This is a genomic window from Streptomyces sp. NPDC014991, assembly GCF_043080665.1.
Classification (GTDB): domain Bacteria; phylum Actinomycetota; class Actinomycetes; order Streptomycetales; family Streptomycetaceae; genus Streptomyces.
On the sequence record NZ_JBIBVY010000009.1, the window covers coordinates 57672 to 288357 of the forward strand.

The 230686-nt window shown below is 72.6% G+C and carries 191 protein-coding genes, 6 tRNA genes, 1 other RNA gene and 3 pseudogenes (1 of these 201 running past the window's edge); 99 read left to right on the forward strand and 102 right to left on the reverse strand.

The genetic code is table 11. The annotated features are described in order from the left end of the window. Positions 1-96: 96 nt before the first annotated feature. The 6 genes from ACF1BE_RS16305 to ACF1BE_RS16330 form a co-directional block, all read right to left on the reverse strand. A complete protein-coding gene (locus ACF1BE_RS16305) occupies positions 97-873 on the reverse strand; it encodes a 2OG-Fe(II) oxygenase (RefSeq protein WP_392199693.1) in 777 nt (258 codons plus the stop codon). An 83-nt stretch (positions 874-956) separates the two neighbouring features. Beyond that, positions 957-1574 (reverse strand): methylated-DNA--[protein]-cysteine S-methyltransferase, encoded by a 618-nt coding sequence (locus tag ACF1BE_RS16310; RefSeq protein WP_392199694.1) that lies wholly within the window; start codon positions 1572-1574, stop codon positions 957-959. 42 nt (positions 1575-1616) lie between these two features. Next, the gene (locus ACF1BE_RS16315; protein WP_392199695.1) at positions 1617-2417 is read right to left on the reverse strand and encodes an MGMT family protein; all 801 of its coding nucleotides are present in this window, start codon (positions 2415-2417) and stop codon (positions 1617-1619) included. Further along, positions 2414-3007, reverse strand: a complete 594-nt coding sequence (locus tag ACF1BE_RS16320; protein ID WP_392199696.1) for an RNA polymerase sigma factor — start codon at positions 3005-3007, stop codon at positions 2414-2416. Before ACF1BE_RS16320 ends, ACF1BE_RS16315 begins: the two co-directional genes overlap by 4 nt. A gap of 67 nt (positions 3008-3074) precedes the next feature. Next, the gene (locus ACF1BE_RS16325) at positions 3075-4682 is read right to left on the reverse strand and encodes a beta-N-acetylhexosaminidase (protein WP_392199697.1); all 1608 of its coding nucleotides are present in this window, start codon (positions 4680-4682) and stop codon (positions 3075-3077) included. 208 nt (positions 4683-4890) lie between these two features. Continuing rightward, positions 4891-6456 carry a fibronectin type III domain-containing protein gene (locus tag ACF1BE_RS16330; protein WP_392199698.1) on the reverse strand — a complete coding sequence of 522 codons (1566 nt, stop codon included), beginning with the start codon at positions 6454-6456 and terminating at the stop codon, positions 4891-4893. A gap of 165 nt (positions 6457-6621) precedes the next feature. Between ACF1BE_RS16330 and ACF1BE_RS16335 the strand changes: the two genes are divergently transcribed. Beyond that, positions 6622-6879, forward strand: coding sequence for a hypothetical protein (locus ACF1BE_RS16335; protein ID WP_373911691.1), 258 nt, complete (start codon positions 6622-6624; stop codon positions 6877-6879). A gap of 46 nt (positions 6880-6925) precedes the next feature. Beyond that, positions 6926-8743: a glutamine--fructose-6-phosphate transaminase (isomerizing) gene (glmS, locus tag ACF1BE_RS16340; RefSeq protein ID WP_392199699.1), complete on the forward strand. Its 1818-nt coding sequence runs from the start codon at positions 6926-6928 to the stop codon at positions 8741-8743. A 254-nt stretch (positions 8744-8997) separates the two neighbouring features. Here the strand turns inward: glmS and ACF1BE_RS16345 are convergent, their stop codons facing one another. Continuing rightward, positions 8998-9525 carry a universal stress protein gene (locus ACF1BE_RS16345; protein ID WP_392199700.1) on the reverse strand — a complete coding sequence of 176 codons (528 nt, stop codon included), beginning with the start codon at positions 9523-9525 and terminating at the stop codon, positions 8998-9000. Between the two features lie 320 nt (positions 9526-9845). On the opposite strand from ACF1BE_RS16345, the gene ACF1BE_RS16350 reads away from it, so the two are divergent. The 7 genes from ACF1BE_RS16350 (at position 9846) to ACF1BE_RS16380 (ending at position 15408) form a co-directional block, all read left to right on the forward strand. Beyond that, a complete protein-coding gene (locus tag ACF1BE_RS16350; protein WP_392199701.1) occupies positions 9846-10115 on the forward strand; it encodes a hypothetical protein in 270 nt (89 codons plus the stop codon). 378 nt (positions 10116-10493) lie between these two features. Further along, on the forward strand, positions 10494-11714 hold the full coding sequence (locus ACF1BE_RS16355) for a GlxA family transcriptional regulator (protein ID WP_392199702.1): 1221 nt from the start codon (positions 10494-10496) through the stop codon (positions 11712-11714). A gap of 130 nt (positions 11715-11844) precedes the next feature. After that, a complete protein-coding gene (orn, locus tag ACF1BE_RS16360; RefSeq protein ID WP_392199703.1) occupies positions 11845-12447 on the forward strand; it encodes an oligoribonuclease in 603 nt (200 codons plus the stop codon). A 115-nt stretch (positions 12448-12562) separates the two neighbouring features. Further along, positions 12563-12635, forward strand: a tRNA-His gene (locus ACF1BE_RS16365). 368 nt (positions 12636-13003) lie between these two features. Next, positions 13004-13207, forward strand: a complete 204-nt coding sequence (locus tag ACF1BE_RS16370) for a cold-shock protein (protein WP_077060004.1) — start codon at positions 13004-13006, stop codon at positions 13205-13207. Positions 13208-13553: 346 nt separating this feature from the next. Then, a complete protein-coding gene (locus tag ACF1BE_RS16375; RefSeq protein WP_392199704.1) occupies positions 13554-15032 on the forward strand; it encodes a DEAD/DEAH box helicase in 1479 nt (492 codons plus the stop codon). 46 nt (positions 15033-15078) lie between these two features. Beyond that, a complete protein-coding gene (locus ACF1BE_RS16380) occupies positions 15079-15408 on the forward strand; it encodes a CBS domain-containing protein (protein WP_392199705.1) in 330 nt (109 codons plus the stop codon). A 476-nt stretch (positions 15409-15884) separates the two neighbouring features. Here ACF1BE_RS16380 and ACF1BE_RS16385 read toward each other — a convergent pair whose 3' ends face one another. Further along, entirely contained in the window at positions 15885-16940 is a 1056-nt protein-coding gene (locus tag ACF1BE_RS16385; RefSeq protein ID WP_392199706.1) for a LacI family DNA-binding transcriptional regulator, read from the reverse strand. A 312-nt stretch (positions 16941-17252) separates the two neighbouring features. Here ACF1BE_RS16385 and ACF1BE_RS16390 point away from each other — a divergent pair, with 312 nt between their 5' ends. The 4 genes from ACF1BE_RS16390 (at position 17253) to ACF1BE_RS16405 (ending at position 22042) form a co-directional block, all read left to right on the forward strand. Next, on the forward strand, positions 17253-18581 hold the full coding sequence (locus ACF1BE_RS16390) for an ABC transporter substrate-binding protein (protein WP_392199707.1): 1329 nt from the start codon (positions 17253-17255) through the stop codon (positions 18579-18581). Continuing rightward, a complete protein-coding gene (locus ACF1BE_RS16395; protein ID WP_392199708.1) occupies positions 18578-19603 on the forward strand; it encodes a carbohydrate ABC transporter permease in 1026 nt (341 codons plus the stop codon). The genes ACF1BE_RS16390 and ACF1BE_RS16395 overlap by 4 nt, the downstream gene beginning before the upstream one ends. Next, entirely contained in the window at positions 19600-20496 is an 897-nt protein-coding gene (locus ACF1BE_RS16400) for a carbohydrate ABC transporter permease (protein WP_392199709.1), read from the forward strand. Before ACF1BE_RS16395 ends, ACF1BE_RS16400 begins: the two co-directional genes overlap by 4 nt. A 112-nt stretch (positions 20497-20608) precedes the next feature. Beyond that, the gene (locus ACF1BE_RS16405) at positions 20609-22042 is read left to right on the forward strand and encodes a GH1 family beta-glucosidase (RefSeq protein ID WP_392199710.1); all 1434 of its coding nucleotides are present in this window, start codon (positions 20609-20611) and stop codon (positions 22040-22042) included. Positions 22043-22133: 91 nt separating this feature from the next. On the opposite strand, the gene ACF1BE_RS16410 is transcribed toward ACF1BE_RS16405, so the two are convergent. The 3 genes from ACF1BE_RS16410 to ACF1BE_RS16420 form a co-directional block, all read right to left on the reverse strand. Then, entirely contained in the window at positions 22134-23576 is a 1443-nt protein-coding gene (locus ACF1BE_RS16410) for a cellulose binding domain-containing protein (RefSeq protein WP_392199711.1), read from the reverse strand. A 133-nt stretch (positions 23577-23709) separates the two neighbouring features. Next, on the reverse strand, positions 23710-25113 hold the full coding sequence (locus tag ACF1BE_RS16415; protein ID WP_392199712.1) for a sensor histidine kinase: 1404 nt from the start codon (positions 25111-25113) through the stop codon (positions 23710-23712). Continuing rightward, positions 25110-25817: a response regulator transcription factor gene (locus ACF1BE_RS16420; protein WP_392199713.1), complete on the reverse strand. Its 708-nt coding sequence runs from the start codon at positions 25815-25817 to the stop codon at positions 25110-25112. Before ACF1BE_RS16420 ends, ACF1BE_RS16415 begins: the two co-directional genes overlap by 4 nt. 99 nt (positions 25818-25916) lie before the next feature. On the opposite strand from ACF1BE_RS16420, the gene ACF1BE_RS16425 reads away from it, so the two are divergent. Beyond that, positions 25917-26444 (forward strand): hypothetical protein, encoded by a 528-nt coding sequence (locus ACF1BE_RS16425; RefSeq protein WP_392199714.1) that lies wholly within the window; start codon positions 25917-25919, stop codon positions 26442-26444. Between the two features lie 40 nt (positions 26445-26484). Here ACF1BE_RS16425 and ACF1BE_RS16430 read toward each other — a convergent pair whose 3' ends face one another. Further along, positions 26485-27354, reverse strand: coding sequence for a spermidine synthase (locus ACF1BE_RS16430; protein ID WP_392199715.1), 870 nt, complete (start codon positions 27352-27354; stop codon positions 26485-26487). A gap of 34 nt (positions 27355-27388) precedes the next feature. Continuing rightward, positions 27389-27799 carry a hypothetical protein gene (locus ACF1BE_RS16435; RefSeq protein ID WP_392199716.1) on the reverse strand — a complete coding sequence of 137 codons (411 nt, stop codon included), beginning with the start codon at positions 27797-27799 and terminating at the stop codon, positions 27389-27391. A gap of 271 nt (positions 27800-28070) precedes the next feature. Here ACF1BE_RS16435 and ACF1BE_RS16440 point away from each other — a divergent pair, with 271 nt between their 5' ends. Beyond that, positions 28071-29552: a hypothetical protein gene (locus ACF1BE_RS16440; RefSeq protein WP_392199717.1), complete on the forward strand. Its 1482-nt coding sequence runs from the start codon at positions 28071-28073 to the stop codon at positions 29550-29552. Between the two features lie 405 nt (positions 29553-29957). Here ACF1BE_RS16440 and ACF1BE_RS16445 read toward each other — a convergent pair whose 3' ends face one another. Further along, a complete protein-coding gene (locus ACF1BE_RS16445) occupies positions 29958-30554 on the reverse strand; it encodes a histidine phosphatase family protein (protein ID WP_392199718.1) in 597 nt (198 codons plus the stop codon). Positions 30555-30794: 240 nt separating this feature from the next. On the opposite strand from ACF1BE_RS16445, the gene ACF1BE_RS16450 reads away from it, so the two are divergent. The 7 genes from ACF1BE_RS16450 to ACF1BE_RS16480 all read left to right on the forward strand — a co-directional run bounded on the left by ACF1BE_RS16450 (position 30795) and on the right by ACF1BE_RS16480 (position 36985). Continuing rightward, on the forward strand, positions 30795-31739 hold the full coding sequence (locus tag ACF1BE_RS16450) for a phosphatase PAP2 family protein (protein ID WP_392199719.1): 945 nt from the start codon (positions 30795-30797) through the stop codon (positions 31737-31739). Position 31740: 1 nt separating this feature from the next. Beyond that, complete coding sequence (locus tag ACF1BE_RS16455; protein ID WP_392199870.1) at positions 31741-32823, forward strand: hypothetical protein; 1083 nt, start codon at positions 31741-31743, stop codon at positions 32821-32823. Continuing rightward, positions 32814-34403: a hypothetical protein gene (locus tag ACF1BE_RS16460; protein WP_392199720.1), complete on the forward strand. Its 1590-nt coding sequence runs from the start codon at positions 32814-32816 to the stop codon at positions 34401-34403. The genes ACF1BE_RS16455 and ACF1BE_RS16460 overlap by 10 nt, the downstream gene beginning before the upstream one ends. Continuing rightward, positions 34400-35761 carry an AAA domain-containing protein gene (locus ACF1BE_RS16465; protein ID WP_392199721.1) on the forward strand — a complete coding sequence of 454 codons (1362 nt, stop codon included), beginning with the start codon at positions 34400-34402 and terminating at the stop codon, positions 35759-35761. The genes ACF1BE_RS16460 and ACF1BE_RS16465 overlap by 4 nt, the downstream gene beginning before the upstream one ends. A 92-nt stretch (positions 35762-35853) precedes the next feature. Further along, the gene (locus tag ACF1BE_RS16470; RefSeq protein WP_392199722.1) at positions 35854-36222 is read left to right on the forward strand and encodes a hypothetical protein; all 369 of its coding nucleotides are present in this window, start codon (positions 35854-35856) and stop codon (positions 36220-36222) included. Positions 36223-36351: 129 nt separating this feature from the next. Beyond that, positions 36352-36921 carry a bifunctional DNA primase/polymerase gene (locus tag ACF1BE_RS16475; protein WP_392199723.1) on the forward strand — a complete coding sequence of 190 codons (570 nt, stop codon included), beginning with the start codon at positions 36352-36354 and terminating at the stop codon, positions 36919-36921. Next, positions 36912-36985 (forward strand) — tRNA-Lys (locus tag ACF1BE_RS16480). The genes ACF1BE_RS16475 and ACF1BE_RS16480 overlap by 10 nt, the downstream gene beginning before the upstream one ends. Before the next feature lie 74 nt (positions 36986-37059). On the opposite strand, the gene ACF1BE_RS16485 is transcribed toward ACF1BE_RS16480, so the two are convergent. Next, positions 37060-38319, reverse strand: coding sequence for a M6 family metalloprotease domain-containing protein (locus tag ACF1BE_RS16485; RefSeq protein WP_392199724.1), 1260 nt, complete (start codon positions 38317-38319; stop codon positions 37060-37062). Between the two features lie 319 nt (positions 38320-38638). Between ACF1BE_RS16485 and ACF1BE_RS16490 the strand changes: the two genes are divergently transcribed. After that, entirely contained in the window at positions 38639-40444 is a 1806-nt protein-coding gene (locus ACF1BE_RS16490) for a putative bifunctional diguanylate cyclase/phosphodiesterase (protein ID WP_392199725.1), read from the forward strand. Here the strand turns inward: ACF1BE_RS16490 and ACF1BE_RS16495 are convergent. Both ACF1BE_RS16495 and ACF1BE_RS16500 read right to left on the reverse strand, forming a co-directional pair. Then, positions 40423-41520 (reverse strand): LLM class flavin-dependent oxidoreductase, encoded by a 1098-nt coding sequence (locus ACF1BE_RS16495; RefSeq protein ID WP_392199726.1) that lies wholly within the window; start codon positions 41518-41520, stop codon positions 40423-40425. The genes ACF1BE_RS16490 and ACF1BE_RS16495 overlap by 22 nt on opposite strands. A 127-nt stretch (positions 41521-41647) precedes the next feature. Continuing rightward, complete coding sequence (locus tag ACF1BE_RS16500; RefSeq protein ID WP_392199727.1) at positions 41648-42379, reverse strand: aspartate/glutamate racemase family protein; 732 nt, start codon at positions 42377-42379, stop codon at positions 41648-41650. A 238-nt stretch (positions 42380-42617) separates the two neighbouring features. On the opposite strand from ACF1BE_RS16500, the gene ACF1BE_RS16505 reads away from it, so the two are divergent. The 4 genes and pseudogenes from ACF1BE_RS16505 to ACF1BE_RS16520 all read left to right on the forward strand — a co-directional run bounded on the left by ACF1BE_RS16505 (position 42618) and on the right by ACF1BE_RS16520 (position 45373). Further along, positions 42618-43562 (forward strand): D-2-hydroxyacid dehydrogenase, encoded by a 945-nt coding sequence (locus tag ACF1BE_RS16505; protein ID WP_392199728.1) that lies wholly within the window; start codon positions 42618-42620, stop codon positions 43560-43562. A gap of 161 nt (positions 43563-43723) precedes the next feature. Further along, positions 43724-44232: pseudogene (locus tag ACF1BE_RS16510) on the forward strand (amino acid ABC transporter ATP-binding protein); the annotation flags it as partial. A 216-nt stretch (positions 44233-44448) separates the two neighbouring features. After that, complete coding sequence (locus ACF1BE_RS16515) at positions 44449-45201, forward strand: IclR family transcriptional regulator (RefSeq protein ID WP_392199729.1); 753 nt, start codon at positions 44449-44451, stop codon at positions 45199-45201. A gap of 98 nt (positions 45202-45299) precedes the next feature. Then, a tRNA-Lys gene (locus tag ACF1BE_RS16520) sits at positions 45300-45373 on the forward strand. Positions 45374-45435: 62 nt separating this feature from the next. Here the strand turns inward: ACF1BE_RS16520 and ACF1BE_RS16525 are convergent. From ACF1BE_RS16525 to ACF1BE_RS16540, 4 genes are all read right to left on the reverse strand, one after another. Next, complete coding sequence (locus ACF1BE_RS16525; RefSeq protein ID WP_392199730.1) at positions 45436-45900, reverse strand: DUF3592 domain-containing protein; 465 nt, start codon at positions 45898-45900, stop codon at positions 45436-45438. A 122-nt stretch (positions 45901-46022) separates the two neighbouring features. Further along, the gene (locus ACF1BE_RS16530; RefSeq protein ID WP_392199731.1) at positions 46023-46628 is read right to left on the reverse strand and encodes a lytic polysaccharide monooxygenase; all 606 of its coding nucleotides are present in this window, start codon (positions 46626-46628) and stop codon (positions 46023-46025) included. 275 nt (positions 46629-46903) lie between these two features. Next, the gene (locus ACF1BE_RS16535) at positions 46904-48040 is read right to left on the reverse strand and encodes an SPFH domain-containing protein (protein WP_392199732.1); all 1137 of its coding nucleotides are present in this window, start codon (positions 48038-48040) and stop codon (positions 46904-46906) included. 150 nt (positions 48041-48190) lie between these two features. After that, complete coding sequence (locus ACF1BE_RS16540; RefSeq protein ID WP_392199733.1) at positions 48191-49486, reverse strand: peptidoglycan-binding protein; 1296 nt, start codon at positions 49484-49486, stop codon at positions 48191-48193. A gap of 185 nt (positions 49487-49671) precedes the next feature. Between ACF1BE_RS16540 and ACF1BE_RS16545 the strand changes: the two genes are divergently transcribed. Both ACF1BE_RS16545 and ACF1BE_RS16550 read left to right on the forward strand, forming a co-directional pair. Beyond that, positions 49672-49745: transfer RNA gene (locus tag ACF1BE_RS16545), tRNA-Lys, on the forward strand. A 72-nt stretch (positions 49746-49817) separates the two neighbouring features. Next, positions 49818-50507 carry a FadR/GntR family transcriptional regulator gene (locus ACF1BE_RS16550; protein WP_392199734.1) on the forward strand — a complete coding sequence of 230 codons (690 nt, stop codon included), beginning with the start codon at positions 49818-49820 and terminating at the stop codon, positions 50505-50507. A gap of 8 nt (positions 50508-50515) precedes the next feature. On the opposite strand, the gene ACF1BE_RS16555 is transcribed toward ACF1BE_RS16550, so the two are convergent. The 5 genes from ACF1BE_RS16555 to ACF1BE_RS16575 all read right to left on the reverse strand — a co-directional run bounded on the left by ACF1BE_RS16555 (position 50516) and on the right by ACF1BE_RS16575 (position 55793). Further along, positions 50516-51181: a class F sortase gene (locus tag ACF1BE_RS16555; RefSeq protein WP_392199735.1), complete on the reverse strand. Its 666-nt coding sequence runs from the start codon at positions 51179-51181 to the stop codon at positions 50516-50518. An 8-nt stretch (positions 51182-51189) separates the two neighbouring features. After that, positions 51190-51744, reverse strand: coding sequence for a hypothetical protein (locus ACF1BE_RS16560; RefSeq protein ID WP_392199736.1), 555 nt, complete (start codon positions 51742-51744; stop codon positions 51190-51192). A 137-nt stretch (positions 51745-51881) separates the two neighbouring features. Then, the gene (locus ACF1BE_RS16565; protein WP_392199737.1) at positions 51882-52661 is read right to left on the reverse strand and encodes an HAD-IIA family hydrolase; all 780 of its coding nucleotides are present in this window, start codon (positions 52659-52661) and stop codon (positions 51882-51884) included. Positions 52662-53054: 393 nt separating this feature from the next. Further along, positions 53055-54023: a hypothetical protein gene (locus tag ACF1BE_RS16570; protein WP_392199738.1), complete on the reverse strand. Its 969-nt coding sequence runs from the start codon at positions 54021-54023 to the stop codon at positions 53055-53057. Positions 54024-54629: 606 nt separating this feature from the next. Next, positions 54630-55793: an ROK family protein gene (locus ACF1BE_RS16575; RefSeq protein ID WP_392199739.1), complete on the reverse strand. Its 1164-nt coding sequence runs from the start codon at positions 55791-55793 to the stop codon at positions 54630-54632. 48 nt (positions 55794-55841) lie between these two features. On the opposite strand from ACF1BE_RS16575, the gene ACF1BE_RS16580 reads away from it, so the two are divergent. Further along, complete coding sequence (locus ACF1BE_RS16580; protein ID WP_392199740.1) at positions 55842-56915, forward strand: Gfo/Idh/MocA family oxidoreductase; 1074 nt, start codon at positions 55842-55844, stop codon at positions 56913-56915. Continuing rightward, a complete protein-coding gene (locus ACF1BE_RS16585) occupies positions 56915-57403 on the forward strand; it encodes a heme-degrading domain-containing protein (RefSeq protein WP_392199741.1) in 489 nt (162 codons plus the stop codon). Before ACF1BE_RS16580 ends, ACF1BE_RS16585 begins: the two co-directional genes overlap by 1 nt. 10 nt (positions 57404-57413) lie before the next feature. Here the strand turns inward: ACF1BE_RS16585 and ACF1BE_RS16590 are convergent, their stop codons facing one another. From ACF1BE_RS16590 to ACF1BE_RS16605, 4 genes are all read right to left on the reverse strand, one after another. Further along, the gene (locus ACF1BE_RS16590) at positions 57414-58271 is read right to left on the reverse strand and encodes a fumarylacetoacetate hydrolase family protein (protein WP_392199742.1); all 858 of its coding nucleotides are present in this window, start codon (positions 58269-58271) and stop codon (positions 57414-57416) included. 174 nt (positions 58272-58445) lie between these two features. Then, entirely contained in the window at positions 58446-59156 is a 711-nt protein-coding gene (gene yidC, locus ACF1BE_RS16595) for a membrane protein insertase YidC (protein ID WP_392199743.1), read from the reverse strand. Between the two features lie 97 nt (positions 59157-59253). After that, positions 59254-59577, reverse strand: coding sequence for a DUF6412 domain-containing protein (locus ACF1BE_RS16600; RefSeq protein ID WP_392199744.1), 324 nt, complete (start codon positions 59575-59577; stop codon positions 59254-59256). A gap of 36 nt (positions 59578-59613) precedes the next feature. Beyond that, entirely contained in the window at positions 59614-60162 is a 549-nt protein-coding gene (locus tag ACF1BE_RS16605; protein ID WP_392199871.1) for a winged helix-turn-helix transcriptional regulator, read from the reverse strand. A 143-nt stretch (positions 60163-60305) separates the two neighbouring features. Between ACF1BE_RS16605 and ACF1BE_RS16610 the strand changes: the two genes are divergently transcribed. The 5 genes from ACF1BE_RS16610 (at position 60306) to ACF1BE_RS16630 (ending at position 66003) form a co-directional block, all read left to right on the forward strand. Further along, a complete protein-coding gene (locus tag ACF1BE_RS16610) occupies positions 60306-61703 on the forward strand; it encodes an MFS transporter (protein ID WP_392199745.1) in 1398 nt (465 codons plus the stop codon). Between the two features lie 200 nt (positions 61704-61903). After that, positions 61904-62914: a hypothetical protein gene (locus tag ACF1BE_RS16615; RefSeq protein ID WP_392199746.1), complete on the forward strand. Its 1011-nt coding sequence runs from the start codon at positions 61904-61906 to the stop codon at positions 62912-62914. Between the two features lie 103 nt (positions 62915-63017). Beyond that, on the forward strand, positions 63018-63431 hold the full coding sequence (locus ACF1BE_RS16620) for a very short patch repair endonuclease (protein ID WP_392199747.1): 414 nt from the start codon (positions 63018-63020) through the stop codon (positions 63429-63431). Further along, complete coding sequence (locus tag ACF1BE_RS16625) at positions 63428-64435, forward strand: DNA cytosine methyltransferase (protein ID WP_392199748.1); 1008 nt, start codon at positions 63428-63430, stop codon at positions 64433-64435. The genes ACF1BE_RS16620 and ACF1BE_RS16625 overlap by 4 nt, the downstream gene beginning before the upstream one ends. Then, the gene (locus ACF1BE_RS16630; RefSeq protein WP_392199749.1) at positions 64432-66003 is read left to right on the forward strand and encodes a DNA cytosine methyltransferase; all 1572 of its coding nucleotides are present in this window, start codon (positions 64432-64434) and stop codon (positions 66001-66003) included. The genes ACF1BE_RS16625 and ACF1BE_RS16630 overlap by 4 nt, the downstream gene beginning before the upstream one ends. On the opposite strand, the gene ACF1BE_RS16635 is transcribed toward ACF1BE_RS16630, so the two are convergent. The 3 genes from ACF1BE_RS16635 to ACF1BE_RS16645 are packed head-to-tail and all read right to left on the reverse strand — an operon-like array spanning position 65994 to position 70015. Beyond that, positions 65994-66872 (reverse strand): DUF6339 family protein, encoded by an 879-nt coding sequence (locus ACF1BE_RS16635; protein ID WP_392199750.1) that lies wholly within the window; start codon positions 66870-66872, stop codon positions 65994-65996. The two genes, ACF1BE_RS16630 and ACF1BE_RS16635, sit on opposite strands and share 10 nt — an antisense overlap. Beyond that, a complete protein-coding gene (locus tag ACF1BE_RS16640; RefSeq protein WP_392199751.1) occupies positions 66869-67864 on the reverse strand; it encodes a hypothetical protein in 996 nt (331 codons plus the stop codon). The genes ACF1BE_RS16635 and ACF1BE_RS16640 overlap by 4 nt, the downstream gene beginning before the upstream one ends. Positions 67865-67867: 3 nt before the next feature. Further along, positions 67868-70015: a helix-turn-helix transcriptional regulator gene (locus ACF1BE_RS16645; protein ID WP_392199752.1), complete on the reverse strand. Its 2148-nt coding sequence runs from the start codon at positions 70013-70015 to the stop codon at positions 67868-67870. A gap of 448 nt (positions 70016-70463) precedes the next feature. On the opposite strand from ACF1BE_RS16645, the gene ACF1BE_RS16650 reads away from it, so the two are divergent. The 5 genes from ACF1BE_RS16650 (at position 70464) to drmB (ending at position 82559) form a co-directional block, all read left to right on the forward strand. Beyond that, positions 70464-70670, forward strand: coding sequence for a hypothetical protein (locus tag ACF1BE_RS16650; RefSeq protein WP_392199753.1), 207 nt, complete (start codon positions 70464-70466; stop codon positions 70668-70670). Between the two features lie 114 nt (positions 70671-70784). Beyond that, complete coding sequence (locus ACF1BE_RS16655; RefSeq protein WP_392199754.1) at positions 70785-75545, forward strand: DEAD/DEAH box helicase; 4761 nt, start codon at positions 70785-70787, stop codon at positions 75543-75545. Then, on the forward strand, positions 75542-77446 hold the full coding sequence (locus ACF1BE_RS16660) for a UvrD-helicase domain-containing protein (protein ID WP_392199755.1): 1905 nt from the start codon (positions 75542-75544) through the stop codon (positions 77444-77446). The genes ACF1BE_RS16655 and ACF1BE_RS16660 overlap by 4 nt, the downstream gene beginning before the upstream one ends. Further along, complete coding sequence (locus tag ACF1BE_RS16665; protein WP_392199756.1) at positions 77443-80697, forward strand: helicase-related protein; 3255 nt, start codon at positions 77443-77445, stop codon at positions 80695-80697. Before ACF1BE_RS16660 ends, ACF1BE_RS16665 begins: the two co-directional genes overlap by 4 nt. Beyond that, a complete protein-coding gene (gene drmB, locus ACF1BE_RS16670) occupies positions 80694-82559 on the forward strand; it encodes a DrmB family protein (protein ID WP_392199757.1) in 1866 nt (621 codons plus the stop codon). Before ACF1BE_RS16665 ends, drmB begins: the two co-directional genes overlap by 4 nt. 216 nt (positions 82560-82775) lie before the next feature. Here drmB and ACF1BE_RS16675 read toward each other — a convergent pair whose 3' ends face one another. Next, positions 82776-83255: a DUF2267 domain-containing protein gene (locus ACF1BE_RS16675; protein ID WP_392199758.1), complete on the reverse strand. Its 480-nt coding sequence runs from the start codon at positions 83253-83255 to the stop codon at positions 82776-82778. A 317-nt stretch (positions 83256-83572) separates the two neighbouring features. Further along, positions 83573-83998: an Hsp20/alpha crystallin family protein gene (locus tag ACF1BE_RS16680; protein WP_392199759.1), complete on the reverse strand. Its 426-nt coding sequence runs from the start codon at positions 83996-83998 to the stop codon at positions 83573-83575. Positions 83999-84168: 170 nt separating this feature from the next. Between ACF1BE_RS16680 and ACF1BE_RS16685 the strand changes: the two genes are divergently transcribed. After that, a complete protein-coding gene (locus ACF1BE_RS16685) occupies positions 84169-84471 on the forward strand; it encodes a hypothetical protein (protein ID WP_392199760.1) in 303 nt (100 codons plus the stop codon). A gap of 50 nt (positions 84472-84521) precedes the next feature. On the opposite strand, the gene ACF1BE_RS16690 is transcribed toward ACF1BE_RS16685, so the two are convergent. After that, entirely contained in the window at positions 84522-85472 is a 951-nt protein-coding gene (locus tag ACF1BE_RS16690; protein WP_392199761.1) for a GlxA family transcriptional regulator, read from the reverse strand. Between the two features lie 152 nt (positions 85473-85624). On the opposite strand from ACF1BE_RS16690, the gene ACF1BE_RS16695 reads away from it, so the two are divergent. Next, positions 85625-86077 carry a hypothetical protein gene (locus tag ACF1BE_RS16695; protein WP_392199762.1) on the forward strand — a complete coding sequence of 151 codons (453 nt, stop codon included), beginning with the start codon at positions 85625-85627 and terminating at the stop codon, positions 86075-86077. Positions 86078-86177: 100 nt separating this feature from the next. On the opposite strand, the gene ACF1BE_RS16700 is transcribed toward ACF1BE_RS16695, so the two are convergent. Both ACF1BE_RS16700 and ACF1BE_RS16705 read right to left on the reverse strand, forming a co-directional pair. Continuing rightward, on the reverse strand, positions 86178-87653 hold the full coding sequence (locus ACF1BE_RS16700; RefSeq protein WP_392199763.1) for an MFS transporter: 1476 nt from the start codon (positions 87651-87653) through the stop codon (positions 86178-86180). A gap of 112 nt (positions 87654-87765) precedes the next feature. Continuing rightward, positions 87766-89079, reverse strand: a complete 1314-nt coding sequence (locus tag ACF1BE_RS16705; RefSeq protein ID WP_392199764.1) for a DUF445 domain-containing protein — start codon at positions 89077-89079, stop codon at positions 87766-87768. A 196-nt stretch (positions 89080-89275) separates the two neighbouring features. Between ACF1BE_RS16705 and ACF1BE_RS16710 the strand changes: the two genes are divergently transcribed. Continuing rightward, on the forward strand, positions 89276-90619 hold the full coding sequence (locus ACF1BE_RS16710) for an SGNH/GDSL hydrolase family protein (RefSeq protein WP_392199765.1): 1344 nt from the start codon (positions 89276-89278) through the stop codon (positions 90617-90619). A gap of 26 nt (positions 90620-90645) precedes the next feature. Next, the gene (gene rdgB, locus ACF1BE_RS16715; RefSeq protein ID WP_392199766.1) at positions 90646-91248 is read left to right on the forward strand and encodes an RdgB/HAM1 family non-canonical purine NTP pyrophosphatase; all 603 of its coding nucleotides are present in this window, start codon (positions 90646-90648) and stop codon (positions 91246-91248) included. A gap of 59 nt (positions 91249-91307) precedes the next feature. On the opposite strand, the gene ACF1BE_RS16720 is transcribed toward rdgB, so the two are convergent. Next, positions 91308-91391 (reverse strand) — tRNA-Leu (locus ACF1BE_RS16720). Between the two features lie 118 nt (positions 91392-91509). After that, positions 91510-91977 (reverse strand): thioredoxin-dependent thiol peroxidase, encoded by a 468-nt coding sequence (gene bcp / locus ACF1BE_RS16725; RefSeq protein WP_392199767.1) that lies wholly within the window; start codon positions 91975-91977, stop codon positions 91510-91512. Between the two features lie 93 nt (positions 91978-92070). Between bcp and ACF1BE_RS16730 the strand changes: the two genes are divergently transcribed. Together ACF1BE_RS16730 and ACF1BE_RS16735 are read left to right on the forward strand one after the other, a co-directional pair. Beyond that, complete coding sequence (locus ACF1BE_RS16730; RefSeq protein ID WP_392199768.1) at positions 92071-92400, forward strand: DUF3618 domain-containing protein; 330 nt, start codon at positions 92071-92073, stop codon at positions 92398-92400. A gap of 50 nt (positions 92401-92450) precedes the next feature. After that, entirely contained in the window at positions 92451-92810 is a 360-nt protein-coding gene (locus tag ACF1BE_RS16735; RefSeq protein ID WP_392199769.1) for a GroES family chaperonin, read from the forward strand. Positions 92811-92906: 96 nt separating this feature from the next. Here the strand turns inward: ACF1BE_RS16735 and ACF1BE_RS16740 are convergent, their stop codons facing one another. Beyond that, on the reverse strand, positions 92907-95651 hold the full coding sequence (locus ACF1BE_RS16740; RefSeq protein ID WP_392199872.1) for a transglycosylase domain-containing protein: 2745 nt from the start codon (positions 95649-95651) through the stop codon (positions 92907-92909). A gap of 1159 nt (positions 95652-96810) precedes the next feature. Between ACF1BE_RS16740 and ACF1BE_RS16745 the strand changes: the two genes are divergently transcribed. Genes ACF1BE_RS16745 through ACF1BE_RS16760 form a run of 4 tightly spaced genes read left to right on the forward strand, consistent with a single transcriptional unit; the run spans position 96811 to position 100217 of the window. Continuing rightward, complete coding sequence (locus tag ACF1BE_RS16745; protein ID WP_392199770.1) at positions 96811-97611, forward strand: ABC transporter permease; 801 nt, start codon at positions 96811-96813, stop codon at positions 97609-97611. Then, positions 97604-98449, forward strand: coding sequence for an ABC transporter permease (locus ACF1BE_RS16750; protein WP_392199771.1), 846 nt, complete (start codon positions 97604-97606; stop codon positions 98447-98449). The genes ACF1BE_RS16745 and ACF1BE_RS16750 overlap by 8 nt, the downstream gene beginning before the upstream one ends. Before the next feature lies 1 nt (position 98450). Then, on the forward strand, positions 98451-99413 hold the full coding sequence (locus tag ACF1BE_RS16755; protein ID WP_392199772.1) for an ATP-binding cassette domain-containing protein: 963 nt from the start codon (positions 98451-98453) through the stop codon (positions 99411-99413). 9 nt (positions 99414-99422) lie between these two features. Then, positions 99423-100217 carry a DUF1707 domain-containing protein gene (locus ACF1BE_RS16760; protein ID WP_392199773.1) on the forward strand — a complete coding sequence of 265 codons (795 nt, stop codon included), beginning with the start codon at positions 99423-99425 and terminating at the stop codon, positions 100215-100217. 51 nt (positions 100218-100268) lie between these two features. Here the strand turns inward: ACF1BE_RS16760 and ACF1BE_RS16765 are convergent, their stop codons facing one another. Beyond that, positions 100269-100676: a hypothetical protein gene (locus ACF1BE_RS16765; protein ID WP_392199774.1), complete on the reverse strand. Its 408-nt coding sequence runs from the start codon at positions 100674-100676 to the stop codon at positions 100269-100271. Between the two features lie 399 nt (positions 100677-101075). On the opposite strand from ACF1BE_RS16765, the gene ACF1BE_RS16770 reads away from it, so the two are divergent. Continuing rightward, positions 101076-101360 (forward strand): carbohydrate-binding module family 20 domain-containing protein, encoded by a 285-nt coding sequence (locus ACF1BE_RS16770; protein WP_392199775.1) that lies wholly within the window; start codon positions 101076-101078, stop codon positions 101358-101360. A 115-nt stretch (positions 101361-101475) separates the two neighbouring features. On the opposite strand, the gene rph is transcribed toward ACF1BE_RS16770, so the two are convergent. Both rph and ACF1BE_RS16780 read right to left on the reverse strand, forming a co-directional pair. Then, positions 101476-102213 (reverse strand): ribonuclease PH, encoded by a 738-nt coding sequence (rph, locus tag ACF1BE_RS16775; RefSeq protein ID WP_392199776.1) that lies wholly within the window; start codon positions 102211-102213, stop codon positions 101476-101478. A 94-nt stretch (positions 102214-102307) separates the two neighbouring features. Then, complete coding sequence (locus ACF1BE_RS16780; protein WP_392199777.1) at positions 102308-102541, reverse strand: glucose PTS transporter subunit EIIB; 234 nt, start codon at positions 102539-102541, stop codon at positions 102308-102310. 186 nt (positions 102542-102727) lie between these two features. Between ACF1BE_RS16780 and ACF1BE_RS16785 the strand changes: the two genes are divergently transcribed. Together ACF1BE_RS16785 and ACF1BE_RS16790 are read left to right on the forward strand one after the other, a co-directional pair. Continuing rightward, positions 102728-104038 (forward strand): PTS transporter subunit EIIC, encoded by a 1311-nt coding sequence (locus tag ACF1BE_RS16785; protein WP_392199778.1) that lies wholly within the window; start codon positions 102728-102730, stop codon positions 104036-104038. Positions 104039-104247: 209 nt separating this feature from the next. Continuing rightward, on the forward strand, positions 104248-105516 hold the full coding sequence (locus tag ACF1BE_RS16790; protein ID WP_392199779.1) for a PTS transporter subunit EIIC: 1269 nt from the start codon (positions 104248-104250) through the stop codon (positions 105514-105516). 69 nt (positions 105517-105585) lie between these two features. On the opposite strand, the gene ACF1BE_RS16795 is transcribed toward ACF1BE_RS16790, so the two are convergent. Next, a complete protein-coding gene (locus ACF1BE_RS16795; RefSeq protein ID WP_392199780.1) occupies positions 105586-106338 on the reverse strand; it encodes an MBL fold metallo-hydrolase in 753 nt (250 codons plus the stop codon). 238 nt (positions 106339-106576) lie between these two features. On the opposite strand from ACF1BE_RS16795, the gene ACF1BE_RS16800 reads away from it, so the two are divergent. Beyond that, positions 106577-107035: a type II toxin-antitoxin system PemK/MazF family toxin gene (locus ACF1BE_RS16800; RefSeq protein ID WP_392199781.1), complete on the forward strand. Its 459-nt coding sequence runs from the start codon at positions 106577-106579 to the stop codon at positions 107033-107035. 54 nt (positions 107036-107089) lie between these two features. Here the strand turns inward: ACF1BE_RS16800 and ACF1BE_RS16805 are convergent, their stop codons facing one another. The 8 genes from ACF1BE_RS16805 to clpS all read right to left on the reverse strand — a co-directional run bounded on the left by ACF1BE_RS16805 (position 107090) and on the right by clpS (position 112448). Beyond that, the gene (locus tag ACF1BE_RS16805; RefSeq protein ID WP_392199782.1) at positions 107090-107539 is read right to left on the reverse strand and encodes a hypothetical protein; all 450 of its coding nucleotides are present in this window, start codon (positions 107537-107539) and stop codon (positions 107090-107092) included. Between the two features lie 63 nt (positions 107540-107602). Then, on the reverse strand, positions 107603-108553 hold the full coding sequence (locus ACF1BE_RS16810; RefSeq protein ID WP_392199783.1) for a PLP-dependent cysteine synthase family protein: 951 nt from the start codon (positions 108551-108553) through the stop codon (positions 107603-107605). Positions 108554-108570: 17 nt separating this feature from the next. Then, positions 108571-108849, reverse strand: coding sequence for a MoaD/ThiS family protein (locus ACF1BE_RS16815; RefSeq protein WP_356823868.1), 279 nt, complete (start codon positions 108847-108849; stop codon positions 108571-108573). A gap of 119 nt (positions 108850-108968) precedes the next feature. After that, the gene (locus tag ACF1BE_RS16820; RefSeq protein WP_324612360.1) at positions 108969-109064 is read right to left on the reverse strand and encodes a putative leader peptide; all 96 of its coding nucleotides are present in this window, start codon (positions 109062-109064) and stop codon (positions 108969-108971) included. Positions 109065-109159: 95 nt separating this feature from the next. Then, a complete protein-coding gene (locus ACF1BE_RS16825) occupies positions 109160-109591 on the reverse strand; it encodes a Mov34/MPN/PAD-1 family protein (RefSeq protein ID WP_392199784.1) in 432 nt (143 codons plus the stop codon). 155 nt (positions 109592-109746) lie between these two features. After that, complete coding sequence (locus ACF1BE_RS16830; RefSeq protein ID WP_392199785.1) at positions 109747-111183, reverse strand: amino acid permease; 1437 nt, start codon at positions 111181-111183, stop codon at positions 109747-109749. 328 nt (positions 111184-111511) lie between these two features. Next, entirely contained in the window at positions 111512-112117 is a 606-nt protein-coding gene (locus ACF1BE_RS16835) for a DUF2017 domain-containing protein (protein WP_392199786.1), read from the reverse strand. 13 nt (positions 112118-112130) lie between these two features. Next, positions 112131-112448, reverse strand: a complete 318-nt coding sequence (gene clpS / locus ACF1BE_RS16840; RefSeq protein WP_392199787.1) for an ATP-dependent Clp protease adapter ClpS — start codon at positions 112446-112448, stop codon at positions 112131-112133. Between the two features lie 55 nt (positions 112449-112503). Here clpS and ACF1BE_RS16845 point away from each other — a divergent pair, with 55 nt between their 5' ends. Further along, a complete protein-coding gene (locus ACF1BE_RS16845; protein ID WP_392199788.1) occupies positions 112504-113850 on the forward strand; it encodes a nicotinate phosphoribosyltransferase in 1347 nt (448 codons plus the stop codon). Positions 113851-113952: 102 nt separating this feature from the next. Continuing rightward, positions 113953-114540, forward strand: a complete 588-nt coding sequence (locus tag ACF1BE_RS16850; protein ID WP_392199789.1) for a nicotinamidase — start codon at positions 113953-113955, stop codon at positions 114538-114540. Positions 114541-114565: 25 nt separating this feature from the next. Here ACF1BE_RS16850 and ACF1BE_RS16855 read toward each other — a convergent pair whose 3' ends face one another. Continuing rightward, positions 114566-114892 (reverse strand): hypothetical protein, encoded by a 327-nt coding sequence (locus ACF1BE_RS16855; RefSeq protein WP_392199790.1) that lies wholly within the window; start codon positions 114890-114892, stop codon positions 114566-114568. A gap of 121 nt (positions 114893-115013) precedes the next feature. Continuing rightward, positions 115014-117371 carry an immune inhibitor A domain-containing protein gene (locus ACF1BE_RS16860; protein ID WP_392199791.1) on the reverse strand — a complete coding sequence of 786 codons (2358 nt, stop codon included), beginning with the start codon at positions 117369-117371 and terminating at the stop codon, positions 115014-115016. A 361-nt stretch (positions 117372-117732) separates the two neighbouring features. On the opposite strand from ACF1BE_RS16860, the gene ACF1BE_RS16865 reads away from it, so the two are divergent. After that, the gene (locus ACF1BE_RS16865; RefSeq protein WP_392199792.1) at positions 117733-117969 is read left to right on the forward strand and encodes a hypothetical protein; all 237 of its coding nucleotides are present in this window, start codon (positions 117733-117735) and stop codon (positions 117967-117969) included. Between the two features lie 153 nt (positions 117970-118122). Here the strand turns inward: ACF1BE_RS16865 and ACF1BE_RS16870 are convergent. The 3 genes and pseudogenes from ACF1BE_RS16870 to ACF1BE_RS16880 form a co-directional block, all read right to left on the reverse strand. Next, positions 118123-118557 (reverse strand): annotated as a pseudogene (locus tag ACF1BE_RS16870) (MFS transporter); the annotation flags it as partial. A gap of 103 nt (positions 118558-118660) precedes the next feature. Continuing rightward, on the reverse strand, positions 118661-119239 hold the full coding sequence (locus ACF1BE_RS16875) for an RDD family protein (RefSeq protein WP_392199793.1): 579 nt from the start codon (positions 119237-119239) through the stop codon (positions 118661-118663). Positions 119240-119315: 76 nt separating this feature from the next. After that, entirely contained in the window at positions 119316-120941 is a 1626-nt protein-coding gene (locus tag ACF1BE_RS16880) for an RDD family protein (protein ID WP_392199794.1), read from the reverse strand. A 227-nt stretch (positions 120942-121168) separates the two neighbouring features. Here ACF1BE_RS16880 and ACF1BE_RS16885 point away from each other — a divergent pair. Beyond that, a pseudogene (locus ACF1BE_RS16885) lies at positions 121169-121410 on the forward strand (SsgA family sporulation/cell division regulator); the annotation flags it as partial. Here ACF1BE_RS16885 and ACF1BE_RS16890 read toward each other — a convergent pair. After that, positions 121374-122780: an FAD-binding oxidoreductase gene (locus ACF1BE_RS16890; RefSeq protein ID WP_392199873.1), complete on the reverse strand. Its 1407-nt coding sequence runs from the start codon at positions 122778-122780 to the stop codon at positions 121374-121376. The pseudogene ACF1BE_RS16885 and the gene ACF1BE_RS16890 overlap by 37 nt on opposite strands. A 92-nt stretch (positions 122781-122872) precedes the next feature. Here ACF1BE_RS16890 and ACF1BE_RS16895 point away from each other — a divergent pair, with 92 nt between their 5' ends. Next, positions 122873-124372, forward strand: coding sequence for a tetratricopeptide repeat protein (locus tag ACF1BE_RS16895; RefSeq protein WP_392199795.1), 1500 nt, complete (start codon positions 122873-122875; stop codon positions 124370-124372). A gap of 4 nt (positions 124373-124376) precedes the next feature. On the opposite strand, the gene ACF1BE_RS16900 is transcribed toward ACF1BE_RS16895, so the two are convergent. Together ACF1BE_RS16900 and hppD are read right to left on the reverse strand one after the other, a co-directional pair. Next, positions 124377-125225 carry a Teichoic acid biosynthesis protein C (Precursor) gene (locus tag ACF1BE_RS16900; protein WP_392199796.1) on the reverse strand — a complete coding sequence of 283 codons (849 nt, stop codon included), beginning with the start codon at positions 125223-125225 and terminating at the stop codon, positions 124377-124379. A gap of 35 nt (positions 125226-125260) precedes the next feature. Then, positions 125261-126409, reverse strand: a complete 1149-nt coding sequence (gene hppD / locus ACF1BE_RS16905; RefSeq protein WP_392199797.1) for a 4-hydroxyphenylpyruvate dioxygenase — start codon at positions 126407-126409, stop codon at positions 125261-125263. Positions 126410-126531: 122 nt separating this feature from the next. On the opposite strand from hppD, the gene ACF1BE_RS16910 reads away from it, so the two are divergent. Beyond that, positions 126532-127002 (forward strand): Lrp/AsnC family transcriptional regulator, encoded by a 471-nt coding sequence (locus ACF1BE_RS16910; protein WP_392199798.1) that lies wholly within the window; start codon positions 126532-126534, stop codon positions 127000-127002. Positions 127003-127123: 121 nt separating this feature from the next. On the opposite strand, the gene ACF1BE_RS16915 is transcribed toward ACF1BE_RS16910, so the two are convergent. From ACF1BE_RS16915 to ACF1BE_RS16930, 4 genes are all read right to left on the reverse strand, one after another. Continuing rightward, positions 127124-127915 carry a S16 family serine protease gene (locus ACF1BE_RS16915; RefSeq protein WP_392199799.1) on the reverse strand — a complete coding sequence of 264 codons (792 nt, stop codon included), beginning with the start codon at positions 127913-127915 and terminating at the stop codon, positions 127124-127126. Positions 127916-128040: 125 nt separating this feature from the next. Beyond that, positions 128041-128682, reverse strand: a complete 642-nt coding sequence (locus tag ACF1BE_RS16920) for an IclR family transcriptional regulator (protein ID WP_121788513.1) — start codon at positions 128680-128682, stop codon at positions 128041-128043. A 292-nt stretch (positions 128683-128974) separates the two neighbouring features. Then, positions 128975-130774, reverse strand: a complete 1800-nt coding sequence (locus ACF1BE_RS16925; protein WP_392199800.1) for a DEAD/DEAH box helicase — start codon at positions 130772-130774, stop codon at positions 128975-128977. 268 nt (positions 130775-131042) lie between these two features. Beyond that, positions 131043-132485, reverse strand: a complete 1443-nt coding sequence (locus ACF1BE_RS16930) for an MFS transporter (protein ID WP_392199801.1) — start codon at positions 132483-132485, stop codon at positions 131043-131045. Positions 132486-132696: 211 nt separating this feature from the next. Here ACF1BE_RS16930 and ACF1BE_RS16935 point away from each other — a divergent pair. From ACF1BE_RS16935 to ACF1BE_RS16945, 3 genes are all read left to right on the forward strand, one after another. Continuing rightward, positions 132697-132771: transfer RNA gene (locus ACF1BE_RS16935), tRNA-Cys, on the forward strand. A 213-nt stretch (positions 132772-132984) separates the two neighbouring features. Beyond that, positions 132985-133410, forward strand: coding sequence for a hypothetical protein (locus ACF1BE_RS16940; RefSeq protein ID WP_392199802.1), 426 nt, complete (start codon positions 132985-132987; stop codon positions 133408-133410). 74 nt (positions 133411-133484) lie between these two features. Continuing rightward, positions 133485-133670, forward strand: coding sequence for a hypothetical protein (locus tag ACF1BE_RS16945; protein ID WP_392199803.1), 186 nt, complete (start codon positions 133485-133487; stop codon positions 133668-133670). A 158-nt stretch (positions 133671-133828) separates the two neighbouring features. Here the strand turns inward: ACF1BE_RS16945 and ACF1BE_RS16950 are convergent, their stop codons facing one another. The 7 genes from ACF1BE_RS16950 to ACF1BE_RS16980 form a co-directional block, all read right to left on the reverse strand. After that, positions 133829-134986 carry an SUKH-4 family immunity protein gene (locus ACF1BE_RS16950; protein ID WP_392199804.1) on the reverse strand — a complete coding sequence of 386 codons (1158 nt, stop codon included), beginning with the start codon at positions 134984-134986 and terminating at the stop codon, positions 133829-133831. Positions 134987-135141: 155 nt separating this feature from the next. After that, a complete protein-coding gene (locus ACF1BE_RS16955; protein ID WP_392199805.1) occupies positions 135142-137448 on the reverse strand; it encodes a xanthine dehydrogenase family protein molybdopterin-binding subunit in 2307 nt (768 codons plus the stop codon). Then, positions 137445-139607, reverse strand: a complete 2163-nt coding sequence (locus ACF1BE_RS16960; protein WP_392199806.1) for a 2Fe-2S iron-sulfur cluster-binding protein — start codon at positions 139605-139607, stop codon at positions 137445-137447. The genes ACF1BE_RS16955 and ACF1BE_RS16960 overlap by 4 nt, the downstream gene beginning before the upstream one ends. Then, the gene (locus tag ACF1BE_RS16965; RefSeq protein WP_392199807.1) at positions 139604-140497 is read right to left on the reverse strand and encodes an FAD binding domain-containing protein; all 894 of its coding nucleotides are present in this window, start codon (positions 140495-140497) and stop codon (positions 139604-139606) included. Before ACF1BE_RS16965 ends, ACF1BE_RS16960 begins: the two co-directional genes overlap by 4 nt. Positions 140498-140720: 223 nt before the next feature. Then, positions 140721-142358 carry a beta-N-acetylhexosaminidase gene (locus tag ACF1BE_RS16970; protein WP_392199808.1) on the reverse strand — a complete coding sequence of 546 codons (1638 nt, stop codon included), beginning with the start codon at positions 142356-142358 and terminating at the stop codon, positions 140721-140723. Between the two features lie 196 nt (positions 142359-142554). Continuing rightward, positions 142555-142845, reverse strand: coding sequence for a DUF3039 domain-containing protein (locus ACF1BE_RS16975; RefSeq protein ID WP_392199809.1), 291 nt, complete (start codon positions 142843-142845; stop codon positions 142555-142557). A 29-nt stretch (positions 142846-142874) separates the two neighbouring features. Beyond that, positions 142875-143447, reverse strand: coding sequence for a YqgE/AlgH family protein (locus ACF1BE_RS16980; RefSeq protein ID WP_392199810.1), 573 nt, complete (start codon positions 143445-143447; stop codon positions 142875-142877). Between the two features lie 266 nt (positions 143448-143713). Here ACF1BE_RS16980 and murA point away from each other — a divergent pair, with 266 nt between their 5' ends. Next, positions 143714-145054, forward strand: a complete 1341-nt coding sequence (murA, locus tag ACF1BE_RS16985) for a UDP-N-acetylglucosamine 1-carboxyvinyltransferase (RefSeq protein ID WP_356823896.1) — start codon at positions 143714-143716, stop codon at positions 145052-145054. Positions 145055-145225: 171 nt separating this feature from the next. Here murA and ACF1BE_RS16990 read toward each other — a convergent pair whose 3' ends face one another. From ACF1BE_RS16990 to ACF1BE_RS17015, 6 genes are all read right to left on the reverse strand, one after another. Further along, entirely contained in the window at positions 145226-145507 is a 282-nt protein-coding gene (locus tag ACF1BE_RS16990; protein ID WP_023550134.1) for an HU family DNA-binding protein, read from the reverse strand. Positions 145508-145862: 355 nt separating this feature from the next. Beyond that, the gene (locus ACF1BE_RS16995) at positions 145863-147278 is read right to left on the reverse strand and encodes an NAD-dependent malic enzyme (protein WP_392199811.1); all 1416 of its coding nucleotides are present in this window, start codon (positions 147276-147278) and stop codon (positions 145863-145865) included. Between the two features lie 375 nt (positions 147279-147653). After that, positions 147654-150044: a HelD family protein gene (locus tag ACF1BE_RS17000; protein WP_392199812.1), complete on the reverse strand. Its 2391-nt coding sequence runs from the start codon at positions 150042-150044 to the stop codon at positions 147654-147656. Positions 150045-150171: 127 nt separating this feature from the next. Beyond that, entirely contained in the window at positions 150172-150951 is a 780-nt protein-coding gene (locus tag ACF1BE_RS17005) for an anti-sigma factor family protein (RefSeq protein WP_392199813.1), read from the reverse strand. A 50-nt stretch (positions 150952-151001) separates the two neighbouring features. Continuing rightward, positions 151002-151586 carry a sigma-70 family RNA polymerase sigma factor gene (locus ACF1BE_RS17010; RefSeq protein WP_030167252.1) on the reverse strand — a complete coding sequence of 195 codons (585 nt, stop codon included), beginning with the start codon at positions 151584-151586 and terminating at the stop codon, positions 151002-151004. Between the two features lie 247 nt (positions 151587-151833). Next, positions 151834-152427 (reverse strand): CGNR zinc finger domain-containing protein, encoded by a 594-nt coding sequence (locus tag ACF1BE_RS17015; protein WP_392199814.1) that lies wholly within the window; start codon positions 152425-152427, stop codon positions 151834-151836. 191 nt (positions 152428-152618) lie between these two features. On the opposite strand from ACF1BE_RS17015, the gene ACF1BE_RS17020 reads away from it, so the two are divergent. The 4 genes from ACF1BE_RS17020 to ACF1BE_RS17035 all read left to right on the forward strand — a co-directional run bounded on the left by ACF1BE_RS17020 (position 152619) and on the right by ACF1BE_RS17035 (position 156364). Further along, entirely contained in the window at positions 152619-153161 is a 543-nt protein-coding gene (locus ACF1BE_RS17020) for a putative immunity protein (protein WP_392199815.1), read from the forward strand. A gap of 159 nt (positions 153162-153320) precedes the next feature. Continuing rightward, entirely contained in the window at positions 153321-154694 is a 1374-nt protein-coding gene (locus tag ACF1BE_RS17025; protein WP_392199816.1) for a nitrate/nitrite transporter, read from the forward strand. 87 nt (positions 154695-154781) lie between these two features. Beyond that, positions 154782-155933 carry a uroporphyrinogen-III synthase gene (locus tag ACF1BE_RS17030; protein WP_392199817.1) on the forward strand — a complete coding sequence of 384 codons (1152 nt, stop codon included), beginning with the start codon at positions 154782-154784 and terminating at the stop codon, positions 155931-155933. Between the two features lie 95 nt (positions 155934-156028). Beyond that, complete coding sequence (locus tag ACF1BE_RS17035) at positions 156029-156364, forward strand: hypothetical protein (protein ID WP_392199818.1); 336 nt, start codon at positions 156029-156031, stop codon at positions 156362-156364. Between the two features lie 57 nt (positions 156365-156421). Here the strand turns inward: ACF1BE_RS17035 and ACF1BE_RS17040 are convergent, their stop codons facing one another. Next, positions 156422-157399 carry a LysR family transcriptional regulator gene (locus tag ACF1BE_RS17040; RefSeq protein WP_392199819.1) on the reverse strand — a complete coding sequence of 326 codons (978 nt, stop codon included), beginning with the start codon at positions 157397-157399 and terminating at the stop codon, positions 156422-156424. A gap of 83 nt (positions 157400-157482) precedes the next feature. On the opposite strand from ACF1BE_RS17040, the gene ACF1BE_RS17045 reads away from it, so the two are divergent. From ACF1BE_RS17045 to ACF1BE_RS17055, 3 genes are all read left to right on the forward strand, one after another. Continuing rightward, positions 157483-158745: an MFS transporter gene (locus ACF1BE_RS17045; RefSeq protein WP_392199820.1), complete on the forward strand. Its 1263-nt coding sequence runs from the start codon at positions 157483-157485 to the stop codon at positions 158743-158745. Between the two features lie 423 nt (positions 158746-159168). After that, the gene (locus ACF1BE_RS17050; RefSeq protein ID WP_276209440.1) at positions 159169-159291 is read left to right on the forward strand and encodes a hypothetical protein; all 123 of its coding nucleotides are present in this window, start codon (positions 159169-159171) and stop codon (positions 159289-159291) included. Positions 159292-159604: 313 nt separating this feature from the next. Next, positions 159605-160951, forward strand: a complete 1347-nt coding sequence (locus ACF1BE_RS17055) for a helix-turn-helix domain-containing protein (RefSeq protein ID WP_392199821.1) — start codon at positions 159605-159607, stop codon at positions 160949-160951. 111 nt (positions 160952-161062) lie between these two features. Here ACF1BE_RS17055 and ssrA read toward each other — a convergent pair. The 5 genes from ssrA to ftsE form a co-directional block, all read right to left on the reverse strand. Continuing rightward, positions 161063-161430: a transfer-messenger RNA gene (ssrA, locus tag ACF1BE_RS17060) on the reverse strand. Between the two features lie 98 nt (positions 161431-161528). Then, positions 161529-162008, reverse strand: a complete 480-nt coding sequence (gene smpB / locus ACF1BE_RS17065; protein WP_392199822.1) for an SsrA-binding protein SmpB — start codon at positions 162006-162008, stop codon at positions 161529-161531. A 56-nt stretch (positions 162009-162064) separates the two neighbouring features. Then, entirely contained in the window at positions 162065-163246 is a 1182-nt protein-coding gene (locus ACF1BE_RS17070) for a S41 family peptidase (protein ID WP_392199823.1), read from the reverse strand. Positions 163247-163313: 67 nt separating this feature from the next. Beyond that, a complete protein-coding gene (gene ftsX / locus ACF1BE_RS17075; RefSeq protein WP_392199824.1) occupies positions 163314-164231 on the reverse strand; it encodes a permease-like cell division protein FtsX in 918 nt (305 codons plus the stop codon). Positions 164232-164267: 36 nt separating this feature from the next. Next, on the reverse strand, positions 164268-164957 hold the full coding sequence (gene ftsE / locus ACF1BE_RS17080) for a cell division ATP-binding protein FtsE (protein ID WP_020940379.1): 690 nt from the start codon (positions 164955-164957) through the stop codon (positions 164268-164270). A 259-nt stretch (positions 164958-165216) separates the two neighbouring features. Between ftsE and ACF1BE_RS17085 the strand changes: the two genes are divergently transcribed. Continuing rightward, positions 165217-165408 (forward strand): hypothetical protein, encoded by a 192-nt coding sequence (locus ACF1BE_RS17085; protein ID WP_100826534.1) that lies wholly within the window; start codon positions 165217-165219, stop codon positions 165406-165408. A 122-nt stretch (positions 165409-165530) separates the two neighbouring features. Here the strand turns inward: ACF1BE_RS17085 and ACF1BE_RS17090 are convergent, their stop codons facing one another. From ACF1BE_RS17090 to ACF1BE_RS17105, 4 genes are all read right to left on the reverse strand, one after another. Then, positions 165531-166466 (reverse strand): hypothetical protein, encoded by a 936-nt coding sequence (locus tag ACF1BE_RS17090; protein WP_392199825.1) that lies wholly within the window; start codon positions 166464-166466, stop codon positions 165531-165533. Between the two features lie 297 nt (positions 166467-166763). Then, positions 166764-167870 carry a peptide chain release factor 2 gene (gene prfB / locus ACF1BE_RS17095; protein ID WP_392199826.1) on the reverse strand — a complete coding sequence of 369 codons (1107 nt, stop codon included), beginning with the start codon at positions 167868-167870 and terminating at the stop codon, positions 166764-166766. Positions 167871-168007: 137 nt separating this feature from the next. Next, positions 168008-169234, reverse strand: coding sequence for a serine/threonine-protein kinase (locus tag ACF1BE_RS17100; protein WP_392199827.1), 1227 nt, complete (start codon positions 169232-169234; stop codon positions 168008-168010). Between the two features lie 111 nt (positions 169235-169345). Further along, positions 169346-171082, reverse strand: coding sequence for a protein kinase (locus ACF1BE_RS17105; RefSeq protein WP_392199828.1), 1737 nt, complete (start codon positions 171080-171082; stop codon positions 169346-169348). Between the two features lie 371 nt (positions 171083-171453). On the opposite strand from ACF1BE_RS17105, the gene ACF1BE_RS17110 reads away from it, so the two are divergent. The 7 genes from ACF1BE_RS17110 (at position 171454) to ACF1BE_RS17140 (ending at position 186018) form a co-directional block, all read left to right on the forward strand. Continuing rightward, on the forward strand, positions 171454-175254 hold the full coding sequence (locus tag ACF1BE_RS17110; protein ID WP_392199829.1) for an FHA domain-containing protein: 3801 nt from the start codon (positions 171454-171456) through the stop codon (positions 175252-175254). Positions 175255-175436: 182 nt separating this feature from the next. Continuing rightward, positions 175437-176816: an ABC transporter substrate-binding protein gene (locus tag ACF1BE_RS17115; RefSeq protein ID WP_392199830.1), complete on the forward strand. Its 1380-nt coding sequence runs from the start codon at positions 175437-175439 to the stop codon at positions 176814-176816. A 70-nt stretch (positions 176817-176886) separates the two neighbouring features. After that, positions 176887-178167: a carbohydrate ABC transporter permease gene (locus ACF1BE_RS17120; RefSeq protein ID WP_392199831.1), complete on the forward strand. Its 1281-nt coding sequence runs from the start codon at positions 176887-176889 to the stop codon at positions 178165-178167. Then, positions 178164-179075, forward strand: coding sequence for a carbohydrate ABC transporter permease (locus ACF1BE_RS17125; RefSeq protein ID WP_392199832.1), 912 nt, complete (start codon positions 178164-178166; stop codon positions 179073-179075). The genes ACF1BE_RS17120 and ACF1BE_RS17125 overlap by 4 nt, the downstream gene beginning before the upstream one ends. Positions 179076-179261: 186 nt before the next feature. After that, positions 179262-181478 carry a CDP-glycerol glycerophosphotransferase family protein gene (locus ACF1BE_RS17130; RefSeq protein WP_392199833.1) on the forward strand — a complete coding sequence of 739 codons (2217 nt, stop codon included), beginning with the start codon at positions 179262-179264 and terminating at the stop codon, positions 181476-181478. Positions 181479-181602: 124 nt separating this feature from the next. Continuing rightward, positions 181603-183804, forward strand: a complete 2202-nt coding sequence (locus ACF1BE_RS17135) for a CDP-glycerol glycerophosphotransferase family protein (protein ID WP_392199834.1) — start codon at positions 181603-181605, stop codon at positions 183802-183804. A gap of 6 nt (positions 183805-183810) precedes the next feature. Next, a complete protein-coding gene (locus ACF1BE_RS17140) occupies positions 183811-186018 on the forward strand; it encodes a CDP-glycerol glycerophosphotransferase family protein (RefSeq protein WP_392199835.1) in 2208 nt (735 codons plus the stop codon). Positions 186019-186096: 78 nt separating this feature from the next. Here ACF1BE_RS17140 and ACF1BE_RS17145 read toward each other — a convergent pair whose 3' ends face one another. After that, a complete protein-coding gene (locus ACF1BE_RS17145; RefSeq protein ID WP_392199836.1) occupies positions 186097-186510 on the reverse strand; it encodes an organic hydroperoxide resistance protein in 414 nt (137 codons plus the stop codon). Positions 186511-186634: 124 nt separating this feature from the next. On the opposite strand from ACF1BE_RS17145, the gene ACF1BE_RS17150 reads away from it, so the two are divergent. Next, the gene (locus ACF1BE_RS17150) at positions 186635-187132 is read left to right on the forward strand and encodes a MarR family winged helix-turn-helix transcriptional regulator (RefSeq protein WP_392199837.1); all 498 of its coding nucleotides are present in this window, start codon (positions 186635-186637) and stop codon (positions 187130-187132) included. Here the strand turns inward: ACF1BE_RS17150 and ACF1BE_RS17155 are convergent. Beyond that, positions 187080-188624, reverse strand: coding sequence for a glycosyltransferase family 39 protein (locus tag ACF1BE_RS17155; protein WP_392199874.1), 1545 nt, complete (start codon positions 188622-188624; stop codon positions 187080-187082). The genes ACF1BE_RS17150 and ACF1BE_RS17155 overlap by 53 nt on opposite strands. A gap of 232 nt (positions 188625-188856) precedes the next feature. Between ACF1BE_RS17155 and ACF1BE_RS17160 the strand changes: the two genes are divergently transcribed. Genes ACF1BE_RS17160 through galE form a run of 3 tightly spaced genes read left to right on the forward strand, consistent with a single transcriptional unit; the run spans position 188857 to position 192806 of the window. Further along, entirely contained in the window at positions 188857-190128 is a 1272-nt protein-coding gene (locus ACF1BE_RS17160; protein ID WP_392199838.1) for a glycosyltransferase family 87 protein, read from the forward strand. 42 nt (positions 190129-190170) lie between these two features. Then, positions 190171-191808, forward strand: coding sequence for a glycosyltransferase (locus tag ACF1BE_RS17165; RefSeq protein WP_392199839.1), 1638 nt, complete (start codon positions 190171-190173; stop codon positions 191806-191808). A gap of 17 nt (positions 191809-191825) precedes the next feature. Then, positions 191826-192806: a UDP-glucose 4-epimerase GalE gene (gene galE / locus ACF1BE_RS17170; protein WP_392199840.1), complete on the forward strand. Its 981-nt coding sequence runs from the start codon at positions 191826-191828 to the stop codon at positions 192804-192806. Between the two features lie 68 nt (positions 192807-192874). Here the strand turns inward: galE and ACF1BE_RS17175 are convergent, their stop codons facing one another. Then, positions 192875-193510 (reverse strand): TetR/AcrR family transcriptional regulator, encoded by a 636-nt coding sequence (locus ACF1BE_RS17175; RefSeq protein ID WP_392199841.1) that lies wholly within the window; start codon positions 193508-193510, stop codon positions 192875-192877. 206 nt (positions 193511-193716) lie between these two features. Here ACF1BE_RS17175 and ACF1BE_RS17180 point away from each other — a divergent pair, with 206 nt between their 5' ends. The 6 genes from ACF1BE_RS17180 (at position 193717) to ACF1BE_RS17205 (ending at position 202183) form a co-directional block, all read left to right on the forward strand. Next, positions 193717-194631 carry an ABC transporter permease gene (locus ACF1BE_RS17180; RefSeq protein WP_392199842.1) on the forward strand — a complete coding sequence of 305 codons (915 nt, stop codon included), beginning with the start codon at positions 193717-193719 and terminating at the stop codon, positions 194629-194631. Between the two features lie 25 nt (positions 194632-194656). Next, entirely contained in the window at positions 194657-195508 is an 852-nt protein-coding gene (locus ACF1BE_RS17185; RefSeq protein WP_392199875.1) for an ABC transporter ATP-binding protein, read from the forward strand. 111 nt (positions 195509-195619) lie between these two features. Further along, positions 195620-197878, forward strand: coding sequence for a CDP-glycerol glycerophosphotransferase family protein (locus ACF1BE_RS17190; protein WP_392199843.1), 2259 nt, complete (start codon positions 195620-195622; stop codon positions 197876-197878). Then, a complete protein-coding gene (locus ACF1BE_RS17195; protein ID WP_392199844.1) occupies positions 197875-199539 on the forward strand; it encodes a glycosyltransferase family 2 protein in 1665 nt (554 codons plus the stop codon). The genes ACF1BE_RS17190 and ACF1BE_RS17195 overlap by 4 nt, the downstream gene beginning before the upstream one ends. A gap of 60 nt (positions 199540-199599) precedes the next feature. Beyond that, the gene (locus ACF1BE_RS17200; protein WP_392199845.1) at positions 199600-200829 is read left to right on the forward strand and encodes a hypothetical protein; all 1230 of its coding nucleotides are present in this window, start codon (positions 199600-199602) and stop codon (positions 200827-200829) included. Between the two features lie 94 nt (positions 200830-200923). Then, complete coding sequence (locus ACF1BE_RS17205) at positions 200924-202183, forward strand: hypothetical protein (protein WP_392199846.1); 1260 nt, start codon at positions 200924-200926, stop codon at positions 202181-202183. 81 nt (positions 202184-202264) lie between these two features. On the opposite strand, the gene ACF1BE_RS17210 is transcribed toward ACF1BE_RS17205, so the two are convergent. After that, positions 202265-207208, reverse strand: a complete 4944-nt coding sequence (locus tag ACF1BE_RS17210; protein ID WP_392199847.1) for an NAD-glutamate dehydrogenase — start codon at positions 207206-207208, stop codon at positions 202265-202267. Positions 207209-207784: 576 nt separating this feature from the next. Here ACF1BE_RS17210 and ACF1BE_RS17215 point away from each other — a divergent pair. Then, on the forward strand, positions 207785-208357 hold the full coding sequence (locus ACF1BE_RS17215) for a DJ-1/PfpI family protein (RefSeq protein ID WP_392199848.1): 573 nt from the start codon (positions 207785-207787) through the stop codon (positions 208355-208357). A gap of 114 nt (positions 208358-208471) precedes the next feature. Here ACF1BE_RS17215 and ACF1BE_RS17220 read toward each other — a convergent pair whose 3' ends face one another. Both ACF1BE_RS17220 and ACF1BE_RS17225 read right to left on the reverse strand, forming a co-directional pair. Further along, positions 208472-209140: an HAD family hydrolase gene (locus ACF1BE_RS17220; RefSeq protein WP_392199849.1), complete on the reverse strand. Its 669-nt coding sequence runs from the start codon at positions 209138-209140 to the stop codon at positions 208472-208474. 48 nt (positions 209141-209188) lie between these two features. Further along, positions 209189-209701 carry a DUF6912 family protein gene (locus tag ACF1BE_RS17225; RefSeq protein ID WP_392199850.1) on the reverse strand — a complete coding sequence of 171 codons (513 nt, stop codon included), beginning with the start codon at positions 209699-209701 and terminating at the stop codon, positions 209189-209191. Between the two features lie 330 nt (positions 209702-210031). Between ACF1BE_RS17225 and ACF1BE_RS17230 the strand changes: the two genes are divergently transcribed. Continuing rightward, positions 210032-210520 carry an Rv3235 family protein gene (locus ACF1BE_RS17230; RefSeq protein WP_392199851.1) on the forward strand — a complete coding sequence of 163 codons (489 nt, stop codon included), beginning with the start codon at positions 210032-210034 and terminating at the stop codon, positions 210518-210520. 399 nt (positions 210521-210919) lie between these two features. Here the strand turns inward: ACF1BE_RS17230 and secA are convergent, their stop codons facing one another. Then, positions 210920-213730: a preprotein translocase subunit SecA gene (gene secA / locus ACF1BE_RS17235; protein ID WP_392199852.1), complete on the reverse strand. Its 2811-nt coding sequence runs from the start codon at positions 213728-213730 to the stop codon at positions 210920-210922. Between the two features lie 252 nt (positions 213731-213982). Between secA and ACF1BE_RS17240 the strand changes: the two genes are divergently transcribed. Both ACF1BE_RS17240 and ACF1BE_RS17245 read left to right on the forward strand, forming a co-directional pair. After that, positions 213983-214552: a GNAT family N-acetyltransferase gene (locus ACF1BE_RS17240; RefSeq protein WP_392199853.1), complete on the forward strand. Its 570-nt coding sequence runs from the start codon at positions 213983-213985 to the stop codon at positions 214550-214552. Positions 214553-214605: 53 nt separating this feature from the next. After that, positions 214606-215787 (forward strand): winged helix-turn-helix domain-containing protein, encoded by a 1182-nt coding sequence (locus tag ACF1BE_RS17245; protein ID WP_392199854.1) that lies wholly within the window; start codon positions 214606-214608, stop codon positions 215785-215787. Here the strand turns inward: ACF1BE_RS17245 and ACF1BE_RS17250 are convergent. From ACF1BE_RS17250 to mtnA, 7 genes are all read right to left on the reverse strand, one after another. After that, positions 215784-216530: a response regulator gene (locus tag ACF1BE_RS17250; RefSeq protein ID WP_392199855.1), complete on the reverse strand. Its 747-nt coding sequence runs from the start codon at positions 216528-216530 to the stop codon at positions 215784-215786. The genes ACF1BE_RS17245 and ACF1BE_RS17250 overlap by 4 nt on opposite strands. 204 nt (positions 216531-216734) lie before the next feature. Beyond that, a complete protein-coding gene (gene hpf, locus ACF1BE_RS17255; RefSeq protein ID WP_392199856.1) occupies positions 216735-217430 on the reverse strand; it encodes a ribosome hibernation-promoting factor, HPF/YfiA family in 696 nt (231 codons plus the stop codon). A 336-nt stretch (positions 217431-217766) separates the two neighbouring features. Beyond that, complete coding sequence (locus tag ACF1BE_RS17260) at positions 217767-218636, reverse strand: ComF family protein (RefSeq protein ID WP_392199857.1); 870 nt, start codon at positions 218634-218636, stop codon at positions 217767-217769. A gap of 168 nt (positions 218637-218804) precedes the next feature. Next, the gene (locus ACF1BE_RS17265; RefSeq protein WP_392199858.1) at positions 218805-220643 is read right to left on the reverse strand and encodes an LpqB family beta-propeller domain-containing protein; all 1839 of its coding nucleotides are present in this window, start codon (positions 220641-220643) and stop codon (positions 218805-218807) included. Next, the gene (mtrB, locus tag ACF1BE_RS17270) at positions 220633-222819 is read right to left on the reverse strand and encodes an MtrAB system histidine kinase MtrB (RefSeq protein WP_392199859.1); all 2187 of its coding nucleotides are present in this window, start codon (positions 222817-222819) and stop codon (positions 220633-220635) included. The genes ACF1BE_RS17265 and mtrB overlap by 11 nt, the downstream gene beginning before the upstream one ends. A gap of 1 nt (position 222820) precedes the next feature. Beyond that, positions 222821-223510, reverse strand: a complete 690-nt coding sequence (gene mtrA, locus ACF1BE_RS17275) for a two-component system response regulator MtrA (RefSeq protein WP_187279108.1) — start codon at positions 223508-223510, stop codon at positions 222821-222823. A gap of 1077 nt (positions 223511-224587) precedes the next feature. Continuing rightward, positions 224588-225730, reverse strand: coding sequence for an S-methyl-5-thioribose-1-phosphate isomerase (mtnA, locus tag ACF1BE_RS17280; RefSeq protein WP_392199860.1), 1143 nt, complete (start codon positions 225728-225730; stop codon positions 224588-224590). Positions 225731-225870: 140 nt separating this feature from the next. Here mtnA and ACF1BE_RS17285 point away from each other — a divergent pair, with 140 nt between their 5' ends. The 5 genes in view from ACF1BE_RS17285 to ACF1BE_RS17305 are tightly spaced (at most 4 nt apart) and all read left to right on the forward strand, a layout consistent with a single transcriptional unit that may run on beyond the window. Continuing rightward, positions 225871-227244 carry a hypothetical protein gene (locus ACF1BE_RS17285; protein WP_392199861.1) on the forward strand — a complete coding sequence of 458 codons (1374 nt, stop codon included), beginning with the start codon at positions 225871-225873 and terminating at the stop codon, positions 227242-227244. A gap of 4 nt (positions 227245-227248) precedes the next feature. After that, complete coding sequence (locus ACF1BE_RS17290; RefSeq protein ID WP_392199862.1) at positions 227249-228028, forward strand: DUF4129 domain-containing protein; 780 nt, start codon at positions 227249-227251, stop codon at positions 228026-228028. Next, a complete protein-coding gene (locus tag ACF1BE_RS17295; RefSeq protein ID WP_392199863.1) occupies positions 228025-229221 on the forward strand; it encodes a DUF4350 domain-containing protein in 1197 nt (398 codons plus the stop codon). The genes ACF1BE_RS17290 and ACF1BE_RS17295 overlap by 4 nt, the downstream gene beginning before the upstream one ends. Continuing rightward, on the forward strand, positions 229221-230210 hold the full coding sequence (locus tag ACF1BE_RS17300; RefSeq protein ID WP_392199864.1) for an AAA family ATPase: 990 nt from the start codon (positions 229221-229223) through the stop codon (positions 230208-230210). The genes ACF1BE_RS17295 and ACF1BE_RS17300 overlap by 1 nt, the downstream gene beginning before the upstream one ends. Beyond that, positions 230210-230686, forward strand: partial view of a DUF58 domain-containing protein gene (locus tag ACF1BE_RS17305; protein ID WP_392199865.1) — the beginning only. Its footprint extends 834 nt past the window's final position; the window shows 477 of its 1311 coding nt (coding positions 1-477); its start codon is at positions 230210-230212; its stop codon lies beyond the right edge, outside the window. Before ACF1BE_RS17300 ends, ACF1BE_RS17305 begins: the two co-directional genes overlap by 1 nt.

Sequence of the window (230686 nt, forward strand, 5' to 3'; positions counted from 1 at the left end):
CTGACCAGCGGCGTTGCGGAGACTGCCGGTTCCCTGGAGCGAGGCGGCAGAACCGGGCCGGTGCAGCGGTCGTACACAGGTTCGCCGCGCGGCGTCTCAGCGGGCGTCGTGGAAGATCACGCCGAGCACATGCCGCTCTCCGCTGGTGACGGCGCTCACACCGTGCCGCAGCATCACCCGGCTCCAGCCGCGCGCCGAGCGCACCGGGCGGTGGTGCACGGCGAAGATCAGCCCCTGCCCCTGCGCCGGCCGCCGCACGAGGGGCCGGGACTGGGCGCGCGGCCGCTGCTCCACGAACACGCTCTCGCCGCCGGTGAAGTCCTCGTCCGGCCGGTCCAGCAGCACCGCCACCTGGAGCGGGAACGTGAGGTCGCCGTAGACGTCCTGGTGCAGGCAGTTGTAGCCGCCCTGCCCGTAGCGCAGCAGCAGGGGCGTCGGCCGGTGCTGGCCCTCGGCGGCGCAGGCCGCGACGAGGTCCTCGTGACGGTCGGGGAACTCCGGCTCGCCGAGCCGCGCGGCCCAGGTGTTGGCGATGCGCGCCAGCGGCGGGTACAGCTCCCGGCGCAGGGCCGACACCGGATCGGGCAGCGGGTGGGCGAAGTAGCGGTAGGAGCCCTCGCCGAACCGGTGCCGCGCCATCGTCACCGTGCTGCGGAACAGCCCCGGCTCGTCGAACATGTCCCGCAGCCGGGCGCACTCGTCGGCGGAGAGCAGGGGCGGGGTCAGCGCGACGCCCTCCGCGTCCAGCTCGGCGGCCAGGGCGGGCCAGTCGAGCCGGCGCAGTGCGGGCAGCCCGTCGGCGTCGGGGGCCGGCCACTCGGGGGCCGCCGGCTCTGCGAGCCCGGGCAGGGACGGGGTGTCGTAGGCGTTCACGCGCTCAGCTCTCCGGGGACGGAAGGTCGTGCGGGGGCGGGGAGGTGGGCGCCGGTGACGGGGGATCTCCCGACGCCCACCGGTCAGGGGGCCATCAGGCCGTCGGGTGCCGTCAGGCCGGTGGACAGGGCCTCCGGCTCGTGCTGTCCGGTCAGGCCGTCACGGCGGGACTCCAGGCCGAGCAGGAACTGCTTGGCCGCCAGGCCGCCCGCGTACCCGGTCAGGCTGCCTCCGGAACCGACGATCCGGTGGCACGGCAGCACGACGCAGACCGGGTTGGCGCCCAGGGCCGTGCCGACCGCGCGGGCGGCCCGCGGCCGGTCGATCGCCACCGCCAGCTGCGCGTACGTCGCGGTGCGCCCGTACGGCACGAACGCGTCCAGCGCCGCCACGGTCAGCCGGCTGAAGGGCGTGGCGAGCCGCAGGTCCACCGGCACGGTGAAGTCACGGCGGGCGCCGGTGAGGTAGGCGTCGAGCTGGGTCCGGGTCTCCGCCAGCAGCTCGCGTCGACCCGCGTCCGCGTGCTCCTCCTCGACGGTGCGCAGCCCCGCCCTGGTGAGGCGGGCAACGGCGGTCTCGGGGGTGCCGTAGCAGCACAGCACGAGGGCGTCGGCCGTGGCCGCCAGCACGAGCGGCCCCAGCGGCGTGGGGTGGACCGCGACCGCCGCCGTGGTGTCGCCGGGGATGTTACTGGTTCGCACAACAACTCCGTGTGGATCGTGACCGTCGGGTTCGGGTGGCCGTCATACCGCGACCGGCCGGCAGCTCTTGCAGGCGCGGTACCCGGCCCGGCCGGCTTCCCGCGCGGTACGGAACGGCACCTGGTGGGGCGGGGTGATGCGGCGGGCGTGGGCGCACGTGGGATGGCAGTAGATACGGGTCGTGTCGCTGCCGAGGAACACCACTCCGCGCCGGTGCAGCTCCGCCACCCGCGGCAGGTCGACGCCCTCCGCGGCACGCAGCGCGTCCCCCACCGCGGGGAGGTGGCCGGCGTCGCAGGGCGTGCCGTTGTCGTACGTCACGCGGTGGCAGGGGATCAGCACCGCGGCCGGGTTGCGGGCCAGGGCGCCGACCACGAGTTCCGGTGCCACCGCGGCCTCCCTGGCGAGCCAGGCGACCGGGCGCAGCTGCCCGGCGGGTACGGCGCGGACCGCCTCCAGCACGGCCCGGTCCGCCGGGCCGAGCGGGGAGAGGTCGATGGGCAGCCGCCGGGCGCGGCCGGTCCGCAGCGCGGTGGTCACCCCCGGGAACGGCCTGGCCGACCGTACGGCCGAACGCCGGGTCCGGGCGCGGTGCAGTTCCTCGAAGACCGTGGCGGTCAGTCCGCCCGTGTCCAGCGCGGCCCCGGTCACCGCCTCCGGGCTCGCCGCCACGAAGAGACCGCCGACGGCGGTGTCGAGGCGGACATAGGTGTCGTACATCTCGCGCGGGACGCCGGTGCGCCGCAGCACGCGCACCGCGAAGTCCGCCGGTGGTTCCGTGGCGAGCCCGGCCAGTCCGGGCCGGTCCGCGTCGAGGCGCGGTACCTCGTGGTCACTCCTCATGTCGTCACCTCCTCCAGCACGGCTGTCTCCGGCTCCACCAGCCGGCGCAGACTCTTCAGGCCCCGGGACACCTGTGCTTTGGCCGTTCCGACCGCGCACCGCTGCACCTCGGCCACCTCCGTGTAGCTCAGACCCACCACATGGCGCAGCACCACGGGCGTGCGGTGGTGCTCCGGCAGTTCCAGCAACGCCGTGACCAGGCGGCGCCGGTCGTCGGCGAGCGCGGCCCGCTCCTCCGGTCCCGGACTGTGGTCGGTCCAGGTGTCGGCGGCGTCCTCGACGGGGATCCCCGCCAGGGCGGGCCGGCGTGAACAGGTGCGCAGGTGGTTGCGCCACACGTTGGCGGCGATGGTGAGCAGCCAGGCACGCGGCCGGAGGTCCCGCCGGCGCTCGGGTCCGTAGTCCTGTAAGGCCGTGTAGGCGCGCAGGAAGGCGTCCTGCCCCAGGTCGTCGGCCTCGGTGGCCGAGCCGCAGACCCGGAGCAGGAACGTGTACACCGCCCTGCCGTGGACCCTGACCAGCTCGGTGAAGCCGTCGTCGAGGTCCGCCGCCAGGAGTTCGGTCAGCTGCCGCTCGGCCTTCTCATCCATCACTGAGGAAAACACCGGCACCGGGCGAAGGGTTGCACCCCGCTCCGGGGCGGGTTCGCGCCGCGGGTCATCGCCTCGGCCAGGGCACCTGGGGCGACCTGTAGTAGGTGATGCCGAGGGCGTCCCAGCGCGGGCCCTGGGCGGCCAGCCGCGTGCGGTAGCGGTTCCAGTCGTGGGTGGCCGCCGGTGACCAGCCGAGTTCGGCCGTGCCGGCGAGCCGGGGGAAGGCCATGTACTCGATGTCGGCGGACTTCCTCAGCGTCTCCGACCACAGCGGTGCCTCCACACCGCGGACGGCCGCCGCGGGCACGCCCGGCAGGTAGGCGCCCGGGTTCCAGTCGTAGGCCCGCCTGACCTCCACCAGCCCCGCCCAGTCCGTGCCGAGATGGGTGCTCGTGGTGTACCTCATGTCGAGGTAGGTGCGGTCGGCCGGGGACAGGATCAGGCCCGTACCGTTCCGCGCGGCCTCCGCGACCTGCGCCTTCTCCGCCGCACCGGTGCCGTCCAGGCCCCAGTACTGGGCGAGGGCGCCGCGGGCGGGACGGGCGCCGGTGAGCTGGTGCCAGCCGATGACCTTCTTGCCGTACGCCGCCACCACCGGCTGGACACGGTCCATGAAGGCCACGTAGTCGGCGTGGGGGGTGGAGTGCGCCTCGTCGCCGCCGATGTGCAGATAGCGGCCCGGGGTGAGGGCGGCCAGCTCCCGGACGACGTCGTCCACGAAGTCGTACGTGGCCTTCCGGGCGACGCACAGGGAGCTGAAGCCGACGGCGGTGCCGGTGTACAGCGGGGGTGCCACGCCGTCGCAGTTGAGCTTCGCGTACGAGGCGAGGGCCGCGTTGGTGTGACCGGGCATGTCGATCTCGGGCACGACCTCCAGGTACCGGGAGGCCGCGTAGCGGACGATCTCCCGGTAGTCGGCCTCGGTGTAGAAGCCGCCCCGGCCGCCGCCGACCTGGGTGGAGCCGCCGTGGGAGGCCAGGCGCGGCCAGGAGTCGACGGCGATGCGCCAGCCCTGGTCGTCGCTGAGGTGCAGATGCAGCTCGTTGACCTTGTACAGGGCCAGCTGGTCGATGTACCGCTCGACCTGGGCGACCGTGAAGAAGTGCCGGGCGACGTCCAGCATGGCGCCCCGGTAGGCGTACCGGGGACGGTCCCGTACGGTGCCGCCGGCGACACGCCAGGGGCCGCTCTGCACGGTCCTCTTCTCCACGGCGGCCGGGAGCAGCTGACGCAGCGTCTGGACACCGTGGAAGAGCCCGGCCGGGGTGCCCGCGGTGACGGTCACGCCGTCGGCGTCGCTGTGCAGCCGGTACCCCTCGGCGCCGAAGTCCCCCGCGGACAGGTGGAGTCGGATGCCGCCGCTGCCGTGGTCGGTGACCGGCAGCGGGTAGCCGGTGGAGGGCCGCAGGATGCCGGCCAGGTAGGCGCCGACGCGGCGGACCGCGGCCGAGTCGTCGACGCGGATGCCGGTCGCGCGGGTGATGCCGTACGGGGTGCCGCCCGGCGCGACGGAGGCGGGTGCCGGGACGACCCGGTCCAGGGGGACGGGGGCCGCGACCGGGGCGGCGGGCCCGGCGGGCGTCGCGCCGAGGGTGAGGACGCCGGCCGTGAGAAGGAGCAGGGATCCGAGGACGCGGGACGTCCGGGAGGTCGTGCCGTGGTTCCGTCTCACATGCGCTCCCTTCGGAAGAGGGCCGGCCGTAGGACACGGCCGGATCCACCACTCTCCCGCACAACGACCGAAACGGCCCCCGTGCGACGGAAGTTGGGGAGGCAGTCGGCGCCGGACGGGCAGGCGGTCCCCGGGCGGCCGTGCGGACCGGGAGGACCGCCCGGCGTTCGCCGGGGCCGCGCCTGACCGTCCGGGCGCGCCCGTACCGCTACTTCGCCCTGCGGGACACCGTGAAGTGGTCGACGCGGTGCCCGGTCTCGGCGATGCCCGACACCTTCAGCGTGGTCTGGCGGCCCTTCGGGGCGGGCGTGACGTCCACGCGCAGGAAGGAGTAGTCGAGGTAGCGCACCCGGGACCAGGCGACGGTCTCGTCGACCTTGCCGCCCTTGGTGTTGACGAACGAGGCCACGAAGTCGGTCTCGTGCTCGTGACCCTCGTAGGACTCCGGGGCGCTGAAGGCGTACAGGCCGCGGCCCGCCGCGCCGGCGGTGACGTAGACCACTCCCTCGGTCTCGGGGTAGGCGGTGCCGCCGATCGGGAGCTCCTTTGCGACCTCGCCGCCCTTGATGACGTCGGTGCGCTCGTACTGGTGGTTGTGACCGTTGATGACCAGGTCCACGGTGTACTTCTCGAACAGCGGCACCCACTCCTGGCGCACCCCGCCCTCCGAGGCGTGCCCGGTGGAGGTGCAGTAGGCGCAGTGGTGGAAGAAGACGACGATGAAGTCGACGTCCTTCGCGGCGCGGAACGTCTTCAGCCGGCCTTCGAGCCACTCGGTCTGGGTTCCGCCGGAGATGCCCAGGTTCGCCGGGATCTCGAAGGAGACGTCGTTGGCGTCGAGCGAGATGACGGCCGTGTTGCCGTACACGAAGGAGTAGACGCCCGGCAGGTTCCTCTTGTCGGGCCCGTTGTCGGGGAGGTTCCAGCGGGCCTCCTCGCCGCCGTAGCCGTTGGGCGAGTACCAGGCCTCCATGTCGTGGTTGCCGTAGGCGGGCATCCACGGGACCTGCTTGGCGACCGACTCGGTCTGGGCGAGGAACTGGTCCCAGGTGCGCGCGTCGAACCCGGCGTCGGTGGTCCTGCCCGCCCCGGACGGGTCGGCGTAGGCGATGTCGCCGGCGTGCAGGTGGAAGGCCGGGTTCTGGCCGAGGAGGAGGGCGTTGTTGGCCAGGCCGTGGTAGCCGACGCCCTCGTCGCCGAAGGCGGTGAAGGTGAACGGCGCCTTGTGGGCGGGAGCGGTGGTGAAGGTGCCCAGGGTGCCCGCCAGACGGGGCTGGGCCGGGTCGAAGCCCTCGTGACCGACGCCGTAGTAGTACGTCCTGCCGGGGCGCAGGTGGGTGAGCTCGGCGTGCAGGTAGTACTGCGTGTGGTCGCCGCTCGCGCCGACACCGGCCGGGGTGTACAGGGTGCGGACCTCGGCCTCGATCCTGCGGGAGAGGTCCCAGGGATGGGCGCCGACGCGGATGAACGGCTTCCTGACGGCGACCGGCACCTGCCAGGAGACGGTGATCTCCGTGCGCGGGTCGTTGCCGTAGGCGAGGTGGCGGCCGAAGGGGGCGACGAGCGCGCCGTCGACCGGGGTGGCGGCGGGGGCGGTGTGCCGCACGGGCGCCGCCGCCCGGGCGGTGGCGCCCGGCACGAACGCGCCGCCCGCGACGGCGCCCAGCGTCACGGCGCCACCCCTGATCATCGAGCGTCGCGAGAAGCGGGCGCGCAGGTACTCGTGCTGCTCGGCCATGCTCATGCGCTCGGCCAGCTTCTCGGGTACGCCCATACGAGGAATGTCCATGGCGTCTGAAACTCGTCCGTCCGGGCAACGAAGGGCAAGACGCAGGATGGACAGCCTGCGAACAGAGCACCATAAGAGATCCACCAGGCGCCTGCCCGGAATCGGGCACGATTCTTGCGAAAGAGGCGCCGGTACTCCAGGATCTACCGGGTGCACGACGAACTCGTTGATCATCTGACGCGGTCCACGCCCCTGAGCCGGGGCGAGGCGCTGCGCGTGGTCCAGGACGTGCTCGCCTACTTCGACGAGACGACCCCCGAGTACGTCCGCCGCCGCCACCGTGAACTCCAGGCCCAGGGCCTGGTGAACACGGAGATCTTCGGACGGATCGAGGCGGACCTGAAATACCGCGCGGTGGCGCCGCCGGAGCTGACGCTCAGGCAGCTGCGCCGCATGGTCTACGGCTGAGAACCAGCCGTACCGGACCAGCGACACCCCAAGGGATAACTCTTACATGTGCGGAATTGTCGGATACATCGGGAAGCGTGACGTGGCGCCCCTCCTGCTGGAGGGCTTGCAGCGCCTGGAGTACCGCGGCTACGACTCCGCGGGCATCGTCGTCACGTCCCCGAAGACGCCCGGCCTGAAGATGGTCAAGGCCAAGGGCCGCGTGCGCGACCTGGAGGTCAGGGTCCCGGCGCGCTTCAAGGGCACCACCGGTATCGCCCACACCCGCTGGGCCACCCACGGCGCCCCCTCCGACGTGAACGCCCACCCGCACATGTCGGCCGACCACAAGGTCGCCGTCGTCCACAACGGCATCATCGACAACGCCGCCGACCTGCGCCGCAAGCTCGAGGCGGACGGCGTCGAGTTCCTCTCCGAGACCGACACCGAGGTCCTCACCCACCTGATCGCCCGCTCCCAGGCCGAGAAGCTCGAGGACAAGGTCCGCCAGGCCGTGCGCCTGATCGAGGGCACGTACGGCATCGCCGTGCTGCACGCCGACTTCCCGGACCGGATCGTGGTGGCCCGCAACGGATCCCCGGTCGTCCTCGGCATCGGCGAGAAGGAGATGTTCGTCGCCTCGGACATCGCCGCGCTGGTCACCCACACCCGGCAGATAGTGACCCTCGACGACGGCGAGATGGCCACCCTCAAGGCCGACGACTTCCGCACCTACACCACCGAGGGCACCCGTACGACGGCCGAGCCCACCACCGTGGAGTGGGAGGCCGAGTCGTACGACATGGGCGGCCACGACACGTACATGCACAAGGAGATCCACGAGCAGGCCGACGCCGTGGACCGCGTGCTGCGCGGCCGCATCGACGACCGGTTCTCCACCGTGCACCTCGGCGGGCTCAACCTGGACGCCCGCGAGGCCCGGCGGATCCGCCGCGTGAAGATCCTCGGCTGCGGCACCTCGTACCACGCGGGCATGATCGGCGCCCAGATGATCGAGGAGCTGGCCCGCATCCCCGCCGACGCCGAGCCCGCCTCCGAGTTCCGCTACCGCAACGCGGTCGTGGACCCCGACACCCTGTACGTCGCGGTGTCGCAGTCCGGTGAGACGTACGACGTCCTCGCCGCCGTGCAGGAGCTGAAGCGCAAGGGCGCGCGCGTCCTCGGCGTGGTCAACGTGGTCGGCTCGGCGATCGCCCGCGAGGCCGACGGCGGCATCTACGTGCACGCGGGCCCCGAGGTCTGCGTCGTCTCCACCAAGTGCTTCACCAACACCACGGTCGCCTTCGCGCTGCTCGCCCTGCACCTCGGCCGCACCCGCGACCTCTCCGTCCGCGACGGCAAGCGGATCATCGAGGGCCTGCGCCGGCTGCCGGGGCAGATCACCGAGATCCTGGCGCAGGAGGAGGAGATCAGGAAGCTGGCGGAAGGTTACGCCGACGCCCGCTCGATGCTCTTCATCGGCCGCGTCCGGGGCTATCCGGTGGCCCGCGAGGCCTCCCTGAAGCTCAAGGAGGTCTCCTACATCCACGCCGAGGCCTACCCCGCCTCCGAGCTGAAGCACGGCCCGCTGGCCCTCATCGAGCCGGCCCTGCCCACGGTCGCCATCGTCCCCGACGACGACCTGCTGGAGAAGAACCGCGCGGCCCTGGAGGAGATCAAGGCGCGCGAGGGCAGGATCCTGGCAGTGGCCCACCGGCACCAGGAGAAGGCCGACCAGACGGTGATCGTCCCGAAGAACGAGGACGAGCTGGACCCGATCCTGATGGGCATCCCGCTCCAGCTCCTCGCCTACCACACGGCCAAGGCCCTGGGCCGGGACATCGACAAGCCGAGGAACCTCGCCAAGTCGGTCACGGTCGAGTAGGCGGCGGAACGGACCCCCACGTGTGCCACCCGGCACGTGGGGGTCCTTCCCGTGCCGCGGTCCATCGGCCGGTGGCCGTCACCCCCCGGCCGGCGGCACGCCACGGAGGCGCCGCGGGCCGGCGCCTCTCCCGCGTGTGGTGGTGCGGTGACCGCTATATGCCCTGCGCGAGGGCGGGAACCACCTCTACCCGCGAGTAGTCTCGCGTCGGCACAGGGGTTCTGACGGTGTGTGAGGCGACCGGGGAGCGACGGTCAGGGGATGACGATCACGGGCCGCCGCGCCCGCTTGGCGAGCCGCCCCGCGACGGAGCCGAAGATCCGGCCGACGATGCCGTGCGTGGAACCCACGACGATCGCGTCCGCCTCGTACTCCCGCCCCACCTCTTCGAGTTCGTGGCAGATGTCGCCGCCGCGCTCGACCAGGATCCAGGGCACCTCGGACAGGTAGTCCGCGCAGGCCAGTTCCAGCCCGAGGACCTCGGTGCGGTGGTCCGGGACGTCGACGAAGACGGGCGGCTCGCAGCCGGCCCACACGGTGGTGGGCAGCCGGTTGGCGACATGGACGATGATCAGACCGGAGCGGGAGCGGTGGGCCATGCCGATCGCGTAGGCGAGGGCGCGCTCACTGGAGTCGGAGCCGTCGAAGCCGACGACCACTCCGTGCCGGAAGGCGGGATCGCAGGACGGGCGTGAGTCTGCCGCCGCCAGGGGATCGGCCGCCGTGGGATCGGCGACGGGCCGCTTGCGGTCCGCGGGTTCGAAGAATTCGTGACCGGCCATGACTGTCTCGGCGTTGTGATCCTTTATGGGGGGACAGTGTGCGGCGGAAGTGCGGCGGAGCTGTGTCCGGGAAACATCTTCCCAAGCCCTTACCCACAAGGGTACGGCGGCAAGCCTCCTGAGCCCAGATTCCGCGCACGCTCCGTAAGCGGTCCCCGACGTCCGTAGGGGTTCACCGGAGCATGCACGAGCCGCGCCCCCAACGCAATGGTCGCTGCCCCGTACAGGCGGTTTGCAGGTGGTTAGCAGACGCGCGGCCGGTGACCGACCGGCCGGACGGACGTTGAACCGGGGTGAACCACCGCCACAGGGAGTACGAGATGCCCGCACCCCGGTCCCCTCGCGACCCGCGCTCCGCGCCGGACACCGTGAGTGACGTGATCCGCTGGGCGGCCTTCAGCTGCGTGCTCGTGCCCGTGGTCCTCCTCTGGTACGGCACCTCGCTGGCCGGCGCCACGGGCACCGCACTGGGCCTCGCCGCCGTCACAGCCGTCTGCCGGTGGCTGCTGCGCCGCTCCGAGCGGTGCGCCGAGCGTTGCGACGCGCAAAGGGGCGGGCGGCACACCCGAGGGCAGAGACCGGTCGACTGACCTGTTTCCATACCTTCAAGCGCTGCTTTTCAGCCAACTTCTGGATACCGCCCAAGGGGTGCCCCGAACCACCCCCAACCCCCGTTCCACCTGCACGGAAAGGGTCCACGGGCCGCTGCGCACCCTACGCGGTTTGGCCACCGCGACAAGGCGCACTTCCCTGTGCGTCTCGCGAGTGCAACGCTTCGTGATCGAATGCTTCACGCCAAGTTGTCATGTCGACAATGTGCCGTGTGTGTAACTGGTCACCGTGCTCACGCGGGAGCCAGTAAATTCGATCTTGACTGTCTTACGGCGGGGGACTCGTGCAGGACCGAGGGGAAACGTGCAGGAGCGACACGACCGAGGAGCCGCGACCACCGAGGGGGGCTTAGCAGGATGAGCCACGACTCTACTGCCGCGCCGGACGCCGCGGCCCGGAAACTGTCCGGGCGACGACGCAAGGAGATCGTCGCGGTGCTGCTGTTCAGCGGCGGTCCCATCTTCGAGAGTTCCATACCGCTTTCGGTGTTCGGGATCGACCGCCAGGACGCCGGAGTACCGCGTTACCGCCTGCTGGTGTGTGCCGGCGAGGAGGGCCCGCTGCGGACCACAGGGGGCCTGGAACTCACCGCGCCACACGGGCTGGAGGCCATCTCACGCGCCGGGACGGTCGTCGTACCGGCCTGGCGCTCGATCACCTCGCCGCCACCGGAGGACGCGCTCGACGCGCTCCGCCGGGCGCACGAGGAGGGGGCCCGCATCGTCGGCCTGTGCACGGGCGCGTTCGTGCTCGCGGCGGCCGGCCTGCTGGACGGCCGCCCGGCGACCACCCACTGGATGTACGCGCCGACGCTGGCCAAGCGCTATCCGTCCGTGCACGTCGACCCACGGGAGCTGTTCGTCGACGACGGCGACGTCCTGACGTCGGCCGGCACGGCGGCGGGCATCGACCTGTGTCTGCACATCGTGCGGTCGGACCACGGCAACGAGGCGGCCGGCGCGCTCGCCCGGCGCCTGGTGGTCCCGCCGCGCCGCAGCGGCGGACAGGAGCGCTACCTCGACAGGTCTTTACCCGAGGAGATCGGCGCCGACCCGCTCGCCGAGGTCGTCGCCTGGGCGCTGGAACACCTCCACGAGCAGTTCGACGTGGAGACGCTGGCGGCACGCGCCTATATGAGCCGCCGTACGTTCGACCGCCGGTTCCGCTCGCTCACCGGGAGCGCTCCGCTCCAGTGGCTGATCACGCAGCGGGTGCTCCAGGCGCAACGGCTGCTGGAGACGTCGGACTACTCGGTGGACGAGGTGGCGGGCCGGTGCGGTTTCCGCTCACCGGTCGCGCTGCGCGGGCACTTCCGCCGCCAGCTCGGCTCGTCCCCCGCCGCCTACCGGGCCGCCTACCGGGCTCGCCGCCCGCAGGGGGACCGGCCGGGTGAGGCCGAGCCGGCGATGCCGCCGCCCGGCCAGCACGGGTCGCCCATGGGCCTGTCCGGTCCCGGACCGATGGGTGCCGCGCCCGCCCTGCTCCACTCGGAGCGGGACGGCGGGGTGCCGATGCAGAGCCGCCGTGCGCCGGCCGGCGCGGTGGGCCTGCTCCCGGGCCCGCGCAGCGGCAGCTGAGCGAGCGACGGGAGAAAGCGGGAGACAGGGGGGCGGAGCACGACTCCGCTCCCCTGTTCCCGCGTGCGCGCGCGAGGCGCCCGCACCGACGGGGGCATCCAAACGCGGACGTCAGCTTTAGGGTGGTCGCATGAACGATCGCATGGTGTGGATCGACTGCGAGATGACCGGCCTCTCGCTGTCCGACGACGCTCTCATCGAGGTAGCCGCCCTCGTCACCGACTCCGAGCTGAACGTACTCGGTGAAGGGGTGGACATCGTCATCCGGCCGCCGGCCCGGGCACTGGAGACGATGCCGGAGGTGGTGCGTCGGATGCACACCGCGTCCGGGCTGCTCGCCGAGCTGGAGCGGGGCACGACGCCGGCCGACGCCGAGGAACAGGTCCTCGCCTATGTCCGGGAGCACGTCAAGGAACCCGGCAAGGCCCCGCTGTGCGGCAACTCCGTCGGCACCGACCGCGGTTTCCTGCTGCGGGACATGCCGACCCTGGAGGGCTACCTCCACTACCGGATCGTCGACGTGTCCTCGATCAAGGAGCTGGCCCGCCGCTGGTACCCGCGGGCGTACTACAACAGCCCCGAGAAGAACGGCAACCACCGGGCCCTCGCCGACATTCGCGAGTCGATCGCCGAGCTGCGCTACTACCGCGAGGCCGTCTTCGTCCCGCAGCCCGGCCCGGACTCCGACACCGCGAGGGCGATCGCCGCCCGGCACGTGCTGCCCGCCCAGTAACCGCCCCCGGGTCCGCGTGGACGCCCGCGCGAAAACCTGTGCGCGAGCATCCCTTCGGACCCTGTAGACTTCTTCTCGGCCGGTCGGGGAAACGACAGTTCCACCGCCGGTCATGGTGGGTGTAGCTCAGCTGGCAGAGCACCTGGTTGTGGTCCAGGATGTCGCGGGTTCAAGTCCCGTCACTCACCCTCAAGATCAAGGGCTGACCCGGAGAACAGGGTCAGCCCTTGATCGTTTCCGCGTGTCGGCGGAGTGCCGGGGCACCCGGCCCGCCCGCCCCTCACGCCCCTCCTCCCCCTCGCGGGACATGCCCCCGGGGTGAGCGAATATCTGTAGCCGAGAAGCGAGAATTCAGAGCGATTCGGGATCAGGATTTCTCAAACAGGCGGGCCGGGAGGGATTAGTCACGCCGCAGCGCCACTCCCGCCGTGCTACTGTCGTTTCCAGTTGCAGTTGTGGTTCCCAAAAACTCCAAGCTTTCCGGAGGGGCGATCATCGCGGCGACGCGGAGTCCGCACAGTGTGGACTCCGGGCACTGCCCCGAAGGAGATTTAACATGGCATCTGGCACCGTGAAGTGGTTCAACGCGGAAAAGGGCTTCGGCTTCATCGAGCAGGACGGCGGCGGCCCCGACGTCTTCGCCCACTACTCGAACATCGCCGCCCAGGGCTTCCGTGAGCTGCTCGAAGGCCAGAAGGTGAACTTCGACATCGCGCAGGGCCAGAAGGGCCCGACGGCCGAGAACATCGTTCCCGCCTGACACGCGCATCGTGAGCTGGGGCCCGCACCTTGGGGTGCGGGCCCCAGCTCATGGAGTATCCGGGCACAGCCCTCCCCCGCTCCCGGCGCCTGCCCGATGTGACAGGCCCCGCACCCGCGGGCTCACGTGCAGTGGGCGTTCCGATACTGCTCCGGACACACGTTCCGTATGAGCTTCGGCCTCGGCCGAGGACCCCTGCCGTCACTCTTTCCAGCGATCGCGGCTTTTTCTCCCGGCCGTATTCCCTTTCGCTGCTGTTTTCATTCTGGCCCGTTCTCGCGATTCTCCGTGCTGCTCTTCTTCCGCGGTAATTCCTTGACACGAGCCACATCGAGGAAGGTTCCGCATGAACCGCACACGTACTTCCGAGCGCTCCCGCACCCGTTCCGGTGGCGGCTCCGACCGCGCCGGCCGCTGGAGTGGTTCCGGCCGCTCCGGCAAGCCGAGCCGCTCGGGTGGCCCGGCCCGCCGGACCTCCGTGCAGGGCGAGTTCGCCCTGCCCGTCACGCAGACCCCGGCGCTGCCCGCCGTCGAGGCGTTCGCCGATCTCGACATGCCCGAGCAGCTGCTGGCCGCGCTCCGCACCGAGGGGATGAGCGTGCCGTTCCCGATCCAGGCCGCCACCCTCCCCAACACCCTCGCCGGCCGTGACGTCCTGGGCCGCGGGCGCACCGGGTCCGGCAAGACCCTGGCGTTCGGTCTGGCCCTGCTGGCCAGGACCGCCGGGCAGCGCGCCGAGCCCCGCCAGCCGCTGGCCCTGGTCCTCGTCCCCACCCGCGAGCTGGCCCAGCAGGTCACCGACGCGCTCACCCCGTACGCCCGCTCGGTCAGGCTGCGGCTGGCCACGGTCGTCGGCGGTATGTCGATCGGCCGCCAGGCCGCCGCGCTGCGCGGCGGAGCCGAGGTCGTCGTCGCCACTCCGGGACGGCTGAAGGACCTCATCGAGCGCGGCGACTGCCGGCTGAACCAGGTCGGCATCACCGTCCTGGACGAGGCCGACCAGATGACCGACATGGGCTTCATGCCCCAGGTCACCGCGCTGCTCGACCAGGTGCGTCCGGAGGGGCAGCGGATGCTCTTCTCCGCCACCCTGGACCGCAACGTCGACCTGCTGGTCCGTCGCTACCTGACCGACCCGGTCGTGCACTCGGTCGACCCCTCGGCCGGCGCGGTGACGACGATGGAGCACCACGTGCTCCACGTCCACGGCGCCGACAAGCACGCCACCACGACGGAGATCGCCGCCCGCGACGGCCGCGTGATCATGTTCCTGGACACCAAGCACGCCGTCGACCGGCTGACCCAGGACCTGCTCAACAGCGGGGTACGGGCCGCCGCACTGCACGGCGGCAAGTCCCAGCCGCAGCGCACCCGCACCCTCGCGCAGTTCAAGACGGGGCACGTCACCGTGCTGGTGGCGACCAACGTCGCGGCGCGCGGCATCCACGTCGACAACCTCGACCTGGTCGTCAACGTCGACCCGCCGACCGACCACAAGGACTACCTCCACCGCGGCGGCCGTACCGCCCGCGCCGGCGAGTCCGGCAGCGTCGTCACCCTCGTCACCCCCAACCAGCGCCGCGGCATGACGCATCTGATGTCGAACGCCGGGATCCTCCCGCAGATCACCCAGGTTCGGCCCGGAGAGGCGGAGCTGAACCGCATCACCGGCGCGCAGACCCCCTCCGGCATCCCGGTCGTCATCACCGCACCGGTGACCGAACGCCCGCAGCGCGGCACCGCCTCCCGCTCCCGGCGCGGCCGCCCCTCGCAGTCGGCCCGTCGGCCCGCCCGGCGGCGCTCCGCCTCCGAGACGGCTGCCTAGCCAACCCCGTCGGCAGGACACCACCACCCCATCGAGGAGGCACCCCTTGGCATCCGTCCGGACGCAGCTCCACCCGGCGAACGCGACGCCCCTCGATGCGGCGGTGGCCGACGCCACGGACTCGACCGGCCCGAAGGCGTGGGGTGACATGACCGTCGAGGTGGCCCTGTCCGTCATGGCCGGCGCCCGCATCGGGTACCTGCCCGTCTGCGACGAGGACGACCTGTGCACCGGCCTGGTCACCCAGGCCCAGCTCACGGTCGTCCGCGACAGCGCCACGTACACGGACCGGATGCGTCTGCGCGACGTCACCGGCAACACCGGCCCCAGCACCTCGGCTCCCGCCTGGATGGCGGACGCCGGGTACGCCGCGTAACCGGAGGCCGCGGCCCGGCGGCGGCCCCGCGCGTCCTGTCGCGCCGGTCGTCGCCGGGCTGCGGGGCCGCACCGGTGGCCGGGCACACAGGTCTTCGCGCCGGGTACGCCGCATAACTGAGCCCGCGTGGGTACGGCCGTCCCACGGCGGTCGCCGGACACACCGGTCGTCGCGGCGTTACGGCCCGCTCGCCGGGTACGCCGCGTGACTGGAGCCCGCGTCGGTACGGCCGTCCCACGGCGGTCGCCGGACACACCGGTCGTCGCGGCCTCGCGGCGGCCCGTCAGCAACACCCCCGCGCTCGGCGCCCACCGCCGGCGCGCCCGTCCCGACGCTGAGCACCCGCGCCGGAAGGCGGTACGTCCCGGCGCTGAGCACCCGCGCCGCAAGGCGGCAGGTCCCGGCGCGGGACGGGCCTCACGAGGACGCCCGCGTCACCACTTCCCCCGGCCCGACCGCCCGGCGGCGCCGACGCGTCACGAGGACGCCCGTGTGACCAGTTCCGTCGGCAGGACCGCCTGGCGGCGGTCCAGGCCCCGTGACGCGGCCGGGCGGCGGTCGGCGATGTCCGTGAGGAGCAGGTCGATCATGGCGCGGCCCATCTCCTCGATGGGCTGGCGGACGCTGGTCATGGGCGGGTCCATGTGCCGGGCGATGGCCGAGTCGTCGTAACCGACCAGGGCGATGTCGTCGGGGATGCGGCGGCCCGCCTCCCGCAGCACCTGCCGGGCGCCCGCCGCCATCACGTCCGAGCCGGCGAAGACCGCGTCCAGGTCGGGGTGCCGGTCGAGCAGCACCGTCATCGCGCGGCGACCGCCCTCCTCGGTGAAGTCGCCCGTCTCGATGAGCCGTTCGTCCGGCGCGTGGCCCGCGTCGCGCAGGGCGGCGCGATAGCCGTCGACGCGCCGCTGGGCGCCGTAGACGTCCAGCCGCCCGGTGATGTGCGCGATCCGGCGGCGGCCCCGGCTCACCAGGTGCTCCACCGCCGAGCGGGCCCCCCCGTAGTTGTCCGAGTCCACCGAGGTGAGCGTCTCGGCAGCCGAGCGCGGGCCGCTGATCACGGCCGGGATCTCCAGCTGGGCCAGCAGGTCCGGCAGCGGGTCGTCGGCGTGGACCGAGACCAGCAGCACGCCGTCGACGCGGTGGGCCGCCAGGTACTGGGCGAGGCGCCGGCGCTCCCGGTCGCTGCCGGCGAATATCAGCACCAGCTGCATCTCCGTCTCGGAGAGTTCGGAGCCGACCCCGCGCAGCATGTCCGAGAAGTACGGCTCGGCGAAGAACCGGGTCTCCGGCTCCGGGACGACGAGCGCGATGGCGTCCGTACGGTTGGCCGCGAGGGCGCGGGCGGCGGTGTTGGGGACGTAGCCGAGTTCGGCGACGGCCGCCTGGACCGCCGCGCGGGTGGCGTCGCTGACCCGGGGCGAGCCGTTGATCACCCGGGAGACCGTGCCGCGCCCGACCCCGGCCCGGGCAGCGACCTCTTCGAGCGTGGGCCGTCCCCCACCCCGGCCGCGCCCTCCGTGGGTTGCCATGGGCTCCGCCTCTCTCGACAGCAATTCCGATTGGCTGGAATCTAACAGTCCTGGCCAGAGCGGCGAGCGGCTGCGGGCGCCGGGCGCGGGCCGGTTAACACTCAGATAACTGAACGCATCCGTCCGCGTCCGGTCCCTTGACACCCCGCCCGGAAGGGACGACTCTTCAACTCATCACCTGTGGGAGCGCTCCCACAGTACCTGACACCTACATATCCCGCACGTTCCCCGCCCGAGCCGCAGCGAGTACGAACGGGCCCGATTCCATGCAGTTGGCCGGGGGGTCGGCACGTCAGGCAACAGGAGGACGCAATGCGCACGAGCATCCGCCGGTCCCAGCGGCTGATGGCCCTCGCGGCCGTGGCCGCGCTGACCACGGGGCTGCTGGCCGGCTGCGCCAACGACTCGGACGACGGATCGTCGGACAACTCGGGTGGCGACGGCAGTGGCAAGGGCAAGATCACGCTGACCATCGGAACCTTCGGCGTCTTCGGCTACAAGCAGGCCGGCCTCTACGACGAGTACACGAAGCTGCATCCGGACATCAGCATCAAGGAAAACGTCACCACCCGTACCGACGTGTACTGGCCGAAGGTGCTCACCCGCCTCCAGGCGGGCTCCGGCACCGACGACATCCAGGCCATCGAGGTAGGCAACATCACCGAGGCCGTCCAGACCCAGGCGAACAAGTTCGTCGACCTCGGCAAGGAGGTCGACAAGTCCCAGTGGCTGGACTGGAAGCTCGCGCAGGCCACCACGAAGGACGGCAGGACCATCGGGCTCGGCACCGACATCGGGCCGATGGCGATCTGCTACCGCAAGGACCTGTTCCAGAAGGCCGGGCTGGAGACGGACCGCACCAAGCTGGCCGCCCAGTGGAAGGGCGACTGGGCCAAGTACGTCGACCTGGGCAAGAAGTTCATGAAGAAGGCGCCCGACGGCGCGAAGTTCGTGGACTCCGCGTCCTCCGTCTACAACGCGGCCCTCGGCGGCGGTGCCACCCGGTACTACGACAAGGAAGGCAACGTCGTCTGGGACGAGTCGGACGGCGTGAAGCAGGCGTGGAACGCCGCGATGACGGTCGCCACCAGCGACATGTCGGCGAAGCTGAAGCAGTTCGACAAGCCGTGGGACCAGGGCTTCGCCAACGGCTCCTTCGCGAGCGTGGCCTGCCCGGCCTGGATGATGGGCTACATCGAGCAGAAGTCCGGTGACGCGGGCAAGGGCAACTGGGACGTGGCGGCGGCGCCCACCGCGGCCAACTGGGGTGGCTCCTTCCTCGGCGTGCCGACGGCGGGCAGGCACCAGAAGGAGGCCATCGCCCTGGCGAAGTGGCTGACCGCGCCCGAGCAGCAGGCGAAGGTCTTCGCCAAGCAGGCCAGCTTCCCGTCCACCCCGTCGGCCTACGCGAGCCTGAAGCCGGCCGCGGACACGACGGCGTACTTCTCGAACGCCCCGATCACGCAGATCTTCTCCGACTCGGCGAAGACGATCCCGACGCAGTACTTCGGCATCAAGGACCAGCCCATCAACACCGCGCTGACCGACGTGGGCATCCTCCAGGTCGAGCAGAAGGGCAAGTCGCCCGAGCAGGGCTGGCACGCGGCGAAGAACGAGATCAAGGACGTGCTCGGGCAGTGAGCAGCTCCAAGCAGGCTCTCGCGCATCCCGCGTCGAGCGCCGAGGCCGCGCCCGGCACCCCGCCGGGCGCGGCCCGGGGCGCTCGCGGTCGCGGCGCGCCGGCGGGCGCCGACTCCTGGCGCAGCCGGTTCTACCGCTGGGACACGAAGGCGGCGCCGTACGCCTTCGTCGCCCCCTTCTTCGTGCTCTTCGGGGCCTTCTCCCTGATACCGCTGCTCTACACGGCCTGGTACTCGCTGCACGACGTGCAGCTGTCCTCACTGGACCACCAGACCTGGGCGGGCCTGGACAACTACCGGAACCTGTTGTCCTCGGACTTCTTCTGGAACGCCCTGAGGAACACGTTCAGCATCGGCCTGATCTCGACCGTGCCGCAGCTGCTGGCCGCGCTCGGGCTCGCGCACCTGCTGAACTACAAGCTGCGCGGTTCCACCATGTGGCGCGTGGTGATGCTGACCCCGTACGCCACCTCGGTGGCCGCGGCGACCCTGGTGTTCACGCTGCTGTACTCGTGGGACGGCGGCATGGTCAACTGGGTCCTGCACTTCTTCGGGGTGGACCCGGTCAACTGGCGTGAGTCGGACTGGGGTTCGCAGTTCGCGGTCTCCTCGATCGTCATCTGGCGGTGGACCGGCTACAACGCGCTGATCTACCTGGCCGCGATGCAGGCCATCCCTGCCGACCTGTACGAGTCGGCGGCGATCGACGGCGCGAACCGCTGGCAGCAGTTCCGGCACGTGACGGTCCCGCAGCTGCGGCCGACCATCCTGTTCACGGTCGTCGTCTCCACCATCGGCGCGACCCAGCTCTTCGGTGAGCCGCTGCTGTTCGGCGGGGTCAGCGGCTCCAAGGGCGGCTCCGAGCACCAGTACCAGACGCTCGGTCTGTACATGTACGACCAGGGCTGGATCATCGGGAACCTCGGGAAGGCCTCCGCGATCGCCTGGTCGATGTTCCTGCTCCTGCTGATCATCGCCGCGGTCAACCTGCTGCTCACCCGACGGCTGAGGAAGTCCCAATGAGCCAACTGACCATCCCCCGGGCCGGGCGCCGGGAAGGAAAGGCGCCGCGGCAGCGCGGTCGCATGGGTGCCGGCAAGCAGCTGCACGCGGGCCCGGTGACGTACCTCGTGCTGGCCGTGTTCGCGCTGGTCTCGCTGGCCCCGCTGGTGTGGACGGCGATCGCGGCCTCCCGCACCGACCGGCGGCTGGCCCAGACCCCGCCGCCGCTGTGGTTCGGCGGCAACCTGTTCCGCAACCTGGAGGCGGCCTGGGACCAGGCCGGGCTCGGCACGGCGATGCTCAACTCGGTGATCGTGGCGGGCACCATCACGGTGAGCACGGTGCTCTTCTCCACGCTGGCCGGGTTCGCCTTCGCCAAGCTGCGGTTCCGGTTCTCCGGCGTGCTGTTGCTGCTGACCGTCGGCACGATGATGATCCCGCCGCAGCTGGCCGTCGTACCGCTGTATCTGTGGATGTCGGACCTGGGCTGGTCCAACCAGCTCCAGACGGTGATCCTGCCGAGCCTGGTGACCGCGTTCGGCACGTTCTTCATGCGGCAGTACCTGGTGCAGGCGCTGCCCACCGAGCTGATCGAGGCGGCCCGGGTGGACGGGGCGAGCAGCCTGCGGATCGTCTGGCACGTCGTCTTCCCGGCCGCGCGGCCGGCGATGGCGGTGCTCGGCCTGCTGACGTTCGTGTTCGCCTGGAACGACTTCCTGTGGCCGATCATCGCCCTGACCCAGCAGAACCCGACCGTGCAGGTCGCCCTGAACTCGCTCGGCACCGGTTACGTCCCCGACCAGGCGGTGATCATGGCGGGCGCGCTGCTGGGCACGCTGCCGCTGCTGATCGCCTTCCTGCTGTTCGGCAAGCAGATCGTGGGCGGCATCATGCAGGGCGCGATCAAGGGCTGAGCCGCCCGCACCACCCCGCCCGCACTACTTCACGGGGGCCGGGCCACCGCCGTCCCGGCCCCTGTTCCCCCTCATCCGTCGGCCCCTTCCGACCGCATATGGGAGCGCTTCCATGCCTGACTCCGTTCCGTCGTCCGTGACCTTCCCGCCCGCCTTCCTCTGGGGCGCGGCGACCTCGGCGTACCAGATCGAGGGGGCGGTGCGGGAGGACGGCCGCACCCCCTCGATCTGGGACACGTTCAGCCATACGCCGGGCAAGACGGCCGGCGGAGAGACGGGGGACGTCGCGGTCGACCACTACCACCGCTACCGCGACGACGTGGCGCTCATGGCGGAGCTGGGCCTGAACGCCTACCGCTTCTCCGTCTCGTGGTCCCGGGTGCAGCCGACGGGCCGCGGGCCGGCGGTCCAGCGGGGCCTGGACTTCTACCGCCGGCTGGTCGACGAGCTGCTGGCGGCCGGCATCAGGCCCGCGGTCACCCTGTACCACTGGGACCTGCCGCAGGAGCTGGAGGACTCGGGCGGCTGGCCGGAGCGGGACACCGCGTTCCGGTTCGCCGAGTACGCGCAGCTCGTCGGCGAGGCGCTCGGCGACCGGGTGGAACAGTGGATCACCCTCAACGAGCCCTGGTGCAGCGCCTTCCTGGGCTACGCCTCCGGGGTGCACGCCCCCGGCCGCACCGACCCGGCGGCCTCCCTGCGCGCGGCCCACCACCTCAACCTGGGTCACGGACTGGCGGCCTCGGCCCTGCGGTCCGTCATGCCGGCCCGCAACCAGATCGCGATCAGCCTCAACTCCTCGGTCGTACGGCCCCTCACCCAGGACCCGGCCGACCTGGCGGCCGCCCGCCGGATCGACGACCTCGCCAACGGCGTCTTCCACGGCCCGATGCTGCACGGGGCGTACCCGGAGACACTGCTCACCGCGACCGCCTCGGTCACCGACTGGTCGTACGTCCTCGACGGCGACCTCCGCACGATCAACGCGCCGCTGGACGCCCTCGGCCTCAACTACTACACCCCGGCGCTGGTCTCGGCCGTGTCCGGGGACACCAAGGGCCCCCGCGCGGACGGCCACGGGGCGAGCGACCACTCCCCCTGGCCCGCCGCCGACGACATCCTCTTCCACCAGACCCCCGGCGAGCGCACGGAGATGGGCTGGACGATCGACCCGACGGGCCTGTACGACCTCCTGATGCGCTACTCGCGCGAGGCCCCCGGGCTCCCGCTGTACATCACCGAGAACGGCGCGGCCTACGACGACAAGCCCGACCCCGAGGGCCGCGTCCACGACCCCGAGCGCATCGCCTACCTCCGCGGCCACCTCGCGGAGGTACGGCACGCCATCGCCGACGGCGCCGATGTGCGCGGCTACTTCCTGTGGTCCCTGATGGACAACTTCGAGTGGTCGTACGGCTACGGCAAGCGGTTCGGCGCGGTGTACGTGGACTACGCGACGCTGGAGCGCACCCCGAAGTCCAGCGCGCGGTGGTACGGGGAGGCGGCGCGGACCGGGACGCTGCCGTCGGTGGAGTCCCTGGCCTGACCGTCCCGGGCGCGGCCCGTCGTGGGGGCGGGCCGCGCCCGGGGGTGCCGGGCGGGGGCCGGCCGGGGGATGCCGGGGTACCTGCCGGGCGCTACTTGTAGGCGCCGAACGCCTTGGCGAACGCGTTCGTGTCCTGGCTGATGGAGCTGCACGTGGCGTCGGCGGTGGGCTTGGGGCCGCCGGCGCACTGCTTGTCGCGGGTCGCGGACCACATGGAGAGCCAGCCGATCCCCTTGGATTCGGCGAACTTCACCAGCTGGGTGGCGTCCTCGACCTTGAAGACCTCCGAGGAGACGTCGTTGACGCCGATCATCGGGGTGACGGCGACGGTCTTCCAGGCGGCGGAGTCGGACAGCCCCAGCACGCTCTTGATCTGGGCCTGCGTGGTGGTGGCGGCCTGCTCGGCGTAGGTGCCCATGTCGCCGCTGTACGAGGGGCCGTAGTCCATCGCCATGATGTTGACGGTGCTGGTCCGCACGCCGTTGGACCTGGCGTCGGCGAGCAGGTTCACGCCGTCCTGGGTGAGGCCCTCGGGCATCACCGGGAGGGTGAAGGAGACGTCCAGGCCGGGGTGCTGGGCCTGGAGCTTGGCGATGGCCTGGGCGCGGCGGGTGTTGGCCGCCGTGTTGGGCAGCGCGCCGCCCTCGACGTCGAAGTCGACCTTGGTCAGCTTGAACGCGTCGACCACCTTGCCGTACGCCGCCGCCAGCGCGTCCGCCGAGGAGCAGGTGGTGGCCAGCTCGGAGCCGGAGGCGCCGCCGAAGGAGACGCGGACGTCACCGCCCTTGGCGCGCAGCGCGCCGATCTGCGCGGCCACGCCGTCGCTGTTCACGTCGGTCACACCGCCCCACTTGGGGGTGCAGCCGCCACCGTCGTTGACGAAGGCGAGGTTGTAGTTCTTGACGCCGGTCGCGTCGGCGGCGCCGAGGAGGTCGAAGGCCGGGTAGAGCGAGGTGTCGACGTAGGGGGCGAAACCCGCGGAGGAGGCGGTGCCGGTGCCGGTGCTGCCGGTGGGGGTTGGGGTGGGCGCGGGGGTCGACCTGGTGGGGGTCGGGGTGGGGGCCGGCGTGGTCTGCGTGGGCCGGCCGCTCGGCTCGGGGGTGGCGCCGCCGTCCGCGGAACACTGGGCGTCGTCGATCCGGCAGCCCGTCGGGTCGCCGGTGCCGTCGATCACGAAGCCGACGGTCACCGATTTGCCGGGGGCCAGGCCGTCGGTGTCCCACGTGGCCGGCTTCACGGTCACGTGCTGACCGGCGACGCTGGAACGGCCGTTCCACAGGGAGCCGAGCCTGGCGCCCGCCGGGAGGTCGAACTCCAGCGTCCAGGTCTTCTCGGCCTGGCCGCTGTTGTTGGTGACGACGTACTGGGCGGAGTACCCGGTGGACCAGTCGCTGGTCCGGGTGTAGGCGGCGTTCACGCCGGCCGCGTTGGCGGTGCCGGTGAGCAGGACCGCGCCGCCGCCGATCACCGCGGCGGCCACCAGTCCGCCTATCGCCTTGTTCCTGCCGCTGATCCTGCGCCGGTGCGTGCTCATGCGCGTGCCTGCCTTCACTGCTCACGGGGGGGTCACAGGGGTTTCCCGACCTGTGGGATGCGGCAGCACGCTAGCCTGCCTGATTCGGACAAATGGCTTGTTCAGGACGGTGGTTGCCGGGCTTATGCCGCGCTTAAGGAAGCGATCGGGATCGGTTAATGGTCGGGACCAGCCGGCCCCGCCGGCGCCGGCGCACCGCTCCCCGATGACCCCGGCCCACCGGTCCCCGCCCGTCCAGCTGGAACCAGATCCGCACCTCGGTGCCGCCCAGGACCGAGCCGCCGATGCGGACGTCGCCGCCGGTGGACTCGGCCAGCCGGCGCACGATGTCCAGGCCGAGGCCGGTCGAGCCGGCGTTCCCGGAACCCCGGCCGCGGGCCATCGCCGCCTCCGGGTCGGGTATGCCCGGACCCGCGTCGGAGACCAGAACGATCACCGCGTCGTCACCGTTGTGCACGTCGACCGCGAAGGCGGTGCCCTCGGGGGTGTGCCGGAATACGTTGCCGAGCAGGGCGTCGAGGGCGGCGGCCAGGTCGGCGCGGGCCACGGGCACCCGCACCGGCCGGTCGGCGCCGGCCACCCGCCACTTGCGGCCCTCGTCCTCGGCCAGCGCGGACCAGAACTCCATGCGCTCACGCACCACCGCGGCCACGTCGCACCCGGCGCCGGGGCCGGCGGCGGCCGTCTGCGGCTTGGCCTCCCGGGCCGTGCGGATGATGGTGTCGACCTCGCGCTCCAGCTGGGCGACGGCCGCCCGGGTCTGCTCGGCGGCCGGTCCGGCACCGAGGGAGGCCGCGTTGAGCCGGAGGACGGTGAGCGGGGTGCGCAGGCGGTGCGAGAGGTCGGCCGCCAGCTCCCGCTCGTTGGCGAGGAGCTGGACCACCTGGTCGGCCATGGCGTTGAACGCTACGGCGGCGAACCGCAGTTCGGTGGGACCGTCCTCCGGCACCCGGGCGCCCAGCTTGCCCTCGCCCAGCTCGTGCGCGCCCTCGACCAGGCGCCGCGCGGGCCGCACCATGCGCACCCCGAGCCGGTCGGCGACCGCGACCGAGCCGACGATCAGCGCGAGGCCGACGGCCGCGAGCACCGCCCAGGCCGTGCCGACGCCGTTGGTCATCTCGGCCTCGGGGACGTACACCTCGACCACGGCGATCGCGCCGGAGCCGAGCGCGACCGGCTGGAGCAGGGCGGAGCCGCCGGGTACGGAGCCGGTGGAGGCGCGGCCGAGTCTGCGCACGGCCTGGATGTCGCGGCCGGCGGCGCGTTGCCGGCCGAGGTCGAGCGCCGCCCGGCCACCGTCGGCGGGCAGGTGCACGGCCATCCCGGAGTCGGCGCCGGCCGCGGCCACCACCCGCTCCAGCTCGTCCCGGTCGGTGGTGATGGACAGGGCGGGCGCGACCGCGGCGGCCTCCCGCTCGGCGTCTGCGAAGGCGCGGTCGCGGGCCATCTCCTTGACGACCAGACCGAGCGGCACGGCGAACGCCACCACGACCATCGTGGTGACCGCCAGACAGACCTTGACCAGAGCCCATCTCATCGCGGTGCCTCCCCGTCCGCCGGGGGTTCGAGCTTCACGCCGACCCCGCGCAGGGTGTGCAGATAGCGCGGCCGGGCCGCCGTCTCCCCCAGTTTCCGGCGCAGCCAGGACAGGTGGACGTCGATGGTCTGGTCGTCGCCGTACGACTGCTGCCAGACCTCGGCGAGGAGTTCCCGGCGGGAGACGACGACGCCGGGCCGGCCGGCCAGGAAGGTGAGCAGGTCGAACTCGCGGCGGGTCAGGTCGAGTCGGACGCCGTCCAGTTCGGCCTGGCGGCGCAGCGGGTCGACGGTGAGCCCGCCGACGCGGAGCACGCAGGAGGGCGGGGGTGCCGTGCCGGCGGAGCGGGCCCGGCGCAGCACGGCGGCCATGCGGGCGGAGAGGTGCTCGACGGAGAACGGCTTGACGAGGTAGTCGTCCGCCCCGGCGTTGAGCAGCCGGACGATCTCCGCCTCGTCGTCCCGGGCGGTGGCGATGATGACGGGCACGTCGGTGATGCCGCGCAGCATCTTCAGGGCCTCCGAGCCGTCCAGGTCGGGCAGTCCGAGGTCCAGGACGACGACGTCGAAGCGGAGCTGGGCGACCTCGCGCAGCGCCTCCAGTGCCGTACCGACGCTGCGCACGGTGTGTGCGGCGTCGGTCAGGTGCCGGATGAGCGCCGAGCGTACGAACTGGTCGTCCTCGACCACGAGAACACGTGCCATGCGCCGCACCGTACGCCATGCGGGCGGCGGCGGGCGGGCGCCTGTGGACAACTCGGGACAGGTGCGTACGGCCGTCCCCCTGGGGCAGTATGGCCCGCGATGCGCAGAGGACTCGTACACGTACTGGCGTGGCTGCTCGCGACGGGAGCGGCGGTCACGCTGTCGTGGTGGGGTGTGCACACGGTGATGGCGGGGACGGCGTACGAGCCGCCGCGGGCCCTGCCGGTCGCGGCGGCCGACGCGGCCACCCGGCGCCCGGAGTCACCGGCCCCGAAGCCGCCCGTCCCGTCGACCACCCGGCCGTCCCCGTCAGGGACTCCGTCGTCCGGGCCGCCGGCGGCCGCGCCCTCGCGGACGCCGGCCCCCGCCGCCAGCCACTCCCCCACCGTCGCCGCCTCCGCCGCCGGCCGGGTCAGGTCCTACGACACCGACGGCGGCCGGGCGGTCTTCGACCTGGGCACCTCCGGCGCGACCCTCGTCTCGGCGACCCCGGGGGCCGGCTGGTCGATGCAGGTGTGGAAGACGACGGCGTGGATCCGGGTGGAGTTCGCCCGGGGCGCGGACCGGGTGACGGTGTTCTGCACCTGGCACGACGGGCCGCCCCGGGTCGACATAGGGACCTACTGACCCGCCGGCGGCGTACCCGGCCGGCCCGGGGCGCGGAGGCCTACTGGAACACCGAGGGCGGCGGGGCCGGGGAGGCCACCGCGGCCTCGTCCGTCACGGGTCCCGCGCCACCGGTGAAGTCGATGAGCGCGCGGCCGTGTTCGACGCGGCCGGAGTGCGGGTCGGAGGCGGCGCGCCGGGTGAGTTCGGCGAGCGGCAGCGGCAGGTCGGAGGCGACCAGGACGGCGTTGCCGAAGCGTTTGCCGCGCAGGACGGCCGGGTCGGCGACGAGCGCGAGTTCACCGAACCGGGCGGCCGCGGTGGCGATCTGCCCGCGCAGGTACGCGAGCGGCGGGCCGTCGGCCAGGTTGGCCGCGTAGACACCGGAGGGCTTCAGCGCGCGGCGGACCTCGTCCAGGAACTCGGTGGAGGTGAGGTGGGCGGGGGTGCGGGCGCCGCTGAAGACGTCGGCGACGACCAGGTCGGCCCAGCCGTCCGGCACCTTGGCGAGCCCCGCGCGGGCGTCCGTCGCACGCACCCGGATGCGGGCCTGTGGGTCCAGCGGCAGTTCGCGCCGGACCAACTGGACCAGGCCCGCGTCCCGTTCGACGACCTGCTGGGTGGAGCGGGGCCGGGTCGCGGCGACGTACCGGGCGAGGGTGAACGCGCCGCCGCCGAGGTGCACGGCGTGCACCGGCCTGCCGGGCGGGGCGGCGAGGTCGATGACGTGGCCGATGCGGCGCTGGTACTCGAAGGACAGGTACGCGGGGTCGTCCAGGTCGACGTGCGACTGGGGCGCCCCGTCGACCAGCAGCGTCCAGGCACGGGCGCGGTCCGGGTCGGGTACGAGCCGCGCGAGCCCGCCGTCGACCGGTTCCTCGACGGCCGCGGCGGGGGCCGACCTGCTCCGTGTCTTCCTCGACCTGCCCATCCGCCCATTTTCGCAGCTGCCGCGGGCCCACGGGTCACCGGCGGCTGTCGGCCGCCTCGATCAGCCGGGCCGCCTCCCCCAGAGCCCGGCGCAGCACCGCCGGGTCGGTGGCGAGGTCGGCCTCGCCGGGCGGCAGCAGCCAGTCCGAACCGGCCACGGGCGGCTCGGGGGCCAGGCGCAGCCCACGCCCGTCCGTCTCGGTGCAGGTGCTGCCGGGCAGGTCCCAGCCGGCCGCCGTACCGGCCGGCACCACGAAGCCGAGGGTGCCGCAGCCGTCGTCGTGCAGGACGGGTCCCACCGCGTCGACGGCGCCGCGGCGCAGGATGTCGACCGCCTCCAGGCCCTGCCGGGCCGGAACCGTCACGAGGTCGCACCCCGCGTCGCCTCCCGCGGACGACGACGCGGGGTGCGACGTCCGAGGATCCTTGCTCTGGCTGGTCTCCATGCCGGCCTCCACCACACAGCCCACTCGCGGTCCATGGAGCCCAACGCGTGAGCGCGTCAACGGCTACGGCACAAGTGCGCGCCAAAGGATGGCACTTCATGGCAGATCGTGCGCGAGATGACCGTTTTGTAGCCAAACGCCGTGTGACGGGCCTCGCACAGCAGGTACCTTCAGGCCCGCCGGAACCAGGGCGTCACCCGGACACCGTCCGGGACCGCCCCGGGCCCGGCACGGTTCGACGGTTCCACGGTTCGCACGAGAGGACCCGGCCATGGCGTCGTCCACGGTGACCTCGTCACAGCCCGAACGGCCACCCCGGCCGAACCTCGCCTTCCGGCGGCTGCGCGGCCGGCGCTCACCGGCCGAGTTCGCGGCGCTGGTACGGCGGGCGGCGCGTGAGATCGGTGAGCGGGTGAGCTGTGACGCGCGCTACGTCGGCCGGGTCGAGGCAGGTGAGATCCGCTGCCCCAACTACGCCTACGAGCGGGTGTTCCTGCACATGTTCCCCGGCCGCACGCTGACCGACCTCGGCTTCGCGTCCCGTTCGGCCGTCCGCGGACGCGCGGCGCGTACGGCCGCGGAGGCACGCGCCGCGGGTGCGGTGCCGGATGAGACGCACGGGGCCGCCCGGCCGTATGACACGCAGAACCCGCACGACCCGGCCGGCCCGGATCCCTCGGACGTCCGGCACGGACCGTACGAGAACGACCCCTGGAACCACGAGGAGAGCGACGTGCTGCGTCGCGCGTTCATGACCGGCTCAGGCGCCACGGTGGCCGCCGCCACGCTGGCCCCGCTGAGGCTCACCACCGGCGCCGCGGCGGCCGGGCGGCCGCCCCGGCGGGCCGGCACCCCCGAGGCGGCCGCCCTGGAGGAGGCCGTCCGCCGCATCCGGCTGCTCGACGACCGGCACGGCGCGGACGGCCTCTACCGGCGCGCGGCGGCTCCGCTGCGCGCGGCGTACGCGCTGCTGGACGCCGGCGCGACCCGGCAGACGACCACCGACCGGCTGCACGCGGGCGCCGGTGAACTCGCCATCTCCGTGGGCTGGCTGGCCCACGACTCCGGCCGCTTCGACGACGCGCGCTCGCACTACGCCGAGGCGCTGGCCACGGCGCGCATGACCGGCGACCCGGGGCTGGAGGCGCACGCCTTCTGCAACACCGCGTTCCTGGCGCGGGACGCCGGCCGCCCCCGGGAGGCGGTCCGGGCCGCGCAGGCCGCGCAGCGCGCCGGCCGGGCCCTGGGCTCCGACCGCCTGATGTCCCTCCTCGCGCTGCGCGAGGCGGGCGGCTGGGCGGGGCTCGCCGACCGCGCCGGCTGCGAGCAGGCGCTGGCCCGCGCGCAGGCCCTCTTCGCGGCGGGCCGCTCGGACGCCGACCCCGAGTGGATGAGCTTCTACGGAGAGGCCGAACTGGAGGGGCTGGAAGCGCAGTGCTGGTCCACGCTGGGCGACTGGCGGCGGGCGTCCCGGCACGCGCGGCGCGCGGCGCGGCTGCAGGATCCGCACTTCACCCGCAACATCGCGCTCTACACCGCGGAACTGGCCGACGACCTGGCCCACGAGGGCCGTCCCGACGAGGCCGCCGAGGCGGGGCTGCGGGTACTGGACCTGCTGGACCAGGTCCAGTCCTCCCGCATCCAGACGATGCTGGCGGCCACGACCAGGGTCCTGCTCCCGCACCGACGCGCGCCGGGCGTCTCGGACTTCCTGAGCCGCCACGCCTCCCTGCCGCGAACCGGCCGGGCGTAGGGCGCCGCTGACGGAGCGGGGAGCGCCGTCGCCGGCCGGGGGTGGGCGTACGCGCCGTCGAGGCGCACGCCACCGTGCGCGCCCGCCCGGGGGGCTTCCAGTGGGCTCCGGGACGCTCGGAGGCCGACCTCGGCGGGCACAGCCCGGCGTTGAGGCGTACGTCACCTGCTCCGCCCCGGCACCGACCGGTTCCGCTCCGGCCGAGGGGCGTGCGGTGGACCCCACGGCGTGGACGCCCGCACCGGCGGGCGCAGCGCGCTGCCGAGGGTCACGTCACCGTGCTCCGACCGGCACCGCCCCGGCCGGCGGGCACCCACCGGCCGTACGGAGCACATGGACACCGGTCCCGGCGGGCACGTCCCGTCGCTGAGGCGTACGTCACCCCGCCCCGGCCGGCGGTGGGCGTCAGCCCGCCAGGTGGCCCACGTCGTTCCAGGTCTCGATCGCCGGTTCGCCGTAGGCCCAGCCCAGTACGGACAGCGACGTCGGGTTCAGTCGTATCCGGGCGGCGAAGTCCAGGGGCAGGCCCAGCCACCGCGCCCCGATCGACCGCAGGATGTGCCCGTGGGCGAAGACCAGCACGTCCCGGTCGGCCGAGCGCGCCCAGGACACCACCTCGTCCGCGCGCCCGGTGACCTCGGCCAGGGACTCGCCCTCCGGGACGCCGTCCCGCCAGATCAGCCAACCGGGCCGGACGGCCTGGATCTCGGCGGGGGTCATGCCCTCGTACGCGCCGTAGTCCCACTCCATGAGCGTGTCCCACACGGTGGCGCGGTCGCCGAAGCCGGCCAGTTCGCACGTCTCGTGCGCGCGGGAGAGCGGGCTGCTGCGCACCTCCGCGTCCGCCAGCCCGTCCAGCGGAGCGCGGTGCAGCCGCTCGCCGAGCAGCTTGGCCCCGCGCCGGCCCTCCTCCAGCAGCGGCACGTCGGTCCTGCCGGTGTGCTTGCCGGACAGCGACCAGGCCGTCTGTCCGTGCCGGGCCAGCAGGATGCGCGGTGCCATGGGAGACCTTCCGGGACGGTGGCGCCGACACGGACGCCACGGAAAAACGTGTGCATGCGGTCCCTCCATCATCGCGCACCGTCCTGCGGCGCAACCCGGCGGGCGATCTGGGCGTCTTCGAGGGCTGGACGGCCACCGGCGCGGAAGCCGGAGCGCCCTCATGGGCGGCGCCGGCACACCGTAAAGTGGCACGGTCGCCCGCCGGGGCGCGCCGTACAGCAGAAGGGGGAGGGCGATCGGATGCCGCAGACCGAGACACCGGGCACCGAGGCGGCCCCGCGATCCCGGTTGCGCTGGTGGACCGAACTGCCGCTGATCGTGCTGGTCTACGGCTGCTACTCGGCCGGCCGGCTCCTCGCGCGCGGTGACGTCACCAGCGCCGTCGACCACGGACTGGCGATCCTGCGCATCGAGAAGGCCCTGCACCTGAACGCCGAACACCCGCTGAACCGGCTGTTCACGCGGGCGACCTGGCTCGGCGTGCCCGCCGACTTCTGGTACGCGTCGCTGCACTACCTGGTCACGCCCGCCGTCCTGATCTGGCTGTTCCGTGCCCGTGCCCGGCACTACCGGGCGGCCCGCACCTGGCTGATGACGTCCACGTTCATGGGGCTGATCGGCTTCACCCTGCTGCCGACCTGCCCGCCCCGCCTGCTCTCCGCCGGCCACGGCTTCGTGGACACGATGGCGCAGTACAGCACGTACGGCTGGTGGGGCAGCCAGGCCAGCGCGCCGCGCGGCATGGGCGGCATGACCAACCAGTACGCGGCGATGCCGAGCCTGCACGTGGGCTGGGCGCTGTGGTGCGGCGTGATGCTGTGGCGGTACGGCGGCTCACGCCTGACGAAGGTCCTGGGCGTCGTCTACCCGCTGCTGACCGCGCTCGTGGTCATGGGCACCGCCAACCACTACCTCCTGGACGCGGTCGCGGGCGTCGCCGTGATGGGTGCCGGCTTCCTGCTGGCGCCGCGTGTGACGCGGGCCGCGGACCTGGTCCGGTCCCGCCTGTTCCGGCCCGCTCCGGCGGTCGCGGGCGTCACCGGTTCACCGATTGTCAGTGCCGGATGCCAGACTTCCGCGGGTGAGCGAATTCCACGGCAGCGCGCGTCATCGCCCGACCTCGCGGCCGGACCGGACGTCTCCCCCACCGGAGCGGGAGAAGGGGCTCCGGCACCGGCTCGCTGAGCTGCGCGGTCCCGACGTACCGGCCAAGGCCCTGGACGCGCGCGCCCTCGCGGCGCTCGCCGCGAACCCCGGCTGTTCCCGGCGGGCGATCCTGGACGGCGCCGGGGTGGACAAGGCCCGGCTGGCGACCGCGCTGGGCGCGCCCTCCGGCTTCGGGCAGTCGCAGTTCGCGCTGACCCGGGGCAACGCCTTCGAGGCCCGGGTGAAGGCGGACGGCGGCGCCGAGCTGCTGCGGCTGGCGCACGCCCGCCTCGACCCGGGCGCCGAACCGCCCGCGGAGGCGTCCCTGCCCGACCTGACCGCGCACGGCCCGCAGGGGCGTACGGCCCGGACGGCGCTGGCGCTGCGCGAGGCCACGCGGGCCGGTGGCTGGACGCTCCTCGACCATCCGATGCTGGCCCTGGACGTGGCGGGTTCGCTCGCCTTCGTGGAGCCGGACGCGGTGGTGGTCCACCCGGACGGCAGCTGGTCGGTGGTGGAGATCAAGTCCTTCCCGATGGTGGACGGCTCCGCGGACCCGTCGAAGGTGGGCGCGGCGGCCCGGCAGGCGGCGGTGTACGTGCTCGCCCTGGAGGACGTCGCCGCCCGTCTCGATCCCGCCCCGCGCGTGCGTCACCGGGTGCTGCTGGTGTGCCCGAAGGACTTCTCCAACCTGCCCGCGGGCTGTGCCGTGGACGTCCGCAGGCAGCGTGCGGTCACCGCCCGCCAGCTCGCCCGGCTGACCCGGGTCGAGGAGATCGCCGGCGCGCTGCCCGAGGGCACGTGCTTCGCGCCCGACCGGCCCGCCGAGGAGCTGACGGCGGCCGTGGAGGCGGTGCCGGCGACGTACGCGCCCGAGTGCCTGTCCGCCTGCGAACTCGCCTTCCACTGCCGGGACCGCGCTCGCGCGGCCGGCGCCGTCACCCGCCTCGGCCGGCCCCTGCGGGCCGAGCTGGGCGGCCTCGCCACGGTCGAGGAGGTTCTCGCGGCGGCCCGTGGCGAGAGCGGCGATCCCGAAGACCCGGCGGTGGCGGCCCTGCGCCGGGCGGCCCGGCTGCGTGCGGAGGCCCTGGCAGCCGCCGTGGAGGTGGCCCCGTGTCCCTGATCGACACCCTCGCCCGGCTGGAAGCCGTCGGCAGCGGCCGGGCGCAGCCCGCCGCGACCGTCCGGCACCGGCACCTGTCCGACCGCCCGCTGGTGTTCGTGCCGCTGACCACGGCCGGTGAGACCGGCGCCCCGCTCGGCGCGCTGGTCGGCACCGACCGGGACGCGCCCCGGCTGCTGGCCGTGCCGCAGCCCCGCGACCGGGATCTGCGCTTCACGTTCCTCGCCGACCTGGCCGACGCCGTCCTGCCGTACCTGGACTCCTACGCGGAGTCGGTGGAGCCGGCCGAGCGCACGGAGACCGATCCGGAGACCGGCAAGCGGGTCAAGGTGGAGGCCGAGCTGTGCGCGGACGCGCCCCAGCTGATCGTGCCGAGCCGAGCGGGCCTGGACTTCGTACGGCTCCTCGGCCGCTCGACGCGTTTTCGCCGCACCGCCGAGCAGGATCCGGACGCGCCCTACCCGGCGCCGCCCCGGGTGCCGCTGCTCGGCCGCTGGCTGACCCACTACGGCGAGCGGTCCCGGGTGCCCGGCTCCTCCCTGCTCCTGGCCCTGACCGACCTGCTCGCCCGGCACTGGGCGACCGGCCAGTCCGGCCTGGAGGACCAGCATCTGGGCGCGCTGCTCGCCTGGATCGACCCGCCCGGGGACGAGAGCGGCGCGGAGGCCGCGCGCCGGGCCGAGCTGGGGCGGGACGCGGCCGGCCAGCTGCTGTGCCCGCCGGCCGGCCCCGCGACCGATCCGGCGTTCGACAACAAGCTGCTGGCCCCGGCGATCGAGCGGTACGACCGCGCGCGTACCGCCCTGGCCGCCGCCGAGGACCCGCTGGAGGCCGACGACCGGCTGGCCGCGCTCACCGCGGCCGAACGCGACGTCCGCGCTCTCGTCGAGAGCCGTACGCGGCCCACCTGGGACGCGGTGTGGCGGGGCCTGGACCTGCTGCGGGCGCTGCCGGAGGGCGCTCATGTCGAGGAGCGCTGGACACGGGACCGCTGGTCGTTCACCGGGCACCGGGACCGGGTGCTGGCCGGGGAGCCCCCGCAGCCGCGCCGGGACGACGCGGTGACCGCGGCGAACAAGCTGGCGACGCGCGAGCGCGAGCAGGCCCGCCTGGAGGCGCATGAGGCGCTGGACGATCCGCTGGTGATGGCCGGGCGGCGGCTGGCCGGGGAGGCGTTCGCCGGTGAGGTCACCGAGGTGGTGATGGCGTACAGCGAGAGCAGACGGCCGAGCCCGCGCCCGCTGGTGACCGTCCGCACGGAGGACCGGCCGCATCTCGGGGAGCGGGCCCGGGTGTACCGCTCGGTGGGTGGCAGGCCGCAGTCGGCGGAGTTCGCCGGCGCGGAGGACGAGGGCGTGCTGGTGCTGCGGATCCTGGACCGGATGGGCCGCGGGAAGGAGCCCGAGCCCGGTTCGGTGCCCGCGAAGGGCGACCGGGTGTGCTTCACCCTGTTCGAGCACGAGCAGCGCGGCGGCGCGAAGCTGCCCGGCCCGGAGGAGACCCCGTGGACGCACGGCGGCCCGCCGGGCGAGCCCGTGGCGGAGACGCCCGACACCGTGACCGAGGAGGACGTGCTGTGACGACCGTCGGCTTCGACCCCGCGGCCGCGGCCGCCCGCGCCACCGACGCGATCCTGCACGACACGCTGCACGGCACCGAGCGGGGCGTGGTGGTCGACTCCCCGCCCGGCGCCGGCAAGTCCACGCTGGTGGTCCGCGCGGCCCTGGAGCTGGCCGGCGCGGGCCGCCCGCTGATGGTGGTCGCCCAGACGAACGCCCAGGTGGACGACCTCGTCCTGCGCCTCGCCGCGAAGGATGCGGAGTTGCCGGTGGGCCGCCTGCACAGCAGCGACAGCGACCCGTACGACACGGCGCTGGACGCCCTGCCGAACGTCCGTACGTCCGCGAAGGCCGCCGATCTGAGCGGCCTGCCGGTGGTGCTGTCCACCGCCGCGAAGTGGGCGCACGTGACGGTGGACGAGCCGTGGGGGCACGCGATCGTCGACGAGGCGTACCAGATGCGCTCGGACTCCCTGCTCGCCGTGGCCGGTCTGTTCGAGCGGGCGCTGTTCGTGGGCGACCCGGGCCAGCTCGACCCGTTCGCGACCGTCGGCAGCGACCAGTGGGCGGGCCTGTCGTACGACCCGTCGGCGTCCGCGGTCACCACCCTGCTGGCGCACAACCCCGGCCTGCCGCAGCACCGCCTGCCGGTGTCCTGGCGCCTGCCCGCCTCGGCGGCTCCCCTCGTGTCACGCGCCTTCTACCCGTACACCCCGTTCCGCAGCGGCACGGACCACGGCGACCGCCGCCTCACCTTCGCGGTCCCGTCCGACGGCTCCGGCCCCGACCAGGTGATCGACGAGGCGGCGGAGACCGGCTGGGGCCTGCTGGAGCTGCCCGCCCGGCACACCCCTCGCACGGACCCGGAGGCGGTGCGGGCGGTGGCGGCGGTGGTCCGGCGCCTGCTGGACCGCGGCGGTGCCGCGATCTCGGAACCGCCCCCGTCCCCGCGTCCGCCGGCCGGGGGCGGCGCCACCCCGCTCACCGCCGACCGGGTCGCGGTGGGCACGGCCCACCGCGACCAGGCGGCGGCGGTCCGCGCGGCCCTGGCCGACCTCGGTGTCCTGGACGTGACCGTCGACACCGCGAACCGCCTCCAGGGCCGCGAGTACGACGTCACGGTCGTCCTGCACCCGCTCTCCGGCCGTCCCGACGCCACCGCCTTCCACCTGGAGACCGGCCGCCTGTGCGTCCTGGCCTCCCGCCACCGCCACGCGTGCATCGTGGTCTGCCGCGCCGGGGTGAGCGACCTCCTGGACGACTACCCGTCCACGGAACCGGTCCAGCTGGGCACGCTCGTGAAGTTCCCGGACGGCTGGGAGGCCAACCACGCCGTACTGGCCCACCTCGCCGAACACCGGGTGAACTGGCGGCCGTGAGGGTCCGACGGCCCCTTGCGGGCGCGCGGGACAATGGACGGGGGGCCACCTGAAGGCGGTGCCCAGCGATCCGTACGAGGAGGAGACACAACATGGCGGAGCCCACGCCGCGTCGTAACGAACCGCGGCTACGCCCCGCGCCCCTGCTCTTCGAGCCCGCGGAGGCGGCTGCCGATCCGGAGCACTTCTTCGATCTGGAGTCGATGGAGGATCCGCGGGCGCTGCTGGCGCGGTCGACGGAGCTGGCCCAGGCGTTCCGTGCGGCGGCCGACCGGGCTGTGGAGTTCCAGGCTCTCGCGGCGGCCCAGCTCGCCGACCCGCGCCGGTTCGACCGGCTGACGGCGGCGGACATCGCCGAGCGGGCGGAGTGGACCGAGGACTACGCGAAGAAGATGGTGGAGTTCGGGAGGGACCTGCTGCGGGGGAACGTCGAGGGGCGGACGCCCGTCGATCCCGGGTAGCCGCGCCCGGTGCCGCGGGTACCTCCCAGGCATATGCCAGGCGGGCAAGATACTCCTCCCCTCCGTGCCCTGTCCCTGTTTTCGCAACTCTGCAGAACCGCCCGCTCACCGCCTGTACATCTGGGTCGTATGAGCAGCGCACCGAACGTCACCCGCGTCAGTTCCGAGGGCGCCGCCTGGCTCGCCTCGGCAGCCACGTACCCGCGCAGCACCCTGGCCCTCTGGGAGGAACGTCCGGACGCCCCGGTCGTCCTGCCCTGCGGCGCCGTCTTCGACGTGGTCAGCGCCCCGGCGGCCTTCGGGCGCCGGATGCTGGACCGGCTGTGGGACGAGGGACCGGGCTCGGGGCCCGTCGCGGTGGTCCGGGGCCGGACCCTGCTGTTCACCGCCCCGGGCACGGCTCAGCGGCTGCCCTCGCTGCTGGCCTGGGAGGAGTGGGGGTCCCGGCGGACGCGGGCGGTACCGGCGCTGCTGTGCCACGGCACCGGGGACGCGGTGACGGTGCCGGCCCCGGCCGGGAACGACACCCCCGGCGCCTCCCGCTGGCTGGTCGCCCCCGACACCCGGCACCCCTGGCTGCCCGGCCCCGAGATCGTGCTCTGGGCGGCCGTCCGGGCGGCCCGGGCGGCGGTGCGCATATCGATTTTTCCTCCCGCCGACCAGGATGCTAAGGTCTACGACGTCAGCAGGCGCCGCTAGCTCAGTTGGTTAGAGCAGCTGACTCTTAATCAGCGGGTCCGGGGTTCGAGTCCCTGGCGGCGCACATGACGAGGGCGGGTCACGACCGGGTAGTTCCGGACGTGGCCCGCCTTTCTGCTTCCCGTGCCGGCCGGGGGCTCAGTCACTCATCGTCGGGGTGATCCGCACCGTCCACGCCCCCGAGGCCGTCCGGTCCTCCACCTCCACCCGCACGCCCTCCCCGGGCACGGTGAAACTCTCCCCGAGGGAGACCGGCGCGTCGGCCAGCGGCGGGTAGACCGAGTTCTCCCAGCAGGCCTCGGTGCGCGGGTGGGCGTCCACCACCTCCACCGGGCCGCCGCCGGACTCGGTGCCGCCGCGCACCCGGTAGACCAGGATGCCCTGCCGGCAGGAGGCGCGGTCGTTGCCGGCCGCGCCGCGCGCCTCGAAGGCCAGGACGCTGTCCGGGCCGGTGCGCACGACCGCCAGTTTGGCGCCGTGCCCGAGACCGAAGGCGGGTGCGCCGCCCGCGCTCCGCACCGCGACCCCCGGCCCGGCCGCGAGGGGCTCCAGGGTGAGGCGGGTCGGCGCGGTGCCGTGCACGCACACCACCTGGCGCGGGTCCAGCCAGCCGAGCTTCCACTTGTGCCAGGCGAGCAGGTCGGGGGCGAGACCGAACTGGCTGCCCATCAGGTCCCAGTCGCCGACGTAGGTGTCCCAGTCGCCCTTGCCGTCGACGGGGCGGTGATAGAGGTCGGGCAGGTCGAATACATGGCCGGTCTCGTGGGCGAGGACGAGACGGTCCGGCGGGTGTTTCTCCAACACGGTGACGACCCGGTGGATGTCGGTGCCGTCCACGCGCAGGGGCGTGTCGAGGTTCACGACCTTCGTGGCGTCGGAGTCGACGCCGGGTGCGTCCGGGTCGGCGACGAGGTAGACGACCCGGTAGCGGGAGAAGTCGACCTGCTTGTCGGCCACGGCGAACGCGTCCCGCAGATAGGCGGCCCGGTCCTCGGGGCTCCAGTCCCGCCGCATGGCGTACGCCGTCGACGGGCGCGGCATGCGCAGCCAGCGCGGGAGCGGACGCGGGCGCAGGGTGAAGCGGCCGTAGGAGGCCTGGGCGAAGAAGCGGCTGGTGACCGGGAAGTGGTCGGCGGTCAGCTCGGCGGGGGTGGTGCGCGGGGCGGCGTCCGGGAAGGAGAGGAAGACCAGGACGGCGTCAACGGTTCCGGTGGGGCGGGCGTAGGCGGCGTTCCAGGTGTCCAGGCCCTCCGAGTGGTGGGCTTCGGTCCGGTGCAGGGCACAGGGGGTCGTCGAGAAGGGCTCGGCGACCGACGGGCCGGTGAGGATCGAGGTCGCGGCGAGCGCCGACATCGTGGTGAACACGGCGGCGGTGCTGCGCAGCTTGGGCACGGACATGACCTCCGGATGCGGTTCGGGACCCGCACCCAGATTGCTGGTATTTGTCATGCTTTGCCGCGTTTGCCTGCACCAGAAGGGTGAGCGCGCTACTGTCGGGCACCGGCGCGCTCCGGCGCCCGACACCCCGGAACATTCACGGAACGTCACAACCGGTCGGAGGCCTGAAGAACCCGTCCAGGTGCGGGCAGAAACGATCTGTCAGAACCTGTGTCCGGTCCGGGACACTGGACAGTGGCTGGAAGGGCGGGGGGCCAGCCTCTATGATCGGCACACTTTCCGGCACGGACAGAGATCGAGTGCACTGCGGGAGCGAGCGGTGAGCGCAACGTCCGAAGGGCCGACGCCCGCGGCAGACCTCGACCGGTCAGCCGTCACAGTCAGTGACCATACCCCCTACCACCGTGTCTTCGCGGCGGCCCCGCTCGCCATGGCCGTCGTGGACCCCGAGGGACTCGTCGTCAGCGCCAACGCCGCCTTCGGCGAGCTGATCGGCGCCGATCCGGCGACGCTCGCCGGGCGGCCCGCCGCCGACCTGGTCGGCCTGGCCTCGGACGCCCGCAGCCGGCACGCGTACCGCGAGGTGCTGCGTGACGGGCAGGGCCGCCTGCGCTGCACCCGCCGGCTCAAGCACCCCGAGGGGCACTCGGTGTGGGTGCAGGTCACCGTCGCCCCGCTGACCGGCGGCGAGCCCGGCGTGCTGCTGTCGGCCACCGACATCAGCGCCCGCCGCGAACTCCAGGCCCGGCTGCGGCACCTGGAGATGCACGACCCGGTGACCCGGCTGCCCAACCGCGCGCTGTTCTTCGAGCGGCTGACGGCCGCGCTGGAGGCGGAGTCGTACGAGCGCAGCGGCACCGGCCGGATCGGTCTGTGCTATCTGGACCTCGACGGATTCAAGGCCGTCAACGACACTCTCGGCCATCGTTTCGGCGACCGCCTCCTCGCGGCCGTCGCCGAACGCCTGACCCGGGTCGCCGACGAGGCGGGGCGCGCACGGGCCGCCACCCCCCTGGTGGCCCGGCTCGGCGGTGACGAGTTCGCCCTGCTGGTGGAGGACTCCACCGGCACCGAACAGCTCGCCGATCTCGCCGAGTCGGCGCTGAGGGCGCTGGAGGAGCCCTTCGACCTGGGCGGGCAGCGGCTGTCGTCGACCGCGTCCATCGGCGTCGTCGAACGGCATGCGGCCGGGACCTCCGCGACCGGTCTGATGCAGGCGGCGGACACGACCCTGTACTGGGCGAAGGCCGACGGCAAGGGCCGCTGGACGCTGTTCGACCCCGAGCGCAACGCCCACCGCATGACCCGCCAGGCCCTGTCGTCCGCGCTCCGCCCCGCCATCGAACGCGGCGAGTTCGCCCTGGAGTACCAGCCGTTGGTCGGCATGGAGGACGGAAGGCTCAGCGGGGTGGAGGCGCTGGTGCGCTGGAACCACCCGCAGTTCGGCATGCTGACGCCGAATCGGTTCATCGGACTGGCCGAGGAGGATGGTTCGATCGTGCAGCTCGGCCGCTGGGCGCTGGCCACCGCCTGCCGGCAGGCCCACCGCTGGCAGACGGACAACCCGGGTGAGCCGCCCATCTTCGTCAGCGTGAACGTGGCCGTACGCCAGGTGTGGGACTCCGACCTGGTGGCCGACGTGGCGCAGACCCTCGCCGAGACCGGGCTCGCCCCGCAGCTGCTCCAGCTGGAGCTGACCGAGTCGGCGGTGATGGGTTCGGCGGGCCGCCCGCTCCAGGCGCTCCAGGCCCTCAGCGACATGGGCGTGCGCATCGCCATCGACGACTTCGGCACCGGCTACTCCAACCTCGCCTATCTCAGCCGCCTGCCGGTGTCGGTCCTGAAGCTGGACGGCTCCTTCGTGCGCGGCTTCCAGTACGAGGGCGACAAGAAGGCGCTGGCCCCCAACCCCGCCGACGAGGTCATCGTGGAGGCGATGATCCAGCTGGCCCACCGTCTCGGGCTGACGGTCACCGCCGAGTGCGTGGAGACCTCCGCCCAGGCCACCCGGCTGCGCCGGATCGGCTGCGACACCGGACAGGGCTGGCTGTACTCCCGTCCGGTGCCGCCGGACCGTATCTCCGAGCTGCTTCAGGCGCAGACCTACGCGGTCGGCAACCCGTAGGCGTCCGCGATCAGTTCGTAGGAGCGCAGGCGGAGTTCGCCGCGGTGGGCGTGCGAGGTGAGCATCAACTCGTCGGCGCCGGTGCGCTTGTGCAGGTCGTCCAGGCCGGAGCGGACCTCGTCGGCCGTGCCGTGCACGATGTTGGTCGTCCAGGAGGCGGCGAACTCCTCCTCCATCGGGCTGAACTCGTGCCGTTCGGCCTCCTCCGGATCGGGGAAGAGACCGGGGCGGCCGGTGCGCAGCCGGATCATGTTCAGCGCCATCGCCCGGGTCTGGCGGCGGGCCTCCCGCTCGTCGTCCGTGGCGAGCGCGGAGACACCGATGAGGGCGTACGGCTCGGCGAGGACCGCGGAGGGGCGGAAGGTCTGCCGGTACAGATCAAGGGCCGGGAGGGTGTTCTGCGCGGAGAAGTGGTGCGCGAAGGCGAACGGCAGGCCCAGCATCCCGGCCAGGCGGGCGCTGAAGCCGGAGGAGCCGAGCAGCCAGACCGGCGGGCGGTGCGGGGACTGCACACCGCCGGGCGCGGTGCCCTGGACCGGGCCGGGAATCGCGTGGATGCGGCGGAAGGGGTGGCCGTCGGGGAAGTCGTCGTCCAGGAAACGGGTCAGTTCGGCGAGCTGCTGCGGGAAGTCGTCGGCGCCCTCGTCGAGGGTGCCGGTACGGCGCAGGGCCGCGGCCGTGGCGCCGTCCGTGCCCGGTGCCCGGCCGAGACCCAGGTCGATGCGGCCCGGCGCCATCGCCTCCAGCGTGCCGAACTGCTCGGCGATCACCAGCGGAGCGTGGTTGGGCAGCATGACGCCGCCCGAACCGAGCCGGATGCGGTCGGTGTGGGCGGCGAGGTGCGCGAGGATCACGGCGGGCGAGGAGGAGGCGACGCCGGGCATGGAGTGGTGCTCGGCGACCCAGTACCGGTGGAAGCCGCGGGACTCCGTGAACCGGGCGAGCGCGACGCTGGTGCGCAGGGCGTCGGTGGCGGTGCTGCCCGCGCCGACGGTCACCAGGTCCAGTACGGACAGGGGGACGGGGGCGGTTCCGTGCGTCGTGCCCCGGATCTCGTCTGCCTCGGCTGCGGACACGGTGGGGGCCTCCTGTGATCGGGCGTGCTGTCAGGCGTGGGACGTCAGGCGTAACGCCGTCCCGCGGTGCCTAACAGGAGGCAGTCCCCGTTTATTCCGTGGGCGTCCCCCCGGCCGTGCGTGGCCGCTACGCCTGGACCCGGGGTTCCCGGGTGAAGAGGGTCCCGAGCGACGGCGCGTTCACCCGCCGGTCCGCCAGCCGGAGCCCCTCCCACACCGTGACCTGGTTGGCCGTGAGCACCGGCTTGGACAGCGCCTTCTCCAGCAGCGGGAGGTGGGCGGCCGTGTGCAGGGCCGTGTCCGGCAGCACCACGGCCTCCGCGTCGGCGGTGTCGGCCGCGCGGGCCAGCGCCAGCACGTCCTGCTCCTCCCAGGTGGCGGCCTCCGCCGCCGTGAGGGTCTCCGAGGACCGCACCCCGGTCACCTCCAGGCCCCCGGCCCGCAGGAACCGGGCGAACAGCTCGGCCACGTCCGCCGGGTACGTCGCGCCGACGGCGACCCGCCGGACGCCGATCTCCCGGGCCGCGTGCACGAAGGCGAACGACGTCGACGACGCCGGCATCCCGGCCAGCCGGGCCAGGGTCCGCACCTGTTCCTGGGCGCCCTCCCAGCCGTGCTGGAAACTGCCGCTGGTGGACGCCCACACCACCGCCTCCACCCCGGCCAGCCGCAGCGCCGCCACGCCCTCGGCGAGCCGCTCGGCGGAGTCCGTGCCACCCGGCGCGTCGGCCCGGCGCGTGTCCTCGCCGGTGCCGGTGTGCGCCAGGTCCACCCGGATGTCGCTGCCCAGGAGCTGCTCGATGCGTGGATAGTCGTCCTCTGCCGAGTGGCCCGGGGAGAGGAGTCCGAGTGCGGTCATGTCCAGCCTTCCTGCTGTGCGTCGGGCGGTACGGGCCGTGGGCGGGCGGCCGCGTGCGGCGGCGCCCGGTACGGCCTCATGGTGCGGATACCCCTTCGGCGCCGTGCTGCCCACATCACGGCCCGGGACGCGCCGGGAGGAGTGGACAACGAATGGCGGCAACCGCCTTGTTGACGACGGTGGGTCCGGGTGCGAGCGTGGTCCGTCCGCGCAGGCCAGACGCCGGGAGCCGCCCCGTATGACGCCGACCGTCCTCGTCCTCGACGCCGATCCGCCGCCCCGGCTGGGCCGTCTCACCGGCCGCGCCCGCATCGTGCACACGGACGCCGCGCACCTGGCCGAACGGCTGCCGGCGGCGGACGTGCTGCTGGTCTGGGACTTCACCTCGCACGCGGTGCGCGAGGCCTGGCCCGGCGACGGGCCCCGGCCGCGCTGGGTGCACACCGCGAGCGCGGGCGTCGACCATCTGATGTGCCCGGAACTGGCCGCGTCCGACACGGTGGTCACCAACGCGCGCGGCATCTTCGACCAGCCGGTCGCCGAGTACGTGGCGGCCCTCGTCCTGGCGGTCGCCAAGGACCTGCCGCGCACCCTGGAGCTGCAACGGGAGCGGACCTGGCGGCACCGGGAGGGCCGGCGGGTGGCGGGCACACGCGCGTGCGTCGTCGGCTCCGGCCCGATCGGCCGGGCCACCGCCCGCACCCTGAAGGCCCTGGGCGTGACGACGGCGCTGGTCGGGCGGGTGCCGCGGACCGGCGTGCACGGCCCGGCCGACCTCGACCGGCTGATCGCCCGCGCGGACTGGGTGATCGCGGCGGCTCCGCTGACCGGGCAGACGTACCGCATGTTCGACGCGCACCGGTTCGGCGTGATGCAGCCCTCGGCGTTCTTCGTGAACGTCGGCCGGGGCGGGCTGGTCGACGAGGAGGCCCTCGCCCGGGCGCTGGCCCGGCGCTGGATCGCGGGCGCGGCCCTGGACGTGTTCGCCGCCGAACCCCTGCCCGCGGACAGCCCGTTGTGGGAGCTGCCGGGGCTGATCGTGTCCCCGCACATGAGTGGTGACACGGCCGGCTGGCGCGACGAACTGGGCGTGCAGTTCGTGGAGTCGTACGAGCGGTGGGCGGCGGGGCGGCCGCTGCCGAACGTCGTCGACAAGACGCGCGGGTACGTGCCCGGTCACTGACCCCCCGGGAGGGCGCGGACGTGACGGAGGCCGCCGGGAACCGGGGTGGCCGTCGGGGTCCTGCCGTGCGGGTTGTGTTGGAGGCGGCCCTCGTCGTGCGGAGATGCTGGGCCGGGCGCGGCTCGTCTCCCAGCAGCACTTCCGGTTCGCGGAGCCCCTGACGGGAGGTCCGCAGGAAGATCGGGACGGTGTTCCAGCAGTTCAACCTGTTCCCGAACATGTCGGTGCCGCGCAACGTCACCGAGGCGCCGGTCCGCGTGCTCGGCATGCCGAAGGACGAGGCCGAGGCGCGGGCCCGGGAGCTGCTGGACCTGGTGGGCCTCGCCGACAGGCGCGACGCCAGGCCCACCCGGCTCTCCGGCGGCCAGCAGCAGCGGGTGGCGATCGCCCGGGCGCTGGCGATGCGGCCCCGGGTGCTGCTGCTGGACGAGGTCACCTCCGCGCTCGACCCGGAGCTGGTCGCGGGGTGCTCGACCTGTTCAGGGACATCGCGCGCAGCACGGACATCACCATGCTGTGCGTGACCCACGAGATGGGTTTCGCCCGGGACATCTCCGACCAGGTGCTGATGTTCGACTCGGGCCGGGTCATCGAGACGGGGCCGCCGGAGAAGATCTTCAGCGACCCGGAGCAGGCCCGCACCCGGGAATTCCTCGGCGCGGTCCTCTGAACACGGGGTGCGGAGCGGAAGAGCCGAGGTCCGGCCGCCGGAGGACGGACTTGGCCCCGGGCCCGGCCTCTCCGGCCCAGCTGGGGGGGCGGACGCCCGCGGGCGGGGCGGTCGAACGCGCGGACGCGATCTCGCCAAGCCTCTCTTCCCGGGGGGTGTCCGACGGCTATCGTGGTGAGGATCCGCCGACCCGGATCGCGGCCGAGGGGGAGCGCCATGAAGACCGAGCCGACCACCCCGTACCACTCCGTCCAGGACGCGCTGCGGGTCCTGGAGACCGTGGCCCGGCACCCCGTCGGCGTCACCGACACCGAGCTGGCCCGCCGCACCGCCCTCGGCCCCGGGCGGCTCACCGCGCTGCTGCGCATGCTGCGCCGCGAGGGCTACGTCGAGCAGATCACCGGCGGGGCGTACGTCACCGGCGACACCCTGCGTCGGCTCACCTCGGCGCACGGCCGGGAGCGGGCCCTGCGCGACAGGCTCCAGCACACCCTGGACCGGCTGCGGGACGCGGTCGGCGCGGCCGTCTACCTCAGCCGGTACGTCGACGGCGAGGTCCGGATCACCCAGTACGCCGCCGGGCCCGCCACCCCGGCGGTCAACGAGTGGGTGGACTTCCGCTGCTCGGCGCACGCCACCGCCGTCGGCAAGAGCCTGCTGACCCAGCTGGACCACAACGGCCGCCGCGACCACCTCTCCCGGCACCGGATGGCCCGTCTCACCTCGCACACCATCACCAGCGACAAGCTGCTGCTGTCCCGTCTGGAGTCCCAGCCGCCGACGGTGCCGGTGCTCGACCTCCAGGAGTACGCGGTCGGCACGGTCTGCGCGGCCGTCCCGATCACGGCGGGTTCCTCGGTGGGCTGTCTGGCGCTGTCGCTGCCGGTGCGGGACGCGCACCGGCTGAGGCAGGCGGCGCGGGCCCTGAACCGCGGCGCGGCCCCGGTCCTGCTCTCGATGGCGCTCTGAGCGCGTTCCCGGGCGGCTCGGGGTGGTCACCGGCACCCGGCCGGACCGGGTATTATTTTCTTCGTCGCCGGCCGCGCGGAGCGGACGGCGGGAGTCATGCGCCGCTAGCTCAGTTGGTTAGAGCAGCTGACTCTTAATCAGCGGGTCCGGGGTTCGAGTCCCTGGCGGCGCACACGGATGAGGGGCCCCTCGCGCGAGCGAGGGGCCCCTCGCCGTTTCCGGCGGGCCCGGGGGTTACGGCATGAGGCCCTCCGACTCGGCGAAGATCGTGTGGGTGAGGACCAGGAAGCCGACGCAGATGGTGGCGGCCACGCCGAGGAAGGCCAGCAGACAGCCGGTGCCGGCGGCGAGCCTGCCGGGCGCGGGCGGCAGTGCGGTGGCCCGCTCGGGGGACTCGGGCAGATAGCGGACGGTCGTGAAGTCGCCCTCCAGGACCGTAGCGGGGCCGTCCTTCTCCTCGAAGCGGACCGTGCGTCCCTCGCTGGTGGTGAACTCGTAGACATGGTGCAGGGTCGTGTGCACGGACGTGTCCCCGCTCCCGCCGCCTGTCGTCGTGTACATCCGCAGGCAGCGCGCCTCGGCCGTCAGACCGTTCGCCCACGTCCTGCTGATGCGCCGGGCGCGGGCCACCAGGCGGTACGCGGCGAGCGCGAAGACGACGAGCATCATGCTCGGCACGGCGTAGAAGAACAGTTGCATGAGCATCCCCCGAGGTCGGTACGCCGTTTCGGTCGGTCGGCGTGGCCGGAACCTATCCGACCGGCCGGTCCGCCGACCTCAGGGGAAGCTCAGTTTCCGGATCGTGCCCGTACGTGGATCAGTCAGAAGGTGACGTCCGAGCAGGCGTAGAAGGCGTTGCCGGTGTCGGCGACCGTCCACACCGCGAGGATGACGTGGTGACCGCTCAGCCCCGTCGGCAGGGTGCCGCTGTGGCTGAGGGTGGCCGGCGGGCGCTGGCCGTTGTACGGCACCGTCAGGAAAGGCGTGAGGTTGAGGTCCGAGCGGGTGAGGGCGTGGTTCTGGTTCCAGCCCGGCTTGGTGACGTAGTACTTGAAGTCGGTCGTGGCGTGCATGGCCGTGAACTGCCACCGGAAGGTGTAGGACTGACCGCCCGTCACCCTGGTGGTCGGCCAGGCCGCGCCGGACGGCGTGGTGGGCGCGCTGAGCTGGGAGAACTCGCCGTGGCCCGCGTTGCAGAGCTGGCCGTCGGCGGGTCCGGCGGCCGGGAAGCCCTTGGGGCCCTCGACGCTCTGCGGCTCCCACTGGATCTGGCCGCAGTTCGCCACGGTGCCGTTCTGGCAGAGCTTCTGCCTGCTGATGGGCAGGTCGGTGTAGCCGTGCCCGCTGGCGCCGCCGGTGGAGAGCGCGAAGGCTCCGGCGGTCACCGCGCCCAGCACGACTGCGGACAACTTGGTCTTGGTGCGCATGCTGCCGCTCCTGGAGAACGTGGGGAGTTCGATGAGCTGGTGCAGGGTAGGTCTAGACCAAGTCTCAGATTATTGCCGACAGTTGAACATGTCCATACCAATCGACGATTGCTCCAGGGTCTTTCGTTCGGATCGGGCCGGATCAGGGAGCGGGTCCTGGTGCCGTGCATCGCACGGCGGAGGAGGGCGCCATGGCGGAGCCATGGCAACCGACGACAACGCGGCGAGGCGCGGTGCCAGGACCCGCGAGCCCGGCATGATCCGAACGAGAGGGCCTAGACCGGTTCCCCGCGTCCCGAGCAGAACGCCACCGTCAGATCACGGACCAGTACCTTGCGTTCGTAGTCGTCGAGTTCGACCAGCCCGCGCACCGTCAGCCGGGTGATCGTGTCCTCCACCGAGTCCACCACCGAGTTGAGCATGCCGGCCCGCTGCCGGGCGTCCAGCGCGGCGATCCGGCGCCGGCGCATCGCGGGGGCGACCTCGGGGGCGTACTCCACCCGGAGCGGCTGCACCGAGAACACCTCCACGCCCACCGGCGCCGTATCCGCCGCCACCAGCCGGGTCAGCGCGTCCCCGGCCGCCGACGCCCCGCCCCTCGTCCCTCCCGCCGGCTCCACCGGCACCCGGGCCAGCGCCGCCTCCACGCACTCACGCAGATAGCCCTCGTGGTCCTCGACGCCGAGCAGGGCCCGCGCGGTGTCCCGCACCCGCCACACCACCAGCACGACCACCCGCAGGGCCATCCCGTCAGGATCCGCCGCCGTCATCGCCTCGCTGCGCCAGTGCCGCAGCCGCACGTCCATCCGACGGCGCCGCAACAGCGGGTTCACCCAGAGCAGCCCGGTGCGCCGGACCGTGCCCCGGTAACGGCCGAACAGGCCGAGCACCCAGGCCCGCCCGGTCCGGCACCGGGTCAGCCCGGCCAGGCCGAACCCGCCGAGCGCCCCGGCCCCGGCGTACGCCGCCCACTGCGCCGGACCGAGGCCCGCCCCCGCGTACGCCGGAAGGCGCAGCGCCGCCGACACGTGCGGCGGCAGCAGGCCCGCCCACCAGGTGGCGGCCAGGCAGCCGGTGAGCCCGCACACCCCGGCGAGCACCCCGGCCGCACCGGGCAGCACCCGCGCCGGGCGCTCCACCAGCCCGGCCTCGACCTCCGGCCGGGGCCGCCCGCGCACCGGGGCGGGGCGGAGCTGGCGGGGCTGTTCGCCGGTGCCCTGCCGGCGGGCCACGACGGCCGGCCTCAGCGGCACCCGCACCGGGTCGGGATCGTCCCGGAAGAGCAGGTGGACGGGGATCTCGGTGGTCGCCTCGTTCTGGATGAGGCGGGCGGGCCGGGTGGCGGGGCCCAGGGGCCTGCCGTCCGGGTGCCCCTCGCTTTCGGGTGGTGTGTGCGATGTGGTGGTACTCATGCGAGCCTCCAGCCTCCGCGCCAGATGCGTCATGAACGGGGGAACGGGTCGTACGCGCGTGTCTTGTGCCGGGGATTCGGGGGGGTGTGCCTCGGGGTGTCGAGGGAGCTCGTGCCGGTGTGTGTGGGGGTGCCCCTGGGGGTGCGCGGGTCAGGCGAACAGGCGGCGCCAGGTGTCCGGGCCCGGGTAGCCGTCCACCGCGGCGCCCCGCCCGCCCAGGGCGCGCTGGAAGGCCGCCACGGCCCGCCGGTCCGCCTCGCCCCAGTACGGACCCGGACCGAGCGGGTAGAACCGGCCGAACCCCTTCCGCACCAGCTGCGCGCCCAGCCGGGTGACGTGGTCGTCGGCCGCACCCGGCCGGAAGCAGCTCCGGCCGGGGTAACCGGGCACCTGCCGCCGGCCCGGCCCGGCCGTCGCGGCCAGGACGTCCTCGCCCCCGCCGGTGACGAGCAGCTCCCAGGTGCCCGGGCCGGGCAGCCCGTCGGCGTCGGCGCCCGTCCAGCCCTGGGCCTGCTGGAACGCCCGGGTGGCCTGCCGGTCCGCGTCGCCCCAGACCGGCCCCGGGCCCTTGGCGTAGTAGGCGCCGGCCCCCCGGGCGGTCAGCATCCGGCCGAGCAGGGTCACGTACACGTTGTCGGCGCCCGGCCCGAAGGAGGCCGCGCCCGGATAGACCACCGGTGCCGTCGCGCCGGCCGTGCCCGGTGCGGCGCCGGCCGTGCCCGGCGTGACGCCCTTGTAGCGGTACGGGACGTATTTGTCGGTGTGGCTCCAGTAGGGGTAGGGCGTGGCCTGGCGGCGGGTGCCCGGGGGTGTCTGCTCGTAGACCGTGTAAGAGGTGTGCGTGTGGTCCGTCCAGCCGCCGAAGATCACGACGTGGGAGCCGCGCTCGGGGTCGTCCGGGTTGTGGTACAGCAGGATGTCGCCGGGCCGGAGCTCCTCCCTGGTGATCCGCACGCCGTACTGGCCGAGGCTTCCCGTCCACTCGTTCCCCGGCAGGCCCCAGGCCATGGAGACGTAGCCCGAGCAGTCCTGCCGGTAACCGTCGGGCCAGTAGGCGTCCATGCTGTACGGCACCCGCGCGGCCACCCAGGTCCTGGCCCGGTTGATGATCTGGGTCCGGGTGGTGGCCGGGACGGGAGCGGCGGTGGCCTCCGAGGGGGGTTTCGCCGCCGGTCCGTGCAGCGGGGCCCTGGTGCCCTGCGGGGTGCCGGGCTCGCCGTCGCCGGGCAGGGCCTGCCGGTGCGGGGAGTGGCCGGGGGTGAAGGCGGCGGCCGGGGGGACCGCGCCGAGGGCGGCGGACGCGGCGGCCACGACCACGACCCCACGGGCCGCCGGGTGACCGCCGGGGCGGGCGGGCGGGCGGGAGTCCGTCCGCCGCCGGAGGCCGCAGCCGGGGCAGTCGCAGTCGCTCACCGGGTCCACGTCCTCGAACACCGGAGCGGTCATGCGATCCGCCTCACATTCAGGGGTGATATGTCCGCACGTGTGCACGTTGATCAGTTTCCCAACTGTCGGCGGGACGCGCATGTTGACGGTCCGAACGATGTACGCCGTGCCGCGGCCGGCTGCCACGCCTCCACGGGGTGGTCGGAGCACGTCGGCAGGTCGGGTAGAGTTCTCTTCGTCAGCCGGCGCCGCTAGCTCAGTTGGTTAGAGCAGCTGACTCTTAATCAGCGGGTCCGGGGTTCGAGTCCCTGGCGGCGCACAGACCGGAAAGGCCCCTCGCGCGAGCGGGGGGCCTTCCGCATGCCCCACAATGGCCGGATACCCTCTCGCCATGGCAGCCCGGGACCTTCAGGAACGGATCAAGAAACTGATCGTGGACCAGCGGCTGCCCTCGGGCGCCCCGCTGCCCACCGAGCCCGAGCTGATGCGGCTCCTCGGGGTGAGCCGGAACTCGGTGCGGGAGGCCCTGAAGGCGCTCCAGGCCGTCGGCATCGTGGAGATCCGGCACGGGTTCGGGACGTACGTCGGCGCGATGTCGTTCGCGCCGATGATCGAGGGGCTGGCCTTCCGGACCGTCGCCGGCCACCGCCGCGGCGAGGACTCCCTGCTCCAGCTGCTCGAGCTGCGCGAGGCCGTCGAGACGGGACTGGTGTCGCGGCTGGCCGGGCGGCTGCCGGAGGCGGACCTGACGGCGCTGGACTCGCTCGTGGACCGTATGGAACGACAGGCCGCCGAGGGGGCGGGCCTGGCCGAGACCGACCGCGCCTTTCACGCCACGCTCTACCGGGGGCTGGACAACGTGCTGCTCGGCGAGGTGCTGGAGGCGTTCTGGGACGCCTTCCACCGGGTGCAGCGGGACCTCGTGGACCTGCCGCAGGACCCGCGGGTCACCTGCCGTCAGCACCGGGAGATCCTCGACGCGGTGCGCTCCGGCGACTCCCTGCGGGCCGAACGGGCCATACGGGACCACTTCGGCAACATCCGCACCCGCCTGTCCCTGGTGGCCGCGGCCAACCGGTAGGCCCGCCTTCAGCGGCCGGTGCCGGTGAGATACGCGGAGACCACCACGTTCGCCGTGTAGCTGCCGCCGGCCCGGTCGAAGGAGCCGCCGCAGGTGATCAGGCGGAGTTCGGCGCGGCCGGGTGTGCGGGGGCCGTACGCCTGCCGGGCGTCGAAGTCCGCACGGGGCAGGACCCGGATGTCGTCGATGGTGAACTCGGCGACCCTGCCGTCCGCGCGGACCACGCGGACCCTCCCGCCCGCCTCGAGGGTGCTGAGCCGGTAGAACACGGCGGGGCGGGTCCGGGTGTCGACGTGGCCGACCAGCACGGCCACGCCCCGGGCGCCGGGCGTGGCACCGGCGCCGTACCAGCCGACCACCCCCGGCTGGGCGTAGGGCGGCGGATCCACGGCGCCCCGGGCGTCCAGGCCACGGGCCACCACCGGCGCCTGGACGCCGATCCGGGGGATGTCGAGGCGCTGCGGCAGCGCGGCGCGCAGCGGGGTCGCCGGGGGCGGCAGCCGGGCCGGGTCGGCGGGACGGCCGAGGACGTCCCCCGTGGCGGGACCGTCCGCGCTGTGCGGTACGCCCGTCACCCCGCGCCCCCACAGCCACAGCCCCGACAGCAGCACCGCCCAGGCCAGGCCCGTGACGAGCCGCCCGGCGCGGGTGGTGCGCCCGTGATCGTCGCCCATGGCGGGTCTCAGCGCGTACCGCGGCTCCGGCGGGCCCGGAGCCCGACGGCGACCGCGGCGATGCCGGCGAGCGCCAGACCGGTGGCCGCCTGGGCGGTGCCGGGCCCGGAGCCGCTGGTGGCCACCGTGGCGAAGTGCGCGGTGCCGCCGCCGCCCGCGGAGACCGGGGCGACGGGGGAGGCGGCCGCGTCGGGCAGCCGGACGGGCTCCCCGCCCCGGCCGGCTGCCGCCCGTGTCACCGTGATCCTGCCGGTGATCGCGTAGGCGGCGCAGGTGATACGCACCTGGTAGGCGCCGGGCTCGATGGAGGTGCGGACCCGGGTCTCGCCGGTCAGGCTCCCCTGGGCACCGGTCAGCCGGGCGTCGGCCACGAACGCGGCCGAGGCGGCGGTGCCCTGCCGGCCCGTGCAGCCGCTGACCCGCAGGGTGACGTCGGCGCCCGGCACCGGGGAGGCGGGGGTCACGGAGACCGAGCCGCCGTCCGCCGACACGGCGTGGGCAGCCGGGGCGAGCGCGGCCACGGCCAGGAGTCCGGTGCAGAGAGTGAGGCGTAGTGAGCCCATCGTGAACCTCCAGTCACCAAGGAGGCTCCCCCGCGCCGGACGCCCACGCATCCCAGGAAGGCGCCCCGCTGCTCCGAACGGGTGAGGCCGGGTTTCGGCGGGACCGGGCGGGCCGGGCGGGGGCCGCGGACCGTGCCTCAGACCAGGTCGACGAGGTCCGCGATGGAGTCCACGACCTGGGAGGGGCGGAAGGGGTAGCGGTCCACGTCGTCCGGCCGGGTCACGCCGCTGAGCACCAGGAACGTCCGCATCCCGGCCTCCAGGCCGGCGAGCACGTCGGTGTCCATACGGTCGCCGATCATCGCGGACGTCTCCGAGTGCGCGCCGATCGCGTTCAGGCCGGCCCGCATCATCAGGGGGTTCGGCTTGCCCACGAAGTACGGCTTCTTGCCCGTCGCGGCGGTGATCAGCGCGGCGACCGAGCCGGTGGCGGGCAGGTCCCCCTCGACGGAGGGGCCGACGTTGTCGGGGTTGGTGGCGATGAACCGGGCGCCGCTGTTGATGAGGCGGACGGCCTTCGTCAGGGCCTCGAAGGAGTAGGTCCGGGTCTCGCCGAGGATCACGAAGTCGGGGTCGTGGTCGGTGAGGATGTAGCCGATGTCGTGCAGGGCGGTGGTCAGGCCGGCCTCGCCGATGACGTAGGCGCTGCCGCCGGGCCGCTGGTCGTTCAGGAACTGGGCGGTCGCCAGCGCCGAGGTCCAGATGTTCTCCACCGGCACGTCCAGGCCCATGCGGCGCAGCCGGGCGTGCAGGTCACGGGCGGTGTAGATGGAATTGTTGGTGAGCACCAGGAAGGGCCGGCCGGACTCGCGCAGCCGCTTCAGGAAAGCCTCGGCACCGGGGATCGGCACCCCCTCGTGGATCAGGACCCCGTCCATGTCGGTGAGCCATGACTCGATGGGCTTGCGGTCTGCCATGTTGAGCGTCTCCAGGCGTACGTACGGACGAGAAGCGGGGGCGCCGGAACCACGGCGTACCGACGCCCCAGCCTAGTCAGCATGGCGTGATCCGTACCCTGCCGATCACCGGGTAATGGCTGCCGCCGGGCGAGGGGGTCTGCTGCCGCCGGCCGGCGAGGAGCGGGTGGTCCAAAGAGCCCGTACGTCATCCTCGGGGCCGGAAGTCCACCACCGGCAGCCGGCTGCCGTGCCTGTCGGCAGCGGGTCGGCGACGGCCGTCTCGTGGCCCCGGCATCGCGCGGGGGCGCCACCCGGGCGGTCTCGCGGGTGGGGCACCGTGGACACGGCGTGCCGCCGAGCGGTACGACGTTCTCCCGCGAGACCGTACGGCAGGCCCGGCCGGGCCGTTCTTCAGCGGCGACGGCCACGGACCAGCAGGAACGCGGCGGCGCCCACGCCGAGCAGCGCCGCGACGGCGACGAGGAGCCCCCTGGCCGGCTTCCGCCCGGTACGCGCCAGCTCGCGTGCCCGTTCTCCGGCCTCCTGGGCTCCCCCGGCCACCTGGGCCACATGGGCCGCCTCGGCCTCCTCTGCCTCCTCGTCCTGGGGCTCCTCGGCCTCCTCGGCCTCCTGGGCCTCCTGGGTCTCCTGGGTCTCCGGGGTCTCCTGCGCCTCCTGGGTCTCCTCCGCCTCCTCTGCCGCCTGCGTCTGCTGGGCGGAGGGCGGGGAGGAAGGCGGGGTGGCTGTGTCCGTGGGGCTGGCCGGCGCGCTGCCGGACGGCGTGGGCGTCGCCTCCCCGGTGTCCTCCTCGTCCCCGCCGATCGAGAAGCGGTAGGTGTTGGACTCCCCGACCCAGTCCCCGTCCTGGCCCCGGCGCTGTACGGCGGCGGCGTTGGCGGTGACCCGGCCGGCCTGCGCGTCGGAGGTGAGCGCGAGGCGGACCCGGACGCTGACGGTGCCTCCGGGCGGCACGGTGAACCCGTCGAACCCGGCGCCGTCCAGCACGCCGACCAATTCGTGCGCGTCCGTGCTCTCGAAGGTGACCGGCCGGACGCGGGAGCCCTCGTAGAAGTCGAGCTGGGGCTGCTCCGGCCGCAGGGCACGCCGGTCGTCGGCCAGGACGACGACCGGGTGGATACGGGCGCAGGCGCGACGGGTGGTGTTGGTCAGGTCGATGTACCAGGTGCCGTATCCGCCGCCCGCCTCGTAGGAGGCGGGGCCGCCGCGGATCCGGGTGGCCAGCGGGAAGGCCCGCGTGTCGGCGCCGGCGCAGGAGGGGGCCGAGTCGGCGAAGGCGGGTTCCGGCGACACGGGCACGACGACGGTGGCGGTGGCGGCGCCTGTGGCGAGGCAGAGGGACAGGGACGTGCGCAGTCGCATGAACACATGACCATGCCGGGTGAGGTGGCAGCAGCGGTGCCGCCACTCCGGGGCGGGGGCCGAGTCCGCTCGATCAGCGCAGCCAGGGTTGCGCCGACAGCGCGTGGGGCCGGCCGCCGTTTCCCGCGCCCCTCGGTTGGTTGGGGCCGCTGCGCCCTGGATGGGCGCCGGGGGTGACGCCGGCCGGGGCGCTGACCGTTTACGGCCGCGGGTACGCCGTGACCGGGCGCGCCGTTCCCCGCGCCCCTGAGGAGTTGGGGCCGAGGTACCTGGCATGGGCGCCGAGGGTGACGCCGACCGGGGCGTGCTGACCGTTTACGGCCGCGGGTACGCCGTGACCGGGCGCGCCGTTCCCCGCGCCCCTGGAGCAGTTCGGGCCGCTGCACCCTGCACGGGCGCCGAGGGGGACGCCGGCCGGGGCGTGCTGACCGTTTACGGCCGCGGGTACGCCGTTCCCCGCGCCCCTCGCCCCTCGCCCCTGGGGGACCGAGGTACCCCGCGGGCGCGTCGGAGGCGGGGTGGGCGCATGCCGTGTGCGTGACGGGGCGGCGGGCGGTGCGTGGTCGCCGTACGGGAATCCGCTCGGAGTGGGCCCGCGCTGTCCGGTCAGGTCTCGCCGCGGCCGAACAGCGGGGCCAGCAGCAACTGGGCCGCTCCCTCGGCCACCGCCCGTTCCCCGCGCGGAGCGACCCGCACCGGTACGCCCCCGGCGCGCGTCCCCTCCCGCCGGGCCCGTGCCCGCAGCACCTCGCCCACTCCCCGCACGTACACCTCGGGCGCGCCCGCGACCGTGCGGCCCCCGAGCAGCACCACGTCGATGTCCAGCAGTCCCACCAGGTTGCCGGCCGCCACCCCCAGCACGCGTGCCGCCTCGGCCACCTCCCCCCGCGCCGCAGCACCCAGGCACAGCACCTCGACGCACCCCCGGTTGCCGCACTCGCACAGCGGCCCGTCCAGCTGGATCACCTGGTGTCCGAACTCGCCGGCCCCGGTCCGCGCGCCCCGGTGCACGCTCCCGCCGATCACCAGCCCGGCGCCGAGTCCCGTGCCGAGGTGCAGATACGCGAAGGAGTCGCCCGCGGCACCCTCCTCGTTCCCGACCGCCAGTCCGAGCGCGGCGGCGTTGGTGTCCTTGTCCACCACCACCGGCACCTTCAGCCGCCCCGCGAGCGCGTCCCGCAGGGGAAAGCCGTCCCACTCGGGGAACCCGGTGACCCGGTGCAGTATCCCGCGCACATGGTCCAGCGGCCCGGGCAGCGCGACTCCCACCCCCAGCAACGACCCGACCCCGGCGAGCCCTCCCTCGCCGGCCGCCGCCGCGCCCAGCCTCTCCGCCACCAGCCCCTCGACCGTGCCGCACACCGCGTCCAGTACCGCCCGCGCGCCCGCCCCGAGGTCCAGTGCGGCGCGGCGTTCCCGCACCACCGCCCCGTCCAGGTCGGCCAGTACCACCCGCAGCTCGTCGCGGTCCAGGTGTACGCCCACCGCGTGCCCCGCCTCCGGTACCAGCCGCAGCACGGTCCGCGGCTTGCCGCCGGTCGACGCGCGCCGTCCGGCCTCCGCGGCGAGCCCCTCCTCCCGCAGCCGCGCGGTGATCTTGCTGACGGCCTGCGGGGTGAGCCCGGTGCGTTCGGCCAGCTCCAGGCGGCTGATGCCCTCCGCCCCGGCGTCCCGCAGCAGCCCCAGCACCAACGCACCGTTGTGACTGCGCACCGCGCCCAGATTCGCTCCCGCCGGTCCGCCGCTCCTCGTCCTGTTCACGCGACCCATTGTCCCCGCCGCTTGCACTTTGGCAACAGCGTTGCCAAAGTGGGGGTCATGACTACCGCCCCCCTCCGCGTCGGCCTGATCGGCTACGGTCTCGCCGGCTCCGTCTTCCACGCCCCGCTGATCGCCGCTACCGAGGGCCTCGCCCTGGACACGGTGGTCACCTCCCGGCCGGAGCGGCAGCAGCAGGCCCGCGCCGAGTTCCCGGACGTCCGGTTCGCCACCACCCCCGACGAACTGTTCGATCGCGCCGACGAGCTGGACCTCGTCGTCGTCGCCTCCCCGAACAAGACACACGTACCGCTGGCCACGGCCGCGCTCGAGGCGGGCCTGCCCGTGGTCGTGGACAAGCCGGTCGCCGGTACGGCGGCGGAGGCCCGCGGCCTCGCCGCCCTCGCCGACGAGCGCGGCCTGCTCCTGTCGGTCTTCCAGAACCGCCGCTGGGACAACGACTTCCTGACCCTGCGCGGGCTGCTGGCCGACGGCGAACTCGGCGACGCCTGGCGCTTCGAGTCCCGTTTCGAGCGCTGGCGCCCCCAGCCCAAGGGCGGCTGGCGCGAGTCCGGCGACCCGGCGGAGATCGGCGGCCTGCTCTACGATCTCGGCAGCCACGTCGTCGACCAGGCCCTGGTCCTCTTCGGCCCGGTCACCGAGGTCTACGCCGAGACGGACGTCCGCCGCCCCGGCGCCGAGACCGACGACGACACCTTCCTCGCGCTCACCCACGCGAGCGGTGTCCGCTCCCACCTCCACGTCTCCGCGACGACCGCCCAGCTCGGCCCCCGCTTCCGGGTGCTCGGCTCCCGCGCGGGATACGTCAAGTACGGCCTGGACCCGCAGGAGGCGGCCCTGCGTGAGGGCAGTCGTCCCGGAACCGTGCCCGACTGGGGCGCGGAGGACGAGGCCCTGTGGGGCCGCATCGGTTCCGGGGAGTCCCCGCTGACCGGCGGCGGCACCCCCGTGCCGACGCTCCCCGGCGACTACCCTGCCTACTACGCGGCCGTCGCCGCCGCCCTGACCGGTGCCGGCCCCAACCCGGTGACGGCCCTGGAGGCCGCCGCCGCGCTCGACGTACTGGAAGCGGCCCGCAGGTCCGCCCGCGACAAGGTGACGGTGACCCTCTGATGACCCACCCCCGGACCACCCCCGACGCCACCCCGAGCCTGGAGGAGCTGGAGGCGCAGGAACGCCGCCTGGTCTTCCGGCGGTTCACGTACGACGACGCCTGGGCGCTGGGCTCGCTCCTGGTGGAGCTGGCGCGGGAGCGCCGGGCGCCGGTCGCGATCGACATCCACCGCGCCGGCCAGCAGCTCTTCCACGCGGCGCTGCCGGGCTCCACGCCCGACAACGACGCCTGGATCGCTCGCAAGCGCCGGGTCGTGGAGCGCTACGGCGCCTCGTCCTACCAGGTCGGAACCCGCTTCCGCGCCAAGGGAACGACGTTCGAGGAGTCCTCCCGGCTGGACCCGGACACGTACGCGGCGCACGGCGGTTCCTTCCCGGTCCGCGTCGAGGACGTGGGTGTCATCGGCGCGGTGACGGTCTCGGGTCTGCCCCAACTCCAGGACCACAGGCTGGTGGTGGAGGCCCTGGAGAAGTTCCTGTCCGTCTGACCGTGGGGGCTCAGGCGTCCTTGAGTTCCTGCCGCTGCCGCCCGAGCCCCTCGATCTCCAGCTCCACCACGTCCCCGGCCCGCAGATACGGCTTGGGCTCGGGCCGGCCCATGGCCACCCCCGCCGGCGTCCCCGTGCTGACGACGTCTCCGGGGTACAGCGTCATGAACCGGCTGAGGTAGCGCACGACCTCGCCCACCGGGAAGATCTGCTCGGCCGTCGTACCGTCCTGCTCGACCTCCCCGTTCACCCACAGCCTCAGGGACAGCCGCTGCGGGTCCGGCACCTCGTCGGCCGTCACCAGCCACGGGCCCAGGGGGTTGAACGTCTCGCAGTTCTTGCCCTTGTCCCAGGTCCCGCCCCGCTCCATCTGGTACTCCCGCTCGGAGACGTCGTGCGCCACCGCGTACCCGGCGACGTGCGCGAGCCCCTCCTCCGCCGACTCCAGATAGCGGGCCGTGCGGCCGATGACGACCGCGAGTTCGACCTCCCAGTCGGTCTTCACCGAGCCGCGCGGCACCAGCACCGTGTCGTACGGCCCGACGACCGTGTCCGGCGCCTTGAGGAACACCACCGGCTCGGGCGGCGGTTCGACACCCGTCTCGCGGGCGTGGTCGTGGTAGTTGAGCCCGATGCAGACGACCTTCCCGATGCGGCCGACCGGGGGCCCGATCCGCAGTCCGGCCGCGTCGAGCACCGGCAGCTCACCGGCCTCGGCCGCCGCCCGCACCCGGCCGAGCGCGGTGTCGTCCGCGAGGAGCGCGCCGTCGATGTCGTCCACGAGGCCCGACAGGTCCCTGAGGATCCCCAGGCCGTCGAGCAGCGCGGGGCGTTCTGCCCCGGCCGTACCGACTCGCAGCAGCTTCATGGTCACAATCTCCCTCGATCGCGGGCGCCCGGCCGGCGGGTGCGGCCGCCGGAAGGGCTGGACGATCCTCCGATTCCGCCGTCCAGTGCGCAAGACCCTGTTCACGCACTGGACCGGAACCGGCCCGCACCGGACCGTGACCATGGCCCGCGCAGCAGGACGACAGGGGCCCGTTCAGCGGGACAGCAGGGCCTGTTCCGCGGCGCTCCAGGCCGTACTGGTGACGACGTACAGGGCGGCGGCGAGCGGGACGACGGCCACGGTGACGAGTGTGAAGAAGGACAGGAACGGCATCACGCGGGTGACCGCACCGAGGCCCGGCACCGCGTCACCCGCGCCCGCCGGTATGGGCTGCCGGGCCGTCGCCCGCCGGGCGCGCCGGTAGTTGACGGCGGCGACGGCCGCGACGAGGACGAACAGGCCGGCGTAGACAAGCCCGGCCGGGCCGAACACCCCGCCGTCGGCGACCGCGTCGGACCAGCGTCCGCCGAGCGGTGCCGCGAGGAGCCGGTGGGTGAGCAGGCCGTTGCTCTCCCCGCCGACCGTGGAGCTGGAGAAGAGGTGGTAGAGGACGAAGAAGGCGGGGAGCTGGAGCAGACCGGGCAGCAGGCCGGAGAGCGGCGAGACCCTCTCCTCGGCGTGCAGGTCCAGCACCGCCTGCTGCAGACGCCGCGGATCGCCGGCGTGCTTCGCGCGCAGCGCGGCCACTCTCGGCTGGAGCGCGGCGCGGGCACGCCGGCCACGGGCGGCGGCCCGGGACAGCGGGTGGACGAGGAGCCGTACGAGCGCGGTGAACAGGACGATCGCGGCGGCTGCCGCGGAGGCGTGGAAGAGCGGGGTCAGCAGGTGGGCGAGCTGCTCGACCAGGTGACTGACAACGGACATGGCTGAGCCCTCCGGGGGTCTCGTCGTGCCGGAAGTGAACGGAGATCGGCAGGACGACCCGCGCGGGGTCACGCGCTGACGTGCGGGAGAACGTGCCCTACGCGGCGGTCGCCGGAGCGGCGGGTCCCGGCGCTCTGGGCCGCCGCCGGCCGGGCGCGTCGGGGTCGCGCTGGGGCAGGAAGGCCGTACGGCGGGCCCGGTCGCGTATCGCCTCGCGGACGCGGGTGGGGAGTACGGCGGGGGCACCGCGGGCGGCGAGCAGGGCGCTCGCGGCGAGGCCGGCGGCGACGGTGGCGGTCGCGGCGAGGGCGACGGCGGTGGGCAGGCCGCCGGTGCCGAGCAACGCGGCCTGGAGCAGGAAGAGTTGCATGAGAGCCAAGGCGAGGAGGAGGGGACGCGCGACGGCGGCTCGGCTGCGCATCGGCTCTCCCCCCTGCAACGTCTCTGTCGGCCTTCGTCAGTGTGCCGGTTGTACCGGATCCGGCACCAGGGGCTCCAGCAGCCGCTTCGGCCGCAGCAGCGCCCTGCTCACCGGATCCGCCGGCGCCAAGTCGAGTCCGGGCCCCGGCACCATGACAACGTCCGGGACCGGCACGAGAGTTCCGCACCCCGCGCACATTCCGTACGGCCCGACGTCCCCGCCGCAGTCCGCGTGCCGGAACGAGCGCTGCCGGGTGTCGTCGACGTACTCCCGCCCCCACTGGCCGAGGGCGCGCAACGTGGGCCAGAGGGCGATGCCGCGCTCGGTGACGACGTACTCGTCCCGGGGCGGTGTCCGCTGGTAGCGGCGCCTTTCGAGGACCCCCTCCTCGGTGAGCGTCCTGAGCCGGGCCGAGAGGACCGCGCGCGGGATGCCGAGGTGGACGAGGAAGTCGTTGTAGCGCCGGACGCCGTAGATCGCGTCGCGGACGACGAGCAGCGTCCACCGCTCGCCCACGACCTCCAGCGCGCGGGCGACGGCGCACTCCTGCGTCGCGTAGTCCTTGCCCAGTGCCATGCCGTCCACTGTAACCATCCGGCAGAAGTAGGTTCAATGACTGAACCTACGGTGCTACGGTGGCCCGGACAGGGCGGTTCACCGACCGAACCGAAAGCCGCAGGCCTCGGTGGACAGGGCGGGGGCCCCGCACGGACAGGACAGGACGGGCCATGACCGGTCTCGACGCCACCACCACCCCCGCCGCCGCCGTACGCGACACCGGTGACCCCGACGCCCCCGCGCACCCCCGGGCCACCCTGGCCCTGACCAGTGCCGCCACCGCCGTCGCCCTGATGACGTACACCGCCCCGATGGTCACGCTCCCGGACACCGCGGCCGCCCTGCACACCCCGCTCTCCGCCCAGGCCTGGCTGCTGAACGGCACCCCGCTCGGACTCGCCGCGCTCCTGCTGGTGGCCGGCAGCCTCGCCGACGACTACGGCCGCCGCCGGGTCTTCCTCGCCGGCACCCTCGCCCTCGGCCTCACCACCGCCCTCGGCGCCCTCACCACGTCGACCTGGCTGTTCACCCTCGCCCGCGTCGCCCAGGGCGCGGCCAGCGCGGCTCTGCTGGCCAGCAGCCTGGGCCTGCTCGTGCACGCCTTCCCGAGCCCGCGCGGCCGGCTGCACGCCACCGGCGTCTGGGGCGCCTTCGTCAGCGGCGGCATCGCGGTCGGCCCGCTCATCGGGGGCGCCCTGCCGAACTGGCGGATGGTCTACGGCGCCCTGGGCGCCGCCGCCCTCCTCGTGGCCGCGCTCGCCGGCCGGGCGCTGACCGAGTCACGTGCCCCGCGCGGCGGCCGGCCGGACGTACTCGGCGCCCTGACCTTCGGGCTGGCCCTGGTGGCCCTGATCGCGGCCCTGACGCTGGGCCGCGACGGCTGGCTGCGCGCCCCGGTGGGCCTGCTCCTGGCCGCGTCCGTCCTGCTGGTCGCCGTGTTCGTCGCCGTGGAACGCCGGACCGGCACCCCGATGATCGACCTCGGCCTGCTGCGCCACCCCCGCTTCCTCGCCTCCTCCGCGGGCGCCCTGTTCACCGGCCTCGCGGTGATCGGCCTGTTCAGCTTCCTGCCGGCACTGCTCCAGCAGGCGCTGCACATGTCCCCGCTCGGCACCGCCTGGCTGTTCCTGCTCTGGGCCGGCCTGAGCTTCCTGGTCGCCCTCCAGGTCAGGCACCTGGCCGGCCGCGTCCCCCCGCGCGTCCAGCTCGCCCTGGGCTTCGCCCTGCACGCGATCGCCGCCGTGACGATGCTCGGCGCCGTCGGCTCCGGCTCCTGGACCCGTCTGCTGCCCGGCCTGATCGCCGGCGGCATCGGCAGCGGCCTGCTGAACGGGGCCCTGCCCCTGCTCGCCGTCGAGTCCGTGCCCCGCGAGCGGGCCGCGATGGGCTCCGGCGCCCAGCAGACCTTCCGCTACATCGGCTCCAGCGCCGGCGTGGCCCTGACCATCGCCCTCGCCACCTCCTCCGGCAGCCTGGCCCACGGCGCGAACCTCGCCCTGCTGGTGTCGGCGGGGCTGGCGACGGCGGGCGCGGCGAGCGTACTGGGACTGCGGGAACGGAAGGCGTAGCCGGGGGGTCCGATACCGGGGCGCGCCCCGCCGGTACCCGAGCCCGAGCCGGAGGAGGACGACGAACGGCGCACGCGGCGACCCGTCGTACACACCGAGGCCGCACCCTGACCGGAAAGCACCCCGCGGGCAGCCACTGTCCCGCTCCACGGCCCCACCGCATCTCACCTCCGCCACCGACCGGCAGTACGGTGTCCCCCATGCGCCCCGACACGCCTGCCGAGAACGTCGACCACACCGCCGAAGCGGCACGCCTGGAGCGGACCGCCGGCCTGTACCCCGAGGACGCCGAGGCCCTCCTCCTCCGGGCGGCGGCCCACCTGGAGCTGTCCGGCGACCGCCCCGCGGCGACCACCCTCTACGACCGCCTGCTGTCGTCCGCCGAAGACCTGGAAAACCCCGCCCTCGTCCGCGCACTGAAGGCGTCGAACCTGTGGGAGTACGGCCACGAGGCTGAGGCACGGGCGATCATCGAGGGCCTGCGCACGTCGGCCCCGCGCGACCCGGCGCCCTGGGTGATCATCGCGGAGGCACTGGAGGCCCACGACGAGCTGGAGGCGGCGGAGGAGACGTTCAGCGAGGCGGCGCGCCTCCTGCTGACGGACCCGGCCGAGCCCGCCCCCTCCACCCGTCCCCTCCTCTACGGCCGCCACCGCGTCCGCCGCATGCGGGGCCTCCCGCACGACGACTGGGACGCCCTCGCCGACACCCTCCACACGTCCCCGGTCAGCCTGGACGAACTCCACGACCCGAAACGCGTGTGGTCCCTGGGCTCGTCCAACCCGGCCGAGCTGACAGCGGAGATCTCCCGCCTCCGAGCGGAGCTGGGCGCCTACCGCGAGGCCCTCTCCCGTCCCTTCCCGGTGGCCGTCCTCCACTGGCCGGCCCCCGAACTGGCCGAGCTGCTGTCGGCCTATCCGACCCTGACCTCGGAGTACCCCTCCCACGAGGCCCATCTGTCGACCATAGAGACCTCCCTGCGCGAACTCGCCTCCTCCGGCACGGCCAACCTGGGCATCGTGACCGGCACGGTCCCCTCCTACGAGGCCTTCGCGGCATCGGAGGGCACCTCCCCGGGGGACACCACGCTCCTCCCCCAGTACGCGACGACCCTGGCAGCCCGCGGCCGAGCCATCGCCTGGCCGCCGCAGCGGGGGACGGAGTGCTGGTGCGGGGCGGGGTCGGGTTATGCGGAGTGCCACGGCGCATAGAACTTCGAGGCTCCGACGGGACGCCCCGCCGCGATGCGTCGACCGCCGGCAAAATGCTCACGTGTCACACCTCACCCCGTCCTCTCCCGCCGTATCCGCCCGCATGAGCAAGCAGGCGAGCAAGGACACGGAGGCCGAGCTGGCCGTTCGGCGGCTCCTGCATGCGGCCGGCCTGCGTTATCGCGTGGAGTACCCGGTGCCGGGCATGGCCCGGCGCCGGATCGACGTGGCGTTCACATCGATCAAGGTGGCCGTCCTCATCGACGGATGCTTCTGGCACGGATGCCCGGTGCACGCCACGCATCCGAAGTCGAACGCGCAATGGTGGCGACAGAAACTCGACCGCAACATCGCTCGGGACGTGGAGACCACCGAGCACCTCGTGGCCGCCGGGTGGGAGGTCCTGCGGTTCTGGGAGCACGAGGCGCCCGACGCGGTGGCGTCGCGCATCGTGGAGGCGGTGCGGCAACGTCGTGCGGCCGTGGAACGTGGACGATCCAGGGGGAGGGCTCGATGACCGGGCTGACGTTCGTCGACGTGTGCTCGGGGGCGGGCGGACTGGCCTTGGGCCTGGAACGGGCGGGCTTCACTCCCCGGCTCCTGCTGGACATCGAGCGGCAGGCCTGCGAGACGCTCAAGGCCAACCGGCCGCGGTGGAGTGTGCTGAACGCGGATCTCCTCGACTTCGATCCGGTGGACCACCCGGAGGCGTACGACGTCGACCTGCTCGCGGCCGGCCTGCCCCGCGTCAGGTCGAGTGCCACGGTGACGCGTCGATCGTCGGACACGGAGATCCGCCTCATCCGGGCGACCGCCTATCTGGTTCATGCCGTCCAGCCACGTGCGCTGATCATCGAGAACGTTCCCACCTTGGTCGACGAGGACTCGTTCGCGCCCTTGCGGGACTTTCTCCGCGAAGAGTTGGAACACCTCGGCTACTCGCTGACCTGGTTCGTGCTGAACGCCTGCGACTTCGGCGTGCCCCAGGACCGCAAGCAAGGCATTCTCGTGGCCGTCAAGCAGCAGTGGGCGAGCGCATTCCGGCCGCCTCTACCCACCGTCCACGAGCACGTTTCGGTCGGAGAGGCGCTGGCGCCGTCGATGCGTTCTCTCGGCTGGCCGGACGCCGATCGCTGGGCGGCCCAGGCGACGACTGTGGCACCGACGTTGGTGGGCGGGTCCAAGACGCACGGAGGCCCGGACTTCGGGCCCAGCGGTACCAAGGCCGCGTGGCGGCGGATGGGGGTCTACACGAAATCGTTCGGGAACGAGCTGCCCGATCGCAACTTCAAGTGGAATCCATCCCTCGGTGACGAGGGGCTGGTACGGATCACCGTGGACCAGACGGCCCTCCTCCAAGGCTTCCCCGAGGACTGGCGCTTCGTCGGTGGAAAGACCGCCCGCTACCGTCAGGTGGGCAACGCCGCACCGCCGGCCGTGGGCGAGGCACTGGGGCGGGCAGTGGCGGCCGCATTGCAGACACGACCACACTGCGGCGCCGGCTACACTTCAAGCCCATGAGCCACATCACCGAGGAAGACGCTTCACCTGTGGGTTTCCGCATTCTGGATTTGTTTGCGGGTCCCGGTGGGCTGGATGTGGCAGCACACGTCCTGGGCCATGAGGTCACCGGGATCGAATGGGACGCCGGTGCCTGCACCACCCGCCGTGCGGCGGGGATGGACACCTTCCGAGGTGATGTCCGGCAGTACCGCGCCGCTTTCTTCCCGCGTGCCCAGGTGCTGACGGGCGGCCCGCCCTGCCAGACCTTCACCGTCGCCGGTCACGGAGCGGGCCGCAGGGCACTGGACCAGGTGCTCGAGTACATCGGACGTCTGCACAGGGCCGTGCGTGCCGAGAATCAGGAGTGGACGGAAACCTTCCGGGTCTGGCGCGAGATCTCCGGGGAACTCCGCCGGAAGGAGCTCAGGGCCAGAGAGGTCAAGGCCGAGAAGCGCGAGGTCGACGAGCTGAGGATCACGAAGCGCAGGGCCATCAGGAACAGGCTGGAAAAGCTCGGGAACTCGGCGGACGAGATCAAGAACGTTCTGAAGGCACTCAAGAACCCGCAGAAACTCCCGTTCACGGATGACGAGCTCAAGGGACTGCTGAAGGAATTCAGCGATCTGAACGACGAGCACAACGCTTTGAGGGAGAGACTCGAAGAGCTGGGCGACGAGCGGACGGGTCTGGTTCTGCAACCTCTGTGGTGGGTGATCGAGCGGAGCAGGCGTCCTGGCCTCGAGCCCTACGAAGCCGTCGTCCTGGAGCAGGTGCCGGCGGTCATGCCGGTGTGGAGGGAGTACGCCAAGGTGCTCGCCTCCCTGGGGTATCGGACCGGGACACAGATGATGCACACCGAGGCCTTCGGTGTGCCCCAGACCCGACGGCGAGCGGTGCTGATGGCCCGTCTCGATCGCACCGGCCCCTCGGACGAACCCCTCCCCCTCGTGCCCGAATCCCACGAGCGCTACCAGGTGGGGAGCCTCGCCGGCCGCTCACAGGCGGCGGAGCGACCGGACACCCTTCCCCTGGTCGTTCTGGAGGAGAACCCCGAGGGGGACAGGAAGGACTGCTGGGTCTCCATGGAGAAGGCCCTCGCAAGGGCACGACAGATCTCACCGGAGAAAGTGCACGAACGTCCCGCGTACACCGTCGTCTCGAACTACGGGACCGGGGGAGATCCCGAGGCGCGCGGCCGACGCGACCACGATGCTCCGTCTGCCACGATCACCGGGAAGGTCTCACGGAACCGCTTGGTCCATAAGGGCACCGACGAGAATCTCTCCCACTTCGATCGCTTCACCTTCGCCGAGGCAGGGGTGCTCCAGACCTTTCCTGTCGAGTACCCCTGGAGCGGCAACGACGTGCCGCAACAGATCGGCAACGCGGTGCCGCCCAGACTCGCCCTGCACGTGCTGCGCCACGTACTCGAACCGGGACTCAGCGAGACAGAGGCCCGGATCAGGCTGAAGAAGGCCGTCGCGGAGCTGGAGACCTGGAAGCCCGGGAAGCCGGTGGAGAACCGCGAACATCGCCATCTGAAGGAGCACCCGCTCACACAGGTGCCCCCTCGGAGTCATGCCTGAGGCGTCCGGCCCCTGACCGGGGCCGTCTCGAACAGTTCGGCGAAGTAATCGGTGAGTGTGACCACCGACTCCTCCGGGACGGGCTCCTCGTCGGGCCCGTCCGGCAGAGAGTGCCGGGGTACCGGGGGCGCGGACTCGGCCTCCGCGATCCACTGCCGGAGCGCCTCGGAGTCACGGGGCTCGTCCGGGGCCAGCGCGTCGTACACCAGGGTGGCACCGGCGGTGTTGATCGCCGTCATGAGGCCGTTGATCTCACGACCGGTGCTGACGACCCCACGTTCCAGGACCCGCACCAGGGCCTGGGCGGTGGGTCGGTGGTCGAGCAGGTCCAGGCGCAGTGCGTTGTGGATCAGGTCCTGGTTGGCGCAGGCCGCCACCACCGGTGTGTAGTCCCCGCCGTTGCGAAACATCTCCGCCAACCACCACAGGCGCGAGAAGCACTGCCGGTCCGCCGCTCCCTTGAAGCGGTCCCTGTTGATACGCGGTGGCCCTCCGCCCCGGCGGGGCGCCGGGGGATGACGGAACGCCACGTAGTCCGGAGCGACAGCCAGCGCGAGGTGGTTCCACAACCTCTGATCCGCGGCCTCACGACGAGTGAGGCGCAGAGTCGCGTGCAGCCGGGGCGCGAACCAGCCGTCGGCGTCCGTCCGGTTGGCCTGGAACTGGTGCATCGCGTCGTCCACCAGGTCCCTGAGCGGCTCCACCGCCCACCGGGCGTCGTCCTCGGGCAGAGGTTCGACGACCTTGGCCAGGTCGACGCCACCGTGTCCCTGGACCCCCCTGAGCAGATCCTCGGTGAGGAAGGGATCGGCGGCCGTCGCGGAGAGCAGGCCCAGCCGGTCGGGAAGGTGATGCGGCCTCTCGATCACGCGCTGTCCTCTCGGTTCATCTGCTGGAGTGCGCGCAGAACGTTGGCGAGCGCCCTGCCCGCACCGGCGCGGCGCACCGCGGCGTAGTGGATACGGGTCTGGAGCTCCACCCATCCCGCGTCGTCGGTCCGACGGCGGTGGACCTGACGGAGCGCCTCCTCGACGCGGAGGCCCGGCACGACGTCGGGCAGCATCTCCCGCAGCACTTCACCCCGCCAGTCGGTGGGGAAGACAGGTGAGCCGTCGGGTTCCACCTCCAGGTCACCCACGGCACTGTGGAACACCGCGGTCCATACGTCGGTGGCCATCTGGGAGACCAACAGCTCGTGGACCTTGTTCTCGATCCCCCCGCTGTAGCCGCCGAGAAGATCGGAGAAGCCCTCGAGGTCGGTGTTGATCATCACCAGCGGCAGCCGGCCCGAGGCGTCGATCACCCAGGGCGCATCGGAGTACGGGCGCAACCATTCCCGCGCGCTCTTGGAGAAGCTCGCCTGCTTCACATCGAGACGCAGACCGCCGAGAGGCTCCTCGGCGGCGACGTCGACGGTCCAGTCACCGTCCGTCTCCGTGATCGCCCGACCCGCCACATCGCCGACCGTGGCCACCGCATGGACGGTCAGAGAGGCACGGCCCACATGGTCGTCGCGGAACACCTCGATCTCACCGGACCACTCCTTGCTGTCCGGAGCGTCCTGCCGCAGGTCGAAGGACGAACGGACGTTGGTGGCGCCTTCGGTGAGCACCGCCAGCACCCGCAGCCCGCTCCACGGGGCCTCGGGATCAGTGGCCCCGGGAGGCAGAGTGGCCGACAGGCCGATCCTGGCCGACACCCAGTCCTCGTGCTGCGCCACGCCCAGGGCCACGGTCCGCTGGGGGGTGGAGTACGCCGAGGTGTCCAGACGGTCGCGTGTGCCGTCGGGCAGCCTGAGAGATGCCGAGGTCACCCTCACGGTGATCGGACGGTTGAGCCGCTTGTACGGATAGAACTTCATGCCTCACTCCCCTGTACCGGCACGGAGTTCGAGAACGAGCCGCGTCAGTTCGGTCCGAACCGGGTGGCTCGTGGCGTCGGTGGAGCCCCGAAAGACGGCTCGACGAGCGTGCGGCGTGAAACGGAGCACGCCACCCTCCACCTCACAGCCCTCCACCGCGACGAGTTCCGCCCAGTCGAGCCGGGGTCGGCTGCCCGACCGGACGTCGAGGAGGACCACCGGTGTCATCGCGGGCAGTTCCTCTGCACGCGGCAGTTTCACCTCGGCGGTGATCCGCCACTCCCCACCGGCGCCGATCTCGGCTTCCAGTCCGTCCAGCTCCGGCAGAACCGGCCCGGCGGCGCGCTTGCGTGCGGTGCCCTTGGGCGGGACGGTGAGCTTCTTGCGAAGCTTGGCACTCTCGTGCGACCCGGCGCTCCGGGACCTGACGACCAGGCCCTTCACCGCCGCGTTGACCTCGGTGGTCAACCTGGAGATGCGGTGGTGCGCCGTGTGCGACCACCGGAGGGTCAGTTCCTCGGTCTGGCCCCAGCGGTCGTGCTCGGGCGGTTCGGCGGCACGCAGGAAGTCTTCGGCCTCTTCGGCGAAGGGCGCGGACTCACCGGCCGCCTTCCCCAACAGAAGCACCGCCTGGAAGGAGTTGACGCCCAGCGGCAGCCCCGTGACGCCGGACTTCTTGATGGTCATCCGGTTGCCGCGCAGCGAGTGGACCTGGTTCGGTACGCCGTCCCGGTCCTCCGCCTCCGTGACCAGCAGCACTCCCTGGTGCGTTCCGAGCGTGCCACGAAGTCCCCCGGACAGGGGCAACCGCAGCGGAACGGTACGGAGCGCCACCTGACCGGCCTCGGTGAGCCGATCCACGGTCGTCCCTTCGTAGAAGGCGCGCAGCGCCCTGGTACGTGAGGGCTGTCTGTCGGTGGGGTCGACCTTCTCCTCCTCGATGACGACCTCGCCGTTGCGCAGGGTGCGGACCGAGGTCTCCAACAACGGGAGCCTGCTGCCGCCTCCGGTCATGGCCGCCCAGAAGTCCCTGCCCAGCGCCTCGACCAGGCGTCGGTGCATGACGCGGATGTCTCGGGTCCCGTCGTCGTCGGTCCCGTTCTCGTCCTCGTCGGCGGCGGAGTCCGGTTTGCTCTGGTCGAGGCTCGCCACGTCATGGGCGCCGACGACGAGGAAGGACGTGCCGGGTTCGTCGTTGTCACGGGTGAGGTGAAGACGCTCGACCGTCTCCTCGTCCGCCCACCACGAGCGGACCACCTCCGCGCCGGGTGTCTCGGGGTCGGGACGGCCCAGCCAGGCGGGGCCCGCGTACTGGTTGCCGTCGACGGAACGCCACGGCAGTTCGAGTCGTCCGATGACACGGCGCTCGGTGCGTCCCTCGTGCGGGACGGACAGCGTGGAGTTGATCAGCACCATGCCGAGCGCGCTGGTCGCCCAGAGGGTTGCCTTGCCGAGTCCGTAGGAACCGCCCGCACCGCGCCCGGACTTGAGACTCTCCAACTGCCGGCGGACGACGGCCGCGAACTTGCCGTCGCCGTAGTCGTCACCGGTGAGACCGGAGGCGTTGTAGTCGTCGATCCGCAGAAGGATCAGGCGGCTCTTCTCGAACATGTCGCGCACACCGGCGTCCACGACGCGTCCGACCTTCTGATCGGCGGCCGACCGGGAGACCGCCAGGTAGTGGGGCTGGAGTTCGTCCCAGAGGATGGCGGCACGGAACGCGTCCAATGCCTCACCGGTGAGCTCGTGGATCGTGTACCGCACGCGGACCGGACGCCCGTTCTGCACGAGTCGCTCGTCGAGACTGTTCTGGCAGGTCTCCCGGGCGAGCACCTGGACGTCCGCGTCGAACGCGAAGGCCGCGGCGTTGCCGCCGTCGCGCCCACCGTCCTGGTACCCGGGCCGGTGGTACCAGGTGACGGGGAGACCGGCCTGGGTGTCGGTGGTACGGGTGTGCACCGTACCGAGGTCCGTGCCGAGTGCTTTCGCGATCTCTCCCATGACGGCCGGACGCGGGACCGAGCGACCGGTGATCCACGCCGAGACCGCGGCCCGGGTCAGTCCCAGTTCGTCCGCCAGCTCGGCCTGCGTCATGCCCGCGATCTTGAGCTGACGGGCCAACCAGGGCCCGAAGTCCTCACCGGCCTCCATGTGGCCTCCCGCTCTTCGCCGTATGTCGTTGTGGCCAGGATCATGGACAGGCTAATTTGACGATGACACATCGGTCAACTGTCGCTTGACACAGCCCAGATCGAGGCCGCATCGATGACTCACTGTCCGATCTGTCCAAGATGTCAACTTCTCGCACCGGCCGAAGGGGAGCCGGGTCGTGGAGCAGGCGACTTGGCAGTCAATTCGTTGATCGCGAACGCGAACTCAATCGCGAATCGGAGCCCTCAAGTCCGTCGAGCCGAAGGCGAATTGGGGATGGCGCGAACCGGGTGGAGCGGTCTAAGGTCTTCATCAGCGGAAGTGTCCGCCTCACTCGGAGAACTCCTCCGTGGAACAGGTGAGTTGTGCCCTCTCGCGCTTGCCCAGCCCCGAACGCGCTTTCCAGTACGGGGGATCCTTGACAAGGACCGGAGGACGCGACATTTCCATGGAAGACCCTCCCGACGACCCGGAGTCCCTGCACATCTTCCTCCCTCATTCGCTGCGTGAAATCAATTCGGTGTGGTTGCAGCTCCTTACGGCCGATTCCGAGGCGGAACGGAAGCAGATCCTCGACTCGTTCGGTACGACGATCGAGGAGTTCGTCGAGCTCTTCGGCCATTGCTCCGGTCGTACCGGCCCCGGGACCAGTTGACCTCGCGACGACTCCCTCACTTCATCGCCGCAGGTCGAACGGGTCTTCATCGGCCCACGTCCGACTCTGTCGGCTGCTTTGCACGCCACTCATCGCAGGAGCCGTGAAGAAGTCATGTCCGCCTTCCCACCGCCGGTCGTCCGCACCGTGCTCGAACAATCCTCTCGGGTTCTGAAGACCTATGAGGTCGACCCGGGCCTCGTCCCGGAACACGCCAACGGCGAGCGCCGCATCACCCAGGGTGGTTACGGCGATCGGCAACTCTTCGAACTGGTGCAGAACGCCGCTGACGAGATCGCGGCGAAGCCCGGGGGGTCCGTCCACGTCGTCCTCACCGACACGCATCTCTACTGTGCGAACGAAGGCGACCCGGTGACACCCGAGGGCGCGGAGACCATTCTGAGAATGAGCATGTCCCGTAAGCGGGGCGGCCAGATCGGCCGTTTCGGCGTGGGCGTGAAATCCGTTCTGGTCGTCACCGACGCCCCGCAGTTCTTCAGCAGCTCCGGTTCCTTCGGCTTCGACCGCGAATGGGCGTTCGAAACGATACGAGCGGTGCCCGGTGTGCAGGAGCATCTGGGCGAGCGATTCGAGGCCCCGGTACTGCGCATGGCGCGCCCCCTCGACGCGGACGCCGAACGCGCTCAGGACCGGGTCCTCGACGGCCTTCTGAGCTGGGCCACGACCGTCGTCCGTCTGCCGTTGCTCACCGGGGCCGCCGGCAGGCTGGCCCTGGACATGCACGGCGGGCGGACGGCCGCCGGGGCGGGCCGCGAGGAGTTCCCGCTCGGTTTCCAACTGCTCTCCCCGCACGTGGCGAAGGTCGTCCTCGAGGACCGTCGGCCCCGTGCCGCCGTCCGCCGCGTGCTGACCACCGAGCAGACCGGGGACCTGCACACGGTGACGGAGGAACGGGCGGGGACGACGGGCAGGACGACCGTCAGCGCCCGCTGGCGGGTCTTCTCCGTCACGCACGAACCCGGTCCGGCGGCCAGGGACGACGCCGGCGAACTGCACGACCGCCTCACCCTGGATCTCGCCTGGGCGGTGCCCGCCCTGGAGAAGGACGGCAGGAGCGGGCTCCACGTGAGCCCGCAGTCCCGAGGGCGCGGACGCTTCTGGTCCTTCTTCCCGACCAAGTACGAGATGTCCTTGAGCGGCATCCTCAACGGTGCCTGGAAGACCAACGAGGACCGACAGAACCTGCTCGACTCGTCCGCCTTCAACGTGGAGATGATCAGAGTCTCCGCGGCGTTGGTGATCGACTCCCTGCCTCGCCTGGCTCCGGCCGAGGACCCCGCCGCATATCTCCCGCTCCTGCCCGGCCGTGTGAAGGAGGCGATCAGCTGGGCCGACGAGTTCCTGACCCGGGAGATCTGGGAGCGGGCGGCCGTCCGCCCGTCGCTCCCCGATCAGGAGGGCGTTCTGCGTGTCCCGGCCGACTTGCGCGTCCCTCCGCGTCTGGACAAGGAACGGCACACCGGTTGGCTGCGGATGTGGCACGAGTGCCCCGGTCGACCGTCGAACTGGCTCCACCCGAACGCCGATGCCGACCCGTTGCGCTCGGGCAAGGTCGAGCACATTCTCACTGCGGCCGGGCACAAGCGGGCGGACGTGCGCGCATGGCTGGAGGCACTGGTCGAGTGCGGCACCGCCGAGGCGTCGGCGACGGCGATCCGCATCCTGGCCGACATGGTCGAGGACGGGTCGCCGTCGGCACAGGAGGCCCGTAAGGCGAACATCGTACTGACCGAGGAGCACGGCCTCGTCCCCCCTGTTCCCGGTCAGGTCTTCCGCCGTGCGGACGAGGACGGACTTCGCGAGTCCCTCGTGTACGTGGTGGGGGAGATCGGACGGGATTCGGACCTCGCCGCCGCCCTCAACCTCCTCGGTATCCGTGAGGCGGATGTCGAAGGTCGGTTCATCAGCGTGCTCGACCAGGGCTTCGACGACTACGGAAGCGCCGAATGGGAGCGTTTCTGGGACCTTTTCCGTCAGGCCGGCGGACGCCGATTGACCCACGTCGTGCTCCGACAGGTTCCGAACGCCCGCGAGACCCTCCGCGTGCGGACGGCTGACGGGAGGTTCCGCCCCGTGCGCGACTGCATGCTGCCGGGTGCCGTGGTCGACGCGGGACGCGATCCGAGCATCGCCGTCGACACGGCATTCCACTCCGACGACCTCGCCTTCTTCCGCGAGATCGGCTTGCGGGAGCTGCCGTCGGGCTCGATGCGTCCGGAGGGTGAGGCCTGGTTCGAGGAGTACCGGGAAGCCGTCCACGCGTCCTACCTGCGAGGCCTGGACCAGCGTGCTCCCCGCCCGTCCCTCAACCGCATGAAGGTGGAGGGTTCCGCGATCGGTGGCCCGCTGCACCTCTTCCGGTCCCTCTCGGAGGAGTCCCGTGCGGCGTTCCTGAAGGCGCTGCCGGACGATGCCGTGGTGGACAACTGGACGCGTCAGATCGGTGCGCAGTCGAGCACCCGACAGGCCGTGATGTCGCCGATCCGCTGGATGCTCAAGAAGTACGGCACCGTCCTCACCTCCCAGGGGATGAAGTCGCTCGACGAAGCAGTCGGCCCTCAGCTGGGCGCCCACCGCGACGTGCTGCCGGTCGCCGACATCTCTCCCGAGAAGGCGCGCAAGCTCCGCCTGCCCACCACGATCGACGACGTCCCCGCCGACCATTGGGAGACCCTCCTCACGGAGGTGTCCCGGAGCGAGGACGACGCCTTCGTCGGCAACACCTACGTGATGCTCACCCGGTTCGGCGCGGCCTTTCCCGAGGACTCGCTGACCCGCTGCCGGATCGGCGACACGTGGGACACCCGCCCCGACGAGGAGATCACCGTCGCGGTGGGCCCGACAGAGTACCGGGCACTGCGCGCCGAACAGGTGCCGACCCTGCTCGTGGCGACCGCCGAGGACGCCGAGTCGATGGTCGAGAAGTGGCGCATGAAGCGGTACACCGACACCATCACCCGGGAGACCCGCGAGGTCCCGGACGGTGACCCGGTCCCTCTCGTCGAGCTGTACCCCGCCCTGCGGCTGCGGCTGAACAGCGGCAACCGGAACACCATGGTGCAGCCGTGCAAAGAACTCGAGGAAGTGACCCGAACGCCGAACGCCGCCAGAACCCGCCCCCTGGACGCGGTGCGCCAGGACACCACGATCAAGGTCCTGGTCCCCCTGGAGCCCGAGCCGATGCTCCGCCTGATCGATCGCGAGCTGCAACTCGGGCTGGGCGCGGCCGGTTGCAGAGCGGTCCTGGAGCACCAGGAGCGGATGGTGCGGGACAGCAGGACCAAGGCGGCCCTGAAGGCCGTACGCGACGCGGACGACGTGGTCACCAAGATCGAGCTGCTGGTCGGCGCGGAGGCTCTGCGGTCCGGTCTGCCCGAAGGCCTGATGGACGCGGAGCTGGAGGCGACCGGCGGCACGGAGCCGTCCGGGCAGCGGATCGCGCAGATGGCCTTCAACTCGCGCGGTGACAGGGTGCTTCACCACCACGCCCGGGACATCCAGGCCAAATTCCCCAACGCGCCCGTCGGGTACGGAGGTTCGTCCGCCGCCGTCGCGTTCGTGTCCAGTCTCGGGTTGCCGGTGACCTTCGCCGGGTCCCGGACGCCGTCACCACCCGCCTCCGAGACGATCGACGGCCCGCGGGACTTCCCCCGACTCCACGACTATCAGGAGGACCTGGTCCGCAACATCACCACGTTGCTCGACCGGCTGGCCCCTCAGCGCGCCATGTTGTCGCTGCCCACCGGCGCCGGCAAGACACGCGTCACCGCGGAGGCCGTGATCCGCTGGGTGAAGCGGGTGGGTGACCTGCGCGGCCCCTTGTTGTGGATCGCGCAGACCGAGGAACTGTGCGAACAGGCATTCCAGAGCTGGAAGTTCGTGTGGAGCAAGGTGGGAGCGGAGCGACCTCTCACCATCGGCCGACTCTGGGGCGGCAACGAGGTCGGGAACGTGCTGGGACACCCGCACCTGGTCGTCGCCACGGACGCCAAGTTGGAGCGATGCCTGGACACCGAGCAGTACGAGTGGTTGCGGGGTGCCTCACTGGTGATCGTGGACGAGGCCCACACCGCGATCTCCCCGCGGTACACCGACATCCTGGGGAAGCTGGGGCTGACTCAGTACGAGACCCGCCGGCATCTGCTCGGTCTGACCGCCACCCCGTTCCGCAACACCAACGAGGAGGAGACCCGTCGTCTGGTCAACCGTTTCGGTGGCCGACGCCTCGACGAGGGGGTCTTCCCGTCCGGTGACCCGTACCGGGACCTGCAGGAATTGGGGATGTTGGCGCAGGTGGAACATCGCACCCTGGAGGGTGGCAGCATCGAGTTGACCCGCGACGAGAAGGCGCAGGCCGAGCGCATGGCCACGCTCTCGCGCTCCGCCGAACAGCGGCTGGCGGAGGACCACGCGCGGAGCCGTCGCATCGTCGACGAGGTGGTCGGTCTTCCGGAGGACTGGCCTACCCTGCTCTTCGCCACTTCCGTCGATCATGCCAACTACCTGGCCGCGCTGCTGAACGACCGGGGCGTCCCGGCCGCCGCCGTGGACTCGACCACCAGTGCGCAGGACCGACGACGACGGGTCGAGGACTTCCGGGCGGGACGCCTCCGCGTCCTCACCAACTACGGCGTCCTGACACAGGGGTTCGATGCTCCCGCCACGCGTGTCGTGGTGGTGGCCCGCCCGGTCTACAGCACCAACGTCTACCAACAGATGATCGGTCGGGGTCTGCGCGGTCCGAAGAACGGCGGAGAGCCCACCTGCCTGATCCTCAACGTCAGCGACAACATCGCCAACTTCGACACCCGGCTGGCCTTCACCCAGTTCGAGCACCTCTGGAGCCCCAAGTGACCGACGTCTATCTGGACAGTCCGCCGCTCACCGAGGAGCAGCGGGCCGTGGTCGAGCAGCCCTGGGACGCGCGCGTCCTGGTCACCGCCGGAGCCGGGGCGGGCAAGACGCACACCCTGGTGCGTCGACTCGACGCGCTGTGCGGCCACGAGAGTCCGGAGGAGGCGCTGGAGGCCGCCGACATCCTGGTGCTCACCTTCTCCCGGGCCGCCGCCCGGGAACTGCGCGAACGAATCTCCCGACACGGGGAACGAGCCCGGCGGGTGCGCGCCCGGACGTTCGACGCGTGGGCCTACGAGGTGCTCGTCCAGGCACATCCGGACGGCCGATGGGAGGCGGTCGGCTTCGACGAGCGGATCGTCGCCGCTACCCGTGCGATAGAGAAGGGTGCACTGGAGGTCGGAGACGCCGTCCCGCCCGCGCATGTCGTGATCGACGAGGTGCAGGACCTGCTGGGCGGACGCCGCGAACTGGTGGAGACGCTCCTCGACCGGTACCAGGACAGTTGCGGCTTCACCGTCGTCGGAGACGCCGCCCAGTCCGTCTACGGCTTCCAGATCGAGGACCTGCGCGAACGCGCCGACGAGACCGGCCGGTTCTTCGACTGGCTGCGCCACTCCTACCCCGACGACCTGGTGGAGCTGCGTCTCACCCGCAATTTCCGTGCCGGCACGGCCGAGGCCCGCGTCGCGCTGGCACACGGCCCCCGCCTCCAGCAGCTCGGCGATCCGGACGAGGCGGCAACGCTCTACGACGAACTGCGCGACCTCCTGCTGGACCCGGCGAACGGCATGGGCGATCTCGGTGACGAGTTCACCCTGGACGGTCTGCGGGCCCTCACCGACACGTGCGCCGTCCTCACCCGTGACAACCGGGAGGCGCTCGTGGTCTCCGGCCTGCTGCACGAGCACGGCGTCGAACACCGACTGCGGCGCCCGCTCGAAGAGCGCCCGGTGCCGTACTGGGTGGCCGAGCTGCTGCGCAGCACGGAGGCGACCGGCCTCGCCGAGGACCGGTTCCGTTCCCTCCTCGCGGGGATCCCTCTGCCGTACGAACCGAACACCGGTGCCCTGTGGACGGTGCTGCGTCGGGTCGCGCGGGGCGCCGGGCGCGGCGTGCTCGACCTGGACCGGCTGCGCCGGGCGGTCGCCGACGGCAGGTTCCCCGACGAGGCGGCCGACCCGGAGACCGCCCCGATCGTCGTCTCGACCGTGCACCGGGCCAAGGGCCTGGAATTCGACCGGGTGATCGTCCTGACCCCACCGACCGTCGCCGACCTGCACAGACGGTACGAGGATGAGCTGGATCTCCCCGCCGAGGCACGCGCCCTGTACGTGGCGATGACGCGCGCCCGCAAGGACCTGTACCACGTGTCCCCTCCCGAGCTGCCGCACCTCCGGAAGGCGGGAGGCCGACGCGACGGCCGCCGTTACCTCGGGTCGTGGCGGTCCTACGACAGATACGGGATCGTCGCCGAGGCGGGGGACGTGTGTCGGGACACCCCGCCCGGCTGCGGGACGGACGCCGTCGCCACCCAGGCGTATCTCCTGGAACAGGTGCGTCCCGGCCATGAGGTGCTGTGGCGCAAGCGGCACGACGTGCCGATGGGCGAGGCGCAGAGCCCGCCGTACGCCCTGCTGCACGACGGGCGGGAGATCGGCGAGGCGTCGCGGCGCTTCCGCGAGGAGCTGTTCCAGGTGCAGAAGGTGAACCGCACCTGGGATCCCTGGTGGCCCGACGAGATCCACGACCTGCGGATCGACACCCTGGAGACCGTGACGGGCAGCACCGCCGCCGGCGCCAACGCCGGACTCGGTGAGCGAGGAGCCTGGATCGCCCCGCGGATCACCGGCATCGGCCGGTACCGGAGAGCCGAAAACCACGAGGAGCAGCGCGCATGACGCAGGTGACAGGCCGACATGCCGAGCACTACCGGGTCCGGGACGAGGAACTCCTTCTGGGGCTCCGCCGTGAACTCCTCGGTCCCGCCGAGGACGCCGAGCCGGACGATCGCGACGAGGTCCTCACCCGGGACGCACCGATCGACCGCTACCTGACCGGCGTGCTCTACCCGCGTGCCGCGAACGCGGCGGCGAGGACACGGAAGGACGAGGACGCCGCCGAACAGGACGGTCTGGACGTCGCCCCGCTGCTCACCCGTGACGATGTCGAGGAGTCCGGCGCCGCGCAGGAGGTGGTCGCCGCGGGAGACCGGCGTCCCTCCTCGATGGGTCTCACCTTCGCGGTCGACCCGGCCATAAGCGACTCGATCGTGGTCTCGGCGCGCGCGGCCGTCTACGAGCCCACCGATGTCGACGGCAACCCGATCCCGGCCCGCCGCGCCGAGGCCCGTACAACCGCCGACCAGCGGGAGCGGTGGCGGCGCAGGCAACTCGTCCTCCCGGACCGGTCCGTCGACGTGACCGAGCCCGCTCCGGACGGACCCGTCGAACTCACCGCGGAAGCCGCGTTGCACGTCAGCGTCCGGCGCCCCGACCCGACCACCGGAACGGTCACGATCACGGTCACCCTGATCAACACCCAGAAGGTCGGCGAAAGGGATCTCCAGGATGCCTTCTCCCTGTTCCAGTGCGGGCTGAAGGTGCGGGCCGCCGACGGCTCCACCGCGTTCGTCGAGCGTCCCGCGCCGGCCGCGGCCCACGACCCGGAGATCGCCACGAGCCGGCTGCTGCACCGCCACGCCCCTACCTTCGCGGTCGGTCACGGATGTGCCGCCGAATGGGACTGGACCCCGCCGCCGATCGGCATGACCGACGCCGTCCGGGCCGCCGTGGCCGAGGTGCGCAGCGAGTTCGTGCCCACCGTGGAAGTGCTGCTCACCGACTCCAACCCGGAGATCGACAGCTCGGCCCTGTCCATGCTGGGGCTTGCGGAGAAGTCCGACACCGAGGTGCTGACCGCTCTGGAGGAGCTCGCCACGGGCTACGAGCGCTGGATCGCCCGCAAGGCTGCCGAGGCGGCGGCCCTGGTGGGCGGCACCCACGAGAAGCCCGCACGGGACCAGGTGAAGGCCTGCCGCGAGGCACTCCACCGGATCAGGGAGGGCATCGAGCTGCTGCGGACGAAGCCCGTTCTGATGAAGGCGTTCCGGCTCGCCAATCGAGCCATGGCCGACCAGCGCGCCCGCAGCGTCTGGGTGAAGAGCGGACGCGTGGGCGCCCCCGATCCGGCCGCCGGTCGCTGGCGCCCCTTCCAGATCGCGTTCGTGCTGCTCTGTCTGGCCGGCATCGACGACCCCGAACACCATGACCGGCGGGTCTCCGATCTGCTGTGGTTCCCGACCGGTGGCGGCAAGACGGAGGCCTACCTCGGGCTGATCGCTCTGACGTCGTTCCTGCGTCGCCTCCGCAAGGGGGCGGACGGCGGCGGCGTCACCGTCCTCATGCGCTACACGCTGCGGCTGCTCACCCTTCAGCAGTTCGAGCGCGCGGCGATCCTGCTCTGTGCGATGGAGCACATGCGGCGCCGCATGCCCGAGTTGGGACGTGAGGAGTTCTCCATCGGTATGTGGGTGGGACGTTCGGCCACCCCCAACACGCTGGCCGAGGCCGGCCGGAAGCTCGACGAGCTGCGCCTGAATCTCGGCAAGCGCCTCGCCACCGAGAACCCCGTCCAGTTGCACGCCTGCCCCTGGTGCGGCACCCGCCTCGACGCCCGGGACTACGAGGTCGACGAGCAGGCCGAACGGATGCACGTCCGCTGCCCCGGCACGGACTGCGACTTCACCGACGGCCTGCCCGTTCACCTGATCGACGAGGCGGTGTACGACGCCCGTCCGACACTGGTGATCGCCACCGTCGACAAGTTCGCGTCCATGCCGTGGCGTCCGGCGACCTCCGCGCTCTTCAACCTCGACGACCCGGACGACGGCACCCATCCCCCGGAGCTGATCGTCCAGGACGAGCTCCACCTGATCTCAGGGCCCCTGGGAACGCTCACCGGCCTCTACGAGACCGCCGTGGACGCGCTCGCCGGCCGACCCAAGGTGATCGCCTCCACGGCGACCATCCGTCGCGCGGCCGACCAGGGTCGCCACCTCTTCGCCCGCGAAGTGAGGCAGTTCCCACCCGCCGGCCTGGACGCCCGCGACTCGTGGTTCGCCGTGGAGACGCCGCGCGAGGAAAAGGCGAGCCGTCGTTATGTCGGCCTCCTGGCCCCCGGCACCAGCCAGTCGACCCTGCTGATCCGCACATACGCGACGTTGCTGCACCGGGCCAAGCACGCGGAGACCGAGGACGAGGTGCGTGACGCGTACTGGAGTCTGGTCGGGTACTTCAACAGCCTTCGGCTGCTCTCCGCGGCGGAACTCCAGGTGCACGACGACGTCGTGGCCTACCTGGAACTGCTCGCCGAACGTGAAGGGGTGGCAGTCCGGTCGGTCGCCAACTACTCGGAGCTGACGAGCCGCGTCGACGCCAGTGAGATCCCCACCCGCCTCAAGGGCATCGAGAAGAGACTGCCCGACGAGGATGCCGTGGATGTCCTGCTGGCCACCAACATGATCGCGGTGGGTGTGGACGTCGACCGCCTCGGTCTCATGGCCGTGATGGGGCAGCCGCAGACGACCGCCGAGTACATCCAGGCCACCAGCCGGGTCGGCCGCGCGCACCCCGGCCTGGTCGCGGTCATGCTGAACTCGGCACGGTCCCGTGACCGCTCCCACTACGAGAGCTTCCAGCACTTCCACTCGGCCCTCTACCGCGAGGTCGAGTCCACCTCCGTCACCCCGTTCTCGGCCCGCGCCCGCGAACGGGGCCTGCATGCGGTGATCGTCGCCCTCGCCCGCATCATGATCCCGGCCGCCCGCCCCAACGAGGGGGCCGGCAAGGTCGAGTCCTACGAGCACCTGCTCCGGGGTCGCATCAAGTCCGTGCTCCTGGACCGCGTCCGCGAGGTCACCCCGGAGGAGACCGACGCCGTGTCCCAAGGCTTCGACGAGTTCGTGAAGTGGTGGTGCAAGGAGGCCGACATCCACAGCGGCCTGCTCTTCGAGCCCCGCCGCGGCAATCGCGCCCCCTCACTTCTGAAGGCGTACGACGACGAGTCCGAGGACGCCGAGGCCTGGTCCACCCTGTGGAGCCTGCGCGACGTCGACGCCGAGTCCGCCTTGTTCATGGAGGGAACCCGATGACCCCGCCCCCCGCCCGTCGTCGCCGGACCGGCGCGAACGGCGCCGTCCCCGCCCACAATCTTCCGCGGCGCGGAGCGGTCCGCCGCGCCCAGGCGATCACCACGTACGGCGTCGGATCGCTCATCGCCGTCGACCACGAGTCCTTCATCGTCTCGGGTCTGGACGAGGCCGATGTGAGCTGGGGTGGCGACGAGGCCCCGCGGATCCACGAACGGCGTCTGGCCCGACTGCTCGGGGTCGACTGCTTCCGGCTGCCGCCCGCGTCCGACGACAACAGCAAGGACGGCCTGCGGGTCCGACGCTTCCCTGTGATGCACTCCTGCCCCGAGTGCAACGAACTCCAGCGACACCGCGACTTCAACCCACCCGCCGGGCGAAGCGTCTGCGGCGAGTGCGGGGTCGACCTCGTTCCCTCTCGTTTCGTCGTCGCCTGCGAGGCGGGACACCTCGGCGAGTTTCCGTACCGGGAGTGGGTGCACCGCTCCACCGACCGCGATGTCAGGACGTCCGGGCAGTGTGGGGGGAAGCTCAGGCTGCGCTCGTCCGGACGTACGTCCTCGCTCCGCTCGATCCTCGTCTCGTGCACCTGTGGGCAGGCTCCCGAGGTCTCGATGGAAGGGTCCTTCCGCCGGAACGCACTCAAGGACCTGGGCCTCACCTGTCGAGGAGCCCGGCCGTGGCTCGGCGCGGCCGCCTCCGCCGAGGAGTGCGGGCTCCCCCTGCGCACGTTGCAGCGAGGCTCCTCGACGGTGTGGCAGCCGGTGCTGAAGTCGGCGCTCTCCATTCCTCCGTGGAGCGACGGCCGCGCCGATCCGCTCGCCGAACACTGGGATGCACTCCGCCGGTACGACAGCCGCGAACACGTCGAGATCTATCTCAGAGGTGCTTTCAGGGGGGGGTGCCCTGTACCGCTGGACGAGGTGATGGCGCTGCTCGACGCAGAGCGTGAGGAGGACCCCGACGACAACTCTCCCGCCACCTTCGACCATCGCTACCGCGCCCTGCGCAACAAGGAGTACGAGCGTCTGCGCTCCGGCAACGACGAGCGGGAGCATTCCCGCGACGAGCAGTTCGTCTGTGAGACCCCCCGGGGCGATCAGAGCGTGCTCGATCCGCTCGGCGTCACCGGCCCGATGCTGGTCAAGAAACTCCGTGAGGTACGCGCTCTGAAGGCGTTCACCCGACTCGCCGACCCCGAGTCCACGACCGAAGCGAAGGAGATGCCGCTCTCCGACTCCCCCCTGCGCTGGCTTCCGGCCATGGAGGTGCGGGGTGAGGGGGTGTTCCTCCGTCTGGACGAGGACCGACTCGGCGCCTGGGAGAAAGCCCCGGCGGTTGCGGCACGGATCGAGCGGATGCGCACCGTCCACCAACGGGTGCTGGAGCAGCGGGCCGGCGACCCGAGCCGGGTCGTCCTCTCTCCGGCCACCCCTCGCATGGTGCTGCTGCACACCCTGGCCCACGTCCTCATCAACGAGTGGAGTCTGGAGGCGGGCTACCCGGCCGCGGCCCTCCGGGAGCGTCTGTACGCCGCCGACGACATGGCCGGGGCGCTCGTCTACACGGCGACGAGTGACTCCGCGGGCAGTCTCGGCGGTCTCGTCGCGCAGGGCGAACCGGAGTCCCTCGATCGCACGCTCCGTTCGGCGGTCCACCGCGCCGAGTGGTGCTCCTCCGACCCGCTCTGCATGGAGACCGAGGTGTCGGGCACCGGTGGGACGAACCTGGCCGCCTGCCACACCTGTGTGATGCTCCCGGAGACCAGCTGCGAGCACAACAACATCCTGCTCGACCGCGCGTTGCTCGTCGGCACGCCCGACCACCCGCACCTGGGTTTCTTCGCGCACATAGTGGATCACTGACATCGATCCGGCGGGGGGATGAGGACCGGGGCGGTGGCCGACGCTCCGCGCCGGTCCCCGCCGGACCGCCCTGGAGTCCGAACGGGCAGGCCTCCTCCGGGGCCTCACGGAGGGTCGACTCGCTGTGCGACGAGCGTGGAGCCGGCCGGCGTGGCATGAGCGCCGGCTGACCGGCACCACAGGGCGCCGCGTGTGCGTGCGGCGCCCTTGTCGGGTTCAGGCTGCTGCCGCCAGGTCCGCTCGGCCGAAGAGGAGGGCGTAGCCCGGGGGGAGCTGGGACAGGACGCGGGTGGTCAGGGGTTCGCCGATGTGGTCCGAGAGGACGCTCAGGACCGTGCTGACGTCCCAGCGGGCCGTCGCGGGGGTCGAGCCCTCGATGCGGGTCGCCACCGACTCGACGAACTCACGGGCCGTCAGGGGGTCGGTCGCGGGAACCTGGGAGGCGATCAGCCGGCCCGCCTCCAGGGGGAGGGCCTGCGCCAGGGCCACTCGTTCCTCGCCGGTGACGTGGCCGCCCAGGGCCGACAGGACGGTACGGGTGACGTGTTCCGCATCCGCCCTCGTCGGGTACTGGCCCGCCTCACGCACCGCCTCGGTCAGCTCCCGCCAGCCGGCGTCCGCGGTCGCGTCCTTGAGACGGGGACGCAGGGACGGGGTGGGGATGGTGGTTCTCGGCTGCGGGGTTGTCACGGTCATCGTGCTGGCTCCTCCTCCGGAACGCTTCGGGGCACCGCAAGCCCGGTACCCCGTAACGCGACGGGCATGAGCGGGAGTTCGCCCAATGTGAGGCATGTGGCGTGATGTGTGCCATGGGGTGGCTTCGACTTGCGGGCCGTGGTGGTTCACGAGTGGGTGTGGCGTACGGGCGCGCGGCGCAGGGGCCGGCATGGCCGCGGCGTGCGGCGCGGCCTCTCGTGCCGCGGTGGGCAGGGGCGCGTCCCGGGGCCCTGCTCGGGCCGCGGGACGCGTGGGGTGTGGCCGGCGGCGGTCGTCCGGGCCTCGTCGGACCCTCGTCAGCCGCTGAGCTGCTTCTGGCCGCTTCCTCCGCCGCTGATCTGGATGCGGCGCGGCTTGGCCTTCTCGGCCACCGGGATGCGCAGTGTCAGGACCCCGGCGTCGTACGAGGCGTCGATGCGCTCGGTGTCGAGGGTCTCGCCCAGGAACAGCTGGCGGGTGAACGTGCCCGTGGGCCGTTCGGCGACCAGCATCTCGGCGCCCTCGGGTGCGGCGCCACGGCGTTCGGCGCGGACGTTGAGGACGTTGCGTTCGACGTCGAGTTCGATCGTCTCGGGGTCGATGCCGGGCAGGTCGAAGTGGACGAGGAAGTCGTCGCCGGACCGGTAGGCGTCCATCGGCATCGCGGCCGGGCGGGTGTTCGCCCCGAGGACCTGCTGCGCGAGGCGGTCGAATTCGCGGAACGGGTCGGTACGCATGAGCATCACGGGTCACTCCTCTCTTCGGGAACTGGGTGCGATGCCCTACGCCTTCTTATATAACCCCCCGCCGGAAACTTGACAAGCCTCGACTCAGGTTCGGTTCGCCGGGTCGTGTGCGCGTTAGCCTCGGCGCAGACCTCGGGGCAGCAGCAGGGGCACAGGAGGAGGCACTCATGGCCAGGGTTCCCAGCGCGGTCGTCGCCGCGACCGGGCTCGTCGGCGGCTACGGCGTCGCCCGCTGGACGAAGAAGCGGCAGCTGGGCGGGCTGGTCCTGGCCGTCGCGGGTGCCGCCGCCGCGCGGCAGTGGCGGCGGCAGGCGGGCGGGACGGCCGCGGGTGCGCTGACCGCCGCGTACGTCGCCGCGTTCGCCGGCTCCCACCCGCTCGCCAAGAAGGTCGGCGCCTGGCCGTCCGTCCTCGGTGTCGCCGGCGCCGTCGCCCTCACCTCGTGGATCGTCGCCGACCGCGAGGCCTAGGCCCTCTCGTCCGGATCACGCCGGTCCGGGTCCGTCCCTACGGCTCCTTCTCAGCGCTTCCCCGTCCGGAACGCCCGCCGGTATCCCTGGGGGCTCGCTCCCGTCACGCGGCGGAAGCCTTCGCGGAAGGTGGTGGGGGAGCCGAAGCCCGTCTGGGTGGCGATGCGTTCCACCGGGTGGTCCGTCGTCTCCAGCAGGTACTGGGCCCGCCGTACCCGCGCCCGGTGCACCCATCGCAGCGGTGTCGTGCCCGTCTGTTCGCGGAAGCGGCGGTTGAGGGTGCGGGTGCTCATGCCCGCCCGCGCCGCGATCTCCCCCAGTGTGAGATCGCGGCCGCAGTGGTCCTCCAGCCAGACCAGCAGGGGTTCCAGGGTCGCGCCGGCCGGGGCCGGGGGCAGGTCGTGGACGATGAACTGGGCCTGGCCGCCCTCCCGTTCCAGCGGCATCACCGACATCCGGGCGGCGTGCGCGGCGACCGCCGAGCCGAAGTCCCGGCGGATCATGTGCAGACACATGTCGAGGGCCGCGGCGGCGCCCGCGGAGGTGAGGAACTGGCCGTTGTCGACGTAGAGGACGTCCGGGTCGACGGTCACCTCCGGGTACCGCTCGGCCAGGCGTCCGGCCGCCGACCAGTGGGTCGTCGCGCGCGCGCCGTCCAGCAGGCCCGTCGCCGCGAACAGGAACGCGCCCACGCAGATTGACGCGATACGGGTGCCGTGCGCCGCCGCCGCGCGCAGGGTCCCGGCGACGGCCGGCGGCAGTGCCTCCGGGGGTTCCGCGACGCCCGGCAGGATGATCGTGTCGGCCTCCGCGAGCGCGTCCAGGCCGTAGGGCGCCCGCACGGTGAAGGCGCCGGCGCTCACCTCCTCCCGCACCGAGCACACCCGCACCCGGTACGGTGTCCGGCCGTCGGGCAGCCGTGCCCGGCCGAAGGTGTCGACGGGGGCGGACAGATCGAACGGGATGACGCCGTCCAGCGCCAGTACGGCCACGGTGTGCATGGCGGGAATCTAGCCGTACGACGGTTTCCCGCCCACCGTGCGGCAGCGGTGCCGCCGTGCACGGGCCCCGGTGGCGCGGGCCGGCGAGAATCCGTCGGCAGTCGGCATTTTCGCCACTCCTACAAGATCCCCGCCGCCTCTACGGTCACCCCGTGACCAAGTTCCTCCTCGCCGTGCACGTCCTCGCCGCGATCCTCGCCGTCGGGCCCGTCGCCGTCGCCGCCAGCATGTTCCCGCCCACCGCGCGCCGCGCCCTGGGCACCCCCGACGCCACCACCGGCACCGCCGCTCTCCGCCTGCTGCACCGGATCTGCCGGGTGTACGCCCTCGTCGGCGTCGTCGTCCCGGTCTTCGGGTTCGCCACCGCCCGTCAGCTGGGCGTGCTCGGCAGTGCCTGGCTGATCGTGTCGATAGGGCTGACGGTCCTGGCCGCGGTCGTGCTGGGCGCGCTCGTGCTGCCGGCCCAGTCCGCGCTCCTGGAGGGGAGCGCGGACCGGGCCGGGCCGATTGCGCGGCTCGCCGCGTTCACGGGGCTGTTCAACCTGCTGTGGGCCACCGTGACGGTCCTGATGATCGTCCGGCCGGGCTCCGCGACGGGCGCCTAGCAGGTCGAGGACCGTCAGGGCCTGCCCGCCGCCGGCGGCACCGCCGGGCACCCACGGCCCTGCCGTGGGTGCCCGAGAGGCCCCGGGGCGGCCGGGCGTGCTACACCGCCGTCTTCGCCCGGCCGGCGACCGCGGTCAGCGGGCGGGCGACGTCCTCCAGGGAGCGGCGTTCGGCCCGTACCGCCAGGGCCGCCGCGACCAGGCCGGCCGCGCACATGAGCCCCGCGCCGATCGAGAAGGCGAGGACGGTGTCGCCGACCCGTCCGGTGCTGGTGAGGTCGGCGAAGAGCAGCGGGCCGCTGATGCCGCCGGCCGCGGTGCCGAGGGCGTAGAAGAAGGCGATGGACATCGCCCGCGTCTCCATCGGGAAGATCTCCGACACCGTGAGGTAGGCACTGGAGGCGCCCGCGGAGGCGAAGAACAGCACCGCGCACCAGCAGGCGGTCAGGGTGGCCGCGCTCAGCGAGCCCCGGTCGAACAGCCACGCCGTGCCGAACAGCAGCAGGCCGGACAGGATGTACGTCGAGGAGATCATCACCCGGCGGCCGACCGTGTCGAAGAACCGGCCGAGCAGCAGCGGGCCGCAGAAGTTGCCGATCGCGATCACCGCGAAGTAGTAGCCGGTGCGGTCGGCGGGGATGTCGTAGAACTTCGTCAGGATCGCGCCGAAGCCGAAGGTGATCGCGTTGTACAGGAACGCCTGGCCGATGAAGAGGGAGAACCCGAGGACGGCCCGCTTGCGGTACTGGCCGAAGACGGTGCGGGCGATCTCCAGGAAGGTCACGTTCTTGCGCTGGTGGATCTCCAGCTCGCCCTCGGGCCTGGGGAGCCGTTCGCCCTTCTCGGCCTCCACCCGGCGTTCGATGCCGGTGACGATCTCGTCCGCCTCGCGGTCCCGGCCGTGGATCAGCAGCCAGCGCGGACTCTCCGGGACGTGCCGTCGTACGAGCAGGATGACCAGGGCGAGGACGGTGCCCAGCGCGAAGGTCAGCCGCCAGCCGACGTCGGCGGCCAGCAGGTCGGTGTCGAGCGCGACGATCGACAGCAGGGAGCCGCCGACCGCGCCCAGCCAGAAGCTGCCGTTGATGATCAGGTCGACCCGGCCGCGGTAGTTCGCCGGGATCAGCTCGTCGATGGCGGAGTTGATCGCCGCGTACTCACCGCCGATGCCGAAGCCGGTCAGGAAGCGGAACAGGAAGAACCACCAGGCCTCCCAGGAGACGGCCGTCAGGGCCGTCGCGGCGAGGTAGACGGCCAGGGTGATCATGAAGAGGTTCTTCCGGCCGAACCGGTCGGTCAGCCGGCCCCAGAACAGCGCTCCCACGCAGGCGCCCGCCACGTACAGCGCGGCCGCGGTGCCGGTGACCTGCCCGGAGCTGATCGACAGGCCGCTGCCCGGCTCCGACAGGCGGCTGGCGATGTTGCCGACGACCGTGACCTCCAGACCGTCCAGGATCCACACGGTTCCCAGGCCGATCACGATGGTCCAGTGCCAGCGGGACCAGGGCAGACGGTCCAGCCGGGCGGGTATGTCGGTGGTGATGGTCCGGCCTCTTCCGGCCTGCGCTGTGCTCATGGGCTCCCTCCCTCGCCGAGGACGGGTTATCGGGTGCCCTGCCCCCGCTGGAACAGTCCGGTCCGGCATCCGCCCCGGCCGGAGGGGCCCCGCCCCGGCCTGCGGGGTCCGGTCAGGCCCCCAGCCCGCGCGACAGCGTGTAGATCACCAGCCCGGCCAGGGAGCCCACGACGGTGCCGTTGATCCGGATGAACTGGAGGTCGCGCCCGATGTGGGCCTCGATCTTGCGGGTGGTGTGCTCGGCGTCCCAGCCCGCCACGGTGTCCGTGATCAGCGAGGTGATCTCCTTGCGGTACGTCGTCACGACGTGCACCGCCGCGCCCTCCACCCAGCTGTCGACCTTCCCCTGCACCTTCGCCTCGGTCGCCATCCGCGTGCCCAGTGACAGCAGCGCGGCCCGTACCCGCAGCCGCAGCTCGCTGCGCTCGTCGTCCGCCGCCGCCACGATCATCGACCGTACGGCCGTCCACGCGGACGCGATCAGCTCCTGCACCTCGCCCCGGCCCAGCACCTCGGTCTTGAGCCGTTCCACCCGCGCGCGCGTGTCCGTGTCGGACTGCAGGTCGGCGGCGAAGTCGGTGAGAAAGCGGTCGAGGGCGCCGCGCGCCGGGTGGGAGGGCATGTCCCGCGTCTCGGTGACGAAGCGCAGCAGCTCCTTGTAGACCCGCTCGCCGACCTTGCGGTCCACGAACCGCGGGGTCCAGCCGGGGGCGCCGCCCTCCACGGCGACCATCACGTCGTCGCGGTGCAGCACCAGCCAGTCGTGGGCGCGCGTCACCACCAGGTCGACCACGCGCCGGTGGCCGCCGTCGGCGACGACCTTCTCCAGCATGGTGCCGAGTCCGGGTGCGATCTCCCGGGCGTCCGCCCGCCGGGTGATCGCCTCGCCGACCACCGCCTGTACGTCGGAGTCCCTCAGTACCGTCAGCGCGCCGCGCAGTGCGGTGGCCAGCTCCGCCGTCACCCGGTCGGCGTGCTCCGGCTCCGCCAGCCAGGTGCCGAGCCGGCTGCCGATCCCGACCGCGCGCAGCCGCTGCCGTACGACGTCCTCGGAGAGGAAGTTCTCCCCGACGAACTCGCCCAGCGAGACGCCCAGCTGGTCCTTCTTGTTGGGGATGATCGCGGTGTGCGGGATGGGCAGGCCGAGCGGGTGCCGGAAGAGGGCCGTGACCGCGAACCAGTCGGCGAGCGCGCCCACCATGCCCGCCTCGGCCGCCGCCGCCACGTATCCCGTCCACGTCCCGGCTCCCGCGTGGCCGGCCACCTTCGCCAGCACGTACACCACGGCCACCAGCAGCAGCAGCCCCGCCGCCGTGAGCTTCATCCGCCGCACCCCGCGCCGGCGCTCCTCGTCGGCCGGGGTGAACGCGGTCATGGTCCGGTACGACGTGCCCCGTCCCGGCGTTTCCGTCTCGGTAGGTTCCATCAGCTCCACCCGTTCGGTGATCCCGCACACAATTGTCCCTGTCCGACCGACTCCTGGAACGAAACCGGAGTTCCCGGCGTCTGTCTGAACGGGAGCAGTGGCAGGGTTCTGCCAGATCTCCCCGGCCCATGACGGATCATGGGCTCAGCAGGATCGGAGCCTCGGGCTCCCATCTCCCGAGGAGAACAACACAAGCATGACCAAGCGTCATGGTTATGCCGTCCTGTGCGCACTCGTCGCGCTGGTCGCGGCGCTGTCCGGCGCCATCTACGTCACCGTCGCAGCCGATGACGGCACCCCCGGCACCGTCCGCGGCGCCCTCGCCGACAGCCGTCCGCACCGCGACTCCGCCGCCGCCCCCGCCTCCACCGGCACCTGGGTGGGCGCCTGGGCCACCGCCCCCGTCGGCGGCGAACCCGGCACCGAGGCGGCCGGCATGGCGGGCCGCTCGGTCCGCAACGTCGTCCACACCGCCACCGGTGGTACGAGTGCCCGCGTCACGCTCTCCAATCTGTACGGCCAGTCACCGCTGCCCCTCACCCACGCCACGATCGCGCTCTCGACGGGGGACGGCACCGCGGCCGCCGACGCGGCGACGATGCGGCGCCTCACGTTCGACGGCAGCACAGGCGTCGTCATCCCCGCCGGCGGACAGATCGTCAGCGACGCCGTACGCCTCGCCATCCCGCGCGGCAGCGACGTCCTCGTCACCACGTACTCCCCCACCCCCTCCGGGCCGGTCACCTATCACCCCCACGCCCGACAGACGTCCTTCGTCGCCGACGGTGAGCGCGCCGAGGACGTGACCGGGGCCCCGTACACCGAACAGACCCCCTACTGGCGGTATCTGACGGCGCTCGACGTCCTCAGCAACGAGGCCGACGGCACCGTCGTCGTCTTCGGCGACTCCATCACCGACGGCATCACCTCCACCGCCGGCGCCAACCACCGCTGGCCCGACATCCTCGCCGGCCGGCTGCGCGGCGCCCTGGAGAGCGGGCGTCAACTGCCGCGCTACAGCGTCGTCAACGAGGGCATCAGCGGCAACCAGGTCCTCGCCGACGGTCTCGGCCGGCCCGCCGAGAACCAGAGCGGCCTCGGCCGCTTCGGCCGCGACACGCTGGCCCGCACCAACGCCAGGGCGGTCGTCATCGACCTCGGTGTCAACGACATCCTCCGCAACCGCGAGCCGGTCGATCCCGACCGCATCGTCACCGGCCTGCGCACTCTCGTCCGCCAGGCCCACGCCCGCGGACTGAAGGCCGTCGGCGCCACCCTGATGCCCTTCCGCGGCCACCGCGGCTACACCCCGGCCCGCGAGGCCGTACGGCAGCAGGTCAACGCCCGGATCCGGGCCGGCGGGGTGTACGACGCCGTGGTCGACTTCGACCAGGCCCTGCGGGATCCCTACGACCCCCGCCGGCTGCGCGCCGAGTACGACTCCGGCGACCATCTGCACCCCAGCGACCTGGGTTACGCCAGGATGGCCGAGGTGTTCGACCTGCGCACGCTCCGGGGGGCGGGGCAGACGGAGCTGTGACCGGGAGGCGAGGAATACTGGCGGGCATGACCCGCTTGATCCTCGCCACCCGCAACGCCGGAAAGATCACCGAGCTGAGGGCGATCCTCGCCGAGGCAGGCCTGCCGCACGAACTCACCGGCGCGGACGCCTACCCCGACATCCCGGACGTCAGGGAGACCGGCGTCACCTTCGCCGAGAACGCCCTGCTGAAGGCCCACGCCCTCGCCCGGGCCACCGGCCTGCCCGCCGTCGCCGACGACTCCGGCCTCTGCGTCGACGTCCTGGGCGGCGCGCCCGGCATCTTCTCCGCCCGCTGGGCGGGCCGGCACGGCGACGACCGCGCCAACCTGGACCTGCTCCTGGCCCAGCTGTCCGACATCGCCGACGAACACCGCGGCGCCCACTTCGCGTGCGCCGCCGCCCTCGCCCTGCCGGACGGCACGGAGCGGGTGGTGGAGGGCCGGCTGCGGGGCGTCCTGCGGCACGCCCCCGCCGGCACGAACGGCTTCGGTTACGACCCGATCCTCCAGCCGGAGAACGAGACCCGTACGTGCGCCGAGCTGAGCCCGCGGGAGAAGAACGCGATCAGCCACCGGGGGAAGGCGTTCCGGGCGCTGGTGCCGGTGGTCCGGGAGCTGATGGGCTGACGACAGGAGCGCGCGAAGGCCCGCCCAGGAATCCTGGGCGGGCCTTCGGCTCACATCTGTGCGGCCGGAGGGACTCGAACCCTCAAGGGATTTCTCCCACAACATCCTAAGTGTTGCGCGTAGGCCAATTCCGCCACGGCCGCGTGCACGCACATGCTACCGGTCAGGGGTGCCGCGCCACGGGGGATTCCCGGTCACGCCAGGAGAGCGGCCCGCACCGCGTCGCGGCGGTACGGGCCGTGGGGTGGCACAGCGGGGTGGTCAGATGCCCAGGTCCTTGATGATCTTCGCTACGTGGCCCGTCGCGCGGACGTTGTACAGGGCCCGCTCGACCTTGCCCCGCTCGTCGACGATCACCGTGGAGCGGATGACCCCGAGGTACGTCTTGCCGTAATTCTTCTTCTCGCCGTAGGCGCCGTAGGCCTCGGTGACCCGCTTGTCGGGGTCGGCCAGCAAGGTGATCCGCAGGGACTCCTTCTCGCGGAACTTCGCGAGCTTCTGCGGCTCGTCGGGGGAGATGCCGATGACGTCGTAGCCGGCGGCGGCCAGGACCTCCAGGTTGTCGGTGAAGTCGCAGGCCTGCTTGGTGCAGCCGGGGGTCAGGGCGGCCGGGTAGAAGTAGACGATGACCTTGCGGCCCTCGTGGTCCGACAGGGAGACGTCGTTGCCGTCGGCGTCGGGGAGGGTGAAGGCGGGGGCAACGTCCCCGGGCTGGAGTCGCTCGCTCATCGGACCAGCGTAACCGGGGGGCCTTGCGGTGCGGTGCGGGCAGGAGCTGACAGACTGTCCGGGACAGCATCAGCAGACTTCGGAGGCCGTACGGTGGCGGACACGTCGGACACCAGAACCCCGGCGCAGATCGAGGCGGACATCAGGCGCCGCCGTGAAGTGCTGGCCGAGACGCTCGACGAGATCGGGGTGCGGGTACACCCGAAGACGATCGTCGGGGACGCGAAGGCCAAGGTCGTCGCGAACGTCGACCACACGGTCGGACGCGCATATGTGCAGGTGAACCGGATGGTGAGCGAGGTACGGGCGCGATTCGTGGACGAGGAGGGCGCACCCCGGCTGGAGCGGGTCGTGCCGGCCGCGCTCGTCGTCGTGGGGGTCGTGGGGCTGCTGGCCGTCGCGTCCCGGCGGCGCAGGGACTGAGCGGTGACCCGGGCGCGTACGGGCCGGGCGAGGACAGGTAGGTTCACAGCGTGAGCGCCAACAGAAACGAGCACAGCACCCCCCGTCACGACAAGCTGCCCATCCGGATGCTGCACGACCGTGTTCTCGTGCGGCAGGAGACCGGTGAGGGCGAGCGGCGGTCGGGGGGCGGCATCCTGATTCCCGCCACCGCGGCGGTCGGACGGCGGCTGGCCTGGGCCGAGGTCGTCGCGGTCGGCCAGAACGTACGGACGGTGGAGCCCGGGGACCGCGTCCTGTTCGACCCGGAGGACCGGGCGGAGGTGGAGGTGCGGGGCGTGGCGTACGTGCTGATGCGCGAGCGCGATCTGCACGCCGTCGCCGCGGACCGGTTCGAGGGGTCGGAGGACTCCACGGGCCTGTATCTCTGACTTCGGACAACGGCGAAGAGGGCCGGTGAGCATCGTCACCGGCCCTCTTCGCCGTGCCTCCGTGGTGGGGCCGCGGGCGGCCGGCGGCCCCTGACGTCAGGTGCCGGGGAAGCCGCCGGTGCCCGCGTCGGTGCCGGTCGAGTCGCCGCCCTGGGGGCCGCCACCGCCCGTCGTGCCACCGCCGTCGGTGGCCGTGCCACCGCCGTCGGCCGTACCGCCGCCGGTGGGGGTGCCCCCGTCCGTGCCCGTACCACCGCCGCCGGTCGTGTCACCGCCGGTGGTGGTGGGACCCCCGCCGGTCGTCGTACCGCCGTCGGTGGGGGTGCCCCCGCCGGTGGCCGTACCGCCGTCGGTGGGAGTGCCGGTGGTGCCGCCGTCGGTGGGGGTGGCGGTCGCGCCGCCGCCGTCCGTGCCGCCGTCCGTGGCGGTGCCGCCGGTGTCCTGGCCGGCGTCGGTGCCGGGCTGGGTCGGGACGGCGGTGCCGGGCGCCTGGGGCTGGTCGGCGCCGGTCTGGAGCTGGAGGTCGAAGTCGCCGGCCGGCTTGCCCTTCAGCGCGTTGCGCGTGTACTGGGCCCAGATCTCGGTGGGCGGGCCGCCGCCGTTCATACGGCTCACGCCGAGAGCGCCGTACAGCGGCATGTGCTTGGCCGTCACCGGGTCCTGGCCCATGACGGACACCACCGTGGCCAGGTCGGGGGTGTATCCGGCGAACCAGGCGGCGGTGTCGCTCTCGGCGGTACCGGTCTTGCCGGCCGCCGGCCGGCCCGCGCCCTGTGCGGCGGTGGCGGTGCCGCTCGCGACCACGCTGCGCAGCACGGAGGTGGTGGTGTCGGCGGCCTCCCGGCTGACGGCCTGCCTGACCGGGCGCCCGGGCAGCTCGACCGCCTCGGTGCCGTCCTTGGTGATCTTCCGCACCAGCGTGTACGTGCCGTGCTTGCCGTGGTTGGCGAGCGTGGCGTAGGCCTCCGCCATGTCCAGGACACTGGCGTTGGCCGTGCCGAGGGCCATGGACGGTGACGGGTAGAGGTCCGGGGTGCCGGCGGGGATGCCGAGGTCGACCGCGGTCTGCTTGACCTTGGCGGGACCCACGTCGGCGGCCATCTGCGCGTACACCGAGTTCACCGACAGGTCGGTGGCCTTGCCGACGGTGATCGGGCCGTACGACCTCTGGTCCTCGTTCTCCGGGTTGTACGGCGCGCCGCTCCAGCCCTGCACGAGCCGCTTGTTGGTGCCGTCGTAGATCGTGTTCGGGGTGATCGTGCGGCCGTCCTGGGTGGTCGAGCCGTTCTCCACCGCCGAGGTGAACACGAACGGCTTGAACGTCGAGCCGACCTGGAAGTCACCGCGGGTCGCGCCGTTGGTGTACTGCTTCACGTAGTCGACGCCGCCGTACATGGCGACGACCTCGCCGGTCTTCGGGTCGACGGAGGCGCCGCCGGCCCGGACATAGGTGTCGGCCTTGCGGTTCTTCTTGTCCAGCTTCGACATCAGCTGGTCGTCGACGGCCTTGACGAAGGCGTCCTGCTTGTTCTTCTGGATGGTGGTGGTGATGCGGTAGCCGCCGGCCTCCAGCTGGTCGGCCGTGACGATCTTGTTGGTGATCAGGTAGTGCCGGACCGCCTCGACGAGATAGCCGCGCTGACCCGACAGGCCCGTGGAGAGGATCTGCTCCTTGGGCCTGGGGAACTTCACGCCGGCGCGCTCGGACTGGCTGAGCCAGCCCTTCTTCACCATGCCGTCCAGGACGTAGTTCCAGCGGGCGACGGCGGCCGCCTTGTTCTCCGGATGGGCGACGACGTCGTACTCGCTGGGCGCGTTGACGAGCGCGGCGAGATAGGCGGCGCGGGCCGGGTCCAGGTCGGCGGCGTCACGACTGTAGTAGGCCTGGGCCGCGGCCTGGATGCCGTAGGCGCTGCGGCCGAAGTAGCTGGTGTTGAGGTAGCCCTCGAGGATCTCGTCCTTGGTCTTCTCGCGGTCCAGCTTGATCGAGATGAAGAACTCCTTGGCCTTGCGGGTGAGCGTCTGCTCCTGGCCGAGGTAGTAGTTCTTGACGTACTGCTGGGTGATCGTGGAGCCGGACTGCCTGCCCTTGCCGGTCGCGGTGTTCCAGCCGGCGCGGAGCATCGCCTTGGGGTCGACGGCGGACTCGGTGTAGAAGTCGCGGTCCTCGGCGGCCAGTACGGCGTGCTGGGCGTCCTTGGAGATCTCGGCGAGACCGACGTTCTCGCGGTTGACCTGGCTGTCGCGTGTGTCCCGGGCGATCTGGGAGCCGTCGGCGTAGAGGTAGACGTTGGCCTGCTTGGTCGCGAAGGCGTTGGCCGACGGGATCTTGACCAGGGAGTAGCCGACGAAGAAGAGGCCCATGACGAGAAGCACGCCGACGACGAAGGTGCCGAGCACCATGCGCCAGGTCGGCACGAGCCGCCGCCATCCGGTCCGCCTGGGCCGCTTGCCCTTCTTGCCCTTGCCACCGCCGCCGGCGCCATCGTCCGCGGCGGTCGGGCCGTCGGTGGCGGCGAGCGCGGTGGTCTCGGCCTCGGACGAGCCCGTACGGGCGGCGGCACCGGCACCGGCACCGGCCGGGGATGCCTGAGCGGCACCTCCGGCGGCTGCTCCGGCGGCACCGGCCGCGCGTGCGGCGCGGGCTGCCCGTGCGGCGGCCGGGGAGGACTCGGCGGCGGCACCGGTGCCCTTGGCGGCGGGGCCGGTGCCGGAGTTCTGGCCGGCCGGGCGGGGCACGGAGGTACGGGGAGTGCGTCCGGCGGGGTCCTGCTTACCCGCCGAGGAGGCTCCGGCGTCGCCGGGCTCCCCCGGGCGGGGCGCACCGACCCGCCGCAGCACCTGCGTGGTCTCGGCCGGCGCCCCACCGGCACCTGCCGCCTTGCCCGAACCCGGGACAGCACCGGCCGCCTTGCCCGAACCCGGGACAGCACCGGCCGCCTTGCCGGAACCGGCGGCGGCACGGGCAGCGGTACCGGCACTCGCGGCGGCACCGGCCGCCCTGCCCGACGCCTCGGCGGCACCGGGCGTCTGTCCGGCCTGCGGCTGCCTGCGGCCCTTCCCGGACGGCGCCGAGGACGCGGACCCGGCCGCGGACGCCTCGGAACCTCTGGGCGGGGTGACACGCCGGAGCACCTGGGTGCTCTCGGCCGACTGAGCCTGCTCCGCCCCGGACGCCCCCTCGGAGGCACCCGTCCCACCGGCGCCGGGCCGCTTACCGGCAGCCCCGCCGGAGCCCTTGGCACCACCCGAACCGGCAGCCACGCCAGAACCCTTGGTGCCGCCAGAGCCCTTGACGCCGTCGGCGCCCGCAGGGGCACCCGTGCTCCCGGGCCTGCCGGTGTCCGCGGCTTCCGCCTGTTCCGTCCGGGCCCGGGCCGCCTGGCGGGCGCGGGTCATGGAGGCCGTACGGTCCTGGGCGGTCGGATCGGAGCCGCGCCGGGGCGTCGAGTCCGCCGGGCCGGAACCGGACCGGGGTGTCCGGTCCGCGTCACGGCCCGGTGCTCCCTGGGTCCTGCGGCCGACGTCGGACCCGGGCGCGCCCGGGGCACCGGCCCGGGTGCCCTCGGCGCCCCGGGCACCGGTACCGGTACCGCGGTTCGTGGGGCCGGCCGGGCCGGTCGTGGTGTGCTGGGGGCGGGCGGCGGGCTCGTGGGGCAGCCGCCCCGCGGTGTCGTCGGACCCGCTCGTCCCCCCGCGCGGCTCGCGGCGCCCCGGGTTCCCCGGCCCTTCAGCCGGCAGCGGCTTTTTCGGTGCCGCGCCCTCGTTCGGCTGCTGCGGCTGCGGCTCGTCGCTCATGTCGTGCACGGACTCCTGTTTCGCGTCGTACGTTCCCGTACGCCTCGTACGCCTTCTGCGCCCCCTGTTTGAAGACTCTCGCACCTGGCGTTCCGTTCCCGGATTCCGGCACGCTTCCGGCCGGATAACGCGTGGCCGACCACCGGGGCTCCGGACTAGGCTCCTGCGCTTCGGTGCGAGCAGTCCGAGGAGGTCGACTGGCGTGGGTGCGGGACGGTTGTATGCGGCCGTCGCGGCAGGGGGCTTCAGACGGTACGCGACCTACCGGGCCGCCACTGCGGCAGGGGTGTTCACGAACACGGCCTTCGGGCTGATCCTCGTCTACACCTACCGCGCGCTGTGGGACCAGAAGCCGCACCTCGGCGGGTACGACCAGGCGCAGGTCGTCACCTATGTCTGGCTCGGCCAGGCGTTCCTGTCGACGCTCGCGATCGGGGGTGGCGGCGTCGAGGAGGAGTTGATCGAGCGCATCCGTACGGGCGATGTGGTGATCGACCTGTACCGGCCGGCCGACCTCCAGCTGTGGTGGCTGGCGGCGGACCTGGGCCGGGCGTTGTTCCAGCTGCTCGGCCGGGGACTCGTCCCGTTCCTGTTCGGTGCGCTGTGCTTCCCCGTGCACCTGCCGTCCGACGCCGGCACCTGGGTCGCCTTCCTCGTCGCCGTACTGCTCGCGATGCTGGTGGGTTTCGGCATCCGGTACCTGGTGGCGCTGAGCGCCTTCTGGCTGCTGGACGGCACCGGCGTGGCACAGATGGCCTGGCTGCTGGGGTACTTCTGCTCGGGGATGCTGCTGCCGCTGAACGTGTTCCCGGGCGCGTTCGGCGAGGTCGTACGGGCGCTGCCGTGGTCCTCGCTGCTCCAGGCGCCGGCGGACATCCTGCTGGGTCACGGGGAGCCGCTGCCCACCTTTCTGTTCCAGGCGGCGTGGGCGGTGGTACTGCTGGGCGCGGGGCGGCTGGTGCAGTCGGCGGCGACGCGCCGGGTGGTGGTGCAGGGTGGCTGAGGGGAGCCCGGCGGAGCCGGGGGCGCTGGAGCGCGTGGCCGGGTGGGTGCGGGCGTACCGGCTGGTGGCGGGGATGTGGGTGCGGTCCACCATGGCCTACCGCGCGTCCTTCGCCATGACCACGTTCGGGAACTTCGCGGCGACCTTCTTCGACTTCGTCACGATCATGCTGATGTTCTCCCGGGTGGACACGCTGGGCGGTTACTCGCTGCCCGAGGTGGCGTTCCTGTACGGGCTGTCCGCGACCTCGTTCGGGCTGGCGGATCTGGTGATCGGCTCCATGGACCGGTTGGGGCGGCGGGTGCGGGACGGCACGCTGGACACGCTGCTGGTGCGGCCGGCGCCGGTGCTGGCGCAGGTGGCGGCCGACCGGTTCGCGCTGCGCCGGCTGGGCCGGGTGACGCAGGGGGCGCTGGTGCTGGGCTGGTCGCTGACCCGGCTGGACGTCGCGTGGACGGTGCCGAAGGTGCTGCTGATGCCGGTGACGGTGGTGAGCGGCTTCGGGATCTTCGCCGCGGTGTTCGTGGCGGGGGCGGCGTTCCAGTTCCTGGCGCAGGACGCCTCGGAGGTGCAGAACGCCTTCACCTACGGCGGTACGACGCTGCTGCAGTACCCGCCGACGGTGTTCGCGAAGGAGCTGGTGCGCGGGGTGACGTTCGTGCTGCCGCTGGCCTTCGTCAACTGGCTGCCCGCGTGCTACGTGCTGGGGCGGCCTTATCCGCTGGACCTGCCGGAGTGGGCCGCGTTCACACCGCCGCTGGTGGCGGTGGGGTGCTGTGCGCTGGCGGGGTCGGCCTGGCGGGCGGGACTCCGTTCGTATCGCGGCACAGGGAGTTAGCGTGAGTGACCTCATCGCACTGGAGAAGGTCGAGAAGGTCTTCGAGGTGCGCCGGAAGGCCGGGTTCCTCAAGCGGGAGCGGCACGAGGTGCGGGCGGTGGACTCGATCTCGTTCACCGTGGCGCGCGGGGAGATGGTCGGGTACATCGGGCCGAACGGCGCGGGTAAGTCGACCACGATCAAGATGCTGACCGGCATCCTGACGCCGAGCGCGGGACGGCTGCGGGTGGCCGGCATCGATCCGGCGCGGGAACGGGCGCGGCTGGCGCACCGGATCGGGGTGGTGTTCGGGCAGCGGACCACGCTGTGGTGGGACCTGCCGCTGGCCGACTCCTACCGGCTGGCGCACCGCATGTACCGCATCCCGGACGCCCGTTACCGCCAGAACCTGGACCGGCTGGTGGACCTGCTGGACCTGGGTGCCCTGTTGGACGTGCCGGTGCGGCAGCTGTCGCTGGGGCAGCGGATGCGCGGGGACATCGCGGCGGCGCTGCTGCACGATCCGGAGGTGCTGTACCTGGACGAGCCGACGATCGGTCTGGATGTCGTGTCGAAGGCCAGGGTGCGGGAGTTCCTGCGGGAGGTGAACGCCGAGCGCGGTACGACGGTGCTGCTGACCACGCACGACCTCCAGGACATCGAGCAGTTGTGTTCGCGGGTGATGGTGATCGACCACGGGCGGCTGGTGTACGACGGTTCGCTGGCGGGGCTGCACGAGGCCGGCGAGAGCGAACGGACGCTGGTGGTGGACCTGGAGCGGGAGCTGCCGCCGGTCGAGGTGGCGTCGGCGCGGGTGGTGCGGGTGGAGGGGCCACGGCAGTGGCTGGCGTTCCCCGCGGGGCAGTCGGCGGCGCCCCTGGTGGCGGATCTGGCGGCCCGGTACCCGCTGGTGGACCTGTCGGTGCGGGAACCGGACATCGAGGCCGTCATCGCCAGGATGTACGCGGAGAGGGCGGTCTCGTAGGGTGTCGCCATGAGCGACGACGCAGCCCCGGACCTCCGGGCGTCCGACGCCGACCGTGAGCGAGTCGCCGAGATCCTGCGGGACGCCCTGGCCGAGGGGCGGCTCGTCATGGAGGAGTTCGAGGAGCGGCTGGAGGCGGCCTACACCGCGCGGACGTACGGCGAGCTGGCGCCGCTGACCCGCGATCTGCCCGGGGCCGGCGCCGTGGCACCGGCCCCCGTCTCCTTCAGCAAGGCGCCGGTGGGTGACGGCGGTTGGGCCGACCGGATCACCGGGGGCGCGGGGTCCTCGACGGGGGCGGTCGCGATCCTGTCGGGGTTCGAGCGCAAGGGCCGCTGGACGGCGCCGAAGCGGTTCAGCTGCTTCGCGTTCATGGGTGGCGGCGTCATCGATCTCCGGGACGCGGACTTCGCGGACCGTGAGGTCGAGATCGTCTGTGTGGCGGTCATGGGCGGCCTCCAGATCGTCGTGCCGCCGGGGGTCGAGGTCGTCGTACGCGGGATCGGGGTGATGGGCGCCTTCGAGCATCCGGCGGACGGCGGGCCGCCCGCGCCGGGTGCCCCGCGGGTGGTCGTCGGTGGTTTCGCGTTCTGGGGCGGGGTCGGTGTGGAGCGCAAGCTTCCGCGCGCGGAGCGGCAGCGGCTGAAGGAGCGGCGCCGCCAGGAGAAGCTGGAGCGCCGGGAGTCCCGGCACGAGCTGCGGCGCGCGCGCCGTGCGGAGCGGCACGAGCTGGACCCGGCACGCCGGGCCGGGCGTTGGGACAAGCAGCGGGAGCGGGAGCGGTACCGCGGCGGGGAGCACTGAGGCTCCCGCACAGCCACGGGTGACCGCGGCCTCCCCTGGGCCCCGACGCCCCTACGACGTGCAGACCTTGGTGAGTTCGCCGGCCGCGTCGGTGACGGGACCGACGTCGGGGGTGTCGTCGCCGTCGCGGATGGCGGCGCGGACGTTGCCGATGGCCTGGTTCAGGTCGTCCACGGCCTTGTTCACGTCGGTGTCGTCCGTCTTGTCACCGATCTTCCGCAGGCTCTTCTCGATGGAGTCGAGCGAGGCGTCGGTCTGCGAGGGGTCGTCGGCGGCGTTCTCCACGGCCTGCTGGAGGTCGGTGACGTTGTCGGCGATGGCGTCGGCGGTCTGTACGCAGTCCAGGGCCTTGTTCACGGCGTCGCAGCCGGTGGTGAGGCCGGCGGTGAGTGCGGCGGCGGCCACGACGGCGGCGATGGCGGTGACGCGGCCCCGGCGTGAGCGTCGGCTGGCGGCCATGTTGGGTTCCCCTCCCTGGTACGGCTGGCCGGGCGCACGCCGATGGGCCGTGCGCCCGTACCCACTGGGACGCCGGGGAGGCCCGGCGGGTTGCCCGTGGGACCTCGCCTTCCTCCTACGCGAGCGTGGCCGAGCCGCATGAAATGTTCTGCGTCATCTTGCAAGGGTTGCAGGGCCTTTCGCGGGGCCTGGCCACGGGCCGGGAGGCGGCCCGCACATGTCATTCCGGAGAAGTGCGCGTGGGTCCGTGCCTTGCCGGGCCTGCCCGAGGCCTGCCCTCCGGGTCCGGCATTTCGTTCAGGACTTGATGAAGCTCCTGAAGAAACGCGGGCCGTGCGGCCGGATCGCATCGCTGATCGAACGCTTGAAGGACGTTCGATCACTCCCTGAATTCACACCGTGTTGGGATGTGGGCGGACGCGGGCCCGGACCCGCCTCCGCCCCCGGCGGCGCCCGCCGCCACCCGTCACCGAAGGGGATCACGCCGTCCCCCTGGGCACCATCGCGAGCGCCTACCCGCACCGGTCGAGCAGCGTCCAGCTGCCCGTCGACGTCACGGTCCAGTACAAGTATGTCAAGCGCTCCCCCACCGGCGTCCTGACCTGGGAGAGCACCCCCAACCGCACCCTGACCGTCTCCCAGGACCCGCCGGGCACCGACGACCGCTGGAACGTCACCCCGTGACACCCGGGGCCGACGCCCCCCGGTGCCGGGGCCGAGCGGTACGGGACAGACACCGCTCGGCCCCGGCACCCGCAGCATCCCCGCCCCGCGCCCGGCATGATCCGAACGAGAGGGCCTAGCTCTCCCGGGTCCGCGCCAGGGCGGCCTGCTGGAGCGTGGTCAGGTCGGCGCAGCCGGCGACGGCGAGGTCGAGCAGGGCGTCGAGTTCCGCGCGGGCGAACGGCTGGGCCTCGGCGGTGCCCTGCACCTCGACGAAGCGGCCGTCGCCGGTGCAGACGACGTTCATGTCGGTCTCGGCGCGCACGTCCTCCTCGTAGCAGAGGTCGAGCAGCGGAACGCCGCCGACGATGCCGACGGAGACGGCGCTCACGGTGCCGGTGAGCGGCTGCCGGCCGGCCTTGACGAGCTTCCTGCCCTGGGCCCAGGCGACGGCGTCGGCCAGGGCGACGTAGGCGCCGGTGATGGCCGCGGTGCGCGTGCCGCCGTCGGCCTGGAGGACGTCGCAGTCGAGGACGACGGTGTTCTCGCCGAGCGCCTTGTAGTCGATGACGGCGCGCAGGGAGCGGCCGATGAGCCGGGAGATCTCGTGGGTGCGGCCGCCGATCCTGCCCTTGACGGACTCGCGGTCGCCGCGGGTGTTGGTGGCGCGGGGCAGCATGGCGTACTCCGCGGTGACCCAGCCCTCACCGCTGCCCTTGCGCCAGCGCGGGACGCCTTCGGTGACGGAGGCGGTGCAGAGGACCCGGGTGTCACCGAAGGAGACGAGGACGGAGCCCTCGGCGTGCTTGCTCCATCCCCGTTCGATGGTGACCGGGCGGAGCTGTTCGGGGGTACGGCCGTCGATGCGAGACATGCCGACGAGCCTATCGGCACAGGCGGAAGGGGCTCCTCCCGTGTCGGGATGAGCCCCTTGCGGGTGAACCGGGTTCACCGGTGAGCCAGCGTGCTCACATCATGTCCTCGATCTCCGCGGCGAGCGGGTCGGCGTCGGTGCCGATGACGACCTGGATCGCGGAGCCCATCTTCACGACGCCGTGGGCGCCGGCGGCCTTCAGGGCGGCCTCGTCGACCAGCGAGGGGTCGGACACCTCGGTGCGCAGCCGGGTGATGCAGCCCTCGATCTCCTCGATGTTGTCGATGCCGCCGAGCCCGGCGACGATCTTCTCAGCCTTGCTGGCCATGTTCCTTCTCCCTGATCCGAACCGCTTTGTCGCAGTAACCCACAGTTGGCCCATCTTCGCGAGCGGTCATGCCGTCCGTGCCGAATGATGGCGATCACGACAGCGGAACCGTCCGCCGACTGGTCTACACCACCCTGGGGAAGGTCGCCAAACCGCCTCCCGGTCGGGCGCCCCGGAAAGGACGCCATGAGTGCCGAGAGCACGGCCGGCCCCGCCCGGGTCCACGCCGACCGGCTGTTCCAGGGCCTCCAGAAGATGGGCCGCAGCCTTCAGTTGCCCATCGCGGTGCTGCCGGCCGCGGGCATCCTGAACCGGTTGGGCCAGCCCGACGTGTTCGGCGACCAGGGCCTGGGCTGGACCGACGTCTCGAAGGTGATGAAGGGGGCGGGCGGCGCGCTGCTCGACGGCTCCCTCGGCCTGCCGCTGCTGTTCTGCGTGGGCGTCGCGATCGGCATGGCGAAGAAGTCGGACGGCTCCACGGCACTGGCGGCGGTGGCCGGCTTCCTCGTCTACTACAACGTCCTGCACCAGTTCCCCGAGCGGTGCCCGGGCGGCTCCACGGCGGTCCCGGACGTCGGCTGCCAGGTGAGCGTCGGTGCGGGCGTCGGCGCGGTGACGGCGTTCACGTTCCAGAACCCCGGGGTGTTCGGCGGCATCGTGATGGGCCTGCTGACCGCCTTCTTCTGGGCCCGCTACCACCGCACCCGGCTGGTGGACTGGCTGGGCTTCTTCAACGGCCGCCGCCTCGTCCCCATCATCATGGCGTTCGTCGCGATCGCCTTCGCGGCCCTGTGCCTGTGGGTCTGGCCGCCGGTCGGCGACGCACTGGAGAGCTTCGCGCACTGGCTGCGGGACCTGGGCGCGTGGGGCGCCGGCCTCTTCGGCCTCGCCAACCGGGCGCTGCTCGTCATCGGCCTGCACCAGTTCCTGAACGTGCCCGTCTGGTTCCAGTTCGGCACCTACACGCCACCGGGCGGCAAGCCCGTGCACGGTGACATCAACATGTTCCTGGCGGGCGATCCGGACGCCGGCCAGTTCACCACGGGCTTCTTCCCGATCATGATGTTCGCGCTGCCGGCCGCCGCGCTGGCGATCACGCACTGCGCCCGGCCGGAACGCCGCAAGGAGGTCGGCGGCCTGATGCTCTCGGTCGCGCTGACGTCGTTCGTGACGGGCATCACCGAACCCCTGGAGTACTCCTTCCTGTTCGTCGCGCCCGCGCTGTACGCCGTCCACGCCGTGCTCACCGGCGTCTCCCTGGGGGTGAGCTGGGCGCTCGGGGTGCACGACGGCTTCAGCTTCTCCGCGGGCCTGATCGACTACGTCATCAACTGGAACCTGGCGACGAAGCCGTGGGCGATCATCCCGATCGGCCTGGCGTTCGCGGCGGTGTACTACGCCGTCTTCCGGTTCGCGATCACGCGGTTCGGCCTGCGGACGCCGGGGCGGGAGCCGGCCGAGGTGGCGGAGGAGATGGACCGCGACAACGTGAGGTGAGCGGGGGCCGGCCTGGCCGTCCGGACGAGTACGCGCTGTAGCGCCGTGACCGCGGATTCGTGGGTTCCTTATCCCGCGTTCATCGTGCTACAACAGGTCTACACCACTGAGTGGTGTAGACCAGAGACGCTGCCGTCCCCCTCCATGGTTCCCGGGCGGCGCCCTGCCCTCCCCCAGCCTCAGGCCGGGGGCACCTCCAGGAGGAAGTTGTGACCACGGCCAGCGCCGCTCCGGCGGCCGACCAGAAGAAGAAGGGCGCCGGCGTGATGGCCGTCCTCCAGCGTATCGGGCGCAGCCTGATGCTGCCGGTGGCCGTGCTGCCGGCCGCCGCCCTCCTGGTGCGCCTCGGCAACACCGACATGCTGGGACGCCCGTCCTTCCCGGCCTTCCTGACGAAGATCGCGTCCTTCATGGCCGCCGGTGGCAACGCGATCCTCGACAACATGGCGCTGCTGTTCGCGGTGGGCATCGCCATCGGCTTCGCGAAAAAGTCGGACGGCTCCACCGCCCTCGCGGCGGTCACCGGTTACCTGGTCTTCAAGAACGTGCTCGGCACGTTCACCGACAAGAACCTGCCCAAGGTGGCGACCGTCGTCGACGGCAAGGTCCACATGGTGAACGCCCCGGTGGACGCCAAGGTCCTCGGCGGCGTGGTGATGGGCATAGTCGTGGCCCTGCTGTACCAGCGCTTCTACCGCACCAAGCTGCCCGACTGGGCGGGCTTCTTCGGCGGCCGTCGTCTCGTCCCGATCCTGTCGGCCTTCGCCGGTCTCCTCCTCGGCATCGTGTTCGGCTACATCTGGCCGGTCCTCGGCACGGGCCTGCACAACTTCGGCGAGTGGCTGGTCGGCTCGGGCGCGGTGGGCGCGGGCATCTTCGGTGTCGCCAACCGTGCGCTGATCCCGATCGGCATGCACCACCTGCTGAACTCGTTCCCGTGGTTCCAGGCGGGCGAGTACCACGGCAAGAGCGGTGACATCGCGCGCTTCCTGGCCGGCGACCCGCACGCGGGCCAGTTCATGACCGGCTTCTTCCCGATCATGATGTTCGCCCTGCCGGCCGCGTGCCTGGCCATCGTCCACTGCGCCCGGCCCGAGCGCCGCAAGGTCGTCGGCGGCATGATGTTCTCGCTCGCGCTGACGTCCTTCGTCACCGGCGTCACCGAGCCCATCGAGTTCACGTTCATGTTCATCGCGCCGGTCCTGTACGCCATCCACGCGGTCCTCACCGGCCTGTCGCTGGGGCTGACCTGGGCGCTGGGCATGAAGGACGGCTTCGGCTTCTCGGCGGGCGTGGTCGACTTCGGCCTGAACCTGGGTATCGCCAGCAACCCCTGGGGCCTGGTCGTGGTCGGCCTGTGCTTCGCGGTCGTCTACTACGTGGTCTTCCGCTTCGCGATCACCCGGTTCAACCTGCCCACGCCGGGCCGCGAGTCCGACGAGGAACTGGCCGAACTCCAGAAGGCCGAGGGCAAGTAGCCCGGCCGGCCCGGACAGCGCGCGGGGCCCCGGAACCGGGACGGTTCCGGGGCCCCGCGCATGCCACGGTCAGATGTCGTACGTCTGTCCCGGCGCCGCCAGCGCCACCGGCCCGGCGAACACCTCACGGGCGTCCCGCAGGTTGACCAGCGGGTCGGTCCACGGCGGGATGTGGGTGAGCACCAGGCGGCGGGCGCCCGCGCGGGCCGCCGTCTCGCCCGCCTCACGGCCGTTGAGGTGCAGGTCGGGAATGCTCTCCTTGCCGTGCGTGAACGCGGCCTCGCAGAGGAACAGGTCGGTGTCCCGGGCCAGCTCGTCCAGCGTCGCGGTGACGCCCGTGTCGCCGGAGTACGTCAGGGACGTACCACCGTGCTCGACCCGGATGCCGTACGCCTCCACGGGGTGGCGGACCCGCTCCGTGTGCACGGTGAACGGGCCGATCTCGAACGTGGACGGCTTGACCGTGTGGAAGTCGAAGACCTCGCTCATGGAGGAGGCCGACGGGGTGTCCCCGTAGGCCGTGGTCAGCCGGTGCTCGGTACCCTCGGGGCCGTAGACCGGGACGGGCCCGCACCGGCCGCCGTCATGGCGGTAGTAGCGCGCCACGAAGTAGGCGCACATGTCGATGCAGTGGTCGGCGTGCAGATGGCTGAGGAAGATCGCGTCGAGGTCGTAGAGACCGCAGTGGCGCTGGAGCTCGCCGAGGGCGCCGTTGCCCATGTCGAGAAGCAGCCGGAAGCCGTCGGCCTCGAGGAGGTAGCTCGAGCAGGCCGATTCCGCGGACGGGAACGACCCCGAGCTGCCGACGACGGTGAGCTTCATGAAGCAGAAACCTCCGCTGGCGGAAAACCGGTGGGCGGGACGGGAGGGCCAGTCAGAACGGGGGCTGACGGGGGTCGTGCGGTGCGTCGAGCGTAAGGCGCGAGAGCGCGGGTCGCTCCTTCGCCAGGGGCCGTTGTGGGCGAACTCACCTGTGCTGTCACCGGATCGGCTGGACCCGGGGCGCACAGGATTCACCGGAGGGCGCGCGATGTGCGGCGCGCGCCGGTAACGTCGTCGTATGGACACGTCCTGGTGGCTGGCGCTCGCTGCCGTGGTACTGCTCGCGCTGGTCGCCACGCTCGTCGACGGCTGGGGCCGCGGTCGCCGGCCGGGCGGGCGGCGGCTGCGGCCCCCGGGCCGGCCGGGCAGACGGACGGCCCACGCGGTACGGCCCTCCCCCGGCGACATCTGGTGGGCGGAGGTGCCCTACGAGGACCGGGCCGCGGTGAAGGACCGGCCCTGCCTGGTGCTGGCCGTGCGCGGCGACCGGGCCACGGTCGCGAAGATCACCAGCAAGTACCACGACGAGCGCAGCGGGGTGATCCCGCTGCCGCCTGGTGCGGTCGGCGACGCCCGGGGCCGGCCCAGCTTCCTCGAGACCGACGAGCTGCGCGAGGTGCCGGTGGGCGACTTCCGGCGCCGGGTGGGCGTGGTCGACCCGGTCCTGTGGGACCAGGTGCGCCACCTCGCGGGCTAGGGTCTTTCGTTCGGATCAGGCCGGATCAGCCCGGCATGATCCGAACGAGAGGGCCTAGCCGACCCGCACGGTCACCGTCCACTCCTCGATGCCCTTGCAGGAGACCCGGCCCGGTGCGGTGGGCTCGGCGCACAGCGGGCGGGACGAGGTGAGCTTCACCGTGCCGGCGGCCACCGCCCGGTAGGCGGCCGAGGCGTCACCCGGCCGCAGGACGAAGCCCGCGTTGATGGCCCGCAGACCGGCGCCGCTCGCGGCGACCGCCTTCCAGGGTCGGGCACGGGTGCCGTGCAGGGTGAGCCGGATCTCGCCGCCCTCGGCCACGCAGACGGTACGGCCGTGGTCGGCGGCCGTCAGCTCCGCGTGGCCGGTGCAGCCGCCGGCGGACCGGGTGGGAGACGGCGGCGCCGACGCCTTGCCGCTGCTCCCGGTGTCCTTCTGCTGGGAGCCGCAGCCCGCGAGGAGCAGCGCTGCCGCCGCGAGGGCGAGGGGGGTCGTACGGCGCATGGGGTCCGCCTTCCTGCCGGTGTCCTGGTACGGATGTGACGTACCACCGGCGCGGTCGGATCCCTACGCCCAGAGCTGGCCCTGGAGCGTCTCGATGGCCTCCTGAGTGGTGGCCGCCGTGTAGACGCCGGTGGAGAGGTACTTCCAGCCGCCGTCGGCCACGACGAAGACGATGTCGGCGCTCTCGCCCGCCTGGACGGCCTTCCTGCCGACGCCGATCGCCGCGTGCAGGGCCGCGCCGGTGGAGACGCCCGCGAAGATGCCCTCCTGCTGGAGGAGTTCGCGGGTGCGGGTGACCGCGTCGGCGGAGCCGACCGAGAAGCGGGTGGTGAGCACGGACGCGTCGTACAGCTCCGGGACGAAGCCCTCGTCGAGGTTCCTCAGCCCGTACACCAGGTCGTCGTAGCGGGGTTCGGCGGCGACGATCCTGACGTCCGGCTTGTGCTCGCGCAGGTAGCGGCCGACGCCCATGAGGGTGCCGGTGGTGCCGAGACCGGCCACGAAGTGGGTGATCGAGGGGAGGTCGGCGAGGATCTCCGGGCCGGTCGTGGCGTAGTGGGCGCCCGCGTTGTCCGGGTTGCCGTACTGGTAGAGCATCACCCAGTCGGGGTGCTCGGCGGCCAGCTCCTTGGCCACGCGTACGGCGGTGTTGGAGCCGCCGGCGGCCGGTGAGGAGATGATCTCGGCGCCCCACATGCCGAGCAGCTCCCGGCGCTCCTGCGAGGTGTTCTCCGGCATCACGCACACCATGCGGTAGCCCTTGAGCTTGGCCGCCATGGCGAGGGAGATGCCGGTGTTGCCGGAGGTGGGCTCCAGGACGGTGCAGCCCGGGGTCAGCCGGCCGTCCTTCTCCGCCTGCTCGATCATGTGCAGGGCGGGGCGGTCCTTGACCGAGCCGGTGGGGTTGCGGTCCTCCAGCTTGGCCCAGATCCGGACCTCGGAGGACGGCGACAGCCGCGGCAGGCGCACCAGGGGGGTGTTGCCCACCGCGGCCAGCGGGGAGTCGTAGCGCATCGCTGGTCAGCGGCCGATCAGCGCATGCCGCCGGCCACGGCCGGCAGGATCGTCACGTTGTCGCCGTCGGACAGCTTGGTGTTGATGCCGTCCAGGAAGCGGACGTCCTCGTCGTTCAGGTACACGTTGACGAAGCGGCGCAGCTGGTCGCCGTCCACGATGCGGGCCTGGATGCCCGCGTGCCGGGCCTCGAGGTCGGCGAACAGCTCGGCGAGGGTGTTCCCGCTGCCCTCCACCGCCTTCTGGCCGTCGGTGTACGTGCGGAGGATGGTGGGGATGCGGACCTCGATGGCCATGGCTCAGGGCTCCTGTCGGAAGGTGTCGGGTCGGTGGGCGCGCGGCGGCGCGGGGCGCACGGGTGGCGTACGGGGGTCTGGACGCCGCGGCTCACGGCCGTACGGCGGCAGGGCCGGCGTCAACAGATGGCGCTGGCGAGCCTGCACAGGTCGACGTGCAGCCGCGCCACGAGCAGCGTGCCCGGCGTCTTCTCGCTCACGTCGTGGGAAACCATGGGCTCATCGTATCGATTCCCCCGCCGCTTCCCGGAGGGTGTTCCCACATCTCGGACGAGATTCGTTCACGAAGTGAGACGAGGTGCGGCTGGTGTCACTGGGACGGGTACGCCTCCACCACCTTGACCTCCTCCTCGGTGACCTCACCGGCGAGGATGCGGAACGAGCGGAACTGGAACTCGCCGGCGCCGTCGGTGTCGGCCGTGGAGACCAGGACGTAGTGGGCGCCCGGCTCGTTGGCGTAGGAGATGTCCGTGCGGGAGGGGTAGGCCTCGGTCGCGGTGTGGGAGTGGTAGATGACCACCGGCTCCTCGTCGCGGTCGTCCAGTTCGCGGTAGAGCTTGAGCAGGTCCTGGGAGTCGAACTCGTAGAAGGTGGGCGAGCGGGCCGCGTTGAGCATCGGGACGAACCGCTCGGGGCGGCCGGAGCCCGCCGGGCCGGCGACCACGCCGCACGCCTCGTCGGGGTGGTCCTCGCGCGCGTGGGCGACGATCTGGTCGTACAGGGCCTGGGTGATGGTCAGCATGGGGGTCAGGATAAGCAGAGGGGCCGTCCCGTACCGGGGGTCGGTACGGGACGGCCCACATGCCGGGCGTCCTGAGCGGCAGCCGCCGGGGGCGCCACGAGTGCTCCCGGCGGCCGTGACGTCCCGAGGAGGTGTCCTGCGGGGCGCCCGGGTCCTCAGCGCTTGCGGAAGGCAGCGGCCTCCGGGTTGCGCCGCTTGAGCACCACGTAGGCGACGCCGAGGATCAGGGCCCACAGCGGCGCGCAGTACAGCGAGACGCGGGCGTCCTTGTCGATGCCCATCATCACGATCACCATGCCGATGAAGGCGAGCGCGAACCAGCTGGTGAACGGGGCGCCCGGCGCACGGAACTCCGAGCGGGGCAGCTCACCGCGGTCGGACTTGGCGCGGTAGCGGATCTGGCAGAACAGGATGACGATCCAGGCCCACATGCCGGAGATGGTGGCGAAGGACACCACGTAGTCGAACGCCTTGCCCGGCCACTGGTAGTTGATCCACACGCCGACCAGCATCAGCGCGGCGGAGACCGACGTGCCGACGAGCGGGGTGCCGCTGGCCGTCAGCCGGGTGAACGCCTTCGGGCCCTGGCTGTTCAGCGCGAGGTCGCGCAGCATGCGGCCGGTGGAGTACATGCCGGAGTTGCAGGAGGACAGCGCCGCGGTGAGCACGACGAAGTTCACGATGCCGGCGCCGGCGGCCAGGCCCATCTTCTGGAACGCGGCCACGAACGGGCTGACACCCGGGTGGAAGTTGGTCCACGGCACGACCGAGAGGATCATGATCAGCGCGCCGACGTAGAAGACGGCGATGCGCCACGGCACCGTGTTGATCGCCTTGGGCAGCACGGTCTTGGGGTCCTTGGACTCGCCCGCGGTCACACCGACCAGCTCGACGGCGAGGAAGGCGAACATGACCATCTGGAGGGTCATCAGGGTGCTGCCGACGCCGTGCGGGAAGAAGCCGCCCTCGTTCCACAGGTGGCTGACGGAGGCGGTGTCACCGGCGTCGGAGAAGCCGATCGTGAGGATGCCGGCGCAGATCAGGATCATGCCGATGATGGCGGTGACCTTGACCATGGAGAACCAGAACTCCAGCTCGCCGAAGAGCTTCACGGAGATCAGGTTGGCGCCGTACAGGACGACGGTGAAGATCAGGGCCGAGATCCACTGCGGGATGTTCCACCAGTACGTCATGTAGGCGGCGGCCGCGGTGACCTCGGTGATGCCCGTGACCACCCAGAACAGCCAGTACGTCCATCCGGTGACGAAACCGGCGAACGGGCCGATGAACTCGCGCGCGTACTCCGAGAACGAACCCGACACCGGGCGGTACATCAGCAGCTCGCCGAGTGCCCGCATGATGAAGAAGATGACGAGGCCCGCGATGGCGTACGCCAGGATCAGGCTGGGGCCCGCCTTGGAGATGCCCTTGCCCGCGCCGAGGAACAGGCCGGTGCCGATGGCACCGCCGATGGCGATCATCTGGATCTGCCGGGCACCGAGCCCGCGCTGGTAGCCCTCGCCGCCCTCGTGATCCTCGGCCCGCACGGCCTCATTGCCGTCGTGATGCTGGTCGACCTGCGCTGAGGTCATGTGTGGTGCGCCTTTCTCCATGCCGATCCGGGCCTGTCGTCGGCCTCGGACCGGGTCTCGATCCCCCTGGATTTTCTGGAGCTGTTGCCTGGCCGACGGTCGTCGGCTCGGTGGCGCACCCGGCCGGAACATGGGTGGTGTTCGCCGGGCGGTCGTGAAGATTTATCACGGCCGCAACACTGATCACAGGGGTGTGGTGTGGTGCATCACACAGGTAGAAGGGGACAAAAGGTGCTCGAATGCGCCAAAACCGGCCGCAACGGTGACGGGATCGTTATCCGGATTTGAGCGTCCTCTGAGCGAACAGTGCCGGAGGGGAATGACCGGATTACGGCATAAGGGTGGTGACCAAGGTCTCCTGGAGGCCGCCCAGCCACAGGTAGGCCAGCACCATCGGCTTGCGCGGGTCCTCCTCAGGGAGCCGGTAGAGCAGGTCGGTGTCGTCCTCGTCGGTGATCTCCAGGCGGGAGCCGATCGCCAGCCGGAGGTCGTTGAGGGCGCCGAGCCACTGCCGCGACTCCTGCGGGGACAGCTTGAGCACCGCCCCGCCCTCGTCCACCGGGGCGAGCGCGTCCAGGGTGCGGATCACCGTCAGCGCGCTCTCCCGCTTGCCGGCGCGCAGGTCGTTCTCGGTGAAGCGGCGGAACTCCGCGGAGTGCGCCCGCCGTTCCTCGGCCTCGGCCGACGAGGCGGGGGTCTGCTCCGGGTCGCTGTAGGCGTCCGGGAAGAGCCGGCGCAGCACCGGGTCCGCGGGCGGCTCGCTCGGCCCCTCGGCGAACAGCTCGGCGAGCGGGTCGTCGGGGGCGTCGGCACCGGGGCCGGGGCCGATCAGCTCCAGGAGCTGGACGGCCAGCGACCGGATGATGGAGATCTCGACGTCGTCGAGCGCGACGGCCGCGCCGCCGCCGGGGAGCGGTTCGAAGTGTCCGGGCATGAGTGGTCGGTCGCTACTTCCGGTCCTGCTGGAGGGTGGCCCACAGACCGTAGCCGTGCATCGCCTGCACGTCGCGTTCCATCTCCTCGCGGCTTCCGCTGGAGACGACCGCCCGGCCCTTGTGGTGGACGTCGAGCATGAGCTTGGTGGCCTTGTCCTTGGAGTAGCCGAAGTACGTCTGGAAGACGTACGTCACGTAGCTCATGAGGTTGACCGGGTCGTTGTGGACGATCGTGACCCAGGGGACGTCGGGCTCGGGTACGGCGAAGACCTCCTCCGCCGACTCGGTGCGTTCGATCTCTACGGGCGCGGGTGACGTCACAGAGCCCATGCTGCCACGCGCGCGATAAATCGTCACACTGACGAGATGGGGGTACTATCTTGCCATGAACACAGCGGACCTTGGGCTGCCGGTGGACGTTCCCTCGACGGCACTCTTCACGGACCAGTACGAGCTGACCATGCTGCGGGCCGCGCTGAAGGCCGGCACGGCCGAGCGGCGGAGCGTGTTCGAGGTCTTCACCCGGCGGCTGCCGGACGGGCGGCGCTACGGCGTGGTGGCCGGCACCGGGCGCGTCCTGGACGCGGTCGAGAACTTCCGCTTCGACGCCGGCGTGCTCGGCTTCCTGCGCGAGCAGGGGATCGTCGACGAGGAGACCCTGGCGTGGCTCGCCGACTACCGCTTCAGCGGTGACGTCTGGGGCTACCCCGAGGGCGAGGTCTACTTCCCGGGCTCGCCGATCATGCGCGTCGAGGGCAGCTTCGCCGAGTGCGTCCTGCTGGAGACCGTGATCCTCTCCATCCTCAACCACGACTCGGCGATCGCCGCGGCGGCCTCCCGCATGGCCTCCGCCGCCGGTGACCGCCCGCTGATCGAGATGGGCGCCCGGCGCACCCACGAGCTGGCCGCCGTGGCCGCCGCGCGGGCCGCGTACGTCGGCGGCTTCACGACCACCTCCGACCTGGCCGCGGGCTTCCGCTACGGCATCCCCACCGTGGGCACCTCGGCCCACGCCTTCACCCTCCTGCACGACCGCGAACGCGACGCCTTCCAGGCGCAGGTCGACACCCTCGGCCGCGGCACGACCCTGCTGGTGGACACCTACGACGTCACCGAGGCCGTCCGTACGGCGGTGGAGGTGGCCGGACCCGGGCTGGGCGCCGTCCGCATCGACTCCGGCGACCTGCTGCTGGTGGCCCACCGGGTGCGCCAGCAGCTGGACGAGCTGGGCGCGACCGGCACCAGGATCATCGTGACTTCCGACCTGGACGAGTACGCCATCGCCTCGCTGGCCGCGGCGCCCGTGGACGCGTACGGCGTCGGCACCCAGCTGGTCACCGGCTCCGGGCACCCGACCGCCTCCATGGTCTACAAGCTGGTCGCCCGCGCCGAGACCGCCGACCCGAAGGCGCCGCTGGTGCCGGTCGCGAAGAAGTCCAGTGGCGGCAAGACCTCCGTCGGCGGACGCAAGTGGGCCGCGCGCCGCACCGACGCGGAGGGGATCGCGGAGGCCGAGGTCGTCGGCACCGGGCCGGTCCCGCCCGGGCTGGCCGGCCGCGAACTGCAGGTTCAGCTGGTCAAGGGCGGCGAGGTGATCGCCCGCGAGCCGCTGGACGTGCCGCGCGACCGCCACATCGCGGCCCGCGCGAAGCTGCCGCTCTCCGCCACCCAGCTCTCCCGGGGCGAACCCGTCCTTCCGACGGAGTACGTCCACGGGGGCTCGGGTAGCTAGGACGACACGGCCGGGAGCGGGACCGCGGTCCGTCCCCCTCCCGCACCGGCCGGTAAGTCCCTAGGCTCAGTCATCTGTCTCCTCACCCGAAGGACACCCGCCATGCGCCGCGCCCTGATCGTCGTAGACCTCCAGAACGACTTCTGCGAGGGAGGCAGCCTCGCGGTGTCCGGCGGTGCGGACGTGGCCGCCGCCGTCACCGAGCTGATCGGCCAGGCGGCGGGCACCGGATACCGCCATGTGGTGGCCACGCGTGACCACCACATCGCGCCCGGCGGCCACTTCGCGGACGACCCCGACTACGTCCGCTCCTGGCCCGCGCACTGCGTCGCGGGCACGGAGGGCGTCGGCTTCCACCCGAACTTCGCCCCCGCCGTCGCCTCCGGCGCGGTGGACGCCGTGTTCGACAAGGGGGCGTACTCGGCGGCCTACAGCGGGTTCGAGGGCACCGACGAGAACGGGGTCGCGCTCGCCGACTGGCTGCGCGGCCGGGAGATCGACGAGGTGGACGTCGTCGGCATCGCCACGGACCACTGCGTGCGCGCCACCGCGCTGGACGCCGTGCGGGAGGGTTTCCGTACGCACGTGCTGCTGGACCTGACCGCGGGAGTGGCCGAGGAGACCACCACGCGCGCCCTGCGGGAACTGCGCGAGGCGGGTGTGGAGCTGACCGGGAAGCCCGCCGTCTGACGGGGCCGGCCGGCACCCGGGCGGCTCAGGCGCGGGCGGCGGGCCGGCGCAGCAGGGCCCTGATCGGCTGCCACAGCTCCGTCACGGTGACACCGTTGTCCGCGGCCGTGCGCCATATCAGGCCGTCGGGATGGTGCAGCACCGCCGTGACCTCGTCCGGCGTGGGAGGCAGCGCGTTGCCCCGCAGGTACACCGCCCGCAGCCCCAGGTTGCGCAGCCGGGTCAGGGCGCGTGCCCGGTTCCGGGCGTGGACCAGGACCCGCACCGCGGCCGGGCTCCCGGCGGGACTCGGCAGGTTCAGCGCCACCACCACCGTGTTGTCCGGCAGCGTGCAGTAGCCTCCAGCGGCCATGCGGTCACATCCCCGTCCGGGTCGGTGTCAATAAGCGGTCCACAGGACGCACCTAAACACGACCGGCGGCAACCCGCCAAGGGGTTGCCGCCGATACGCCTGTGACCTGCGGAGATGTGGACTACTTCACCGCGGGGCCGACCTTGAGCTGGATCGAGGAGCCGTCCTTGGCCTCCTTGACGATCGTGATCTTGGTGTTGGTGTCAGTGACCTTGACGCCGCCGGTGGGGTTCGACGCGTCGTAGTAGGTGCCGGTGTGGTCGTTGAAGACCGGGACACCCTTAGACGCCTTGATCTTCAGGGCGACGTCGGCCTTGTGCAGGGTGATGCCGTCCGTGCCGTAGAGGCTGAACGGGGAGTCGTACGCCTGGACACGGTTGCGCAGCAGCGTGCCGTCGGCCCACTTCAGCGCCTTCGGGTGCGAGTCGACCGGCAGGATCAGACCGGTGCCCGGGTGACCGTTGGTGTCGTTGGTGTTGTTGTCCGCCTGGGAGGTGTCCCACTTCCAGACCAGCAGGCCGTTCTGGTAGGGGTAGTGCTCCACCCAGTCGGGGCGCGACGCGAAGCCGAAGTTGTACGGGCCGCTCTTGAGCGTCTTGTCGTACGACACGTACTGCCGGTTCTCGGCGATGTAGTACTGCGCGTAGTTCTTCGTGAACGACGCGCCGATCCGGGAGAAGCCCGCCGCGGTCCAGCCGGCGTCCGCCGTCTCGGCGTTGTCCGAGAACACCGGGGCGCCGTCGGCGGTCACGGTGATCTCGTCGGCCGTGAAGCCGTTCTCCGCGACACCGCCGTCGGTGGCGTAGCGGAAGCGCACGTCGATCTTCTTGCCCGCGTAGGCGTCGAGCGGGAACGACAGCTTCTTGTGCGTCTGCGAGAAGCCGGTCAGCGCCGCCTTGCCGCTGGCGTCACGCGGGAGGGCCTGGCCGTCCGCCGTGCCGTCCAGGGCCGTCCAGTTGGCGCCGCCGTCGGTCGACACCTCGGTGTAGACGTAGTCGTAGCCTTCCTCGGTGGCCCACCACCCGTCCAGGCTGAGGTTCGCCGACGACTTGCCGGTGAGGTCAACGGTCCGGGTCAGCGTGTTCTTCAGGTCGTTGCCGCTGCCGCTCCACCACTGGGTCGAGCCCTCCGCGGGCTGGGTGATCGTGGTGGTGACGGCCTTTTCCGGCAGGGACACCACGAGGGCCTGCTTGTCCCACGTGTTGTACTCGGCGGGGCCGAGCTTGTGCGTGGACTGCTTGCCCGCCTTGGCGTTGTCGTAGTTCAGCCAGCCCAGCTGGAGCTTGTCCCAGGCGTTCATGTCACCGGGCAGGTCGCCGATGGACTCCTTGCCGGTGCCCAGCCAGGAGCCCGACGACATCAGGGTCCAGAAGCCGGTGGAGTTGTCGCCGCCGGCGGTGTCGTACTCGTCCGGCAGGCCGAGGTCGTGGCCGTACTCGTGGGCGTAGACACCGAGGCCGCCGTTCTCCGGCTGGATGGTGTAGTCGCCGACCCAGATGCCGGTGTCGCCGACCTGCGCGCCGCCGAGCTTGTTGCTGCCGGGGCCGGTGGCGCCGGCGTCGGTGCCGAAGGCGTACCAGCGGTGGGCCCAGATCGCGTCCTTGCCCTGCGCGCCGCCGCCCGCGGACTCGTCCTCACCGGCGTGCACGATCTGGAAGTGGTCGACGTAACCGTCGGGCTCGTTGAAGTTGCCGTCGCCGTCGTAGTCGTAGCGGTCCCACTGGTCGTACTTGGCCAGGTCCGCCTTGATGTCGGCGTCGGACTTGCCTGCCTTCTTCTGCTGGGCGACCCAGGCGCCCAGACCGTCGCTGACGACGTTCCACACGCTCGGGCAGTTGGTCTGGCCGCACGCGTTGTTGCCGTAACGGGCCTCGTTGTAGGGGACCTTGACCCAGTCGGTGACCTCGCCGGAGACCGAGTAGCGGCCCGAGGACTGCTTCTCGTAGTACTTCTTCAGCGACTCGGTCTTCTTGCCGGTGCCGAAGTAGAGGTCCTGGTAGTGCTTCTTGTCGTAGTCCTTCTGCCAGGCCGTGGAGTTGTCCTTCTTGCGGTCCGGCGCGGCTATCTTGTTGTGCAGCGGGCCCGCGGTGCCACCGTACTTGGGGTCCGTCTGGTTCCCGAACTCCACCAGGATCGTGAAGATCTTGTCGGTCTTCTCGCGGCTCAGCTCGACGTATTTGCTCTGGCCCTTGCGGCTCTTGAGCTTGACTACCTTGGAGCCGTTACGCTCCTGCGCGGTGGCCTTGCCCGATATGAGCTGCTTCAAGGCCTCCTCGCGCTGGGCGTCCTGGGTCTTGCTCAGCGGACCGTCCAGGTCGTGCTTCTGCTGCTTGACCGGGGCCGGGTCGTGCCGGTTGGCGGCCGCGGGCCGGTCCTGCGTACCCGCCTCCGCGACGGCGAAGGTGGTGAACGTGGCGGAGGCCGCCGCGAGCGTCACGCCGATGGCGGCCGCTCTGTACGTCCAGGATCTGCTGGTCACTTGAGTTCCTCCCCCGCGCCGCGCGCACGGACAGAGGGTTCCAGGGCATGGAGGAATCCGTGCGCGCTCGATCAACGCGTGTATCAAGTGACGACATTTGACTAGAGGTTTGACGGAAAAGACAGACCTTGACTTGAGCAGGACAAGTGCACTATGCGGAGGTGACGTTCGCTTTACGGACAGGTGTCGCCCCACCGCACGGCGCAGGGAGCCGTCCGTCCGGCGGGACCGGTGTCTCCGTGCGCCCCCCGTGCACCGGTACCGTGGGTTAGGCCACGCTTACCGGGCGTCCCGCTCGGGCATGCACGCCAAGAGAGCCCCACGGCACCCCATCCCCGAAACCGCCGAGGACACGATTGCCATGCCTCGTCCGACCGCCGCACAGCTCGCCTACGGTGTCTGCACCGTGATCCTCTCGACCTTCGCCATGCTGCTGCTGTCGCAGGCGAGTTCGGGCGTGGGGATCAGCGTCATCGCCCTCGCGGCCCTCGCGCTGGGGCTGCTGGTCGCCCTGACGGCCCCCGCCCCGCGGGCCCGCCCGGCGCAGGCGCCCGCCGCGGCCGTACCGGACGAGGAGCGCGTGCCCACGTCCTTCTGACCGGGACTCACCGTCAGTGCGAGCGGCGGCTCCGCGGCGAGTGCGCGGGTCCGCTCCGCGCGGATCGCGAGATTCTGACCAGTGCCGCGAGATGGCGGGCCGGGCCAGTACGGCGAGCAGCGCCACGAGCGCGCACACGCCCCGCCGGCCGGCCCGGCCGTAGACGCGTGCCCCGAGCCAGGAACCCGCGCTGCCACCCAGGTAGGCACAGGTCATGTAGGCCGTGTCGAGCCGGCTGCGGGCGTCGGGACGCAGGGCGTGGACCCGCGCCTGGTTGGCGACCATGCCGGACTGCATCGCGATGTCGAGCAGCAGCGTGCCGACGACGAGAGCGGTCAGCCCGGGGACGCCACCCCGGGCACCGGCGGCCAGGACAGCGACCGAGACGAGGACCGCGAGCATGCGGACGAGGTTCACCGGATCCGGGCCGTGACGGTCCACCAGGCGTCCGGCGAGCGGGGTGCAGAACTTGGTCGCGCCGCCGACCAGGGCGAGCAGCCCCACGGCCTGGGCCCCCATGCCGTGGGCCGGTCCGTCGAGGAGGAGCGCCAGGCAGGTCCACCCGGCCGAGAAACCCGCGAAGACCATCGCCTGGTGGAAGCAGGAGCGGCGCAGACCGGGCTCGGTGCGCAGCAGGCGCAGCGACAGGTCCTGTACCCGCGCAGCCCTCTCGGCGACCGGCTGGCCGGCGTCAACCGGTGCTGACCACCACCGTCTTGGCCGCCTTGTCGTGCAGGCCCTGCTTGTACGGCTTGTCGAAGTAGCTCCACCCGCCCGCGATCAGCGTCCACAGGCAGCAACAGCAGAAGGCGAACGGCAGCCACAGCACCAACGAGCGGATCAGTGTGGTCTGCACGGAGGGGGTGGTGCCGTTGTCCAGGTCGGCCACTCGCATGGCGAGCCACTTCTTGCCCAGGGTCTGCCCCGTCCTGCTGATCATGACGGTGTCGTAGGCGACGTAGAGCACGGCCATGACGACGGCCGGGGCGACGGACCGGCCGACCTGCACGCGGTCGCCGTCGACGTAGTACCCCCGCAGCCCGGACGCCCAGATGAGCAGCAGGACGACGACACCGACGAGGACCATGTCGATGATCCTCGCGAGCGTCCGCCGGGCGCTGTCGGCGAGCGGGGGCATACCGGCCAGGGGGTCGCCGGGGTAACCGGGGCCGCCACCGCCGTCGTACGGTCCGCCGCCGTACGGGGGTGTCGGGCCGCCGCCGGGCGGCGGGGGCGGGGATCCGGAGCCGGAGGGCGGTTCGCTGATCATGGCCCGAGTGCACCGCGGCTCTTCCGGCCCCGCATCCGGAGGGCGGCCGTACGGACTACGGCCGTCCGTGCCGGTGTCAGCCCGCGACGAAGGTGTGGGCCGCCTTGTCGTGCCAGCACTGGTGCCACGGCCGGTCGAACAGGCACCACAGCATGCCCACGACACCGACGACGAGCAGCCCCGGCACGCTGAACACCAGCCAGCGGCGCAGCGCCGGGCCGAACGCCGGGGGCTCGTGCCCCTCGATGTCCCGCACCTGGAGACCGCACACCTTCTTGCCGAGGGTGCGGCCCCACCGGACGGTGGGCAGCACCTCGTACAGGACTCCGGCGAGGAGCAGGACGGCGAGGACGATGCCGAGGCTGGTGCCCGTGGTGCCGTCGAGCAGCCAGACGGTGACGGTACGGCCGGACAGCCGGGCCGCGTCGATCTTCTCCTGCACGTGGTCCGCCGCCCGCAGGCCGAGCGGCACCGCGGCGGCGGCCGTCACGGCCCCCAGCATCAGCAGGTCGATCAGCCGGGCCGCGAACCGCCTGCCGAGCCCGGCGGGCCGCGCGGCTGCCTGGCGGCGGGCGGCGGCCTGGAACACGTCCTCCACCGGTGGCTTCCACGGCGCCGGCGGCTGCTCGTCCCCGCCCCCGGCCAGCTGGTGCACCTGCTGCGCCCAGGACGCCTGACCGCCACCGGAGCCGTTGCTCAGCGGGGCGGCCGGGGCGCCGGACTGCTGGGGCACGGACGGGGTGACGACGGCGGGGGCGGGAGGCACGGCGGGGGCGGCCTGGCCCGGCAGCGCACCCTGCGGGCCCTCGGGCACCGGTGCGGCGGCGCGGGCGGCGGCGGCCTTTCCGGCACCGAAGCCGTGGTTGCCGGCCGCGGGCGAGGACGCGGGAGTCGTCGGCGTGGGCACGCCGACCGGGCCCTGCGTACCGAACTCGGCCGGACCGAATTCGGCCGGACCGAAACCGGCGGGACCGGAACCCGGACCGCCGGGCGCACCGCCCTCCGTGCCGGCCGGGCCGGACGGTACCGGGCGGAAGGTCATCGTGCCGTCGTCCGTGCGGGCCGCCGGGCCGGGGACCGGGCGCCGGAAGAGGAAGGTGCCGGGGTCCGGGGCCTCGTCCTCCGCCGGGGGCGTCGTCGCGGTGCCGTCGGTGCGGGCGGCGGTACGGCCATCGACCGCCCCGGCCGGTCCGGCCGGCACCCGGGGGTCCACCCCCCAGCTTCCGACCCGCCCCGCGCCATCGTGGGGGCCGGACTGGCCGGGGAGGCGGGGGTGGCCTTGGTGGTCCGGGTGGCCGCCCTGGCCTGGCAGGGCGGCCACGCCCCACTGCTCCGCCGCCCCCGAGACGCCGGACGCACCCGACACACCAGAGGTACCGGACCCGCCCGTGGCGCCGAACGCGTCAGCCCGGCCGAACGCGCCGGACCCGGCGGACTCACCGAACGCCCCCGCCCCGCCGGACCGGCCCGGCTCGGCCGGGTCCTCGTCGAAGAAGTGGGGGCCCGTCTCCTCGACGGGCGGGGCCGCGGGGCGGATGCCGGGCGGCGGGATGAGCGGTTCGCCGTCCTGCGGCGCCGGGCGACTGGTGCCGGGCACCCAGGAGGCGCCGTTCCAGTACCGGACGTAGCCGGGGATGGACGGGTCCGGGTAGTAGCCCTCGCGGGGCCTGTCGTCACCTGGGGCCGGGGTTGGGGCGCTCATGTCCGTCGTCCCGTATCTGCTCGGGGGTGGGATGGGAGCCTCCACATCTATCAGACCCGGGCATCCCCCACCGCCACTCCCGCAGGACCCACTCCTTCCGGGCAATGCCGTGCCGGTCCCCTGGACACGGCGGAGAGAACACCGCCGAACCCGCGTGATGACCCGGCTTCCACCGCCTCTCCCCCGGTGCGGGCCCGGTCCGAGCGGCCCCGACCGGAGAACGGGAGCTGGAGCTGAGGCTGATTCCGTCGCCGGAACGGAGCATCCCGGTCCCGGCTCGGCTCGGCTCGGCTCGGCTACCGCTCCGACGATCCCTACGCCGTCCACGTCACCTTCCACATCGGCTCCGAGCACCCGGTCGGCTGGACGTTCGCCCGCTTTCCGGCCGTGCGGGGACGGGGGCGTACGGGTGTGGCCGGGGAAGGCGGACGGTCAGAAGAGCTTGCCGGGGTTGAGGATGCCGAGCGGGTCGAAGACCTGCTTCACCGCCCGCTGCATCTCCACCCCGACGGGGCCGATCTCGCGGGCCAGCCATTCCTTCTTCAGAACGCCGACCCCGTGTTCGCCGGTGATGGTGCCGCCCAGCCGCAGGCCCAGGGCCATGATCTCGTCGAAGGACTCGCGGGCCCGCCGGGACTCGTCGGGGTCGCCGGCGTCGAAGCAGACGGTGGGGTGGGTGTTGCCGTCACCGGCGTGCGCGCAGACACCGATGGTCAGGCCGTACGCGGCGGCGATCCGCTCGACGCCCTCCAGCATGGCGCCGAGTCGCGAGCGGGGCACGCACACGTCGTCGATCATCGTGGTGCCCTTGACCGCCTCCAGCGCCGTCAGCGCGAGCCGCCGGGCCTGGAGCAGCAGCTCGGACTCGGCGGCGTCCTCGGCGGGGACGACCTGGGTGGCGCCGGCCGCCTCGCACAGGGCGCCGACGGCGGCGAGGTCGGCGGCGGGGTCCGGGGTGTCGAAGGCGGCCAGCAGCAGCGCCTCGGTGGTCTCCGGCAGGCCCATGCGGGCGAGGGCGTTGACGGCCTTGACGGTCGTACGGTCCATCAGTTCGAGGAGGGAGGGGACGTGACCGCCCGCCATGATCCGGCAGACGGCGTCGCAGGCGGCGGTCGCGGAGGGGAACTCGGCGGCCAGGACGAGCTGCCGGGGCGGCTGGGGCTTCAGGGCGAGGACCGCGCGGACCACGATGCCGAGGGAGCCCTCGGAGCCGACGAAGAGGCGGGTCAGGTCGTAGCCGGCGACGCCCTTGGCGGTACGGCGGCCGGTGGACAGCAGGCGGCCGTCGGCGAGGACGACGTCCAGGCCGAGGACGTACTCGGCGGTCACGCCGTACTTGACGCAGCACAGGCCGCCGGAGGCCGTGCCGATGTTGCCGCCGATGGTGCACGTCTCCCAGCTGGAGGGGTCCGGCGGGTAGTACAGGCCGTGTTCCGCCACCGCGCGGGACAGGACCGCGTTGACCACGCCTGCCTCGACCACGGCGATCCGGTCGACGGGGCTGATCTCCAGGACGCGGTCCATCTTCGTGAGGGAGAGCACGATGCAGCCGTCGGTGGCGTTGGCGCCGCCGGACAGGCCGGTGCGGGCGCCCTGAGGGACGACGGGGACGCGCAGCTCGGTGGCGGTGCGCATGACGTGCCGCACCTCCTCGACCGTGCGCGGCAGTACGACGACGGCGGGGGCACCGGCCGGGCAGAAGCTCGCCATGTCGTGGGAGTAGGAGGCGGTGACGTCGGGGTCGGTCAGGACGGCCTCGGGCGGCAGGCCGGCCAGGAGCCGGTCGGTGAGAGTGCTCGTCTCCGCGTCGTGCGTCGCTTCGATACGGCTCATGATCACAGGTTCGCACTCACGGCCATCGGTGTGAACCCCGTCCGCGCCGCCCTTGGGCCACCCGGATGTGTTCGTCATATTGACGCACAGTAAGCCTTATGAACGACCGACTGTGCGAGCCGGGCACGTCCCGGCCGGCCCGGCCACCGCGCCGTTTCCGGCGGGCGCTGTGGCGGGTGCTCGTCGCCGCGCTGGCGGGCGGTGTCGTCGCGGGCGCGGTGCTGACACTGCTGCCGCAGGAGCGGCGGCGGCCCGCTGTGGCACCCGCCGTACCGCCCGCCGCGGGCCCGCTCCCGCAGGCGCTGACGGCGGTGACCTACGGGGTGCCCGCCGCGCTGCCCGGCCTGACGGCGCTCGTGGCCCGGCAGGAGCAGCGGGTGCGGGTACGGCCGCGGGACGCGCGGGCGTGGGCGGTACTGGGGGCGGCGTACGCGGAGCGGGGGCGCCGCACGGGTGACGCGGCGGACTATCCGCGGGCCGACCGGGCGCTGCGAACCTCGCTGGAGGTGCGCGGCACGCGCAACACCGAGGCACTGGACGGGCTGGCCGCGCTGGCGCTGGCCCGCCGGGACTTTCCGACGGCGAAACGGTACGGCGAGGAGGCGCTGAAGGCGGCGCCCGGGCGGTGGTCGGCGTATCCGCCGCTGATCGACGCGTACACCGGGCTCGGCGACCACAAGGCGGCCCAGCGGACCCTGGACAAGCTGCTGGGGCTGCGCACCGGCGCGCAGGTGCGGCCGGCCGTGATGGCGCGGGCCGCGGCGGTGTACCGGGACCGGGGCTGGCGCGAGGACGCGGTCGCCCAGCTGACCGACGCGGCGGCCGCCGCCCGCACCCCGGCCGAGCAGGCGGCGTGGCTGACCGGGGTGGGTCAGCTGGCCTGGGAGCGCGGGGACCTGCCGGACGCGCTGCGGCACTTCGAGGCCGCGCTGCGCCTCGACCCGGACCAGCCGGCGGCGCCGGCCGGGCGGGCACGGACGCTGGCCGCGCTGGGGCGTACGCCGGAGGCGCTGAGCGGCTACCGCGCGGCCCTGGCCCGGCAGCCGGACCCGGCGGTCCTGCTGGAGCTGGGTGAGCTGTACGAGTCGCTGGGGCAGGAGCGGCTCGCCGCGGAGCAGTACGCGCGGTTGCGGGCGGCGGTACGGCGGGCGGTGGCGGGCGGGGTCGACGAGGAGCTGCTGATCGGGCGGTTCGAGGCGGACCACGGGGAGGCGCCGGACGCCGTGGAGCGGTTGCGGGACGAGTGGCGGCGGCAGCCGGGGACCGAGGTCGCCGACGCGCTGGGCTGGGCGCTGCACCGGGCCGGGGAGAACGAGGAGGCGCTGGCCTACGCGTCCGCGGCGACGGACAAGACGAAGGCCGGCGGGGTGCGCAGCGCGCTGTACGCGTTCCACCGGGGCGTGATCGAGGGCGAGCTGGAGCTGTACGGGCCCGCGCGACGGCATCTCGAGGAGGCGCTGCGGATCAACCCGTACTTCTCGCCCCTGGATGTACCGGTGGCCCGGACGGCACTACGGACACTGGGCGAACCCCCACCCGACGAACCACCCGGCGAGGAGGGCGTGGAAGGAGAAGAGGGCGGGGAACCCCGCCGGTGAGGGATCACTTGTAGTAGATCGAGAACTTGCGTGCGCCCTCCTTCCCCGACGCGAAGCCCAGGTACAGGCGCGGGGTGCCGGTGCGGCGGACGGCGAGGCCCTCCGGTTCACGGTGGTCGAGGGAGTAGGCCGCCTCGGTGCGGTGGCGGGCGACGAGTTCGCCGGTGCGGATGTCCAGGCAGGAGAGGTGGGTGTCGCCGTGGCCGGCGGGCCGGTTGGTGCGCGCGTCGTAGGCGGAACCCGCGAGCTGGTAGAGGTGGTCGCCGTGCAGGGCGTACCCCTGGAAGGGTGCGGCCGGGTCGGGGTGGGTGCCGGTCTGGGCGAGGTCGGCGAGCGGGGAGGCGTAGTCGCGGGCGGTGAACGCGGCCAGGTCCCAGACGCGGTAGCGCGGGGTGCCGCGCAGGCGGTAGCGGACGGCCAGGCGGCCGGTGGCCGGGCAGACCGTGGGCTGGTTGCCGTGCGAGCCCTCGACCGGGTGGCGGATCCGGACATCCCCGGCCGTGCGGGTCGCCCCGTTCACGAACCTGAAGCGGGTGACGCCCCGGCCGTAGCCGCCGGCGGCGTCCGCCTCGGTCCAGATCCACACCGTGCCGTCGGTGTCGTGCTGGACCCCCATGCTCACGCCGTGCCCGAAGCCGCGGAGGTACATGTGGCCGAGGCGCCTGCCCCGGAGGTCCAGGCGGTTGAGGCACAGGTCGCCGGCGTCCCGGCCGCCGCGGGTGAGCTGGAGGACGTACAGGTGGTGGTGGACCTCGTCGAAGGCGAACGACTGGAGGACCGTGGGTTCGCGCAGCGTGTCCTTCTCCCGCAGCCAGCGGACGGCCGGTGCGGCGAGGTCGATGCGTTCCTCCACGGTCCCCCCTGGACGGCCCTGCGGGGCCCCGGCGGTTACAGGTTGCCCCGCTTGTCCTGCTCGCGTTCGATCGCCTCGAACAGTGCCTTGAAGTTGCCCTTGCCGAAGCCCATCGAACCGTGCCGCTCGATGAGTTCGAAGAAGACGGTCGGCCGGTCCTGGACGGGCTTGGTGAAGATCTGGAGCAGGTAGCCGTCCTCGTCGCGGTCGGCAAGGATCTTCAGCTCGCGCAGGGTGTCGACGGGCACGCGGGTGTCGCCGACCCACTCGCCGAGGGTGTCGTAGTAGGAGTCGGGGGTGTCGAGGAACTCGACGCCGGCCGCGCGCATGGTGCGGACCGTCTGCACGATGTCGTTGGTGTTGAGCGCGATGTGCTGGACGCCCGCGCCGCCGTAGAACTCCAGGTACTCGTCGATCTGCGACTTCTTCTTGGCGATCGCGGGCTCGTTGATCGGGAACTTCACCTTCAGGGTGCCGTCCGCGACGACCTTCGACATCAGCGCGCTGTACTCGGTGGCGATGTCGTCGCCCACGAACTCCTTCATGTTCGTGAAGCCCATGACCGTGTTGTAGAACCGGACCCACTCGTTCATCCGGCCGAGTTCGACGTTGCCGACGCAGTGGTCGACGGCCTGGAAGGTGCGCTGGGCGGGCGGCTCGACGAGCGGCGCGGCGGCGGTGTAGCCGGGCAGGTAGGGGCCGTCGTAGCCGGTGCGCTCGACCAGGGTGTGACGGGTCTCGCCGTAGGTGGCGATCGCGGCGAGGACGACCGTGCCGTGCTCGTCCTTCACCTCGTACGGCTCGGCGACCGAGCGGGCGCCGTGCTCGATGGCGTAGGCGTAGGCGCGGCGGGCGTCGGGGACCTCGATGGCCAGGTCGACGACGCCGTCACCGTGCTCGGCCACGTGCTGGGCGAGGAAGTGGCCCCAGGGGGTCGCCGGCTTGATCACCGAGGTGAGGACGAAGCGGGCGGAGCCGTTCTCCAGCACGTAGCTCGCGGTCTCGCGGCTGCCGTTCTCCGGCCCGGAGTAGGCGACCAGCCGCATGCCGAAGGCGGTGGAGTAGTAGTGCGCCGCCTGCTTGGCGTTGCCCACGGCGAAGACGACCGCGTCCATTCCCTTGACCGGGAAGGGGTCGGCCTGCCGGGCGGTCGTCTCGGGAGTGTGGTGTGTGGTCTGCGTCATAGCGGAAGAGTCCCGCTGCTCTGCAAGCTGCGCAATAGTTCGCGTCTTCGCTGGGCAATCTGAACAGTGAAACGCCCATTCCGGCGCACTTTCTGTACAGGCTGACCAACTCGGGGGGTCCCGTGGCGATCGATCATCTGGACGGCCGCATCATCGTGCTGCTGGCCGAGGAGCCCCGCATCGGGGTGCTGGAGATGTCCCGGCGGCTGGGCGTCGCCCGGGGCACGGTGCAGGCGCGCCTCGACCGGCTCCAGTCGAACGGAGTCATCCGCGGATTCGGCCCCCAGGTGGACCCGGCGGCCCTCGGCTACCCGGTCACCGCGTTCGCCACACTGGAGATCCGCCAGGGTCAGGGAGCCGACGTACGGGCCCACTTGGCGACCGTGCCCGAGGTGCTGGAGCTGCTGACCACCACCGGCAACGGGGACATGCTGTGCCGGCTGGTGGCCCGCTCGAACGCCGATCTCCAGCGGGTGATCGACCGGGTCGTCGGCTTCGACGGCATTGTGCGGGCGTCCACGACGATCGTCATGGAGAACCCGGTTCCGCTGCGGATCATCCCGCTGGTGGAGCAGGCGGCCCTCGGTGAGTGAGCCGGCGGGGCGTGCCCCGGGCGGAGGAGCCGTACAGCCGCGTCCGGCGCGGGGACGCGGCCGACCCGGCTCGGGACGCGGGACCCTTCCCCGGCCGCCGGCAAGATCCGAAAGAGAGGCCCTAGCAGCTCGGGACCGGACCCTTGCCCTTCTCCAGGGCCACCAGGGAGTCGACCGCGCCCTTCAGCGTGGTCACCGGGACCAGCCGCAGGCCCTTCGGCAGTTCCGACCCGGCATCGGCGCACTCCGCCTTCGGCACCAGGAAGACGGTGGCCCCGTCCCGGCGCGCGGCCTTGGTCTTCAGGGCCACCCCGCCGACCGCGCCGACCCTGCCGTCGGCGTCGATCGTGCCCGTACCGGCGATCGTGCGGCCCCCCGTGAGGTCGCCGCCGCCGCCGTCACCGTCCAGCTTGTCGACGATGCCCAGGGTGAACAGCAGTCCCGCGCTGGGCCCGCCCACGTCGGCGAGGTCGAGCGAGACCCTGACCTTGTCGGCGTTCAGGTGCAGGTACTTAAGGGCCGCCTGGCCCGCCGCGTGCTGGGACTGCCGCATCTGTGCCGCGTTGTGCTTCTCGATCTCCTCGACGGTGCCACCGCTCGGATAGACCGAGCCGCGCGGCATGACGGCCCGGTCGGTGCGGAACCAGTTGCCGAACACGTCGGCGAGGGACACGCGGGCGTCCGGGCCGGTCGCCTCGATCGTGGTCATGCGCAACTGCCCGCTGGTCCGCCGGGTCGCCGCACCGGAGACGGTGATCACCGGGGTGCCCTTGTTCTCGCCGAGCACGTTCGCCGTCATGCCGGGCTGCGCCACCGAGAACGGCAGCGGCGCGAACACGGCCGTGGCTATCAGGGCCACGACGGGCAGCGCGCAGACGGCCAGGGCCTGGGGGCGTGTGAGACGTGAGAGCACGGAGTCAATCTAACGTGCGTCCCCGCCCCGCCCGTGCGGCGTCCACCGCACACCGGACGGCGCACACCGTCCGGTGTCCGCGGGCACGGGGTCCCGCGGCGGGGGGGTACCCGCTCCACCGTGGTTCAGCGCAGGGCCTCCGCGACCTCCCGGGCCGCCTCCACCACCCGCGGGCCCACGCGCTCCGGCACGGAGTCCGTCAGCATCACGACGCCCACGCTGCCCTCGACCCCGGTGACCCCGACCAGCGGCGCCGCGGCCCCGCTCGCCCCCGCCTCCAGCTCACCGTGCGTGAGCGTGTACCCGGGATCGGCGGACGGCGACTGCCGCGCGGCGAGGATCGCCCGGCCGGCCGCGCCCCGGTCCAGGGGGTGGCGGAACCCGGCCCGGTAGGCCACGTGGTAGTCCGTCCACGTCGGCTCCACCACCGCGACGGCCAGCGCCTCGGAACCGTCCACCAGGGTCAGGTGCGCGGTCGCCCCTATGTCCTCGGCGAGCGACCGCAGCGCGGGCAGCGCGGCCTCCCGTACCAGCGGATGCACCTGCCGGCCGAGCCGCAGCACCCCGAGCCCGACCCGGGCCCGGCCGCCCAGGTCACGCCGTACGAGCGCGTGCTGTTCCAGTGTGGCGAGCAGCCGGTAGACCACGGTGCGGTTCACGCCCAGTTTGGTGGACAACTCGGTGACGGTCAGTCCGTGGTCGGTGTCGGCGAGCAGTTTGAGGACGCGCAGTCCCCGGTCGAGCGTCTGAGAGGTCTCCGCGGTCACGACGCCCACTCCTTTGGTGGTGAGGCCGGCAGCCCCTGAGCGGCGGATGCGTCGCCGAGTCCCGTCGGCGACGCGCTTCAGAGGCCGCCGATCGGCAGGACGGCCCGGCGGCTGGCGGGCCGAGTCGCTTCACGGCTGCGCTCCGCGGCGGCGCTGCCACGGGGCGTGTGCGTAGCGGGACAGTAGCGAAGCCGGTTCGCTGAGCGGAAGACTTCGTCCACAATCCGGGCACACCCGGATCCGACCTGCCTCCATTCGTCCGGATACGCGCGACCCCCGACGTGGGGGGACGTCACCGCATCCGGGTGGCCCACTCCTGCACCTTCGCGATGCGCTGCCGCAACTGCCCCGCGGTCGCCTCCGCGCTCGGCGGCCCCCCGCACACCCGCCGCAGCTCGGTGTGGATCACCCCGTGCGGCTTGCCGCTCTGGTGCACGTACGCGCCGACCATCGTGTTGAGCTGCTTGCGCAGCTCCATCAGCTCCTTGTGCGTGACCACCGGCCGCCGCTCGGCCGGTACCTCCAGCAGGTCGGCCTCGGTGTCCGGCTTCTTCCGGCTGTGCGCGATCTGCCGGGCCTGCCGCTTCTGCAGCAGCATCTGCACCTGGTCCGGCTCCAGCAGTCCGGGAATGCCGAGGTAGTCCCGCTCCTCCTCGCTGCCGGGGTGGGCCTGCATGCCGAACTCGGCGCCGTCGTACAGCACCCGGTCGAAGACGGCATCGGACTCCAGCGCCTCGAAGGGCAGCATGTCCTGCTCGCCGGTGTCCTCGTCCTCCTGCTTGTTCGCCTCCTCCATCTCCTTCTCGGATTCGGCGTACGGGTCCTCCTCGCCCTCCTTCTTCGGCTTGTCGAGGGCGTGGTCCCGTTCCTTCTCCATCTCGTTGGCGAAGGTCAGCAGGTCGGGCACGGTCGGCAGGAACACGGACGCCGTCTCGCCGCGCCGCCGGGACCGCACGAAACGCCCGACGGCCTGAGCGAAGAACAGCGGGGTGGAGATGGTGGTGGCGTACACCCCGACCGCGAGCCGCGGCACGTCGACGCCCTCGGACACCATGCGTACGGCGACCATCCACCGGTCGTCGCCGTCGCTGAACTCGTCGATCCGCTTCGAGGCGCCGACGTCGTCGGAGAGGACCAGCGTCGCCTTCGTACCGGTGATCTCCCGGATCAGCTTCGCGTAGGCGCGCGCGGAGTCCTGGTCGGAGGCGATGACGAGCGCGCCCGCGTCCGGGATCGCCTTGCGGACCTCGGTCAGCCGCTGGTCGGCGGCGCGCAGCACGCTCGGCATCCAGTCGCCGCGCGGGTCGAGGGCCGTACGCCAGGCCTGGCTGACCGCGTCCTTGGTCATCGGCTCGCCGAGCCGGGCGGCGACCTCGTCACCGGCCTTCGTACGCCAGCGCATGTTGCCGCTGTAGGAGAGGAAGATGACCGGCCGGACGACCCCGTCGGACAGGGCGGAGCCGTATCCGTACGTGTAGTCCGCGGCGGACCGCCGGATGCCGTCGAGGCCCTCCTCGTACGTCACGAAGGGGATGGGGTTGGTGTCGGACCGGAACGGCGTACCGGTCAGCGCCAGCCGGCGGGTGGCGGGCTCGAAGGCCTCCAGACAGGCCTCGCCCCACGACTTGCTGTCGCCGGCGTGGTGGATCTCGTCCAGGATGACGAGGGTCTTGCGCTGCTCGGCGCGGTTGCGGTGCAGCATCGGGCGGACACCGACACCGGCGTAGGTGACGGCGACCCCGTCGTACTCCCGGCCGAGGGGACCCGCGCTGTACTCGGGATCCAGCTTGATCCCTATCCGCGCCGCGGCCTCCGCCCACTGCTTCTTCAGATGCTCGGTGGGCGCGACCACGGTCACCTGCTGCACGACGTGGTGGTGCAACAGCCAGGAGGCGAGGGTCAGCGCGAAGGTGGTCTTGCCGGCGCCGGGCGTGGCGACGGCGAGGAAGTCACGCGGCTGCTCCTGGAGGTACTTCTCCATCGCCCCCTGCTGCCAGGCGCGCAGCTTGCCGGCGGTACCCCAGGGGGCCCGGCCCGGGAACGCGGGCGACAGGTGGTGGGAGTGGGCGGAGGAAGCGGCGGTGGTAGTCACGGTCTCCGTGCATGAGGTCGAATCGAGGGGGCCGCGCGCGGTTTGGGTGACGGGCGGGCGGCTCGGCTACGTAGGACAACCGGGCCACCCTACCGGCGCCGCCGGGCCGGCCACGCCCGGACGAGGCCGGGCCGGCCCCGGGTGGGACCCACGTCACAGCCTCAAGATCATCGTCGCTTTCCTCTTCCTGCCGGGCGGCACGCCGATGACCAGGCCGTACGCCGTGTCCCGGCCGCCGGCTGCCCCTACGGGCTCTCGCCCCGCCCCCTCACTGCTGCCGCACGCGGCGCGTCACCCACGCCCCCGCCAGCGCGACCACCGCCGTCGGCAGGAAGACGGCCGCGAAGGCGGCGGGATGACCGGCGCCGGCCGCCGTCGCCGTGGAGGTGGTGGCCGACGTGCTGCCGCCGCCGAGCGCGGCGAAGGCCGCGCCGGTCGCCGCCAGCAGGACGACGTTCGACAGCGCGTCGGAGATCTGGAGGGCGGCCGAGTTCGCGCCGGCCTCCTCCGGGGCGGACAGCTGGAGCAGCAGCACGCTCGTGGAAGAGATCACCAGCCCCATCCCGAAACAGCCCACCCCCCAGGCGACGGCGACCGTCCACACGGGCACCGAGTGCACCAGCACGCTCGGGGCGGTCACGATCGCCGCGGCGACCAGCACCATCCCCGCGGTCATGAGCCGCTCCCGGTACGGCGCCACGCGCGCCCGCGACTGAACGAACGACCCCAGCGCCCACGTCACGCCCCCCGCCGCCAGCGAGAACCCGGCGAGTGTCGGCGACAGCCCGCGCTGGGTGACGAGCATCAGCGGCACGAAGGACTCGGCGGCGATGAACGACCCGGCGGACAGCCCGCGCAGCAGCACCACGGAGGGCAGGCCGCGGGCCGCCCGGCAGGTACCGCGGGGAAGCAGTCCGCGGACGGCGGGCACCACCAGCGCGGCACCGGCCAGCCCCGGGAGCACCGACAGGGGACGCAGGTCCTGGGCGGCGTACTGGAGCAGCCCGGCACCCAGGGAGATGCCCAGGGCGAGCCGGATCCGCCGCCGGTCGAAGCCGCCGGCCCCGGTCTCCTCGTCCACCGGGCCGGACGCCCGCCGCCGTATCTGCGGCAGGGCGAGCGCGAGGGGGAACACGACGAGCGCCGGGATGCCGAGGAACACCCAGCGCCAGCCGAGGTGCTCGGTGACGGCGCCGGAGGCGAGGGGGCCGACGATGGACGGTACGACCCAGCCGGCCGCGAAGGCCGCCATGATCGCGGGCCGCAGCCGGTCGGGGTAGGCACGGCCGACGACGACGTACAGGGCCACGATGACCAGTCCGCCACCCAGCCCCTGCACGGCCCGCCCCAGGATGAACACCCACATCACCTGGGCCGTCCCGGCGACGACCAGGCCCGCCGCGAAGGCGCCGATGCCGGCGGTGAGCGGGCCCAGGGGGCCACGCCGGTCGGACCACTGTCCCGCGAGGACCATCCCGAACAGGCTGGTCGTGAAGTATCCGGAGAAGGCGAACGCGTACAACGCCACGCCGTCGAGTTCCCGCGCCGCGACGGGCATGGCCGTGGCCACGGCCGTCGCCTCGAACGCGATGAGCACGACGACGGACACGATCCCGACACTGAGCGCCCGGTAAGCCCGGCTCAGCACGCCGTCGTCCCGCTGGAGGGGTGGTTCGAGGACAGCGGGGTCACGGGATTCGAGGGCACTCATGAACGCCAGAGTAAGGCCCACAACAGACCTTCGCCCCTGTCAGGAGCCCGACCGTCCCTCCACCCTTGGTCCTACGCCCCGAGTCCCCTCATGAACGCCGTGTGGCAGTCCCGTTGCAGCCCCGCCACCCCCCTTGAGCCCCTCCCTCTACCCCCGTACGTTCGTCTCACGAACACGGCCGTGGCCACGGCCGGGAACGACAACTCAACACGGCCGTGTGCCCGAGTGGTTCAGGGACTCGCCTGCAAAGCGAGTTACGTGGGTTCGAATCCCGCCACGGCCTCCAGTGCCTGACCAGGCGCAGGAACGGGCGGCTTCCCTCCGGGGTGCCGCCCGTCTGCTCGTCCGTCTCAGATTCCGGTTCGGTCGGAGCGCAACGCCCTGCCGCGGGGCAGCAAGCCGGCTGTGGCGACCCGAAGGCAGTGGGCACTTGTCGTAGCTCTGGGCCCGGGCAGCTCCGGACATCTCGGCGGAGCACACCTACAGCACCGAGGACTTGGTGGGCTGGGCCACCACGGTTGACGAACACAATGTTCCGGCCTCGCACTCCCCGACTCCGGGCCTCACTCGGGCAGCCAAGCCTCACTGCCAGCTGATCCACAGCAACGCGCCCTATCTGCACGGGGGTTACACGCACATCCAGGCTGACGCTCAGATGCTGTGCAACCAGCGAGGTAAAGGCAACTTCGAAGCCTCGCTGCGCCAGTACCAGGGGCTCGGCATCTGGAAGACCAAGGACGTCCGGGGATACACGAACACGCAGGGCCAGAACTTCTCGCTCCTCCTGCACTACGACTGCTCACGACTCACCACCAGTGGGTGGGTCTACCGCGAGGACATCGGTAACGCGACCCTACGCAACGGCAACGGCTACTGGGGAGACCACAACGTCTGGTCCAAAACAGCCACGATCCACTGCGCATAGAACACCCTCCCCCAGCGGCTATCGTGGGTGCACGGGGATACAGGCCAGGCGCGCTCCGATGGATGAGGAAACGGGTGCAGAACGGACAACACCGCCCTGATTCAGCGGACCTCGTCGTGGCCGGATGCGGATGGCTGCTCATCGTGGCCGTGATCTCCCTGCCCGGCCTCCTGCTGAAAGACGGACCGCTGACCGCGTACATGGCCACTGTGGGCGGACTGATCGGCTTCCTCTGGGCGCGCCAGAGGATGCACCGCTGACGGACCTTGCTCCCTGACCAGAAGCACCCTGGGCAAGCCGGACCTTCCGGCTTGCCCAGAGCTGTAGTTACTCAGTCGCCAGGGTGCTATCCAGGACTCCGAATCCGTCTCGGTCTTCCGAAGTGGGCGGATGCGACCGACGCACCGGGCCCGCGGGTTCAGAACACCCCGCTCGTCTCGTCCTGGAAGAGGTCCGTCCAGTAGTGCCAGGTGGTGGACGGCAGAGTGCCTGTGGGGTCCAGGGTGTCGAGGGTCTCGATCATGGCCGCGGCCAGGTGGTCGTAGGCGCGGGTCGCCAGTTCGTGGCCGAGGTGGGCGTCGATGGTGCGCTCGTGGTGAACGAGCCACAGGGTGAAGGCCAGGGTGGACACGTCGGTGTTGAGGGGGTGGAGCGTCGCCTCCGGCTCGTCGAAGGTGAGGACCGCGCCCGTTCTGCCGTCGACCAGCAGGCTGGTCTCCTCCGGCAGGCAGCCGAGGCGGATCAGGTGGTCGCAGTGGGCCGGGAGCCGGTCCGCCGGGTAACCGGCGCGCTCCTGTACGACGTACTCCCGCAGCGTCGGCAGCGGCACGTCCGTGTCGGTGTGGAAGAAGACTGCCTCCTCCGGCAGCCCCGTGCCGCGCAGGAAGCGGCGCGTCGGTTCGTGCGTGAGCGTCGCCGGGAAGTCGACCTCCTCGAAGCGTGCCACCCTGCCGTGCCCGAACTGCTGGTCCAGGAGACGCGCGGGGAGGTCGAGGGTGAGACCCGACGCCGTGCCGGGGCCGGCGACGAGGGAGAGCGGGCGGATCAGTGCCGCCGCCTTCCAGTACGGCGGGACCTCGCCGCCCGTGCCCTCCTCGAAGAGGGCGAGGAGGCGCCGGGAGGCCTCGGTCACCGTCTCGGGGCCGTACCGTCCCGCCAGGGTGGCGAACCGGCCGCGCAGGCCCGCCAGTTCCTCGGTGACGGCGGCGAAGCGCAGCACCGTGTGCAGGGAGGGCGCGAAGGGGCGGGGCGCGGTCGGCGCGACGAGGTGGGCCGTCGTCAGCTCGCCCGTGGCGCCGTCGAGCAGGATCGACTCGCGCTCCATGCCGGCCGGGGTGAGCAGTTCGCCTATGACCAGGCGGCCGCGCAGCTCCTCCGCCAGGCCGAGGGGGCCGTCCGTGGCGTCGGCGAGTGTGCGCAGGCCGTACGTGCGCAGCGGGGAGAACGTCAGCGGGCCGGTGTCCGCGGGCAGTCCGGGGCCGGTGAGCAGGCCGCGCGTCGGTGCGTGGGTGACGTAGCGGTCCAGCTCCGCCTCGGTCAGCGTGATCGCCGGGATCCCGGCCTCGGTCGTGCTCATCGCTCCCCCGCGATCTCCCCTGTGCGTGACAGGCGTGCGTACCCCGTCGTACGCGGCCCCCGGTCAGGTGCCCCGACTGCTGCGCACACTACGCCGCCCCACTGACAACGGCCCTCACCAGGAAGGACGCGCAGCGGACTCCCGCCCGGGGGTGCTCACCGGTCGGTGACCACGGCCGCCTGGGGGCGGATCGGGAGGCGGTTGACCGGGCGGCCGGTGGCCGCGCGGACGGCGGAGGCGATCGCCGCCGGGGCCGTCACCACCGGGACCGCGCTGACCGACTTGGCGCCGAAGGGGGCGACGACGTCCCGTTCCTCGACGAGTCTGACGATGCGGACGTCCGGGGCGTCGAGGGCGGTCGGCAGGGCGTAACCGGTCAGGTCGGGGTGGCGGACCAGGCCGCGCGGGGTGCGGAGGTTCTCGGTGAGCGCGATGCCGACGCCCTGCGTCACGCCGGCCTCGATGCGGGCCGTCAGCTGGGCCGGGTTGAGGATCCTGCCGACGTCCTGGGCCACCGCCAGCTCCACCACCCGGACCGAGCCCAGCTCGATGTCGACGTCGACCACCGCGCGGATCGCGCAGAAGGCGAGCCCGACGAAGGCGTCGCCCTGGCCGGCGGCGTCCAGCGGCTCGGTGGGGTGCGGGCGGCACTGGGCCGTCGCCCACAGCTCCTTGCCGTCCAGCGCCTCGGTGACCGTCGTGGAGAGCACACCGTCGTACGACGTGATCTTGCCGTCGGTGATCTGGAGCAGCTCGGTGGACATGCCGAACTTGTGGGCGAGGGGCTGGAGCAGCTGGGTGCGGACCATCTTCGCCGCCCGTTCCACCGCGCCGCCCGACACCCAGGTGTGCCGGCTCCGGCAGCCCGCGCCGGCCGGTGGCTGGTCGGTGTCGACCGGGGCGACGTGGACCTCCTCGATGCCGAGGGTCTCCTGCACGATCTGCCGGGCGAGGGTGGTGAAGCCCTGGCCGGTCTCCACGGCCGCGCACAGCACGGTCGCGATGCCGTCGTGGACCTTGACCGTCGCCGTGGACACCTCGTCGGCGCCCTCCGCGCCCAGCATGTGCACCATGCCCAGGCCGTAGCCGACGCCCCGGCGCACCGCGCCGGGTTCGCCCGCGCCCTCGGGGCCGCCGGGCAGCAGCCAGTCCTCCTCGGGCATGTCCTTGGGCAGCGCGGGCAGCGGGGCGTCCCGGACGGCCTGGAGCAGTTCGGCGACCGGCGCGGGGCAGGTCACGGTCTGCCCGATCGGCAGGACGTCACCGGTGGCGAGGACGTTGCGCAGGCGGAGCTCGGCGGGGTCCAGGCCGAGTTTCTTCGCGAGCTTGTCCATCTGCGCCTCGTAGGCGGCGCACACCTGCAGGGCGCCCTCGCCGCGTACGTGGCCGGAGGGCGGGTTGTTGGTGCGGACGGCCCAGCCCTCGATGAAGGCGTTCGGGACGACGTACGGGCCGCACGCGAAGGAGACGGCGGCGGCGAGGGCCTCCGCGGAGGTGTCGGCGTACGGGCCCGCGTCGAGCAGGATCTGCGCCTCGACCTTGACCAGCCGGCCCTCGGCGTCGGCGTGGTGGCGGTAGCGCAGCAGGGTGGGGTGGCGGTGGGCGTGGCCGAGGAAGGACTCCTCGCGCGTGGCGGTGAGTTTCACCGGGCAGCCGGTCCTGAGCGCGAGCAGCCCGAGCGGGAGCTGGAAGCCCTGGTCCTCGCGGTCCGCCGTGGCGCCTGGCACCCCCGTGACGACGATCTTCACCCGGTCGGGGGGCAGGCCGTAGCAGGCGGCGGCCGTGTTGCGGTCGGTGTGCGGGTCGGTGGAGGCGAGGTACAGCTCCACGCCGCCGTCGGGGCGGGGCACGGCGAGGCCGGCCTCGGCGCCGATGGGGGCCGGGTCCTGGCGCCCGATGCGGTACAGGCCCTCGACCACGATCTCGCCGGCCGCCTCGGGGTCCCCGTGACGCAGCGGGATGTGCCGGATCAGGTTGCCGTCGGGGTGCAGCGGCTCGGCCTCGAAGGCCTGTTCCGGGTCGGTGACGGGGTCCAGCACCTCGTACTCGACGATGACGGCGGCGGCGGCCATCCGCGCGGTGTCCGGGTGGTCGGCGGCGACCGCGGCGATGGGCTCGCCGTGGTGGCGTACGACCTCCGAGGCGAACACCGGCCGGTCGGGCGCGCCCCGGCCGTGGCGGGGCGTGCCGGGCACGTCCTCGTGGGTGATGACGGCGCGGACGCCGGGCATCTCACGCGCGTGGGTGGTGTCGATGGACACGATGCGCGCGTGCGCGTGCGGGGAGCGCAGCACGGCCGCCCACAGCAGGCCCTCGGCCCACAGGTCGGCCGCGTACGGGAAGGTGCCCTCGGTCTTCGCGCGGGCGTCGGCGTGCGGCAGGGAGACGCCGATGCCGTGCGGCGACTCGGCTTCGGGAACGGGTTCCGTCGCGGTGGTCGCGATGCCGGCCTCGTTGCTCACCCCAGGCCTCCGTCCTGCCCGTAGTGCTGGTCTCGCGGTCCCGGCACGCCGTACGCGTCCGGGGTGTCGCCGTACGCGTCCTGCGGGTCGCCGTACGCGTCGGGGGCGTCGCCGTACGCGTCCTGCGGGTCGCCGTAGCCGTCGGGGGCGTCGCCGTAGCCGTCGGGAGTGGCCTCGAACACGGGCGGCGCGGGCGGCGCGGGCGGCGACCCGAACGCTCCGGGTGCCTCGAACGCCGACGGGTGGACGCCACCGGAGCCGGGGCCCGCCTGGTGCGGGATACGCGCCTCGTCCCCGTCCGTCCCGGGGCCGGCCGGGGACCCGTCGCGCTCGGCGACGACCTCCTTGACGGCCTCGAGCACGCCGCGGTAGCCGGAGCAGCGGCACAGGTTGCCGCACAGGGCCTGCCGGGTCTCCAGCTCGGTGGGCGCCGGGTTGCGCTCCAGCAGGTCGTGCACGGTCATCGCGATGCCGGGCACGCAGAAGCCGCACTGCACGGCACCGCAGCGGGCGAGCGCGCGCTGGACGTCGGAGGGCTGCCCGTCGGTGGCCAGGCCCTCGACCGTCCGCACCTCGCTGCCGGCCGCGGTGACCGCCGGGACCAGGCACGAGGCCACGAGCCGGCCGTCGACCTGCACGTTGCACGCCCCGCACTCGCCCTGCGAGCAGCCGTCCTTGGCACCCGCGAGACCGAGCCGTTCGCGCAGCACGTACAGCAGCGACTCGCCGATCCAGGCGTCGGTGACCGGGCGGTCGGCGCCGTTGACGCGCAGCACGTAGGAGGCGAGGGGGTGGTCGTCGTGCGGCGGGAGGGGTACGGCGGCCGGTTCCCCGGCGTCGTCGGGGGCGGCGTCCTGGGCGGCCCGGTCCTCCTGGGCGTCCGTGGCCTCCCGGGCGTCCTGGGCGGAGGCCTCGGGGCTTTCCGGGCCGGTCTCCTCGGCCGGGCTGCCCGAGGCCTGCGCGTCGGCGGCGGGCCGCGGCGTCGCGGGGTCCTCCGGGTCCGCGGGATACGACGCGGAGGCGTCCGCGTCCAGGGGGGCGGCCGTGGCCGCCGCTGTCGCGGGCTGCGGGGCGGTCGCCGGGTCCGCGGGCTCCTCCTGGCCGGCCGGAGCGTCACCGGGGCGCTCAGGGGCCTCCGCGAGGCCGTGCGCCTCCGTCTCCGGGACGGCAGCCGGCTCCGCGGGCGGGAGCGCCGCATCGGGCGCGGCCTGTGCCGCCGTACCGCCGTGCGGGTCGTCGTCCACGCCGGCATCCGCGCGACCGGCCTCGGCCGGACCGCCGTCCGGGTGACCGCCGTCTCCGGGGTCGCCGTCCACGTGACCGTCCTCGGCGTGACCGGCCTCCTCGGGAGCGAAGTCGCCGTGACCGGCCTCCCCCCGGCCGTCCTCCGCGTGACCGGCCGGGCCGTGCCCGTACCCGTCCTGCCGCAGGTGCCCCTCCTGCCGGACGTACCCGTTCTCCGGGACGTACCCGTCCTCCGGGACGTACACGTCGTCCGGAACGTACCCGTCCTCGGGAACGTACGCGTCGTCCGGGACGTACCCGTCCTCCCGCGCGAATCCGTCCTCCGGCACGTACGCGTCCGGCGCGGGCGCCGTGGCGGCGCCTGCCGGGGGGCCGTCCCACGGGTGGTCCGCGCCGTCCGTCGCCCAGGGCGCGGGCGCACCGCCTGGCAGGGTGGCCGGCGGGGTGCCGCCCCACTGCTCGACCAGCGACGACGTCGTGAACTCGCCGGACTCGTCCGGCAGGTCGCCGCCGGCGACGGGGATGGACCACTGCCCGGTGACGTCGTGCCCCGGGGCGGCCGGTGCCGCGGGCTCCTCGAAGGTCCAGTGCTGGGTGGCGCCGGGACGGTACGTGAAGCGGTCGTCCGTGGCCTGCGGCGGGGCCGGCGTGGCGTTCGGGTCGGGCCAGTGGGCGCCGCCCTCGGGCGCGGGCCATCCGTCCGGGGTGCCGTCGGCGTGCGTGGCCGTGATGCGCGGCGGCACATAGCCGTGTCCGGGCGCGGCCAGCGGGCTGTCGCCGGACAGCAGGGCGTCGATGCCGCCCTCGGGGAGCCTGACGAAGGCGGTGGCGCCGTCGTCGTAGTCGCCCTGGGGCAGCGGGTCCCAGCGGCCGCCGCTCCGGGGCGTGCCCTCTCCGTGCTGGTCGTCGGTCACGACAGCGCCCTCCCCAGTGCTCGTCGGGCCAGCGCGGCGACGGTGCGCCGCAGGTGCAGTACGGCGGGCGGAAGCGGGATCACCGAGCCGTCGGGCTCGGGCACCGGGTCGGGGATGCAGGCCGCTGCGACGTACTCGCCGAAGGCGCGCAGGGCCTCCGGGACGAGGGCGCGGTCGTTGTCCCAGTCGATGAGCTGCGCGACCCACTGCTCCGCCTCCAGGGGCCGCAGCGGCATCGGCGCTATGGCCCCTACGGCGCAGCGCACGCCGCGCCGGGCGGGGTCGAGGACGAGGGCGACGGAGGCCAGCGCGCGGCCCGGTCCGGTGCGTCCGGTGGCCTTCACGAAGACCTGCGGGGCGTGCAGCAGCGGCACGCGCACGTAGCCGATGAGTTCACCGCCGCGCAGCATCTCCATGCCGGCCAGCAGGTGCGACACCGGGATCTCCCGGCGGGCTCCGCCCGGGCCCGCGATGATCAGGGTCGCTTCCAGGGCGGCGAGCACCGGCAGGGCGTCCCCGGTGGGGGCGGCCGTGGCGATGTTGCCGCCCAGGGTGCCCGCGTTGCGGATGTGCGGCGGGCCGGCGGCGCGTGCCGCGGCGGCGAGCGCCGGGATCAGGGCCGCGAAGTCGGGGCGGCCCATGCGGGCGTGGGTGAGGCCCGCGCCGAGCAGTGCGTGGCCGTCCTGGTACTGCCAGCCGCGGATCTCGCTGATCCGGCCGAGGCCCACCAGGGCGGCGGGCCTGAGCTGGCCGGAGTTGACGGCGGCCATCAGGTCGGTGCCGCCCGCGACGGGGACGGCGGCGGGCAGGGCGGCGAGGGCCGCCACGGCCTCGTCCAGCGTCGTGGGCAGCGTGACGGCCTGCCCCGCCTGCGGTGCGTGCGTGGTCAAACCGGCTGCCCCTTCCCGCTGCCCCACCTGGTCCCGCCTGTGCTGCCGTACGGTACGTGCTGACAGGGCGGACGACGCAACTCTGGCACATCTTCGCAAGGCTCGAACGCGGGGGTCCGCTAGGAGGCATTCGCCCACCTCACCGGGGAGATGGTCCGGTTTCGCACGGCATCACCGGTGCGGGCGGATTGCCACTCTTCGGTGACGCTGCCGGGTTTTTCCGTTACCTGTTCGGGGGCGGTCCCTCGATCGGGCGGCCGGGCACGCCGGGGCGCCGCTGCCACGGCCGGGGCCCGGTGGGGGGCCGGTAGCCGACGCCGAGCGCGTCAAGTCGCCGGTAGTGGGCGGTCATCCGGCGTTCGAAGTCCGCGTAGTCCCGTTCCGCCGGGGCGGGCAGCCGGCTCCAGGCGACCTCGGCGAACGCCGCGAGCCGGGGGAACGCCTGGTAGTCCACGCGCGCGGAGTCCTCCAACACCTCGGTCCACAGGTTGGCCTGAGTGCCCAGCACGTGCCGGGCCTCCTGGCCGGTGAGCCCGGCCGGGACGGGTTCGAAGCGGTAGACGTCCTCCAGGGTGCGCACGAAGCCGATCGGCACCGGCTCGTCCGCGCCGGGGGCCTGGCGGTGGTCCAGGTACACGTACTGCTCCGGGCACATGACCACGTCGTGGCCGGCCCGGGCGGCGGCGGTCCCGCCCGCGTAGCCCCGCCAGGAGGAGACCGCCGCGCCCGGGGCGAGCCCGCCCTCCAGGATCTCGTCCCAGCCGATGAGGCGGCGTCCGCGCGCGGCGAGCCAGGCGTCGAAGTGCCCGATGAACCAGGACTGCAGGCCGGCCTCGCCGTCGAGGCCGAGGTCCGTGATGCGGGTCTTGGCGGTCACGGACTCGGCCCACTGCTCCTTGGGGCACTCGTCGCCGCCGATGTGGACGAACTCCGAGAAGCCGGCGGCGTCGGCGGGGAACAGCTCCAGGACCTCCTCGAGGACGCCTTCGTAGAAGCGCAGGGTGGTGTCGGTGGGGGCCAGCACGTTGGCGGAGATGCCCCAGGTGTCCCAGACGGTGAGGGCGGTGGTGTCGACGACGTCGGTGTTGCCGAGCTCGGGGTAGGCGGCGATGGCGGCCTGCGAGTGGCCCGGTACGTCGATCTCCGGGACGACGGCGATGTGCCGTTCGGCGGCGTAGGCGACGATCTCCCTGATGTCGTCCTGGGTGTAGTGACCCCCGTGCGGTTTCTCCTCCCAGAGCGGTGAGGCGCGGTGGCCGAACTTCGTCCGTGGCCGCCAGGAGGCTTTTTCGGTCAGTTTCGGATAGCGCTTGATCTCGATGCGCCAGCCCTGGTCGTCCGTCAGGTGGAGGTGCAGGACGTTGAGTTTGTGCGCGGCCATCAGGTCCAGGTAGCGCAGCACGCCGTCCTTGGGCATGAAGTGCCGGGCGACGTCGAGGAGGAGGCCGCGCCAGCGGAACCGGGGGGCGTCCTCGACGGTCCGGCAGGGCACGCGGAGGGCGGCGTCCGGCCGTACGGGGGCACGCCGGAAGGCGTCGGGGCCGAGCAGCTGACGCAGGGTCTGCGCGCCCCAGAACACCCCGGCGGGTCCGCCGCCGCGGATCTCGACGCCCTGGCCGGCGCCGGCGGCGAGCCGGTACGCCTCCGGCTCCAGCGTGCCGTCCACGAGCAGCCGTACGCCGTCGGGGGCGTCCCGGGGGCCGGGGCGCAGCGGCAGGCCCAGGGCCGCGCCGAGCGTCGCGCGCAGCCAGCGTTCGGTGCGTTCCGTGCCCGGGCCGGCCCACAGTGGGGTGCCGGGGCCGAGCGGCACGCCGCTGCCCGCCGCTTCCTCGACGGCGCGCGGCGCCGGAATCAGTTCCACGACCTCATCTCCTCATCCAGCGGCGCGTTGCGCTGTGCGCAACGACGGTTCCTCCCCGTACAACGCCTCGAAGGCTAGGGACCGGGACGGCACCCCACAAGAGGTCTGGACCACTCAGGTGCGCGGAAACGCGGAGATCCCCGGGACACGCCTCACGCGCGTCCCGGGGATCTCGACCGTTCGTTGCCGGCCGGGCCTACTTGTCCCCGCCCTTGCCGCCCTTGTCCTTGTCGCCGCCGCTGCCCATGGATTCGTAGATCTCCTTGCACATGGGACACACGGGGTACTTCTTCGGGTCGCGGCCCGGCACCCAGACCTTGCCGCACAGCGCCACGACGGGGGTGCCGTCGAGGGCGCTCGCCATGATCTTGTCCTTCTGGACGTAGTGGGCGAAGCGCTCGTGGTCACCGTCGCCGTGGGACACCTGTGGCGTCGGCTCTACGAGGGTCCCCGTACCAGTCCCGCGCTCGGGCTCGAGAGTGCTCATACCGCCCAGGGTACTGAAGCTCACAGGCATCAGTTGAGCGAAGGGTCGTCCGGATACGTGGCCACCATCGCCAGCTCGTTGCGCTGACGGCGCAGCACCTCCCGCCACAGCCGCTCCGGGGCCGGCGAGGACACGTCACCCGGCTCGGACTCGACGACGTACCAGGCGCCCTCCACCAGCTCGTCCTCCAGCTGGCCCGGGCCCCAGCCCGCGTAACCGGCGAAGATGCGCAGGGAGCCGACCGCGGAGGCCAGCAGTTCCGGCGGGGCCTCCAGGTCGACCAGCCCGATCGCGCCGTGCACCCGCCGCCAGCCGAGCGGGGCACCGTCGCCGTCCGCGTCGCCGGGGATCACCGCGATCCCGAGCGCCGAGTCCAGCGAGACGGGACCGCCCTGGAAGACGACGCCGGGCTCGCCGGCGAGGCCGGCCCAGCCCTCCAGGATGTCGCCCACGTCCACCGGCGTGGGGCGGTTGAGGACGACGCCGAGGGAGCCCTCCTCGTCGTGGTCGAGAAGGAGCACCACCGCACGGTCGAAGTTCGGGTCCGCCAGGGCGGGCGTGGCCACGAGCAGCCGCCCTGTGAGCGAGGACACCTCGGTCATGCCAGACATGATCCCGCATCTTTCCCTCGCGTGGGGAGCCAATCAGGTGGACGCAGCTCAGGGTGCGGGGAGTCGCCCCGGCGTGCGCGGCCACCCGGTGACCCGTCGTGCCCGGAAGGGAACGGTTCGTGTTGTGACACGACCATGACCCGGCTGGGCGGTCCTCGGGCTTACGGGCGAGGGGTGATCGGCGATTACCCTGTCTTCCCGGCCCCTGCGCACAGTGATCGGCCGGCCCCTGACCAACTCATCGGAACGCGAGATTCATGACCGTCAACGACGATGTCCTGCTTGTCCACGGCGGAACCCCGCTGGAGGGCGAGATCCGTGTCCGCGGTGCGAAGAACCTCGTGCCGAAGGCCATGGTCGCCGCCCTGCTGGGCAGTGAGCCGAGCCGACTGCGCAATGTTCCGGACATCCGTGACGTGCGGGTCGTCCGCGGCCTGCTCCAGCTGCACGGGGTGACGGTCCGCCCGGGTGAGGAGCCCGGTGAGCTGGTGCTCGACCCGACGCGCGTCGAGAGCGCCAACGTGGCCGACATCGATGCCCACGCGGGTTCCAGCCGTATCCCGATCCTCTTCTGCGGCCCGCTGCTGCACCGTCTCGGCCACGCGTTCATCCCGGGCCTGGGCGGCTGCGACATCGGCGGCCGGCCCATCGACTTCCACTTCGACGTGCTGCGGCAGTTCGGCGCGACCATCGAGAAGCGGGCGGACGGACAGTACCTGGAGGCGCCGCAGCGGCTGCGCGGTACCAAGATCCGGCTGCCGTACCCGTCGGTCGGCGCGACCGAGCAGGTGCTGCTGACGGCCGTACTCGCCGAGGGCGTCACGGAGCTGTCCAACGCGGCCGTCGAGCCGGAGATCGAGGACCTCATCTGCGTGCTGCAGAAGATGGGCGCGATCATCGCGATGGACACCGACCGGACGATCCGCATCACCGGTGTGGACAAGCTCGGCGGTTACGACCACCGTGCCCTCGCGGACCGGCTGGAGGCCGCGTCCTGGGCTTCTGCGGCGCTCGCGACCAACGGCAACATCTACGTCCGCGGCGCCCAGCAGCGCTCGATGATGACGTTCCTGAACACCTACCGCAAGGTGGGCGGCGCTTTCCGGATCGACGACGAGGGCATCCGGTTCTGGCACCCCGGCGGCCAGTTGAAGTCCATCGCCCTGGAGACGGACGTGCACCCCGGCTTCCAGACGGACTGGCAGCAGCCGCTGGTGGTGGCGCTCACCCAGGCCACGGGTCTGTCGATCATCCACGAGACGGTCTACGAGTCCCGCCTCGGCTTCACCTCCGCCCTGAACCAGATGGGCGCGCACATACAGCTCTACCGCGAGTGCCTGGGCGGTTCGAACTGCCGTTTCGGCCAGCGCAACTTCCTGCACTCCGCGGTCGTCTCCGGCCCCACCCGCCTCCAGGGTGCCGATCTGGTCATCCCCGACCTGCGCGGCGGTTTCTCGTACCTCATCGCGGCCCTGGCCGCCGAGGGCACCTCCCGCGTCCACGGCATCGACCTCATCAACCGGGGCTACGAGAACTTCATGGAGAAGCTCGTGGAACTCGGCGCGAAGGTGGAGCTGCCGGGCAAGGCCCTCGGCTAGCCCCCACGCACGACGAAAGGGCGGTCCCCCCGCTGGGAGGGGACCGCCCTTTTCGGCGTCTTCGGCTGAGGCGCCCCAGGGAGGCGCGGGGAACTGCGTGACCATGCACATCGGACCCGCAGTCGCCCACGGCGCTCACGTGGGACGGCGCTCAGAGCGGAGCGCTTACGCTTACTTGCCCTTGGCGGCTTCCTTGAGCTTGCTGCCCGCGGTCACCTTCACGCTGTAGCCGGCCGGGATGTTGATGGGCTCGCCGGTCTGCGGGTTCCGCGCGGTGCGAGCGGCACGGTGGGTGCGCTCGAAGGTCAGGAAGCCGGGGATGGTGACCTTCTCGTCGCCCTTGGCGACGATCTCGCCGACGGTCTCGGCGAACGCGGCCAGCACGGCGTCGGCGTCCTTGCGGGTCACCTCGGCGCGGTCGGCCAGCGCGGCCACCAGCTCACTGCGGTTCATGTTGTTACTCCCGTGTATTTCTTGCCGTTGGGGTGTGCCACGCGGCTCAGTCGCCCGAGGCACTGCGATGCCGATGCGGTCGCGCCCAGGGACGCATCCTGCCCCTACCTGCGGCGGGAAAGCCAATCCGGCACCCGTAGGAGTCGTGAGAACACCCTGGGGAGTCACACGAAAAGCGCCTGCTCGGCCGTCACCCTAGAGCGCACCCGGCATCCCTCGGTTCCACGACGCGCCGGTGCGGGGGGCCGCCGTGGTGATACTCACAGCCCCGCGCACCGAGCCGCACATCGCGTCCAGGCCCTCTCGTTCGGATCATGCCGGGCTCGCGGGTCCGGCCTGATCCGACCGAAAGACCCTAGGCCGTCGCGCCGGCCGCCTTGGCGGCCTCGCGGACCGCCCCGGCCACGGCGCCCGCGACCTTGTCGTTGAAGACGCTGGGGACGATGTAGTTGGGGTTCAGCTCGTCCTCGGTGACCACGTCGGCCAGCGCCTTCGCGGCGGCCAGCATCATCTCGGTGTTCACCGTGCGGGACTGGGCGTCCAGCAGGCCGCGGAAGACGCCCGGGAAGACGAGCACGTTGTTGATCTGGTTGGGGAAGTCGGAGCGGCCGGTGGCCACGACGGCGGCCGTCTGGCGGGCGATCGCGGGCTCCACCTCGGGGTCCGGGTTCGCGAGCGCGAACACGATGGCGCCGTCGGCCATGGCGGCCACGTCGTCGCCGTCCAGGACGTTCGGGGCGGAGACGCCGATGAAGACGTCGGCGCCGCGCACGGCCTCCTTCAGGGTGCCGGTCAGGCCCTCGGGGTTGGTGTTGTCGGCGATCCAGCGCAGCGGCGAGTCGGCCGGGGCGTCCACCAGGTCTCCGCGGCCCGCGTGGACGACACCGTGGATGTCGGCGACGACGGCGTTCTTCACGCCGGCGGCGATCAGCAGCTTGAGGATCGCCGTGCCGGCCGCACCGGCGCCGGACATGACCACCCGGATGTTCTCGATGGCCCTGTCCGTGACGCGCAGGGCGTTGGTCAGGGCGGCGAGGACGACGATGGCGGTGCCGTGCTGGTCGTCGTGGAAGACGGGGATGTCCAGGGCCTCGCGCAGCCGGGCCTCGATCTCGAAGCAGCGCGGGGCGGAGATGTCCTCGAGGTTGATGCCGGCGAAGCCGGGGGCGATCGCCTTGACGATCTCCACGATCGCGTCGGAGTCCTGGGTGTCCAGGCAGATCGGCCAGGCGTCGATGCCGGCGAAGCGCTTGAAGAGGGCCGCCTTGCCCTCCATGACGGGCAGCGCGGCCTTGGGGCCGATGTTGCCGAGGCCGAGCACGGCGGAGCCGTCCGTCACGACCGCAACGGAGTTGCGCTTGATGGTGAGGCGGCGGGCGTCCTCGGGATTCTCGGCGATGGCCATGCAGACGCGGGCCACACCCGGCGTGTAGACCATGGACAGGTCGTCACGGTTGCGGATGGGGTGCTTCGACGCCATCTCGATCTTGCCGCCGAGGTGCATGAGGAACGTACGGTCCGAGACCTTGCCCAGCGTGACGCCCTCGATGCCGCGCAGCCTCTCGACGATCTCCTCCGCGTGGGCCGTGGAGGTGGCCGCGATGGTGACGTCGATACGGAGCTTCTCGTGACCGGACGCGGTGACGTCGAGGCCGGTCACCGAGCCTCCGGAGGACTCCACGGCGGTGGTGAGCTGGGAGACGGCGGTTCCGCTCGCGGGCACCTCCAGCCGGATCGTCATCGAGTAGGAGACGCTGGGCGCCGTTGCCATGGCCGACTTCCTCTGCTTTCACCGTGTCGCTAGTTGTGCCGTCCGATCGTCGCACCTACCGATCAGTACGTGGTAGTCGCCCCGGATTGCGGACGTTGTGTTCACCGGACCGACCGACGGCCGCTCGTATTCGGAAAGTAACTTCCACCATACGAGAAGTTGCCGGGCAAAGAAAGAGGCCCACGTCACTTCCGTGACGTGGGCCTCCCACGTTCATGACACCGACCCGCCATGCTCGCCTCGCGGCAAGTGGTCGCTCGTAGCGACGAAGGTTGGGCCCGGGGGCTTGGATCGGGCCGGTGCCACGTCAAGGCTAACAAACAGTTGCCCGGGACCATTCCTGCTGCGCCGAGTTCACCGGAGAACCTCTTCCCGTCAGTCCCTCAGGAGGTCCGGAACCCCCGCCCCGTCCGGCTCGTCCCGCTCCCCCGACACCACTGTCAGCTGCTGGGTGGCCCGGGTCAGCGCCACGTACAGCACGCGCAGTCCCGCCGGTGACTCGTCGGCGATCTCCGCGGGCGAGACGACCACGGTCGCGTCGTACTCCAGTCCCTTGGCCTCGAGGCTGCCGAGCGCCACCACCCGGTCGCCGAGCCCGGCCAGCCAGCGACGGGCCTCCTCGCGCCGGTTCATCGCGACGACCACGCCGACCGTGCCGTCCACCAGCCCGAGCAGCCGCTCCGCCTCGGCCCGCACGGTCCGCTCCAGCGAGTCCCGTACGACGGTGAAGCGGGGCTCGACGCCGGTGGACCGTACGGCGGTCGGCGCCTCGGAGCCCGGCATGGCGAGGGCCAGCACCCTGGCGGCCAGCTCGGCGATCTCCGCCGGGTTGCGGTAGTTGACGGTGAGCTGGAAACGGCGCCGGGGCCGGGTGCCCAGGGCCTCGTCACGGGCCTGTGCCGCCTCGTCCGGGTCGGACCAGGACGACTGCGCCGGATCCCCGACCACCGTCCAGGTGGCGTGCCGGCCGCGGCGGCCGACCATGCGCCACTGCATCGGCGTGAGGTCCTGCGCCTCGTCCACGATGACGTGCGCGTACTCGGTGCGCTCCTGCGCGAGGCGCTCGGCCCGCTCCCACTGCGACTCCGCGCGCACCGGCATCAGTTCCTCCAGGCCGGTGAGCTGGTCCAGCGGGTCCAGCTCGCGCTTCCTGCGCGGCCGGGCCGGCGCGCCGAGGATCGCCTGGAGCTCGTCGAGCAGGGCGATGTCGTGCACCGAGCGGCCGTCCCGCCGCAGGGCCCGGGCGACCTTGCGGACCTCGCCGGGATTGAGGATCCGCCGGGCCCAGCGGCCGAGCCGCCGCTCGTCTGCCATGGCGGTGAGCACGGCCTCCGGGGTGAGTTCGGGCCACCAGGCGTCGAGGAAGCCGAGGAAGCTGTCCTCCGTGCTGACGTCCTCGTCGAACGAGGAGCGCAGTTCGGCGGCGAGTTCGGGGTCGGCGTGCCGGCCGGCGGCGCCGGATCTCGCCCACAGGGCGTCCAGGAGCAGCCTGCGGGCGCGCGGGCGGAGCAGGTTGACGGGCGCGGTGCCGCCGAGGACGGTACGGCGGATGCGGTCCAGCTCGCCGGCCCCCAGCTCGATCCGGCGCCCGAAGGCGACCACCCGGAGGCGGGCGGGCGGGCCGTCGGCCGGCGGGGTCCCGGCGTTCTCGGCGTTCCGGGCGCCGTCGGTGTCGTCATCCAGGGCGAGCTGCCCCGCCGGGGCGCCGGACCCCAGCTCCAGGGCACCCCGGGCCGCCTTCCGCAGCACCTTCAGCATCCGGTACGAGCCCTTGGCACGGGCCACGGCCGGCGAGTCGTACAGCGTGGCCTCCGCGCCGTCGACCAGCGAACCGATCGCACGGATGGCGACCTGACCCTCCTCGCCGAGCGAGGGCAGCACGCCCTCGGTGTAGGCGACGAGCAGCGGGGTCGGCGAGACGATCAGGATGCCGCCCGCGTAGCGGCGCCGGTCCTGGTAGAGCAGGTAGGCGGCCCGGTGCAGGGCGACGGCGGTCTTCCCGGTGCCCGGCCCGCCCTCGACGTAGGTGACGGAGGCGGCGGGAGCGCGGATGACCATGTCCTGCTCGGCCTGGATGGAGGAGACGATGTCCCGCATGGTGTGGCCGCGGGCCTGGCCGAGGGCGGCCATGAGGGCGCCGTCCCCGATGACGGGCAGCTGGTCACCGCCCAGGTAGGCCGTCAGCTCCGGGCGCATGAGGTCGTCCTCGACCCCCAGCACCCGGCGCCCCCTGGACCGGATGACCCGGCGCCGCACGACCCGTCCCGGCTCCACGGGGGTGGCCCGGTAGAAGGGCGCGGCGGCGGGCGCTCGCCAGTCGATGACCAGCGGGGAGTAGTCCGAGTCCAGCACACCGATGCGCCCGATGTGCAGGGTCTCGGCGATGTCGGCGGTGTTGTCGTCACGCACCGCGCCCTCGGCGGGCTCCACCGCGGTGTACGCGCCGTCGGGCCCCTTCCTGCCGTCCTTGCCGGGCAGCAGGTCGATGCGGCCGAAGAGGAAGTCCTCGAACTCGTTGTTGAGCCGGTTGAGGTGGACACCGGCCCGGAACACCTGCGCGTCGCGCTCGGCCAGCGCGCCGGGCGTGCCGACCTGGCCGCGCTGGGCCGCGTCGTGCATGAGGAACTCGGCCTCGTGGATCTTCTCCTCGAGCCGCCGGTACACCCGGTCCAGGTGTTCCTGTTCGACGCTGATCTCCCGGTCGCGGACGGAATCGCGTGCGTCCTGTACCGAGTCGACCGCGGACTGCTGAACCTGAGCGGCCACCGGGCCCCCTTCTGACGTGCTGGGCAGCCGTCAACCGTACGCGAAGGGAGCGGGCGTAGGCTACGGCACGTCGGTCCGGCGCCCCCGTGTCACCCGGGAACGCCGGAAGGAGGAGCCCGCCGTGGCCCTACGCGTCGACCTGGACGAGCTTCTTGCCCTCGAAGGTCACGATCTCGAAGTGGTCGATCTCGTTCGGCTGGAAGGCCGCGGCTCCGCCGATGTAGAGCGGCTTCCTGGACTCCTCGGTCTTCGCGCCCGGGATGCCGTACCCCCAGTTCGGGACCGACCACGACGACATGGTCACGCGCTGCCCGTTCTTGGCGACGAGCACCAGGGAGCACTTCAGCGGGCCCTTGACGTTCTTCAGCTCCAGGACCGCCTGGGTGCCCCAGTCCTTGCGGGCCATGCCGACGGTCGCGCTGACCGACGTCGACGGGTCGGTGCCCGACTTCTTGTCGGACATGGTCTCGAAGGTCGCCTGGGCGGGCGTCGCGGTGACCTGCCGGCCACCGTCCGAGCCGGTGTTCACGGCCATGACGGTCAGCGGTCCGGCAACGATCAGCGCGGCCGCCGCCGCGACCATGTAGAAGCTGCGCCGGCGCTTCTGGGCGCGCCGCTCGGCGACCTCGTCCACCAGCTTCTCCGCCAGCCGAGGGCTGGGCCGGGCGGACAGCGACTCACCGATCGCGGGTGTGCTGCCGGAGCCGGGCAGGTCCGCGAGCGCGGCCAGCATCGGTTCCATCCCGGCCAGCTCGTCGAGCTGCTGGGCGCACCACTCGCAGCCGGCGAGATGCGCTTCGAAAGCGGTTGCCTCGGCGTCGTCGAGAATCCCGAGGGCGTAGGCGCCGACGGTCTCGTGCTCGCTCGGCACCGAAGATCCCTGCCTGGGGTTCATGGGGCCAGACATACCCGGACCACCCGGTCCGAATCCTGGCATTCCCCCGTAGCCGTTGCTCATCACGCCGTCACCCCCCGCTCCTCCAGTGCCAGCTTCATCGACCGCAGGGCGTAGAACACCCGGGAGCGGACCGTGCCGCTCGGAATGCCCAGCGTCTCGGCCGCCTCGTTGACCGTACGCCCCTTGAAGTACGTCTCGACGAGCACCTCCCGGTGGGCCGGGGTCAGGTCGTCGAGCGCGTCCGACAACGTCATCAGCCACAGCGCCTTGTCGATCTCGTCCTCCGCGGGGATGACCTCCAGCGGCGACGGATCGACCTCCTGCGGCCGGGCCTGCCGGCTGCGATGGCCGTCGATGACGATGCGGCGCGCGACCGTCACCAGCCAGGGGCGTACCGAACCGGTCGCCCGATTGAGCTGACCGGCGTTCTTCCAGGCACGGATGAGCGTCTCCTGCACGACGTCCTCGGCACGCTGCCGATCGCCGGCGACCAGTCGCAGGACATACGCAAGGAGAGGTCCGGCGTGCTCCCGGTACAGGGCACGCATCAGCTCCTCGTCAGGTTCCGAGGGCTGTGAGGACATGCGATGTCGGGCCCTCGATCCACGTTCATTGGCCACGGCCGCATCCTTGCGCACGCCCACCTCCGGTGTCCGGGGGTTCCCCCAGTCGGTCGCTCGTCCACCCGTACGGACACGGGTGGCCCGGCGTTCAAACCGGAGTGACAGATTTCTCCGAAGTGACGTGACGAGCGGGACATGGGTGCACATTCCCACCGAACGATCTTTACATTTCCGACACACCGCCGAAGCGGCCCGGCAATGCCCGTGTACCGGCCAACCAAACCTGGTGTTACGAACATCACTCCAGGTCCGGGGCGCGTACGACCGCTCAGTCGCGCGCGGGCGCGGTCCGCCGCCGGTGCCGGGCCACCCGCTCCCGGTTCCCGCACACCTCGCTGGAGCACCAGCGGCGGCGGCGCCCGCGGGAGGTGTCGAGGTACACGAGGGGGCAGTTGTCCCCCTCGCACTCGCGCAGGGCGGCCCTCGCCACGGGGTCGGTGAGCAGCTCGACGGCGTCCCGGGCCACGACGGCGAGCAGCGCGGCACAGCCGGGCGGTGCCGCCAGCTCCCGTACGAGGCCGCCCTCCTTCCCCCGTACGGCGAGGACGACCGGGACCGCAGCCCCGGCGGCCTCGTTCACCCGCCGCAGCGCACGCCCGTACGACGGCGTGCTCCCGGCGTGCCGCTCGCGCACCAACGTCCCTACGCTCCCGCGCAGTTCCCGGAACCCGGCCGGCCAGGAGGCGTCGGCGTGGTCCAGCGCCGTACCGGCGGGCACGATCCCGACGCCGGTGATCCACGCGCACAACGACCCCGTCCCGTCCAGCCGTTCGACCGGATGCGCGGTGGCGAGGAGACCCAGACACACCCGCCCGGCGTCGAACCGCAGCTCGTACGGGGGCGTGACGCCACCGAGTGCCATGTGCCAGTCACCGCCTAGGCAGGAACCGCGTGGAGCCATGCGCGAGCATGCCGGGGACCGTGCCGTCCCCTCCTCACACAGTGCCCGCCCGCGGGGGGCGCCGGAACCCCCCGCGCCCGGTTCGCGTGACCGCCCACGCTCCTGCGGCCGCGTCCTGGCGCCGGCCGGGCGGGCCACGGGAGGATCGGGCCATGCCCACGCAACCGAACGGACCGTCCACGATCGAGCTGAGCGCACACGAGCTGCGGGAGATCACGGGCTACGCCGCGGACTGCGCGTACCGCGTCCTGGCGCTCTTCGAGGAGAGCGTCCCCGCCGACCCGCGTCCTCGCGAGGCCGTCGACGCGGCCCGCGCCTTCGCGGCGGGCGGCCGGCGCACGGCGGCGCTGCGGCAGAGCGCGTGGGCGGCGTACCGGGCGGCGCGGGAGGCCCCCTCACCCGCCGCGGCCGAGGCGGCACGGGCGGCGAGCCACGCGGCCGGCGCCGCCTACCTGCACCCCAGGGCAAGCGCACACCAGGTGCGGCACGTGCTCGGCGCGGCGGCGCACGCGGCCCACGCCGAGGAACTGGCGGCCACGGACGGCCGGGGCGCCCGCGCCGGTGTCCGGGACCCGGCGGGCCGGGGCGTGCCCGCCGCGGTCGTCGCGGTGCTCGGCCGGCTGCCCGCCGCACCGGCCGGCGGCGGACGCGTGGGCGAGATCATGCGCGACCTCGACGCCGCGCTCCGCGGCTGAGGGCGCCCGGGCCGGCCGCCTCACCGGCCACCGGGCGGCCGAGTGAGAGCAACGTTCCCTTCCGGTCACCCACAGCCACAGGCCGGAAACCCGGCCTCCCTACCTTCGGGCTCAGTCAGTGGTCGGCAGACCGAGCAGCCGGAGCACCGTGGAGGCGCGATGACAGCCCCAGCCCCAACCCGTCGCAGTGGACGCTGGATCGAGCGCTGGGATCCGGAGGACGAGGAGTTCTGGGCGGCGACCGGGGAGCGGATCGCCCGCCGCAACCTGTGGTTCTCCGTGCTCTGCGAGCACATCGGGTTCTCCGTCTGGGCCCTGTGGTCGGTGCTGGTGCTGTTCATGGGGCCCGAGTACGGGCTCAGTCCCGCCGACAAGTTCCTGCTGACCTCGGTGGTCACCCTGGTCGGCGCGGTCGCCCGCGTGCCGTACACCTTCGCCGTCGCCGTCTTCGGCGGCCGGAACTGGACGGTGATCGCGGCCGGTCTGCTGCTCGTCCCGACCGTCGCGGCGTTCTGGGTGATGGAACCGGGGACGTCCTTCTCCACCTTCCTCCTGGTGGGCCTGCTGACCGGTATCGGCGGCGGCAACTTCGCGTCCTCCATGACCAACATCAACGCCTTCTTCCCGCTCAGGAGGAAGGGCTGGGCGCTGGGTCTGAACGCCGGCGGCGGCAACATCGGCGTGCCCGTCATCCAGCTCGTCGCGCTCGCCGTCATCGGCGCGAGCGGCGGCCCGCGCGTGCTGCTCGGGATCTACATCCCGCTGATCGTCGTGGCCGCCGTGCTCGCCGCGCTGTTCATGGACAACCTGGCCTCGGTGCGCAACGACACCGGCGCGGCCAAGGACGCCGCGAAGGACGCCCACACCTGGATCATGGCGTTCCTGTACATCGGCACCTTCGGCTCGTTCATCGGCTACAGCTTCGCCTTCGGCCAGGTGCTGACGATCCAGTTCGGCCGGACCCCGCTCCAGGCGGCGTACCTCACCTTCGTCGGCCCGCTGCTCGGCTCCCTCGTCCGGCCCGTCGGCGGCCGACTCGCCGACCGGTACGGCGGCGCCCGCATCACCCTGTGGAACTACGTCGGCATGGCCGCCGCCACCGCCGTCCTCGTGGCCGCCAGCATGCGGCAGTCGCTGCCGCTGTTCGTGTCCGTCTTCGTCGTCCTGTTCGTCCTCAGCGGCCTCGGGAACGGGTCGACGTACAAGATGATCCCCGGCATCTTCCAGGCCAAGGCCCTGGCCGAGGGATTGGAGGGCGAGGCGGCCGTCGCCCAGGGCCGACGGCTGTCCGGCGCCTCCATGGGCCTGATCGGCGCGGTCGGCGCGCTCGGCGGAGTCGGTATCAACCTCGCCTTCCGGCAGTCCTTCCTCTCCTCCGGCACCGGCACCGGCGCCTTCGTCGCCTTCCTCGTCTTCTACGGCGCCTGCTTCTCGCTCACCTGGGCCGTATACCTTCGTCGCACGGCCGGGCAGGCTCCGGCGACGGCAGCGGCTTCACCGGAGAAGGCCCAGCTCGGCTACGCCGAGGTGTGACGTAACACCGGCGACACGGAGCCGAACCGAGCCTGTCACGCACCGTTGACAGGCTCGGTCGGCGTGCCGGTCAGCTAGGAGAGCCCCATGGACCACGAAGAGCAGCAATCCGAGCACGGCCCCCTCGCCGGGTTCACCGTGGGCGTCACCGCCGCGCGCCGCGCCGACGAGCTGGGCGCCCTGCTCCGGCGGCGCGGCGCCACCGTCGTGCACGCCCCCGCCCTGCGGATCGTGCCGCTCGCCGACGACGGCGAACTGCTCGCCGCCACGAAGGAGATCATCGGCCACGCGCCGGACGTGGTGGTGGCCACCACCGCGATCGGCTTCCGCGGCTGGGTCGAGGCCGCCGACGGCTGGGGCCTGGGCGAACAGCTCCTCGGCCGGCTGCGCGGGGTACGGCTGCTGGCCCGCGGCCCCAAGGTGAAGGGCGCCATCCGGGCCGCCGGCCTCACGGAGGAGTGGTCGCCCTCCTCGGAGTCCCTGGCCGAGGTGCTCGACCGCCTCCTGGAGGAGGGCGTCGACGGGCACCGCGTCGCCGTACAGCTGCACGGGGAGCCGCTGCCCGGCTTCGTGGAGTCGCTGCGCGCCGCGGGCGCGGACGTGGTCCCGGTCCCGGTGTACCGCTGGATGCCCCCCGAGGACATCAGCCCCCTGGACCGCCTCCTGGACGCGGCCGTCACCCGCGGTGTGGACGCGGTGACCTTCACCAGCGCCCCCGCCGCGGCCTCGCTCCTCTCCCGCGCGGAGGACCGCGGCCTGCTGGACGAGCTGCTGGCGGCCCTGGCCCATGACGTCCTGCCGGCCTGTGTCGGCCCGGTCACCGCGATCCCGCTCCAGGCCCACGGAGTGGACACGGTCCAGCCGGAGCGCTTCCGCCTCGGTCCCCTCGTCCAATTGCTGTGCCAGGAACTCCCCTCCCGTGCCCGGGCGTTGCCCGTCGCCGGCCATCGGGTGGAGATCCGCGGCCACGCGGTCCTGGTGGACGGCGACCTCCGGCCGGTACCCCCGGCCGGTATGTCCCTGCTGCGCGCCCTGGCCCGCCGTCCCGGCTGGGTCGTCTCGCGCGCCGACCTGCTGCGCGCCCTGCCCGGCACAGGCCGCGACGAGCACGCCGTGGAGACGGCGATGGCCCGCCTGCGCACGGCCCTCGGCGCGCCGAAGATCATCCAGACGGTGGTGAAACGGGGCTACCGCCTGGCGCTGGACCCGGCGGCGGACGCGAAGTACGCGGACGCGTAGGCGCGCCGCCCGTGGCCGGGCGGGCCGAGGCTCAAGGCTCTGGAGTTCCTCAAGTGGTTTGGGGTGTGCGGCCCGTTGCCCGCACCATGATCCTCGTGAAGGGATTCGCGGGACTCGACAGGAAGCAGGACTGCGTGCTGGTCATCCGGGACTCGGACATCATCACCGCGGGTCTGCGGGAGGTGCTGGCCGGGGCGCCGCCCGAGGAACGCCCGGGGCTGGAGCGCGCGCTCGCCGCCGTCGCCGCCACCGCCGGCGCCACCGAGGCGCAGCTGCGTGCCCGTTGGGTCCGCTCCCGGCTGGCCGAGGCCGGCTTCACCGGGAACATCACCTCGGTCGCCGCGCTGAGGGCGCTGCGCCGGGCCGAGCCGCAGCTGAGCCTGCTGGCGGCGGTCCAGCTCCAGAAGCAGGCGGTGGCGCACCCGGAGTAGGGCGGCCCGTGGGCCGTCCCGCCGGCCCCCGCACAGGGAGTACGGGGCGCGGGGCCGTCACGCGCGGGCGTTCATCACGTCCTCGTCGGCGGCGGGGATCCAGCCGTCACCGGGTCGCCGCAGCCATCCCTCGGCGCGGGCCATCTCGGCCCCCGCCCGGCGCAGCGCGGCCAGTGCGGGATGCGCCAGCCCCCGGCGCCAGACCAGGGAGACGGGTGACAGCGGGACGGGACCGACGAGGGGCCGGCGTACCGTGCCGGGCATGGGCGGGAAGTCCAGGACGGCCAGCACCGGGGTGCGGGTCTTGGCCATGATCCGCCCGAACTCCTCGTCTCCGACGGCCAGCGGAAAGGGCGGGGCGAGCCGGATCCCCCGGCCCTCGAAGAGCTGCCGGGCCAGGTCGGTCCACTCCCGGGTGCGCGGGTTCCCGGCACCGGCGTAGACCGTCTCCCCGGCCAGCGCGCCCACCGGCACCCGGGGCAGCGCGGCCAGCGGGTGATCGCCGGGCAGGACGACGGCCATCGGCTCGTAGCGCACCGGCTGCTGTTCCAGGCCGGACCGCAGCGCCGGGTCCAGCCCCGCGAACCGGCCGAAGGACACGTCCAGCCGGCCGGCCAGCAGATCGGCGGCGGCGCCCGTGAGGCCGCTCTCGTAGCGGGCCATCAGTTCGCAGTCGGGGGCGAGTTCCCGGGCCCGGTGCAGCACCCGGCGGCCGGTGACCAGGCCGGGACTGTTGAGGTCGACCAGCAGCGGGCGGGCCTGGCCGGGGGCGAACGCGGCCAGCAGATCGTCCTGGGCGGCGAGGACACGGCGCGCGAGCGGCAGCAGGCGTTCGCCGTCCGCGGTCAGCGTGACCTGCCGGGTGGTCCGCACGAACAGCTCGGCGCCCAGCTCCTTTTCCAGCCGTCGTACGTCCCGGCTGAGCGCCTGCTGGGCGACGTAGAGGCGGGCCGCGGCCCGGGTGAAGTGCAGTTCCTCGGCGACGGCGACGAAGGAACGCAGAAGGCGGGGGTCTGCGGGAGCGGGGGCGGGCATGGCCGGAACCTACAACGTCGGTGCGTGAATCGGCACGCGGAAGGTGTTGGACCGGTGATCCGCTCCGGGGCGACCGTGGGGGCATGCCGCAACAGACCGACACCGACGGCCGGATACGCCGGAAGGACGCGCCGCTCACCGGTTACCGTCGCATCTTCGCCCTTCCCGGTGCCCGCGCCTTCACCGCCGGGAACCTGCTCGCCCGCCTTCCCATGGGCATGTTCAGCGTGAGCGCGGTCGTGATGATCGCCGGTTCCCGGGACTCGTACGCCCTCGCCGGCGCCGTCACCGCGACCGGGCTCGCGGCGACCGGGCTGGCCGGGCCCTGGCTCGCCCGGCTGGTCGACCGGCACGGGCAGGCCCCTATCGCGCTGCCGGCCACACTCGTCTCCGTGCTCGGCAGCCTCGCGCTGCTGCTGTGCGTCCGCTACGACGCCCCCGACTGGACCCTGTTCGCCGCCTACGCCGGCACCGCGGCCACCCCGAACGTCGGCGGTCTGTCCCGCGCGCGCTGGGCCCACCTGCTGCGCGACGAACCGGGCGCGCTGCACACCGCGAACTCCTTCGAACAGGCCGCCGACGAGCTGTGCTTCATGCTCGGCCCGGTACTGGCCTCCTTCCTGACCGGCACGTTCTTCCCCGAGGCGGGCACACTGGCCGGGGCGGTGCTGCTCCTCGCCGGCATGCTGCTGTTCACGGCGCAGCGGGCGACCGAGCCGCCGCCGGTGGGCCGGTCCAGGGCACCGTCCCCGCTGCGCAGCCCGGGCATCGCGCCGCTGCTGGTCTGTTTCACGGCCACCGGCGCGGTGTTCGGTGCGATGGAGGTCGTCACGATCGCGTACGCCGACGCACAGGGGCATCGCGCGGCGGCCGGTGCCGTGCTCGCGCTCCAGGCGGCGGGCTCGTGCGGGGCGGGGCTGGTGTACGGCGCGCGGAGACCGGCCGTACCGCGGCTGACCCGGTGCCTGGCGGCGATGGCCGTGCTGATGCTCCTGCCGTGGTCGGCCGCCGCGTTCACCGGTTCGCTGCCGGTGCTGGCGGCGGCTCTGCTGCCGGCGGGCATGGCGACCGCGCCGACCATGGTGACGGCGATGACGCTGGTGCAGCGGCACACCCCGGCCGGTCGCCTCAACGAAGGCATGAGCCTGATGGTGACCGGGCTGCTCACCGGTGTCGCCTGCGGCTCGGCGGGGGGCGGCTGGGCGGCGGAGCACCTCTCCCCGGTCACCGCCTTCGCCGTGCCGGCCGCGGCGGCCGCGCTGGCGCTGCTCGTCGGCGCCGGCTCGGGCGCGGCGGGCCGGCTTCCGGGCCGCGACACGTGCTCCGACCGGCACACGCTCAGCTGAGCGTCCTTTCACGGACCGCGACGTGAAGTAAGCGGATCGTTATGAACGTGACCGATCCCACACGATCGGATTTCTTCTACGACCGGAAACACGGGCCACTCGGGGCCCGCGTCGCCACAGTCCCCACCGGTGCGGCCGCTCCGGCTCACCCGTAGCGGCCGTGAACTGCGATAACTGTCAACAACCGACCGGACCTACTGGTCAGTTGGCCGGCCGCCCCGCCATCCGGCGGGATGGTCAAACAAGCAACTGATCGTCAAGTAGACATTTACGAAGGGAGTTGGGGTTCGACGCGCCCACAACTGGGCCTGTATCGCGCGTGTGACCCGGTAGGCTCATCCCAACATCGTCTCTCGCGGCGCACCTCGCGATCGGCTCGCCCGATCGGGGCCGATCGCCCCGCGACCGAGAGGAGGTGTGCGCGTGGAGGACCCGCCCGACGGCGGCGGGCGTGACAACCGGAAGACCGCCCGGAGGATCTTCGGTTGGCTGGCGCTCCAGGCACTGGGTGCCTGGCTGCGACACCAGCTGGAAAACATCTTCTGACGGCGGAAGGCCCCCTGCGGTAACAGGGGACCTTCGGGGTCTCGCTCCCACACGCCGGCCCTGTGCCCCCGCCAACGGCGTCGACACCGTGGGGGCCAGGGCCACTTTCACAACCGAGCTACGTGGACCACAGTGACGAACCTGCGGCCGACGTCGTCCAACCTCGCGCATTTCGGCGGGCGCATCCACCGGTTCAGCCGCCTAAAAGCAAAGCGGGCCAGGTGAGTTGCGACCGCCGCCTGACGATGTGAAACGGTCGTGGCCTGGAAATGGTACCCCTAAAGTGGTCCTCCCGAGGAGGATGAGCACGCTCATGGCACGGGGCCTGGCCGATTTCAGCCCATCGGAGCTGCGCGCGCTCCGCATGAACATCTACGCGCGTCCCGGTGCGGTCGCCCTGACGGCGGAGGAGCTGGCGCGGGAGGTCGGCACCACGAAGGCGCAGATCCTCGCCTACGAGAACGGGCACCGAGTGCCAGATCCGCCCCGGGTGCGCGCCCTCGCCCGGGCGCTGGGCACCCACCCCTCCACGCTGATGAACCACCAGCGCCACGCGTCCTGGGACATCGCCGACGTGCGGCGCGCCTGCGGTCTGCGGGCACGCGACGTGGTGGACGCGCTCGGGGTGTCACCCAAGAACTACCGGCGGTTCGAGAACGAGGGCATCGTGCCCAGCCGGCGCCCCCGCTTCCTGGACCAGGTAGCGGCCCTCTTCGCCATCTCGCGGGCCACCCTGGAGCGCGCCGTCAACCGCACCCCGGCCGTCCGCCTGCGCCAGGAGCGGGCCGCCGAGCTGATCGAGGCCCTCGCCGAGCGGTACGTGCCCGCCCCGGGGCCGTGGAAGGGACCGGCGCCCGACGACCCGGACCTGATCGAGCTGGCCACCGCCTACGGCCGGCCCGTACAGCGCACCAGACGCGTCCTGACCTACGAACTGGGCGAGCTGCGGCAGACGCACGTACGGGCGGAGCGGGAGCGGGTCGTCGCCGACTTCGACACCGACCGGGACCGGCAGGCCAACGCCCAGCTGGCCCTCGCCCGCTGGAACCAGGTCTACGCCCGTGAGCTGGGCCGCATAGCCCCCCGGCTGGAACAGTTCCACCGCAACGCCCAGCCGTCCACGTACTGGCAGCTGCTCGTGGACCTGTTCAACGTGGAGGCGTACGCGTCCCGCACCGAGGGCGGCCTGTGGGCGGTGACCAGGCTGCTGGCCGCCGACGCCGCGCGCCTGCCGCCGCACCTGGTCGAGCAGCGCCAGATCGAGGGCGTCTGCGTCTGCCGGCTGACGGCGGCCGGGCTGGGACACCTCAACACCTTCGCCGGCCTGTACGCGGCCCTGTACCCGGGGGTCCGCCGGCCGCTGCGCCCCACCCACCGCTCCGGCGGGTCACGTGGCCGGCTGTCACCCGGGACCGAGACCTTCTCCGTCCCGCAGCACGGCGAGCGTCTGGTCGTGCCCCAGCCCGCGCTGGAGGCGTTCCGCGGCGTGGTGGCGCGCACCAAGTCGTTCGTGACCGTGGAACTCGGCCCCCGTCTGCGGCTCACCGTCGGACCGAACTTCGTGACCGCCGTCCCCGTCGAGGGGGAGCTGCCCGATCCGGGGCTCCCCGGCGAGGGCGCCGGCGGGGACGGCGGCTGGAGGGACACCCCGCCGGCCTGAGCGGGGCGCCCCTCCGCCCGGCACGGGGCGGGCATGACGAAGGCCCCGCCGCTGCGTGCGGCGGGGCCTTCGCCCACATGGGAGGTGGGAGGCCCGGGGGCCTCCCGATCGTGGTGGAGATGGCGGGAATCGAACCCGCGTCCAACGGTGCGGAATCAGGGCTTCTCCGTGTGCAGTCCGCTACGTTTTTCTCGGCCCCGGAGATCACGCGAACAAGTCTCCGACGGGCTCAGTCACTGTTAGGTTTCCCTCTTCACCCCGTGACCGGGATCAAGGTTTAGTTCCCTAGCTGATGCCAGGATCCGGGTCGGGAACAGCCCCGGGCTGACACTTCGCAAGTCGCTACTTAGGCAGCGAGGGCGAAGGAATCGCGCTTGGTGTTGGCGATTATTTTTTCGGCCTGTGGTTTACGAGATCATGGCCGCTTCCTCGACACGCTTCCCCTGCTTCGACAGCCGCTGTCGAAACCGATCATCCCCATGTGTATTTCTCAAGGTGCGCACCCGCTGTGAGGTGCAGGCCCCATCGTACGGGAACAACGCGGGCACGTGCCAGCGTATTCCCCCCGCCGGCTCCGCTAACCGCGCTGGCGCCGGCGTGCCGCGGAGATCACCCGCTCCGTCTCCCGCCGGTCCTGCTTCTCCCGCAGGGTCTGGCGCTTGTCGAACTCCTTCTTGCCCCGCGCCAGCGCGATCTCGACCTTGGCCCGGCCGTCCTTGAAGTACAGGGCGAGGGGCACGATCGTGTGCCCCGTCTCCTGGGACTTGGCCTCCAGCTTGTCGATCTCCGTGCGGTGCAGCAGCAGCTTCCGCTTGCGGCGGGCGCTGTGGTTGGTCCAGGTGCCCTGGACGTACTCGGGGACGTGCACGTTGTGCAGCCACGCCTCGTGCCCGTCCAGCTGTACGAAGCCGTCGGCCAGCGAGGCCCGCCCCTGGCGCAGTGACTTGACCTCGGTGCCCATGAGGACCAGACCGGCCTCGTAGGTGTCGAGGATGTGGTAGTCGTGCCGCGCCTTCTTGTTCTGCGCGATCAGCTTGCGCCCTTGTTCCTTAGCCATAGTGCCTGCCATTTTCGCACCAGGGAGGGGGTGCGCGTACAGCCGATTACGGCGGGCTAGGAGGGGTCGCCCAGGCCCGTGAGGACCGTCTCCGCCCGCCCGAGGGCCTCCGGGCCCGCCTCCAGGTCCGGTGTGATGCCCCGGCCGTCGACCGCGTGTCCCGAGGGGGTGCGGTAGTGGCCGACGGTCAGCTCGGCCACCGAGCCGTCGGGCAGCTCGGTAGGCATCTGGACGGAGCCCTTGCCGAAGGTGCGGGACCCGATCACGACCGCGCGGCCCCGGTCCTGGAGGGCGCCGGTGAGCAGCTCGGCCGCGCTCATGGTGCCGCCGTCGACGAGGACGACCAGGGGCCGGGCGGTGTCGCCGCCGCTGTGGGCGTGCAGGGCGCGCTGGACGCCGTCGACGTCGTAGGTGGCGACCAGGCCGCCGTCCAGGAACCCGGAGGCGGTGTCCACCGCCTCGGTGACCAGGCCCCCGGAGTTGCCCCGCAGGTCGAGGATGGTCCCGCCGTCGGCCGGGGCGGCGCGCAGGGCCTCGCGGACGGCGTCGGCGGAGCCCTTGGTGAACGCGGCGATCCTGACGACGGTGACCCCGCCGGGCAGCCGGCGCGAGGTCACGGAGTGGGTGGACAGCCGGGCCCGGCGCAGGGACTCGGTCCACGCGCGCGTGCCCCGCTGGAGGCCGAGCCTGACCGTCGTACCGGCCGGGGCGTCCGGGGCGTGCGCGGCCGGCGCGTCTCCGCGCAGCAGGGAGACCACCTCGGTGACCGGCCGGCCGTCGACCCTGCTGCCGTCGACGCTGCGCAGCCGGTCACCGGCGCGGATCCCGGCGTCGGAGGCGGGCGAGCCGGGCTGCACCCCCGTCACCTCGATCCGGCCGTCGGGCTCCCGTCGCGCCGACAGCCCGACGCCGGTGTAGCGGCCGTCGAGGGCCTCCTGGAACTCCTCGTACTCGCCCTCGGAGTAGACCGCGCCCCAGCGGTCCCCACTGCGGCTCACGGCCCGTTCGGCGGCCTCCATCGGGGACTTGCCGTCGGCCATCGCCTCGGCGGCGGCCCGCTCCACGGCCTCGTGCCGGGTGGCCGGGCCCGCCGGTCCGGCGGCGGGCCCGTGGGCGGGCCCGGGTCCCGGGAAGGAGCCGGTGGCGGCGCCGGCGGCCAGTACGCCGGCGAAGACCAATGCCAGGGCGGCCCCACGGCGCATGCGGCGGGGCTGACAGAGCGGGTCACGGCCTGACATGGCGGTGAGTCTAGGACAACGCGAAGGGCCGTACGGGCGGATGCCCGTACGGCCCTCTTGGCATGCGTCACACCTTCAGGTACTTGCGCAGGGCGAAGAACGCCGCAAGTGAGGGCATCAGCACGCTGGTGGCGAGGATGAGCGGCAGCTTGGCCAACACCGCGTCCCAGCCGACGAAGTTGATGAGCGTGAGCTTGTGGGAGAGGTCCATGCCGTGGTCGATGGTGAAGTACCGGCCGACCACGAGGCCCACACAGGCGAGACCGCCGCCGATGAGTCCGGCGACCGCGGCCTCGGCGATGAAGGGCGCCTGGATGTAGAAGCCCGAGGCGCCGACCAGACGCATGATGCCGGTCTCGCGCCGGCGGCTGAACGCGGAGACGCGCACGGTGTTGACGATCAGCAGCAGGGCGACGATCAGCATCATCGCCATCACCCCGAGCGCGCCGCGGTTCATCAGGTTGAGCAGCTGGAAGAGGTTGTCCAGGATGCCCTTCTGGTCCTGCACCGACTGCACGCCGTCCCGCCCGTTGAACGCGGTGGCGATCACCTGGTACTTCTGCGGGTCCTCGAGCTTGATCCGGTACGACTCCTGCATCTGGTCCGGCGTCAGCGAGCCGGCCAGCGGGGAGTTGCCGAACTGCTCCTTGTAGTGCTTGTACGCCTCGTCCTGCGACTCGTGGGTCACGTTCTCGACGACGGGCATCTTCCTCAGGTCCACGAGGATCTGCTTCTTCTGGTCCTCGGTGACGGCGCCCTTGGCGCAGTGCACGTCGTTCTCCGCGTCGTGCTTGTTGCACAGGAAGATCGAGACGTTGACCTTGTCGTACCAGTAGCCCTTCATGGTGCTGACCTGGTCGCTCATCAGCAGCGAGCCGCCGAAGAGGGCCAGGGAGAGGGCGACGGAGACGATGACGGCGAAGGTCATCGTCAGATTGCGGCGGAGACCGACACCGATCTCCGACAGGACGAACTGGGCGCGCATGGCGGGTTCTTCAGGCCTTTCGGGAACTGGGGGCGGTCAGTGCTGGTAGCCGTAGACGCCGCGGGCCTGGTCGCGGACGAGGCGGCCCTTCTCCAGCTCGATGACGCGCTTGCGCATCTGGTCCACGATGTTCTGGTCGTGTGTCGCCATGATGACGGTGGTGCCCGTCCGGTTGATGCGGTCGAGCAGCTTCATGATGCCGACGGAGGTCTGCGGGTCGAGGTTGCCGGTGGGTTCGTCGGCGATCAGCAGCTTCGGCCGGTTGACGAACGCGCGCGCGATGGCCACGCGCTGCTGCTCACCACCGGACAGCTCGCCCGGCCTGCGGTCCTCCTTGCCGCCGAGCCCGACGAGGTCGAGCACCTGCGGCACGGATTTGCGGATCTCGCCGCGTGACTTGCCGATGACCTCCTGCGCGAAGGCCACGTTCTCGGCGACCGTCTTGTTGGGCAGCAGCCGGAAGTCCTGGAAGACCGTGCCCAGCTGGCGGCGCATCTGCGGCACCTTCCAGTTGGAGAGACGCGCGAGGTCCTTGCCCAGCACGTGCACCTGGCCGTGGCTGCACCGCTCCTCGCGCAGGACGAGCCGCAGGAAGGTCGACTTCCCGGAGCCGGAGGACCCCACGAGGAAGACGAACTCGCCCTTCTCCACCTCCAGGGAGACATCCCTGAGTGCGGGGCGGGTCTGCTTGGGGTAGACCTTGGAGACGTTGTCGAATCGGATCACGGATGCACCACGGGTCGCCGGGGGTAGATGAGCGTGACCATACGCGAACCCGGTGTGCAAGTGCAGTCGCAGGCTGAGGTTGGGCAAGAGATGTACGTTTTTGTGCCTGCTGTCCGCCCGCGCCCCCTCCCGACGCCTGCTTCCCGGGGCCCCGCGCACGCCGCGCGGGAACCTGGCACAGTGGATGGGGAACGAAGGGGAACGTTCGCGTTCCCGTGAGCGTTGTACATGTGATGGCCGGTGCAAGGAGGGCGAGCGCATGACGTACGACCGGTTGGTGTGCGCGAACTGTGCTGCGCCCGTGAGCGAGGGCCGGTGCCCCGTGTGCCGTGCCAACCGCGAGCGACTGCAGCAGGAGGGCTTCCTCGCGGGGCTGAACCCGATGGCGCTGATCGCGCTGCTGGCGGTGCTGATCGCCGCGGTGGCGCTGCTGGCGCACCAGACCGCGTAGCAGCCCGCGGAAGCGCCCGGCGGGGGCGCGGGAGACGCGGAAGCGTCGTAAGGGCCCGGAGCGCCTGGCTCCGGGCCCTTACGTGTGTGCCGTGCGTGCGGTGGGTGATCGCGTGGCTACGGTCAGGCGGTGGCGCCGCCCCGGCCGTTCACCAGACGCGGCAGGATGCGGAAGCCGATACCACCGGCGATCATCGTCGCGGCGCCGACGAGCAGGAACGCGGTCTGACCGGCACCGGTCTCGGCGAGCTGCTTGTCACCGCCCTGGACCGTGGTGTCGGACCCGGTGTCGGTGAGCGTCGCGGAGCCCTCGTCCTGCGGGACGTTGTTGTTGCCGCCCTCGGGGACGGTGTGGTTGCCACCGGTGCCGTTGCCGCCGTCACCGGTGCCGCCGTCACCGGTGCTGCCGGTGCTGCCGGAATCGCCGGTGCCGCCGGTGCCGCTGTCGCCGCCGGAGGTGCCGGAGCCACCGCTGGTGCCGTTGCCGCCGTTGCCGTTGCCGCCGTCGGAGCCGTTGCCGCCGTTGCCGTTGCCGCCGTCGGAGCCGTTGCCGCCGTTGCCGTTGCCGCCGTCGGTGGTTCCGCCGGTGGTGACGGTGCCGCCGTCGGTCGTACCGCCGTCGGTGGTTCCGCCGGTGGTGACGGTGCCGCCGTCGGTCGTACCGCCGTCGGTCGTACCGCCGTCGGCCGTACCACCGTCGGTCGAACCGCCGGTGGTGACGGTGCCGCCGTCCGTGGTCCCGCCCGTGGTGACGGTTCCGCCGGTGGTGACGGTGCCGCCGTCGGTCGAACCGCCGTCGGCCGTACCACCGTCGGTCGAACCGCCGGTGGTGACGGTGCCGCCGTCGGTGCAGATGCCGATCGGGCAGCCGCCGTCGGTACCGCCGTCGGTCGAGCCGCCGTCGGTGTTGCCGACGCCGCTCACGCCCAGGCTGATCGGGCCCGCCTGGACATCGAGGTCCAGGGCGGACGCCGCGCCGGCGGCGGTCAGCGACGCACCGGCCGCGATCACGGCGCCGGCGGCTATCCGCGCGACCCGGATCCGCGTCTTCTTCGTCATGTGGTTGCTACCCCCAGTAGCTGATCGTCAGAGAGGCGGCGTGTGGGGCAGGCCGTGATCGACGGAGGCAGCCGGTGACGAAGATCGCGTCAACTCATTCCCCCGGTTCACATGCGCCCCAGACTGTACGCATGCCGCGGCTCACCCTTCCGATTTTTCAAAGCAACGTCAAGGCCGTTGCGCGCACAATGTCCAATGGGGCGGCGTTTGGGGCGAGATGGCGCCTGTGAGTGTGATGTAAAACCCAGACAAAAGCCAACTGCCGCCCTGCGGGCGGCAGTTGTCATGTCGACAAACTTACTTCTCCTGCTGCTTGCGCCAGCGAATGCCGGCCTCCAGGAACCCGTCGATCTCACCGTTGAACACGGCCTCCGGGTTGCCCACCTCATGCTCGGTGCGCAGGTCCTTGACCATCTGGTACGGGTGCAGCACGTACGAACGCATCTGGTTGCCCCAGGAGTTGCCGCCGTCGCCCTTGAGGGCGTTCATCTTCGCCTGCTCCTCCTGGCGGCGCCGCTCCAGCAGCTTGGCCTGGAGGACGTTCATCGCGGTCGCCTTGTTCTGGATCTGCGACCGCTCGTTCTGGCAGGAGACCACGATGCCGGTGGGCAGGTGGGTGAGCCGCACCGCGGAGTCGGTGGTGTTCACGCCCTGGCCGCCGGGGCCGGAGGAGCGGTAGACGTCCACCCGCAGTTCGGACTCGTCGATCTCGATGTGGTCGGTCTGCTCGACCACCGGAAGGATCTCGACGCCCGCGAAGGATGTCTGGCGGCGGCCCTGGTTGTCGTACGGCGAGATGCGCACGAGGCGGTGCGTGCCCTGCTCGACGGAGAGCGTGCCGTAGGCGTACGGAGCCTGCACGGCGAAGGTGGTCGACTTGATGCCGGCCTCCTCCGCGTACGACGTCTCGTAGATCTCGGTCTTGTAGCCGCGCTGCTCGGCCCAGCGCAGGTACATGCGCTGGAGCTTCTCGGCGAAGTCGGCGGCGTCGACGCCACCGGCCTCGGCACGGATGTTGACGAGTGCCTCGCGGGCGTCGTACTCGCCGGACAGGAGGGTGCGGACCTCCATCTCGTCCAGCGCCTTGCGCACCGAGGTCAGCTCGGACTCGGCCTCGGCGCGGGTGTCCGGGTCGTCCTCCTCCTCGGCCATCTCGAAGAGGACCGCGAGGTCGTCGATCCGGCCACGCAGCGTCTCCGCCTTCCTGACCTCGGCCTGGAGGTGGGAGAGCTTGCTGGTGACCTTCTGCGCCTCGTCCGGGTTGTCCCACAGGGACGGGGCCGCCGCCTGCTCCTCGAGCACGGCGATTTGTGCCCTCAGCGTATCGAGGTCCAGGACGGCCTCGATCGACTCCATGGTCGAGGAGAGGGACTTCAGCTCTTCGGATACATCGACGACTGCCACGCCTCCAGCGTAACGGCTGCGGCAAGCGGTCCCGCCCGCCTCCCGGCCGACCGGGGCGGGCGGGCACGACGGAGGGCGCGACGGAGGGCGCGACGGACGGGCGGGAGCACGGGTCCGGCCGCGGAGCCCCCGTCGGGTCAGGGGGCCGACGAGCTGTGGGAGGGCGGGGGCGGCGGGTCGTCCCCGTCCGCCGAGGCCAGCCACACGCCGACACCCACGACCGCCGCCAGGGCCGCTCCGGCCACGCCCAGCGTGATCCGGCGTCGGCGCACGGCGGCGCGGTGCCGAGCCGACCCCGGCCGGGGCGCGCCGGCGGCCCTGGGGACGCGCGCGGTCCCGTGGGCCCCGCCGGCCAGCTCGTCCGGCGCGGGGACCCGCATCGAGGTGTGCGTGTCGCGGTTGGAGTCCGGCCTGGCGCCGGGAACCAGGGGCACGGCACCCTTGCGCCGTACCGGCTCGGGCCCGCCCGGGGCCGCCGGCACCGGGTCCGCCGTCTCCTCCTCGGCCGGATCCGGCTCGTCCACGTCCAGCGGCGGTATCCCGGCCAGCGTCGGCAGCTGCTCGCGCAGCCGGGCCGCCAGCTCCGAGGCGCGCAGCCGGGAGGCGGGCGCCTTGGCCAGGCACTGCACCAGCAGCTGCCACAGCTCCTCGGGGATGCCGGGCAGGGGTACGACGGTCTCGGTGACGTGCCGCCGCAGCACGGCGCCCGGGTGTCCGCCGCCGAAGGGCGTGAAGCCGGCCAGCAGCTCGTACAGGACGGTCGCCAGCGCGTAGATGTCCACGGCGGCCCGGGGCGGCAGGCCCTCGACGATCTCGGGGGCGAGGTAGTCCGGCGTACCGATGATCTTCGTGGCGCGGGTCCGCTTCGGCGAGTCGATCAGCTTGGCGACGCCGAAGTCGGTGAGCAGGGCGGGGTGGGCGCCGCCCGGCCCGAGCGGGCCCTGCATGTCGAGGAGGACGTTCTCCGGCTTCACGTCCCGGTGGACGATCCCGGCCGCGTGGGCCGCCGCCAGGGCGTCGGCGACGTCCGCGACGATCGCCACGGCCGCCGCCGGGGAGAGCCGCCGCTCCCGCTCCAGGCGGGTGCGCAGGTCGGTGCCCCGCACGAGGTCCATGACCAGGGCCAGGTCGTTGCCGTCGACCACGAGGTCCCGCACGGTGACGATGTGCGGGTGTTCCAGGCCGAGCAGCGCGGTCCGCTCCTGTACGAAGCGTCCGACCAGCTCCTGGTCGGAGGCGAGGTCCTCACGCAGCAGCTTGACGGCGACGGGACCTTCCGGTCCCTCGCCCAGCCACACCGTGCCGGCGCTGCCCCGCCCCAGGATCTGGTGGGCGGTGTACCGGCTGCCGATCTTCCGTGCCAAGGCTGCTCCTACAGACGCGTGTTGTCGTTAAAACTACGCGTCCGGCGAGCCAACCTTCACCGCGGAGACGGAAATCACCCGGCAGATGTCGACAAATCTCCAGACCGGCGATCAGTTTCCGTTGCCGGACGAACCGCTCAGGTCCTTCACCCAGCCGCTCACCTTGCCGACCCAGTCGCTCACCTGGTCCCAGTACCCCTTGCCCTGGCCGATCCAGGTGTGCAGCGGGGTCAGCTCCCAGACCAGCCAGCTCGCCACGACCAGGATGACGATCGTGAACAGGCAGCCCTTCAGGCAGCCGAGACCGGGGATCTTCATCGGGTTGGCGCTGCGCTGCCGCGGCGCCCGGGGCTCGCGCCCGGGCCGCTGCGGCTCGGGCCGGGCCGGCGGCGCGTACTGCTGGGGCTGCGGCGTGGCGTACCGCTGGGGCTGCTGCTGCGGATAGCCGTAACCGGCGCCCTGCCCGTCCCCTCCGCCCTGCCCGCGCTGCCGGCCGCGCGGCTGCGGCTGCTGCGGGCGGGCCTGCGGGGCCGGGCGCGGCTGCTGCTGGGGCCGGGCCACCTGCCGCTGGGGGCGGCGGCGCAGCGGGTCCTCGTCCGGGCCGAGGTACTGGACCTGTGTCTGGTCGTTGCGGTCGCGGGCGGCCCGCAGCTGCGTCTGCCAGGGATGCGGCTGCTCGGGCTGCCCCTGCGGGCCGTACGGGGCCTGGCGGCCGTACTGGCCCTGCTGGTCCGGCGGGACGGGCGGCAGGACGGCCGTCGGGTCCGCGGCACCGGTGCTCGGCAGGACGGCGGTGGGGTCGGCGGCGCCCGCAGGGCCGCCGGTGTGCGGCAGCACGCTGGTCGCGCCGTTCGGGTCGTACGCCGCCTGCGGCCCGTTCGCCGGCAGCACCTGGGTGGCGTCGGCGGCGCCGGGCACGCCCGGGACGGCGGCGGGCGCCGGGTCCGGGGCCAGCAGCGCGCCGACGCCCTCGGCGGCGGCGATCTGCGCGGCGGTCGCGTGCACGCCGACGCCCTCGGAGACGACACGCAGCCCGCGCGCCAGGTTCTCCGCACTGGGCCGCTCGTCGGGGTTCTTGCGCAGGCAGCGCTCGATGACCGTCCACAGCGGGTCGGGGACGGTCGACGGGCGGCGCGGCTCGGCGCTCAGATGCTGGTGCAGGACCTCCAGCGCGGTGCCGCCGGCGAACGGCGGACGGCCGGTGACCAGTTCGTACAGCAGGATGCCGGCGCCGTAGACGTCGACGGCCGAGGTCTGCGGACGGCCCTCGGCGGACTCCGGCGCCACGTACGCGGGCGTGCCGACGAACTCGTGGGTACGGGTCAGGCCCGGGGAGTCGGCGAGACGGGCGATGCCGAAGTCGGTCAGCATCGGGTGCATCAGCCCGTCGTACTGCTTGAGCAGGACGTTCGCGGGTTTCAGGTCGCGGTGGACGACCCCGTCGGCGTGGCTCGCGGCGAGCGCGTCGGCGATCTGGGCCGTCAGCAGCGCGGCGGCGACCGGCGTGAAGGGGCCGTTCTCGCGCAGGTAGCGGTGCAGGTCGGGGCCGTCGACGAGATCCATGACGAGCGCCAGCAGGTCGCCCTCGACGACCAGGTCGCGGACCCGGACGATGTTCGGGTGGGTGAGCCGGAGCAGGACGGAGCGCTCACGCAGGAAACGCATCACGATGTCGGGGTCGCTCGCCAGCTCCTCCTTGAGGACCTTGATCGCGACGGTCTCCCCGGGCTGGCCCGGCACGGCCGCCTCGGCGCCCGCGGTCTCGCGCTGGCGGGCACGCCAGACGGTGCCTGTGGCGCCGCGTCCGAGCGGCTCCTCAAGCAGGTACTTGCTGCCGACTGGCCGCACGTCACGCGCTCCCTGCTGATTGCTGTGGCTCGCTGTCGCTCGCCTGCGTTCCGGTGTCCCGGACCACTGTAGTGCGGCCCCTCAAGGCACTACGTACGCGTTCCCGGGCATGTTCGAAGGAAAGACGCCGGGTCCGGTCCGGTGGTTGCCGGAGGCGGACGTGACCGATCTCAACTGATCACCGGCGAGACACTGGTCAGGCACTTTTGGGGGCAGAGCCGACCAATCAAGATCACTTGTCACCGGGTCCGGGGCGCGCTGTCGGTGGCAGGTGCAAGGATGCCTCCAGCAGTTACTGGCCGACGTGCTCGTGCGGGGTGGGGGGAAGTCCGCGCCCGCGCAGACCCGCGCAGAAGGGACCGCTGACGCCGATGCAGATCCGGCTGACCGTCGTAGATCCGCTGGGCCCTTCCCCGCAGCGGGGCCGCGCCGCGTGCCGTGACGTGCTGGTCACGGCACCCGTGGGCACGGAGCTGGCCGCGGTCGCCTCGGCGCTGGGCGCGGCGGTCACCGGGGAGAACGGCCCCGGCGCCGGGCGCGACGGCGGCAGTACGGCCGTCGTCCTCTACGCGGGCACCGAGCGGCTCGACCCGCGCCGCGCCACCCTCGGCGAGCCCCCGCTGGTCGACGGCGCCGTGCTGTCCCTCGGCGCGCCGGCCGTCCCCGAGCCGCATCCCGAGCCGGCCGACGCCCCCACCCAGCTGCACGTGGTCGCCGGACCCGACGCGGGCGGGGTCCATCTGCTGCACGGCGGCCGCATCACCGTCGGCCGCTCCGCCGAGGCGGACGTTCCGTTGGACGACCCCGACGTCTCCCGCCTGCACTGCGCGGTCACCGTCGGCGCGGACGGCCGCGTCTCGGTCGCCGACCTCGGCTCCACGAACGGTACGGCGCTCGACGGGGTGCGGGTGGGGCAACAGCCGGTGCGGGTCCCTGCCGGGGGGTTGCTGCGGATCGGGGAGTCGGCGTTGCGGGTCGCTGCGTCGGGGGGAGCGGGGGGGCCGGTTCCCACGGTGCCTGACGGGGAGGGATGCGTGCGGGTCGCCGTGGGGGACGGGGCGTCCGCGAGTGGTGTCGAGGGAGGTGTCCCGCCGTCGGCGGCCGCGGGTCCGGACGCGCGGGCCGGGGGGCCGGGCGCGGACGACTCGCCCTCGTTCGGCGCGGGCGCCGGTGCCGGGGGGACCGGCGCCGGGGTCTCGCCTTCGGCCGGCGGAGGTACCGGCGGGGTCGGTACGGGCGCCCCGCCTTCGGCCGGCGGCGTCGGTGCGGGTGCGCCGGCGTTCTCCGGCGCCGGTGGGCCCGGTGGAGGCGGGTCGCCCGCGGCGGGTGCGGACCGTGCCGGGGGCTCGGCCTCGGTCGGTGGGGCCGGTGTCACGGCGTCGGTGGATCCGGGCGGTGCGGGGGGTTCTTCCTCGGTCGGTGCGACGTATCACGGCTACGGGGCCGCTGGGGGCGGCGCCGGGGCTCGCGAGTACCCGGGTGGCGAGCCGGCTGAGGCCGGCCCTCGCGGTGGTCGTCCGGGCGCGGACGGCGCGACCTCCGGTGGTGACACCCACGCCGGGCGTTTCGGCGTCGGCGGGCCCGGAGGCCTGGCCGCGGCCCCGTACGGCGGTGCGGCCGCGCCGGCCGCCCGGCGGCGTGGCCTCGGCGCCTGGGCGCGACGCCTGGCCGGTGGGCGCGCGGAGCAGCCGGACGGCCGGGAGACGTACGCCGGTACGGCCGCCGGCAAGGGGCAGGCCACGCCGGCCGGTGCCCCGCAGCAGCCGGAGACGTGGCCGGACCCGGCCGCCCTGCTGCTGACCGCGCTCGGTCCGGGCCCCCGGCTGTGGGAGCGCGGGCCGGGCCACCCCGAGGCGCTGACCGTGCGGCTCGGCACGGCCGACCGCAGCGCGCCCGACGGTTCGGGCCTGCTGCCCGCGGTGCCGGTGACCGCCGCGCTGCGTGAGGCGGGGGCGCTCGGGCTGGCCGGTCCCCGCCCCCGGCTGTCCGGCCTGGCGCGCGCGGTGCTGGCCCAGCTCGCCGCCCTGCACTCCCCCGACCTGCTGGAGATCGTGCTGATCAGTGCCGACCGGTCCCGTCCGGTGGCGGACCGTACGGCCGAGTGGGCCTGGCTGGGCTGGCTCCCGCATGTCCGGCCGGGCCACGGGCAGGACTGCCGCCTGCTGCTGGCCTACGACCGCGAGCAGGCGGCGGCCCGCGCGGAGGAGCTGCTGCGCCGGGTGGAGGACCACGCGGCGTCGGGCCGGACCACCGCCCACCCGGGCCCGGTGCGCCCCACGGAACCCACGGCGGCGCCCTCCGCCCCGGGACGGACCACGCCGTACGGCACACCCGGTGACCCGCACGGCATGTCCATACCGCCCACGGGGACCGCGCCGGCCGCTTCTCCCGGCACCGCTTCCCAGGGCGCCGGCGCCCGCCGCCCGTCCTGGGCCCAGGACGGGGCCGGGCCGGCCGGCGCCGGTGGGTTCCCGGGGCCGTACACCGTCGTCGTCGTGGACGGCGATCCCGGCGGTTCGGCGCTGCGGGACGCCCTCGCGCGGCTGGCCGTGGCCGGACCGCGGGCCGGGATACACGTGGTGTGTCTCGCCGAGACCGACCCCGCCTCGCCCGTCTCCCCGGTGGCCCGGATGTACGAGGACGCCTGCACGGTGACGCCGACGTTCCGGCACTGCGGTGCCGTGGCCCTGCTCGGCGGGGACGTCGCCGCCGCGCTGCATCTGCTGCGGGTCGCGCCGAGCGGTCCCGTCGGCCCGGGCACGCTCGCCGGGGTCGACGCCGTCTCCGCCGCCTGGGCGGAGCGGTTCGCGCGGGCGCTGGCGCCGCTGCGGCCGGACGGCCCGGCCGGTGAGGGGCACGCGCGCGTGGCCGTACCGCTGCCGCAGTCGGCCCGGCTGCTGGACGAGCTGGGGCTGGCACGGGCCACCCCGGCGTCCCTGATGGCGCGCTGGGCGGACGCGGCCGACGACACCGGTTCGCCGGGCGGGCGGGCGCGGGCGGTGCTGGGTGCCGGCCCGCACGGGCCGGTCGGCGTGGACCTGGTGGCCGACGGGCCGCATCTGCTGATCGAGGGGCCGGGCGGCAGCGGCCGTACCGAGCTGCTGCGGGCCGTGGTGGCCTCGCTGGCCGCCGCCGAGCGGCCGGACCGGCTGGCGGTGGTCCTGCTCGACGGCCGGGACGGGGTCGGCACCGGCGCCGGGCGCGGTGAGGGCCTGCGGGTCTGCACCGACATACCGCACGTCACCACGCACCTCATCGCCAACGACCCCGTGCGCATGCGGGAGTTCGCGCAGGCCCTGGCCGCCGAGCTGAAGCGGCGGGCGGAGCTGCTGGGCCGCACGGACTTCGCGCAGTGGCACACGGGCCGGGAGGTGTCGGGCCGGCTGGTCGCCCAGCGGGCGCCGGTCCGCGCGGACGCCGCCGCACCGCGCGCGTCGGCCCACCAGGACGCCGCCGCGCACCGCGCGTCCGCCGCCGCGCAGCGCGGTCCGGTCACCGGTGACCTCGCCGCCCACCGTCCCGCGTCCGCCGAGCGCCTCACCGCACACCGTGCCCCGGCCCCCGGTGACGCCTCCGCCTCCGGAGACATCGAGAGCCCGTCCAGCTCCACGCTGCGGCTGCGGCCCGGTGCGGCGGCGCGGCGGCGGGCCGGGATGGTGGCGCTGCCCCGGCTGGTGGTGGTCGTGGACGACCTGGACGCGCTGGTCGCTCCCCCGCTCGGCTCGCCCGGCCGGCCCGCCGCCGGGTCGGTGATGCGGGCGCTGGAGGCGGTGGCCCGGGAGGGTGAGCGGCTCGGTGTGCACCTGGTGGCGGCGGCCGGGACCGGTGGCCGTACCGCGGAGTCGGAACCGGCGCGCCGGGCGGCGCTGCGGGTCACGCTGGACGCGCCGGTGGCGGGGCCGGAGCAGCCGGCGCCGGGGCGCGGCACGACGGTGAACGCGGACGGGAGGGCCGTCGGCTTCCAGGGCGGCCGGGTGACGGGCCGTATCCCGCGGACGGCGACCCAGCGGCCGACGGTGGTCCCGCTGGACTGGCAGCGCATGGGCGATCCGCCGGCCCGCCGGCCGGTGCGGGAGCTGGGCAACGGCCCGACGGACCTGGCCCTGCTGGCGAGCGCGGTGGAGCGGGCGGCCCGGGAGGTCGGGGCGGCGGAGGTCCCCTCGCTGCTGTAGCCGAAAGCGTGGCGCATACGTCCCTGGTCACGAGCCGGTCACGATGAGCGGGTCGACACGGCAGGCGCTCTTGCCCGTCCGGAGCGGCCCGGCGTACACCGGAGCGCACGGGACAGTCTTATGACGTTCAAGAGCCGTTCCTGGACACCGACGTTCAACGGAGAACGACGAACGGGGCATCGATGCGCAGCAAGAGCAGCACCGTCCGGACCCACAGCACCGCCACCGCACTCGCCGCGCTGCTCGCGGGAGCCCTCGCGCTCACCGCCTGTTCCAGCGGCGGCAACGACAAGAAGGGCAGCGGGGAGAAGACCGGCACGGCCACCGGTTCCACCGTCACCCTGCCGAAGCTGAACGGCGCGAATCTGGAGATCGCCGCCGTCTGGACCGGCCAGGAGCAGAAGAACTTCAAACTGGTTCTGGCCGAGTTCGAGAAGCGGACGGGCGCGAAGGTGACCTTCGTACCCGCGCAGGACCCGATCATCAACTTCCTCGGTTCCAAGATCGCGGGTGGTCAGCCGCCGGACGTCGCGCTGCTGCCGCAGCCCGGTGCGATCAGGCAGGCCGTGCAGAAGGGCTGGGCCGAACCGCTGGGAGCGCAGGCCCTGCGGGAGCTGCGGAAGAACTACTCACAGGGCTGGCAGGACATCGGCGCGGTCGACGGCAAGCCGTACGGCGTCTACTACAAGGCCGCCAACAAGTCGCTGATCTGGTACAACGCCACCGCCTTCGGCAACGCGGGCGCCAAGGAGCCCAAGACCTGGCAGGACCTGCTGACCGCCTCGCGGGCGGTGTACGACTCGGGGGTCACGCCCTTCTCGGTGGCGGGCGCGGACGGCTGGCCGCTGACCGACTGGTTCGAGAACGTCTATCTGTCCCAGGCGGGACCGGAGAAGTACGACCAGCTCGCCCAGCACAAGATCAAGTGGACGGATCCGTCCGTGAAGCGGGCGCTGACCACCCTCGCCCAGATCTGGGGCAAGAAGGACTACCTGGCGGGTGGCCGGAGCGGCGCGCTCCAGACGGAGTTCCCCCAGTCGGTCACCCAGACCTTCACCGGCGGCGACCAGCCGAAGTCGGCGATGGTCTACGAGGGCGACTTCGTGCAGGTCAACATCGGTGAGACCAAGGCGAAGGTGGGCACGGACGCCAAGGTGTTCCCGTTCCCGTCCGTCGGCTCCACGGCGCCCGTGGTCTCCGGCGGCGACGCGGCGGTGATCCTGAAGGACTCCAAGGCGGCCCAGGCCCTGGCCACCTTCCTCGCCTCCCCGGACGCGGCCACCATCCAGGCGAAGCTCGGCGGTTACCTCTCCCCGAACAAGAACGTGCCGGTGTCGGCGTACCCGAACGCGGTGCAGCAGAAGATCGCCAAGGCGCTGATCGCGTCCGGTGACGACTTCCGCTTCGACATGTCCGACCAGGCCCCGCAGGCCTTCGGCGGCACCCCCGGCAAGGGCGAGTGGAAGGACCTCCAGGACTTCCTGAAGAACCCGGCCGACGTCGCGGGCGCCCAGGCGCGGCTGGAGAAGGACGCCGCGGCGGCGTACGGAAGCGGGAGCTGATCCGGCGATGGCGTCGGCAGCGGCGGCCGGGGCCCCACCGGGCCCCGCCGCGCCTCGCAGTCGCAGAAGCGTGACCGGCACCCGGAGGGCCGTGGCAGCGCTGTTCCTGCTGCCCGCCCTCGTCCTGCTGGGCGCGCTCGTGGTCTACCCGATCGGGTACTCGGTCGTCCGCAGTCTCTTCGACTCCTCCGGTGACCGCTTCACGGGTGTCGACAACTACCGGACCCTGTTCACCGACGACGGCATCCGTACGGCGCTGAAGAACAACGTGATCTGGGTGGTGTTCGCGCCGACGGTCTCCACCGCGCTGGGGCTGATCTTCGCGGTGCTCACCGAGCGGATCCGCTGGGGCACGGCGTTCAAGCTGGTCGTCTTCATGCCGATGGCGATCTCGATGCTGGCCGCCGGGATCATCTTCCGGCTGGTGTACGACCAGGACCCGGACAAGGGCGTCGCGAACGCCGTGTGGGTGGGGGTGCACGACACGTTCGCGCAGTCGTCGGCGTTCCCCAGGGCCCATCCGGGGCGTGAGTCGCCGCTGGTCGCCGAGGGCGGCGGGTTCGTCACGAAGGACGCCGTGCACGCCGGCCGGCCGGTCGTCCTGCCGCTCGTCGGTGTGGCGCCGGACCAGATGCCGGACGGCGCGGGGAAGGCCGCCGCCGCCAGGCCGGAGCCGGGCAGGATCACCGGCACCACCTGGCAGGACTTCACCCGTGGCAAGGGCGTCGGACGGCTGGGTGTGCCCGACCCGGCCGAGCTGGGGTACGCCGGGATGCGCGTCGAGGCGGTGAAGGACGGCAAGGTGGTCGCCACCGCGCGGGCGTCCGGTGACGGCACCTTCACCCTGCCCGCGTCGGCCGACGGGGCCCGGCTGCGGCTGCCCGCGGACAACTTCCGGGAGCCGTACGACGGGGTCGGGTGGCTCGGCCCGGCACTGGTGACCCCGGCGATCATCGGATCGTACGTGTGGATGTGGGCGGGCTTCGCGATGGTGCTGATCGCGGCCGGGCTCGCGGGCGTGCCCCGGGAGTTGCTGGAGGCGGCGCGGGTCGACGGCGCCAACGAGTGGCAGGTTTTCCGCAGGGTCACCGTGCCGCTGCTGGCCCCGGTCCTGGCGGTGGTCACCGTCACGCTGATGATCAACGTGCTGAAGGTGTTCGACCTGGTGTTCATCATCGCGCCGGGCTCCTCCCAGGACGACGCGAACGTGCTGGCGCTGGAGCTGTACCGCAAGGGCTTCGCGGAGGGCCGGCCGGGCGTGGCGAGCGCCATCGCGGTGTTCCTGCTGCTGCTGGTGATCCCGGTGATGCTGTTCAACATGCGCAGGCTGAGGCGGGAGGTACGGCGATGACGGCGACCGCCGACAGCATCGGGAAGACGGCTCCCGCGGGGGCGCCGGTGACGGCCCGCCGGTCGCTCGGCGGGAGGATCGCGGGGAGGCTGAGCGGCGGGCTCGTCCAGGCGTTCCTGGTCGTGGTGGGCCTGTTCTGGCTGGTGCCGACCATCGGCCTGCTCATCTCCTCGCTGCGCACACCGGAGGACATGAGCGCGAGCGGCTGGTGGACGGTGCTCAGCAAGCCGTCCCGGCTGACCGTGGACAGCTACCAGAAGCTGCTGGAGAACGGTGACATCACCCACTCGCTGGTGAACACCGTGCTGATCACGGTCCCGGCGACCGTCCTGGTCGTCGTGGTCGGCGCGCTGGCCGGGTACGCCTTCGCGTGGATGGAGTTCCCGGGCCGCGACTGGTGGTTCCTGGGCGTGGTGAGCCTGCTGGTGGTGCCCGTGCAGGTGGCGCTGATCCCGATCGCCGAACTGTTCGGGAGGATCGGGCTGTTCGGGACGATCTTCGGGGTGATCCTGTTCCACACCGGTTTCGGTCTGCCGTTCGCGGTGTTCCTGCTGCGGAACTTCTTCGCGGAGATCCCGCGGGAGCTGCTGGAGGCGGCGCGGCTGGACGGCGCGGGTGAACTGCGCCTGTTCGCACGGGTGGTGCTGCCGCTGGGCGGTCCGGCCATCGCATCGCTGGGCATCTTCCAGTTCCTGTGGGTGTGGAACGACATGCTGGTCGCGCTCGTGTTCACCAAGTCGGGGACCCAGCCGGTCACGGTCGCCCTCCAGACGCAGGTACGGCAGTTCGGCAACAACATCGACGTGCTGGCGCCCGGCGCGTTCCTGTCGATGGTGATCCCGCTGGCGGTGTTCTTCGCGTTCCAGCGGCAGTTCGTGTCCGGGGTGATGGCCGGGGCGGTCAAGTAGCCGTCGCACGGAGCGCCGTGGCGGGGGCGGGCCGGCAACGGCCCGCCCCCTCACGCGTTTTCGGGGCCGGCACACCGGGGCGGCACCGCGCCGTGGGTAGCCCGAATGCCGTACGGGCCGTAACCAAGTCACTCCGTCGGCCGTTGCCGGGCAGAACGCCCGCGCCGTCCGACCCATGGATGTCCCTTGCCCAGGTTCAGTGTCATCGTCCCCGCGTACAAGGTCCAGGCGTACCTCTCCGAGTGCCTGGACTCGGTGCTCTCGCAGTCGTGTCCCGATCTGGAACTGATCGCCGTGGACGACTGCTCACCCGACGCCTGCGGCGTGATCATCGACGAGTACGCGGCCCGGGACGCGCGCGTGAAGCCCGTGCACCTGGCCGCGAACCAGGGCCTGGGGCGGGCGCGCAACGCGGGCATGGCGGAGGCGACCGGCGACTACCTGGTGTTCCTGGACAGCGACGACACGCTCACCCCGGACGCGCTGCGGGCGGTCGCCGACCGGCTCAAGGAGACCGGTGACCCGGACGTCCTGGTCTTCGACTACGCACGCACGTACTGGGACGGCCGGACGGTGCGCAACCAGCTCGCCGGCCGGCTCACCGAGCAGGGTCCGGCGCCGTTCCGCCTGGCGGACCGGCCGGGGCTGCTCGGAGTGCTGATGGTGGCGTGGAACAAGGCCTACCGGCGGGAGTTCGTCGCGGGGCACGGCTTCCGGTTCCCGCCGGGCTTCTACGAGGACACCCCCTGGACCTTCCCGGTGCTGATGACCGCGGGGTCGCTCGCCACCCTGGACCGGGTGTGCGTGCACTACCGCCAGCGCCGGCAGGGCAGCATCCTCGGCACCACGAGCCGGAGGCACTTCGACCTGTTCGAGCAGTACGACCGGGTGTTCGGTTACGTCGACGAGCGACCGGAACTGGCCCGGTGGAAACCGGAGTTGTACCGCCGGATGCTCGACCACCATGCCGTGGTGTTCACCCGGCGGGGCCGGCTGCCGCGCGGCAGCCACGGCGAGTACCTGCGCCGGGCCCGCGCCCAGTGCCGCCGCCACCGGGTGCCGGGGGTGCGGCTGGAGCCGCGGCACGCCCTGGTCCGCTTCGGGCTGCACCGCACGTTCCGGGCGCTCCGGCTGGCCGCGGCCGTGCGCCGGCGCGCGGCACGGGCCGGGGTGGGCTGGGCCCGCGGGCTGCGCACCACCGCACTCCGGCTGCACTACCGCCTCCAGCTGTGCCTGCCGCTGCGCGCCGACCGGGCGGTGTTCACCGCGCACGAGGGACACGGCGGTGACCCGGCCGCGCTGGAGGAGACGTTCCGCGCGCTCGCCCCGCAGGTGCGGACCGCGTGGCTCGTCCGTCCCGGGCAGGAGCGGGCGGCCCCGCCGGGCGCGCGCCCGCTGACGCCCGGCACGGCCGCCTGCTGGACGGCGCTGGCCCGCTCGCGGTACCTGGTCAGCGACGCCGGCTTCGACGCGCGGATGCGGAAGCGGCCCGGACAGGTCTTCGTGCAGACCCGGCAGGGCACCCCGCTGGGCCACACGGGCCTCGACCTGCTGGAACGCCCGGCGGCGGCGCGGGGCACGGACTTCGCGGAGCTGCTGCGAGGCGTCGACCAGTGGGACCACGTCCTGTCCGGCAACCGGCACACGACCCTGACCTGGGAGCGGACGCATCCGGGCCGCTACACCACGCTGGAGTACGGGCTGCCCCGCAACGACGTCCTCCAGCGGGCGACGGCCGCGGACGTGGCCCGGCTGCGGGCGTCGCTGGGCGTCCCGGAGGGCGCGGTCGCGATCCTGTACGCGCCCGCCCACCGCGCGCACCTGCGCACCCAGCGGCCGCCGCTCGACCTGGAGCGGGTGCTGCGCCGGCTGGGCCCGCCCTTCGTGGTCCTGGCCCGCACCCACCTTCCCGTCCGGGGCAGCGGGATCATCGACGTCTCCGGCCACCCGGACCCGGCCGGCCTGTGCCTGGCCTCGGACGCACTGCTCACCGACCACGCGCCGGTCATGTTCGACTACGCCAACCTCGACCGGCCGATCGTGCTGCACACCCCGGACCGGGAGGCGTACGAGGCGGTCCACGGCACCTACCTCGACCTGCGGGCCTTCCCGCCGGGTCCGGTGACGCGGAGCGACGACGAGCTGATCGACGTCTTCGCCACCGGGCTGTGGTGCGGCACACGATCCGCAGGGCTGCGGGCGGCGTTCCGGGAGCGGTTCTGCCCGTGGGACGACGGGCGCGCCGCCGAGCGGGTCGTACGGCGGGTGGTGCTGGGCGAGACGGACCTGGCGCCGGCGGTGCCGCCCGGGGAGCGCGCTCCGGTGCCGGCGGCCGGTGCGCACGTCCCGCCGGCCGGCGCGCCGCAACCTTCCGGCCCCCTTCCCGTCACCGAGAGCCACTGAACACCGTTGGCCTTCCGGGAGTTCCCATGCCCCTCGGCTCGACGCGGCCCACCCCGAGCCGGCCGTCCACCTGGCGTCCGGCGAGCCGGCCCGGCCGCGTCCGCACGACGACAGAAAGAACAGAATGCCCCGCTTCAGCATCATCGTCCCCTCCCACGGGGTCGCCGGCCGGCTGTCCCAGGCGCTGGACTCGGTCCTCGGCCAGTCCTTCGGCGACCTCCAGCTGATCCCCGTCTGCGACGGCCCCGGAGCCCCCGCCGCCACGGTGGCCGCCGGGTACGCCGGGCGGGACTCCCGGGTCACCCCGGTCGACTCGCCGCCGTCCGAGGGCCTGGGCGGAGCGCGCAACGCCGGGATGCGGGCGGCGACCGGCGCGTACCTGCTGTTCCTGGACGGCGACGACCTGCTGCTGCCGGGCGCGCTCGCGGCGCTGGACGCCCGGCTGACCGAGACCGCCGGCGTGGACGTGCTCTACGCCGGGTACGAGCGCGCCCCCTGGTGGGAGGGCGAGCCCACGACCCCGGCCGCCCCCCTGCTGGCGAAGGCTCCCGACGGCGCCTTCGCCCCCGCCGCCGTGCCGGAGCTGACCGGCGTGCAGCTGCCGGCGTGGAGTGCCGTCTACCGCCGCGCCTTCCTCACCGAGCGGGACCTCACGTTTCCCGACAGCCACTTCACCGACCTCGGCTGGGGCGGGCTGGTCACCATCGCCGCCGAGCGGATCGCGGTGCTGCGCCAGTCCGTCGTACGGCACCGGCTGCGCCGCCAGGGCAGCCGGCTCAACCTGCCCGGCCCGCACCAGCACGCCCTGCTGGACCAGGTGGAGCGGGTCCTGACGGTGGCGGCCGAGCGCGGCCTGCCCGCCGAACGCACCGGCCCGCTGTTCGACCAGCTGTTCGCGGTGGTGCTGAAGACGGCGTCCCGGCCGGAGCGGCTGCCCTGCGGGCACCGGGCGTTCTTCCGCCGCGCGGCCCGCCTGCACCGGCGGCACCGGCCGGCCGGCCACCGGGCACCGGGCGGCAGCCTGGGCGTGCAGCACCGGCTGCTGGCGGCGGGGGCGTACAGCGCGTTCCGGGCCCTGCGCGGCGCCAACCAGGTGGCCGCCCGCTCGGCCGAGGCCCTGCCCCGCCCGCACATGCTGCGCACCCGGCTGCGCTACGCCCGCGACCTGCGCCGCCCGCTCGACCCGGACCTGGCCGTGTACTGCGCCTACTGGGGCCGCGGCTACGCCTGCAACCCGGCCGCGATCCACGCCAAGGCCCGCGAGCTCGCCCCGCACCTGCGCTCGGTGTTCCTGGTCGAGGCCGGTCAGGAGCACACGCTGCCCCAGGACGTGGAGTACGCGGTGATCGGCTCCCGACGCTACTGGGAGGTGCTGGCCCGCGCGACGTACCTGGTGAACAACGCCAACTTCGCCGAGGGCGTCGTCAAACGGCCGGGCAGCGTGCACCTCCAGACCCAGCACGGCACCCCGCTGAAGACGATGGGCGTGGACCAGTCGGCGTATCCGGTGGTGGCCGCGCAGTCCGGCAGCTTCGCCAGGCTGCTGGGCCGGGTCGACCGCTGGGACTTCAACCTGTCGTCCAACCGCCACTCCACCCGCATGTGGGAGCGCGCCTTCCCCGGCTCCTACGAGCACCTGGAGTACGGCTATCCGCGCAACGACGTCTACTGCACGGCGACCGCCGGGGACGTGGCGCGGATCCGGCGGGAACTGGGCGTCCCGGAGGGCCGCACGGCCGTGCTGTACGCGCCGACCCACCGCGACCACCACAGCGGCTTCGCGCCCGGCCTGGACCTGGAGGCGTTCTGCGAGGCGGCCGGCGAGGACGTCGTCGTCCTGCTGCGCGCGCACTACTTCTACGACCGGGGCCGCTCGCTGGGCTCGGACCGGATCATCGACGTGACCGCGCACCGCTCCTCCGAGGACGTCTGCCTGGCCGCGGACGCGCTGGTCACGGACTACTCGTCGATCATGTTCGACTACGCCAACCTCGACCGGCCGATCGTCGTGTACGCCGACGACTGGGACGTCTACCGGGAGACCCGGGGCGTCTACTTCGACCTGATGGCCGAGCCGCCCGGAGCGGTCGCCCGGACCCCCGGGGAGCTGGCCGCCGTCTTCCGCGACGGCTCGTACGCGGGTCCGGAGGCCGGGGCGCTGCGGGCCGCGTTCCGGGAGCGGTTCTGCGAGTTCGACGACGGGCGGGCCGCCGAGCGGGTCGTCCGGCGGGTGCTGCTCGGTGAGCCGCCCGAGGCGGTGCCGCCCGTGATCCCGCTCGCGGAACGCGTCCCCGCCCCCGCCGCCGCGACCCTCGTCAGGAGCTGACCCGCCGTGCCCCGCTTCAGTGTGATCGTGCCCTGTTACAAGGTGCAGGCCTTCCTGCCCGAGTGCCTGGACTCGGTGCTCGGGCAGTCCTTCGGCGACTTCGAGCTGATCGCCGTGGACGACTGCTCCCCGGACGGCTGCGGCGCCATCCTGGACGAGTACGCCGCGCGCGACCCGCGGGTGACGGTGCTGCACCTGCCGGAGAACGCCGGCCTCGGCCGCGCCCGCAACGCGGGCATCCCGCACGCCACCGGCGACTACCTGTTCTTCCTGGACAGCGACGACACCCTGACCCCGGGCGCGCTGCGGGCCATCGCCGACCGGCTCGCGGAGTCCGCCGACCCGGACGTGCTCGTCTTCGACTACGCGCGCACGTACTGGTGGGGCGGCACCCGCCGCAACGTCCTCGCGCACATCCTGGCCGAGGCCGGCGCGGAGACCTTCACGGCGGCCGGGCGCCCGGAGATCCTGGATCTGCTGATGGTGGTGTGGAACAAGGTCTACCGGCGGGAGTTCGTCGCGGAGAACGGCTTCGCGTTCCCGCCCGGCTACTACGAGGACACCCCCTGGACGTTCCCGGTCCTGCTCAGCGCCCGCCGGATCGCCGCGCTGGACCGGATCTGCCTGAACTACCGGCAGCGCCGGCAGGGCAACATCCTGTCCACCACCAGCCGCAAGCACTTCGACATCCACGACCAGTACGAGCGGGTCTTCGCCTTCGTCGGACAGCGCCCGGAGCTGGCCGGCTGGCGGCCGTACCTGCACCGCAAGATGGGCGAGCACTGCCTGGACATCCTCGCCAAGCCCGACCGGCTGCCGCCCGCCGACAAGGCCGAGTTCTTCCGGCGCACGGCGGAGCTGTTCCGCCGGCACAGGCCGGAGGGCGCCCGGGTGGACGGCGAGGTCGCCGTGCTGGAGGGCTCCTGGACCGGGTACCGGCTGCGACGGCAGACGGCGCGGGCCGGCCGGGAGGCGGCGCGGCGGGCGGTCCAGGCGCGCCGGGCGGCCGGCGTCCGGGCCCGCGCCGGCTGGACGTCCCTGCACGCCCGCCGGCCGCTCGACCCGCACCTCGTTGTCTACTCGGCGTCCTCGCACCAGGGCCTGCTCGGCGACCCGGCGGCCGTCTACGCCGCCGCCCGCGAGATCGCCCCGCGGCTGCGCGGGGTGTGGGTGGTGCGGGACGCGGAGACGGCGGCGCGGCTGCCGGCCGATGTGGAGCACGTGATCGTCGGCTCCCGGCGCTATCTGGAGGTCACCGCGCGCGCCACGTTCTTCGTGAACGACGTGAACTGGCCCGGCACCCTGGCCAAGCGGCCCGGCAGTGTGCACATCCACACCCACCAGAGCACCCCGCTGAAGTACCTGGGCGCCGACCTGCTGGACAAGCCGGGTGCCCGGCTCGGGTTCGACGTGCCGCAGATGCTGCGCCGGGCCGACCGCTGGGACTACGGCCTGGTCGCCAACCGGCACTCCGAACTGGTCTGGGAACGGGCCTTTCCCTGCCACTTCACCTCGGTGCGCACCGGCAGCCCGCGCAACGACGTCCTGGTGAACGGCGGCACCGGCGACTTCCGGGAGCGGCGCGGCATCCCGGCGGACCACACGGTCGTGCTGTACGCGCCGACCCGCCGGGACTACCGCCGGAGCGGCCACGTGGACCGGATCGACCTGGCCCGGTTCGCGGCCGACCTCGGGGAGGGGCACACGCTCGTCGTCCGGCTGCATCCGTCCCTGGCGAACGGCCCGGCCCGGGGCCTGGGCCTCACGGAGCTGGACCGGCGCGGCATCGTGGTCGACGCGACCGGTGAACCCCACGTGGCGGAGGTGCTGCTCGCCGCGGACGTGCTGGTCACCGACTACTCGGGCGTGATGTGCGACTACGCCAACCTCGACCGGCCGATCGTGGTGCACGCCGACGACTGGCCCGCGTACACCGCGAGCCGGGGCACCTATGTCGACATCACCGCCGAGCCGCCGGGTCACGTCTCGTACTCCTACCCGGAACTGGCCCGGTTGTTCGACTCGGGCGCGTGGCGGGACGAGGAGTCGGCGCGGCTGCGGGCGGAGTTCCGGGCCCGGTTCTGCGAGTTCGACGACGGGCGGGCCGCCGAACGGGTCGTACGGACCCTGCTGCTGGGTGAGCCGATGCCGGACGCGGAGTCCACGCGGATCCCGGGGCAGGCGGCGGCCCCGGACTCGCTGGCGTCGGCGTGAGGGGCGCGCGGCCGGCCCGACCGGAGCGCTGAGGGGGCCGGCCCCGGCAGGGACCGGCCCCCTCGCGGGGCGGCGTGACTACTCGATGACGAGGTCGACGTCGATGTTGCCGCGGGTGGCGTTGGAGTACGGGCAGACCTGGTGGGCGGTCTCGACCAGCTTGCGGCCGGTCGCCTCGTCCACGGTGCCGGGCAGCTCGATGCGCAGGGTGACCTTCAGGCCGAAGCCCTCGCCCTGCTTGCCTATGCCGACCTCGGCGGTCACCGCGGCGTCGCTGACGTCGACCTTGGCCTGGCGTCCGACGAGACCGAGGGCGCTGCCGAAGCAGGCGGCGTAACCGGCGGCGAAGAGCTGCTCCGGGTTGGTGCCCTGGCCGTTGCCGCCCAGCTCCGCCGGCATGGCGAGCGCGAGGTCGATCCTGCCGTCGGAGGAGACGGCACGGCCCTCGCGGCCGTGCGTTGCGGTGGCGACAGCGGTGTAGAGCGCGTCCATGGAAGACCATCCCTCTCGATGTGGGGTGCGTTGCCGGATCCACCGGGGATCCGCGACGACCACAAGTAGAGCACACAATTAAATTGTGCACAATCAGATGGCACGCAAGAGCTATCCTGGACTCATGACCACCACGCCCGACGCCCCCGGAGCCGGAGCCCCCGACACCGACTGGCTCCGCCTCGACCGCCAGATCTGCTTCTCCCTGCACGCCGCGTCCCGCGCCTTCAACGGCGTCTACCGCGTGATCCTCAAGGACCTGGGGCTCACCTACCCGCAGTACCTGGTGCTCCTCGTGCTGTGGGAGCGGGGCGACCTGCCCGTCAAGGCACTCGGCGAGCAGCTGCGGCTCGACTCGGGCACGCTGTCCCCGCTGGTCAAGCGACTGGAGGGGGCGGGACTGGTGCGGCGCGAGCGCAGCACCGAGGACGAGCGGTCGGTGCGGGTCCGGCTCACCGACGAGGGTGCGGCCCTGCGCGAGCGGGCCCTTGAGGTGCCGCGCCGGATCATGACGGCGACCGGCTTCGACCTCGCGGAGATCGCCGGACTGCGCGCCCGGCTGGACGAGCTCACCACCGCACTGGACGCGGCGGCCCAGGCGGAGTCCCGGGGCGCGCGCTGACCGGAGTCCCGGGGCGCGCGCCGGCCGGGCGGACGTAGAGCCGCACGGTCAGCAGACCCCGTACGGACTCCCGCCCCGCGGCGAACTCCTGCCAGAGCACGGACAGTTTGGCCCGCTCGGTGGGGTCGCGCGGAACCCAGCGGCCGGCGAGCAGCCTCCGGTCCGCCACCACCCACACCCGCTCCAGCCGCGCCAGCCTGCGGCGCAGTTCACCGGGGCCGGCCTCCCGCCCGTACAGGGTGCCCGACCCAGCCGCCCCCGCCACCAGCGCCAGGTCACGCGTCCCCCGGAACGCCCGCGGATACGTGAGCGCCGCGTTCCGCGTCTGCGCCGGCAGGAACAGCACCGGCTCGCCGGCTCCCACCTCCCGCGCGGCCACCCGGGAGACCGCGGCCAGGTCGTCGGGCCGCCGGGCCGGATCGCGGTCCTGCTGGAGGAGGGGGAACTGGTGGAGCAGGGAGAGGGCGACGGCCAGGACACCGGCGAGGGTGAGCACCCGGGGCCGTACGGCCAGGGCCCCGGGCAGGCCGGGCCGGCGCCGGCCCGGCCACGGGCGCTCCAGCACTCCCGCCAGCCGGTCGGCCCCCACGGCCACCACCAGCGGCGCCCCCGACAGCGCGTACAGCACATACCGGTCGACGTACAGCGGTGAGACCTGCGAGGCCAGCATCAGCAGGACCGGCGGCACCACCGCCACGGGCAACCCCACTCCCGCGCACGTCAGTCCGCCGCGCCGCCCCGCCACCCCGGCCAGCCCGAGCAGGGCCAGCCCGAGACACACCCAGTACACCTCGTCGGCCGGCCCGAGGAATCCGCGCAGCAGCCCTCCCGCCGTCTCCGCCGTGGGCGGCCGCAGCCACGCCACCTGCGCGGCCTGCCCCCGCGACACCAGCACCATCGGCAGCAGCGCGAGGCCCACCGCACCCGCCGCGGCACCGAACCGCCGCCACGTCCGCGCTCCGGTCCGCGCGAGCGCCAGCGACACCGCGTGCGCGAGCGCAAGAAGGACCGCGAACTCGTGCAGCCAGCAGGTGAGTCCGAGGACGGCGCCGTACGGCCACCACGAGCCGCCCTGCACGGCACGGACGAACAGCAGCGTCGCGCAGGTGGCGCCGGCCGCGACGAGCGCGTAGGAGCGGCCCTCCTGGGCGTAGTGGCCGGCCATCGGGGTGACGGCGTAGAGCAGGCCCGCCCACAGGCCCACCCGCGGCCGGGCCAGCCGGCAGCCGAGCGCGGCCACCAGGCCCGCCGTGACGGCCGCCGCGCACACCGACGGCAGCCGGAGGACGACCTCGCCGGGGTGCACGGCGAGCACCGCGTGCACGAACAGGTAGTACAGGCCGTGCACCGCGTCCACGCCGTGCAGCAGCCGCCAGATCTGCGGCACCGTACGGCGCCCGACCTGGAAGCTGACGGCCTCGTCGCGCCACATGCCGCCCCGGTCGAGTCCCCACAGCCCGAGCGCCGCCGTCACCAGCGCGGGCACGCCCACGGCGGCGACGCCGACCAGCCGCTCCCGGGAACGCCCGGGCGTCCGGCGGGGCGCGTGGCCCGTCACACCCGCCGGCGCGCCGGTGGTCGCTCCAGCCGCCCGACGTGACTGCGGTTGCACAGGAAGCCCGACGTTCACCATGGCCCGATCTTTTGCGATTAGCCAACCTTTGTGCGTCATTGACGGCGTATCGACATGGATACCCCATCCGCTCGGCTTAGGCTCCCATGTGATGAACCGTCTCCGTGTCACCCCCGGCCCGGTCCTCGCCCTCACCGCCCTCTGGCTGGCCACCCGTGCCCTCATGCTGTGGCTGCTCACGCACGGCACCGCCCCGCTGCTGGGCGGGGGCTCGGTGGCCCGGGAGGTGTGGCGGCTGTACTTCCACTGGTACGGCGTCCTCGCACACGGCTCCTTCCCCGTGCACGACACGCTGTGGCAGTACCCGCCGGGTGCGGGCGCGGTGCTGCTGGCGCCGGGCCTGCTGCCGTGGCTGACGTACTTCCAGGCGTTCGTGCTGCTGACGCTGGCCGTGGACGCGGTGACCGCGGCGGCGCTGGTCCGCGCGGGGACCCGGCCCGGACGCAGCCTGCTCGGCGCTGCCGTGTGGACCGGCGGGCTGCCGCTGCTGCTGCACCTGCCGCTCGCCCGGTACGACGCCGAGGTCACCGCCCTGGCCGTGCTGTCCCTGCTGGCGTCGGCACGTTCCCCGCGCGCGGGAGGGGTGTTCGGGGCCCTGGGCGCGCTGGTGAAGGTGTGGCCGGCGCTGGTGCTGCTGGGCACGCCCCGGGGGCGGCCCACCCGTACCGCGTGGACGTGGGCGGCGGTGACCGGGACCGTGAGCTTCGGCCTGCTCGCCGCCTTCCTCGCCCACCCGATGTCCTTCCTGCGGGAACAGAGCGGCCGGGGCGTGCAGATCGAGTCGCTCGGCGGCACGGCGCTGAACCTGGCCCGGCACGCCGGCTGGCCGGGCCGGACCCGTTACCAGTACGGCGCGATCGAACTCACGGGCCCGCACGTGCACGCCGTGGCCACGGCCTCGCTCGCGCTCACCGCGCTCGCGTTCGCGCTGCTGCTGCTGTGGCGGCTGCGGGCGCGGCGCTGGAGCGAGGCCACGCCGTACGACGCGGCGCTGAGCGCGGTGCTGCTGTTCACGGTCACCAGCCGGGTCATCAGCCCCCAGTACATGATCTGGCTGATCGGGCTCGCCGCCGTCTGCCTGACCTCACGCCGCACCAGTCAGCGCCCGGTGGCGGTGCTGATCCTGGCGGCGTCCGCGCTGAGCACCGTCGTGTTCCCCATGTACTACCGGGAGGTGATCGACGGCACGTGGGCCGGCTGTCTGCTGATGCTGGCCCGCAACGGGCTGCTGGCCGTCGCCGCCGTGCTGTCCTTCGTCCGGCTGTGGCGGGACGCGCGGCCACCGGCCGCGGAGACCGTACCGCCGATGAAACCCCGGCCCGCTTCCGACCGCCTTCCCGCCCGGGCACTCAGTACCCGGTAACGGGATAATGAGGTACATCCCGCACGCCCGGCCGTGGACCCCATGCCCCCAGAACCGCGAGAACCGCACCCGGCACCCCAGGCCGCCGTCGTCGTCATCGGCTACGACGACCGCGCCCATGTGGCCGACGCCGTGCGCTCGGCCCTGGCCCAGGGGCCGGCCGTCGCCGAGGTCATCGCCGTGGACGACGGCTCCACCGACGGCAGCGCCGGGCTGCTCACCCGGCTGGCCGACCGGGAGCCGCGGCTGCGGGTGCTGCGCCGGGAGGTGAACAGCGGCGGCTGCGGCAGCCCGCGCAACGCCGGGATCGACGCGGCGACGGCGCCGTACGTGATGTTCCTGGACAGCGACGACGTGCTGCCGCCCGGTGCCGTGGACGCGCTGCTCACCGCGGCCGTCGGGGCGCACGCCGAGGTCGCGAGCGGGCTGTGCGTGCGCCGGGAACAGCCGTCGGGGCGCGAACAGCCGTGGCAGGCGTTCCTGTACCCGGCACACCGCGTCCTCGCCCGCCCCGCCCAGCTCCCCCGGCTCGTCCACGACACGCTGTGCGTCAACAAGCTCTACCGCACCGGCTTCCTGCGCGACCACGGCATCCGCTTCCCCGAGGGCCGGTTCCGCTACGAGGACTTCGTCTTCACCGCGCGCGTGCTGGCCGCGAGCCCGCGCGTCGTGCTCGTACCGGACCGGGTGTACGTGTGGCAGGTGCGCCGGTCGGCCGAGCGGCTGTCGCTCTCGCTGGACCGGGAGCGCGTCGAGAACTGGGCGGCGCGCGTCGAGGCGTGCGCGCTGGCGTACGACATCCTGCTGGGCGCCGGGCAGAAGGAGCTGGCCCGGGCGGCGCGCGCCAAGTTCCTCGACCACGAGCTGCGCATGTACGTGCGTGAGCTGGGCCTGCGGGACGCGGACCACCAGCGCGCGTGGTGGACGCTCACCCGGCAGTACCTCGCGCGCTACGACGCCGCCGACTGGGAGCCGGACCCCGCCGCCCCCGGCCGGCTGCTCGGGCGGGTCCTGCTGGCGTCCCCCGAGCCCCGCGACCTGCCCCGCCTTCGGGAACTCGCCGCCCGCCCGGCGCGCCTGCTCCCGCCCTACGCCCGCACCCCCGACGGCGTCCCGGTCTGGTCCCCCGACCTCCCCCAGGTGTCCCTGGCCCCGTTCCTGGCCCGCCCCGTCGCCTCGCTCCCCCTCGCCGTGGACGCGGAGCTCCGCCCGCGCGCGCGTGCCTCGGTCCTGCGTCTGCGGCTGCACGAGCTGTACGGCAGGGTGGCCGGGGCGGGCCCGGCCGAGGTGGACGTGGCGTGGCACGGGCGCGAGGACGGCCGCACGCGCGGGCGCGCGACGGCCCCGCTCACGCCCTCCGGGCCCGACACCTGGTCGGCAGAGGTGCCCGTCGACCTGGCCGCGCTCGGCTCCGGCGTCTGGGACCTGCGCCTGACCCTGCGTTTCGCGGGTGGCGGGCGGCGGAAGGTCACGGCGCACGCCCGGACGGGCGCACGCCGGCTGCGCCGTCACGCCGTACCGAGCGCCGCGCACGGCGTACTCCTGGCCCATCCGTACGCCACGCACTCCGGCGCACTGGCACTGCGCGTGGCGAGTGGTGTACGCGGCGCACTCGCCGTGGCCCGCGGCCGGCTCCACCGTCGCCTGCTTCACTGGGGCCCGGGCCAACCGACGAGCTGACGAGGGGACGGCCGCACATGACCTGGCTGATCACCGGCGGTGCCGGATACATCGGGGCGCACGTCGTCCGGGCGATGACCGAGGCGGGCGAGCGCGCGGTCGTCTACGACGACCTGTCCACGGGGCTCGCCGCGCGCGTACCCGGCGAGGTGCCGCTGGTGCGCGGCTCCACCCTGGACGGGGAGCTGCTGGCGCGCACGCTCGCCGGGCACGGGATCACGGGGGTCGTCCATCTGGCGGCGAAGAAGCAGGTGGGCGAGTCGGTGGACCGGCCGCTGCACTACTACCGGGAGAACGTCGAGGGCCTGCGCGTACTCCTGGAGGCGGTGACGGCGGCGGACATCCCCTCCTTCCTCTTCTCCTCCTCGGCGGCCGTCTACGGCATGCCCGACGTCGACCTGGTCACGGAGGAGACCCCCTGCCGCCCCCTCTCCCCCTACGGCGAGACGAAACTGGCCGGCGAGTGGCTCGTGCGCGCCACGGGCCGGGCGACCGGCCTCGCCACCGCCTCGCTGCGCTACTTCAACGTGGCGGGCGCCGCCACACCCGAACTGGCCGACACGAGCGTGTCCAACCTGGTCCCGATGGTCTTCGAGCGGCTCACCGAGGGCGCCCGGCCCCGCGTCTTCGGCGACGACTACCCCACCCCCGACGGCACCTGCGTCCGCGACTACATCCACGTGGCCGACCTGGCCGAGGCGCATGTGGCCGTCGCCCGCGCCCTCGCCTCCGCCCCGGGCACCGGCCTGACGCTCAACATCGGCCGCGGCGAGGGGGTCTCCGTCCGGGAGATGATCGACCAGGTCAACGCGGTCACCGGTTACGACCGCCCCCCGACCGTCACCGCCCGCCGCCCCGGCGACCCCGCCCGCGTGGTCGCCTCCGCCGCCCGCATCGCCACGGAACTGGGCTGGCAGGCCAAGTACGACGTCCAGGACATGATCACCTCGGCGTGGGAGGGCTGGGTCCGCAGCCATCCGCAGGCGGCACGCTCGTAGAGGGGACACGGCCCCGCCGAGCGCGCCGGCCGGGGCGCTCGCGGGTCATCCGGACGACAGGCCCCGGGTCACAGCGCCCTGAGCGCCGCCGCCGTGGCCCGCGCCAGCTTCTCGAGGTAGCCCTTGGGGGGCTTCGGGGAGCGGATGACGACCGATCGCCAGTACAGGGGGCCGGAGATCAGGTCGAGGGCGAGGTCGGGGTCGACGCCGGCGCGGAGTTCGCCGCGTTGCGCCGCCGCCGCCACGATCCCGCTGGCGACGCCCTCCTGGCCGTCCCGCAGCGCCTTCTGGAAGGCCTCGGCGAGGTCGGGGTTGCGGGCGGCCTCGGCCTGGAGGTCGGGGATGACCTGCGAGGCGACCGGGTGCCGCAGGGCCCGGGAGGTGACCTCGTAGAGCAGGCGCAGGTCGCCCTCCAGGGAGCCGGTGTCGGGGACCGGGAAGCCCGTCACCGCCAGGGCCGAGACGACGTCCAGGACCAGGTGGAGCTTCGAACGCCAGCGCCGGTACACCGCCGTCTTGCCCACGCCGGCCCGCCGCGCGATGCCCTCGATGGACATCCGCGCGTACCCGGCCGCCGCCAGTTCCTCGAAGACGGCCGCCCGGATGGCCTCGGTCACGTCCTCGCGGAGGACGGCGGCCCCGGCGGGGGCCCGGCGGCGCGGACGCGCCGGCTCGTGGGCGGGCTCGGCGGCGTTCGTCGTCATGCCGCACAGCATAGGCCGTAGCGACGAAACGGTTGCGTTCCGACGTGCATTGGGCCTACGCTCACGTTGCGACGATACGGTCCCGTCCCGACGTAAGAGAACGTGCAGAGAAACGCGGGGAAACGCCGGGCGACGGGACACGGACGCGGCGACCCCGGCGGCAGCCGGACGCAGCAGCCCCCTCCCCCCGAGCGAAAGCAGCGGATGTGAGCCAGGTCCTCCACACACCGCCCCCCACCCGGGCCCGGACCGACGACGACCTGGCGGCCCTGGCCGCCCGGCACGGCCTGTCGGTCAGCGGTGCCCGCCCCTCCCTGCCGGAGTACGTCCGGCAGCTGTGGGCGCGGCGCCACTTCATCGGCGCGTTCGCCACCGCCAAGCTCACCGCCCAGTACAGCCAGGCGAAGCTCGGCCAGCTGTGGCAGGTCATGAACCCGCTGCTGAACGCGGCGGTCTACTACTTCATCTTCGGTGTGCTGCTCGGCACCAAGCAGCACGTGCCCGACTACGTGCCCTTCCTGGTCACCGGCGTGTTCATCTGGACCTTCACGCAGAGTTCGATCATGGCGGGCACCCGGGCGATCTCCGGCAACCTGGGCCTGGTCCGGGCCCTGCACTTCCCGCGCGCCGCGCTGCCGATCTCCTTCGCGCTCCAGCAGCTCCAGCAGCTGCTGTTCTCGATGGCCGCACTGGTCGTCATCCTGCTCTGCTTCGGCGTACCGGTCGCGGCCTCCTGGCTGCTGGCGGTCCCGGCGCTCGTCCTCCAGTTCACGTTCAACGCCGGCGTGTCGATGATCGTGGCCCGGATGGGCGCCAAGACGCCGGACATCGCCCAGCTGATGCCCTTCCTGCTGCGTACGTGGATGTACGTGTCCGGCGTGATGTGGAGCATCGACAAGATCACCAAGCACGACCACCTGCCGCACCTCGTGACCGTCCTGCTCCAGATCAACCCGGCCGCCGTCTACATCGACCTGATGCGGTTCGCGCTGATCGACAGCTTCCACGCCAGGTCCCTGCCGCCGCACGTGTGGGCGGCGGCCACCGGCTGGGCCCTGCTCGCCGGCATCGGCGGCTTCATCTACTTCTGGAAGGCTGAGGAGACGTACGGCCGTGGCTGAGCAGACCCCCGGGACCACCGGGACCATCGAGACCGCCGGGAAGACCGGGACCAGTGGGACGACCGGGAAGGTCCCGACCGTCGTCGCCGACCGCGTCGACATCGTCTACCGGGTCAACGGCACCGGGGCGGGACGCGGCTCCGCCACCGCCGCCCTCAACCGCATCCTGCGCCGCAGGCAGACCGAGCAGGCGGCCGGTGTGCGCCGGGTGCACGCGGTGCGGAAGGTGTCGTTCGTCGCCTACAAGGGCGAGGCGATCGGGCTCATCGGCACCAACGGTTCCGGTAAGTCCACCCTGCTCAAGGCGGTCGCCGGGCTGCTGCCGGTGGAGAGCGGGCAGATCTTCACCGACGGCCAGCCCTCCTTGCTCGGCGTCAACGCGGCCCTGATGAACGACCTCACCGGCGAACGCAACGTCCACCTCGGCGGCCTCGCCATGGGCATGTCCCGGGAGCAGGTCAAGGAGCGCTACCAGGACATCGTCGACTTCTCCGGGATCAACGACAAGGGCGACTTCATCACCCTGCCGATGCGCACGTACTCCTCCGGCATGGCCGCCCGGCTGCGGTTCTCCATCGCCGCCGCCAAGGACCACGACGTCCTGCTGATCGACGAGGCGCTGGCCACCGGCGACCGCTCCTTCCAGAAGCGTTCCGAGCAGCGGATCCGCGAGCTGCGGCAGCACGCCGGCACGGTGTTCCTGGTCAGCCACAACAACAAGTCGATCCGTGACACCTGCGAACGGGTCCTGTGGCTGGAGCGCGGCGAGCTGCGCATGGACGGGCCGACGGAGGAGGTCATGAAGGAGTACGAGGCCTTCACCGGCGAGAAGAAGCCGGCCGCCAAACCGGCCGCCAAGCCGGTCGCCAGGACCTGAAGGACCCCGAACGGACTCCTACGCCGGGCACACTTATCCCTTTCATCCGTTTAATGACAATATGTTATGAAAGGTGTGCACGGAGACATCGAGCCGAAGGAGCCCCCCGCGATGCCCCAGCTGAGCGTGATCGTCTACGGGCCGAACACCCAGGGGCATCTCACCGAACTCCTCGACTCCCTGGACGCCCACCCGCTCACCGACGCCGAGGTGATCGTCGTCGCGGTCGGCGAGTGGGCGCGGGAGACGGCCGAGCGCCACGCCCCGGACACGGTCACCGTCACTCTGCCGGAGGGCACCGGTGACGCGGCGGCCCGGGCGGCCGGCGCCGCCCGGGCGTCCGGCCGCTGGCTGCACTTCGTGCACGCCAAGGACGGTCTGCCCGCCGGCGCGCCCCGCCTGATCGCCGAACGGACCGCCGAACTGGACGCCACCGGCACCGGCGACGCCCCCGGTGCCACGGGCGGCACCGGCACTCCCGGCGACCCGGACACCCCCATCGACGTGCTGCTCTTCGACCACGTCACCACCACCTGGCAGACCGCCGCCACCCCCTCCCGCGACGGCCGCCACCTCGCCGCCGTCGGCCGGGCCCCGCTGTCCCTGGCCGGGGCCGCCCACCTGCTGCGCCTCGCCCCACTGCTCGGCAATCGCGCGCTGCGCGCCGCGTTCTGGCGGGCGCACGAGGAACAGCTCACCACCGACGACGAGCCGCGCGCCGCCCACGCGGCCCTGCTGTACGCCGGCCGCGTCGCCTGCCTGAACCAGGCGGCGTACGAGAACCGCGTGCTGCGCCCCCAGAGCCTGCCGCCGCGCGCCCCCGAGGACCGGCTCGCCCTCGTCGACCGCTACGAGTCACTGCTCCCGCTCACCGGGGAGCGCCGCGCCGTACGCACGGTGCTGTACAACCTGATGGTGCGTGACCTGCTGCGCACCTTCGCCCGCGAGGACCTGCCCGACCCCGTGGCCCGCGAGTTCTTCCGGCGCGCCTCGCTGGCGGCGCTCCGCTGGCGCCCCGAGGGCCATCAGCGGCCGGCGGGGCTGGAGGGCGTACGGCACGCGCTGCTGGAGGAGGGCGCGTACCACCGCTACCGCGCGTTCCAGGCCGCCAACCGCAGCCGCCGCGCGGCCCGCAAGGCCGTACGGGCGCACAAGCGGCGGCTGGGCGCGAAGGTGCGCGACCACCAGTACCGCCGCGCCCTGAACCGCCCGCTGCGCCCCGACCTCGCCGTCTTCGCCGCGTACTGGGACCGCGGGGTCGCCTGCAACCCGGCCGCGATCGCCGCGAAACTCGCCGAACTCGCCCCGCACATCCACCCGGTGTGGGTGGTGACCGGGCAGAACGCGGCCCTGCTGCCGCCCGGCACCGACCACGTCGTCCCCGGCACCCGCCGCTACTGGGAGACCCTGGCCACCGCCACGTACCTGACGAACAACGTGAACTTCCCCAACGCGGTGGTCAAACGCCCCGGCCAGATCCACCTCCAGACCCACCACGGCACCCCGCTCAAACGCATGGGGCTGGACCAGATGGACCACCCGGCCGCCGCCAAGGGCCTGAACTTCGCCGCCCTGCTGGCCCGGATCGACAGGTGGGACTACAGCGTCAGCGCCAACAGCCACTCCACCCGCATGTGGGAGCGCGCCTACCCGGCCCGCTACACGTCCCTGGACCACGGCTACCCGCGCAACGACGTCCACTACGCGGCCACCGCGGCCGACGTCCGCGCGGCCCGCGCCCGCCTCGGCATCGCCCCCGGCACCACGGCCGTCCTTTACGCCCCCACCCACCGCGACTACGAGGCCGGCTTCACCCCCCGCCTCGACCTCGCCGCCCTCGCCGACCGCCTCGGCGACGGCACGGTCCTCCTCGTCCGCGCCCACTACTTCTACGGCGGCGCGGCCTCCCCGCTGACCGGCCTGCGCCGCTCCGGCCGGATCATCGACGTCTCCTCCTACGACCCCGTCGAGGAACTGTGCCTGGCCGCCGACGCGCTGGTCACGGACTACTCCTCGATCATGTTCGACTACGCCAACCTGGACCGTCCCATCGTGATCCACGCCGACGACTGGGAGACGTACCGCACCACCCGGGGCGTCTACTTCGACCTGATGGCCGAACATCCCGGCCAGGTCGCCCGCACCCAGGAGGAACTGGTCGAGATCTTCGCCTCCGGTGCCTGGCGCGACGAGAGCGCGGCCAAGGCGCGGGCCGCGTTCCGGCGCCGGTTCTGCGAGTACGACGACGGACGCGCCGCCGAGCGGGTCGTACGGCGGGTGTTCCTGGGCGAACCGGAGGAGTCGCTGCCGCCGGTGCTCCCACTCGAGGACCGCACCCCCGCCCCGACCCCCGAGGAGGCCACGGCATGACCCGCCCCGACGTCACGGTCACGGTCATCGTCTACAACGACGCCGCCCGCCTTCCCCGCGCGGTCGCGTCGGTGCGTGCGCAGACCCACCCCGACATCGAGATCGTCATCAGCGACGACCACTCCGAGGACGACACACCGGCCGTGGCCCGGGAGCTGGCGGCCCGCGACCACCGCATCCGCTACCTCCGCCTGCCCCGCAACAGCGGCGGGTGCAGTGCCCCCCGCAACCGGGCCGTGGAGATCGCCCGGGCGCCGTACCTGATGTTCCTGGACAGCGACGACGAACTCCCGCCGCGGTCGGTCGAGTCGCTGCTCGCGGCCCACCGCGAACGCGAGGTGGACTTCACCATGGGCGCGGTCCGCCGGGTCCGGGTGGACACCGGCCGCCGCTCGACCTGGATGCCGCACCTGGTCGCCGAGCGCCGCACGGTGGAGGGCATCGGGGCGGACCCGCGGCTGTTCTTCGAGCACCTGTCGACCAGCAAGATGTACGCCCGCTCCTTCCTGGACCGCCACCGGCTCCGCTTCCCCGAGGGCATCCACTACGAGGACCAGCTGTTCTCGGCGCAGGCGTACTGCCTGGCGAAGGCGTTCACGATCATCCCCGACCCGGTGTACGTCTGGTACATCGAGCCGTTCGCCGACGCGGCCTCCGCCTCCATCTCCAACCAGCGGCACATGATCTCCAACGTCCGCGACCGCGTCCATGTCCAGCACCTCATCGACGACTTCCTGGTGAGCAGCGGGCGCGCCGGGCTGCGGGCGGACAAGGACTACAAGTTCCTCAAGCACGACTTCCGGATGTACGCGGGCGACCTGCCCTACCGCGACGAGGAGTGGCTGACGTCCTTCGCCGGCCTCGTGAACCCCTACCTGGACACGCTGGCCCCCGAGGCGTACGCCCGGCTGCCCCGCGCCGAGCGGGTGGTGCTGGAGCTGCTGCGGGACGGCCGGCTGTCCGAGGCCCGGCTGGCGGCACGCGGGCTGGGGCACGGGGTGGCGCCGAGGCGGGTCACGGCCGACGCGGCGGGCGGCCCGTACTGGGGCGACACCGTCCCCGCCACGGACCGCGCCCGCCGTGAACTGGACCTCTCCGAGCTGGAACTGGACACCCGGCCCTTTCCCACGGCCCAGTTCCGCCACGAGATCACGGCACTGACCCCCGGCCCCGGGGCGTCCCTGGCCCTCGCCCTGCGCACCTACGACCCCGGACTGCGCCTCCCGGTCGGCCCGCAGCGTGCCTGCCTGCTGCTCTCCCCCGGCGGGCGCCGCATGAGGGTCCCCTTCCGGCTGGACCCGGTCCGGCCCGGCGTGTTCGAAGGCACCGTCCGCCTCGACCTGGCCACCGCGCAGCTTCCCCTCCAGGGCTTCCAGGGCGTACGGCACCCGCTGGTCCGCCTGGACCAGCAGGGCCTGTCCCACACCGGCCTCCTGCTGGCTCCGCTGGACTTCCCCACGCGCCGGATCCGCGTGCCCTACCGCTCCGGCACCACCCCGCACGAGATCGTCCTCGAACCGGAGGGCCGCAACCCCGGCCGCCTCCAGCTGCGCTGGCGCCCGGTGGGGGTGACGGCATGGGTCATCGGACCGGTGGTACGGCACGTGGCCCGGCCTCGGGTCCGCAGCGCCGCCCGGCTGGTGGCGAGCCTGCTGAGGTGAGGCGGGCGCAGGGCACCGTTCCGCCGAGCCGTACCCGCACCGCACCCCCGTGGAGTCGCCGTGGCCCAGCTGGTCCCTCCGTCGGCCGTCACCTCCGGCCGGCCGCCCGGCGGCACGCCCGACAACCTGCGGGCCCGGCTGCGCGAGGCGGTGCGCCGGCAGCCCGTGCACGTCACGTTCGTCCCGCGCGAGACATACCGTGCCGTCGCCGTCCAGCTGACGCTGTCCCTCCTCGGATACACCGTCCTGCTGCTGCTGAACCGGCATCTCGGCCACGGGGTGACGAGTGTGCTCGGCCGCTGGGACGCGGCCAACTACCTGTCCGTGGCCGCGCACGGCTACCCCGGCCGGCTCACCTTCCGGCCCGACGGAGTGCCCGACTACAACACGCTCGCCTTCTTCCCCCTGGTCCCCGGGCTGATCCTCGCCGTGCACGCGGCGACCGGACTGACTCTCGCCCATGCCGGCGTGCTGGTCTCCTGGGTGGCCGGGGCGGTGGCGGCGAGCGGGGTGCACACTCTGGCGCGGGCCGTCGTCGGCCACCGCGCCGCCCTCGTCTGCGTGGGGCTGTGGGCGTGTTCCCCGTACGCGTTCGTGCTCTGGATCCCGTACTCCGAGGCCGTGTTCACCGCCGTGCTGATGTGGGCGCTCGTGGCCCTGGTGGCCCGCAGGTGGGTGACGGCGGGGCTCCTGTGCACGCTGGCCGGGACGGTCCGTCCCACCGCGTCGGTGCTGGTCGCGGTCACGGCCCTGACGGGGCTGGTGGCGGTGGCCGGCCGCCGGGACGGCCTGCGGCCCCTGGCCGCGACGGTGCTGGCTCCGCTGGGTCTGGTCGGCAGCTGGCTGTACCTCGGCAGCAGGATCGGCTCGGTCACGGGCTGGTTCGTGGCGCAGCGGGCCTGGGGCCAGTCCTTCGACCTCGGTCGGGGCACCCTCCAGTTCCTGCGCCACGCGGCCGGGGAGCACTCGCCCGACATGCGGTACGTGGCCGTGCTCACGGCGATCGCCGCCGTCGCCGTGGGGACCGTCGCCCTGGCGGTGGACCGGCGGGTGCCCTGGCCCCTGGTGCTGCTCGTGGCGGGCGCCTGGCTGCTGATGGTCGGTGTGTCCGGCGCGCCGTTCTCCAAGCCCCGTTTCATGCTGCCGTTCCTGCCCGTCCTGCTGCTGCCGCCGGCGCCCGCACTGGCCAGGGCCCGGCGGGAGGTGCGCTGGATGGTGTACGGGAGCGGGGCGGTGTTCGCCGGCTGGTACGGGGCCGGACTGCTCGCGCTGTTCCGGCCGGCGCCCTGACGTCCGGTACGCCGGAAAGACCCTGCTATAGGCTGAATCGTCACGCTCGGCCCTGCCGGCCCCTGTTCCCGCACCGACCGGACTGGAGAGACCCTTGGACGGCGCAGCGGCTCACCTCGCCCGCCTGCGGGCGCTACCCCTGCTCGCCGCCGTGGCCTTCCTCGTCCTGCACGTCTTCGCCTATCCGGCGACCCGCTTCTCCAACGACTCCTACCGCTACGCCCGCGAGGCCTACGAGTTCCTCGGTGACTCCCCCCGGCAGGCACGGCAGCAGGCCGTCGCCGCCTACTGCGCCGACACCGCCCGGCTCGTGCACCGCAACCGCCTGCTGGACCAGAGGAGGTTCCGGGAGCCGGGACGGGAGGCTGCGTACCGGCACACCTGCGAGGCGCGGTACCGCCACGGGCTCGCCCCGACCAGCGCGAAGTACGAGCGCATCTTCCGCACCCGGCCCGGATACCCGCTGATGGCCGCGCCGTTCGTGGCGCTGCTCGGCGCCAAGGCGGGCCTGACCGCGGTGGCGCTGGCCTTCACGACGGCCGCCGGATGGCTCGTGTACCTGCTGCTGCGCGCGCTGCGCTCCCCGCCGCCGGCCGCCCTGCTCGGCCAGGTCCTGTACTACGTCACGCCGCTCGCGCAGTGGGGCGGGCGCCCCCTGTCCGAAGGGCCGGTGGCTGCCCTGATGACGGTCCTGCTGCTCGCCTCGGTCTGGCTGCTGCACGGCAGGGTCGCGCGGGGCGCGCCGCTCTTCGCCGGCGCCTTCGCCCTCGGCTCGGCCGTCAAGTACTCCAGCTTCCTCATCGTCGGGTCGTTCGTCGCGGCGGCCGCGTACGCGGCTCTGGTCCTGGTCCGGCGCGCACGGCACCGCGGCACCTGGGTGCTGGCCGGGCTCGCGACGGCCGGCACGGTGGCCGTGCTCGCCGTCAGCAGGGCGTTCGGGCTGCCGGGCATGACCGACTCGTTGCAGGACATGTTCACGCTGCACTGGACCTACCCCGAGGTCGCCGGCCCCTGGCGGTCGCTGCTCCGGCTGGACTTCTCCTACTGGTGGCAGTGGCTCCAGCGGGAGGCCCTCGCCCCGCTGCTGCTCACACTCCTCGCGGCCGGCGGGTGGGGGCTGTGGAAACGCTCGGTGCCGGTGGCCCTGTGCGTGCTCGCGACGGGCCTGACCGGATTCGCGACCATGGCCGCGCACCCGCTGGCCGTGGAGCAGGACCGGCTCTACGTCCAGGTCTGGCTCATCCCCGTGATCGGCCTGCCCCTCGCCCTGGAACGGCTGTGGCGGCGAGGAGGTTCGGCACCCGCTCCCGGCGGCGACCGGACCGCCGGGGAACCGGCCGGCTGCGCCACCTGACCTCTCCCGTTCCGGGGCCCGGCGGAAAAAGGGAGGCGCCCCGGACCGTCACCGGTCCGGGGCGCCCTCACCGCCTTACGGCTACGAGTGCGTCCGCAGCAGCGTCCGCATCGTGCGCATCGCCACCGACAGGTTGGCGAGGTCGAAGGAGTCCGAGCCGCGGATCTCCTCCAGGGTGGTGCGGGCACGGCCCAGGATCGCGGTGTTCCTCTGCTCCCACGCCGTGAACCGCTGCTCCGGCGTCGAGGTGCCGTTGCCCGCCGCGAGGACGTCCGCGGTGAGCGCCGCGTGGGCCGCGTACAGGTCCTCGCGGATGGAGGCGCGGGCCATGGACTGCCAGCGGTCGGCGCGGGGCAGCTCGATGATGCGGTCCATCAGCTGCGTGATGCCGAGCCGGTCGGCGAGGTCGTAGTAGATCTCGGCGACGTCCAGCGGCTCCTTGCCCATGCGGTCGGCCACCGAGACGATGTCCAGCGCCGGGAAGGCGGAGGAGAAGCCGGCCACCCGGGTGGCGAGTTCGTCCGGGACACCGGCCTCGGACAGCTCGTCGTACACGTGCTGGTACCACTCCAGGTCCGCGCCGCGCAGCAGCTTCGGCAGCTCCTGCCAGACCCGCTCGACCCGCTCGGCGAAGAACTCCACCGTCTCGGCGAGCTGGAGCGGCTGCGGCCGGTTGTTGAGCAGCCAGCGGGTGCCGCGCTCGATCAGGCGCCGCGAGTGCAGCCGGATGCGGGTCTGCACGTCGGCCTCGACCCGGTTGTCCAGGGCCTCCACCTCGTCCCACACCGGCGCCGAGCTGAAGATCCTGCGGGCCGCGGTCTGGGCGCGCACGATCTCCTCGAGCGAGGCTCCGGTCTCCTCGCGCAGACGGTGCAGATACGTCGTACCGCCCGTGTTGACCGTGTCGTTGACCAGCACGGTGGTGGTGATCTCGCGGCGCAGCGGGTGGTTGTCGATCGCGTCGGCGAAGCGCTCGCGCAGGGCCGTCGGGAAGTACGCGTGCAGCAGGCCGCGCAGGTACGGGTCGTCCGGCAGCGAGGTGTGCAGCAGTTCCTCGGCGACCGTGATCTTCGTGTACGCCAGCACCACGGCCGTCTCGGGGCCGGTCAGGCCCTGCCCCTGGCCGAGGCGCTCGCGGATCTGGCGGTCGGTGGGCAGGAACTCCAGCGCCCGGTCCAGGTGTCCCTCGCGCACCAGGTGGCGGACGAACCGCTGCTGGGCGTGGAGCATGTCCTTGGCCTGGGACAGGGCGTTGGCGAGGGCGGTGTTCTGCGCGTAGTTGTTGCGCAGCACCAGGGCGCCGACCTCGTCGGTCATCTCGGCGAGCAGCTTGTTGCGCTGCTTGACGGTCATGTCGCCGTCCGTGACCAGGCTGTTCAGCAGGATCTTGATGTTCACCTCGTGGTCGGAGGTGTCCACACCGGCGCTGTTGTCGATCGCGTCGGTGTTGATCCGGCCGCCGTGCAGGGCGAACTCGATGCGGCCGAGCTGGGTCAGGCCCAGGTTGCCGCCCTCACCGACGACCTTGACGCGCAGGTCGGCGCCGTCGACGCGGATGGCGTCGTTGGCCTTGTCGCCGACGTCGGCGTTGGACTCCGCCGACGACTTCACGTAGGTGCCGATGCCGCCGTTCCACAGCAGGTCCACCGGCGCCCGGAGGATCGTCTTCATCAGGTCGGCCGGGGTCATCTTGGAGATCTTCTCCTCGATGCCCAGGGCCTGCCGGATGTGGCTGTTGAGCGTGATCGACTTGGCGCTGCGCGGGAAGATCCCGCCGCCTGCCGACAGCAGCTTGGTGTCGTAGTCGGCCCAGCTGGAGCGGGGCAGCTCGAACAGCCGGCGGCGCTCGGCGTAGGAGACGGCCGCGTCCGGGGTCGGGTCGATGAAGATGTGCCGGTGGTCGAAGGCGGCCACCAGGCGGATGTGCTCGCTCAGCAGCATGCCGTTGCCGAAGACGTCACCGGACATGTCACCGATGCCGACGACCGTGAAGTCCTCGGACTGCGTGTCCACGCCCAGCTCGCGGAAGTGCCGCTTCACGGACTCCCAGGCGCCGCGCGCGGTGATGCCCATGCCCTTGTGGTCGTACCCGGCCGAGCCGCCTGAGGCGAAGGCGTCGCCGAGCCAGAAGTTGTACGTCTCGGCGACCTGGTTGGCGATGTCCGAGAACGTCGCGGTGCCCTTGTCGGCCGCGACCACCAGATAGGTGTCGTCCCCGTCGTGCCGGACCACGTCCTGCGGCGGCACGACCTCACCGGCGACCATGTTGTCGGTGATGTCGAGCAGCGCCGAGATGAACGTCTTGTAGCTGGCGATGCCCTCGGCCAGCCACGCGTCCCGGTCCTCGGCCGGGTCGGGCAGCTGCTTGGCGACGAAGCCGCCCTTGGCGCCGACCGGCACGATGACGGTGTTCTTCACCATCTGCGCCTTGACCAGGCCGAGGATCTCCGTACGGAAGTCCTCGCGCCGGTCGGACCAGCGCAGACCACCGCGCGCGACCTTGCCGAACCGCAGGTGCACGCCCTCCACGCGCGGCGAGTACACCCAGATCTCGTACGCCGGGCGGGGCGCGGGCAGGTCCGGGATGGCCTGCGGGTCGAACTTCATGGACACGTACTCGTGCGGCCTGCCGCCGAGCGCCTCCTGGAAGAAGTTCGTGCGCAGGGTCGCCTTGATGACGGTCAGGAACGACCTCAGGATGCGGTCCTCGTCCAGGCTGGCCACCTGCTCCAGGGCCGCGTCCAGCTCCTCCAGCAGCGCGTCGGTGATCTCGAGTCCGGCCTGCTGCCGCTCCGGCGACATCCGCGCCTCGAACAGGGAGACGAGGAGCCGGGTGGTGTGGACGTTGTTGCGGAGGGTGTCCTCCATGTAGTCCTGCGAGAAGGTCGAACCGGCCTGCCGCAGGTACTTGGCGTAGGCGCGCAGCACCATCGCCTGGCGCCAGGTCAGCCCGGCGCTCAGCACGAGGGCGTTGAAGCCGTCGTTCTCGGCCTTGCCGGTCCACGTCGCGGCGAACGCGTCCTGGAACCGTTCCCGGGCGTCGCCGCCCAGGTAGTCACCGGCGGAGCCGCCGAGCGACTTCGGCAGGCGCAGACCGAAGTCGTAGATCCAGGCGGTGGTGCGGTCGGCGCAGCGCAGCTCGTACGGCCGCTCGTCCGTGACCTCGACGCCCAGGCGGCTGAGCACGGGCAGCACCTGGGACAGGGAGACCGAACCGCCCTTCTGGTAGATCTTGAAACGGCGCTCCTCGGGCGCGGCGCCCACCGGTTCGTACAGGCTCAGCGAGAAGTTCTTGTCCTCGCCCAGCTGCTCCAGGTGCACCAGGTCGGCGACCGCCGCACGCGGCGGGTGGTCGGCCTTGTACCCCTCGGGGAAGGCGTTGTTGTAGCGGCGCAGCACCTCGGCCGCGGACTCCTCGCCGCACTCGGCGGTCAGCGCCTCCGCGAACGCGTCGGTCCAGGAACGGGCCGCCGCGACCAGGCGGGCCTCGATGCGCTCCTTGTCGGCGTCGGACAGCTCGGACAGCTCGGTGCCCTGCGGGACCCGGACCACGAAGTGCAGCCGGGACAGGATCGACTCGGTGTTCCAGGCGGTGAAGTCGACGCTGATACCGCCCAGCTCCTCCTTCAGGATGTCGATGATCCTCAGGCGGACGCCGGTGGTGTAACGGTCGCGCGGGAGGTAGACGAGGGCCGAGTAGTAGCGGCCGTACTCGTCCTGGCGCAGGTACAGCCGCAGCCGGCGGCGCTCCTGGAGGTAGAGCACGCTGGTCACTATGGCCTGGAGTTCGGTGACCGGCGTCTGGAACAGTTCGTCGCGCGGGTAGGTCTCCAGGATCTGGAGCAGGTCGCGGCCGTCGTGGCTGTGCGGCGAGAACCCGGCGCGCGCCAGCACGTCCTCGACCTTGCGGCGGATCACCGGGACGCGGCGCACGGACTCGGTGTAGGCGGCGGAGGAGAACAGGCCGAGGAAGCGGCGCTCGCCGACGACGTTGCCGTCCGCGTCGAACTTCTTGACGCCGATGTAGTCCAGGTACGACGGCCGGTGCACCGTGGCCCGGCTGTTGGCCTTGGTCAGCACCAGCAGCTTGTGCTCGCGGGCCTTGGCCCGGGCGTCGGCCGGGAGCCGCTCGAAGGAGGGGCTGACCGGGTGCCGGTCCTCCTCGGCGTGGTGCGGGTCCGAACGCAGTATGCCCAGACCGGTGCCGGGCACGGCGGCGAGCGTGTCGTCGTCGCGCAGCTGGTACTCGCGGTAGCCGAGGAAGGTGAAGTGGTCGTCGGCCAGCCAGCGCAGCAGCTCGCGGGCTTCCTCGATCTCGGGCTTCGCCAGGTCGGCGGGGGCGGGCTCGCCCGCCAGGCCGTCGGCGAGGCGGATCGAGGTGTCCCGCATCTTCTCCCAGTCCTCGACGGCCTCACGGACGTCGGACAGGACGCGCAGCAGATCGGCGGAGATCTGCTTCAGGTCGGCGCGGTCGGTCTCCCGGTCGATCTCGACGTGGATCCAGGACTCGACGTGCGCATCGTGCGGGAGGTCGCCGGTGGGCGGGGTCGCCAGCACCTCGATCAGCTTGCCGGTCAGATCCCGCCGGACCACGACCTGCGGGTGGATGACGACGTGGATGCCGCGTCCCTGCCGGGTCAGCTCGTTGGTGACCGAGTCGACGAGGAAGGGCATGTCGTCGGTGACGACCTCCACGACGGTGTGGCTGCAGGTCCACCCGTTCTCCTCCACGGAGGGGGTGTGCACCCGGACGTTCGCGGTGCCCTGCGGGCGGGTCTCGGCGAGACGGTGGTGCGAGACCGCGGCGCCGAAGACGTCGACCGGGTCGCGGTCGGTGAGGTCTTCCGGTGCGGTGTGCAGGTAGTAGCGCTGGAGGAACGTGAGCAGGGAGTCGCCGTCCGGGGTGCCGGAGCCGCCCTCGCTCGTCGTCCCGGTCGGTAGGTGCCCCCCGACCGGGCCGTTCTCAGCTACCCGGGCGGCCCGTTCGAGCAGCTCGGCCTTGGCTTCGTCCAGCTTGGTCTGCATTGTCCTCTGACTCCTGTCGCGCGCCGTTGCGTGACGTAGAAGGAAGTACGGTCTCTTTCCCTCCGGCTCGACGCCACGGCCCGGGGTGTCCGGTCCGGTCCGACGCTATGCCGCGAGGTGAGATTCGTGGGGGGTATTCGGCCAATTCCGGCACACCCGTCGACTGTGACGCTGCTCTCGGCACCGCCGTGTCCCGGAGCGTCCTCGGCGTCCAGGGGGCACCGGTGCCCCCGTCCCGCCCGCGAAGATCGGCGATCGCCGCCCGGTCACGGAGGTGTTCCGTGCAATCCGGGCGCAGGGCGGGAGCGGCATCGCCCCCGCGGGATATCGCGCTGATCACGCCACAAGGCTATCGCCACCCACCCGGGGCCCGTCATGAGCCGTATGTGTACAAAACCGAGGGGTGAAGTTTGACGTTATGCACAGCGGCGGTACACGGTCGGGTGGCGTACCGGCGATCCGGTCGCGCCCCCGCGCCCGCGGACGCACCCTGAGAAGCGCCGGGCCCCCTTGGCAAGCGCCTCCGGCGGGGGCACGGTGAGCAGTGTGCCCGGAGTCTGCCCGGAGGAGCCGACCATGCCCACCCAGATCCTGATCGTCACCGGCGACGCGGCGGAGTCCCTGGAGGTCCTCTACCCCTACCAGCGGCTGCGCGAGGAAGGCTACGACGTCCACATCGCGGCCCCCACCCGCAAGACCCTCCGCTTCGTCGTCCACGACTTCGAACCCGGCTACGACACCTACACCGAGAAGCCCGGGTACACCTGGCCCGCCGACCTTGCCTTCGCCGAGGTCGACCCGGGCCGGTACGCGGCCCTGGTCATCCCCGGTGGCCGGGCCCCCGAGTACCTGCGCAACGACCCCGAACTCCGCAAGATCCTCAAGGCCTTCTTCGACGCGGACAAGCCGGTCGCCCAGATCTGTCACGGCCCGCTGCTCACCGCCGCGATCGACTCCCTCCAGGGCCGCCGGGTCACGGCGTACCCCGCGCTGGAGCCCGACATGCAGGCCGCCGGCGCGGGTTTCCAGGACACCGAGGCGGTCGTGGACGGCACGCTGGTGTCCGCCCGCGCCTGGCCGGACCATCCGGCCTGGATGCGGGAGTTCCTGAAGATCCTGCGCACGCAGGCACCGGTCACGCCGGCGTGAGGGACGGTCGGGCCGGTACCACCCACGGGTACGCCGGCACAGCCCCGGGGCCACGCCGGCACCACGACCGGCTACGCCGGCACCGCCCCCGGGCCGGGCCGCTGCCGCCGCCGGCTACGCCGCCATCCTCCGCGCCTCCGCCACGGCCTCGGCCAGCGTGTCCACCACCGGCACCCCGACGGCCTCCAGACTGGCCCGGCCGTGCGAGCCCCCGGTGTACAGCACCGCCCGCGCGCCCACATGTCGCGCGGCGATCGCGTCGTCCGCCGCGTCCCCGATCACCACGGTCCGCTCCGGCGCCGCCCACCCCGTCAGCGCCTCCAGGTGCCGCACCATGTGCTCGGCCTTGCTGCCACCGGACGGCCCCGTACGCCCGTCGACCCGGAGGAAGTGCGCCTCGATCCCGAAGCCCCGCACCAGCGGCACCAGGTCCTCGTGCCCGTACATGCTCAGCAGCGACTGGCTGTGTCCCGCCGACCGCCACCCGGCGAGCAGCTCCGCCGCGCCCTCGGTGAGCGCGCACCGCACCCGGTGCTCGGCATAGTGCCGGTGGAAGACCCCGTCCATCAGCTCCCACTCGGCGTCCGTCGGCAGCCGGCCGAGCAGCCGCTCGTAGAACTTCGGCACCGGCACGCAGTACAGCGACCGGTACTGCTCCAGCGTGATCGGCGCGAGGCCCAGCTCGGCGAAGGCCGCGTTCGTCGCCCCGATGATCGCGTCATTGTCGTGGAACAGCGTTCCGTTCCAGTCCCAGACGATATGCGCGCTTCCCTGCGTCCCCATGTCGAAAACCGTACCCGCCGCCACTGACAGTCACGACTCCCGCCCGGGTCAGGCCCGTCCGACCAGGTTGGGGATCTCCTGCGTGGCGTACCACAGCAGCTCGTGGTCGTCCGCGCCGTCCACCACGAACCGCGCGTCGTCGTCCCCGCCGTCCGCCGCCTGAAGCGCGTCCGCCGCCGCGCGCACGTCCCGCTCCGCGTCGTCCGCGTCGACGTGCACGGCGGCGGCCTTCGCGAGCGGCACCGCCACCTTCACCGTCACCTCACCCAGGGCGGCCGGGTCAAGCCCCCGGTCCGGGTCGGCGCTCGCGGCGCCGTCGGGCACGTCCACGGCGACGACGACCCGGCGCCGTACCGCACCCGGATCCGCCGCCAGCAGCCGCAGCGAGGCGGCGGCGGCCCGGCCCAGCGCCGCGTACTCCAGCTCCTCGATGTCGTCGGAGAGGTACCACTCGCGCAGCGCGGGGGTGACGGCGTACGCCACGAAGGGCCCGCTGCCCAGCTCACCCGTCCTGTGCGCCTCGGCGAGAGCGGTGAGGGTCAGGGGGACGTAGACGCGCATGCTGGCCGCTCTTTCCTGGTCAAAGGCTCCGCTGGGCCCCGGGAGGAAGCGGCTGGCGCGTCTCCCGGCGGGCCTTCAGGATACGTGCGCCCGTCCCCTTTCGGGCCCCTGCCCGACGCCGCCGGGGCGTCCACCCCGGTCCGTCGGTTCACCCTCCCCCGCCGCCCGCTGACGCGGTTCGCGGCACCTCGCCTCCCGCGGATAGGTGAACCTCGCGGCCCCCGCCCCGCCCACCGCCACTTCCTTGCCCGTGCCCGCCGCGGCCCGTACAAGATCCCCACCAGTTAGTTACCGACCGGTATCACCCGGCCCGCAGAAACGGGGACCCCCATGAACAAGGTCATGAGCCGCGCCGCCGCCCAGCCACGGCCGCGTCACCGCCCGCCGACCCGCCGTGACTCCCGCCGCCCCGGGAGTGCGCCGCCCCGCACCCCCAGCCGGCCGGCAGCCGCCCTCACAGGCCCGCAGAAGCCTCCTGCCGGGCCCGCCCCGACCGTGCTGCCCCCTCGCCCGACCGACCTCTTCGCCGACCGTCTGCTGGCCGTCCTGAGCGGCCAGCGGCCCGTCCACTGGATGCTCCGGCACACGGCGGGCCGCGCCTACGACGACCTGGCCCGCCTCGCCGAACACGGCCCCCTGCGCACGCTCGGCCCCCGTCCGGTCGTCCACGACATCGGCTACTACGTCCCCAGCGAAGGCGCGCTGGAGGTCTTCGCCCGCGTCGCCGCCGGGGACCGCCTGCGGGCCCTGGCCTTCCGCCTGGAGCGTGGCAGGGACCTCCGCTGGCGCTGCACAGCCGTGGAAACGGGCCCGCACTAGTCAGCGGACGACGCGGCGGGGGGAGAGGGCCGGTCTTCTTCGATGCGGGTGCGTCGCAGTTCTCCGCGCCCCCGCGGCCGGCCCCAGCCATATGGGCACCGCTCGCCACGGGCACCGCTCGCCACGGGCACCGCGCGGTGCGGGTGGATGCGCTCACGCCGGTGCGCAGGGGCTCGTAGCGTGCCTGGGGTGCCGCCGCCGCGAGGGTGCCGGCGCCGCCGGCGGGGCAGTGCTGCCGGCGGTGCCCATGGGGCGTCGCGGGCCGCGGTTCCCCGGGGCGCGGGGACTCGCGCGATCAGCCCACACACACCCGCACATCCGCCCGCCACCGCCCCCACCCGGACGGCCGCGCGAAAGGGCCGGGCCCCCGGAGGGACCCGGCCCTGTCCGGCGTCGGCGTCACTTCTTGCGGCGGCGTCCGCCCTTGGCCTGCCGGCGGCGCTCGGCACGCGTGAGCCCGTCCGACTCGGACCGCACCGGCTCCTCGTCCTCCAGGTCACGCTCGACGATGCCACCCTCGCCGTCCACCGTCGGCGCGGAGAAGTGCAGATCCCGGCGCTGCGGAACGTCCAGCCCCTTCGCGCGGATCTCGGGACGCGCGCCCGCCTGCGCCGGCACCGTGTCGTGCACGCCCTCGCCCACCGGCAGGGCCTCCTCGACCGGGACCTCCTCGACCTGCTGCTCCACCTGGACCTCCAGGTTGAACAGGTAGCCGACGGACTCCTCCTTGATGCCCTCCATCATGGCGGTGAACATGTCGAAGCCCTCGCGCTGGTACTCGACCAGCGGGTCCTTCTGCGCCATCGCGCGCAGGCCGATGCCCTCCTGGAGGTAGTCCATCTCGTAGAGGTGCTCGCGCCACTTGCGGTCCAGGACCGACAGCACGACCCGGCGCTCCAGCTCCCGCATGATCTCGGAGCCGAGCTGCGCCTCGCGGGCGGCGTACTGACCGTGGATGTCCTCCTTGATGGACTCCGAGAGGAACTCGGCGGTCAGACCCGCGCGGTCACCGGCCGCCTCCTCCAGCTCCTCGATGGTGATCTTCACCGGGTACAGCTGCCGGAAGGCGCCCCACAGCCGGTCCAGGTCCCAGTCCTCGGGGAAGCCCTCGGCGGTCTCCGCAGCGACGTACGCGTCGATCGTGTCATCCATGAAGTGCTGGATCTGCTCCTGGAGGTCCTCGCCCTCCAGCACGCGCCGGCGCTCGCCGTAGATGACCTCGCGCTGCCGGTTGAGCACCTCGTCGTACTTCAGGACGTTCTTACGCGTCTCGAAGTTCTGCGTCTCCACCTGCGCCTGCGCGGACGCGATCGCGCGCGTGACCATCTTGTTCTCGATCGGCACGTCGTCCGGCACGTTGGCCATCGACATCACGCGCTCGACCATCTGCGCCTTGAACAGCCGCATGAGGTCGTCACCGAGGGAGAGGTAGAAGCGGGACTCGCCGGGGTCACCCTGACGGCCGGAACGGCCGCGCAGCTGGTTGTCGATGCGCCGCGACTCGTGCCGCTCGGTGCCCAGGACGTACAGCCCGCCGAGGGACTCGACCTCGTCCTTCTCGGCCTTGACCGCCGCCTCGGCCCGCTCCAGGGCGGCCGGCAGGGCCGCGGCCCACTCCTCGATGTGCTCCTCGGGGTCGAGGCCGCGCTGGCGCAGCTCCGCCTCGGCGAGGTCCTCGGGGTTGCCGCCGAGCTTGATGTCCGTACCACGGCCGGCCATGTTGGTGGCCACGGTCACGGCGCCCTTGCGGCCGGCCTGGGCGACGATCTGCGCCTCGCGGTCGTGCTGCTTGGCGTTGAGCACCTCGTGCTGGATGCCGCGCTTGCTGAGCTGCTGCGACAGGTACTCCGACTTCTCGACGGAGGTGGTGCCGACGAGGATCGGCTGGCCCTTCTCGTGCTTCTCGGCGATGTCGTCGACGACCGCTTCGAACTTGGCGACCTCGGTGCGGTAGATGAGGTCCGACTGGTCGGCGCGGACCATCGGCTTGTTGGTCGGGATGGGGACCACGCCGAGCTTGTAGATCTGGTGGAACTCGGCGGCCTCGGTCATCGCCGTACCGGTCATGCCGGACAGCTTCTTGTACAGGCGGAAGAAGTTCTGGAGGGTGATCGTGGCGAGCGTCTGGTTCTCGTCCTTGATGTCCACCCCTTCCTTCGCCTCGATCGCCTGGTGCATGCCCTCGTTGTAGCGGCGGCCGGCGAGGATACGGCCGGTGTGCTCGTCGACGATCATGACCTCGCCGTCGATGACGACGTAGTCCTTGTCCTTCTTGAACAGTTCCTTGGCCTTGATGGCGTTGTTCAGGTAACCCACGAGCGGGGTGTTCACCGACTCGTAGAGGTTGTCGATGCCCAGCCAGTCCTCGACCTTGCTGACCCCGGACTCGTGAATGGCGACCGTGCGCTTCTTCTCGTCGACGTCGTAGTCGCCGGTCTCCTCCAGGCCCTTGAGCGGGTTGCCCGCCTCGCCGCGCTTGAGGCGCGTGACCAGCTTGGCGAAGTCGCCGTACCACTTGGTGGCCTGGTCGGCGGGGCCGGAGATGATCAGCGGCGTACGGGCCTCGTCGATGAGGATGGAGTCGACCTCGTCCACGATGGCGAAGTTGTGGCCGCGCTGGACCAGCTCGTCCTGCGACCAGGCCATGTTGTCGCGCAGGTAGTCGAAGCCGAACTCGTTGTTCGTGCCGTAGGTGATGTCGCACGCGTACTGCTCACGGCGCTGAGCCGGCGTCATGTTGGCGAGGATGCACCCGACCTCCAGGCCCAGGAACTTGTGGACGCGGCCCATCATCTCGGAGTCACGCTCGGCCAGGTAGTCGTTCACCGTGATGAGGTGGACGCCCTCCCCCGACAGCGCGTTCAGGTACGCGGGCAGCGTACCGACGAGGGTCTTGCCCTCACCGGTCTTCATCTCGGCCACATAGCCGAGGTGCAGCGCGGCGCCACCCATCATCTGGACGTCGTAGTGACGCTGGCCGAGGACACGCTTGGCGGCCTCGCGCACGGTGGCGAACGCCTCGGGGAGCAGGTCGTCCAGGCTCTCGCCGTCGGCGTACCGCTGCTTGTACTCATCGGTGAGGGCGCGCAGCTCGGCGTCGGAGAGGTCGACGAAGTCCTCTTCGATGGAGTTGACCTGGTCCGCGATGCGGTGCAGCCTGCGCAGGATCTTGCCTTCGCCTGCACGCATGATCTTCGAGAGGACGGACACGGGGGCTGGTCTCCTTGCCGGTCGGGCCTGGGACGGTCGGGTTTCCTTGTGACGTACTGAGCAACGGCCATCGTATGCGAGGACCCGGCTGCGCCGGGAGGCCTGGCGGCGCGACGGCTGCTCCACCCGGGACAACGGACGGGGCGGCCGGATGGTGCCGCGCCTGGCCGGATTTTGCGCGAAACGTGAGCGCTCGATCACACGGCGCGAGACCGGATGGCCACCCGGGGGCGAGCCGAGCAGAATCGGGCGATGCGACCCGTCACGCTCACCACGGACCGTCTCGTGCTCCGCGCCGTCGGCCCCGCCGACACCGACGCGGTGTACGCGGCCGTACAGGACCCCGACATCCGGCGCTGGACGACGATCCCCTCGCCCTATCTGCCCGAACACGCGCTCACCTTCACCGAGCAGATCGTCCCCGACGGCTGGGCGCAGGCGTCCATGTTCGCGTTCGGCGTGTTCCTCACCGGCGGCGGACTGGCCGGCGTGCTCGGCCTGACGATGCGTTCACTGGGCACGGCCGAGATCGGCTTCTGGACGGCCCGGGAGCACCGCGGCAACGGCTACATGACCGAGGCCACCCTCACCGCCTGCCGGTGGATCTTCACCGAGGTCGGCGTCGACCGGGTCGAATGGCGCGCCGAGGTGGGCAACCACGCGTCCCGCGCGGTGGCCGAACACGCGGGGTTCACCATCGAGGGCACCCTGCGTTCCGCCCTCAACAACAAGGGAGTACGCCGGGACTGCTGGGTCGGCTCCCTCCTCCCCTCGGACCTCGGCCTGCCCTCCACCGCCCCGTACCTGCCCGCCCGTTCGTGACGAACGCACAGCCCGGCGGGGGCCTGTCAGTGGCACCCTCTATCGTCCGACCCATGACGACCCTCCCGCGCCCCACCATCACCCTCACCGCGGACGACGCCCGCCGGATCGTGCTGCGGGCCCAGGGCCTTCTCGGCGCGCCCGACCGGCGCGCCGGTGTCCGCGGGGTGCTGCGCCATCTCGGCGCGGTACAGCTCGACACGATCTCGGTCCTCGCCCGCTCCCACGAGCTCGTGCCGTACGCCCGCCTGGGCGCGGTCGGCCGCAAGGCCGTGGAGAGCGCGTACTGGTCGGACGCCCACGCCTTCGAGTACTGGTCGCACGCGGCCTGCATCCTCCCCGTCGAGGAGTGGCCGCACTTCGCCTTCCGCCGCCGCGCCTACCGCAACCGCCCGCACTGGAACCACGACCTCCCCGCCGGCGTCTACGACCAGGTCGTCAAGCAGTTGCGCACGGAGGGCCCACTGACCGCCACGGAACTGGGCGGCGCGAAGCGGACGAGTGAATGGTGGGACTGGTCGGGCACCAAGGTCGCCGTCGAGCGCGCGCTGATGTACGGCGAGGTGGTGTGCGTGGAACGGCGCGGCTGGAAGCGGGTGTACGACCTCGCCGAGCGCGCGATCCCCGAGGAGCTGCTGCACGACGAGCTGGACGACACCGAGTGCCTGCGCCGCCTGGTCCGGCTGGCCGGCGAGTCCCTCGGTGTCGGCACCCGCGCGGACATCGCCGACTACCACCGGCTCAAGGGCGAGCAGGTCGACGCGGTGATCGCCGACTCGGGCCTGGTGCCGGTGGAGGTCGAGGGCTGGGGCAGGCCGGCCTGGGCCGACCCCGCGGCCCTGGCGACGCCGCCGCGCGGCCGGCACCGCACCACGCTGCTGTCGCCGTTCGACTCCCTGGTCTGGGAGCGGGCACGCACGGAGCGGATCTTCGGCTTCACCCACCGCCTGGAGGCGTACGTGCCCAGGCCCAAGCGGGTCTACGGCTACTTCGCGATGCCGGTGCTCGCCGGCGGCCGGCTGGTCGGACGCGTGGACCCGGCCCGCGAGGGCCGCACACTGGTGGCCAGGCAGGTCACCCTGGACGGCCCGAAGGCGGCCCCGGCGGTCGCCCAGGCACTCGTCGAGGCGGCGGCATGGGTGAACTGCACGGACGTGCGCGTGGAACGCGTGGACGCGCCCGAGCTGCGCGAGGCCCTCACCAGAGAGCTGACCGGGCTGCTCGGACAGGGCTAGCGGATCTCAAGGATCTTCTCCCGCATCGCGTAGACCACGGCCTCCATCCTGGAATGCAGCTGCAACTTCTCCAGGATGTTGCGGACGTGGTTCTTCACGGTGTTCTCGGAGATGAACAACTCCTTGGCGATGTCCCGGTTGTTCATCCCCGTCGCCACGAGCTTGAGGACCTCCAGCTCCCGGTCCGTCAGCCGCGGCGCGGGCACCAGCCGGCGCTCGTCGGTGCGCTGGATCATCGACTTGAACTCGGTGAGGAGTTTCGACGCCATCGAGGGGCTGATCTGCGACTGCCCGTCGGCCACCGCGCGAATGGCCGTGGCCACCTCGTCGGTCGAGATCTCCTTGAGGAGATATCCGGTCGCGCCCGCCTTGATCGCGTCGTAGAGGTCGGCCTCCTCGTCGCTGATCGTCAGCATGATGATCTTCGCACTGGGCGCGACCTCCTTGATGGAGGTGCAGGCCTCGATACCGCCGCGCCGGGGCATGCGGACGTCCATCAGCACGATGTCGGGCAGCAGGTCGGCGGCCTTGTCGACGGCCTCGGCGCCGTCGCCCGCCTCGCCGACGACCTCGATGTCCTCCTCGGCCGCGAGCACGATCTCCAGGCCGCGCCGGAAGAGGGCGTGGTCGTCCACGACCAGGACCCTGATCGGCTCCTTGCGTGCGGAGTCCGCGTCCGGGTCCCTGCCGATGACATCGTCGCCGGCGCCCCCGTCCCGCATCGCTCCGAAGGTGTCCGCCATCGTTCCTCCCCCTGAAGGCTGTGGCCTGTGGTCCTGTGCCATCGCCAACCCAAGGCAGCGGCCCACCGGTTGGGCCGGTGCGGCCATGATTCCATGCCCGGGCGACACCGAGGTGACGTGCGGGGCGTGAAGTGGTCGCACATCGGTGCCCCTGGGGGCGCACAGGCGCTCCAGGGGCACCGGCCGAGCTTCAGGCAGGGCGGGTCAGCCGCCCAGCGTGCCACCCGCCGCGTGGGGGTCCGTCTCGGTGACCATCGGGTCCGTGCTGAGGTGGATCACGCCGTAGTCGTAGGCGTGCCGGCGGTAGACGACGCTCGGTTCCTTCGTCTCGGCGTCGACGAACAGATAGAAGTCGTGGCCGACCAGTTCCATCTCGTAGAGGGCCTGGTCGAGGCTCATGGGGGAGGCGACGTGGGTCTTCTCGCGGACGACGAGGGGGCCTTCGCCCTTGATCTCCAGCGAGCCGATCTTCTTGGTCGGCACCGCGTCCTGCTGCTCCTCCTCCTGGACGAGGAGGCCGTTGTCGTTCAGTGTCGCCGCGCCCGGGACGTGGTCGGCGATCTCCTCCACCGACACCCGGCGTGCGCCCCGGCGCGAGTACCGCTTGTCGTGCTGCTTGCGGAGCCGGGCATCCAGCTTCTCCGCCGCCAGGTCGAGTGCCGCGTACGGGTCGCTGGCCGCTGCCTCCGCCCGGATCACCGGACCGCGGGAGCGGAGCGTGATCTCCACTCGGTCACAGCGGTCCGCCTGTCGGGGGTTGGGCTCCTTGGACACCTCGACGTCGAGGCTGATCACCTTGCCATCGAGCTTCTGGATCTTCTCCAGCTTCAGCTTCTCGGCCACGTGCTTGCGGAACCGCTCGGGCACCTCGGTCTTGCGGCCTTTGACGACGATGTCCACGCAGAACTCCGTTCCCGGATCGCTCCGCTGTCTCGGCGGAGCATCTCCCTTTCGCACCAGGTCCGGTGATCACCGGACCTCGGACTCGGTGACTTCCACCTCCTCCTCCCCCATGGACGAGATCTCACCCCACCGGATCTCACCCCACCGGTGCGGGTGATTGCGAAAACCCGCAACACGGCATTCGGATATGAGAGGTGTGGCCTGCGCCTTTCCTCGCAACCGAACATATCTCGCCCGGACGGATGGCGTCACCCTCTACTACGACGTACCTCCGTTGGAGTGAATAACCCCTCTCACAACCCTCTCACTACCTGCAACGACGCAGGTCGACGGTCAGTTCCTGTTCGTTTCGAAAGAATCCCACGGCGCGGCGACGACCGCGGCGTGGAGCATCCGCCCGGGGGCGTTCGGTACTGCCAATTCCGGTGCACCCAGCACCCACTTCCTCTCCTCCGGTCGGGCACCGTTCCGTCGTTCTCCCCTACCTTCCCGGGTTACGGCCGCATACACAGCCGTTCCGCCATCGCGACGAGATACCGCCGCCGCCCGCACGGCCCGCGCCGCCTCCGCGAGACTGGCGCCCGTCGTCATCAGGTCGTCGACGAGCACGATGCCGCCCGCACCGAGCAGCCGACCGCCCCCCGGGGTGACTTCCAGGGCACCGGCGAGGTTCTCCAGGCGCCGCCGCGCGTCCAGACCGGCCTGGTCCGCCACGGCCCGCCGCTGCCGCAGCACGGCCGCCACCCAGGCCGGTGTCCCGGTACACCGCAGCTCCCGGGCCGCCGCCAGCGCCATCCGCCGTACCGGATCGTGCCCGCGCGCCCGCACCGCCCACCGGGCCGACGGCACGGGAACCAGCAGCACCGGCCCGTGCCACGGACGCCCGCCCGGCCCGCCACCGGCCACCCGTCCGCGAAGGCCGGCCCGCACGGCTCCCGCCAGCGCCGCACCCAGCGTCCCGGCGAGCGCCAGCGCGCCGCGCTCCTTGTGGGCGAGCAGCAGGGTCCGCACCTCCGCCGCGTACGGCGCGACCGCGTGCACCGGCGGCAGCCCGGCCGGCTCCGGTACCGGCCGCACGCGCCGCGCCGCGCGTCCGTCCAGCACGGCCCGGCAGCGCGGGCAGAGCGCCGTACGAGGTGCCCCGCAGCCCGCGCAGTCGGCCGGCAGCACCAGGTCGGTGAGGTCCTGCCACCACCCCCGCATGCCCACCACTGTGCCAACGCCGCCGCCGGCCTGCCACCCCTGTGGAAAACCCCTGCGGAAAACGCCGAGCACCGCCCGGTGCGGGGCGCACACCCACGCCGGCGGGTGTGTGCCCACAGCGACCGGCGTGCGTCCACGCCGGCGCCGGACGTCGCCGGGCCCGCGCCCTCAGCCCGGATAGACGGGCGCCGTCCCGTCCTTGTCGATCTTCTGCCACTGCGCGCCGGACGGCAGCCGTACGATCCCGTCATCCGAGTGGGCCACCAGCGGTACCCGCTCGTTCTCGGAGGCGGCGATCGCCTTGACGCCGGGGAGCGCGCCGGGTGCCGGGCTGTCGAGCGCGGAACCGTCGATCTGGACGTACCGCATCTGCTGCACGCCCCCGTGCTCCTGGCCGACGACGAGCAGTCTGCTGTCACCGGCCCAGGAGATGGCGCTGACCTCCTCCAGGTCCGGTGCCGGCGAGTGCAGTCCGTCCACCGAGATGCCCTGCCCGGTGCCGTCGTCGTGCTGGATCCGGCCGATCGACACGGACTGCTTGCCGTCCTTCTCCACGACCAGCGCGATCCGCGTCCCGTCGGCGGCCACCCGCGCGTCCGTGATGCGGCCCGGCAGATCCGGGACCGCGACCTGCTCCGGCTTGTCACCGCCCTGTTCCAGGACGAACAGCCGCGGCCGACGCGGGTCCCGGTCGGCCACCCACAGGTCACCGCGGGCGTCCCAGCTCGGCGTGGCCAGCCGCTCCGCCGGCGCCGCACCGCCGCTGGTCACCAGCGGGTCGCCCAGCGAACCGTCCGCCGTCAGCGACGACGTGTACAGCGACGCGCCCTGGTCGCCGACCACGGCCGCGGTGTCCTCGTCCCGCGACACGGCCACCGACCGCAACCCCTTGCCCCCCTCGCCCAGCGGTCCGGGCACCCGGTCTGCGCCGGTACCGGTGCCGGCGCTGCCGGTCGGCATCCGCACCAGCCGGTGCTTGCCGTCGAGGAAGTACAGGTACTCGGGGCGTCTGGCCGACCCGTGCCAGGCGGCGGACTCCGCGCGCTCCTCGCTCACCTCGCACAACCGGTCGCCGGCCGCCCCCTGCAACTCCACGGAGTCCAGCGTCGGCACGAGATTGCGCAGGGTGAACAGCACCTGCGTCGCCATCTCGGTGCACTTGCCGGCCGCGACCTGGGAGGTCTTGAGGTTCAGCGGCACGGTCAGCCTGTTCTGGTCGTCGGGTGCCAGCCCGGACACGCCCTTCTTCAGCGCCGTGCCCGTCGGGAAGCTCGACCGGACCACCGGGCCGAGCCACGCGGTGGGGCCGTGCAGCAGCGAGCGGACCAGCTGCGTCATCGGGTCCACCTTGCTGCGCACGAACACCGGATCGGCGACCGCCACGGGCTGTCCGCCGGACTCGTCCGCCGTGTCGGAGGCGAAGTAGTACTTGTCGACGGAGGTGTAGTTCCGCTGGAAGTCCGACTTGCCCATGACGACGCCGTCGGGCAGCCCGTCGATGCGCCACTGCCCGCTCTTGGGGTTCTTCGTCAGGTGCAGCTTCTTGCGGTAGGGAGCCTCGGCGGGCTGGTAGGCCTGCTGCGAGTCGACCGTGGCGACCTGGGCGCCGGTCAGCACACAGGTCGCGCTGTTGGTCTCCTCCCGGCCCCCCGGGTTGCAGTTGGTCGCGATGCTCGGGCCGTTCGCGAGGACCGTCGTCGACCGCTCCGGCCGCCAGACCCGCGCCGCGTCCGCCGTCAGGTACTTGCGCGCCGTGTCGTACCCGGGGTCGTCGCTGGTCAGGGCCTCGAGGAAGCCCTGCATGATCTCGCCGGGACCGACGCCCTCGGCGGGCGGCATGGCGAACACCCGTACGCCGGTGTCCTGTCGCGGGGTGGAATCCACATCCCGCAGGTCCCCGCTGTCGGGCATCGAGGCACACCCGGCCAGCAGCACGATGCCCAGGGCGGCGTACGCCGCCGCGCGCCCCGGCCGCCGCCGTGCGCCCCCCGTGCGGTCAGCGGCCACGAAATGCCTCCCCTGGCTGGTTCGAGTCCTCCAGCGTGGCCGCGTCCGACGCGGACCTGTCCGGCCGGCCGGCGTCCGGCCGGTCCCCGTTCTGCCGGTCGAGGTCCGACCGGTCCATGTCCGACCCGTCCATATCCTCGGCGGCTGCCGGACCGGCGCCCGGTGTGTCGTCCGGGCGTCGTGCACCACCGGCGGGCCGGGGCACCACGCGCGCGCCGCTACCGGGCAGGGCCGTCGGGTCGGCGGCCGGGCTGTCGGGCGCCAGCCGCGGCGCGATCGATGCCCGCGGCGGCAGCGCCGGCGCCTGCGCGCCGCCCTGCTGCACCGGAACCGTCGCCCGCTTCTCCTCGTCCCCACGGCGCCGGCCCGCGTCGTCGAGGCCGCGGTTGCGGCGTGAGTCCTTGGGCTCCAGCGGTATCGGGGAGCCCCGCAGCGGCTCGTCCGCCGTCCTGGGCAGCGTCAGCCGGAACTGCGAGCCGCCGCCCGGCTCACCCCACGCCTGCAGCCAGCCGCCGTGCAGCCGCGCGTCCTCCAGGGCGATGGAAAGCCCCAGGCCCGTACCACCGGTGGTACGCGCGCGTGCCGGGTCGGCCCGCCAGAAACGGCTGAACACACGGGTCGCCTCACCCGGCTTCAGTCCGACGCCGTAGTCACGCACCGCGATGGCCACCGCCCCGCCCGCCGCGGCGAGCCTGACGACCACGTCCCTGCCCTCGCCGTGCTCGACGGCGTTGACGACGAGGTTGCGCAGTACGCGCTCCACACGCCGGGCGTCCGCCTCGGCGACCACGGGCTGCTGGTCGCCGAGCACCCGTATGTGGGTGCCCTTGCGCTCCGCGAGCGGCTCGGCGCCACCGACCACCCGCCGGACGACCTCCCTGAGGTCGATCGGCTCGGCCTCCAGCGCCGCCGCCCCCGCGTCGAACCTGCTGATCTCCAGCAGGTCCGCGAGCAGCGACTCGAACCGGTCCAGCTGGTCGGCGAGCAGTTCGGCCGACCGCGCGGTCACCGGGTCGAAATCCTCACGCGCCTCATGGATGACGTCGGCGGCCATCCGGACGGTGGTCAGCGGGGTGCGCAGCTCGTGCGAGACGTCCGACACGAACCGGCGCTGCATCCGCGACAGATCCTCCAGCTGCTGGATCTTCACCTGGAGGTTCTGCGCCATCTTGTTGAAAGCCTCGCCCAGACGCGCGATGTCGTCCTCGCCGGTGACCTTCATCCGTTCCTGCAACCGCCCCGCGGACAGCCGCTCCGCGATCCCGGCCGCCATCCGCACCGGCGTGACCACCTGCCGCACCACCAGCCAGGCGATGGCGCCCAGCAGCACGACCACGAACAGCCCGGCGGTCGCCAGCGTCCCCTTGACCAGGCTCAGGGACTTCTCCTCCTGCGTGAGCGGGAAGAGGTAGTACAGCTCGTACGACCGTCCGTTGGGGTCGTTGACCTGCTTGCCGATGACCAGCGCAGGCTGGGACTCCTTGCCGTTGGAGTACACGATCCGCGTGTAGCTCTGGGCGGCCGTCGTACCGCTGTTGACCCGCTCACGCAGATCCGCGGGCACGCTCGAGGTCGGGCTGACATTCCCGGAGCCGCGCGGGCTGCGTCCGCCGCCGCTGTCGTCACCGACCGGCAGCGTCACCACGTCGAAGGCGCCCGCGCCGCCGCTGGACAGCGACTCCACGAGGTCGCTCATCCACGGGATGACGTTCTGCGACTGCCGCCCGTCCGGGGTCACCGTGCCGTCACCGGCACCGGTCCCGGCGGCCGTACCCGCACCGGTCCCGCCGGCCGCCTCGTCGGCCTTCTGCTTGGCCACCGCGAACCCGCCCGTGGCCTGGCTCTGCGACGCCTTCACCTTCGCGTCGAGCAGGCCGTTGCGCACCTGCCCGATCACGACGAAACCCAGCAGCAGGACGACACCCAGCGACATCAGCAGGGTCGTGGCGACGACCCTCAGCTGGATGTTGCGCCGCCACAGCCGCATCACCGGCAGCAGCGGACGGCGCACCCAGCGCAGGAGCAGTCGCAGCACCGGGCTGCCCTGGACACCTGCCCGCGGCAGCCCGCCCTGGAACAACCGCCTGAACCGCGCACCCATGGCCGCCCGGCCGACAGGCCGCTCCGGGCGGGTCCCGGACCTGCCGGGGGCCGAAGCGGCACTGTCCCCGGGCATGTCAGCTCGGTCCGGCCTTGTAACCGACGCCACGGACGGTCACCACGATCTCCGGCCGCTCCGGGTCCTTCTCGACCTTGGAGCGCAGCCGCTGGACGTGTACGTTGACGAGCCGCGTGTCCGCCGCGTGCCGGTAGCCCCACACCTGCTCCAGCAGCACCTCGCGCGTGAACACCTGCCACGGCTTGCGCGCGAGCGCGACCAGCAGGTCGAACTCCAGCGGGGTCAGCGCGATCGACTGCCCGTCCCGCTTCACGGAGTGCCCGGCCACGTCGATGACCAGGTCACCGATGGTCAGCTGCTCCGGCGCCGGCTCCTCGGACCTGCGCAGCCGCGCCCGGATCCGCGCCACCAGCTCCTTCGGCTTGAACGGCTTGACGATGTAGTCGTCGGCGCCCGACTCCAGGCCCACGACGACATCGACGGTGTCGCTCTTCGCCGTGAGCATCACGATCGGCACCCCGGACTCGGCCCGGATCAGCCGGCACACCTCGATGCCGTCCCGTCCGGGCAGCATGAGGTCCAGCAGCACGAGATCGGGCTTGGACTCACGGAAAGCGGCCAGCGCCTTGTCGCCGTCGGCTACGAAAGACGGCTCAAAACCTTCACCACGCAACACGATGCCGAGCATCTCGGCCAGTGCGGTGTCGTCGTCGACGACAAGGACTCGTCCCTTCATAAACGACATCATCCCATTCTCGTAACGACGACAGAGGCGCAGGTGAGCAGGCTCACTGGCCTGTGACGATAGTCGTACGGGGCCGTCACTGTCTGCCCCTGTCCGGGGACGACGATGTCAGCGACGGATGTCAGCCTGGTCGACCACAGGCCTGGAGGGGGATCAGAGGGTATGGCTCGGCTCGGCCCTGTGCTCGCGCCGGCCGGCGTCCTGGTGGGCGGCGCAGGCGGTCTTCCTTGCCGCAGCAGCCGTGACTTCGCCGGGATCAGCGCTCTTCTCGGGGCATCGGCGCCCCAGGGTCGCCACGTCACCGTGGACGGTGTGGCCTCCATCGCGCTGATCGTGCTCGCCGGCGTCGGCCTCTTCGCGAGTGGCCGATTCAGGGCGTGGGGGCTGGGTCGGCAAGCCATGTCCTGCACACGCTCTTGAGAACCGGCGCGAGTCACCGTGGGTTCACATCCCACACCCACCGCAGGTGAACAGCCCCTGATCAGGTGAATCGGTCAGGGGCCGTTCTCATGAGCGTTGTCCGCCACCAACCGTGGCTCCCCGTTGTCTCCCGGCTGAACGGGCACGAGAGGGGCACGATCGACCAGTTGCCGGCTACTGGCAGCGTTCCGGGCCTGCTTCCTTGATCGGCGGTACCGACGCCACTTGGGCGCAAGCTCACCGCACGCGGTCACCCAGGCAGCGAGGACGGCGCAAAAAACCATGCCCTCGTGCTCTCCCGTCAGCCTGCCCACCGCCCAGAAGGCCGGCGTCGTAATGAGCCAGGCCACGAGCAGGTGTCCTGCCTTCGGCCACCGGTGCACATCCCTCACAGGCGGGACGTCTGAGGACGGCGGGAGGTCGGCTCCGAGACTTCGGGCGGGAGCTGCCATGGGGCGAGTGATCATGGCCCCTTGAGCTTCCGGCGAGTCGGGCGGTCTGTGGACCTGGGCAACCGGCATCACCGGAAGTCGAAGCAGACCACACCGCGACACCGGCAGCCGGCCCCGGCCCCGGCCCCCGCGGCGGAACTCCGCTCCGGCAGCCGGGCCCGGGCCCCGGGAGGAGCCGCTCCCCCGAGGCCCAGCCGGCATCGCGCCCTCAGCCTGTCGTCACCTGACGCGACCTGGCGCACAGCTCCGCGAGAGCCTCGGCCGTCACGGGTGAGACGACTCCCTCCTCGGTGACGATGGCCGTCACCAGCTCGGGCGGCGTCACGTCGAACGCCGGGTTGTACGCCTGGGTTCCCAGGGGCGCCACCGGAATGCCGCCCCCCGCTCCCGTCACCGGCACCTGCGGCGCCACGATCTCGGTCACTTCGTAGCCGGGACGCTGCTCGACCTCGATGGACGCCCCGTCGGGAGTGTCCGGGTCGACGGTCGTCAGCGGCGCCACCACCACGAAGGGCACATGGTGGTACCGGGCGAGCACGGCGAGCGGATAGCTCCCCACCTTGTTCGCCACCGAACCGTCGGCCGCGATCCGGTCCGCCCCGACCAGCACGGCGTCCACCTCGCCCGCCGCGAACAGGGAACCCGCCGCGTTGTCGGTGAGCAGGGTGTACGCCATGCCGCTGCGGGCCGCTTCGTACGCCGTCAGGCGGGCACCCTGCAGCAGCGGACGCGTCTCGTCGACCCACAGCCGCCGCAGCCGCCCCGCCCGGTGCGCCGCGAGCGCCACCGCGAGGGCCGTGCCCTCCCCACCCGACACCAGCGAGCCGGTGTTGCAGTGCGTGAGGACCCGGTGCCCGCCGGCGGGCAGCAGTTCGTCCAGCAGGGCCAGACCATGGGCGGCCATCCGGACGCTGGCCTCGGCGTCCTGCCGGTGCAGCGCCCGCGCCGCGGCGAGCGTCGCCACCGCGGCAGCGGTGGGGTCACCGGTACTGGCCAGCGCCGCCTGGTGCGCGGCCCGGGCCCGGCGCACGCCGACGGACAGGTTCACCGCCGTGGGCCGGGCCTCCTCGAGTGCCCGCGCCGCATCGGTGACGTCGAAGCCGCGCGCGGCGGCGAGCGCGACGCCGTACGCCCCCGCGATCCCGAGCAGCGGCGCCCCGCGCACGGCGAGCGAACGGATCGCCTCCACCAGCGCCGACGGGTCCGTGCACACCAGCTCGACCTCTTCGGCCGGAAGTCTCGTCTGATCGAGAAGGATCACTACCGGCCCCTCGGGTGGTTCCTCCCACCGGATCGCCGGTATCTCGGTCGGCCGCCTGTCCTCACCGGTTCGCGCCTGCTGATCAGCCATGCCGTCAGTCTGCCCCGGAATCGGCGGACAATTGAAGGTGGCCACCCCCTACCGCGGCCGGTCGTGCCATGACCGGCCCATGGCACGATGGCTGCCAACCTGCCGCCGCGACCGCGGAAGGGCACCGAGAAGGAGCTTCGATGACAGACACTCCGGGCTGGGCCTCGCCCGGATCCGCCCCGTCGCCCGAGGGGCGGGAACCCGGTGCGTCCGGCCCTGCCGAGCCCGCCGACCGCCCCGGCACCGCCGGCCCCGCGCCGCAGGCGGGCGCGGAGGCGCAGGACCCGGGCGCGAAATGGTCCGAGGACCAGCCGCCGCCCGGCCACTGGCCCGCGCCCACCGGTGCCCCCAGCCCGGACCAGACTCCGCCGCCCCCGCCGCCCGGCCCCGGCTGGGACGGCCGGCACCCCGGCGGCCCCGGTGGCTGGGGCGGCCCCGTCCCCGGCCCCGGTCACGCCGGTTACGGCCAGCCCGGCGGCTACCCCGCCTGGGGCGGCGGCTGGGGCGGCCCCCCGCCCGCGGCCAAGCCCGGTGTCATCCCGCTGCGCCCCCTCGGCGTCGGCGAGATACTCGACGGCGCCGTGTCCACCATGCGCGCGCACTGGCGCGCGGTCCTCGGCATCGCCCTCGCAGTCGCCCTGATCACGGACATCAGCATGGTCGTCCTGCAAGGCCTCGTCCTCGACGACGCCCTCGCCCGGACATCCCTGGACAGCCGCACCGCCACCCCCGACGAGGTGTTCCGCGCCCTGCGCGAGACCATGATCGGCTCGGGCGTCGTCACGGTGATCTCCGCAGCCGCCGTCATCGTCGCCACCGCCCTGCTCGCGACCATCACGAGCCGCGCCGTACTCGGCAGGCCGATCGGCATCGGCGAGGCCTGGCGTGAGACCCGGCCGCAGCTCCCCAGGCTGGCCGGCCTGCTGCTCCTGCTCGGCCTGATCATCGGCGGTGTGTTCGTCGCCGGGGCACTGCCCGGTCTCCTGGTCCGGCAGACCGGCGGCAGCGACGCCGGCGGATCCGCGCTGCTCGCCCTCGGCCTTCTCGGGGCCGTGGTCGTCGCGATGTGGCTGGCGATCCGCTACAACCTGGCCGCGCCCGCCCTGGTACTGGAACGACAGGGCGCCGTGAAGGCCCTGGGCCGCTCCGCCAAGCTGGTACGCGGCGCGTGGTGGCGCGTCCTCGGCATCCAGGCTCTCGCCTGGATCATCTCCGGCATCGTCTCGGCGATCGTCACCATCCCCTTCGCCGCCGTCGGCGCCGCCGTGAGCGGCCACGGCATGAACGACTTCCTCACCACCGGCAACGGACACGTCGGCTGGACGTTCCTGATCATCCGGGGGATCGGTTCCCTGATCGGCACCACGCTCACCCTCCCGATCAGCGCCGGCGTCACCGTGCTCCTCTACATCGACCAGCGCATCCGCCGCGAGGCCCTCGACCTCGAGCTGGCCCGCGCCGCCGGCGTCCAGGACTACGGCACCGGCACCCCCGGCGCCGTCCCCGGGAGCTGATGCGGTGAGCGTCTTGAGGGGCGTTCTCACGGCGGCGGCCCCACCCGGGGCCACCGTCACGGCCGTACGACGCCTGCTGCGTGCCACGGACACCGCCGTCCTCGCAGCCGGCGGCTCGGGCGACGAACCGCCGGTGACCATCCCGCGTGATCCCGCGCGGGAAGCAGCCCGGCGTGAGCTGTCCCGGCGGATGTACCACGAGAACGACCCCAGCCCGTTCCAGCGCGCCCTGAACGCGTTCTGGGACTGGCTCGACCGGCTGTTCGGCTCGGCCGCCTCGGCGACACCCGGCGGCACGGTGGGCCTGCTCGTCGTGATCCTCTTCGTCGTCGCCGTCCTGGCCGCTCTCTGGTGGCGCCTCGGCATCCCGCGCCGCCGGCTCGCCTCCGCCGCCGTCCTGTTCGACGACCGCCCCCGCAGCGCCGCCGACCACCGCGCGGCCGGCGAGGCACACGCCGCCCGGGGCCACTGGAACCAGGCCGTCCAGGAGATCGTGCGCGCCCTCGTCCGCTCCCTCGAGGAACGCGCCCTGCTCGACGTACGCCCCGGCCGCACCGCCGACGAAGCAGCCTTCGAGGCCGGCCGCGTCCTTCCCGCGCACGCGGACCGGCTGCGCGCCGCGGCCCGGGAGTTCGACGACGTCACATACGGCGGGCGCGGGGCGAGCGCACAGTCGTACCACCGCATCGCCGCACTCGACCGCGACGTCGAACACACCCGGCCGCATCTCACCGACAGCGCCGCCGGCCAGGCCCACGGCACCCGCCAGGGGGCCGCCCAGTGATCACCGAGCTTCCGGCCACGGCCACCTCCACCGCGCCCACCGGACGCCGTGTGTGGACCCGCGCGCGGGGCGTCGCGCTCGCCGCCGTGCTGATCCTGGCCGCGGCCGTCGCCATGGCCGCCGTGCGCTCCACCAGCCGGCACGGCGACCTGGACCCGCGCTCCGCCGACCCCTACGGCAGCCGCGCCGTCGCCCAGCTCCTCGCCGCGCACGGCGTGTCCACCCGTGTCGTCACCACGCTCGGCGCGGCCCGCGCCGCCACCGGCCCGGACACCACCCTGCTGGTCGCCGTGCCCGACCGGCTGACGCACCGTCAACAAGAACAGCTGCACGCGGCGACGGCGTCCTCCGGCGGACGGACCGTCCTCGTCGCAGCCGGCAGCTGGTCCGTCGAACGGCTCGCCCCCGGGGTCACCGCGGACCCCGCCACCAGCCTCCACTCCGCACTCGCCCCCCACTGCCGCCTGCCCGAGGCCCGGAGGGCGGGCAGCGCCGACACCGGCGGCATCCGCTACACCACCACCCATCTCGGCGCCGACTCCTGCTACCCCAGCGAGCGCCTCGCCACGCTGCTGCGCGTCCCCGCGGACTCCGGCAGCGGCGACACCGTCGTCCTCGGCGCGCCCGACATCCTCAGCAACAACCGCCTCGACGAGCAGGGCAACGCCTCGCTCGCCCTTCAACTCCTCGGCTCGCGCCCCCATCTGGTCTGGTACCTCCCCTCACTGTCCGACGCCTCCGCCACCGGCACGGGCGAGCGGAAGGACTTCCTCGACCTGCTCCCCGCGGGATGGCTCTGGGCCACCCTGCAACTCTTCGTCGCGGCGGCCCTCGCCGCCGTGTGGCGGGCACGCCGCTTCGGCCCCCTCGTCGCCGAGAGACTCCCCGTCGCGATCCGCGCCTCGGAGACCACCGAAGGCCGCGCCCGGCTCTACCGCAAGGCCAACGCCCGCGACCGCGCGGCCACCGTTCTACGCTCCGCCACCCGCACCCGCCTCGCCCCCCTCGTCGGCGTCCCCCTCGCCCGGGCGCACACGCCCGAGACCCTGCTCCCCGCCCTGTCCGCCCACCTCACCGGTGACGGACAGGACCTGCACTCCCTCCTGTTCGGACCGCCGCCCGGCGACGACGCGGCCCTCATCGCACTCACCGACCGACTCGACGCCCTCGAAAGAGAGGTACGCCGTTCATGATGGCCCCGACCACTGACAACGCCGGGCGGACCGGGGACGCGGGCACCGCCCGGGCCGCCCTGGAAGCCCTGCGCGCCGAGATCGCCAAAGCCGTGGTCGGCCAGGATCCCGCCGTGACCGGCCTCGTCGTCGCCCTTCTCTGCCGCGGGCACGTACTGCTCGAAGGGGTCCCCGGGGTCGCCAAAACACTGCTCGTCCGCGCCCTCGCGTCCGCTCTGGAACTCGACACCAAGCGCGTCCAGTTCACCCCCGACCTGATGCCGAGCGACATCACCGGCTCCCTCGTCTACGACGCCCGCACCGCCGAGTTCTCCTTCCAGCCCGGCCCGGTCTTCACCAACCTCCTCCTCGCGGACGAGATCAACCGCACCCCGCCCAAGACCCAGTCGTCCCTCCTGGAGGCCATGGAGGAGCGCCAGGTCACGGTCGACGGCACTCCCCGCCCGCTCCCCGAACCGTTCCTGGTCGCCGCGACCCAGAACCCGGTCGAGTACGAGGGCACCTACCCTCTTCCCGAGGCGCAACTGGACCGATTCCTGCTCAAGCTGACGGTCCCTCTGCCGTCCCGCCAGGACGAGATCGACGTCCTCACCCGCCACGCCTCGGGCTTCGACCCCCGCGACCTGCGCGCCGCCGGCGTGCGCCCCGTCGCCGGGCCCGCCGACCTCGCTGCGGCCCGCGCCGCCGTCGCCAAGACGACCGTCTCCCCCGAGATCACCGCCTACGTCGTCGACATCTGCCGCGCCACCCGCGAGTCGCCCTCCCTCACCCTGGGCGTCTCCCCGCGCGGCGCCACCGCCCTGCTCGCCACATCACGCGCCTGGGCGTGGCTGACGGGCCGCGACTACGTCATCCCCGACGACGTGAAGGCCCTGGCCCTGCCCACCCTCCGTCACCGGATCCAGCTGCGTCCCGAGGCCGAGATGGAGGGCGTGACCGCCGACTCGGTCATCAGCGCCGTCCTCGCCCATGTCCCGGTCCCGCGCTGATGGCACTCACCGGACGTGCCGCTCTCGTCGCGGCCCTCGGCTCGATCCCCGTCGGCATCCTGGAACCGGGCTGGACGGGCCTGCTCGCGGTCAACGGCCCCCTGGCCCTGGCCTGCGCCTGCGACTACGCGCTCGCCGCCCCCGTACGCCGTCTCGCCCTGACCCGCTCCGGCGACACCTCCGCCCGCCTCGGTGAGACCGCCGATGTCACCCTCACGGTCACCAACCCCTCTCCCCGTCTGCTGCGCGCCCGGCTCCGGGACGCGTGGCCGCCCAGCAGCTGGCAGCCGGGCACCGAGAGCGAGGCCTCCCGGCACCGGCTGACCGTGCCCCCGGGCGAACGCCGGCGCGTGACGACCCGGCTGCGGCCCACCCGCCGTGGCGACCGGCAGGCCGACCGCGTGACCATCCGCTCCTACGGCCCTCTCGGCCTGTTCTCCCGCCAGGGCACTCACCGACTGCCCTGGACAGTACGA

Excerpts from the sequence above, each read along its gene's own strand:
- ACF1BE_RS16315 (WP_392199695.1), bottom strand. The coding sequence starts at position 2,417 with ATGAGGAGTGACCACGAGGTACCGCGCCTCGACGCGGACCGGCCCGGA.
- ACF1BE_RS16320 (WP_392199696.1), bottom strand. The coding sequence starts at position 3,007 with ATGGATGAGAAGGCCGAGCGGCAGCTGACCGAACTCCTGGCGGCGGAC.
- ACF1BE_RS16330 (WP_392199698.1), bottom strand. The coding sequence starts at position 6,456 with ATGGGCGTACCCGAGAAGCTGGCCGAGCGCATGAGCATGGCCGAGCAG.
- glmS (WP_392199699.1), top strand. The coding sequence starts at position 6,926 with ATGTGCGGAATTGTCGGATACATCGGGAAGCGTGACGTGGCGCCCCTC.
- ACF1BE_RS16345 (WP_392199700.1), bottom strand. The coding sequence starts at position 9,525 with ATGGCCGGTCACGAATTCTTCGAACCCGCGGACCGCAAGCGGCCCGTC.
- ACF1BE_RS16350 (WP_392199701.1), top strand. The coding sequence starts at position 9,846 with ATGCCCGCACCCCGGTCCCCTCGCGACCCGCGCTCCGCGCCGGACACC.
- ACF1BE_RS16355 (WP_392199702.1), top strand. The coding sequence starts at position 10,494 with ATGAGCCACGACTCTACTGCCGCGCCGGACGCCGCGGCCCGGAAACTG.
- orn (WP_392199703.1), top strand. The coding sequence starts at position 11,845 with ATGAACGATCGCATGGTGTGGATCGACTGCGAGATGACCGGCCTCTCG.
- ACF1BE_RS16370 (WP_077060004.1), top strand. The coding sequence starts at position 13,004 with ATGGCATCTGGCACCGTGAAGTGGTTCAACGCGGAAAAGGGCTTCGGC.
- ACF1BE_RS16375 (WP_392199704.1), top strand. The coding sequence starts at position 13,554 with ATGAACCGCACACGTACTTCCGAGCGCTCCCGCACCCGTTCCGGTGGC.
- ACF1BE_RS16385 (WP_392199706.1), bottom strand. The coding sequence starts at position 16,940 with ATGGCAACCCACGGAGGGCGCGGCCGGGGTGGGGGACGGCCCACGCTC.
- ACF1BE_RS16390 (WP_392199707.1), top strand. The coding sequence starts at position 17,253 with ATGCGCACGAGCATCCGCCGGTCCCAGCGGCTGATGGCCCTCGCGGCC.
- ACF1BE_RS16400 (WP_392199709.1), top strand. The coding sequence starts at position 19,600 with ATGAGCCAACTGACCATCCCCCGGGCCGGGCGCCGGGAAGGAAAGGCG.
- ACF1BE_RS16405 (WP_392199710.1), top strand. The coding sequence starts at position 20,609 with ATGCCTGACTCCGTTCCGTCGTCCGTGACCTTCCCGCCCGCCTTCCTC.
- ACF1BE_RS16410 (WP_392199711.1), bottom strand. The coding sequence starts at position 23,576 with ATGAGCACGCACCGGCGCAGGATCAGCGGCAGGAACAAGGCGATAGGC.
- ACF1BE_RS16415 (WP_392199712.1), bottom strand. The coding sequence starts at position 25,113 with ATGAGATGGGCTCTGGTCAAGGTCTGTCTGGCGGTCACCACGATGGTC.
- ACF1BE_RS16420 (WP_392199713.1), bottom strand. The coding sequence starts at position 25,817 with ATGGCACGTGTTCTCGTGGTCGAGGACGACCAGTTCGTACGCTCGGCG.
- ACF1BE_RS16425 (WP_392199714.1), top strand. The coding sequence starts at position 25,917 with ATGCGCAGAGGACTCGTACACGTACTGGCGTGGCTGCTCGCGACGGGA.
- ACF1BE_RS16430 (WP_392199715.1), bottom strand. The coding sequence starts at position 27,354 with ATGGGCAGGTCGAGGAAGACACGGAGCAGGTCGGCCCCCGCCGCGGCC.
- ACF1BE_RS16435 (WP_392199716.1), bottom strand. The coding sequence starts at position 27,799 with ATGGAGACCAGCCAGAGCAAGGATCCTCGGACGTCGCACCCCGCGTCG.
- ACF1BE_RS16440 (WP_392199717.1), top strand. The coding sequence starts at position 28,071 with ATGGCGTCGTCCACGGTGACCTCGTCACAGCCCGAACGGCCACCCCGG.
- ACF1BE_RS16445 (WP_392199718.1), bottom strand. The coding sequence starts at position 30,554 with ATGGCACCGCGCATCCTGCTGGCCCGGCACGGACAGACGGCCTGGTCG.
- ACF1BE_RS16450 (WP_392199719.1), top strand. The coding sequence starts at position 30,795 with ATGCCGCAGACCGAGACACCGGGCACCGAGGCGGCCCCGCGATCCCGG.
- ACF1BE_RS16470 (WP_392199722.1), top strand. The coding sequence starts at position 35,854 with ATGGCGGAGCCCACGCCGCGTCGTAACGAACCGCGGCTACGCCCCGCG.
- ACF1BE_RS16475 (WP_392199723.1), top strand. The coding sequence starts at position 36,352 with ATGAGCAGCGCACCGAACGTCACCCGCGTCAGTTCCGAGGGCGCCGCC.
- ACF1BE_RS16485 (WP_392199724.1), bottom strand. The coding sequence starts at position 38,319 with ATGTCCGTGCCCAAGCTGCGCAGCACCGCCGCCGTGTTCACCACGATG.
- ACF1BE_RS16500 (WP_392199727.1), bottom strand. The coding sequence starts at position 42,379 with ATGACCGCACTCGGACTCCTCTCCCCGGGCCACTCGGCAGAGGACGAC.
- ACF1BE_RS16505 (WP_392199728.1), top strand. The coding sequence starts at position 42,618 with ATGACGCCGACCGTCCTCGTCCTCGACGCCGATCCGCCGCCCCGGCTG.
- ACF1BE_RS16515 (WP_392199729.1), top strand. The coding sequence starts at position 44,449 with ATGAAGACCGAGCCGACCACCCCGTACCACTCCGTCCAGGACGCGCTG.
- ACF1BE_RS16525 (WP_392199730.1), bottom strand. The coding sequence starts at position 45,900 with ATGCAACTGTTCTTCTACGCCGTGCCGAGCATGATGCTCGTCGTCTTC.
- ACF1BE_RS16530 (WP_392199731.1), bottom strand. The coding sequence starts at position 46,628 with ATGCGCACCAAGACCAAGTTGTCCGCAGTCGTGCTGGGCGCGGTGACC.
- ACF1BE_RS16535 (WP_392199732.1), bottom strand. The coding sequence starts at position 48,040 with ATGAGTACCACCACATCGCACACACCACCCGAAAGCGAGGGGCACCCG.
- ACF1BE_RS16540 (WP_392199733.1), bottom strand. The coding sequence starts at position 49,486 with ATGACCGCTCCGGTGTTCGAGGACGTGGACCCGGTGAGCGACTGCGAC.
- ACF1BE_RS16550 (WP_392199734.1), top strand. The coding sequence starts at position 49,818 with ATGGCAGCCCGGGACCTTCAGGAACGGATCAAGAAACTGATCGTGGAC.
- ACF1BE_RS16555 (WP_392199735.1), bottom strand. The coding sequence starts at position 51,181 with ATGGGCGACGATCACGGGCGCACCACCCGCGCCGGGCGGCTCGTCACG.
- ACF1BE_RS16560 (WP_392199736.1), bottom strand. The coding sequence starts at position 51,744 with ATGGGCTCACTACGCCTCACTCTCTGCACCGGACTCCTGGCCGTGGCC.
- ACF1BE_RS16565 (WP_392199737.1), bottom strand. The coding sequence starts at position 52,661 with ATGGCAGACCGCAAGCCCATCGAGTCATGGCTCACCGACATGGACGGG.
- ACF1BE_RS16570 (WP_392199738.1), bottom strand. The coding sequence starts at position 54,023 with ATGCGACTGCGCACGTCCCTGTCCCTCTGCCTCGCCACAGGCGCCGCC.
- ACF1BE_RS16575 (WP_392199739.1), bottom strand. The coding sequence starts at position 55,793 with ATGGGTCGCGTGAACAGGACGAGGAGCGGCGGACCGGCGGGAGCGAAT.
- ACF1BE_RS16580 (WP_392199740.1), top strand. The coding sequence starts at position 55,842 with ATGACTACCGCCCCCCTCCGCGTCGGCCTGATCGGCTACGGTCTCGCC.
- ACF1BE_RS16585 (WP_392199741.1), top strand. The coding sequence starts at position 56,915 with ATGACCCACCCCCGGACCACCCCCGACGCCACCCCGAGCCTGGAGGAG.
- ACF1BE_RS16590 (WP_392199742.1), bottom strand. The coding sequence starts at position 58,271 with ATGAAGCTGCTGCGAGTCGGTACGGCCGGGGCAGAACGCCCCGCGCTG.
- yidC (WP_392199743.1), bottom strand. The coding sequence starts at position 59,156 with ATGTCCGTTGTCAGTCACCTGGTCGAGCAGCTCGCCCACCTGCTGACC.
- ACF1BE_RS16600 (WP_392199744.1), bottom strand. The coding sequence starts at position 59,577 with ATGCGCAGCCGAGCCGCCGTCGCGCGTCCCCTCCTCCTCGCCTTGGCT.
- ACF1BE_RS16610 (WP_392199745.1), top strand. The coding sequence starts at position 60,306 with ATGACCGGTCTCGACGCCACCACCACCCCCGCCGCCGCCGTACGCGAC.
- ACF1BE_RS16615 (WP_392199746.1), top strand. The coding sequence starts at position 61,904 with ATGCGCCCCGACACGCCTGCCGAGAACGTCGACCACACCGCCGAAGCG.
- ACF1BE_RS16620 (WP_392199747.1), top strand. The coding sequence starts at position 63,018 with ATGAGCAAGCAGGCGAGCAAGGACACGGAGGCCGAGCTGGCCGTTCGG.
- ACF1BE_RS16625 (WP_392199748.1), top strand. The coding sequence starts at position 63,428 with ATGACCGGGCTGACGTTCGTCGACGTGTGCTCGGGGGCGGGCGGACTG.
- ACF1BE_RS16630 (WP_392199749.1), top strand. The coding sequence starts at position 64,432 with ATGAGCCACATCACCGAGGAAGACGCTTCACCTGTGGGTTTCCGCATT.
- ACF1BE_RS16640 (WP_392199751.1), bottom strand. The coding sequence starts at position 67,864 with ATGAAGTTCTATCCGTACAAGCGGCTCAACCGTCCGATCACCGTGAGG.
- ACF1BE_RS16645 (WP_392199752.1), bottom strand. The coding sequence starts at position 70,015 with ATGGAGGCCGGTGAGGACTTCGGGCCCTGGTTGGCCCGTCAGCTCAAG.
- ACF1BE_RS16650 (WP_392199753.1), top strand. The coding sequence starts at position 70,464 with ATGGAAGACCCTCCCGACGACCCGGAGTCCCTGCACATCTTCCTCCCT.
- ACF1BE_RS16655 (WP_392199754.1), top strand. The coding sequence starts at position 70,785 with ATGTCCGCCTTCCCACCGCCGGTCGTCCGCACCGTGCTCGAACAATCC.
- ACF1BE_RS16665 (WP_392199756.1), top strand. The coding sequence starts at position 77,443 with ATGACGCAGGTGACAGGCCGACATGCCGAGCACTACCGGGTCCGGGAC.
- drmB (WP_392199757.1), top strand. The coding sequence starts at position 80,694 with ATGACCCCGCCCCCCGCCCGTCGTCGCCGGACCGGCGCGAACGGCGCC.
- ACF1BE_RS16675 (WP_392199758.1), bottom strand. The coding sequence starts at position 83,255 with ATGACCGTGACAACCCCGCAGCCGAGAACCACCATCCCCACCCCGTCC.
- ACF1BE_RS16680 (WP_392199759.1), bottom strand. The coding sequence starts at position 83,998 with ATGCTCATGCGTACCGACCCGTTCCGCGAATTCGACCGCCTCGCGCAG.
- ACF1BE_RS16685 (WP_392199760.1), top strand. The coding sequence starts at position 84,169 with ATGGCCAGGGTTCCCAGCGCGGTCGTCGCCGCGACCGGGCTCGTCGGC.
- ACF1BE_RS16690 (WP_392199761.1), bottom strand. The coding sequence starts at position 85,472 with ATGCACACCGTGGCCGTACTGGCGCTGGACGGCGTCATCCCGTTCGAT.
- ACF1BE_RS16700 (WP_392199763.1), bottom strand. The coding sequence starts at position 87,653 with ATGAGCACAGCGCAGGCCGGAAGAGGCCGGACCATCACCACCGACATA.
- ACF1BE_RS16705 (WP_392199764.1), bottom strand. The coding sequence starts at position 89,079 with ATGGAACCTACCGAGACGGAAACGCCGGGACGGGGCACGTCGTACCGG.
- ACF1BE_RS16710 (WP_392199765.1), top strand. The coding sequence starts at position 89,276 with ATGACCAAGCGTCATGGTTATGCCGTCCTGTGCGCACTCGTCGCGCTG.
- rdgB (WP_392199766.1), top strand. The coding sequence starts at position 90,646 with ATGACCCGCTTGATCCTCGCCACCCGCAACGCCGGAAAGATCACCGAG.
- bcp (WP_392199767.1), bottom strand. The coding sequence starts at position 91,977 with ATGAGCGAGCGACTCCAGCCCGGGGACGTTGCCCCCGCCTTCACCCTC.
- ACF1BE_RS16760 (WP_392199773.1), top strand. The coding sequence starts at position 99,423 with ATGAGCGACGACGCAGCCCCGGACCTCCGGGCGTCCGACGCCGACCGT.
- ACF1BE_RS16765 (WP_392199774.1), bottom strand. The coding sequence starts at position 100,676 with ATGGCCGCCAGCCGACGCTCACGCCGGGGCCGCGTCACCGCCATCGCC.
- rph (WP_392199776.1), bottom strand. The coding sequence starts at position 102,213 with ATGTCTCGCATCGACGGCCGTACCCCCGAACAGCTCCGCCCGGTCACC.
- ACF1BE_RS16780 (WP_392199777.1), bottom strand. The coding sequence starts at position 102,541 with ATGGCCAGCAAGGCTGAGAAGATCGTCGCCGGGCTCGGCGGCATCGAC.
- ACF1BE_RS16785 (WP_392199778.1), top strand. The coding sequence starts at position 102,728 with ATGAGTGCCGAGAGCACGGCCGGCCCCGCCCGGGTCCACGCCGACCGG.
- ACF1BE_RS16795 (WP_392199780.1), bottom strand. The coding sequence starts at position 106,338 with ATGAAGCTCACCGTCGTCGGCAGCTCGGGGTCGTTCCCGTCCGCGGAA.
- ACF1BE_RS16800 (WP_392199781.1), top strand. The coding sequence starts at position 106,577 with ATGGACACGTCCTGGTGGCTGGCGCTCGCTGCCGTGGTACTGCTCGCG.
- ACF1BE_RS16805 (WP_392199782.1), bottom strand. The coding sequence starts at position 107,539 with ATGCGCCGTACGACCCCCCTCGCCCTCGCGGCGGCAGCGCTGCTCCTC.
- ACF1BE_RS16810 (WP_392199783.1), bottom strand. The coding sequence starts at position 108,553 with ATGCGCTACGACTCCCCGCTGGCCGCGGTGGGCAACACCCCCCTGGTG.
- ACF1BE_RS16815 (WP_356823868.1), bottom strand. The coding sequence starts at position 108,849 with ATGGCCATCGAGGTCCGCATCCCCACCATCCTCCGCACGTACACCGAC.
- ACF1BE_RS16820 (WP_324612360.1), bottom strand. The coding sequence starts at position 109,064 with ATGGTTTCCCACGACGTGAGCGAGAAGACGCCGGGCACGCTGCTCGTG.
- ACF1BE_RS16825 (WP_392199784.1), bottom strand. The coding sequence starts at position 109,591 with ATGCTGACCATCACCCAGGCCCTGTACGACCAGATCGTCGCCCACGCG.
- ACF1BE_RS16830 (WP_392199785.1), bottom strand. The coding sequence starts at position 111,183 with ATGACCTCAGCGCAGGTCGACCAGCATCACGACGGCAATGAGGCCGTG.
- ACF1BE_RS16835 (WP_392199786.1), bottom strand. The coding sequence starts at position 112,117 with ATGCCCGGACACTTCGAACCGCTCCCCGGCGGCGGCGCGGCCGTCGCG.
- clpS (WP_392199787.1), bottom strand. The coding sequence starts at position 112,448 with ATGGGCTCTGTGACGTCACCCGCGCCCGTAGAGATCGAACGCACCGAG.
- ACF1BE_RS16845 (WP_392199788.1), top strand. The coding sequence starts at position 112,504 with ATGAACACAGCGGACCTTGGGCTGCCGGTGGACGTTCCCTCGACGGCA.
- ACF1BE_RS16850 (WP_392199789.1), top strand. The coding sequence starts at position 113,953 with ATGCGCCGCGCCCTGATCGTCGTAGACCTCCAGAACGACTTCTGCGAG.
- ACF1BE_RS16855 (WP_392199790.1), bottom strand. The coding sequence starts at position 114,892 with ATGGCCGCTGGAGGCTACTGCACGCTGCCGGACAACACGGTGGTGGTG.
- ACF1BE_RS16865 (WP_392199792.1), top strand. The coding sequence starts at position 117,733 with ATGCCTCGTCCGACCGCCGCACAGCTCGCCTACGGTGTCTGCACCGTG.
- ACF1BE_RS16875 (WP_392199793.1), bottom strand. The coding sequence starts at position 119,239 with ATGATCAGCGAACCGCCCTCCGGCTCCGGATCCCCGCCCCCGCCGCCC.
- ACF1BE_RS16880 (WP_392199794.1), bottom strand. The coding sequence starts at position 120,941 with ATGAGCGCCCCAACCCCGGCCCCAGGTGACGACAGGCCCCGCGAGGGC.
- ACF1BE_RS16895 (WP_392199795.1), top strand. The coding sequence starts at position 122,873 with ATGAACGACCGACTGTGCGAGCCGGGCACGTCCCGGCCGGCCCGGCCA.
- hppD (WP_392199797.1), bottom strand. The coding sequence starts at position 126,409 with ATGACGCAGACCACACACCACACTCCCGAGACGACCGCCCGGCAGGCC.
- ACF1BE_RS16930 (WP_392199801.1), bottom strand. The coding sequence starts at position 132,485 with ATGAGTGCCCTCGAATCCCGTGACCCCGCTGTCCTCGAACCACCCCTC.
- ACF1BE_RS16950 (WP_392199804.1), bottom strand. The coding sequence starts at position 134,986 with ATGAGCACGACCGAGGCCGGGATCCCGGCGATCACGCTGACCGAGGCG.
- ACF1BE_RS16975 (WP_392199809.1), bottom strand. The coding sequence starts at position 142,845 with ATGAGCACTCTCGAGCCCGAGCGCGGGACTGGTACGGGGACCCTCGTA.
- ACF1BE_RS16980 (WP_392199810.1), bottom strand. The coding sequence starts at position 143,447 with ATGACCGAGGTGTCCTCGCTCACAGGGCGGCTGCTCGTGGCCACGCCC.
- murA (WP_356823896.1), top strand. The coding sequence starts at position 143,714 with ATGACCGTCAACGACGATGTCCTGCTTGTCCACGGCGGAACCCCGCTG.
- ACF1BE_RS16990 (WP_023550134.1), bottom strand. The coding sequence starts at position 145,507 with ATGAACCGCAGTGAGCTGGTGGCCGCGCTGGCCGACCGCGCCGAGGTG.
- ACF1BE_RS16995 (WP_392199811.1), bottom strand. The coding sequence starts at position 147,278 with ATGGCAACGGCGCCCAGCGTCTCCTACTCGATGACGATCCGGCTGGAG.
- ACF1BE_RS17005 (WP_392199813.1), bottom strand. The coding sequence starts at position 150,951 with ATGTCTGGCCCCATGAACCCCAGGCAGGGATCTTCGGTGCCGAGCGAG.
- ACF1BE_RS17015 (WP_392199814.1), bottom strand. The coding sequence starts at position 152,427 with ATGGCACTCGGTGGCGTCACGCCCCCGTACGAGCTGCGGTTCGACGCC.
- ACF1BE_RS17020 (WP_392199815.1), top strand. The coding sequence starts at position 152,619 with ATGCCCACGCAACCGAACGGACCGTCCACGATCGAGCTGAGCGCACAC.
- ACF1BE_RS17025 (WP_392199816.1), top strand. The coding sequence starts at position 153,321 with ATGACAGCCCCAGCCCCAACCCGTCGCAGTGGACGCTGGATCGAGCGC.
- ACF1BE_RS17030 (WP_392199817.1), top strand. The coding sequence starts at position 154,782 with ATGGACCACGAAGAGCAGCAATCCGAGCACGGCCCCCTCGCCGGGTTC.
- ACF1BE_RS17040 (WP_392199819.1), bottom strand. The coding sequence starts at position 157,399 with ATGCCCGCCCCCGCTCCCGCAGACCCCCGCCTTCTGCGTTCCTTCGTC.
- ACF1BE_RS17045 (WP_392199820.1), top strand. The coding sequence starts at position 157,483 with ATGCCGCAACAGACCGACACCGACGGCCGGATACGCCGGAAGGACGCG.
- ACF1BE_RS17055 (WP_392199821.1), top strand. The coding sequence starts at position 159,605 with ATGGCACGGGGCCTGGCCGATTTCAGCCCATCGGAGCTGCGCGCGCTC.
- smpB (WP_392199822.1), bottom strand. The coding sequence starts at position 162,008 with ATGGCTAAGGAACAAGGGCGCAAGCTGATCGCGCAGAACAAGAAGGCG.
- ACF1BE_RS17070 (WP_392199823.1), bottom strand. The coding sequence starts at position 163,246 with ATGTCAGGCCGTGACCCGCTCTGTCAGCCCCGCCGCATGCGCCGTGGG.
- ftsX (WP_392199824.1), bottom strand. The coding sequence starts at position 164,231 with ATGCGCGCCCAGTTCGTCCTGTCGGAGATCGGTGTCGGTCTCCGCCGC.
- ACF1BE_RS17085 (WP_100826534.1), top strand. The coding sequence starts at position 165,217 with ATGACGTACGACCGGTTGGTGTGCGCGAACTGTGCTGCGCCCGTGAGC.
- ACF1BE_RS17090 (WP_392199825.1), bottom strand. The coding sequence starts at position 166,466 with ATGACGAAGAAGACGCGGATCCGGGTCGCGCGGATAGCCGCCGGCGCC.
- ACF1BE_RS17110 (WP_392199829.1), top strand. The coding sequence starts at position 171,454 with ATGCAGATCCGGCTGACCGTCGTAGATCCGCTGGGCCCTTCCCCGCAG.
- ACF1BE_RS17115 (WP_392199830.1), top strand. The coding sequence starts at position 175,437 with ATGCGCAGCAAGAGCAGCACCGTCCGGACCCACAGCACCGCCACCGCA.
- ACF1BE_RS17125 (WP_392199832.1), top strand. The coding sequence starts at position 178,164 with ATGACGGCGACCGCCGACAGCATCGGGAAGACGGCTCCCGCGGGGGCG.
- ACF1BE_RS17135 (WP_392199834.1), top strand. The coding sequence starts at position 181,603 with ATGCCCCGCTTCAGCATCATCGTCCCCTCCCACGGGGTCGCCGGCCGG.
- ACF1BE_RS17145 (WP_392199836.1), bottom strand. The coding sequence starts at position 186,510 with ATGGACGCGCTCTACACCGCTGTCGCCACCGCAACGCACGGCCGCGAG.
- ACF1BE_RS17150 (WP_392199837.1), top strand. The coding sequence starts at position 186,635 with ATGACCACCACGCCCGACGCCCCCGGAGCCGGAGCCCCCGACACCGAC.
- ACF1BE_RS17160 (WP_392199838.1), top strand. The coding sequence starts at position 188,857 with ATGAACCGTCTCCGTGTCACCCCCGGCCCGGTCCTCGCCCTCACCGCC.
- ACF1BE_RS17165 (WP_392199839.1), top strand. The coding sequence starts at position 190,171 with ATGCCCCCAGAACCGCGAGAACCGCACCCGGCACCCCAGGCCGCCGTC.
- galE (WP_392199840.1), top strand. The coding sequence starts at position 191,826 with ATGACCTGGCTGATCACCGGCGGTGCCGGATACATCGGGGCGCACGTC.
- ACF1BE_RS17175 (WP_392199841.1), bottom strand. The coding sequence starts at position 193,510 with ATGACGACGAACGCCGCCGAGCCCGCCCACGAGCCGGCGCGTCCGCGC.
- ACF1BE_RS17190 (WP_392199843.1), top strand. The coding sequence starts at position 195,620 with ATGCCCCAGCTGAGCGTGATCGTCTACGGGCCGAACACCCAGGGGCAT.
- ACF1BE_RS17195 (WP_392199844.1), top strand. The coding sequence starts at position 197,875 with ATGACCCGCCCCGACGTCACGGTCACGGTCATCGTCTACAACGACGCC.
- ACF1BE_RS17210 (WP_392199847.1), bottom strand. The coding sequence starts at position 207,208 with ATGCAGACCAAGCTGGACGAAGCCAAGGCCGAGCTGCTCGAACGGGCC.
- ACF1BE_RS17215 (WP_392199848.1), top strand. The coding sequence starts at position 207,785 with ATGCCCACCCAGATCCTGATCGTCACCGGCGACGCGGCGGAGTCCCTG.
- ACF1BE_RS17220 (WP_392199849.1), bottom strand. The coding sequence starts at position 209,140 with ATGGGGACGCAGGGAAGCGCGCATATCGTCTGGGACTGGAACGGAACG.
- ACF1BE_RS17225 (WP_392199850.1), bottom strand. The coding sequence starts at position 209,701 with ATGCGCGTCTACGTCCCCCTGACCCTCACCGCTCTCGCCGAGGCGCAC.
- ACF1BE_RS17230 (WP_392199851.1), top strand. The coding sequence starts at position 210,032 with ATGAACAAGGTCATGAGCCGCGCCGCCGCCCAGCCACGGCCGCGTCAC.
- ACF1BE_RS17240 (WP_392199853.1), top strand. The coding sequence starts at position 213,983 with ATGCGACCCGTCACGCTCACCACGGACCGTCTCGTGCTCCGCGCCGTC.
- ACF1BE_RS17245 (WP_392199854.1), top strand. The coding sequence starts at position 214,606 with ATGACGACCCTCCCGCGCCCCACCATCACCCTCACCGCGGACGACGCC.
- ACF1BE_RS17250 (WP_392199855.1), bottom strand. The coding sequence starts at position 216,530 with ATGGCGGACACCTTCGGAGCGATGCGGGACGGGGGCGCCGGCGACGAT.
- ACF1BE_RS17260 (WP_392199857.1), bottom strand. The coding sequence starts at position 218,636 with ATGCGGGGGTGGTGGCAGGACCTCACCGACCTGGTGCTGCCGGCCGAC.
- mtrB (WP_392199859.1), bottom strand. The coding sequence starts at position 222,819 with ATGCCCGGGGACAGTGCCGCTTCGGCCCCCGGCAGGTCCGGGACCCGC.
- mtrA (WP_187279108.1), bottom strand. The coding sequence starts at position 223,510 with ATGATGTCGTTTATGAAGGGACGAGTCCTTGTCGTCGACGACGACACC.
- mtnA (WP_392199860.1), bottom strand. The coding sequence starts at position 225,730 with ATGGCTGATCAGCAGGCGCGAACCGGTGAGGACAGGCGGCCGACCGAG.
- ACF1BE_RS17285 (WP_392199861.1), top strand. The coding sequence starts at position 225,871 with ATGACAGACACTCCGGGCTGGGCCTCGCCCGGATCCGCCCCGTCGCCC.
- ACF1BE_RS17300 (WP_392199864.1), top strand. The coding sequence starts at position 229,221 with ATGGCCCCGACCACTGACAACGCCGGGCGGACCGGGGACGCGGGCACC.